Annotated in this window: 186 protein-coding genes, 1 tRNA gene, 1 rRNA gene and 2 pseudogenes; 94 read left to right on the top strand and 96 right to left on the bottom strand. The window is 60.4% G+C overall.

Going from position 1 to position 216,224, the window contains the following annotated elements; genetic code table 11:
• Window positions 1-154: 154 nt before the first annotated feature.
• From PseuLF5_RS24505 to PseuLF5_RS24480, 6 genes are all read right to left on the bottom strand, one after another.
• Window positions 155-1,210: an ABC transporter ATP-binding protein gene (locus PseuLF5_RS24505; RefSeq protein ID WP_340134889.1), complete on the bottom strand. Its 1,056-nt coding sequence runs from the start codon at window positions 1,208-1,210 to the stop codon at window positions 155-157.
• Between the two features lie 13 nt (window positions 1,211-1,223).
• Window positions 1,224-2,072, bottom strand: a complete 849-nt coding sequence (locus PseuLF5_RS24500; protein ID WP_340134888.1) for an ABC transporter permease — start codon at window positions 2,070-2,072, stop codon at window positions 1,224-1,226.
• Window positions 2,069-2,977 carry an ABC transporter permease gene (locus tag PseuLF5_RS24495; RefSeq protein WP_340134887.1) on the bottom strand — a complete coding sequence of 303 codons (909 nt, stop codon included), beginning with the start codon at window positions 2,975-2,977 and terminating at the stop codon, window positions 2,069-2,071. Before PseuLF5_RS24495 ends, PseuLF5_RS24500 begins: the two co-directional genes overlap by 4 nt.
• A 186-nt stretch (window positions 2,978-3,163) precedes the next feature.
• On the bottom strand, window positions 3,164-4,267 hold the full coding sequence (locus tag PseuLF5_RS24490) for an ABC transporter substrate-binding protein (protein WP_340134886.1): 1,104 nt from the start codon (window positions 4,265-4,267) through the stop codon (window positions 3,164-3,166).
• A gap of 217 nt (window positions 4,268-4,484) precedes the next feature.
• Window positions 4,485-5,936 carry an aldehyde dehydrogenase family protein gene (locus PseuLF5_RS24485; RefSeq protein WP_128614823.1) on the bottom strand — a complete coding sequence of 484 codons (1,452 nt, stop codon included), beginning with the start codon at window positions 5,934-5,936 and terminating at the stop codon, window positions 4,485-4,487.
• Window positions 5,933-7,570 carry a 5-guanidino-2-oxopentanoate decarboxylase gene (locus PseuLF5_RS24480; protein ID WP_336347246.1) on the bottom strand — a complete coding sequence of 546 codons (1,638 nt, stop codon included), beginning with the start codon at window positions 7,568-7,570 and terminating at the stop codon, window positions 5,933-5,935. The genes PseuLF5_RS24485 and PseuLF5_RS24480 overlap by 4 nt, the downstream gene beginning before the upstream one ends.
• A gap of 229 nt (window positions 7,571-7,799) precedes the next feature.
• Here PseuLF5_RS24480 and PseuLF5_RS24475 point away from each other — a divergent pair, with 229 nt between their 5' ends.
• A complete protein-coding gene (locus tag PseuLF5_RS24475) occupies window positions 7,800-8,681 on the top strand; it encodes a LysR substrate-binding domain-containing protein (protein ID WP_186746783.1) in 882 nt (293 codons plus the stop codon).
• Window positions 8,682-8,803: 122 nt separating this feature from the next.
• On the opposite strand, the gene PseuLF5_RS24470 is transcribed toward PseuLF5_RS24475, so the two are convergent.
• Both PseuLF5_RS24470 and PseuLF5_RS24465 read right to left on the bottom strand, forming a co-directional pair.
• Window positions 8,804-9,418 (bottom strand): NAD(P)-dependent oxidoreductase, encoded by a 615-nt coding sequence (locus PseuLF5_RS24470; protein WP_222834418.1) that lies wholly within the window; start codon window positions 9,416-9,418, stop codon window positions 8,804-8,806.
• 45 nt (window positions 9,419-9,463) lie between these two features.
• Window positions 9,464-10,342, bottom strand: coding sequence for an MBL fold metallo-hydrolase (locus tag PseuLF5_RS24465; protein ID WP_340134885.1), 879 nt, complete (start codon window positions 10,340-10,342; stop codon window positions 9,464-9,466).
• A 114-nt stretch (window positions 10,343-10,456) separates the two neighbouring features.
• Between PseuLF5_RS24465 and PseuLF5_RS24460 the strand changes: the two genes are divergently transcribed.
• Window positions 10,457-11,389, top strand: a complete 933-nt coding sequence (locus PseuLF5_RS24460; RefSeq protein WP_123466312.1) for a LysR family transcriptional regulator — start codon at window positions 10,457-10,459, stop codon at window positions 11,387-11,389.
• A gap of 106 nt (window positions 11,390-11,495) precedes the next feature.
• A complete protein-coding gene (locus PseuLF5_RS24455; RefSeq protein WP_177490692.1) occupies window positions 11,496-11,672 on the top strand; it encodes a hypothetical protein in 177 nt (58 codons plus the stop codon).
• Window positions 11,673-11,805: 133 nt separating this feature from the next.
• On the opposite strand, the gene PseuLF5_RS24450 is transcribed toward PseuLF5_RS24455, so the two are convergent.
• On the bottom strand, window positions 11,806-12,690 hold the full coding sequence (locus PseuLF5_RS24450; protein ID WP_186746776.1) for a helix-turn-helix domain-containing protein: 885 nt from the start codon (window positions 12,688-12,690) through the stop codon (window positions 11,806-11,808).
• 177 nt (window positions 12,691-12,867) lie between these two features.
• Here PseuLF5_RS24450 and pobA point away from each other — a divergent pair, with 177 nt between their 5' ends.
• Complete coding sequence (pobA, locus tag PseuLF5_RS24445) at window positions 12,868-14,061, top strand: 4-hydroxybenzoate 3-monooxygenase (RefSeq protein ID WP_186746773.1); 1,194 nt, start codon at window positions 12,868-12,870, stop codon at window positions 14,059-14,061.
• An 80-nt stretch (window positions 14,062-14,141) separates the two neighbouring features.
• Window positions 14,142-15,659, top strand: a complete 1,518-nt coding sequence (locus PseuLF5_RS24440) for an MDR family MFS transporter (protein ID WP_128616299.1) — start codon at window positions 14,142-14,144, stop codon at window positions 15,657-15,659.
• Between the two features lie 121 nt (window positions 15,660-15,780).
• Here the strand turns inward: PseuLF5_RS24440 and PseuLF5_RS24435 are convergent, their stop codons facing one another.
• The 4 genes from PseuLF5_RS24435 to PseuLF5_RS24420 all read right to left on the bottom strand — a co-directional run bounded on the left by PseuLF5_RS24435 (window position 15,781) and on the right by PseuLF5_RS24420 (window position 19,707).
• Window positions 15,781-16,629 (bottom strand): cache domain-containing protein, encoded by an 849-nt coding sequence (locus PseuLF5_RS24435; RefSeq protein ID WP_128616300.1) that lies wholly within the window; start codon window positions 16,627-16,629, stop codon window positions 15,781-15,783.
• A gap of 109 nt (window positions 16,630-16,738) precedes the next feature.
• Window positions 16,739-17,593 (bottom strand): ATPase, encoded by an 855-nt coding sequence (locus PseuLF5_RS24430; protein WP_340134884.1) that lies wholly within the window; start codon window positions 17,591-17,593, stop codon window positions 16,739-16,741.
• A 126-nt stretch (window positions 17,594-17,719) separates the two neighbouring features.
• Window positions 17,720-18,712 carry an NAD-dependent epimerase/dehydratase family protein gene (locus tag PseuLF5_RS24425; protein WP_123466300.1) on the bottom strand — a complete coding sequence of 331 codons (993 nt, stop codon included), beginning with the start codon at window positions 18,710-18,712 and terminating at the stop codon, window positions 17,720-17,722.
• A 107-nt stretch (window positions 18,713-18,819) separates the two neighbouring features.
• Window positions 18,820-19,707: a LysR family transcriptional regulator ArgP gene (locus tag PseuLF5_RS24420; protein ID WP_123466298.1), complete on the bottom strand. Its 888-nt coding sequence runs from the start codon at window positions 19,705-19,707 to the stop codon at window positions 18,820-18,822.
• A 96-nt stretch (window positions 19,708-19,803) separates the two neighbouring features.
• Here PseuLF5_RS24420 and PseuLF5_RS24415 point away from each other — a divergent pair, with 96 nt between their 5' ends.
• From PseuLF5_RS24415 to PseuLF5_RS24400, 4 genes and pseudogenes are all read left to right on the top strand, one after another.
• Window positions 19,804-20,205 carry an ACT domain-containing protein gene (locus tag PseuLF5_RS24415; protein ID WP_267798863.1) on the top strand — a complete coding sequence of 134 codons (402 nt, stop codon included), beginning with the start codon at window positions 19,804-19,806 and terminating at the stop codon, window positions 20,203-20,205.
• Between the two features lie 5 nt (window positions 20,206-20,210).
• Complete coding sequence (locus PseuLF5_RS24410; RefSeq protein ID WP_340134883.1) at window positions 20,211-20,813, top strand: LysE/ArgO family amino acid transporter; 603 nt, start codon at window positions 20,211-20,213, stop codon at window positions 20,811-20,813.
• A gap of 176 nt (window positions 20,814-20,989) precedes the next feature.
• A complete protein-coding gene (locus tag PseuLF5_RS24405; RefSeq protein WP_003227660.1) occupies window positions 20,990-21,586 on the top strand; it encodes a superoxide dismutase in 597 nt (198 codons plus the stop codon).
• A gap of 141 nt (window positions 21,587-21,727) precedes the next feature.
• Window positions 21,728-21,892: pseudogene (locus PseuLF5_RS24400) on the top strand (DUF6124 family protein); the annotation flags it as partial.
• 139 nt (window positions 21,893-22,031) lie between these two features.
• Here the strand turns inward: PseuLF5_RS24400 and PseuLF5_RS24395 are convergent.
• Both PseuLF5_RS24395 and PseuLF5_RS24390 read right to left on the bottom strand, forming a co-directional pair.
• Window positions 22,032-22,409, bottom strand: coding sequence for a hypothetical protein (locus tag PseuLF5_RS24395; RefSeq protein ID WP_123466292.1), 378 nt, complete (start codon window positions 22,407-22,409; stop codon window positions 22,032-22,034).
• On the bottom strand, window positions 22,409-23,785 hold the full coding sequence (locus PseuLF5_RS24390; protein WP_340134882.1) for a hypothetical protein: 1,377 nt from the start codon (window positions 23,783-23,785) through the stop codon (window positions 22,409-22,411). The genes PseuLF5_RS24395 and PseuLF5_RS24390 overlap by 1 nt, the downstream gene beginning before the upstream one ends.
• A 302-nt stretch (window positions 23,786-24,087) precedes the next feature.
• Here PseuLF5_RS24390 and PseuLF5_RS24385 point away from each other — a divergent pair, with 302 nt between their 5' ends.
• The 7 genes from PseuLF5_RS24385 to PseuLF5_RS24355 all read left to right on the top strand — a co-directional run bounded on the left by PseuLF5_RS24385 (window position 24,088) and on the right by PseuLF5_RS24355 (window position 35,935).
• Window positions 24,088-26,139, top strand: a complete 2,052-nt coding sequence (locus tag PseuLF5_RS24385; protein ID WP_222834413.1) for a putative bifunctional diguanylate cyclase/phosphodiesterase — start codon at window positions 24,088-24,090, stop codon at window positions 26,137-26,139.
• A gap of 188 nt (window positions 26,140-26,327) precedes the next feature.
• Window positions 26,328-27,665 carry an imelysin family protein gene (locus PseuLF5_RS24380; protein WP_340134881.1) on the top strand — a complete coding sequence of 446 codons (1,338 nt, stop codon included), beginning with the start codon at window positions 26,328-26,330 and terminating at the stop codon, window positions 27,663-27,665.
• Window positions 27,666-27,959: 294 nt separating this feature from the next.
• Entirely contained in the window at window positions 27,960-29,387 is a 1,428-nt protein-coding gene (locus PseuLF5_RS24375) for a di-heme oxidoreductase family protein (protein ID WP_322376118.1), read from the top strand.
• Window positions 29,388-29,413: 26 nt separating this feature from the next.
• Window positions 29,414-30,478 carry an imelysin family protein gene (locus tag PseuLF5_RS24370; protein ID WP_322376117.1) on the top strand — a complete coding sequence of 355 codons (1,065 nt, stop codon included), beginning with the start codon at window positions 29,414-29,416 and terminating at the stop codon, window positions 30,476-30,478.
• Window positions 30,479-30,492: 14 nt separating this feature from the next.
• Window positions 30,493-31,593, top strand: a complete 1,101-nt coding sequence (locus tag PseuLF5_RS24365) for a DUF1513 domain-containing protein (protein WP_340134880.1) — start codon at window positions 30,493-30,495, stop codon at window positions 31,591-31,593.
• A gap of 144 nt (window positions 31,594-31,737) precedes the next feature.
• A complete protein-coding gene (locus PseuLF5_RS24360; protein ID WP_340134879.1) occupies window positions 31,738-32,886 on the top strand; it encodes an efflux RND transporter periplasmic adaptor subunit in 1,149 nt (382 codons plus the stop codon).
• Between the two features lie 13 nt (window positions 32,887-32,899).
• A complete protein-coding gene (locus tag PseuLF5_RS24355) occupies window positions 32,900-35,935 on the top strand; it encodes a multidrug efflux RND transporter permease subunit (protein WP_123466276.1) in 3,036 nt (1,011 codons plus the stop codon).
• Window positions 35,936-36,102: 167 nt separating this feature from the next.
• Here the strand turns inward: PseuLF5_RS24355 and PseuLF5_RS24350 are convergent, their stop codons facing one another.
• The 5 genes from PseuLF5_RS24350 to colR form a co-directional block, all read right to left on the bottom strand.
• On the bottom strand, window positions 36,103-36,330 hold the full coding sequence (locus tag PseuLF5_RS24350; protein WP_123466274.1) for a hypothetical protein: 228 nt from the start codon (window positions 36,328-36,330) through the stop codon (window positions 36,103-36,105).
• A gap of 2 nt (window positions 36,331-36,332) precedes the next feature.
• On the bottom strand, window positions 36,333-37,049 hold the full coding sequence (locus tag PseuLF5_RS24345; RefSeq protein ID WP_128616209.1) for a lipopolysaccharide kinase InaA family protein: 717 nt from the start codon (window positions 37,047-37,049) through the stop codon (window positions 36,333-36,335).
• Between the two features lie 4 nt (window positions 37,050-37,053).
• The gene (locus PseuLF5_RS24340; RefSeq protein ID WP_123466270.1) at window positions 37,054-37,722 is read right to left on the bottom strand and encodes a class I SAM-dependent methyltransferase; all 669 of its coding nucleotides are present in this window, start codon (window positions 37,720-37,722) and stop codon (window positions 37,054-37,056) included.
• Between the two features lie 161 nt (window positions 37,723-37,883).
• Window positions 37,884-39,158 (bottom strand): sensor histidine kinase, encoded by a 1,275-nt coding sequence (locus tag PseuLF5_RS24335; protein WP_340134878.1) that lies wholly within the window; start codon window positions 39,156-39,158, stop codon window positions 37,884-37,886.
• The gene (colR, locus tag PseuLF5_RS24330) at window positions 39,148-39,831 is read right to left on the bottom strand and encodes a two-component system response regulator ColR (RefSeq protein ID WP_186746745.1); all 684 of its coding nucleotides are present in this window, start codon (window positions 39,829-39,831) and stop codon (window positions 39,148-39,150) included. Before colR ends, PseuLF5_RS24335 begins: the two co-directional genes overlap by 11 nt.
• Window positions 39,832-40,031: 200 nt before the next feature.
• Between colR and PseuLF5_RS24325 the strand changes: the two genes are divergently transcribed.
• Window positions 40,032-41,981 carry an LTA synthase family protein gene (locus tag PseuLF5_RS24325; protein WP_340134877.1) on the top strand — a complete coding sequence of 650 codons (1,950 nt, stop codon included), beginning with the start codon at window positions 40,032-40,034 and terminating at the stop codon, window positions 41,979-41,981.
• Window positions 41,911-42,357 (top strand): phosphatase PAP2 family protein, encoded by a 447-nt coding sequence (locus tag PseuLF5_RS24320; protein ID WP_340134876.1) that lies wholly within the window; start codon window positions 41,911-41,913, stop codon window positions 42,355-42,357. Before PseuLF5_RS24325 ends, PseuLF5_RS24320 begins: the two co-directional genes overlap by 71 nt.
• A 198-nt stretch (window positions 42,358-42,555) precedes the next feature.
• Here the strand turns inward: PseuLF5_RS24320 and groL are convergent, their stop codons facing one another.
• The 4 genes from groL to PseuLF5_RS24300 all read right to left on the bottom strand — a co-directional run bounded on the left by groL (window position 42,556) and on the right by PseuLF5_RS24300 (window position 46,067).
• The gene (gene groL, locus PseuLF5_RS24315; protein WP_123453761.1) at window positions 42,556-44,202 is read right to left on the bottom strand and encodes a chaperonin GroEL; all 1,647 of its coding nucleotides are present in this window, start codon (window positions 44,200-44,202) and stop codon (window positions 42,556-42,558) included.
• A 50-nt stretch (window positions 44,203-44,252) separates the two neighbouring features.
• Window positions 44,253-44,546 carry a co-chaperone GroES gene (locus PseuLF5_RS24310; RefSeq protein WP_003227685.1) on the bottom strand — a complete coding sequence of 98 codons (294 nt, stop codon included), beginning with the start codon at window positions 44,544-44,546 and terminating at the stop codon, window positions 44,253-44,255.
• Window positions 44,547-44,793: 247 nt separating this feature from the next.
• Window positions 44,794-45,270 (bottom strand): FxsA family protein, encoded by a 477-nt coding sequence (locus PseuLF5_RS24305; protein ID WP_123466262.1) that lies wholly within the window; start codon window positions 45,268-45,270, stop codon window positions 44,794-44,796.
• Window positions 45,271-45,335: 65 nt separating this feature from the next.
• The gene (locus PseuLF5_RS24300; protein ID WP_123466260.1) at window positions 45,336-46,067 is read right to left on the bottom strand and encodes a HugZ family pyridoxamine 5'-phosphate oxidase; all 732 of its coding nucleotides are present in this window, start codon (window positions 46,065-46,067) and stop codon (window positions 45,336-45,338) included.
• A gap of 163 nt (window positions 46,068-46,230) precedes the next feature.
• Here PseuLF5_RS24300 and PseuLF5_RS24295 point away from each other — a divergent pair, with 163 nt between their 5' ends.
• Entirely contained in the window at window positions 46,231-46,989 is a 759-nt protein-coding gene (locus PseuLF5_RS24295) for an SDR family oxidoreductase (RefSeq protein WP_123466357.1), read from the top strand.
• 130 nt (window positions 46,990-47,119) lie between these two features.
• Here PseuLF5_RS24295 and apbC read toward each other — a convergent pair whose 3' ends face one another.
• Entirely contained in the window at window positions 47,120-48,214 is a 1,095-nt protein-coding gene (apbC, locus tag PseuLF5_RS24290; RefSeq protein ID WP_123466258.1) for an iron-sulfur cluster carrier protein ApbC, read from the bottom strand.
• 381 nt (window positions 48,215-48,595) lie between these two features.
• Here apbC and metG point away from each other — a divergent pair, with 381 nt between their 5' ends.
• The 8 genes from metG (at window position 48,596) to PseuLF5_RS24250 (ending at window position 55,632) form a co-directional block, all read left to right on the top strand.
• Window positions 48,596-50,647: a methionine--tRNA ligase gene (gene metG, locus PseuLF5_RS24285; RefSeq protein WP_123466256.1), complete on the top strand. Its 2,052-nt coding sequence runs from the start codon at window positions 48,596-48,598 to the stop codon at window positions 50,645-50,647.
• Window positions 50,648-50,779: 132 nt separating this feature from the next.
• The gene (locus PseuLF5_RS24280) at window positions 50,780-51,349 is read left to right on the top strand and encodes an Rnf-Nqr domain containing protein (RefSeq protein ID WP_340134875.1); all 570 of its coding nucleotides are present in this window, start codon (window positions 50,780-50,782) and stop codon (window positions 51,347-51,349) included.
• Window positions 51,346-52,560, top strand: a complete 1,215-nt coding sequence (gene rsxB, locus PseuLF5_RS24275) for an electron transport complex subunit RsxB (RefSeq protein WP_340134874.1) — start codon at window positions 51,346-51,348, stop codon at window positions 52,558-52,560. Before PseuLF5_RS24280 ends, rsxB begins: the two co-directional genes overlap by 4 nt.
• On the top strand, window positions 52,547-53,530 hold the full coding sequence (locus PseuLF5_RS24270; RefSeq protein WP_340134873.1) for an RnfABCDGE type electron transport complex subunit D: 984 nt from the start codon (window positions 52,547-52,549) through the stop codon (window positions 53,528-53,530). The genes rsxB and PseuLF5_RS24270 overlap by 14 nt, the downstream gene beginning before the upstream one ends.
• Window positions 53,527-54,132: an RnfABCDGE type electron transport complex subunit G gene (locus tag PseuLF5_RS24265; RefSeq protein WP_340134872.1), complete on the top strand. Its 606-nt coding sequence runs from the start codon at window positions 53,527-53,529 to the stop codon at window positions 54,130-54,132. The genes PseuLF5_RS24270 and PseuLF5_RS24265 overlap by 4 nt, the downstream gene beginning before the upstream one ends.
• Window positions 54,129-54,710 carry an Rnf-Nqr domain containing protein gene (locus PseuLF5_RS24260; RefSeq protein ID WP_322376102.1) on the top strand — a complete coding sequence of 194 codons (582 nt, stop codon included), beginning with the start codon at window positions 54,129-54,131 and terminating at the stop codon, window positions 54,708-54,710. Before PseuLF5_RS24265 ends, PseuLF5_RS24260 begins: the two co-directional genes overlap by 4 nt.
• Window positions 54,707-55,345, top strand: coding sequence for an endonuclease III (gene nth, locus PseuLF5_RS24255; protein ID WP_123466244.1), 639 nt, complete (start codon window positions 54,707-54,709; stop codon window positions 55,343-55,345). The genes PseuLF5_RS24260 and nth overlap by 4 nt, the downstream gene beginning before the upstream one ends.
• Before the next feature lie 107 nt (window positions 55,346-55,452).
• Window positions 55,453-55,632, top strand: a complete 180-nt coding sequence (locus tag PseuLF5_RS24250) for a PA3496 family putative envelope integrity protein (RefSeq protein ID WP_123466242.1) — start codon at window positions 55,453-55,455, stop codon at window positions 55,630-55,632.
• 86 nt (window positions 55,633-55,718) lie between these two features.
• Here the strand turns inward: PseuLF5_RS24250 and PseuLF5_RS24245 are convergent, their stop codons facing one another.
• Window positions 55,719-56,345 carry a response regulator transcription factor gene (locus PseuLF5_RS24245; protein WP_123466240.1) on the bottom strand — a complete coding sequence of 209 codons (627 nt, stop codon included), beginning with the start codon at window positions 56,343-56,345 and terminating at the stop codon, window positions 55,719-55,721.
• Between the two features lie 469 nt (window positions 56,346-56,814).
• On the opposite strand from PseuLF5_RS24245, the gene PseuLF5_RS24240 reads away from it, so the two are divergent.
• Window positions 56,815-57,531 (top strand): hypothetical protein, encoded by a 717-nt coding sequence (locus PseuLF5_RS24240; protein WP_340134871.1) that lies wholly within the window; start codon window positions 56,815-56,817, stop codon window positions 57,529-57,531.
• Window positions 57,532-57,662: 131 nt separating this feature from the next.
• Here PseuLF5_RS24240 and PseuLF5_RS24235 read toward each other — a convergent pair whose 3' ends face one another.
• Together PseuLF5_RS24235 and PseuLF5_RS24230 are read right to left on the bottom strand one after the other, a co-directional pair.
• On the bottom strand, window positions 57,663-58,880 hold the full coding sequence (locus PseuLF5_RS24235) for an argininosuccinate synthase (RefSeq protein ID WP_027612065.1): 1,218 nt from the start codon (window positions 58,878-58,880) through the stop codon (window positions 57,663-57,665).
• A gap of 129 nt (window positions 58,881-59,009) precedes the next feature.
• Window positions 59,010-59,918 carry a flagellar protein MotY gene (locus PseuLF5_RS24230; RefSeq protein ID WP_123466236.1) on the bottom strand — a complete coding sequence of 303 codons (909 nt, stop codon included), beginning with the start codon at window positions 59,916-59,918 and terminating at the stop codon, window positions 59,010-59,012.
• 160 nt (window positions 59,919-60,078) lie between these two features.
• On the opposite strand from PseuLF5_RS24230, the gene pyrC reads away from it, so the two are divergent.
• Window positions 60,079-61,125, top strand: coding sequence for a dihydroorotase (gene pyrC / locus PseuLF5_RS24225; RefSeq protein WP_123466234.1), 1,047 nt, complete (start codon window positions 60,079-60,081; stop codon window positions 61,123-61,125).
• Window positions 61,122-61,796, top strand: a complete 675-nt coding sequence (gene rnt, locus PseuLF5_RS24220; RefSeq protein WP_095136951.1) for a ribonuclease T — start codon at window positions 61,122-61,124, stop codon at window positions 61,794-61,796. Before pyrC ends, rnt begins: the two co-directional genes overlap by 4 nt.
• Window positions 61,797-61,870: 74 nt before the next feature.
• On the opposite strand, the gene PseuLF5_RS24215 is transcribed toward rnt, so the two are convergent.
• Window positions 61,871-62,473: a peroxiredoxin gene (locus tag PseuLF5_RS24215; protein ID WP_007953195.1), complete on the bottom strand. Its 603-nt coding sequence runs from the start codon at window positions 62,471-62,473 to the stop codon at window positions 61,871-61,873.
• 313 nt (window positions 62,474-62,786) lie between these two features.
• Between PseuLF5_RS24215 and PseuLF5_RS24210 the strand changes: the two genes are divergently transcribed.
• Together PseuLF5_RS24210 and bfr are read left to right on the top strand one after the other, a co-directional pair.
• Window positions 62,787-63,005, top strand: a complete 219-nt coding sequence (locus PseuLF5_RS24210) for a bacterioferritin-associated ferredoxin (RefSeq protein ID WP_093430580.1) — start codon at window positions 62,787-62,789, stop codon at window positions 63,003-63,005.
• Between the two features lie 202 nt (window positions 63,006-63,207).
• Window positions 63,208-63,681: a bacterioferritin gene (gene bfr, locus PseuLF5_RS24205; protein WP_123466230.1), complete on the top strand. Its 474-nt coding sequence runs from the start codon at window positions 63,208-63,210 to the stop codon at window positions 63,679-63,681.
• A gap of 200 nt (window positions 63,682-63,881) precedes the next feature.
• On the opposite strand, the gene grxD is transcribed toward bfr, so the two are convergent.
• From grxD to PseuLF5_RS24190, 3 genes are all read right to left on the bottom strand, one after another.
• Entirely contained in the window at window positions 63,882-64,223 is a 342-nt protein-coding gene (grxD, locus tag PseuLF5_RS24200) for a Grx4 family monothiol glutaredoxin (RefSeq protein WP_016773402.1), read from the bottom strand.
• A gap of 97 nt (window positions 64,224-64,320) precedes the next feature.
• On the bottom strand, window positions 64,321-66,426 hold the full coding sequence (locus PseuLF5_RS24195; RefSeq protein WP_186746728.1) for a molybdopterin oxidoreductase family protein: 2,106 nt from the start codon (window positions 66,424-66,426) through the stop codon (window positions 64,321-64,323).
• 132 nt (window positions 66,427-66,558) lie between these two features.
• Window positions 66,559-66,849 (bottom strand): hypothetical protein, encoded by a 291-nt coding sequence (locus tag PseuLF5_RS24190; protein ID WP_042607370.1) that lies wholly within the window; start codon window positions 66,847-66,849, stop codon window positions 66,559-66,561.
• Window positions 66,850-67,253: 404 nt separating this feature from the next.
• Between PseuLF5_RS24190 and argF the strand changes: the two genes are divergently transcribed.
• On the top strand, window positions 67,254-68,174 hold the full coding sequence (gene argF / locus PseuLF5_RS24185; RefSeq protein WP_042704963.1) for an ornithine carbamoyltransferase: 921 nt from the start codon (window positions 67,254-67,256) through the stop codon (window positions 68,172-68,174).
• Window positions 68,171-69,280, top strand: a complete 1,110-nt coding sequence (locus PseuLF5_RS24180; protein WP_340134870.1) for an ABC transporter ATP-binding protein — start codon at window positions 68,171-68,173, stop codon at window positions 69,278-69,280. The genes argF and PseuLF5_RS24180 overlap by 4 nt, the downstream gene beginning before the upstream one ends.
• Window positions 69,281-69,365: 85 nt before the next feature.
• Here the strand turns inward: PseuLF5_RS24180 and PseuLF5_RS24175 are convergent, their stop codons facing one another.
• Together PseuLF5_RS24175 and ybaK are read right to left on the bottom strand one after the other, a co-directional pair.
• Entirely contained in the window at window positions 69,366-70,148 is a 783-nt protein-coding gene (locus tag PseuLF5_RS24175; protein WP_336347231.1) for a PhzF family phenazine biosynthesis protein, read from the bottom strand.
• A gap of 96 nt (window positions 70,149-70,244) precedes the next feature.
• Window positions 70,245-70,715 carry a Cys-tRNA(Pro) deacylase gene (ybaK, locus tag PseuLF5_RS24170; RefSeq protein WP_123466222.1) on the bottom strand — a complete coding sequence of 157 codons (471 nt, stop codon included), beginning with the start codon at window positions 70,713-70,715 and terminating at the stop codon, window positions 70,245-70,247.
• A gap of 362 nt (window positions 70,716-71,077) precedes the next feature.
• On the opposite strand from ybaK, the gene PseuLF5_RS24165 reads away from it, so the two are divergent.
• The 4 genes from PseuLF5_RS24165 (at window position 71,078) to glpD (ending at window position 76,212) form a co-directional block, all read left to right on the top strand.
• Window positions 71,078-71,929 carry an MIP/aquaporin family protein gene (locus PseuLF5_RS24165; protein WP_128616320.1) on the top strand — a complete coding sequence of 284 codons (852 nt, stop codon included), beginning with the start codon at window positions 71,078-71,080 and terminating at the stop codon, window positions 71,927-71,929.
• A gap of 78 nt (window positions 71,930-72,007) precedes the next feature.
• Window positions 72,008-73,510: a glycerol kinase GlpK gene (gene glpK, locus PseuLF5_RS24160; protein WP_016986644.1), complete on the top strand. Its 1,503-nt coding sequence runs from the start codon at window positions 72,008-72,010 to the stop codon at window positions 73,508-73,510.
• Between the two features lie 95 nt (window positions 73,511-73,605).
• Complete coding sequence (locus tag PseuLF5_RS24155; RefSeq protein ID WP_007916700.1) at window positions 73,606-74,361, top strand: DeoR/GlpR family transcriptional regulator; 756 nt, start codon at window positions 73,606-73,608, stop codon at window positions 74,359-74,361.
• Window positions 74,362-74,676: 315 nt separating this feature from the next.
• The gene (glpD, locus tag PseuLF5_RS24150; protein ID WP_340134869.1) at window positions 74,677-76,212 is read left to right on the top strand and encodes a glycerol-3-phosphate dehydrogenase; all 1,536 of its coding nucleotides are present in this window, start codon (window positions 74,677-74,679) and stop codon (window positions 76,210-76,212) included.
• Between the two features lie 114 nt (window positions 76,213-76,326).
• Here the strand turns inward: glpD and PseuLF5_RS24145 are convergent, their stop codons facing one another.
• Window positions 76,327-77,214 (bottom strand): LysR family transcriptional regulator, encoded by an 888-nt coding sequence (locus PseuLF5_RS24145; protein WP_123466214.1) that lies wholly within the window; start codon window positions 77,212-77,214, stop codon window positions 76,327-76,329.
• Window positions 77,215-77,319: 105 nt separating this feature from the next.
• Between PseuLF5_RS24145 and PseuLF5_RS24140 the strand changes: the two genes are divergently transcribed.
• From PseuLF5_RS24140 to PseuLF5_RS24055, 18 genes are all read left to right on the top strand, one after another.
• Window positions 77,320-78,687 carry an MFS transporter gene (locus PseuLF5_RS24140; RefSeq protein WP_340134868.1) on the top strand — a complete coding sequence of 456 codons (1,368 nt, stop codon included), beginning with the start codon at window positions 77,320-77,322 and terminating at the stop codon, window positions 78,685-78,687.
• Window positions 78,668-79,084 (top strand): DUF4440 domain-containing protein, encoded by a 417-nt coding sequence (locus tag PseuLF5_RS24135; RefSeq protein ID WP_128613892.1) that lies wholly within the window; start codon window positions 78,668-78,670, stop codon window positions 79,082-79,084. The genes PseuLF5_RS24140 and PseuLF5_RS24135 overlap by 20 nt, the downstream gene beginning before the upstream one ends.
• On the top strand, window positions 79,081-80,013 hold the full coding sequence (locus tag PseuLF5_RS24130; protein WP_267798780.1) for a flavin reductase family protein: 933 nt from the start codon (window positions 79,081-79,083) through the stop codon (window positions 80,011-80,013). Before PseuLF5_RS24135 ends, PseuLF5_RS24130 begins: the two co-directional genes overlap by 4 nt.
• Window positions 80,014-80,053: 40 nt before the next feature.
• The gene (locus PseuLF5_RS24125; protein WP_340134867.1) at window positions 80,054-81,325 is read left to right on the top strand and encodes a Rieske 2Fe-2S domain-containing protein; all 1,272 of its coding nucleotides are present in this window, start codon (window positions 80,054-80,056) and stop codon (window positions 81,323-81,325) included.
• Window positions 81,300-81,791 carry an aromatic-ring-hydroxylating dioxygenase subunit beta gene (locus PseuLF5_RS24120; RefSeq protein WP_340134866.1) on the top strand — a complete coding sequence of 164 codons (492 nt, stop codon included), beginning with the start codon at window positions 81,300-81,302 and terminating at the stop codon, window positions 81,789-81,791. The genes PseuLF5_RS24125 and PseuLF5_RS24120 overlap by 26 nt, the downstream gene beginning before the upstream one ends.
• A 19-nt stretch (window positions 81,792-81,810) precedes the next feature.
• The gene (locus PseuLF5_RS24115) at window positions 81,811-83,520 is read left to right on the top strand and encodes an NAD(P)/FAD-dependent oxidoreductase (protein WP_340134865.1); all 1,710 of its coding nucleotides are present in this window, start codon (window positions 81,811-81,813) and stop codon (window positions 83,518-83,520) included.
• 29 nt (window positions 83,521-83,549) lie between these two features.
• Entirely contained in the window at window positions 83,550-84,878 is a 1,329-nt protein-coding gene (locus tag PseuLF5_RS24110) for an amidase family protein (RefSeq protein ID WP_340134864.1), read from the top strand.
• Between the two features lie 162 nt (window positions 84,879-85,040).
• Window positions 85,041-86,300: a tryptophan permease gene (gene mtr, locus PseuLF5_RS24105; RefSeq protein WP_340134863.1), complete on the top strand. Its 1,260-nt coding sequence runs from the start codon at window positions 85,041-85,043 to the stop codon at window positions 86,298-86,300.
• A 261-nt stretch (window positions 86,301-86,561) separates the two neighbouring features.
• The gene (locus PseuLF5_RS24100; protein WP_122606850.1) at window positions 86,562-87,488 is read left to right on the top strand and encodes a glutamate/aspartate ABC transporter substrate-binding protein; all 927 of its coding nucleotides are present in this window, start codon (window positions 86,562-86,564) and stop codon (window positions 87,486-87,488) included.
• Between the two features lie 193 nt (window positions 87,489-87,681).
• Entirely contained in the window at window positions 87,682-88,428 is a 747-nt protein-coding gene (locus PseuLF5_RS24095) for an amino acid ABC transporter permease (protein WP_123466198.1), read from the top strand.
• Window positions 88,428-89,099: an amino acid ABC transporter permease gene (locus PseuLF5_RS24090; protein ID WP_003227756.1), complete on the top strand. Its 672-nt coding sequence runs from the start codon at window positions 88,428-88,430 to the stop codon at window positions 89,097-89,099. Before PseuLF5_RS24095 ends, PseuLF5_RS24090 begins: the two co-directional genes overlap by 1 nt.
• On the top strand, window positions 89,096-89,830 hold the full coding sequence (locus tag PseuLF5_RS24085; RefSeq protein ID WP_042560754.1) for an amino acid ABC transporter ATP-binding protein: 735 nt from the start codon (window positions 89,096-89,098) through the stop codon (window positions 89,828-89,830). Before PseuLF5_RS24090 ends, PseuLF5_RS24085 begins: the two co-directional genes overlap by 4 nt.
• 217 nt (window positions 89,831-90,047) lie before the next feature.
• The gene (locus PseuLF5_RS24080) at window positions 90,048-91,949 is read left to right on the top strand and encodes a sensor histidine kinase (RefSeq protein ID WP_123466196.1); all 1,902 of its coding nucleotides are present in this window, start codon (window positions 90,048-90,050) and stop codon (window positions 91,947-91,949) included.
• The gene (locus PseuLF5_RS24075) at window positions 91,946-93,274 is read left to right on the top strand and encodes a sigma-54-dependent transcriptional regulator (protein WP_222834389.1); all 1,329 of its coding nucleotides are present in this window, start codon (window positions 91,946-91,948) and stop codon (window positions 93,272-93,274) included. The genes PseuLF5_RS24080 and PseuLF5_RS24075 overlap by 4 nt, the downstream gene beginning before the upstream one ends.
• An 8-nt stretch (window positions 93,275-93,282) precedes the next feature.
• Entirely contained in the window at window positions 93,283-93,612 is a 330-nt protein-coding gene (locus PseuLF5_RS24070; protein WP_185015804.1) for a GlpM family protein, read from the top strand.
• A gap of 109 nt (window positions 93,613-93,721) precedes the next feature.
• The gene (locus PseuLF5_RS24065) at window positions 93,722-94,642 is read left to right on the top strand and encodes an arginase (protein ID WP_222834388.1); all 921 of its coding nucleotides are present in this window, start codon (window positions 93,722-93,724) and stop codon (window positions 94,640-94,642) included.
• Window positions 94,639-95,013, top strand: coding sequence for a transporter (locus tag PseuLF5_RS24060; RefSeq protein ID WP_123466188.1), 375 nt, complete (start codon window positions 94,639-94,641; stop codon window positions 95,011-95,013). The genes PseuLF5_RS24065 and PseuLF5_RS24060 overlap by 4 nt, the downstream gene beginning before the upstream one ends.
• 31 nt (window positions 95,014-95,044) lie before the next feature.
• Window positions 95,045-95,428, top strand: coding sequence for an EamA family transporter (locus tag PseuLF5_RS24055; RefSeq protein WP_123466186.1), 384 nt, complete (start codon window positions 95,045-95,047; stop codon window positions 95,426-95,428).
• Window positions 95,429-95,492: 64 nt separating this feature from the next.
• Here PseuLF5_RS24055 and PseuLF5_RS24050 read toward each other — a convergent pair whose 3' ends face one another.
• Both PseuLF5_RS24050 and PseuLF5_RS24045 read right to left on the bottom strand, forming a co-directional pair.
• Complete coding sequence (locus tag PseuLF5_RS24050) at window positions 95,493-96,365, bottom strand: fatty acid desaturase family protein (protein ID WP_340134862.1); 873 nt, start codon at window positions 96,363-96,365, stop codon at window positions 95,493-95,495.
• A 72-nt stretch (window positions 96,366-96,437) separates the two neighbouring features.
• On the bottom strand, window positions 96,438-97,199 hold the full coding sequence (locus PseuLF5_RS24045; protein ID WP_222834385.1) for a MipA/OmpV family protein: 762 nt from the start codon (window positions 97,197-97,199) through the stop codon (window positions 96,438-96,440).
• A 230-nt stretch (window positions 97,200-97,429) separates the two neighbouring features.
• Here PseuLF5_RS24045 and PseuLF5_RS24040 point away from each other — a divergent pair, with 230 nt between their 5' ends.
• Genes PseuLF5_RS24040 through PseuLF5_RS24015 form a run of 6 tightly spaced genes read left to right on the top strand, consistent with a single transcriptional unit; the run spans window position 97,430 to window position 104,730 of the window.
• Window positions 97,430-98,140, top strand: a complete 711-nt coding sequence (locus PseuLF5_RS24040; RefSeq protein ID WP_128615904.1) for an HAD-IB family phosphatase — start codon at window positions 97,430-97,432, stop codon at window positions 98,138-98,140.
• Window positions 98,133-99,527: an aspartate aminotransferase family protein gene (locus PseuLF5_RS24035; RefSeq protein WP_340134861.1), complete on the top strand. Its 1,395-nt coding sequence runs from the start codon at window positions 98,133-98,135 to the stop codon at window positions 99,525-99,527. Before PseuLF5_RS24040 ends, PseuLF5_RS24035 begins: the two co-directional genes overlap by 8 nt.
• Entirely contained in the window at window positions 99,524-100,402 is an 879-nt protein-coding gene (locus tag PseuLF5_RS24030) for an alpha/beta hydrolase (protein ID WP_123466176.1), read from the top strand. Before PseuLF5_RS24035 ends, PseuLF5_RS24030 begins: the two co-directional genes overlap by 4 nt.
• A gap of 50 nt (window positions 100,403-100,452) precedes the next feature.
• Window positions 100,453-101,580 (top strand): GNAT family N-acetyltransferase, encoded by a 1,128-nt coding sequence (locus tag PseuLF5_RS24025; protein ID WP_340134860.1) that lies wholly within the window; start codon window positions 100,453-100,455, stop codon window positions 101,578-101,580.
• Entirely contained in the window at window positions 101,577-103,349 is a 1,773-nt protein-coding gene (locus PseuLF5_RS24020; RefSeq protein WP_340134859.1) for a sensor histidine kinase, read from the top strand. The genes PseuLF5_RS24025 and PseuLF5_RS24020 overlap by 4 nt, the downstream gene beginning before the upstream one ends.
• Complete coding sequence (locus tag PseuLF5_RS24015; protein ID WP_123466170.1) at window positions 103,339-104,730, top strand: sigma-54-dependent transcriptional regulator; 1,392 nt, start codon at window positions 103,339-103,341, stop codon at window positions 104,728-104,730. The genes PseuLF5_RS24020 and PseuLF5_RS24015 overlap by 11 nt, the downstream gene beginning before the upstream one ends.
• An 11-nt stretch (window positions 104,731-104,741) precedes the next feature.
• Here PseuLF5_RS24015 and PseuLF5_RS24010 read toward each other — a convergent pair whose 3' ends face one another.
• Window positions 104,742-105,407, bottom strand: a complete 666-nt coding sequence (locus PseuLF5_RS24010; protein ID WP_340134858.1) for a DsbA family oxidoreductase — start codon at window positions 105,405-105,407, stop codon at window positions 104,742-104,744.
• Between the two features lie 155 nt (window positions 105,408-105,562).
• Entirely contained in the window at window positions 105,563-106,597 is a 1,035-nt protein-coding gene (locus PseuLF5_RS24005; RefSeq protein ID WP_340134857.1) for an alpha/beta fold hydrolase, read from the bottom strand.
• Between the two features lie 130 nt (window positions 106,598-106,727).
• Between PseuLF5_RS24005 and PseuLF5_RS24000 the strand changes: the two genes are divergently transcribed.
• Window positions 106,728-106,892 carry a hypothetical protein gene (locus PseuLF5_RS24000; RefSeq protein ID WP_340134856.1) on the top strand — a complete coding sequence of 55 codons (165 nt, stop codon included), beginning with the start codon at window positions 106,728-106,730 and terminating at the stop codon, window positions 106,890-106,892.
• Between the two features lie 132 nt (window positions 106,893-107,024).
• Entirely contained in the window at window positions 107,025-107,942 is a 918-nt protein-coding gene (gene metR / locus PseuLF5_RS23995; RefSeq protein ID WP_128615900.1) for a transcriptional regulator MetR, read from the top strand.
• 87 nt (window positions 107,943-108,029) lie between these two features.
• Here metR and PseuLF5_RS23990 read toward each other — a convergent pair whose 3' ends face one another.
• The 4 genes from PseuLF5_RS23990 to PseuLF5_RS23975 all read right to left on the bottom strand — a co-directional run bounded on the left by PseuLF5_RS23990 (window position 108,030) and on the right by PseuLF5_RS23975 (window position 111,078).
• On the bottom strand, window positions 108,030-108,548 hold the full coding sequence (locus PseuLF5_RS23990; protein WP_222834381.1) for a GNAT family N-acetyltransferase: 519 nt from the start codon (window positions 108,546-108,548) through the stop codon (window positions 108,030-108,032).
• A 2-nt stretch (window positions 108,549-108,550) separates the two neighbouring features.
• Window positions 108,551-109,189, bottom strand: a complete 639-nt coding sequence (locus PseuLF5_RS23985; protein ID WP_123466160.1) for a LysE family translocator — start codon at window positions 109,187-109,189, stop codon at window positions 108,551-108,553.
• A gap of 24 nt (window positions 109,190-109,213) precedes the next feature.
• Window positions 109,214-109,648 (bottom strand): NUDIX hydrolase, encoded by a 435-nt coding sequence (locus PseuLF5_RS23980; protein ID WP_340134855.1) that lies wholly within the window; start codon window positions 109,646-109,648, stop codon window positions 109,214-109,216.
• Window positions 109,649-109,719: 71 nt separating this feature from the next.
• Complete coding sequence (locus tag PseuLF5_RS23975) at window positions 109,720-111,078, bottom strand: HD domain-containing phosphohydrolase (protein WP_336347217.1); 1,359 nt, start codon at window positions 111,076-111,078, stop codon at window positions 109,720-109,722.
• 254 nt (window positions 111,079-111,332) lie between these two features.
• On the opposite strand from PseuLF5_RS23975, the gene PseuLF5_RS23970 reads away from it, so the two are divergent.
• Genes PseuLF5_RS23970 through PseuLF5_RS23950 form a run of 5 tightly spaced genes read left to right on the top strand, consistent with a single transcriptional unit; the run spans window position 111,333 to window position 119,670 of the window.
• Window positions 111,333-113,594, top strand: a complete 2,262-nt coding sequence (locus PseuLF5_RS23970) for an EAL domain-containing protein (RefSeq protein ID WP_340134854.1) — start codon at window positions 111,333-111,335, stop codon at window positions 113,592-113,594.
• Window positions 113,591-115,465: a putative bifunctional diguanylate cyclase/phosphodiesterase gene (locus PseuLF5_RS23965; RefSeq protein ID WP_340134853.1), complete on the top strand. Its 1,875-nt coding sequence runs from the start codon at window positions 113,591-113,593 to the stop codon at window positions 115,463-115,465. The genes PseuLF5_RS23970 and PseuLF5_RS23965 overlap by 4 nt, the downstream gene beginning before the upstream one ends.
• A gap of 40 nt (window positions 115,466-115,505) precedes the next feature.
• On the top strand, window positions 115,506-116,459 hold the full coding sequence (locus tag PseuLF5_RS23960) for a cytochrome-c peroxidase (protein WP_340134852.1): 954 nt from the start codon (window positions 115,506-115,508) through the stop codon (window positions 116,457-116,459).
• On the top strand, window positions 116,456-118,270 hold the full coding sequence (locus PseuLF5_RS23955) for a DAHL domain-containing protein (RefSeq protein WP_340134851.1): 1,815 nt from the start codon (window positions 116,456-116,458) through the stop codon (window positions 118,268-118,270). Before PseuLF5_RS23960 ends, PseuLF5_RS23955 begins: the two co-directional genes overlap by 4 nt.
• A complete protein-coding gene (locus tag PseuLF5_RS23950; RefSeq protein ID WP_186748560.1) occupies window positions 118,267-119,670 on the top strand; it encodes an ATP-binding protein in 1,404 nt (467 codons plus the stop codon). The genes PseuLF5_RS23955 and PseuLF5_RS23950 overlap by 4 nt, the downstream gene beginning before the upstream one ends.
• A gap of 282 nt (window positions 119,671-119,952) precedes the next feature.
• On the opposite strand, the gene PseuLF5_RS23945 is transcribed toward PseuLF5_RS23950, so the two are convergent.
• Window positions 119,953-120,774, bottom strand: coding sequence for a carbon-nitrogen hydrolase family protein (locus tag PseuLF5_RS23945; protein ID WP_340134850.1), 822 nt, complete (start codon window positions 120,772-120,774; stop codon window positions 119,953-119,955).
• 124 nt (window positions 120,775-120,898) lie between these two features.
• Between PseuLF5_RS23945 and PseuLF5_RS23940 the strand changes: the two genes are divergently transcribed.
• Together PseuLF5_RS23940 and PseuLF5_RS23935 are read left to right on the top strand one after the other, a co-directional pair.
• The gene (locus tag PseuLF5_RS23940; protein ID WP_340134849.1) at window positions 120,899-121,699 is read left to right on the top strand and encodes a helix-turn-helix transcriptional regulator; all 801 of its coding nucleotides are present in this window, start codon (window positions 120,899-120,901) and stop codon (window positions 121,697-121,699) included.
• A gap of 158 nt (window positions 121,700-121,857) precedes the next feature.
• Window positions 121,858-123,477: an FMN-binding glutamate synthase family protein gene (locus tag PseuLF5_RS23935; protein ID WP_267798705.1), complete on the top strand. Its 1,620-nt coding sequence runs from the start codon at window positions 121,858-121,860 to the stop codon at window positions 123,475-123,477.
• Here the strand turns inward: PseuLF5_RS23935 and PseuLF5_RS23930 are convergent.
• The 3 genes from PseuLF5_RS23930 to PseuLF5_RS23920 form a co-directional block, all read right to left on the bottom strand.
• Window positions 123,386-123,955: a hypothetical protein gene (locus tag PseuLF5_RS23930; RefSeq protein WP_340134848.1), complete on the bottom strand. Its 570-nt coding sequence runs from the start codon at window positions 123,953-123,955 to the stop codon at window positions 123,386-123,388. The genes PseuLF5_RS23935 and PseuLF5_RS23930 overlap by 92 nt on opposite strands.
• Window positions 123,952-124,314: a polysaccharide synthesis protein GtrA gene (locus PseuLF5_RS23925; protein ID WP_322376049.1), complete on the bottom strand. Its 363-nt coding sequence runs from the start codon at window positions 124,312-124,314 to the stop codon at window positions 123,952-123,954. The genes PseuLF5_RS23930 and PseuLF5_RS23925 overlap by 4 nt, the downstream gene beginning before the upstream one ends.
• Window positions 124,315-124,550: 236 nt before the next feature.
• Complete coding sequence (locus PseuLF5_RS23920; protein ID WP_322376048.1) at window positions 124,551-125,972, bottom strand: amino acid permease; 1,422 nt, start codon at window positions 125,970-125,972, stop codon at window positions 124,551-124,553.
• 664 nt (window positions 125,973-126,636) lie between these two features.
• Here PseuLF5_RS23920 and PseuLF5_RS23915 point away from each other — a divergent pair.
• From PseuLF5_RS23915 to PseuLF5_RS23905, 4 genes and pseudogenes are all read left to right on the top strand, one after another.
• Window positions 126,637-127,095: an REP-associated tyrosine transposase gene (locus tag PseuLF5_RS23915; RefSeq protein ID WP_128614242.1), complete on the top strand. Its 459-nt coding sequence runs from the start codon at window positions 126,637-126,639 to the stop codon at window positions 127,093-127,095.
• A 340-nt stretch (window positions 127,096-127,435) separates the two neighbouring features.
• Window positions 127,436-127,693: pseudogene (locus PseuLF5_RS28355) on the top strand (REP-associated tyrosine transposase); the annotation flags it as partial.
• A 313-nt stretch (window positions 127,694-128,006) separates the two neighbouring features.
• Window positions 128,007-131,150 carry a biosynthetic peptidoglycan transglycosylase gene (locus PseuLF5_RS23910; protein ID WP_340134847.1) on the top strand — a complete coding sequence of 1,048 codons (3,144 nt, stop codon included), beginning with the start codon at window positions 128,007-128,009 and terminating at the stop codon, window positions 131,148-131,150.
• A 192-nt stretch (window positions 131,151-131,342) separates the two neighbouring features.
• A complete protein-coding gene (locus PseuLF5_RS23905) occupies window positions 131,343-136,454 on the top strand; it encodes an NEL-type E3 ubiquitin ligase domain-containing protein (RefSeq protein ID WP_340134846.1) in 5,112 nt (1,703 codons plus the stop codon).
• Window positions 136,455-136,494: 40 nt separating this feature from the next.
• Here PseuLF5_RS23905 and PseuLF5_RS23900 read toward each other — a convergent pair whose 3' ends face one another.
• The 6 genes from PseuLF5_RS23900 to PseuLF5_RS23875 form a co-directional block, all read right to left on the bottom strand.
• Window positions 136,495-137,706 carry a hypothetical protein gene (locus tag PseuLF5_RS23900; RefSeq protein ID WP_340134845.1) on the bottom strand — a complete coding sequence of 404 codons (1,212 nt, stop codon included), beginning with the start codon at window positions 137,704-137,706 and terminating at the stop codon, window positions 136,495-136,497.
• Between the two features lie 11 nt (window positions 137,707-137,717).
• The gene (locus tag PseuLF5_RS23895; RefSeq protein WP_128615645.1) at window positions 137,718-138,218 is read right to left on the bottom strand and encodes a CS1 type fimbrial major subunit; all 501 of its coding nucleotides are present in this window, start codon (window positions 138,216-138,218) and stop codon (window positions 137,718-137,720) included.
• A 33-nt stretch (window positions 138,219-138,251) separates the two neighbouring features.
• A complete protein-coding gene (locus PseuLF5_RS23890) occupies window positions 138,252-138,995 on the bottom strand; it encodes a molecular chaperone (RefSeq protein ID WP_123466121.1) in 744 nt (247 codons plus the stop codon).
• A gap of 41 nt (window positions 138,996-139,036) precedes the next feature.
• Complete coding sequence (locus PseuLF5_RS23885) at window positions 139,037-140,251, bottom strand: hypothetical protein (RefSeq protein WP_128615644.1); 1,215 nt, start codon at window positions 140,249-140,251, stop codon at window positions 139,037-139,039.
• 3 nt (window positions 140,252-140,254) lie between these two features.
• The gene (locus PseuLF5_RS23880; protein WP_267798687.1) at window positions 140,255-142,777 is read right to left on the bottom strand and encodes a CS1-pili formation C-terminal domain-containing protein; all 2,523 of its coding nucleotides are present in this window, start codon (window positions 142,775-142,777) and stop codon (window positions 140,255-140,257) included.
• 104 nt (window positions 142,778-142,881) lie between these two features.
• Complete coding sequence (locus PseuLF5_RS23875) at window positions 142,882-143,373, bottom strand: CS1 type fimbrial major subunit (RefSeq protein WP_123466115.1); 492 nt, start codon at window positions 143,371-143,373, stop codon at window positions 142,882-142,884.
• Between the two features lie 498 nt (window positions 143,374-143,871).
• On the opposite strand from PseuLF5_RS23875, the gene PseuLF5_RS23870 reads away from it, so the two are divergent.
• Together PseuLF5_RS23870 and PseuLF5_RS23865 are read left to right on the top strand one after the other, a co-directional pair.
• A complete protein-coding gene (locus PseuLF5_RS23870; protein WP_340134844.1) occupies window positions 143,872-144,447 on the top strand; it encodes a PadR family transcriptional regulator in 576 nt (191 codons plus the stop codon).
• Window positions 144,444-145,232: a siderophore-interacting protein gene (locus PseuLF5_RS23865; RefSeq protein ID WP_340134843.1), complete on the top strand. Its 789-nt coding sequence runs from the start codon at window positions 144,444-144,446 to the stop codon at window positions 145,230-145,232. The genes PseuLF5_RS23870 and PseuLF5_RS23865 overlap by 4 nt, the downstream gene beginning before the upstream one ends.
• 185 nt (window positions 145,233-145,417) lie before the next feature.
• On the opposite strand, the gene PseuLF5_RS23860 is transcribed toward PseuLF5_RS23865, so the two are convergent.
• Together PseuLF5_RS23860 and PseuLF5_RS23855 are read right to left on the bottom strand one after the other, a co-directional pair.
• The gene (locus PseuLF5_RS23860) at window positions 145,418-146,056 is read right to left on the bottom strand and encodes a Pr6Pr family membrane protein (protein ID WP_340134842.1); all 639 of its coding nucleotides are present in this window, start codon (window positions 146,054-146,056) and stop codon (window positions 145,418-145,420) included.
• A gap of 1 nt (window position 146,057) precedes the next feature.
• Window positions 146,058-146,288: a VF530 family protein gene (locus tag PseuLF5_RS23855; RefSeq protein WP_003227831.1), complete on the bottom strand. Its 231-nt coding sequence runs from the start codon at window positions 146,286-146,288 to the stop codon at window positions 146,058-146,060.
• A 299-nt stretch (window positions 146,289-146,587) separates the two neighbouring features.
• Here PseuLF5_RS23855 and PseuLF5_RS23850 point away from each other — a divergent pair, with 299 nt between their 5' ends.
• The 9 genes from PseuLF5_RS23850 (at window position 146,588) to cmoB (ending at window position 163,746) form a co-directional block, all read left to right on the top strand.
• Window positions 146,588-147,949 (top strand): carbohydrate porin, encoded by a 1,362-nt coding sequence (locus tag PseuLF5_RS23850; protein ID WP_340134841.1) that lies wholly within the window; start codon window positions 146,588-146,590, stop codon window positions 147,947-147,949.
• 225 nt (window positions 147,950-148,174) lie between these two features.
• The gene (locus tag PseuLF5_RS23845; RefSeq protein WP_267798676.1) at window positions 148,175-150,586 is read left to right on the top strand and encodes a glucose/quinate/shikimate family membrane-bound PQQ-dependent dehydrogenase; all 2,412 of its coding nucleotides are present in this window, start codon (window positions 148,175-148,177) and stop codon (window positions 150,584-150,586) included.
• 543 nt (window positions 150,587-151,129) lie between these two features.
• Window positions 151,130-151,504: a DUF6124 family protein gene (locus tag PseuLF5_RS23840; protein WP_340134840.1), complete on the top strand. Its 375-nt coding sequence runs from the start codon at window positions 151,130-151,132 to the stop codon at window positions 151,502-151,504.
• A gap of 212 nt (window positions 151,505-151,716) precedes the next feature.
• The gene (locus PseuLF5_RS23835) at window positions 151,717-157,437 is read left to right on the top strand and encodes a membrane-targeted effector domain-containing toxin (protein ID WP_340134839.1); all 5,721 of its coding nucleotides are present in this window, start codon (window positions 151,717-151,719) and stop codon (window positions 157,435-157,437) included.
• 263 nt (window positions 157,438-157,700) lie between these two features.
• A complete protein-coding gene (gene lon, locus PseuLF5_RS23830; protein WP_340134838.1) occupies window positions 157,701-160,118 on the top strand; it encodes an endopeptidase La in 2,418 nt (805 codons plus the stop codon).
• Window positions 160,119-160,771: 653 nt separating this feature from the next.
• On the top strand, window positions 160,772-161,164 hold the full coding sequence (locus PseuLF5_RS23825; RefSeq protein ID WP_128615635.1) for a protease inhibitor I42 family protein: 393 nt from the start codon (window positions 160,772-160,774) through the stop codon (window positions 161,162-161,164).
• Between the two features lie 2 nt (window positions 161,165-161,166).
• On the top strand, window positions 161,167-161,802 hold the full coding sequence (locus tag PseuLF5_RS23820) for a lysoplasmalogenase (protein ID WP_186748215.1): 636 nt from the start codon (window positions 161,167-161,169) through the stop codon (window positions 161,800-161,802).
• A 247-nt stretch (window positions 161,803-162,049) separates the two neighbouring features.
• Entirely contained in the window at window positions 162,050-162,793 is a 744-nt protein-coding gene (gene cmoA, locus PseuLF5_RS23815; RefSeq protein WP_186748216.1) for a carboxy-S-adenosyl-L-methionine synthase CmoA, read from the top strand.
• Window positions 162,790-163,746 carry a tRNA 5-methoxyuridine(34)/uridine 5-oxyacetic acid(34) synthase CmoB gene (gene cmoB, locus PseuLF5_RS23810; protein WP_123466087.1) on the top strand — a complete coding sequence of 319 codons (957 nt, stop codon included), beginning with the start codon at window positions 162,790-162,792 and terminating at the stop codon, window positions 163,744-163,746. The genes cmoA and cmoB overlap by 4 nt, the downstream gene beginning before the upstream one ends.
• A gap of 573 nt (window positions 163,747-164,319) precedes the next feature.
• Here cmoB and tadA read toward each other — a convergent pair.
• The 7 genes from tadA to treP all read right to left on the bottom strand — a co-directional run bounded on the left by tadA (window position 164,320) and on the right by treP (window position 173,710).
• On the bottom strand, window positions 164,320-164,820 hold the full coding sequence (gene tadA / locus PseuLF5_RS23805; protein WP_123466085.1) for a tRNA adenosine(34) deaminase TadA: 501 nt from the start codon (window positions 164,818-164,820) through the stop codon (window positions 164,320-164,322).
• A complete protein-coding gene (locus PseuLF5_RS23800) occupies window positions 164,820-166,196 on the bottom strand; it encodes a multicopper oxidase family protein (RefSeq protein ID WP_340134837.1) in 1,377 nt (458 codons plus the stop codon). The genes tadA and PseuLF5_RS23800 overlap by 1 nt, the downstream gene beginning before the upstream one ends.
• 117 nt (window positions 166,197-166,313) lie before the next feature.
• Window positions 166,314-166,604, bottom strand: a complete 291-nt coding sequence (locus PseuLF5_RS23795) for a PTS transporter subunit EIIB (protein WP_128614561.1) — start codon at window positions 166,602-166,604, stop codon at window positions 166,314-166,316.
• 2 nt (window positions 166,605-166,606) lie between these two features.
• Window positions 166,607-169,135, bottom strand: a complete 2,529-nt coding sequence (gene ptsP / locus PseuLF5_RS23790; protein WP_340134836.1) for a phosphoenolpyruvate--protein phosphotransferase — start codon at window positions 169,133-169,135, stop codon at window positions 166,607-166,609.
• Between the two features lie 62 nt (window positions 169,136-169,197).
• Window positions 169,198-170,421 carry a maltoporin gene (locus PseuLF5_RS23785; RefSeq protein ID WP_123466077.1) on the bottom strand — a complete coding sequence of 408 codons (1,224 nt, stop codon included), beginning with the start codon at window positions 170,419-170,421 and terminating at the stop codon, window positions 169,198-169,200.
• A gap of 106 nt (window positions 170,422-170,527) precedes the next feature.
• Complete coding sequence (treC, locus tag PseuLF5_RS23780; protein ID WP_222834357.1) at window positions 170,528-172,177, bottom strand: alpha,alpha-phosphotrehalase; 1,650 nt, start codon at window positions 172,175-172,177, stop codon at window positions 170,528-170,530.
• A gap of 90 nt (window positions 172,178-172,267) precedes the next feature.
• Window positions 172,268-173,710: a PTS system trehalose-specific EIIBC component gene (gene treP, locus PseuLF5_RS23775; RefSeq protein WP_340134835.1), complete on the bottom strand. Its 1,443-nt coding sequence runs from the start codon at window positions 173,708-173,710 to the stop codon at window positions 172,268-172,270.
• Window positions 173,711-173,945: 235 nt separating this feature from the next.
• Here treP and treR point away from each other — a divergent pair, with 235 nt between their 5' ends.
• Complete coding sequence (treR, locus tag PseuLF5_RS23770) at window positions 173,946-174,650, top strand: trehalose operon repressor (protein WP_123466067.1); 705 nt, start codon at window positions 173,946-173,948, stop codon at window positions 174,648-174,650.
• 102 nt (window positions 174,651-174,752) lie between these two features.
• Window positions 174,753-177,839 carry a membrane-targeted effector domain-containing toxin gene (locus tag PseuLF5_RS23765; RefSeq protein WP_340134834.1) on the top strand — a complete coding sequence of 1,029 codons (3,087 nt, stop codon included), beginning with the start codon at window positions 174,753-174,755 and terminating at the stop codon, window positions 177,837-177,839.
• A gap of 106 nt (window positions 177,840-177,945) precedes the next feature.
• Here PseuLF5_RS23765 and guaA read toward each other — a convergent pair whose 3' ends face one another.
• The 4 genes from guaA to PseuLF5_RS23745 all read right to left on the bottom strand — a co-directional run bounded on the left by guaA (window position 177,946) and on the right by PseuLF5_RS23745 (window position 182,707).
• Window positions 177,946-179,523, bottom strand: a complete 1,578-nt coding sequence (gene guaA / locus PseuLF5_RS23760; protein ID WP_123466063.1) for a glutamine-hydrolyzing GMP synthase — start codon at window positions 179,521-179,523, stop codon at window positions 177,946-177,948.
• A 99-nt stretch (window positions 179,524-179,622) separates the two neighbouring features.
• Window positions 179,623-181,092, bottom strand: a complete 1,470-nt coding sequence (gene guaB, locus PseuLF5_RS23755) for an IMP dehydrogenase (protein WP_123466061.1) — start codon at window positions 181,090-181,092, stop codon at window positions 179,623-179,625.
• Window positions 181,093-181,208: 116 nt separating this feature from the next.
• A complete protein-coding gene (locus tag PseuLF5_RS23750) occupies window positions 181,209-181,757 on the bottom strand; it encodes a sugar ABC transporter ATPase (protein ID WP_123466059.1) in 549 nt (182 codons plus the stop codon).
• Window positions 181,758-181,939: 182 nt separating this feature from the next.
• Window positions 181,940-182,707, bottom strand: a complete 768-nt coding sequence (locus PseuLF5_RS23745) for a sulfite exporter TauE/SafE family protein (protein WP_222834354.1) — start codon at window positions 182,705-182,707, stop codon at window positions 181,940-181,942.
• Between the two features lie 100 nt (window positions 182,708-182,807).
• Between PseuLF5_RS23745 and PseuLF5_RS23740 the strand changes: the two genes are divergently transcribed.
• The 4 genes from PseuLF5_RS23740 (at window position 182,808) to leuA (ending at window position 188,189) form a co-directional block, all read left to right on the top strand.
• On the top strand, window positions 182,808-183,752 hold the full coding sequence (locus tag PseuLF5_RS23740; protein ID WP_340134833.1) for a LysR family transcriptional regulator: 945 nt from the start codon (window positions 182,808-182,810) through the stop codon (window positions 183,750-183,752).
• 87 nt (window positions 183,753-183,839) lie between these two features.
• Entirely contained in the window at window positions 183,840-185,219 is a 1,380-nt protein-coding gene (gene xseA, locus PseuLF5_RS23735) for an exodeoxyribonuclease VII large subunit (protein ID WP_123466054.1), read from the top strand.
• 3 nt (window positions 185,220-185,222) lie between these two features.
• Entirely contained in the window at window positions 185,223-186,047 is an 825-nt protein-coding gene (locus PseuLF5_RS23730) for a M23 family metallopeptidase (RefSeq protein ID WP_186748227.1), read from the top strand.
• A 462-nt stretch (window positions 186,048-186,509) separates the two neighbouring features.
• Window positions 186,510-188,189 carry a 2-isopropylmalate synthase gene (leuA, locus tag PseuLF5_RS23725; RefSeq protein WP_340134832.1) on the top strand — a complete coding sequence of 560 codons (1,680 nt, stop codon included), beginning with the start codon at window positions 186,510-186,512 and terminating at the stop codon, window positions 188,187-188,189.
• A 147-nt stretch (window positions 188,190-188,336) separates the two neighbouring features.
• Here the strand turns inward: leuA and PseuLF5_RS23720 are convergent, their stop codons facing one another.
• From PseuLF5_RS23720 to trmJ, 22 genes are all read right to left on the bottom strand, one after another.
• Window positions 188,337-188,735 carry a hypothetical protein gene (locus PseuLF5_RS23720; RefSeq protein WP_123466048.1) on the bottom strand — a complete coding sequence of 133 codons (399 nt, stop codon included), beginning with the start codon at window positions 188,733-188,735 and terminating at the stop codon, window positions 188,337-188,339.
• 81 nt (window positions 188,736-188,816) lie between these two features.
• Window positions 188,817-189,608, bottom strand: a complete 792-nt coding sequence (locus tag PseuLF5_RS23715) for an amidohydrolase (protein ID WP_340134831.1) — start codon at window positions 189,606-189,608, stop codon at window positions 188,817-188,819.
• Entirely contained in the window at window positions 189,596-190,744 is a 1,149-nt protein-coding gene (locus PseuLF5_RS23710) for a pyridoxal phosphate-dependent aminotransferase (RefSeq protein ID WP_340134830.1), read from the bottom strand. Before PseuLF5_RS23710 ends, PseuLF5_RS23715 begins: the two co-directional genes overlap by 13 nt.
• A gap of 152 nt (window positions 190,745-190,896) precedes the next feature.
• Entirely contained in the window at window positions 190,897-192,369 is a 1,473-nt protein-coding gene (gene der / locus PseuLF5_RS23705; protein WP_123466043.1) for a ribosome biogenesis GTPase Der, read from the bottom strand.
• Between the two features lie 213 nt (window positions 192,370-192,582).
• Window positions 192,583-193,734 carry an outer membrane protein assembly factor BamB gene (bamB, locus tag PseuLF5_RS23700; protein ID WP_340134829.1) on the bottom strand — a complete coding sequence of 384 codons (1,152 nt, stop codon included), beginning with the start codon at window positions 193,732-193,734 and terminating at the stop codon, window positions 192,583-192,585.
• On the bottom strand, window positions 193,727-194,368 hold the full coding sequence (locus PseuLF5_RS23695; protein WP_123466039.1) for a YfgM family protein: 642 nt from the start codon (window positions 194,366-194,368) through the stop codon (window positions 193,727-193,729). The genes bamB and PseuLF5_RS23695 overlap by 8 nt, the downstream gene beginning before the upstream one ends.
• A gap of 41 nt (window positions 194,369-194,409) precedes the next feature.
• Window positions 194,410-195,699 carry a histidine--tRNA ligase gene (hisS, locus tag PseuLF5_RS23690; RefSeq protein WP_123466037.1) on the bottom strand — a complete coding sequence of 430 codons (1,290 nt, stop codon included), beginning with the start codon at window positions 195,697-195,699 and terminating at the stop codon, window positions 194,410-194,412.
• Window positions 195,700-195,736: 37 nt separating this feature from the next.
• Complete coding sequence (ispG, locus tag PseuLF5_RS23685) at window positions 195,737-196,846, bottom strand: flavodoxin-dependent (E)-4-hydroxy-3-methylbut-2-enyl-diphosphate synthase (RefSeq protein WP_025109215.1); 1,110 nt, start codon at window positions 196,844-196,846, stop codon at window positions 195,737-195,739.
• A 3-nt stretch (window positions 196,847-196,849) separates the two neighbouring features.
• Window positions 196,850-197,875, bottom strand: a complete 1,026-nt coding sequence (locus PseuLF5_RS23680; RefSeq protein WP_340134828.1) for a RodZ family helix-turn-helix domain-containing protein — start codon at window positions 197,873-197,875, stop codon at window positions 196,850-196,852.
• Entirely contained in the window at window positions 197,875-198,633 is a 759-nt protein-coding gene (gene pilW, locus PseuLF5_RS23675) for a type IV pilus biogenesis/stability protein PilW (protein WP_123466033.1), read from the bottom strand. The genes PseuLF5_RS23680 and pilW overlap by 1 nt, the downstream gene beginning before the upstream one ends.
• A 12-nt stretch (window positions 198,634-198,645) precedes the next feature.
• The gene (gene rlmN / locus PseuLF5_RS23670; RefSeq protein ID WP_123466031.1) at window positions 198,646-199,794 is read right to left on the bottom strand and encodes a 23S rRNA (adenine(2503)-C(2))-methyltransferase RlmN; all 1,149 of its coding nucleotides are present in this window, start codon (window positions 199,792-199,794) and stop codon (window positions 198,646-198,648) included.
• A 28-nt stretch (window positions 199,795-199,822) separates the two neighbouring features.
• Window positions 199,823-200,248 (bottom strand): nucleoside-diphosphate kinase, encoded by a 426-nt coding sequence (ndk, locus tag PseuLF5_RS23665; protein WP_003227894.1) that lies wholly within the window; start codon window positions 200,246-200,248, stop codon window positions 199,823-199,825.
• 88 nt (window positions 200,249-200,336) lie between these two features.
• A complete protein-coding gene (iscX, locus tag PseuLF5_RS23660; RefSeq protein ID WP_027619659.1) occupies window positions 200,337-200,537 on the bottom strand; it encodes a Fe-S cluster assembly protein IscX in 201 nt (66 codons plus the stop codon).
• A 14-nt stretch (window positions 200,538-200,551) separates the two neighbouring features.
• The gene (gene fdx, locus PseuLF5_RS23655; protein WP_025109219.1) at window positions 200,552-200,893 is read right to left on the bottom strand and encodes an ISC system 2Fe-2S type ferredoxin; all 342 of its coding nucleotides are present in this window, start codon (window positions 200,891-200,893) and stop codon (window positions 200,552-200,554) included.
• Window positions 200,893-202,758 (bottom strand): Fe-S protein assembly chaperone HscA, encoded by a 1,866-nt coding sequence (gene hscA / locus PseuLF5_RS23650; RefSeq protein ID WP_186748231.1) that lies wholly within the window; start codon window positions 202,756-202,758, stop codon window positions 200,893-200,895. The genes fdx and hscA overlap by 1 nt, the downstream gene beginning before the upstream one ends.
• A gap of 51 nt (window positions 202,759-202,809) precedes the next feature.
• Entirely contained in the window at window positions 202,810-203,331 is a 522-nt protein-coding gene (gene hscB / locus PseuLF5_RS23645) for a co-chaperone HscB (RefSeq protein ID WP_003227901.1), read from the bottom strand.
• Between the two features lie 8 nt (window positions 203,332-203,339).
• The gene (gene iscA / locus PseuLF5_RS23640) at window positions 203,340-203,663 is read right to left on the bottom strand and encodes an iron-sulfur cluster assembly protein IscA (protein ID WP_003227904.1); all 324 of its coding nucleotides are present in this window, start codon (window positions 203,661-203,663) and stop codon (window positions 203,340-203,342) included.
• A 28-nt stretch (window positions 203,664-203,691) separates the two neighbouring features.
• Window positions 203,692-204,078: a Fe-S cluster assembly scaffold IscU gene (gene iscU / locus PseuLF5_RS23635; RefSeq protein ID WP_003248539.1), complete on the bottom strand. Its 387-nt coding sequence runs from the start codon at window positions 204,076-204,078 to the stop codon at window positions 203,692-203,694.
• A 100-nt stretch (window positions 204,079-204,178) separates the two neighbouring features.
• Window positions 204,179-205,393, bottom strand: coding sequence for an IscS subfamily cysteine desulfurase (locus PseuLF5_RS23630; RefSeq protein ID WP_123466025.1), 1,215 nt, complete (start codon window positions 205,391-205,393; stop codon window positions 204,179-204,181).
• Window positions 205,394-205,440: 47 nt separating this feature from the next.
• Window positions 205,441-205,932, bottom strand: coding sequence for a Fe-S cluster assembly transcriptional regulator IscR (iscR, locus tag PseuLF5_RS23625; RefSeq protein ID WP_003227911.1), 492 nt, complete (start codon window positions 205,930-205,932; stop codon window positions 205,441-205,443).
• Between the two features lie 237 nt (window positions 205,933-206,169).
• Window positions 206,170-206,946 carry a serine O-acetyltransferase gene (cysE, locus tag PseuLF5_RS23620; RefSeq protein ID WP_025109222.1) on the bottom strand — a complete coding sequence of 259 codons (777 nt, stop codon included), beginning with the start codon at window positions 206,944-206,946 and terminating at the stop codon, window positions 206,170-206,172.
• 3 nt (window positions 206,947-206,949) lie between these two features.
• Complete coding sequence (gene trmJ / locus PseuLF5_RS23615) at window positions 206,950-207,720, bottom strand: tRNA (cytosine(32)/uridine(32)-2'-O)-methyltransferase TrmJ (RefSeq protein WP_123466023.1); 771 nt, start codon at window positions 207,718-207,720, stop codon at window positions 206,950-206,952.
• A gap of 145 nt (window positions 207,721-207,865) precedes the next feature.
• On the opposite strand from trmJ, the gene suhB reads away from it, so the two are divergent.
• Complete coding sequence (suhB, locus tag PseuLF5_RS23610; RefSeq protein WP_016773320.1) at window positions 207,866-208,684, top strand: type III secretion system regulator SuhB; 819 nt, start codon at window positions 207,866-207,868, stop codon at window positions 208,682-208,684.
• A 159-nt stretch (window positions 208,685-208,843) separates the two neighbouring features.
• Here suhB and PseuLF5_RS23605 read toward each other — a convergent pair whose 3' ends face one another.
• The 6 genes from PseuLF5_RS23605 to queA form a co-directional block, all read right to left on the bottom strand.
• Entirely contained in the window at window positions 208,844-209,392 is a 549-nt protein-coding gene (locus tag PseuLF5_RS23605; RefSeq protein ID WP_007916907.1) for a glycine zipper 2TM domain-containing protein, read from the bottom strand.
• Window positions 209,393-209,514: 122 nt separating this feature from the next.
• Window positions 209,515-210,429: a protein translocase subunit SecF gene (gene secF, locus PseuLF5_RS23600; protein ID WP_123466021.1), complete on the bottom strand. Its 915-nt coding sequence runs from the start codon at window positions 210,427-210,429 to the stop codon at window positions 209,515-209,517.
• Window positions 210,430-210,438: 9 nt separating this feature from the next.
• On the bottom strand, window positions 210,439-212,307 hold the full coding sequence (gene secD, locus PseuLF5_RS23595) for a protein translocase subunit SecD (protein ID WP_123466019.1): 1,869 nt from the start codon (window positions 212,305-212,307) through the stop codon (window positions 210,439-210,441).
• A 65-nt stretch (window positions 212,308-212,372) separates the two neighbouring features.
• Window positions 212,373-212,711: a preprotein translocase subunit YajC gene (gene yajC, locus PseuLF5_RS23590; protein WP_222834343.1), complete on the bottom strand. Its 339-nt coding sequence runs from the start codon at window positions 212,709-212,711 to the stop codon at window positions 212,373-212,375.
• A gap of 43 nt (window positions 212,712-212,754) precedes the next feature.
• Complete coding sequence (tgt, locus tag PseuLF5_RS23585; protein ID WP_161794909.1) at window positions 212,755-213,870, bottom strand: tRNA guanosine(34) transglycosylase Tgt; 1,116 nt, start codon at window positions 213,868-213,870, stop codon at window positions 212,755-212,757.
• A gap of 14 nt (window positions 213,871-213,884) precedes the next feature.
• Window positions 213,885-214,934, bottom strand: a complete 1,050-nt coding sequence (queA, locus tag PseuLF5_RS23580; protein ID WP_340134827.1) for a tRNA preQ1(34) S-adenosylmethionine ribosyltransferase-isomerase QueA — start codon at window positions 214,932-214,934, stop codon at window positions 213,885-213,887.
• A gap of 108 nt (window positions 214,935-215,042) precedes the next feature.
• Between queA and PseuLF5_RS23575 the strand changes: the two genes are divergently transcribed.
• Window positions 215,043-215,127, top strand: a tRNA-Leu gene (locus PseuLF5_RS23575).
• A 114-nt stretch (window positions 215,128-215,241) separates the two neighbouring features.
• Here PseuLF5_RS23575 and PseuLF5_RS23570 read toward each other — a convergent pair.
• The gene (locus PseuLF5_RS23570; RefSeq protein ID WP_340134826.1) at window positions 215,242-215,598 is read right to left on the bottom strand and encodes a DUF7079 family protein; all 357 of its coding nucleotides are present in this window, start codon (window positions 215,596-215,598) and stop codon (window positions 215,242-215,244) included.
• A gap of 515 nt (window positions 215,599-216,113) precedes the next feature.
• Window positions 216,114-216,224, bottom strand: a 5S ribosomal RNA gene (gene rrf / locus PseuLF5_RS23565); the annotation flags it as partial.

Raw genomic sequence — 216,224 nt, 5'->3', positions numbered from 1 at the left:
AAAACCAGGCAAGCCGCATCCCGTTTGAAATCTGTCGAAAAATATCGTCTAGTCAAATGCCACCTCTTCGCTGGGCGTAGATTACCGCCCTTTAAGGGTGTCCAGAATCATTAAGCCAGATCAGGTGAGGGGCGATTCGGAGTCAGACCTCGCTCTAAGCCCCCAACACCCGACAAGCCTCCACCGGCAACGTCACCGACACCGGATGCCCGATCCCCAAACCAATCCCCTGACACGGCGTACTCAACGCAGTGAACGTCACCCCGGAACACTCCACCGTGGTCTCGATGGTCGCGCCGATATCACGCACGAACGTCACCTTGCCGAGCAGGCGATTGCCCGCCGTCGCCTGTGGTGCAGACAGTTGCAGGTCTTCGGGGCGAATCAGCATCTTCACCTTCTGCCCCACCACGATGCTGCTGCAGATCGGCACTTGCAGTGCATCGCCACCCGGCAGGCCGACTTTGCCATCGCCCAATGCCGTGGCCGGGAAGATGTTGCCCGAGCCAATGAAGTCAGCGACAAACTCATTGGCCGGGTGCCGATAGATTTCAATCGGCGTACCGACCTGCTGCACCTTGTGCTCGCCCAGCACCACGACAATATCCGCCATGGTCATCGCCTCGCGCTGGTCGTGGGTGACCATGATCGTGGTGATGTTCAGGCGCTGTTGCAATTGGCGGATTTCCACCTGCATCGACTCGCGCAGCTTGGCGTCCAGCGCCGACAGCGGTTCGTCGAGCAAAAGAATTTTCGGCCGCGAGGCAATCGCCCGGGCAATCGCCACCCGCTGCCGCTGCCCCCCGGAAAGCTTCGCCACCGGACGGTCGATCATCGCTTGCAACTGGATCAACGCCAGCAACTCCACCACCCGCTTCTGCTGATCAGCCTTGCTGACGCCGCGCAATTTCAGCGGGTAGGCGATGTTTTCACCGACGGTCATGTGCGGGAACAGCGCCAGCGACTGAAAGACCATGCCGAAGTTGCGCAGGTGCGCCGGGGTCTGGCCGATGTCCTCGCCGTCCAGGCGAATTTCGCCGCCGCTGAGGGTTTCCAGCCCGGCGATCATCCGCAGCAAAGTGGTTTTGCCGCAGCCCGACGGACCGAGAAAACACACCAGTTTGCCCTCGGGCAAATGCAGGTTGACGTCTTGTACCGCGCACGCCGAGCCGTAGAATTTCTCGACGTTTTCCAGAATCAGACCAGTCATGTTGCACCTCAAATCAAAAGGAAACGCCGCCCTCGCCCACCAGCTTCTCCAGCGCCCAGATCAGGACGAAGTCGATCAGCACGATCAGCACGGCAAACGAGAACACGGTAGGGTCGAGCGATGACACGGTGCGGCTGTACATCCAGATCGGCACGGTCATGACGTCGATGGTGTAAAGGAAATAGGTCACGGTGAATTCGTTGAACGAGACGATGAACGCCAGCAGCATTCCCGCCAGAATCCCCGATTTCATCAACGGCACCACCACATCGACAATTGCGCGCAATGGCGAAGCACCGAGCATCCGCGCCGCCTCTTCGACTTCACTGCCGATGGAGAGCATTGCCGCGGTGCAGTTCTTCACCACGAACGGCAGCGCCAGAATCACGTGGGCAATTACCAGCCGCGAGGTGGTCAGGTGGAACGGCAGGCTGTCGAACACCAGCAGCAAGGCCAGGCCCAACACCACCATCGGGAACACCAGCGGCAGCGACATCAGTTGCAGCGCCACGGCTTTGCCACGGAACTCGCAACGGGTCAGCGCATAGGCGGCAGGCACCGCGATCAGCGTGGCGAACACCATGGTCAGGCACGACACCAACAGGCTGGTGGCCATGGCCTGGCCGAGGCTCAACACATCACTGGCGTCCGGCGAAACGAAAGTGTGCCAGGCCGCCTCGTACCATTGCAGGCTGTAGCTGTTCGGCGGGAAATCGAGGTTCGACGCCCCGCTGAACGACATCACGATCATGGTCAGGATCGGCAACACCGCCAGCAGCAGAATGAAGCCGGAGAGGATGCCGGCGAACTTGCCGGTGTCGCCGGGCAACAGCGCCATGCGCTTCTTGGTCAGGGCACTCATTGCGAAGCCTCCAGCAGACGCCGACGACGGCCGGTGATGTATTCGGACAAAGTCATGATCGCCAGCGTGGTGACGATCAGCACCACCCCGGCCGCCGACGCGGCGGGCCAGTTCATCAGCGGCGCGATCTGGTCATGCACCATCACCGCGAGCATCGGCACACGGCGGCCACCGAGCAGCAACGGCACGACAAAACTGCTGGCGTTGTAGGCGAACACCAGCGTCGCCCCGGTGATGATCCCCGGCAGACTCATCGGCAACACCACCTGACGGAACACCTGAAAACGACTGGCGCCCAGCGTTGCCGCCGCCTCTTCGTAGGTGCGCGCGACGCCGCGCATGGCGCTGGCAATCGGCAGCACGGCCAGCGGAAACGCGGTCTGCACCAGGCCCATCAGCACGCCGTTCTGGTTGTAGAGCAACATGATCGGGCGCTTGATCAGGCCCAGGCCCATCAGCGCCTGATTGAGCATCCCGCCCGGGCCGAGAATCACCAGCCAGCCATAGCTTTGCAGCAGCAGGTTGACCAGCAGCGGCAGGAGCACTGCCGCGAGAAAAATCCGCCGCAGGAACGGCGAGGTCAGCCGCGACATGGTGTACGCCACCGGGATCGCCAGCAGCACGGCAATCACCGCGCTGATCAGTGCCAGACGCAAGGTCAGCAGCAAGGATTTCAGGTAATAGGGTTCGAGCAACTGGGCGTAACTGGCCAGGCTGAACCCCGTCCACTCCGCGCCTTTGGTGCCGACGCTCATGCGCAACACCAGCAGGCTGGCGGCGATCAGCACGCCGAGAAACAGCATCGACGGCGTGAGGAAAAACCACGCCCGGGCGGTCGGCGAAACACCGCGCGCCGGGCGCACGCTGCCGGCGTCGACCGGTTGGCTCAGGGATTGATATTCCATAGCAATGATCTCGTCAATGGAAGAACAACTGACGAACACAGCTCTCCAAACCACCGTGCCCCTGTGGGAGCTGGCTTGCCAGCGATCGCAATCTGTCAGTGACATCATTGTCGACAGGTAGGCCGTCATCGCTGGCAAGCCAGCTCCCACAAGGGGTTTGTGGTGCTCTGAAGGATGGTGTTCGGCTCAGGAAGAAAAGATTTCCGTATAACGACGAATCCATTGGTCATGCACGGTCGCCAAAAAGGCGTTGTCGTGCATGATCGCCTTCTCGGCAATCTGCTCCGGGGTGAGGATGTACGGGCTCTTGCGTGCTTCGGCGGAGATGATCGCCTTGGCGTTGACCGGGCCGTTGAAGATGTCTTCGGCCATCTTGCCCTGCACCAGCGGGTCGAGAGAGTGGTCGATGAAGGCGTAGGCCAGATCGGTGTCGCCGGGACGGTTCTTCGGCATCACCGACAGCATCAGGTCGGTGTAGAAACCTTCCTTCATGCCGAACGTGGCGCCGAGGCCGTAGTTCGGATCGCGGATCTGCTTGGGGAAGAAGGCCGGGGCGTACAAGCCGCCCATGTCCAGCGAACCGGTGCGGAACAGCTCGGCGATCTGGTTCGGGTTCTCGCCAAGGGTGACCACGCGATCCTTGAGTTCGGCGAGTTTCTTGAAGCCCGGTTCAATGTTGTGTTCGTCACCGCCGGCGAGTTTGGCGGCGATGATGATCAGGTCCATCGCCTCGGTCCAGTTCGGCGGCGGCAGGAAAATGCTCGGCGCCAGATCGGCGTCCCACAATGCCGCGTAACTGTTCGGCGCCTCTTTGAGCGTGCGGGTGCTGTAGACCAGGCTGTTGCACCACAGCAGGTAACCGATGCCGTGACCGTTGGCGCCCGTGCGGTATTTTTCCGGTACGTCGATCAGGTTGGGAATGCGGTTGAGGTCGGGTTTTTCCAGCAGTCCGGCGGCGGCCAGACCTTCGGCGCCGACCCCGGCCAGGGTGATGATGTCGTACTGCGGACGGTCACCGCCGGCCTTGAGTTTGGCGACCATTTCCGAGGTGCTGCCGGTGCGGTCGGCGATGACCTTGGCGCCGGTCTTGGCCTCGAACGTGGCGGCGATATTGCGCAGTGCGGCGAGGCCGGTGTCATCCGACCAGGTCAACAAGCGCAGGGTCTTGCCGGCGAAACGTGTGTCGCTGGCAGAGGCCCGGATGAAGGGCATGCTCAGGGCCGCCGCCGCTACCGAGGCGACGCCGACGGTTTTAATGAATTGACGCCTGTTCAGATCATGCTCGCCCATGAAGGACTCCCTTTGTTCTTTTAAGTATGAGGTTGGTCGCAACCGTTGCATCCGCGCGGCCGGATCTGCTGCAGGCCTTGTGTTCAAAGGCCTGCAGCGCTGCCGACGGGTTCATCCTGAGGTCGTGCAATACACCTGACTATCGATAAAAACTCATCGAAGCCATGACACCGGCGCATGCCTCGTTGCGAGGCATGCGCTCCCCGTTTTCGGGCGTTCAGAGCGCCCGGATCACGTGTTTGATTTCCTGAAATGCAGCCAGGCCCCACGGCCCCAATTCGCGACCGATGCTGCTCTGCTTGTAGCCGCCCCATGCCGTCTGCGGGAAGATCACTTGTGGCGCGTTGAGCCACACCAGCCCCGCCTGCAGGGCGTTGGCGACCCGGTCGGCGGTCTCGGCGTTACGCGTTACCACACTGGCGACCAGCCCGAACTGACTGTCGTTGGCCAGGGCAATCGCCTCGGCTTCGCTGCTGAAACTGCGCACGCAGAGCACCGGGCCAAAGATCTCTTCACACCACAGCGCACTGTCGAGGGGCACTTCGGTGAACACCGTCGGCTGCAAAAAATAGCCGCGCGGCAGATCCGCCGGACGATTGCCGCCGCACACCAGCTTCGCTCCGGCACTCAGACCCCGGTCAATGTGGCCGAGCACCCGCTGGTATTGCGCCTGGTTGACCAGTGCGCCCATCTCCACGTCCGGGTCGAACGGATCGGCTACGCGGATTTTTTCTGCACGGGCCTGCAAGCGGTTGAGGAATTCATCGGCCAGCTCATCGGCGACCAGCACCCGACTGGTGGCCGAGCACATCTGCCCGGCGTTGAAAAAACCGCCGCCGCAAGCCAACTCCACCGCCAGTTCAAGATCGGCATCTTCAAGCACCAACAGCGAAGATTTGCCACCCAGTTCCAGGCTCACGCCTTTCACGGTTTCCGCAGCGCGTTGCATCACCTGGACGCCGACAGCGTTGCTGCCGGTGAAGGAAATCTTCGCAATGCGTGGATCAGCCGAGAGTGGCGCACCGACCGCCAGGCCGGTGCCGCAGACCAGGTTGAATACGCCTTTGGGCAGGCCGGATTCGGCGATGATCGCCGTCAGTTCCAGCTCCGGCAGCGGCGTCACTTCCGACGGTTTGAGCACCACGCAGCAGCCGGCGGCCAGCGCTGGTGCGAGTTTCCACGCGGTGGTGACCATCGGGAAATTCCACGGCACGATCAGCCCGACCACACCGCACGGTTCCCGGCGCAGACGGGCGCTGAAATCGTCGCTGGGCAGCGCCACGTGACTGTCCAGTTGTGCGTCGAGGCCTTCGGCGAGTTCGGCGTAATACTCGAAGGTGGCGATCACGTCGTCGACGTCGATGGCCGCCTCGAATTGCGGCTTGCCGTTGTTGCTCGACTGCAGCTTCATCAGGTGGTCGCGACCGTTGCGCACGCCGCTGGCGATGTTGCGCAGGATCGCGCCACGCTCGGCACCGCTGGTTTTCGACCAGTCCTTGAATGCTTCCGTGGCAGCAGCGACCGCCAGATCGACCGCTTGTTCGTCACCGCCATTGACCGTGGTCAGCAGCGCTTCGGTGGCCGGGTTGATCACCCGCAGATGCTCGCAACCGGCGGACCATTGGCCATTGATGAACAGGCCATCGAGTGTGGTCGGGAAATTGATCATTTGGCCACCGCCTGCATCCATTGGGTCTGGTCGATTTCGATCAGGGTCGGGCCCTGACGATCGGTGGCGGCGCGCAGCGCGCCGCGCAGTTGTTCCACCGAGCCGATTGCCTCGGCAGCGCAACCCAGGGCCTTGGCGACGCCGATGAAGTCCGGGGTGTAGATGTCGACGCCGACCGGCTCGATGGCGCGGTTGACCATGTACTTCTTGATCTCTTCGTAACCCTGGTTATTCCACAGCAGGACGATCACCGGAGTGCGCGCTTCGACCGCGCTGGCCAGTTCCGGCAGGGTGAACTGCAAGCCGCCGTCACCGATCAGGCACACCACCGGCGCACGGGCGCCATCCTCAATGCTGCCGCCGAGCCACGCGCCAATGGCCGCCGGCAAGGCGTAACCGAGAGTGCCGTATCCGGTGGACGAGTTGAACCAGCGCCGTGGTCGTTCCGGGTTGAAGGTCAGGTTGCCGGTGTACACCGGTTGCGTGGAATCGCCGACGAACACTGCATCCGGCAACTCGTGCAGGACGGTTTCGAGGAAGCGCGTCTGCGCCAGAGTTGGCGCATCCCAGCTCGCGGCCAGATCGTCGCGCAAACGCGCGGCGCGCACCTGGCCCCAATCGTTGCGGCGCTCGGCCAGAGGTTGGTGCGACAAAGCACTGAGCAATGCCTGTGCAGCGTTGCGCGAGTCGGCGACCAACGCCACGTGTGGCGGATAGTTGCGCACGGTCTGATCGGCGTCGATGTCGATGCGCAGCAGTTTGCCGGGGATTTCGAAACCGCCGGCGAAGGTCACGTCATAATCGGTTTCGGCCAGTTCGGTGCCGATCGCCAACACCACGTCGGCATCGGCCACCAGTGCGCGGGTCGCGACCAGGCTTTGTGTCGAGCCGATCAGCAGCGGATGGCTGGACGGCAGCATGCCTTTGGCGTTGATGGTCAGCGCCACCGGAGCGTCGAGCAATTCGGCCAGTTCGGTGAGTTCGGCGGCGGCGTCGATCGCACCGCCCCCCGCGAGAATCAATGGTCGTTGTGCGCCGGCCAGCAGCTCGCTCATGCGGCTCACGGCGGCGGGGGCGGCACCGGCGCGGTCGATGTTGACCGGAACGCTGGCGAGCAATTCATCGGCCTCTTCCACCAGCACGTCCAGCGGAATCTCGATGTGCACCGGACGTGGACGCCCGGCCTGGAACAGCGCAAACGCACGGGCCAGTACGCCCGGCAATTCCGCTGCGGACATCAAGGTATGAGAGAACGCAGCGACGCCACCGACCAACGCACTCTGGTTCGGCAGCTCGTGCAGCTTGCCGCGACCGCCGCCCAACTGGCTGCGCGTCTGCACGCTGGAGATCACCAGCATCGGGATCGAGTCGGCGTAGGCCTGGCCCATCGCGGTGGTGATGTTGGTCATGCCCGGACCGGTGATGATGAAGCACACCCCCGGTTTGCCGCGGGTACGCGCATAGCCGTCGGCCATGAAACCGGCGCCCTGTTCATGCCGTGGAGTGACATGGTTGATGCTCGAACGGGCCAGCCCGCGATACAACTCCACGGTGTGCACCCCGGGAATGCCGAACACCTGCTCGACCCCATAATTTTCGAGTAACTTGACCAGTACTTCGCCACACGTCGCCATGTCGATTGCCCTTCTTGTTTGTTCAATACGCCGTGCCAGTGTGGGAGCGAGCTTGCTCGCGAAAGCGGTGTATCAGCCACATTGATGCTGAATAGAAAACCGTATTCGCGAGCAAGCTCGCTCCCACATTGATCCGGGTGGAATGGGCTCATTGAACGGGCGGCAGGTAGCGGCAACAATCGATTAAAAGTCATACTAGCCATGTCCTCACGTCATACCTTGGATCCACATGAAACGACTGCCTCCCCTGCCCGCCCTGCACACGTTTCTGATCACCGCGCAGTGCTGCAACTTCACGCGGGCGGCCGAGCAGTTGCACATCACCCAAGGGGCAGTGAGCCGGCAGATCGCCGGGCTGGAAGAGCATCTGGGTTATGCGTTATTCATTCGCCTGGCCCGGGGCCTGGAGCTGACCGCCGAAGGGCGTGAATGGCTGCCCCGGGTGGAGAAGATCTTCGGCCTGATCAGCGAAGCCACCGAGCAGATTGGTCTGAAGCGCGAAACCCTGCAGCTCAAGGCCCCCAGCTGCGTGATGCGCTGGTTGGTGCCGCGCCTGCTGCAATGGCAAAAGGAACGCCCGGACGTGCCGGTCAAACTGACCACCACCCTGGCCCACGGCGTGGACTTTCAGCGCGAGCAGTTCGATGCCGCGGTGATCTACGGCACGCCGCCGGACAATTCATCGACCGCCCTGCACCTGTTCGATGAGCAACTGACACCGGTCTGTTCACCCGCGTTACTGAAGGGCTCTGCGGCGCTGACCGAACCGACCGATCTGCAACAGCATCTGCTGCTGCACCCGACCCGCGACACACAGGACTGGACGGTGTGGCTGAACGCTGCCCAATTGCAGTTGAGCAACGTCAACATGGGCCAGCATTTCGAGACGCTGGATCAGGCAATGTCGATGGCGTCGCATGGGACAGGGGTAGCGATTGGCGACTGGTCGTTGATCGGCGACGACCTGCGCGCCGGGCGGCTGGTGATGCCGTTTGAATTGAAGGTGAAGACGGGGCTGGGCTACTACGTGGTGATGCCGCAGGGTGGGGAAGCGTCGCCGCAGTTGGAGGAGTTGATGATCTGGCTGGTGGAGCAGGCGCATACCCGCTGAAGCACCACATTCCCCTGCAGGCCTTCGCCTGCTCGCGATGGCGGTGGGTCAGTGACATTTACGTCGACTGACACACTGCTATCGCGAGCAGGCGAAGGCCTACAATTGGAACGTGGGAAGCATCAGTAGCCGACCGTAAACCGCTGACGCGAATGCTTCGGCGTTTCCACTTCGTCGATCAGCGCAATCGCGTAATCCGCGAAGGTGATCCAGCTGCGACCTTCGGCACTGAACAGCAAGTGATCCTTGCCGACTCGGAAGCTGCCGGTGCGCTCGCCTTCGACGAACTCGGCCGACGGCGACAGGAAGGTCCAGTCCAGCTCGTTCTCCGAACGCAACGCATCGAGAAACGCCGCGCCAGCGCTGGCCTCGGCTTTGTACTCGGCGGGGAAACCGGCGCTGTCGATCACCCGGGTGTCGTCCGGCAGCAACAGCGAACCGGCACCGCCGACCACCAACAGACGCTTCACGCCTGCCTGCTTCACCGGGCCGACCACGGCACTGGCGGGCACGGTGGCGAAATGCGCGGCGCTGATCACCACGTCGTGACCGGCCACGGCGGCTTGCAGCGCTGCCGAATCCAGCACGTCGACATTCTTGCTGACCACGCCGGCACGGCTGCCGATCTTCGAGGTGTCGCGGGCGATAGCCGTAACGCTATGGCCGCGACGCAGGGCTTCTTCCAGCAGTTGGCTACCGGCACGGCCGGTGGCACCAATGATTGCGATCTTGCTCATGACATTCTCCAGTTGGCTTGAGAGTGCTGCGTTTTCAGAATCGGGTTACCACTGCATTTCGCCCTTGGCGACTTTGGCGCTCAGCTCCAGCGAGCTTTCTTCGCCGAGTGTCGGGTAGCGCTTCTGCATGGCCTTGATCAGTGCGGCGGAGTCCTTGGCCTTGGCGGTTTCGGCGTCGAACGCCTTAATGTAGTCGGCGGTGAATTTCACGCTGGCCAACGAACGGCTGCTCTCGCCCAGGTAATGACCCGGCACCACGGTTTTCGGTTTCAGGGTTTCGATCGAGTGCAGGGTTTGCAGCCAGTCGGCGTGGGATTGCGCGGTCTGGGTGTCGGCCATCCACACATGGATGTTCTCGGCCACCACGACGCCACCGACCACGGCCTTGAGCGACGGAATCCATACGAAGCTGCGATCCGGTTGTTTGCCGTCAAGGCCGACCACCTGCAGTTTCTGCCCTTCAAGCATCAGGCTGTCGCCCTTGAGCACGCCCGGCACGATGGTTTTGGCCGGCACGTCGGCGCCCATTTTCGGGCCCCAGAAGGCGAGCTTGCCGGCGACGGTTTTGTTGATGTGATCGACGGTCGGCTGCGAAGCCAGAACCTCTGCATCGGGGAAGGCCTGGGTCAGGGTATCGAGGCCGAAATAGTAATCCGGGTCACCGTGGCTGATGTAAATGGTGGTCAGGTGCTTGCCGCTGGCGCGGATCTTTTCCACGACCTGTTCGGCCTGGGCCTTGCCGAATTGCGCATCGACCAGAATCGCGTCTTTCTCGCCGCTGACCAGCACCGAGGTCACCGGGAAAATCGCCTTGGTGCCTGGGTTGTAGACATCCAGTTTCAGGTTGGCGGCAGCGGCATGCGCCGCGAAGCCGAGGGTGGCGGTGGCCAGCAAAACGCGCTTGAGGGTAGTGAAGCCGATCATCTGTTGCTCCGTGGTCCGAATGCCGTGTTTGGCGATGGGACAGAGCTTAGTTGCCTGACTCGGTACAAAAAATGCGATGCTTGAACATAGTTTGTTTCTGAAAGCGGGCAAATCATGGATCGTCTTCAAGCAATGCGGGTGTTTGTCACGGTAGTGGATCTGGGCAGTCAGTCGGCGGCGGCCGATCATCTGGACCTGTCGCGGCCGGTGGTGTCGCGTTATCTGGCGGAGCTGGAAGACTGGGTCGGCGCGCGCCTGATGCACCGCACCACGCGCAAGTTGAGCCTGACCACGGCGGGCAGCGAAATCCTCCCGCGCTGCCGGCAGATGCTCGAACTGTCGAGCGACATGCAGGCCGCCGTCAGCGAACCCCATGACGCACCGCGCGGGCTGCTGCGCATCAGTGTCAGCACCTCGTTCGGCCAGGCACAACTGGCCGATGCCGTGGCCGCCTACGTCAAACGCTATCCGGGGGTGAGCATCGACCTGCAAATGCTCGACCGCACGGTGAACCTGGTGGACGAGCGCATTGATCTGGCAATCCGCACCAGCAATGATCTCGATCCGAACCTGATTGCCCGACGCCTGACCGTGTGTCGCTCGGTAGTCTGCGCCGCGCCGGCCTATCTGCAAGAACAACCGGCGCCGCAGCGCGTCGAAGCGCTGAGCCGGCACAATTGCCTGACGCACTCGTATTTCGGCAAGAGCCTGTGGCATTTCGAGGAAGACGGTGAACCGGTTTCGGTGCCGGTACAGGGCAATATCAGCGCCAACGAAGCCAGCACGTTACTGCGCGCAACACTGGCCGGTGCGGGGGTGGCGATGCTGCCGACCTATCAGGCCGGGGTGCATATTCACAGCGGTGAGCTGGTGCGCCTGTTGCCCCATGCCGAACCACGGCAGATGAACATTTACGCGGTGTACGCCTCGCGCAAGCACATGCCGGCGGCGCTGCGCAGCATGCTGGATTTTCTGGTGCAGCGATTCCCCGAAAACCCGGCTTGGGATGAAGCGGTTTCCAGCGTCAAGCCACAAGCTACACGCTAGCTGCGCCGCCATTCATGTTGGCGCGTGCCGCTCGACGCTTGCAGCTGCTTCTACCTGACCTATGCTGAAAGTAATACCGCAGGGTATGCGTTCAGAGGTCATTGCCATGAACATCAAAACAAGAAGGTACTTCGCGATTTTCATCACCTGCGCCGCCACGCTGGCGCTGTACGGCACTGCGGCCTGGCGGGTCGAGCAAATGCGGCAGCTGCCCCGTGATTACGCGAGCTGTAATTTCGAACGCTGCATTCCGCATAACGCGACGCTCAATGCGTTGCGCTGATTGACCTGAACTGGAGTCAATCCGGTGGGAGCTGGCTGGCCAGCGATTGCGGATTGACATTCAGCATTGAAACGGCTGGACCACCCCTATCGCTGGCCAGCCAGCTCCCACAGGGTTCGTGGCGTTCAGGCGTTTATTGCTCGGCCTTCAGACGGTCGCGAAACGCCTTTGGCGAGATTCCCACCCGGCGCCGGAACAGGCGCGTGAAGTTGGTCGGATCGGAAAACCCCAGCAACTCCGACATCTCGTAAATGGTCATGCTGGTGTAGGTGAGCAAGCGCTTGGCTTCCAGCAACTGGCGTTCGTGCATGATCTGCAGCGCCGGTTGCCCGGCCAGTTCCCGGCAGGTGCCGTTGAGATGCGAGACGGAAATGCCCAGACGATGGGCCAGATCCTCGACCTTCACATGCTGGCGGTAGGTCTCTTCCACCAATTGAATAAAGCCATTGAGGTATTCGCGCTGGCGTTGCGGCCGCTGACTGGCGTTGTGTCGCACGATAGCCTGACGGCTAACCCAGACCATAATCACGCTGACCAGCGAATGCATGAGCATTTCCCGCGCCGGCTGATGGCCGTTGTACTCGGCCTGCAACGCTGAAAACAGACTGTTCAGGTACTCGCCGTCCTTGCCCGCCGGATAGCTTTGCGTCTGGGCCAGGGCGTGCACCGAATCGCCCAGCTGCGCCTGCAGATGGTTGATCAGCGGCGTGGCGAGGGTAACGATGAAGCCTTCCACGTCCTCGGAAAAACGGAAGCCATGCACCGACAGCGGCGGCAGGACTTGAATCGCCGGGGTTTCGAGTTGCGTGCGCTGACCTTCGATTTCAAGCTCTGCCTGACCTTTGAAAACGAAGAGTAACTGGCACAGATCGGCGTGGCGGTGGGGTTTGATTTCCCATTGATGTTCGCGGCTGCGGGAAGAAATGGTTTCACAGTGCAGCAAGTCAGGGGTCGGCCAGTCCAGGCTTTCACCGTAGAGCTTGAACACCGGAATCGAAGGCAGGTCAGGCGTGTTCATCACTTCAATCCAGGCCTCAGGTTTTTGGGCGATAATCGCACCGATTGGCAGAATGTACAGATATCGGCTCAGTTTTCACCTTCAATTGACAGACCCGCAAGGGAAAAATGCAAGCACTCGATCCATAAAAATCATTCACTGGCTTTGGCCGCGTGAAGCTTGCGAGTCATAAAAACAATGAAAACGCTGAAAACCCAAGTCGCCATCATTGGTGCCGGTCCGTCCGGTTTGCTCCTCGGTCAGTTGCTGCACAACGCCGGCATCGACACCCTCATTCTTGAACGTCAGACACCCGACTATGTCCTCGGTCGCATCCGCGCCGGCGTGCTTGAACAAGGCATGGTAGAGCTGTTGCGTCAGGCCGGTGTAAGTCAGCGGATGGACGCCGAAGGGCTGGTGCACGGCGGCTTCGATCTGGCCCTGGACGGGCGTCAGGTGCACATCGACCTGCACGGGTTGACCGGTGGCCAGACCGTGATGATCTACGGTCAGACCGAAGTCACCCGCGACCTGATGGCCGCTCGTCGGGAGGCCGGCGCGCCGACCCTTTACGAGGCCAGCCATGTCGTTCCCCACGGCATGAAAAGCGACGAAGCCTTCGTCACTTTCGAAAAGGACGGTGAAACCTGGCGCGTCGATTGCGATTACATCGCCGGATGCGACGGCTTCCACGGGGTCGCTCGACAGTCGATTCCGGCCGATTGCCTGAAGGTCTTCGAACGGGTCTATCCGTTTGGCTGGCTGGGCATTCTCGCCGACACCCCTCCAGTGCATGACGAATTGGTCTACGCCCGCCATGAGCGCGGTTTCGCCCTGTGCAGCATGCGCTCGGCGACTCGCACCCGTTATTACCTGCAAGTGCCTGCCGAAGAACAGGTCGATGACTGGAGCGATCAGCGTTTCTGGGACGAACTCAAAACCCGCCTGCCCGCCGAGCTTGCCGAGAAACTTGTCACCGGTCCGTCGATTGAAAAAAGCATTGCGCCACTGCGCAGCTTTGTCGTCGAACCGATGCAGTACGGGCGGATGTTCCTCGTCGGCGATGCCGCCCATATCGTTCCGCCTACCGGCGCCAAGGGCTTGAACCTGGCTGCCAGCGATGTCAGCACCCTGTTCAATATTCTGCTGAAGGTTTATCGCGACGGCCGCACCGACCTGTTGGAGAAATACTCGGAAATCTGCCTGCGCCGGGTATGGAAAGCCGAACGGTTTTCCTGGTGGATGACCTCGATGCTGCACCGGTTCGACGAACATGATGACTTCAGCCAGCGGATCAGCGCCTCGGAACTCGACTATTTCGTCAGCTCCGAAGCCGGCAGAAAAACCATTGCAGAAAATTACGTCGGACTTCCATATGAGGCTATCGAATAGCCTGCTATCGACTTACACTGGCGAGCATCCCCCGCTCGCCTTGCGACCTGCGGGATTCTCACTGCCCGCAGGTTTCGCCCGTGACCAATCTTCACCAGCCTGAAACACCCAAACCGGCCATTCGCAGCGTGCTGGTCGCGCTGATGATGGCGATCTTTCTTGGCGCGCTGGACCAGACCATCGTCGCCGTGTCGATGCCGGCCATCTCCGCCCAGTTCAAGGATGTCAGCCTGCTGGCCTGGGTAATTTCTGGCTACATGGTGGCGATGACCGTGGCCGTGCCGATCTACGGCAAGCTCGGCGATCTGTACGGGCGGCGCAAACTGATGCTGTTCGGCATGGGTCTGTTCACCCTCGCCTCGCTGTTCTGCGGCATGGCGCAAAGCATGGAACAACTGGTGCTGGCGCGGATTCTTCAGGGCATCGGCGCCGGCGGCATGATTTCGGTGAGTCAGGCGATCATCGGCGACATCGTGCCACCGCGTGAGCGCGGGCGTTATCAGGGTTATTTCAGCAGCATGTACGCGGTGGCCAGTGTCGCCGGTCCGGTGCTGGGCGGTTACATGACCGAATACCTGTCGTGGCGCTGGGTGTTTCTGATCAACCTGCCGCTGGGCCTCGGTGCCTGGTGGGTGGCGCGGCGCAACCTGCGCGGATTGCCGGTTCCGCAGCGCAAGCCGATCATTGATTACCTCGGCACGCTGCTGATGATCATCGGTCTGACCGCGCTGTTGCTGGGCATCACCCAGGTCGGTCAGGGTCATTCGTGGCGCAGCAGTGAAGTGCTTGGCTTGTTCGCCTGCGCCGTCGTGGTGCTGGCAGTGTTCGTCTGGCATGAACGCCGGGCGCGGGAACCGCTGCTACCGATGCACCTGTTCGCCAACCGCAATGCCCTGCTGTGCTGGTGCACGATTTTCTTTACCAGTTTCCAGGCGATTTCGTTGATCGTGCTGATGCCGTTGCGCTTTCAGAGTGTCACCGGCGCGGGCGCTGACAGTGCGGCGTTGCATCTGTTGCCATTGGCGATGGGCCTGCCAATCGGTGCCTACTTCGCCGGCCGGCGCACGTCGATCACCGGGCGCTACAAACCGCAGATCCTCACCGGTGCGACCCTGATGCCGATCTCGATTCTCGGCATGGCATTCAGTCCGCCAGAAGCAACGCTGCTCAGTGGTCTGTTCATGCTGCTCAGCGGCATTGCCGGGGGTATGCAATTCCCCACGTCGCTGGTCGGCACCCAAAACTCGGTAGAGCAACGTGACATCGGTGTCGCCACCAGCACCACCAACCTGTTTCGCTCGCTGGGCGGCGCGGTGGGGGTGGCGTTGATGTCGGCACTGTTGCTGGCCTTCTTGCAGGATTCGAGTTTTGCCCATCTGGCAAGCAGTTCGCTGATGAGCGAGGGGCATTCGGGCAACGTGTTGCTCGATGGCTTGAACGCGGCGCCAGGGGATGCACAGAACGCCTTGCGTGCGGAGCTTTCGGTGACGTTCCGGCATTTGTTGTGGGTGAGCACGGCGGTGTCGCTGCTGGGGCTGGCGGCAGCGATTGCGATGCCCAATAACCTGTTGCGCGGGCGTGAGCACGGTGCCAGATAGAACAAACACCACGATCCCTGTAGGAGTGAGCCTGCTCGCGATCAGGGTGTTTCATTCAACAATGATGTCGACTGACATACCCTGATCGCGAGCGGGCTCACTCCTGCAAAAGGCCGTTCACTCAAGGGCTGTAGTAACCCACCGCCACCAGGAAATGCCCGACCTTCTTCAGGTAGGCATGCTTGTCCTCGACCTTGCCGGTCACCGGGTTTTTCCAGCGGTATTCGTATTCGCCACTGTCCTGCTTGCCGATCAGCGCCAGAATCGGTTCGCCCACCGGTTTGCCGTCCGGGTCCTTGATCTTGCTGAAATCGGTGTTGATCAGCCGCAGGTTGGTGCCGTGGGCGACATAGCGCTGGGTGTCGAGGTCGACCACAAACACATACAGGTCATCCTGCAGATAGCCGCCCTTGAGCGAGTTGATCGCCGTCAGCGTGCCCTTTTCGTCTTTGCCCAGATCGGTGGCTGCTTTATCAAGCAGTGCCTTGGCTTGCTCCGCAGAGGCTCGCGGCAAGTAATAACCCACTGCCAGAATTCGCTGGCCGATGCGCTGGTAATACACATGCTTGCGCTCGACTTTGCCGTCCGCCCAGTTCTGCCAGCGGTATTCGGCTTGCTGGATGCCGTTGCCTTCAGGCACCAGCAACGCGTCCTTGAAGGTCTTTTGCAGGTCCGGCCCGAGCACTTCGCTGACATCACGACCGATCAAGGCAGAGGATGGCCCGCCGCTGGCGAGCATCACGCCCTTGGTATCGACCACGAACACATAACGATCCTTATCGACGAACTCGCCCTGACGGCTGAACGCGGCGAAGGCCTTGTCGCCGTTGTCGTGGTAGTAGGCCAGTGCCTTTTCCAGCAGGGCGATGGCGGCCTTGCTGTCGTCCTTTTGCGTGGAGACGGCATTGGCCTGCCCTGCCCCCACAAGCAGCATCAGCCCGAGCCACGCCACTTTATGCAAAAACCCCATAACGCATCCCTCGTTCTTGTTGGTGTTTCAAGAGCGTAGACGGCTTGGGGTCATATGGAAGTTGAACTTGAATCCAGAGATTACAGGCGAGAGCCCCTCAGCTTAGCCCCTAGGGCCGGGCATTGATCTGTTGCTGCAGGTTCTGGATCTGTGCCTGCAAGGTATTGAGGTTGCGGGTCATCTGGCCACGGAACGCATCGAACTCGGCGGTATTGCCACCGCCCTGTGGCGCTGCCGGACGGTTGTCCTGCTCGCTTTTGAGGACAACGATTTCCTGCTCCAGGCGCTCAATCGCAGCGTTCGAGTTGCCCTGCTTTTTCAGCGCAGTGATATCCGCGCCGAGGCTTTTCAGCTGGGTGTCATAACTCTTGAGCAGGGCATCGACCTTGCTGGTGTCGGCCGGCGCACTTTTCAGGGTCGCCAGTTCTGCACTCAGGGCTTTGACCTGGGCCTGCAACTGGGTGTTGGCGTTCTGTTGTTCGGAGGTCTGCGCGGTCATCTGCGCCAGGCGCTTGTCCAGATCGCTGGCCTGACCGGCCACACCCTGCTGCTGTTTGCCCTGATCGAGCAACTTGCCTTCAAGCGCCTTGATCTGCAGCTTCAGGGCTTCGCTGTCGGTGTTGACGTTGGTCTGGCTGGCGACCACCTTGCCGGAAATATCCTGCAAGCGCCCTGCGGCTTCCTCACTGATGCGCGCGAAGCTTTCCTGGGTCGCGACCAGTTGCTGTTCCATCAGCGAGATCTGCTGAAAGCTCCACCACGCCAGGCCCATGAAGGCAAAAAACAGCGCGCCGACCAGCGCCCACAATGGCCCGGTGCTGGCCGCCCGGACCTTGACCGCCGGTGGCGTGCGCGAGTGCACGGACGTGCGGGCAGTGGTCGGAATGTCATCGTCGTCGAACGTGTCGGCGCGCAGGCTCGGGACATCGTCGAAATCGTCGTGGGCATCATTACGCATGGACATTGAGGCAACCTTTGTGAAACGCGGTGATGGCTAAATGCTGCGAAGTATAACCACCGCAGCCGCAGGGATTGACCCCCAACCTGCGGTGCGGTTCATTGCCGGCCGGCCGAATCGTTGCAACGCGTTTCAGCGAATGTCCTGTGCTTTCCACCAGCCACAGAACTCGTCGAGCGCCGACCACAGGCTGACTTTCGGATCGTAGTCGAGATAATGCCGGGCGCGACTGATGTCGAGGGTGAAATTTTTTTTCATCACTTGCATGCCCAGGCGCGACAGCGTCGGTTCCGGTCGCCCCGGCCAGAGCCGGCAGGCGCCTTCGTTGAGCGCCGCGACACTGTACGCCAGGCCGTAGGAGCGGTACTTGGTGACCTGTGGGACTTCCATCTTGCGCATCACATAATTGACCACATCCCACAACGGCACCGGCGCGCCGTTGCTGATGTTGTAGGCCTTGCCCAGCGCCGAGCCGGCCGCCAGCAAACTGCTGAGCATGGCCTCGTTGAGGTTCTGCACACTGGTGAAATCGACCTTGTTCAGGCCATTGCCGATAATCGCCAGCCGGCCCTTGCGCTGCATGTTCAGCAGGCGCGGGAAGATGCTCATGTCGCCGGCCCCGGTGACGAAACGCGGACGCAGCGCAAGGGTTTCCAGACCGAACTCCTGCGCGCCGAAGACCTTTTGCTCGGCGAGATACTTGGTTGCCGCGTAGGGATGCTTGAAACGTTTGGGCACCTGTTCTTCGGTGAGGTTGAAGTGGTCGCGCCCATCGAAATAGATCGACGGCGACGACAGGTGCACCAGCCGCCGCACGCGCTGCTTCAGACAGGCTTCGACGACGTTTTCCGTGACCTGCACGTTGCCCTGATGAAAGTCCTGATAACGCCCCCACAGGCCGACGGCACCGGCGCAGTGCACCACCGCTTCGACGTCGGCACACAGTTCACGCACCAATTCGGGATCGGTCAGGTCGCCGGGGATGAATTCGGCACCGCGGCGTACCAGATGCTCGACGCTCTCGGCCCGGCGACCGTTGACCCGCACGTCCAGGCCCTGCTCCAGGGCGAAACGCGCAAAGCGTCCGCCAATGAAGCCGCTTGCGCCGGTGACCAGAATTTTCATGTAAAGCTCCAATGAAACCAGCTGCGAGCTTCAAGCTTCGAGCTGCAGGGTAAAAACAATGCTCAGCGCTTGACTTGCCGCTTGCAGCTTGACGCTCGCAACTGCTTTTAAGCCACCAGCCATTGTGGTGAAGAACGTACCAATTGTTCGGTCAGCAAACCCAGCAGCTGACCACCATTGCGCCAATGATGCCAGTACAACGGCACGTCGATCGGTTTATCTGGCAACAGTTCGCGCAACACACCGCGTTGCAACTGGTCGCGCACTTGCAGTTCCGGCACCAGTCCCCAACCGAAACCGGCTTCGGTCAGGCGCACAAAACCTTCGGAAGACGGGCACAAATGGTGCTCGAACCCGCCATCGACGCCGAGCGAGGCCAGGTAGCGATGCTGCAGGAAATCGTCCGGACCGAACACCAGCGCCGGGGTGCGCGGCAACTGCTCGGCGCGCACGCCATCAGGAAAATGCCGCGCGATGAACGCCGGGCTGGCCAGCGCCCGGTAACGCATCGCCCCGAGCAACACGCTACGAGCGCCGGCAACCGGGCGTTCGCTGGCACAGACACAGGCCGCGACCTCGCCGGCACGCATGCGCTTGAGGCCGACGGTTTGATCCTCCACCACCAGATCCAGCAATAAATGCTGCTCGGCACAAAAATCACCCACGGCTTCGGCCCACCAGGTGGCGAGGCTGTCGGCGTTAAGGGCGATGCGCAAACGCTCGGGCAGACCTTCTTCGTCGAGCGCTGGCACCAGCGTCTGCAAATCGCGCTCAAGCAGTCGTACCTGCTGCACATGGTTGAGCAGACGTCGGCCAATTTCGGTCGGCGACGGCGGCGTGCCGCGCACCAGCACCGGTTGGCCGACCCGCGCTTCCAGCAACTTGATCCGCTGGGAAATCGCCGATTGCGAAAGGCCCAGCACCTGCGCGGCGCGCTCGAATCCGGCCTGTTCGACCACGGCGGCCAGCGCGGACAGCAATTTGTAGTCGAACATCAGTTTTCCTAATGAGCGATCAGCACTATTGGTTTTTCTTATACAACTTTCGACCGGAGAATAGCCAGCAAGCACTCTTTATCAAGGAACACTGCAATGGCTGGCGAAACCTCACTCACGACGTTGCTGCGCAGCATGAGCCCGCAGCTCAATGCTGGCGAATACGTGTTCTGCACCTTGGTCGATGGCCAGTTGCCCGAGGGTCTGGAGATTGTCGGCAGCTTCCGCGAGCAGGAAGGCCTGACCGTGATTCTCGAGCGCTCCCAGGCTGAACGGGCCGGGTTCGGTTTCGATTATGTGGCGGCGTGGATCACCCTCAATGTGCATTCGGCACTGGAAGCGGTCGGCCTCACCGCGGCGTTCGCCAGCGCACTGGGCAAGGCCGGGATCAGTTGCAACGTAATCGCCGGTTACTACCACGATCATTTGTTTGTCGGTCAGGCCGATGCCGAACGCGCCATGCAAGTGCTGCGCGATCTCGCAGCCAACGCGGAGTAATCGTTATGTGGCAAAGCTATGTAAACGGCCTGTTGGTGGCCTTGGGGTTGATCATGGCGATCGGCACCCAGAATGCTTTTGTCTTGGCCCAGAGCCTGCGGCGTGAACATCACCTGCCGGTGGCGGCGTTGTGTGTGGCGTGCGATGCGCTGCTGGTGGCGGCCGGGGTGTTTGGTCTGGCCACCGTGTTGGCGCAGAACCCGACATTGCTCGCGGTGGCGCGCTGGGGCGGCGCAGTCTTTCTGATCTGGTATGGCAGCCAGGCGCTGCGCCGGGCGTTCTCGACACAGAGTCTGGATCAGGGCGAAAACCCCACCGTGCGCTCGTTGCGCGCGGTGATGCTCAGCGCGCTGGCAGTGACGCTGCTCAACCCGCACGTGTATCTCGACACGGTGTTGCTGATCGGCTCGCTCGGTGCGCAGCAGTCGGTGCCGGGGGCTTATGTCGTCGGCGCGGCGAGTGCGTCGCTGCTGTGGTTTTTCACCCTCGCCCTCGGTGCCGCATGGCTGGCGCCGTGGCTGGCAAGGCCGAGTACCTGGCGGATTCTTGATCTGGTGGTGGCATTGATGATGTTTACGGTGGCTGGCCAACTGATTATCACCAGCTGATTTATTCCAAACAGCTCTGGAACCTCTATCCCACACAGTTGTTGCGTGGTTAAGCCTTGACCCCGGTGCTATGATCCGAACCCTGCGCCGCAAAGAGTAAAAACTCGTCGGTGCATTTCTGGCCGCCCGTGATCGGCCTTGCGCTCACCGCAACAGACCTGATTAGGAGAATCATCATGGCTTTCGAATTGCCGCCGCTGCCTTACGCACACGATGCCCTGCAGCCGCACATTTCCAAGGAAACCCTGGAATTTCACCACGACAAGCACCACAACACCTATGTCGTGAACCTGAACAACCTGGTGCCAGGCACCGAGTTCGAAGGCAAGACCCTGGAAGAGATCGTCAAGACTTCCTCGGGCGGTATCTTCAACAACGCCGCTCAGGTCTGGAACCACACTTTCTACTGGAACTGCCTGGCGCCAAACGCCGGCGGTCAACCAACCGGCGCACTGGCTGAAGCCATCAACGCAGCCTTCGGTTCGTTCGACAAGTTCAAGGAAGAGTTCAGCAAAACCTCGATCGGCACCTTCGGTTCCGGCTGGGGCTGGCTGGTGAAAAAGGCTGACGGTTCCCTGGCCCTGGCCAGCACCATCGGCGCCGGCAACCCGCTGACCAGCGGCGACACCCCGCTGCTGACCTGCGACGTCTGGGAACACGCTTACTACATCGACTACCGCAACCTGCGTCCGAAGTACGTTGAAGCGTTCTGGAACCTGGTCAACTGGAAGTTCGTTGCTGAGCAGTTCGAAGGTAAAACCTTCACCGCTTAAGCTGCGCGCCAGTCAAAAAACCCGGCTATTGCCGGGTTTTTTATGCTTGCGTATCCCTGTAGCAACTGCCGAAGGCTCGGATCTAAACATACATGTTTAACAAACATGTCCTGATACCGACTCAAGCTACACAATCTTGTGCCTCTGCCTATGCACCTCGCCAATCCGAAGTACGACACCGAATCCCCGCTGGCAAATGCCAGCGAAACACTGGGATCGGTCACAGAGATACTCAACAACTTCGCCGCTGTGCCTGATGTCTCGCACCGCAAGACCGCGCTGGATAACGTGCAACCGGTTGCTTAGTTGTCACGACGGACTGACAACATACACAGCCCCTTGTGGCCGTGTTTTGATTTATCGGCGCCCCAGTGCTCTGCCATCAGACAAACGCATGACCAAATTTTGGGACAAGCGACTGTAGCAGTCCGCGGGTACTGTGCGATCACAGATATTGCTTGATATTGATCCATACCAAAATCGCGGAAAACCATAAAACGCAGACTGTATTGATGTGACCGGGGATGATCACCCAAGGGCGCAATTGCTTTGGAAAATTATTTACTTCCTCAATGGACTCCGGGTCTAAATTTCGCAAGACCTTTAGAACCAAAAGGGCATATACAACTTCAAGACTACCCACTTTGAAGACGATCGGCGTACTTTTGTCGCCCCGATGTGATGCGACGAAACGAGAGTTCGATAAATGGCTCTGAATTTCCTCCAGCTTGTGGGTCGCTACATAAGCTGAAAAGCAATAGTTCAGAAAAAACAATACAAAAAGGGGTATTCCAGATAAGCCAACAAACTGATCAAGGCTCATTATTGACTCACCTCATACAACTTTTCACCGACGAACTCACCAAACTGACCACCGCCATCTCCCATTTGTGCGGCAAGCATGCCACTTACAACCAACATGCAAACCAGACCTCCTGTACCCGCGGTGCCCACTCCAAGAGCAACACATGTCATTGGTGCGATTGGCGCCAGTCTGGTTGCCATCATTCCGCCCACAACATTTCCTGACAGCTTAGAACCTTCGACAAATTTCGCCTGACGGCATTCCTCTTCGCGTCCGGTACGGCATGCTTCGTGAATTTTCATCGCCGCCGAGCTCGCGCCCAATCCAATTGCCAAATAACCGCCGGCCTTTATGTACTTAGAAGATCGCGCCACGCCCTCAATATGTGTCGCATATCCCGGCAATTGATTCGGTGCGCCTGCCTTGTTCCAGTTGTGCACAGTCCTTCGCGAAGATAATCCTAAAGCCCGTTTAAGTTTGGGGTGATCCGGGATGCCCGTCATCTTGCGAACCAAGGGCCCCAAACCGGCATCAAGCTTCGACATCAACCGCTTGCGCTGCGCAAAAAACTGCGGGGAATGGAGATTACCGTTCTGGCGGTACTGCTCGATATGTAAGCGTTCCAGTTCTTTAAGCGTGCCCTTAAGCGTTTCCATGTGCTGCCCCACCATAAACGATGCAACACCCAACGCTCCGGAAGAAACACCCAAAAACGGTTCAATCACCTCATGATGCTCAACCATGAAAGAAGCCTCTTCATCCGTCAGGTCTTTCAGCGCTTCATTCACTTTCTCCGCTGCCGCCATCATTTGCGCCTCTTCGCGTCGGCACATGTAGTTGCGCGAGTCGCTGAAGAGGACCATCTGCCCCGCTTTGACCTGTTCACCCAAATGACGGTTAAGCGAACGGAACTCGCGGCGCAGTGCTTCGCCAGGCGTCGTTTCGTACAGTGCGCGCTCCAGCGCTTCGCGGCTCATAGATGTCTGGACAATGTGAAAGCCTGACTCAGCCGGTTTCGGCAAGGTGTAGGCGTGGTCTTCCACCAGTTGCTCGGCCAGTGGTGGTTCGGGTTGAGGGCTGAAGGCGTTCCACGAAGCGCCGCCGCTATCAGTAACAACCCGCGGTTTCACTATGACCCAGTCACCGTTTTTGATGGCTTCTACGAGTTTTCGCTGGTTGGCGCCTTGCAGATAGTTGGAGTGATTGAGGCCCATTGCATTGAGCAGGTTGTCGAATCCCGGCAGTTCATCCGGGCGGTTGAGTACCTCTCGCAAGGTGTCCATGGCCTGGTGGGTGTCGAGCGCCTGTTGGCCGTGGAGTTCACGTTGAGGGATAAGTCTGGTCACGTCCGTGCCCCGCTCTGCAAAACGCAGGACTTTGGCGAGCGAACTCAAACTTGAATGCCGGGTGTTTCTGTTTTGCGTGTAGGGGGAATCCGACTTCTCTGTGGCGCGCTGCTTGCTGCCATGCCACAGCGGGCTACCATCAAAAAGAGGAAAAAATGCTGCAAACCGCTCAAGTTGAGGGTCGAAACTACCGACACAGTACAGATTAGGGCTAATACTCCAGGCAGCTGCATTTCGGCCAACGCCACAGGCAAATAACCCTGGGCTTGATTGTCCCTTTGACTGCCATCACGGGATTGCCAATACTCATGGCAACTTGACGCTACCCGCACGGAACAAGGAATAACCCTTTGAAGCTGGAACTCAAGAACAGCTTGTCGGTGAAGTTGCTCCGGGTCGTGCTCCTGTCAGCATTGATCGTCGGCGTGGTCTTGAGCTGCGCGCAGATTGTGTTCGATGCCTACAAAACCCGTCAGGCCGTAGCCAGCGACGCCGAGCGGATCCTCGACATGTTCCGCGATCCCTCCACCCAGGCGGTTTACAGCCTGGACCGGGAAATGGGCATGCAGGTAATCGAAGGCCTGTTCCAGGACGAGGCGGTGCGCCAGGCGTCAATCGGCCATCCCAACGAAGCCATGCTCGCGCAGAAGTCCCGTGAGTTGCAGCATTCCAACAGCCGCTGGCTGACCGACCTGATTCTCGGCCAGGAGCGCACCTTTACCACGCAATTGGTCGGTCGCGGTCCCTACAGCGAGTATTACGGCGACCTGAGCATCACCCTCGACACCGCTACTTATGGCGAGAGTTTCATCGTCAGCTCGGTGATCATCTTCATTTCCGGCGTGCTGCGCGCGCTGGCCATGGGCCTGGTGCTGTATCTGGTCTATCACTGGCTGCTGACCAAACCGCTGTCGCGGATCATCGAGCACCTCACCGAAATCAACCCGGACCGCCCCAGCGAACACAAGATTCCGCAACTCAAGGGTCACGAGAAGAACGAGCTGGGTATCTGGATCACCACCGCCAACCAGTTGCTCGAATCCATCGAACGCAACACCCACCTGCGCCACGAAGCGGAAAACAGTCTGCTACGCATGGCCCAGTACGACTTTCTGACCGGCCTGCCGAACCGCCAGCAATTACAGCAGCAACTGGACAAGATTCTGGTCGACGCCGGCAAGCTGCAACGGCGGGTCGCGGTGTTGTGCGTGGGGCTGGATGATTTCAAGGGCATCAACGAGCAGTTCAGCTACCAGACCGGCGACCAGTTATTGCTGGCACTTGCCGATCGCCTGCGCGCCCACAGCGGTCGGCTTGGCGCACTCGCCCGCCTCGGCGGCGATCAGTTCGCGCTGGTGCAGGCCGATATCGAACAGCCTTATGAAGCTGCGGAACTGGCGCAAAGCATCCTCGACGATCTGGAAGCGGCGTTCGCCCTCGACCATCAGGAAATCCGCCTGCGCGCCACCATCGGCATCACCTTGTTCCCCGAAGACGGCGACAGCACCGAAAAGCTGTTGCAGAAAGCCGAGCAGACCATGACCCTGGCCAAGACCCGCTCGCGCAATCGCTATCAGTTCTACATCGCCAGCGTCGACAGCGAGATGCGCCGCCGGCGCGAACTGGAAAAAGACCTGCGTGATGCACTGCTGCGCGATCAGTTCTACCTCGTCTACCAGCCACAGATCAGCTACCGCGATCATCGCGTGGTCGGGGTCGAAGCGTTGATTCGCTGGCAGCATCCGGAACACGGTCTGGTGCCGCCGGATCTGTTCATTCCGTTGGCCGAACAGAACGGCACGATCATCGCCATTGGCGAATGGGTGCTCGATCAGGCCTGCAAACAACTGCGCGAATGGCACGATCAAGGCTTCGTCGACCTGCGCATGGCCGTCAACCTGTCCACCGTGCAACTGCACCACGCCGAGCTGCCGCGGGTGGTCAACAATCTATTGCAGATGTATCGCCTGCCGCCCCGCAGCCTGGAGCTGGAAGTCACCGAAACCGGCCTGATGGAAGACATCAGCACCGCCGCCCAGCACTTGCTCAGCCTGCGCCGCTCCGGGGCGCTGATCGCCATCGACGACTTCGGCACCGGTTATTCATCGCTGAGTTATCTGAAAAGCCTGCCGCTGGACAAGATCAAGATCGACAAGAGCTTCGTCCAGGATCTGCTGGATGACGACGACGATGCGACCATCGTTCGCGCGATCATTCAACTGGGCAAGAGCCTTGGCATGCAGGTGATTGCCGAGGGCGTGGAAACCGCCGAGCAGGAGACGTACATCATTTCCGAAGGCTGCCACGAAGGTCAGGGCTACCACTACAGCAAACCGCTGCCGGCCCGTGAGCTGGGTGCCTACCTCAAACAGGCGCAACGCAGCAACGCGGCCATTTTGTAACGTCAGAAGATCGCAGCCCAGCAGATGCAGCCGAAGGCTCGGACCGCGTTCGGACGATCTTTTGCGTTTCGTAAATAAGAAATATTTCCAGCCACAGCCCTTTACACATAATGCGAAAGATTTGCATTATGTCGCAGTTTTGCGCCCCCAGCGCCTATCCATTCAACTACCGAAGCAGGATGTTCGCCATGATTCGTATGCCTCTGGCTACCGCCAGTCTGCTGGCCATCGCTATTTCCCTCGCCGGTTGCGGCGAAGGCAAAGACAAAGCCGCCGCGCCGACGCCAGCTGCCAGCACTACCGCGCCAGCGGCTGCGCCTGCCGCTGCCGGTAAAGTCGACGAAGCGGCCGCCAAGGCTGTGGTCGCGCACTACGCCGACATGGTCTTCGCCGTTTACAGCGATGCCGAATCCACCGCGAAAACCCTGCAAACCGCCGTCGACGCGTTTCTCGCCAAGCCGAACGCCGATACCCTGAAAGCCGCCAAGGCTGCCTGGGTTGCCGCGCGCGTGCCTTACCTGCAGAGCGAAGTGTTCCGCTTCGGCAACACCATCATCGACGACTGGGAAGGTCAGGTGAATGCCTGGCCACTGGACGAAGGCCTGATCGACTACGTCGACAAATCCTACGAACACGCGCTGGGTAACCCGGGCGCCACGGCCAACATCATCGCCAACACTGAAGTGCAGGTCGGCGAAGACAAGGTCGATGTAAAAGACATCACCCCGGAAAAACTCGCCAGCCTCAACGAGCTGGGCGGTTCCGAGGCAAACGTCGCCACCGGCTACCACGCCATCGAATTCCTGCTCTGGGGCCAGGACCTGAACGGCACCGGCCCGGGCGCGGGCAACCGTCCGGCGTCGGACTACCTGGAAGGCGCCGGCGCCACCGGCGGTCACAACGATCGTCGCCGTGCGTACCTGAAAGCCGTGACCCAACTGCTGGTCAGCGACCTGGAAGAAATGGTCGGCAACTGGAAACCGAACGTGGCCGACAACTACCGCGCCACCCTGGAAGCCGAGCCGGCTGAAACCGGTCTGCGCAAAATGCTCTTCGGCATGGGCAGCCTGTCGCTGGGCGAACTGGCGGGCGAGCGCATGAAGGTTTCCCTGGAAGCCAACTCCCCTGAAGACGAGCAGGACTGCTTCAGCGACAACACCCACAACTCGCACTTCTACGATGCCAAAGGCATTCGTAACGTGTACCTGGGCGAGTACACCCGTGTTGACGGCACCAAGATGACCGGCGCCAGCCTGTCGTCACTGGTGGCCAAAGCCGACCCGGCTGCCGACAACGCGCTGAAAGCCGATCTGGCCGCTACCGAAGCCAAGATCCAGGTCATGGTCGATCACGCCAACAAGGGTGAGCACTACGACCAGTTGATCGCTGCCGGCAACACCGCGGGCAACCAGATCGTGCGTGACGCCATCGCATCCCTGGTCAAGCAGACCGGTTCGATCGAAGCCGCTGCTGGCAAACTGGGCATCAGCGACCTGAACCCGGACAACGCTGATCACGAGTTCTGATCACAGCGTCTGCGTCAAAAAAGGCGACCTGCGGGTCGCCTTTTTTCATGCCTGCTTTTTGCTGTAATGCTGATGACCTCATCGCTGGCAAGCCAGCTCCCACAGGGAATGGTGACTTACACGGATTCTGCAAACACCTCAAATCCTGTGGGAGCTGGCTTGCCAGCGATAGGGGGCACCTCGGTCTCAAGTGAAACCCTGCCGTAAATCAAGTAAACGATAATTCCTCTTATTCAAACCCCCTCGCCCTGTTAGACTTTGCGCCTTTAATTTCGCCCGTCTGCAGGATGTCCGATGCCTTCGCTGTCGCTTCGCTTGTCCGCACTGCTTCTGGCCCTGGGCCTGAGTGCCTGTGATGACGCTCCGCGCTTTACCAAGGCTGAGCCCGGTGAAGCGCGTTCAGGCGGTGCAGCGACCGTGCGCAAGACCGATCAGAACGCCTTTTCCCTGCCCTCGGCCAACCTGCCGCCGTCGCGCCGGGTCGATTTCAGTGTCGGCAACAGTTTCTTCCGCAGCCCGTGGGTGATCGCACCGTCGACCACCACTGCGCGGGACGGCCTCGGTCCGCTGTTCAACACCAACGCCTGCCAGAACTGCCACATCAAGGACGGTCGCGGCCATCCGCCGACGCCGGACGCAGCCAATGCGGTGTCCATGCTGGTGCGCCTGTCGATTCCCGACGCGCCTGAATTTGCCAAACTCATCGAGCAGGTGGGCGTAGTGCCGGAGCCGGTCTACGGCGGCCAGTTCCAGGACATGGCGGTGCCCGGCGTAGTCCCCGAAGGCAAGGTGCGCGTCGAGTACACCCCGGTGCCGGTCCGCTTCAAGGACGGCACTGAAGTGGAACTGCGCAAACCGGTGCTGCAGTTCACTCAGTTGGGCTACGGCCCGATGCACCCGGACACGCGTTTCTCCGCCCGGGTCGCACCGCCGATGATCGGCCTCGGTTTGCTCGAAGCAATCCCGCAAGAGGCGATTCTCGCCAACGCCGCCGCGCAGGCGAAAGCGAACAACGGCATCAATGGCCGGCCGAATCAGGTCTGGGATGACGCGCAGCAGAAGACCGTCATGGGCCGGTTCGGCTGGAAAGCCGGGCAACCGAATCTCAATCAGCAGAATGTTCACGCGTTTTCCGGGGACATGGGCCTCACGACCAGCCTGCGCCCCTTCGATGACTGCACCGACGCGCAAACCGCCTGCAAACAGGCACCGAACGGCAATGGCCCGGACGGCGAGCCGGAAGTCAGCGACAACATCCTGCGGCTGGTGCTGTTCTACAGCCGCAACCTCGCGGTGCCGGCGCGCCGTGGCGTCAATGATCCCGAAGTGCTGGCCGGCAAGAACCTGTTTTTCCAGGCCGGATGTCAGTCGTGCCACACCCCGAAATACACCACCGCCGCCAACGCGGCCGAACCTGAACTGGCCAATCAAGTGATTCGCCCGTACAGCGATCTGCTGCTGCATGACATGGGCGATGGTCTGGCCGACCACCGCACTGAATTCCAGGCCTCCGGCCGCGACTGGCGCACCCCGCCGTTGTGGGGCATCGGCCTGACGCAAGCGGTCAGCGGCCACACCCAGTTCTTGCATGACGGCCGCGCGCGCAATCTGCTCGAAGCCGTGCTCTGGCATGGCGGCGAAGCGCAGCAGGCGCAGCAACAGGTTTTGTCTTTCAACGCCGAACAGCGTGCCGCGCTGCTGGCGTTTCTGAACTCACTTTAAACACTTAAAAGAATCGGGAGCCCGACATGTTCCGTCCCAAGTTGTTGTTCACCAGCCTTGCCGCACTCGCCCTCGGCGCCTGCTCGCCGCAGGACCCGCAAGCGGTCACCTCGGCGGCCATCGCCAAATCGGTGATCCTGCCGACCTACACTCGTTGGGTCGAAGCCGACAGGCAACTGGCAGTCAGCGCCCTCGCCTACTGCCAGGGCAAGGAAACCCTGGAAACCGCCCGCGCCGACTTTCTCCACGCGCAGAAAGCCTGGGCCGAGCTGCAACCGTTGCTGATCGGGCCGCTGGCCGAGGGCAACCGTTCGTGGCAGGTGCAGTTCTGGCCGGACAAGAAAAACCTCGTCGGTCGTCAGGTCGAGCAACTGGTCGTCGCCCAGCCACAGATCGACGCCGCCGCCCTGGCCAAATCGAGCGTAGTCGTTCAAGGTCTGTCGGCGTACGAGTACATCCTGTTCGACGCCAAGCCTGACGTGGCCAACGCCGAGCAGAAAGCCAAGTACTGCCCACTGCTGATCGCCATTGGCGAACGACAGAAGCAACTGGCCGAAGAGATTCTGCAGGGCTGGAACAACACTGACGGCATGCTCGCGCAGATGACCAAGTTCCCCAACCAGCGCTATGCCGACTCCCACGAAGCGATCGCCGATCTGCTGCGTGTGCAAGTCACTGCACTGGACACTCTGAAGAAAAAACTCGGCACGCCAATGGGCCGCCAGAGCAAAGGCGTGCCTCAACCGTTCCAGGCCGATGCCTGGCGCAGCCAGTCCTCGCTGACCGCACTGGAAGCCAGCCTCGCCGCTGCCAAAACCGTCTGGGAAGGTGTCGATAACAAAGGCCTGCGCAGCCTGCTGCCAAGCGATCAGAAGCCATTGGCCGACAAGATCGACGCAGCCTACGCCGCTTCGCTGAAACTGTTCGACAGCACTCAGCGTTCGCTCGGCGAAATGCTCGAAGACGACGCCGGTCGTCAGCAACTGAACGACATCTACGACAGCCTCAACGTCGTCCATCGCCTGCACGAAGGCGAACTGGCCAAGGCGCTGGGCATCCAACTGGGCTTCAACGCCAACGACGGTGACTGATGAGGGCAAGTGCCATGCTGCGACGTCAGGTTCTGACTTTAGGTAGTGCACTGCTGGGAGCAGTGACGCTGGGCGGCTGGACGCTGTTCAAGCGCAAGGATCAGAGCCCGTTGTTGCTCTCGGCGCGCGATGACACCGACGGCAAGCACTACGCCGTCGGCTATCGGCTGGACGGCACGCGGGTGTTCGCCACCGAAGTCGGCCAACGCTGCCACGACATCATCAACCATCCGACGCAGCCGATTGCACTGTTCGTCGCACGTCGCCCGGGCACCGAGAGTTACCTGATCGACCTGCGCGACGGTAAGTTGCTGCAGACGGTGACCTCGCAGCCGAACCGGCACTTCTACGGCCACGCCGTGGTGCACAAGGACGGCGAATACCTGTACGCCACCGAGAACGACACCACCGATCCTGGCCGTGGTTTGCTCGGTGTGTACAAGTTCGAAGGCGAGCGGCTGGTGCACAGCGGCGAGATTTCCACCCATGGCCTGGGCCCGCATCAGGTGTCGTGGATGCCGGACGGGGAAACCCTTGTGGTGGCCAACGGCGGGATTCGGACCGAAGCGGAAAGCCGCGTCGACATGAACCTCAACGCCATGGAACCGAGTCTGGTGCTGATGCAGCGCGACGGCACCCTGCTGAGCAAGGAAACCCTCGCCCAGCAGATGAACAGCGTACGTCACCTGGGCATCGCCAGCGACGGCACCATCGTCGCCGGTCAGCAATTCATGGGCGCGTCCCACGAGCGTTCCGAACTGCTGGCGATCAAGCGTCCAGGGCAACCGTTCGTGGCGTTCCCGGTGCCGGATCACCAGTTGCAGTCAATGGGGCATTACACCGCCAGCGTCGCCGTACACAGCGAGCTGCGTCTGGTGGCGCTGACGGCGCCGCGTGGCAACCGGTTCTTTATCTGGGATCTGGACAGCGGCGAAGTGCGCCTCGACGCGCCCTTGCCCGATTGCGCCGGTGTCGGCGCGGTGAAGGACGGGTTTGTCGTGACTTCAGGGCAAGGACGTTGCCGCTACTACGATTGCCGCCAGGATGAACTGCTGGCCAAACCGCTGGAGCTGCCGGCGGGGCTCTGGGACAACCATCTGCATTTGATGGCGTGACGCGCCCCCTGTGGCGAGGGGATTTATCCCCTCGCCACAAGGTTCATACCCGACCTTCATGTAAAAACTGCCAGTTGGAATCCCCCCAGCACTCGGAGTAATGTGCCCGCCTGTCTCACCTGATTTATCCAAGGAACTGGAAATATGCTGCGTCGCCGCATGCTGATCATGTTGGGTGTTGTCTTGTTGATCGTCCTGGCTCTGGGCGGGTACAAGGCCTTTTCGATCTACACAATGATCCAGGGCTTTTCCAAGCCGAAACCGCCCATCAGCGTCGCGGTGGCCACGGCTTACGAGCGGCCGTGGCAGATGCGTCTGCCCACGGTCGGCACACTGAAAGCGCTGCAAGGCGTCGAGCTGAGCCTGGAAGTCGCCGGCACCGTCACCGAACTCAAATTCGAATCCGGGCAGAAGGTCAAGGCCGGGCAACCGCTGCTGCAACTCGACAGCGCGGTCGAAACCGCCCTGCTGGAAACCGCCAGGGCCGACCTCGGTCTGGCGCAACTGGACTTCGGCCGCGGCAGCCAACTGGTCGACAGCCGGGCCATCTCCAAAGGCGAGTACGACCGGCTTTCGGCGGTTCTGCAAAAGAACAAGGCCACGGTCAACCAGCTCAATGCCTCCCTGGCGAAAAAACGCATCCTCGCGCCGTTCAGCGGCACCATCGGCATTCGCCAGGTCGACGTCGGCGATTACCTCGCCAGCGGCACCAAAATCGCCACCCTACAGGACCTGAGCAGCCTCTACGCCGACTTCTATGTGCCCGAGCAATCGGTACCGAAACTGGCCATCGGCCAACCGGTGAATATCTCGGCCGCCGCTTACCCCGGCCAGATCTTCCCGGGCAAGATCAGCGCGATCAACCCGATCGTCGAAAGCTCGACGCGTAACATTCTGGTGCGCGCCACTCTGGCCAACCCCGATGGCAAACTGCTGCCGGGCATGTTCGCCAGCCTCGATGTGCTGCTGCCCGATCCGCAGAAGCACATCGTGGTGCCGGAAAGCGCGATCACCTACACCCTCTACGGCAACTCGGTCTACGTGGTCGGCCAGAAGAAAGCCGCAGACGGCAGCGTCGAAAAGGACGACAAGGGCCAACCGGTGCTGATTGCCGAGCGACGCTTCATCGAAACCGGTGAACGCCGCGAGGGCCTGGTGATGATCAACAAGGGCGTGCAGAGCGGCGAACAAGTGGTGACGGCCGGCCAGATCAAACTGGACAACGGCGCCCACATTGCCATCAGCGAAGACAAGACCCTCGGCGAGCAGAACAGTCCGCCTCGCGCCGACTGATCAAGGAATTCCCATGGCTTTTACTGATCCGTTCATCCGCCGCCCGGTGCTCGCCACCGTGGTCAGCCTGTTGATTGTGCTGCTCGGCTTTCAGGCCTGGAGCAAGTTGCCCCTGCGCCAATACCCGCAAATGGAAAACGCCCTGATCACGGTGACCACGGCCTACCCCGGGGCCAACGCCGAAACCATTCAGGGTTACATCACCCAACCGATGCAGCAAAGCCTGGCCAGCGCCGAGGGCATCGACTACATGACGTCGGTCAGCCGGCAGAACTTCTCGGTGATTTCGATCTACGCACGTATCGGCTCCAACACCGATCGCCTCTTTACCGAGTTGCTGGCCAAGGCCAACGAGGTGAAAAACAAACTGCCGCAGGACGCTGAAGACCCGGTGCTGAGCAAGGAGTCCGCCGACGCCTCGGCGCTGATGTACATCAGCTTCTTCAGCAAGGACTTGAGCAACCCGCAGATCACCGACTACCTGTCACGGGTGATCCAGCCGAAACTCGCGACCCTGCCGGGCATGGCCGAAGCAGAGATTCTCGGCAATCAGGTGTTCGCCATGCGCCTGTGGCTCGACCCGGTGAAGCTTGCCGGTTTCGGCCTCAGCGCCAGCGACGTGACCAATGCGGTGCGCCAGTACAACTTCCTCTCCGCCGCCGGCGAGGTGAAAGGCGAGTACGTGGTCACCAGCATCAACGCCAACACCGAACTGAAATCCGCCGAGGCTTTTGCGGCGATTCCGCTCAAGGTCAGTGGCGACAGCCGCGTGCTGCTCGGCGATGTCGCGCGGGTGGAGATGGGCGCGGAAAACTACGACTCGATCAGTTCGTTCGGCGGCACGCCGTCGGTGTACATCGGCATCAAGGCCACGCCCGGCGCCAACCCGCTGGACGTGATCAAGGAAGTGCGCAAGCTGATGCCCGAGCTGGAAGCGCAGCTGCCGCCGAACCTCAAGAGCGAGATTGCCTACGACGCCACCCTGTTCATTCAGGCCTCCATCGACGAGGTAGTGAAAACCCTGTTCGAAGCGGTACTGATCGTGATTGTCGTAGTGTTTCTGTTCCTCGGCGCGTTGCGTTCGGTGGTGATTCCGGTGGTGACCATTCCGTTGTCGATGATCGGCGTGATGTTCTTCATGCAGATGATGGGCTACTCGATGAACCTGCTGACGCTGCTGGCAATGGTGCTGGCCATCGGTCTGGTGGTGGACGATGCGATTGTCGTGGTGGAAAACATCCACCGGCACATCGAGGAAGGCAAGACGCCGTTTGATGCGGCCCTGGAAGGTGCACGGGAAATCGCCATGCCGGTGGTGTCGATGACCATCACCCTGGCCGCGGTGTACGCGCCGATCGGCTTCCTCACCGGCCTGACCGGCGCGCTGTTCAAGGAGTTTGCGCTGACCCTCGCCGGGGCGGTGGTGATCTCCGGGATCGTCGCCCTGACCCTGTCGCCGATGATGTGCGCACTTCTGCTGCGTCACGAAGAAAACCCCAGTGGCCTCGCCCACCGTCTCGACCGCATTTTCGACCGTCTCAAGCGCCGCTATCAAAGCATGCTGCATGGCACGCTGAACACGCGGCCGGTGGTGCTGGTGTTCGCGGTGATCGTGCTGTGCCTGATTCCGGTATTTCTCAAGTTCGCCAAGTCGGAACTGGCGCCGGACGAAGACCAGGGCATCATTTTCATGATGGCCACCGCGCCGCAGCCGACCAACCTCGATTACCTGAGCACCTACACCGACGAGTTCATCAAGATCTTCAAGGAATTCCCCGAGTACTATTCCTCGTTCCAGATCAACGGCTACAACGGCGTGCAGGCGGGCATTGGCGGGTTCCTGCTCAAGCCATGGAACGAACGCAGCCGCACACAGATGCAAATCCTCCCTGAGGTGCAGGGCAAACTGGAAGGCATCCCGGGCCTGCAGATTTTCGGCTTCAACCTGCCCTCCCTGCCTGGCACCGGTGAAGGCTTGCCGTTCGAGTTTGTGGTCAACACCGCCAACGACTACGAATTGCTGCTGCAAGTGGCCGACCGGATCAAGAAGCGCGCGATGGAGTCGGGCAAGTTCGCCTTCGTCGACCTCGATCTGGCGTTCGACAAACCCGAGGTGGTGGTCGATATCGACCGCGCCAAAGCCGCGCAAATGGGCGTGTCGATGCAGGATCTGGGGGGCACGCTGGCCACGTTGCTGGGTGAAGCGGAAATCAACCGGTTCACCATCGAGGGGCGCAGTTACAAGGTCATTGCTCAGGTTGAACGCCCCTTCCGCGACAACCCGGACTGGCTGAACAATTACTACGTGAAAAACACCCAGGGCGAGTTACTGCCGCTGTCGACTCTGATCAAGGTCAGCGACCGCGCACGACCGCGCCAGCTCAATCAGTTCCAGCAACTCAATGCGGCGAAGATCTCCGGTTTTCCGTTGGTGAGCATGGGTGAAGCCATCGACACCGTTCTGCAGATCGCCCGGGAAGAAGCGCCGGCCGGTTTTGCCTTCGACTATGGCGGCGCGTCACGCCAGTTCGTTCAGGAAGGCAGCGCGTTGTGGGTGACGTTTGCACTCGCGCTGGCGATCATTTTTCTGGTGCTGGCGGCGCAGTTCGAGAGTTTCCGCGATCCACTGGTGATTCTGGTGACGGTGCCGTTGTCGATCTGCGGGGCGCTGATTCCGCTGTTCCTTGGCTGGTCGAGCATGAACATCTACACCCAGGTCGGGCTGGTGACGCTGATCGGCCTGATCAGTAAACACGGCATCCTGATCGTCGAATTCGCCAACCAGTTGCGCAAGGACAAAGGCCTGACAGTGCGTGAAGCCGTTGAGGAAGCGGCAGCGATTCGTTTACGGCCGGTATTGATGACCACTGCAGCGATGGTGTTTGGCATGGTGCCGTTGATTCTCGCCACCGGTGCCGGCGCGGTCAGCCGCTTTGATATCGGCATGGTGATTGCCACGGGGATGTCGATCGGCACGTTATTTACGCTGTTCGTCTTGCCATGCGTTTACACCCTGCTGGCGAAACCCGATCCCACACCAACCGCATAACCCCCTGTAGGAGTGAGCCTGCTCGCGATAGCGGTCTGTCAGTTAATAATGATTTGAATGACACACCGCTATCGCGAGCAGGCTCACTCCTACAAGGGATCTGTGTCGTGTCGGGCATAAAAAAAGGCCTCGCATGTGCGAGGCCTTTCAGGTGGGCTTCAATCGGTTCAACTCTGCGGCCTCATTCCTTGGGAAAGTCCGAACATGAACAACAACAAGTCATGGTCGGGTTTGGTCGCCACGGAGGCTTTGGCCTCCCGTGGGATTGAACAATGGGCGTCGCTGGTGGACGCTCCAATGACCTGCATGCGTGGCTGCTCCCAGGCAGCCACCGCCAGTGATGCAACTGCCAAGGCTCCAACCAAAAACAAACCTCGTGCAATTTCGAGTTTCATCGCTATAAACCTTTGATAGCGCTGCCAAACGCCGTCTCATAAAAGTAGACGAGTTTTTTCCAGTCCGCGTCGCGGAACGACGAGTGGCGGCGTAATTGCTTCATGTCGTGAGAGGCAGCGCGATAGGCAGTCAGACGCTGGCGACATTTCTCCAGGTCGATCAGGGCTACTTCAACCTTGGCCGATTCGCCTTCGCCGGTGACCCGCACGAACACATGTTTGATGTAGATGCAGCTGTGCTGCCAACGGCCCTTGTGCATGCGCGCCAGATTCTCGGCGAGGTCCTTGAGCACACGCTCATAAACGACGTCGCCGCACTGATCACGCCCGCCGGCAGAAGCCAGCCAGTGTTCCAGCTCCTGGAAACCGTCCAGGGACTTGGTCACCAGCAACGCACGCCACTTGTGCTGCGGGTCGGGCTGGGTACCACAGAAAACGATTTGCGGCACGCGCACGCCAAGCTTGCTCACGCCGGTCAGGGCATCCAGCTCACGCAATACCGTCGGCCGTCCGAACGGGTGCAACCAACTGCGATAGATATGACCGGTCTGGCGCTTGGCATACAGCAGTTGACCATCGCGTCCAACGACCCGCTGGACTCCACTTTCGCCACCGCGCCGCACGTTGGGTTCTTCCACCCACTCACCGCGCTGGTTCCAGTAAAAGTCAAAGCGATCTTGCGGAGCGACGTCCGTTTCTGCTGCAAATTGCACTGCCATCCTGCTACCTCTTGCGTAATACATAAACTCGCCACATGGCGTAGAGCGGAATAAAGTCCAGTTGTTCCTGAATTCGAAACCCTGCTTCCTCGAATTCCTTTTCGACCGTAGCGGCCGGTAACACAAAGCGATTCTGGTATTGCCGTTTGTCACGCTTCTGCTCGGCGCGTTGACGCTTCCACGCCTTGAAATTGCCGTCGACCCACAGCGAAACAATCACGCTGTCGCGGGTCACGCGCTCAAATTCACGCAGAATCGTGCGCCGATGCTCGGCCTCACCGATGTGATGCAGCAGTCGCATGCAAAAAATGCTGTCGACGGCGTTATCCGGCAAGGCGATGTCGAACGCAGACGTGTGCAAGGGTTGTACCCGTTTCACCACGTCAGCCGGTTGCGACGCCATGGCCGTCTTGATCATCGACTCGGAATTGTCCGCGCCGATGATCACCCGATTGGTTTTTTCACCCAGCAATGGCCAGAAACGCCCCGCCCCACAAGGCAGGTCCAGCACCAGTCCTGGCTCGCCGACCAACGCCAGCGCCTTGCGGGCCAACTGTTCGTCACGCCAGTGAGAAAGACGACGACCAAGGCTTTCCTTGTGCTTGCGCAGATATTTCTGGGCATGCTGATCGTCATACTTTTCGGAAAAATCGAGCTTGATCGGGCCGGCCATCACCAGGACTCCTGAGTTACTGATGCCACCACCATAGGCAGCGGCGTGTCAGCGTCAGGTCATCCCTTTGTGAAAAAAACGTCGGGTCTACCGGCAAAGTATTACAGAGTTATACAGGATTTAGACAGCTTCGAGGGAGTAGCCTGGAGCCACTACGTGCGTCAAGGCGCCCCAAGATCCACCTCGAAGCGGCAGCCATTGGGCGTCATCGTGCTCAAATTGACCGTCCAGCCCTGGTTTTCACAGATCCGCTGCACCAGCGACAGGCCGAGCCCAAGGCCTTCACCACGGTTTTCCGTGCCACGCACGAAAGGCTGGAACATGGCTTCGCGTTTTTCTTCCGGAATGCCCACACCGGAGTCTTCCACCACAAACCCGTTGGCGGTAAGGGTCAGGCGAATAAAGCCCTGGTCGGTGTAATGGCAGGCGTTGCGCAACAGGTTGCCCATCACCGCGGTCAGCAACGTTGCGTTGTAACAAGTGTCCGGCGGATTGCCGGGTTCGAACTGCAACCTCAGCCCCTTGCTTTCAATCGGCTCGCGCCATACACACAACAGGCTGTCAGCCACTTGCGTAATATTCTGCTGCAGCGCCACCCCGGCGTTTTCGCGCTGGGCACGGGCGAGCATCAGGAAGGTCTGCACCAACTCGCGCATTTCCTCGCTGGCCCGGGCGATACGTTCCACCTGAGAACGACCGCGTTGATCAATGGCCGGATTCTCCAGCAGCAGTTCGCAAGAGCTGGCCAGCACCATCAAGGGGGTGCGCAGTTCGTGACTGACATCGCTGGTGAATAATCTTTCACGGGTCAGGGCCTGACGCAGGCGACCGAGGGTGGCGTCGAACGCCACCGCCAGTTCGCCGACTTCGTCAGCCGCGTAGTCGGGTGCGAGCGGCGGCGCCAGCCCGAGCAACTGATCGCGGTGGCGAACCTGACGCGCCAGACGCACCACCGGCGCCATCACTTTGCGCGCAAGCACCCAGCCGAGGAATACCGCCAACGCCAGACTGAGCACAAAGCCCACCAGCACGACGGCAAACAGCACACGCTCGCGCTCTTCGAAATCGCTCTGATCCTGCAGCAGCACATATCGCCGGCCGTCGACGATTTCGACCATGGCGTGATACGACAACTGTTCGCGGAAGACTTCATGGAAGCCCGCATCCAGGTGACGCAAATCCTTGGGTAACTCGAAATCACCTGGCCCGCCGCTGAAATAGAACAACTGGTCCGGCTCGGGCCGATGGCTCCAGTCCGAGACGTTGTCCATCAGCAACAGGCGCTGCAGATCGCCACCCAACCCTGCCGAAATCAGTTTCTCCTCCACCAGATGCACCGTCGCCACGATGCCCATGGCAAAGGCGCCGGCTACCAGCGCGCTCATCAACGCAAAGGCAATGATGATCCGCTGGGAAAGGCTTTGCTTAAACTCCATCACGCCCCTCGGCCAAGCGGTAACCCACGCCGTGCACGGTATGCAGCAATGGTTTTTCGAACGGTTTGTCGATCACCTGACGCAATTGGTGGACGTGGCTGCGCAGGCTGTCGCTGTCCGGGCAATCATCGCCCCACAGCGCTTCTTCGAGAATTTCCCGCCGCAGCACGTGCGGGCTCTTCTGCATCAACACCGCCAGCAACTTGAGGCCGACCGGGTTGAGCTTGAGCAGTTTGCCTTCGCGGGTCACTTCCAGGGTGTCCAGGTCGTAGTTCAGATCGCCGACCTGCAACGCCCGGCGACCACCGCCCTGGGTGCGGCGCATCACCGCCTCGACCCGTGCCGCCAGTTCGGACAGGGCGAACGGTTTGACCAGGTAATCGTCGGCGCCGGACTTGAAACCCTGCAAGCGGTCGTCGAGTTGATCGCGAGCGGTGAGCATGATCACCGGCGTGTCACGACGGGCGTCTTCACGCAGGCGCTTGCACAGGGTGTAGCCATCAATGCCCGGCAGCATGATATCGAGCACGATCAGGTCGTAATGTTCGGTGGCTGCCAGATGCAGGCCCGACAGACCGTCCTGGGCACAATCGACTGTGTAGCCTTTGAGCCCCAGATAATCGGCCAGATTGGCCAGGATGTCGCGGTTGTCTTCGACCAATAGAATTCGCATGGGCACCTCCTCCGTACACAGTAACGGCCGTCATGGCCCGCGCAGCTTAAGGCCAGATTCTCCACAGAGCTAGGGTTGAGCGTTTCGCGACTCAACTCTCTCGAGCATATTCAAGTCTTAACAAATTTTTCACTACAGGTTCACAACCTGCCGACGGTGGCGCCACGACACTCCCGCGCCATCGTAAAAGGAAGCGGACTATGGATTTTTTCAAGACGGCGCCCCTGCGCCTTCTGCTGTTGATTACCGGCGCCTGGCTGCTGGTATTTTTCCTGACCCGGACCATGCTGCTCCTGACTCATCTGGATGAGGCCGGTGGCGTTGCCCTCTCGGTGTTCGGCATTGGCTTGCTGTATGACCTGGGCTTCCTTGCCTATGCGGCGTTGCCGTTGGGCCTGTATCTGTTGCTGTGCCCGCCGGCCTTGTGGCGCCGCCGCGGTCATCGCTGGTTCCTGCGAGGGCTGCTGACCGTCAGCCTGTTCGTCATGCTGTTCGTGTCGGTGGCCGAATGGCTATTCTGGGACGAGTTCGGCGTGCGCTTCAACTTCATCGCCGTGGACTACCTGGTGTACTCCGATGAAGTGCTGAACAACGTGTTGGAGTCGTACCCGATCGGCATCCTGCTGAGCATTCTGGCGCTGCTGGCCATTAGCATCAGCTTCGCGTTGCGCAAGCCGTTCAATGCGGCGCTGAATGCGCCACTGCCGCCGTTGCGCAAACGCCTGCTCAATGCGCTGGCGCTGCTGCTGGTGACCGGTCTCAGCCTGCAACTGCTCAGCCAGGACGCACCGCGCGCCCAGGGCGGCAATGCCTACCAGAACGAACTGGCGAGCAACGGCCCCTATCAGTTCTTCGCGGCCTTTCGTAACAACGAGCTGGATTACAGCCAGTTCTACAACAGCCGCTCGTCAGAAGAGGTGGCCCGGCAGATTCGCGCCGAACTGAACGAGCCCAACGCCCGCTTCATCGGTCAGGATCCGCAGGATATTCGCCGGGTAATCGACAACCCGGGCATTGCACGCACGCCCAACATCGTGCTGGTGACCATCGAAAGCCTCAGCGCCAAGTATCTGGGCAGCAACGGTGACAAGCGCGACCTGACGCCGCACCTCGATGCGCTGCGCAAACAGAGCCTGTATTTCAATAATTTCTACGCCACCGGCACCCGCACCGACCGCGGCCTGGAAGCCATCACCCTGGCCATTCCACCGACGCCGGGCCGCTCGATCGTCAAACGCATCGGCCGCGAAAGCGGGTTCGCCAGCCTGGGTCAGCAATTGAGTGCGGTAGGCTATGACAGCGTATTCGTCTACGGCGGGCGCGGTTACTTCGACAACATGAACGCGTTCTTCAGCGGTAACGGTTATCGCGTGGTCGATCAGAGCAGCGTCGATGAGGCCCAAATCCACTTCAAGAACGCCTGGGGCATGGCCGACGAGGACCTGTACACGCAAACCCTGAAACTGGCCGATGCCGATTTCGCCAAGGGCCAGCCGTTTCTGTTGCAGTTGATGACCACCTCCAACCATCGCCCGTACACCTACCCGGACAACCGCATCGACATCAAGTCCGGCAACGGTCGCGACGGCGCGGTGAAGTACACCGACTACGCCATCGGCCAGTTCCTTGAGCAGGCGCGCCAGAAACCGTGGTTCGACAACACGATCTTCATCTTCGTCGCCGACCACACCGCCGGTAGCGCCGGCAAGGAAGACCTGCCGATCGCCAACTATCAGATTCCGCTGTTCATTTATGCGCCGAAGCTGATCGAACCACGCGAAAACGCTCAACTGGCCAGCCAGATCGACCTCGCGCCGACCCTGCTGGGCTTGCTGAACATGGATTACCAGTCGACGTTCTTCGGGCGCAACCTGCTGCAGGAAAACCCGTTGCCGCCACGGGTGGTGGTTGGCAACTACCAGCATCTGGGGCTGTTCGACGGCAAGGATCTGGCCATTCTCAGCCCGCGCCAGGGCTTGCGCCGACACGACGATGCGCTGACTGAGAGCCGTGAATCCCGGGCGATCAGTGATGACCCGCTGATCAGCCGCGCCATCAGCTACTACCAAACCGCCAGTTATGGTTTCAAACATCAGTTGCTTGGCTGGAAAGCACCCAAGGAGGGTGCGCCACAAGTCAGCGAACGTTAATCGAAGCGCCCCGGGCCGAGGCACCGGGGCGTTTTCTTTTGCTCAGGATCCAACATGCCATCAAACGTTGTGCGCCCCACCCCTCGCCCGTTGCTGGCCCGGTGGTCATGCGGCGACCGGTTTCACCCTGTTTGCGCTGTTCTTTGTGCTGCGTGACCGACGCCCATGTCTGGCCCGACAGGCGTTCATCTTTGCCTTTGCCCTGGGCTCGGTGTTCTCGATCAGCCGGATGATGCAGGGTGCGCACTTCTTTTCGCATAACGTGTGGACGGCGATTTTCTGTTGGCTGATTTGCCTGGGGTCGTATTACTGGGTGCTGTATCGCCCGGCGGTGAAGGCTGAAGCCGTCGTCAAGGCACAACCGGTCAGCGCCTGATCTGACGCTATCGCTGGCAAGCCAGCTCCCACAATGTCCAAGGTGAAACACGTATTGGGTGAACACCATAGATCCTTGTGGGAGCTGGCTTGCCAGCGATGGCCGCACCTCGGTCTCAAGCCAACACTAAATCGAAGGCAATAAAAAACCCCGCTGGCTTTCGCCAGCGGGGTTTTGCGTTACAGGGGTAAGGCTGGCTTACATCATGCCGCCCATGCCACCCATGCCGCCCATGTCTGGCATACCGCCGCCAGCCGAGCCTTCTTTCTTCGGTGCATCAGCAACAGCGGCTTCGGTGGTCAGGATCAGACCGCCGATCGAGGCTGCAGCTTGCAGAGCGGAACGGGTTACCTTGGTTGGGTCCAGGATGCCCATTTCGATCATGTCGCCGTATTCGCCGGAAGCAGCGTTGTAACCGAAGTTACCTTTGCCGTTCTTCACTTCGTTGACGACTACGCTTGGCTCGTCACCGGAGTTGGCAGCGATCTGACGCAGCGGCGCTTCAACAGCGCGACGCAGCACAGCGATACCGACGTTCTGGTCAGCGTTGTCGCCGGTCAGTTCGGTCAGGGCTTCCAGAGCGCGGATCAGCGCAACGCCACCGCCAGGTACCACGCCTTCTTCAACGGCTGCACGGGTTGCGTGCAGGGCGTCTTCAACGCGGGCTTTCTTCTCTTTCATTTCAACTTCGGAACCAGCGCCAACCTTGATCACCGCAACGCCGCCCGACAGCTTGGCCAGACGCTCTTGCAGTTTTTCACGGTCGTAGTCCGAGGAAGTTTCAGCAACCTGAGCACGGATCTGAGCGATACGCGCCTGGATGTCGCCTTCAACGCCAGCACCGTCAACGATGATGGTGTTTTCCTTGGACAGGGTGACACGCTTGGCGTTACCCAGGTGCTCCAGAGTGGTGCTTTCCAGGCTCAGGCCGATTTCTTCGGAGATCACGGTACCGCCGGTCAGAACGGCGATGTCCTGCAGCATGGCCTTGCGACGGTCGCCGAAGCCTGGAGCCTTGACGGCTGCGACTTTAACGATGCCACGCATGTTGTTCACAACCAGCGTCGCCAGGGCTTCGCCTTCAACGTCTTCAGCCACGATCAGCAGTGGGCGGCCGGCTTTGGCAACGGCTTCCAGCACTGGCAGCATTTCGCGGATGTTCGAGATCTTCTTGTCGACCAGCAGGATCAGCGGGCCGTCGAGCTCGGCCACCATGGTGTCCGGCTTGTTGACGAAGTACGGGGACAGGTAGCCACGGTCGAACTGCATGCCTTCTACAACCGACAGTTCGTTTTCCAGGCCCGAGCCTTCTTCAACGGTGATCACGCCTTCTTTACCGACTTTTTCCATGGCTTCGGCAATGATGTCGCCGATGGAGTTGTCGGAGTTGGCGGAGATGGTGCCGACCTGAGCGATCGCCTTGGTGTCAGCGCATGGCTTGGACAGGGCTTTCAGCTCTTTGACGATCGCGATGGTCGCTTTGTCGATACCGCGCTTGAGGTCCATCGGGTTCATGCCGGCAGCGACGGCTTTCAGGCCTTCGTTGACGATCGACTGAGCCAGAACGGTAGCGGTGGTAGTACCGTCACCGGCGTCATCGTTGGCACGGGAGGCAACGTCTTTGACCAGCTGCGCGCCCATGTTTTCGAAGCGATCTTCGAGCTCGATTTCCTTGGCAACGGAAACGCCGTCCTTGGTGATGGTCGGAGCGCCGAAGCTCTTCTCGAGGATCACGTTACGGCCTTTCGGGCCCAGGGTCGCTTTTACCGCGTCAGCCAGAACGTTGACGCCTTTGAGCATCTTGGAGCGGGCGGCATCGCCGAATTTAACTTCTTTAGCAGCCATGATCGATATTCCTTAAATACTTTGTAGTAGCGGGAAAATGAGCGGGGAAATCAGCCTTCCAGTACAGCGAGAATCTCGTTCTCAGCCATTACCAGCAGGTCTTCGCCGTCGACTTTCACAGTGTTGCTGCCGGAGTAAGGACCGAACACAACCTTGTCACCGACTTTAACGGCCAGCGCACGCACTTCACCGTTTTCCAGAGTCTTGCCTGGGCCTGCAGCGACAATCACACCGTGGTTGGCTTTTTCAGCAGCCGAACCTGGCAGGACGATACCGCCAGCGGTTTTCTTTTCTTCTTCGCTGCGACGGATAACGACGCGGTCATGCAGAGGACGAAGCTTCATTGTCGATCTCTCCTAATTGTGGTTTTCATCGGCCGGTGTAGTCCCGGCGGGTTTAACAAATCCGGCCTGCGCCGGTTGCGATTCGTCGAGCGAACCGCGGAAGTCTGTCCGACTCAATGCCGGAAACCTTTCGGTGACCGATACATAAGGGCGCATAAGGTTATTACAAGGGCGGGGTCAGAATTTTTTTCACGATCAGACCCCATAAACGAACACGGCACCCGAAGGTGCCGTGTCGATGCAGACGTTACTTGCTGTCGCGGTGTTCGTACTCGCCTTCGATGACATTCGGCTCACGCCCCAGCGGCTCGCGTGGAGCAGGCCCGCCACGGGGTTGCAGGTCATCGGCAAAGGCACGCTGGCGCATGGCCTGGTCTTCGGCGCGTTGACGCATTTTGTTCGCCAGCAGACGACGGGTGAACGGCAGCAGCATCACCAGACCGACCACGTCGCTGATGAAGCCCGGCAGGATCAACAGGCCACCGGCCAGGGCGAGCATCAGGCCTTCGAGCATGGTTTGCGCAGGCAGTTCGCCGCGGTTCAGGCTTTCACGGGCACGCAGGGCGGTGGCCAGACCGGCGATACGCAGCACGAACACGCCGAACATCGAGCCAAGAATGATCAGCAGCAGGGCCGGGAAAAACCCGATAGCCCCTGCCACTTTGACGAATACGAACAGCTCCAGCACCGGAAACAGCAGAAAGAGCAACAAAAAAGGGCGCATCAAAGATTCCTCAACGCAAGAAATGCCTTGCAGTAAGCCTTAGATGACGTCGCCCTTTCGTGAATTCAAGCATCGGCCTCAGCATTTTTTGGCCAGACCTCGGCGTGAGCCAGAGAAACCAAGGCCTCGCGCACTTGTATCGGCGTGTGACAAGGCGCTTGAAACGGCAACCAGTGCAGCGCCTGACCGATGCGCAAGTGCATGCCTTCGCTGTCGATCCCGGCCAGTTGCGCCGGCACCGTCTGCGGCAGGCCGGCGAGCTCCACGTAGTGGGCGATGGCCTTGGCGTGATCGCTGTTCATGTGCTCGACCATGCTGATTTCAGCCTTGCCGGCGAAGGGGTTGGCCAGCGTCAGTTGCTCGACCCAGTGGATCGCGCCGAAACCGCCAATGTAGCGATGACGCACAGGATTAAGCACCCAGAAGTCGAAATCGTGGGCCTTGTGGTAGTTCTGCGAATCGGGGAAGTAGCGGTAGTAACGCTCGGCGGCGGCTTCGATGGCGGCTGGCTCTTCGAGCTTTTGCGCCTCGGCCAGATAGGTCAGGCGACCGACGGCCTGCACGTCGTCGGCCTCACGCTCGCCCACCAGCAACGAGCATTTCGGGTCTTTTTGCAGGTTGTGGGTGTGCTGGGCGATGCGGCTGATCAGGATCAGCGGGCGACCCTGTTCATCCAGGCAATAGGGAACCACGGAGCCGAACGGGAAACCGGGCATTGATTTGGAGTGGGTGGACAATACGCCACGGTATTCCTTGAGAAGCAATTCTCGGGCATTCTTGGCCGCTTCAACGCTCAATTTATGACTCCTTATATATAATCCGTCGAAAAAACGGACAGGCGCCCGGAGATAAGTCCCGGTCACGCCATCGGGCTATGCTCATGTGCAACCGGCCACGGCCGGTACAGATCGAGCGGCGCCAAATAATAAAAACCACTCAGACCGGCATCGGGGCATGCGCATGCAACTCAACGACAAAGTAATCATTATCACCGGCGGTTGCCAGGGTTTGGGCCGTTCCATGGCCGAGTATTTCGCCGCCAAGGGCGCGAAGCTCGCACTGGTCGATTTGAACCAGGAAAAACTCGATGCTGCGGTCGCGGCCTGCAAGGCCAAGGGCGTCGAGGCCCGCAGCTATCTGTGCAACGTGGCCAATGAAGAACAGGTCGAGCACATGGTCGCGCAAGTGGCCGCCGATTTCGGTGCAATCCACGGCCTGATCAACAACGCCGGGATCCTCCGTGACGGCCTGCTGCTCAAGGTCAAGGACGGCGAAATGACCAAGATGAGCCTGGCCCAGTGGCAGGCAGTGATCGACGTCAACCTGACCGGCGTGTTCCTGTGCACCCGTGAAGTCGCGGCGAAAATGGTCGAGCTGAAGAACAGTGGCGCGATCATCAACATCTCGTCGATTTCGCGCGCCGGCAACGTCGGCCAGACCAACTATTCCGCTGCCAAGGCCGGCGTGGCAGCAGCCACCGTGACCTGGGCCAAGGAACTGGCGCGTTACGGCATTCGCGTCGCGGGCATTGCCCCCGGCTTCATCGAAACCGAGATGACCCTGGGCATGAAGCCGGAAGCGCTGGAGAAAATGACTTCGGGGATTCCGCTCAAGCGCATGGGCAAACCGGAAGAGATCGCCCATTCGGCGGCGTACATCTTCGAGAACGACTACTACACCGGACGGATTCTGGAGATGGATGGCGGCTTGCGCATCTAACCGCCCAACACAAAAACCAGTGTGGGAGCGAGCCTGCTCGCGAATGCGGTGGTTCAGTCAACCTATTCGTTGAATGTGAATCCGCTATCGCTGGCAGGCCAGCTCCCACAGTTGATCGTGTTTCAGGCCATCAGTCGTCGCTGATGGTGATGTTCGGCATCGCCGGTGTCGCCGCTTCCTGCAACACAATCCGCGCACCGACGTGGCGGGCCAGTTCCTGATAGACCATGGCGATCTGGCTGTCCGGCTCGGCGATCACCGTCGGCTTGCCGCCATCGGCCTGCTCGCGGATCAGCATCGACAGCGGCAGCGAGGCCAGCAGCTCGACGCCGTATTGACTCGCCAGCTTCTCACCGCCGCCCTCACCGAACAGATGCTCGGCATGCCCGCAGTTCGAGCAGATGTGCACCGCCATGTTTTCCACCACGCCCAGCACCGGAATGTTGACCTTGCGGAACATTTCCACGCCTTTGCGCGCGTCGAGCAGTGCCAGATCCTGTGGCGTGGTGACAATCACCGCGCCAGCCACCGGGACCTTCTGCGCCAGGGTCAACTGGATGTCGCCGGTGCCTGGCGGCATGTCGATGACCAGATAATCCAGATCGCCCCACGCGGTTTGCGTGACCAGTTGCAGCAGTGCGCCGGAGACCATCGGCCCACGCCAGACCATCGGCGTGTTGTCGTCGGTCAGGAACGCCATCGACATGACTTCGACACCGTGGGCCTTGAGCGGCACGAACCACTTCTGATCCTTGATTTCAGGACGGGTGCGCTCGGGGATGCCAAACATGATCCCTTGGCTCGGGCCATAGATGTCGGCGTCGAGAATCCCGACCTTGGCGCCTTCGCGGGCCAGTGCCAGCGCAAGGTTGGCAGCGGTGGTCGACTTGCCCACGCCGCCCTTGCCGGAGGCCACGGCGACGACGTTCTTGACATTGGCCAGCCCCGGAATCTGCGCCTGGGCCTTGTGCGCGGCGATCACACTGTTGACCTCGACCTTGGCCGAGACGACGCCGTCGAGGTTTTCGATGGCCAGTTGCAGCATTTGCGCCCAGCCACTTTTGAACAGACCGGCGGCATAGCCGATTTCCAGCTCAACCCTGACGCGCTCGCCATCAATCTCGATGTGCTTCACGCAACCGGCGCTGACCGGGTCCTGGTTCAGGTAAGGGTCGGTGTATTGGCTGAGGACGGCTTCCACCGCTGCGCGAGTGACGGCACTCATGGGCAACTCCGATAACAAGACTGGGAATAGATGGCGGGTATCCTACCCTGCGGGTTCGTTTCTGGTCAGGCGATTTATAGCCAGACGCATTACTTGAGCCGGAAAGCACTGTAGTCAGGGGATTTATCCCCCGACCGGTTGCGCAGCAGTCGTGAAACCATTGAACGCGGTTTACCTGATTGACCGAGTTGTCTGGTTTCGGGGTGGCTTCGCCACCCATCGGGGATAAATCCCCTCGCCACAGCGCCCCACTGCCATCAAAAGGTTTCATAGGCTGGGATTAACTGATTGGTGTATCCGTAAACAGGCGCACAGGGTGAAAAATATGCGCCAGCGCTTTATAGTGGCCGACCTCCGTTTCATCAAGTAGCGAAGCCCCACATGTCCGAACCACGCAAGATCCTCGTCACCAGCGCCCTGCCCTACGCCAACGGTTCGATCCACCTTGGCCATATGCTGGAATATATCCAGACCGATATGTGGGTGCGCTTCCAGAAGCATCGCGGCAATCAATGCATTTATGTCTGCGCCGACGACGCCCACGGTTCGGCGATCATGCTGCGCGCGGAAAAGGAAGGCATCACCCCGGAACAACTGATCGCCAACGTGCAGGCTGAACACAGCGCCGACTTTGCCGAGTTCCTGGTCGACTTCGACAACTTCCACTCCACTCACGCCGAAGAAAACCGTGAGCTGTCGAGCCAGATCTACCTGAAACTGCGTGACGCCGGGCACATCGCCCAACGTTCGATCACCCAGTATTTCGACCCGGAAAAGAAAATGTTCCTGGCCGACCGCTTCATCAAGGGCACCTGCCCGAAATGCGGCACCGAAGACCAGTACGGCGACAACTGCGAAAAATGCGGTGCGACCTACGCCCCGACTGACCTGAAGGATCCGAAGTCGGCGATATCCGGCGCCACCCCGGTGCTCAAGGATTCCCAGCACTTCTTCTTCAAACTGCCAGACTTCCAGCAGATGCTGCAGACCTGGACGCGCAGCGGCACCCTGCAGGACGCCGTCGCCAACAAGATCGCCGAATGGCTGGACGCCGGCCTGCAACAGTGGGACATCTCCCGCGATGCGCCGTACTTCGGTTTCGAGATCCCCGACGAGCCGGGCAAGTACTTCTACGTGTGGCTGGACGCGCCGATCGGCTACATGGCGAGCTTCAAGAACCTCTGCAACCGTACGCCTGAGCTGGACTTCGACGCGTTCTGGGGCAAGGACTCCACCGCCGAGCTCTACCACTTCATCGGCAAGGACATCGTCAACTTCCACGCGCTGTTCTGGCCCGCCATGCTCGAAGGCGCCGGTTTCCGTAAACCGACCGGGATCAACGTGCACGGCTACCTGACCGTCAACGGCCAGAAGATGTCCAAGTCCCGCGGCACCTTCATCAAGGCCCGGACCTACCTGGATCACCTGTCGCCGGAATACCTGCGCTACTACTACGCGGCCAAACTGGGCCGTGGCGTCGATGACCTCGACCTGAACCTCGAAGACTTCGTGCAGAAGGTCAACTCCGACCTGGTCGGCAAAGTGGTCAACATCGCCAGCCGTTGCGCCGGTTTCATCCATAAAGGCAACGGCGGCCTGCTGGTCGACAACAATGCCGCGCCAGAGCTGACCGAGGCGTTCCTCGCTGCTGCGCCAAGCATTGCCGACGCCTATGAAGCCCGCGACTTCGCCCGCGCCATGCGTGAAACCATGGCCCTGGCCGACCGCGCCAACGCGTGGATCGCCGACAAGGCCCCGTGGTCGCTGAACAAGCAGGAAGGCAAACAGGATGAAGTCCAGGCGATCTGCGCCACCGGCATCAACCTGTTCCGCCAACTGGTGATCTTCCTCAAACCGGTGCTGCCGCTGCTGGCCGCCGATGCCGAGGCGTTCCTCAACGTCGCCCCGCTGACCTGGAACGACCACACCACCCTGCTGGCCAATCATCAGCTGAACGAATTCAAGCCGTTGATGACCCGCATCGACCCGGTAAAAGTACAAGCCATGACCGACGCCTCGAAAGAGGACCTGACCGCCAGCCAGACCGACACCGGTGCCGCCGCATCGGCGGGCAACGGCGAGCTGGCCAAGGATCCGCTGTCGCCGGAAATCGACTTCGACACTTTTGCCGCCGTAGACCTGCGCGTCGCCCTGATCGTCAAGGCTGAACACGTCGAAGGCGCGGACAAGCTGCTGCGCCTGACGCTGGACATCGGCGACGAGCAGCGCAACGTGTTCTCCGGAATCAAGAGCGCCTACCCGGACCCGTCGAAACTCGACGGTCGCCTGACCATGATGATCGCCAACCTCAAGCCACGGAAAATGAAGTTCGGCATCTCCGAAGGCATGGTGATGGCAGCCGGTCCCGGCGGTGAAGAAATCTATCTGCTGAGCCCGGACAGCGGCGCCAAGCCGGGTCAACGCATCAAGTAAGGCCCAGCGGTAAAACGATCCCACAGGCATGTTCTGCAAGCCTGTGGGATTTTTCATATCTGGCCCACCCTTCGCGGGTGCCGGATAATGCCTAACCTTAAGTGACACCCGCCCGTTGCTGCCGGCAGAACCATGACCGAACTTGCGCTTACGCTGATCAGTGCCGCCCTGCTCAACAACTTCGTGTTGCACTGGCCGCTGGGCGTCGATCCGTTGCTGGCGGGCAGTCGGCGCCAGCTGCATGCGCTAGGGCTGGCGACGTTCTGCCTGATGCTGAGCGCCGGCGTCATCGGTTACGGGATCTGGCACTGGCTGCTGGTGCCGCTGCAACTGCAGGCCCTGCACCTGTTCGTGTGCTTGCCGCTCAGCGTGCTGCTGATCGCACCGCTGCTGAAACTGTTGGCGCGTGCGCTGCCCGACTGGCCGTTCGACGGACTCTGGCCGTTGTTGCTGGGCAATGCCGGCGTGCTCGGGCTGGCCTTGCTCAATGCGCAACAGGATCGCGGCCTGCTGCAGGCAACGGCGCTGAGCCTTGGCGCCGGGTTGGGTTTCTGGCTGGTGCTGAGTCTGTTCAGCGACTTGCGTGAACGCACCGCCGACAACGACATTCCCCTGCCCTTTCGCGGCCTGCCGATCGACCTGATCGGCGCCGGATTGATCGCAGTGATTTTTCTCGGATTCAGTGGACTGATTAAAACATGAGTCTGATTCAACTCATTGATGCCCTCCTGCCGCAGACCCAGTGCGGCAAATGCGGCCACCCCGGCTGCAAGCCCTATGCGCAAGGCATCGTCGAGGGCGAACCGATCAACAAGTGTCCACCGGGCGGCGACGAAACCATCGCGGCGCTGGCCGAACTGCTGAAGGTGCCGGCGCTGGAGCTGGACGTCAGCCGTGGTTCGGCACCGCCCCAAGTGGCGTTCATCCGCGAGGCCGAGTGCATCGGCTGCACCAAGTGCATTCAGGCCTGCCCGATCGACGCCATCGTCGGCGCCGCGAAACTGATGCACACCGTGCTGATCGACGAATGCACCGGTTGCGACCTGTGCGTGGCGCCGTGCCCGGTGGATTGCATCGAAATGCATCCGCTGCCGCCAGGCACGCTGCCGGTGGTGGGCGGCCTGGCCCTCAGCCTGGAAGAACAACGCGCACGCGCGGCCAAACGCGATCATGCGCGCCAGCGTTTCGAACGACGCAACGCCCGCCTGCAACGCGAAGAACAACAGAAACAGGCTGAACGCGAGGCCCGTGCACAACGGGCGACGCAACCGGCGGTGACTACCCTCGATCCGGTGCAGGCGGCTCTGGAACGGGTGCGCGCGCAAAAAGCCGCGACCGCCGACGCTGCGCTGAAAAAAGCCAAGATCGACGTCGCCATGAGCCGCGCGCAATTGCACAAATCGCTGAAAGCCTTCGGCCATCCACCGACGTTCGAGCAGCAGTCACAACTGATCGTGTTGCAACAGCAATTCGAAGCCGCCGAGCAGGCGCTGGCGAAACTCGAAAGCAACGCTCCCGGCGCTCCAACAGCGGTGGCCCCGGCCCCGGCGAAAGACGCAGACCTGAAACGGGCGAAAATCCAGTTGGCCATGCACCGCGCCGAACTGAAAAAGGCCCAGACTGCCGAAGCGCCGCCGGAGCGGCTCGCCACGCTGGAACAGGCCTTGCGTGACGCAGAGCTAGCGCTTCACGCTGCCGAAGCAGCCAGTGAGCAACCGCTGCCTGACCTCGTGCGCGTGGAAAAACGTCCGATCGACAGCCAGTTGCGCCAGTTGAAAACCGAACTGGCCTACGCCCGCGCCGACCTGAGCAAGCTCGAACGCCGCGCCGACACGCCCAGTGACGCCCTCGACAAGGCCCGCGCCCGTCTGCAGGACGCCGAGCGTCAGGTACACGATCATGTTGCCCCGTGAAGCACCGGATGATCGCCTGCAACAGGCGATGAAGCTGGTGCTGCTCGCCACGCTGCCGGGGCTGCTGGCATTGTTCTGGCTGTACGGCTGGGGCGTGCTGATCAATCTGCTGCTGGCGGTAGCCACCGCATTGCTGGTCGAGGCAAGCGTCAGCCACCTGCGCCGACAACCGCTGCACCCGACGCTGAGCGACGGTAGCGCATGGGTCAGCGCGACATTGCTGGCGCTGGCCCTGCCGCCTTATTGCCCGTGGTGGCTGACGGTGACGGCGATTGCTGGCGGCTTGCTGTTGGGCAAGCACCTGTACAGTGGCATCGGCAAGAATCCGTTCAATCCGGCCATGCTCGGCTTTGCGCTGGCGATGGTGCTGTTCCCGCAGCCGATGACCCATTGGCCGGCACACGGGATGAATCTGCTGGCAACGTTTGAACAGGTCTTCAACACGGGTCAGGCGCCGGACGCCTGGGTTCAGGCCACCGCGCTGGACAGTCTGCGTATCAACAAAAGCCTGACCATGGATGAGCTATTCGCCGCCAACCCGGCGTTCGGCCATTTCGGCGGGCGCGGCGTGGAGTGGGTCAATCTGGCGTTTCTCGCCGGCGGGCTGCTGTTGTTGCAACGTCGGGTGATCGGCTGGCAAGCACCGGTCGGCATGCTGGTCAGCCTGTTTGTCATCAGCCTGCTGTGCTGGAACGGTTCGGGCTCCGACTCCCACGGCTCGCCGCTGTTTCATCTGCTGAGCGGCGCGACCATTCTCGGTGCATTTTTCATCATCACCGAACCGGTGTCCGGGCCAAAAAGTCCGCTGGCCCGGCTGTTGTTCGGCGTCGGTGTCGGACTCCTGACCTACCTGATCCGCACTTGGGGCGGCTACCCGGATGGCGTCGCGTTTGCGGTGTTACTGATGAATCTCTGTGTGCCGGCGCTGGAGCGTTTTGCCGCCACTCGCCAGGCGCAGGTGCATTCATGAACCGCGCGGCCTCTGTCATCACACTGGTGCTGATCGCCAGTGTTGGTCTCGGCCTGACTTATGAGGTGCAACGCAGCAGTGCACCACAGATTGCCATCGAACAACGTCTGCTCGACAGTCGCAAACTGTTGGATCTGCTCGCCGCGGATGCCTACGACAATCAGCCTCTGGAACAGCCACTGGCGTTGGCGGATAAGACGTTAAGCCACAGCACGCTGTTGACGGGTTACCGGGCAAGCAAAGCCGGGCAGCCGGTGGCGGTGCTGTTGCGCACGCAAACCGAGGGCTATGCCGGCGCCATCGAATTGCTCATCGCGATTGATGCCAATGGCAGACTGCTGGGTGTTAAAACCCTGCGGCAACATGAAACGCCGGCGTTGGGCGGGCATGTCGGCGACTGGCCGAACAACTGGCTGGCTGGGTTTTCCGGGAAATCACGCAGCGCCCCCGATGACACAGGCTGGGCCTTGAAAAAGGATCAGGGGCAGTTCGATCAACTGGCGGGCGCGACTATCACCTCCCGCGCCACCGTCCATGCCATCCATGACGCCCTGCGCTACTTTGATGAACACCGGGCAACCTTGCTGGGGGGCGCACCATGAACCGGCCGACGAATCTGAGCAACGCCTTGCTGCTGGCGCTGCTGCTGGGTACCAGCGCCACACTGGCCGGCGCGCTGGGCATGTTGTTGATGTCGAGCGTTGTCACGACGGCTTACGCGGTGTGCATTGCTCCATTACGCGCTCGACTGTCTGACAGCGGCCTGTTGCTGGCCAGCCTGCTGCTGGCCGCCACCCTGACCAGTTGCGCCAATATCCTTGGGCAGCGCTGGGCGTTGCAGTGGCACCAGGCACTCGGGTTCTATAGCGGGCTGATCGCCTTGCAATGCGTAGTGCTGGAATACAATGGTTTCTTTCGTCAGGCGCGCACCGAACGCCTGAAGTTTTTTGGCCTGTCGAGCGGGCTGCTACTGACGCTGGCGGTACTGCGTGAGCTGCTCGGTCAGGGCCATCTCGGTCGTGGTCTCTCAGAACGCTGGCAAGGCCTGGTTCTGTTCAACGAAGGGCTGCACCTGTTCACCCTGGTTCCCGGCGCTTTCATATTGCTGGGGCTGCTGTTGGCTGCCCGCCAGGCTTTGACTCGCTCGAACGCTCTCTCCAAGGAAACACATCACCCATGAATGCCGCAAAACGCCTTGAGATTTTTCGTCGACTGCATGAAGACAATCCCGAGCCGAAAACCGAACTGGCCTACTCCTCGCCCTTCGAATTGCTGATTGCGGTGATTCTGTCGGCGCAGTCGACGGACGTTGGCGTGAACAAGGCCACGGCCCGGCTCTTCCCCGTTGCCAATACCCCGGCAGCGATCCACGCCCTGGGTGTCGAAGGGCTGTCCGAATACATCAAGACCATCGGCCTCTACAACAGCAAAGCCAAGAACGTGATCGAGACCTGCCGCATGCTGGTCGAACTGCACAATGGTGAAGTCCCGCAAACCCGTGAAGAGCTGGAAGCCCTGCCCGGCGTGGGCCGCAAGACCGCCAACGTGGTGCTCAATACCGCTTTTCGACAATTGACCATGGCGGTCGACACGCACATTTTTCGTGTCAGCAATCGCACCGGCATCGCTCCGGGGAAAAATGTGGTTGAGGTGGAAAAGAAGCTGATGAAGTTTGTACCCAAAGACTACCTGCTGGATTCTCACCACTGGCTGATTTTGCACGGTCGCTACGTGTGTCTCGCCCGCAAGCCGCGCTGTGGCAGTTGCCGGATCGAAGATCTGTGCGAGTACAAACACAAAACATCGGACGATTGAGTGGCTATTGGTTTTACTGATTCACCGATTGAAAAAATCTTTTTTACCCACAGCAGGAATGTCGATATAAGGAGCGCCAAAGGCAGTCTTAGCCTGGAGTTAACCTTATGACTGACAGTAAAGAACAACTGGATGTAGATGACGAATTTACTGCTGCGGAAACCGACGACACCGAACCGGTGGTCGAGGTCGCCAAAACCAATCTGAGCAAACGCCGCACCATCGACAACCTGCTTGAGGAGCGCCGACTGCAAAAGCAATTGGCTGATTACGATTTTGATCTCTGACATTTGAGAGCCTCCCGATACGGAGGCTTTTCATTTTCTGCGACTCGCTGAATTCGATCGGCCCATGATCACGTCAGTGACGCCACTCAGACAAGTCCGTTACGCTGCGCCAACTCGATCAGATCGACCAGTGAGCGGGCATTGAGCTTGAGCAACAGGCGGGTCTTGTAAGTGCTCACCGTCTTGTTGCTTAAAAACATGCCATCGGCAATTTCCTTGTTGGTCTTTCCCCGCGCCAACTGTTGCAAGACCATCATTTCCCGACCGGACAGGCGATCCACCATATCGGCTTCACTGGCGTTGCCCAGACTGGTGCGCACGGTGTGCAGCGCCTGATTGGGGAAATAGCTGTAGCCCGACAACACCGCCTTGATTGCACTGAGCAACTCGGTGAGGTCCTGCTGTTTACACACATAACCCGCCGCCCCCGATTGCATGCAGCGCATTGAAAAGTGTCCGGGTGCCTGTGACGTCAATACGAGAACCTTGACAGGCATGGCCGTTGAAGTCAGGCGCGCGATAACTTCCAGGCCATCAAGTTTCGGAATACCAATATCCAGAATGACAATATCCGGCATCTGGTCGCGAGCAAGTTGCAATGCATCCACACCGTTATCAGTTTCCGCGATGACTTCATAGCCATGACGTTCCATCAGCATACGTACCGCAAGACGAATGACGGGGTGATCATCCACGATCAGCACTTTATTCATGGGCAAGTCCAGTTTCGCTGTTCGAATTTTTTGAACACGCACAATATCCCAGCCACTTGTCCCGTGGCATGCCAAGTTTCACACGCACTTGCATCCAGAGACATTCCCTACAGCCAATGAGGATAAATCCCACAAAAATCCTTTCCTCATCTAAAAATCCGACGCCTCACTGGACACTCTCGGCTTGAATCTGTAACGGCGTGCGCTGTTTGCCAGCCAGCGCTGCGCTGGCAACGCGAGCTTCTGTCGTGGCAGGCATCACACGCCGTATCGCAGCATATAGAAATAAAAAGTTATGGCGCCCGCCACTTAAAACAGCCGCGCATCGTCAATAACTTACAAACATTCAGAGCGCGGGTATTTATACTTCGGAAAATAATTTTGTTATAACCAAGAGCAAGCCCTTGCAACAAAAAAGCCGCCAACAACTCACAAAACAATGAAAGCCTACAACCACAAGAGCACGATCATGTTAAAAATCAAGAGCAGAATTACCAACCCGATGACAGTCATCGCTATATTCGCAGCCATTTCGGAAACATCGGCCGCCGTGTCCCTGCCATTTCTTGGCAATGAAGATCGTGAGTTTTACGTGTGGTTTCTCGTCATATTCCCGTTCTACTTGTTATTTCTTTTTTTTCTGACTTTAAACTTCAACCACCGCTCACTGTATTCCCCATCCGATTTCAATAAAGATGAAAGCTTTTTAAAAGCCATAGAAAACAGCGAGCGTAACTCCAGACGAAATCCATCTTCGCGAGAACTGCGTGCCCAAGGTATTTCAGGGTTTTCAAGTTGCATACTGTCCGGTCCCCCTCAAGCCAGCCCATGCAAGGACAAGTGCAGAGCCCACAACGTGGCCGATCCGCCGTCAGGTGACAGCGCATCCTCGGGACCTGTTGTTCAGCACATCATTCAGTTGACCACGGCCCTGCGCAGCCTGCACATGATCGACATACGGAATCTGGACACGACGAAAGAAATCACGGCGATTCTGGAAAAAATCCACCACACCGACAAAAAAACCGACCGGGTCATCGTCCTTATCAGCAATCATGTGTCGGATGTTTTCCTGACACAAAACGCGTTACTGCCGATCAAACCGGCGAAGAAGGACACGGGCGCGACGCCCTATATTGTTTACAACGTGTGCTCACAAGCGATCACGCTGTTGGGACGGGTTTGAAGGATGGAGCACGTCCACCGCGACAGTGCGCCAGAGATCGCCCGATACGCGCAAGACACAGCATTCAATAAAAAAGGCGGGCCTGTCTTAACGACAAGCCCGCCTTTTCATTGCACAGCGTTCTGAAAGAATCAGAACAACTTGCGACCCTTGTTGGCCGCAATGCGCATGCGCAGCGCGTTGAGCTTGATGAAGCCCGCCGCGTCGGCCTGGTTGTAAGCACCGCCGTCTTCTTCGAAGGTCGCGATGTTGGCATCGAACAGCGAATCGTCGGACTTGCGGCCAGTCACGATCACGTTGCCCTTGTACAGCTTCAGACGAACCACACCGTTCACGTTGACCTGCGAAGCGTCGATCATCTGTTGCAGCATCAGACGCTCAGGGCTCCACCAGTAGCCGGTGTAGATCAGGCTGGCGTATTTCGGCATCAGCTCGTCTTTGAGGTGAGCGACTTCGCGGTCCAGGGTGATCGACTCGATAGCGCGGTGAGCGCGCAGCATGATGGTGCCGCCCGGGGTTTCGTAGCAACCACGGGACTTCATGCCGACATAACGGTTCTCGACGATGTCGAGACGACCGATACCGTGAGCGCCACCGATCTTGTTCAGCGTTGCCAATACGGTGGCCGGGGTCATTTCGACGCCGTCCAGCGCAACGATGTCGCCGTTACGGTAGGTCAGTTCCAGGTATTGCGGGGTGTCGGGAGCCTTCTCCGGGGAGACGGTCCAGCGCCACATGTCTTCTTCGTGCTCGGTCCAGGTGTCTTCCAGCACGCCGCCTTCATAGGAGATGTGCAGCAGGTTGGCATCCATCGAGTACGGGGATTTTTTCTTGCCGTGACGCTCGATCGGGATCGCGTGCTTCTCGGCGTAGTCCATCAGTTTCTCGCGGGACAACAGGTCCCACTCACGCCAAGGAGCAATCACTTTCACGCCTGGCTTGAGTGCGTAGGCACCCAGTTCGAAACGCACCTGGTCGTTACCCTTGCCGGTAGCGCCATGGGAAATGGCGTCGGCGCCGGTTTCGTTGGCGATTTCGATCAGACGTTTGGCGATCAGCGGGCGTGCGATGGAAGTACCCAGCAGGTACTCGCCTTCGTAAACGGTATTGGCGCGGAACATCGGGAACACGAAATCACGCACGAATTCTTCGCGCAGATCGTCGATGTAGATTTCTTTGACGCCCATGGCCTGAGCCTTGGCGCGGGCCGGCTCGACCTCTTCGCCTTGACCGAGATCAGCGGTGAAGGTCACCACTTCACAGTTATAAGTATCCTGCAGCCACTTGAGGATCACCGAAGTGTCCAGGCCGCCGGAATACGCCAGAACGACCTTGTTTACGTCCGCCATGCCATCACTCCACGGGGTTCTACGGAAAGCCGAGGAGTCTACCGCTCAAACGCGATAATTTACAGAGGCGCGACAGCTTAAGACGACAAAGCGACAGATTCTGTCGAGAGCGCGACGATGACCGGCGGGTCAGGAAGTTGCTGCAGTGCTGGCTGGCGTGCTGGCCTGGGGCGCCGGTACGGAGGGCGTTGCCACCCGGGCCAGTTTCACCGCTACCCGACGATTCTTCGCCCGGTTGGCCGCATTGGTGTTGGGCACCAGCGGGTATTGCTCACCGTGGAACCGCACAGTGATCTGCGATTCGGCGATGCCGTTGGCCTTGAAGAAATCCACCACCGCCAATGCGCGACGACGCGACAACTCGCGATTGGTCAGGCGGTTGCCGCTGTTGTCCGAATGGCCATCGAGCTCGATGTGATTGACCGTCGGATCAGCCTTCATGTACTCCAGCATCACTTGCAGCTTGGCCTTGGCAGCAGCGTCCAGATCCGTGCCTTCGCCGGGGAAGCCGATCTGCGACTGCTTGATCTGATCGAAATTCTGCGGCAGCAACTTCGCCACACAGGTCTGGTAGTCGTTGAACGCCTTGCTGAACTTGACGGGCAGCAGGCGTACTTCAGACACCCGGCCATCGCCGGACGCACGGCGCACCACCGGGCTGCGACCGTCGAGCAAACCGTTGATCAGCCCGCCGGCCTGAGACTGCGAACTGTTGAACAGCACGTTGCCAGTTCCGATCCGGACGCTGCCCAGATAGATGTCGTTACGCCCCGGCTGCCACGGCGCGGCCGCCGCGAGCAAGGTCGCCGAACCACCGCCGAGCATGGCGTTGTAGGCATTCAGACGAAAAATCGCCTGCTCGCCGGCCTTGCGCACGAACTGGCCCGAGCCGAAATCGGTGATCGGCTGGGTCAGACGGCACTCGAACTTGTCACCCTCGACCGTCCACTCAATGTTCTCCAGACGCGTCTGGTAGGTGAGCGCCATCGCGGGGAGGCTGGCAAACACACTGAGCAAGGCTAAATATCGCTGGCGCACGGGAGGCTCCATTGGCTTCTGTAACACAAAGACCGATTCACACTATGTTTACGGCATACCTTCGGGATATCGGAAGGTTCCGGCAAAACTTGATAGCGAGTGCCTGCAAGAGTCTTTTCCGGTAGCATTCCCCTCAGTTTGACCCGCCTGGAATTCCCTCATGTCCGACCGCCTGACCCTGCTGCGTCCCGACGACTGGCACATTCATCTTCGCGATGGTGCCGTGTTGACCAATACCGTTGCCGATGTTGCGCGCACCTTTGGCCGCGCAATCATCATGCCCAACCTGGTACCACCGGTGCGCAACGCCGCTGAAGCCGACGGCTATCGCCAGCGGATTCTCGCTGCCCGCCCGGCCGGCAGTCGCTTCGAACCGCTGATGGTGCTGTACCTCACCGACCGCACCCAGCCCGAAGAAATTCGTGAAGCCAAGGCCAGCGGTTTCGTGCATGCCGCCAAACTGTACCCGGCCGGCGCCACCACCAACTCCGATTCCGGCGTAACCAGCATCGACAAGATCTTCCCAGTGCTGGAAGCGATGGCTGAAGTCGGCATGCCGTTGCTGATCCACGGTGAAGTCACGCGTGGCGATGTCGACGTCTTCGACCGCGAAAAGATTTTCATTGATGAGCACATGCGCCGTGTAGTCGAGCGTTTCCCGACGCTCAAAGTGGTGTTCGAACACATCACCACCGGCGACGCCGTGCAGTTCGTCAACGAGGCTTCGGCCAACGTCGGCGCGACCATCACCGCGCATCACCTGCTGTACAACCGCAACCACATGCTGGTAGGCGGAATTCGGCCGCACTTTTATTGCCTGCCGATCCTCAAGCGCAATACGCACCAGGAAGCCCTGCTCGACGCCGCCACCAGCGGCAGCGCGAAGTTCTTCCTCGGCACCGACTCGGCGCCGCACGCCCAGCACGCCAAGGAAGCCGCCTGCGGCTGCGCTGGCTGCTACACCGCGTACGCCGCCATCGAGTTGTATGCTGAAGCCTTCGAACAGCGCAATGCGCTGGACAAGCTCGAAGCCTTTGCCAGCCTCAATGGCCCGCGCTTCTATGGCCTGCCGGCGAACACCGACCGCATCACCCTGGTTCGCGAAGAATGGACCGCCCCGACCAGCCTGCCTTTTGGCGAGCTGAACGTTATCCCGCTGCGCGCCGGTGAAAAACTGCGCTGGCGCCTGCTGGAGGAACACGCGTGAGTGAAGACCATTTCGACGATGAACTGGACGGTCAAGGTGGCGGCGGTTCCCGTCACCCGATGGCAGCACGCTTTCGCGGTTACCTGCCGGTTGTCGTCGACGTAGAAACCGGTGGCTTCAACTCGGCCACCGATGCGTTGCTGGAGATTGCCGCGACCACCATCGCCATGGATGAAAAGGGTTTCGTTTATCCGGATCACACCTACTTCTTCCGTGTCGAGCCATTCGAAGGCGCCAACATCGAAGCGGCGGCGCTGGAGTTCACCGGGATCAAGCTCGATCACCCGTTGCGCATGGCCGTCAGCGAAGAAACTGCGTTGACCGACATCTTCCGTGGCATTCGCAAGGCATTGAAGGCCAATGGCTGCAAGCGGGCGATCCTGGTCGGCCACAACAGCAGCTTCGACCTTGGCTTCCTGAATGCGGCCGTTGCGCGCCTGGACATGAAGCGCAACCCGTTTCATCCGTTCTCCAGCTTCGACACGGCAACACTGGCCGGTCTGGCTTACGGTCAAACCGTATTGGCCAAGGCCTGTCAGGCGGCCGACATCGACTTCGACGGTCGTGAAGCGCACTCGGCGCGTTACGACACCGAGAAAACCGCTGAACTGTTCTGTGGGATCGTCAACCGCTGGAAACAGATGGGCGGCTGGGAAGACTTCGACGACTGATCCTCGTCGGGCAAATCCCGCACATAAAAAAACCGGCCACGCAGGCCGGTTTTTTTGTACCTGAACGTTGCGCCTTACAGGGCAGCAGCGTTCTCGGTCAGGTAAGCCGCAACGCCTTCTGGCGAAGCGTTCATGCCTTTGTCGCCTTTCTTCCAGTTGGCAGGGCAGACTTCGCCGTGCTCTTCGTGGAATTGCAGAGCGTCAACCAGACGGATCAGCTCTTCCATGTTACGGCCCAGCGGCAGGTCGTTGACGATCTGCGAGCGGACAACGCCCTTGTCGTCGATCAGGAACGCGCCACGGAAAGCCACGCCGCCTTCGGATTCAACGTCGTAGGCTTTAGCGATGTCGTGCTTCATGTCGGCAGCCATGGTGTATTTCACCTGGCCGATGCCGCCATTGTTGACCGGGGTGTTACGCCAGGCGTTGTGGGTGAAGTGCGAGTCGATCGACACGGCGATCACTTCAACGTTGCGTGCCTTGAAGTCAGCCATGCGGTTGTCCAGAGCGATCAGCTCGGACGGGCAGACGAAGGTGAAGTCCAGTGGGTAGAAGAACACCAGGCCGTATTTGCCTTTGATGGCCGAGGACAGGGTGAAGCTGTCAACGATCTCGCCATTGCCGAGTACGGCCGGGACGGTAAAGTCAGGGGCTTGTTTGCCTACGAGTACGCTCATTGATATCTCCTGGTGTAAAGACTTGAAGTTCAGGGTCCGGGCCAGCCTGCCACCCTCAGGCGACAGCCCTGTGACACGAACCCCCTTCGCAAGGGCCGACCATCATACACTGCGTTTTTGGCCTGTCCTCAACGGTTTTTAGCGAAAGCGGATAATGGCGCTGCATTTCCGGGGCCAGGCAAATCGCCATTAATCACCGTTCGTCAGTCATCCGCATTTCCAGTGAAAACCATTCAGAAAGCACTTTGACAATCATTCTCGTTAACATTAAGATCCATCGCAATTGAGTCACAACCAGCGACGGTTCTCACTTATGTATGTTTGCCTCTGCACTGGCGTCACCGACGGACAGATCCGCGATGCGATCTATGAAGGTTGCTGCAGCTACAAAGAAGTCCGCCAGGCCACTGGCGTCGCCAGCCAATGCGGCAAATGTGCGTGCCTTGCCAAGGAAGTCGTTCGCGAAACCCTGACCAAGCTGCAAACAGCCCAGGCTGCGATCCCCTACCCTGTTGAATTTACCGCGGCATAATTACTCCCCTATTTCGAAAAACCGGACATATGTCCGGTTTTTTTATGCCTGTAAATCAATCGGTTAGGCGCTAGACGCGGAACACAAACATTCTTATTCAGATTTAATTTCATTTATTATTCAATAACTTAGGTTTGACACTTATAAATACCAAGCTCAAACTCCGCCTTATATACAGCTATTACAGGGCAGGACTCCCATCATGAAAGGCGACATTACAGTCATCCAGCATCTCAACAAGATCCTTGCCAATGAGCTGGTCGCGATCAATCAGTACTTCCTGCATGCGCGCATGTATGAAGATTGGGGCCTGAACAAGCTGGGCAAACACGAGTACCACGAGTCCATCGACGAGATGAAACACGCGGACAAGCTGATCAAGCGCATTCTGTTCCTGGAAGGCCTGCCGAACGTCCAGGACCTGGGCAAGCTGCATATCGGCGAGCACACCAAGGAAATGCTGGAGTGCGATCTGCGTATCGAAAAGACCGGCCACGCTGATCTGAAAGCCGCCATCGCGCATTGCGAAACCGTGGGCGACTTCGGCAGCCGTGAACTGCTCGAGGACATTCTTGAGTCCGAGGAAGAACATATCGACTGGCTGGAAACCCAACTGGGCCTGATTGATAAAGTCGGTCTTGAGAACTATCTGCAATCGCAGATGGGCGAAGAGTAAGTCAGCGTCCGCTGAACTCGCGACACTAAAAAGCCCCGCCCTCTTTCGAGGCGCGGGGCTTTTTTTTGCCTGATGCGATGCAGGCATCACCACGAATCACATGTAGGAGTGAGCCTGCTCGCGATGGCGGTGTGTCAGCCGATACTTCAATAACTGACAGAACGCTATCGCGAGCAGGCTCACTCCTACACAAAAGCGAATCAGGCTTCGGACTTGTTCGCAGCGGCTGCTTCAACAGCTGCCTTGATGGTGCTTTGCAGCGAACCGTCTGCAGCCATCTCGGTCATGATGTCGCTACCGCCGACCAGTTCACCGCCGACCCACAGTTGCGGGAAAGTCGGCCAGTTGGCGTACTTCGGCAGATTGGCGCGGATTTCCGGGTTCTGCAGGATGTCCACGTACGCAAACTTTTCGCCACACGCCATCACAGCCTGCGCAGCTTTTGCGGAGAAGCCGCACTGCGGGGCATTCGGCGAGCCTTTCATGTAAAGCAGAATGGTGTTGTTGGCAATCTGCTCTTTAATCGTTTCGATGATATCCATGGAGCACCTCGGCTGAACTTTCCGACTCATGGGTCGGCACGGTGGCGCATTGTAACGGAATCCCGAGCGCCATGCTCGGTCTCCCCGACAGACATGCTCAGGCTGCTGCCACCGTCACCGGCACACCATTGAGCGCCGCATTGCCCGACAGCTCATCCAGTTGGCACTCATCGGTCAGGTCGTTGGCACTCGACCCCGGCTGACCGCTGGCAATCGTCATCTGCACGCCCGGACGCGCATGGCCCCAGCCATGCGGCAGGCTCACCACGCCCTTCATCATGTCGAGGCTGCCGAGCACTTCGACCTCGATCTGCCCGACCCGCGAACTGACACGTACTCGCTGCCCATCGCAGAGCCCGCGACTGGCCAGATCCTCCGGGTGCATCAGCAACTGATGACGCGGCTTGCCCTTCACCAGCCGATGGTAGTTGTGCATCCACGAATTGTTGCTGCGCACATGCCGACGGCCAATCATCAGCAACTCATCAGCGGCCGGTGCTCGCAACGCAGCGAAGCGCACGAGGTCGGCGAGGATCTCCGGCGGAGCAGCCTGCACCCGCTGATTCGGCGTTTTCAGACGCGATGCCAGATTCGGTTTCAACGCGCCCAGATCAATGCCATGCGGATGATCGAACAGCGTCGCCAACGAGAGTTTTTGCTCGGACGCATCACCGTACAGGCCCATGCGCAAGCCCATGTCGATCATCTTCGCCGGCGGCATCGTTGGTTTGAGCTCCTTGCCGGTCTTCTCGGCAAAGGCCTTGGCCAGGCCGACAAAGATTTCCCAGTCATGCAGTGCGCCCTCGGGCTTGGCGAGAATCGCCCGATTGAAGCGGGTGACGTTGCGCACCGCGAACAGGTTGAACGTGGTGTCGTAGTGATCGTTCTCCAGCGCCGAGGTCGACGGCAGGATCAGGTCGGCGTAACGCGTGGTTTCGTTGATGTACAGGTCGATACTGACCATGAACTCCAGGCCGTCCAGCGCCTGTTCCAGTTGTCGGCCGTTGGGCGTCGACAGCACCGGATTGCCCGCCACGGTGATCAATGCGCGAATTTGCCCGTCGCCTTCGGTGAGCATCTCTTCGGCCAGCGCCGACACCGGCAATTCGCCGCCGTATTCCGGGCGCCCGGACACACGACTTTGCCATTTGTTGAAATGCCCACCCGAAGTCGAAGCCACCAGATCCACTGCCGGTTCGGTGCACAACGCGCCGCCAACACGATCGAGGTTGCCGGTGACCAGATTGATCAATTGCACCACCCAGTGACACAAGGTGCCAAAGGCCTGGGTCGAGACGCCCATCCGCCCGTAGCACACCGCACTCGGTGCAGCGGCAAAGTCGCGGGCCAGTTGGCGGATCTGTTCGGCAGGCACCGCGCACAACGGGCTCATGGCCTCAGCCGTGAAGGTCGCCACTGCCGCGCGTACGTCGTCCAGCCCGTCAACCGGCAAATGGCTGTCGCGAGTCAGGCCTTCGCTGAACAGCGTGTTGAGCACCCCGAACAACAACGCCGCATCGCCCCCCGGGCGCACGAACAAATGCTGATCCGCGATCGCCGCCGTCTCGCTGCGCCGTGGATCGACCACCACAACCTTGCCGCCACGTGCCTGAATCGCTTTCAGGCGCTTCTCGACATCCGGCACGGTCATGATGCTGCCGTTGGACGCCAGCGGATTGCCGCCCAGGATCAGCATGAAATCGGTGTGGTCGATGTCCGGAATCGGCAGCAACAAGCCGTGGCCGTACATCAGGTAACTGCTCAGGTGATGGGGCAACTGATCGACCGAGGTCGCGGAGAAGCGATTGCGCGTCTTCAGCAGGCCGAGAAAGTAGTTGCTGTGGGTCATCAGCCCGTAGTTGTGCACGCTCGGGTTGCCCTGATAAACCGCCACGGCGTTTTGCCCGTGACGCGCCTGAATCGCCGCCAGGCGCTCGGCCACCAGCGCAAAAGCCTCGTCCCACTCGATCGGCAGCCATTCGCTGCCGACCCGGCGCATCGGCTGGCGCAAACGGTCGGGGTCATTCTGAATATCTTGCAGGGCCACAGCCTTGGGGCAAATATGGCCGCGGCTGAACGTGTCGAGGGCATCGCCCTTGATCGAGGTGATCGCGACGCTGCCATCGGTTTCGGTGGTTTCGATGGTCAGGCCGCAAATGGCTTCGCACAGGTGGCAGGCACGGTGATGGAGAGTCTTGGTCATGGCCAGTCTCTGTCTTGTTCTGGGCGGGCAACAGGCCTGCGGGAACAAAACTATGGCCCGTGCGCAGCCCCCGCGCCAGCGACGTTCGTCTTGTGAATTGACGCTTATCAGGGGCGCCGATAGCCCGTCGCGTCAGTTCGACGGCAATTGGGGCGGTGCGGCGAGCTGGATTTCCTGAATGGTTTCGATCTGCTCGTGGGCGACGTGCACGCCGGTGAGTTCGCCGATCAGGCGCCAGTGTTCATCGAGCCCGGCGCTGATGGTCGCCATGCGATCAATCATGTGGCGCCCCGCAGACTTGACCACTTCGTCTTCGCTGCGCAGCAGTTCGAAGGACATTGAAGTGACAGAAGCGGTGAGATGGGTCAGTGAGCGAGCCGTGTGGCCCAGCAATTCCATTAACAGTTGTTCTTTCGATTCCATGCGGAGGCTTCCTGCGTCGCTCGAAACTTATTTATAACCCAGCACTTTGCTTTAGCAAATGTTTCAGCCCGATCATCCGACCAAGCGGATCCGCAACCACCCGGTCCCGAACCGACCCGAACGGCACTCTCCCCGCCACCGCGCATTGCCAAGCCCCGCGAGGCCAGTGTACAAAGTGGTTCGCTGCTGTACTGACCCCGGCTTCAAATGCGCGACCGCCCACGGCGGCCCGCTCTCCGAATCCCGCAAAAACCGTAGCCTATTGGCATAACGCGACATTTAGTGTCAATATCGCGCCTCCCCCTATTTCGTCGCCCCCGTGCGGCTTACGCCGCAGGTCTCGCCCGTTGTTCCGTTAAACAAGGCTTTGAGCATCTGCGGTTAGTAGCAAAAGGTAGTCAATGATGAGCGCAAGGCACTTTCTCTCCCTGATGGATTGCACGCCCGAAGAGCTGGTCAGCGTGATCCGTCGAGGCGTTGAGCTCAAGGACCTGCGTAACCGCGGCGTACTGTTCGAGCCTCTGAAAAACCGCGTACTGGGGATGATCTTCGAGAAATCCTCGACCCGCACCCGCATCTCGTTCGAGGCCGGCATGATCCAACTCGGCGGCCAGGCGATCTTCCTGTCCCCGCGTGACACCCAACTGGGCCGCGGCGAGCCGATCGGCGACTGCGCCATCGTCATGTCGAGCATGCTCGATGCCGTGATGATCCGTACCTTTGCCCACAGCACCCTGACCGAATTCGCCGCCAACTCGCGCGTGCCGGTGATCAACGGCCTGTCCGATGACCTGCACCCGTGCCAGTTGCTGGCCGACATGCAGACCTTCCTCGAACACCGTGGCTCGATCCAGGGCAAGACCGTGGCCTGGATCGGCGACGGTAACAACATGTGCAACAGCTATATAGAAGCGGCGATCCAGTTCGACTTCCAGTTGCGCGTTGCCTGCCCGGAAGGTTATGAGCCGAACCCTGAATTCGTGGCCAAGGCCGGCGATCGCGTGACTATCGTTCGCGATCCAGCCGACGCCGTGCGCGGTGCGCATCTGGTGAGCACCGACGTCTGGACTTCGATGGGTCAGGAAGAGGAAACTGCCAAGCGCCTCAAGCTGTTCGCGCCGTTCCAGGTCAACCGTGCCCTGCTCGACCTCGCTGCCGAGGACGTGCTGTTCATGCACTGCTTGCCTGCGCACCGTGGCGAAGAAATCAGCCTCGACCTGCTTGATGACCCGCGCTCCGTCGCCTGGGATCAGGCAGAAAACCGTCTCCACGCACAGAAGGCCCTGCTCGAGTTCCTCGTCGAACCGGCATACCACCACGCATGAGCCATGAATTACTGCTGAACCTGCGCAACCTCGCTTGCGGCTATCAAGATCAACGTGTGGTGCAGAACCTCAATCTGCACCTCAACGCCGGTGATATCGGCTGCCTGCTCGGCTCGTCCGGCTGCGGCAAGACCACCACCCTGCGCGCCATCGCCGGTTTCGAACCGGTGCACGAAGGGGAAATCACCCTCGGTGGCGAAACCATCTCCAGTGCCGGATACACCCTGGCTCCGGAGAAACGCCGGATCGGCATGGTGTTCCAGGATTACGCACTGTTCCCGCACCTGAGTGTCGCCGACAACATCGCCTTCGGCATTCGCAAGCACCCGAACAAGGAGCGTGTCACCGAAGAGTTGCTGGAACTGGTCAACCTGAAGAACCTCGGCAAACGCTTCCCCCACGAGTTGTCCGGTGGTCAGCAACAGCGCGTCGCCCTGGCCCGCGCCCTCGCGCCGGAGCCGCAACTGCTGTTGCTCGACGAGCCGTTCTCCAACCTCGACGGCGAGCTGCGGCGCAAGCTCAGCCACGAAGTCCGCGACATCCTCAAGGCCCGTGGCACCAGTGCGATTCTGGTGACCCACGACCAGGAAGAAGCCTTCGCCGTGAGCGATCACGTCGGCGTCTTCAAGGAAGGTCGGCTGGAACAGTGGGACACGCCCTACAACCTGTATCACGAACCGGCGACGCCGTTTGTGGCCAGTTTCATTGGCCAGGGTTACTTCATTCGCGGCCAGCTCGGCAGCCCGGAGTCGGTGCACACCGAGCTCGGCGAACTGCGTGGCAACCGGGCCTACACCTGGCCGGTGGGCGGCGCGGTGGATGTGCTGTTGCGTCCGGATGACATCGTTTATGCGCCGGACAGTGCGCTGAAAGCGCGCATCGTCGGCAAGACGTTCCTCGGCGCGTCGACCCTGTATCGCCTGCAACTGCCGACCGGCGCGCAGCTGGAGTCGATCTTCCCGAGCCATGCCGACCATCAGATGGGTGCTGAGGTGGGGATTCGCGTATCCGCCGAACATCTGGTGTTGTTCCAGGCTTCGGGCAGCACTGCCGCACAAATTCCAGCCGTGGAAAACGGCGTGCGCCGCTACAGCACCGCCCTCTGATCCAGCACCATCCCCCTGTAGGAGTGAGCCTGCTCGCGATAGCGACCGCTATCGCGAGCAGGCTCACTCCTACAGTTGTTTTGGGTTAGCCCAGGATCAAGGTGCCGCTCGCAACGAGCGTCGCATTGCCGCCAATCTTCACCCGCTCCCCTTCCAGCCGACAGAACAGTTCCCCGCCCCGCGCCGAACGCTGGCACGCCGTCAGGCTCGACTTGCCCAGACGTGCAGACCAGTAGGGAATCAGGCTGCAATGGGTCGAACCGGTCACCGGGTCTTCATTGATGCCGATCGCCGGGGCGAAGTAGCGCGAGACGAAATCATGCTGATTGCCCCGCGCGGTGACGATCGCGCCGAGCCACGGCAGTTTGGCCAGTGCAACCATGTCCGGTGTGCAGTCGAGCACCGCTTGCTCCGACTCCAGCACCACGAACAGCTCGTTGGAACCGAGCACGTCCACCGCCTCGACGCCCAGCGCGCGTTCGACATCCAGTGTCACGCCAATCTCTGACGGCACGATGGAGGGGAAGTCCAGCCACAGGCGATCGCCTTCGCGGGTCACACTCAACGGTCCGGACTTGCAGATGAAGTCCAGACGTTCGGCGTTTTCCTGGTAGATCTCGAACAACACATAGGCGCTGGCCAGCGTCGCATGCCCGCACAAGGGTACTTCGGTGGTCGGGGTAAACCAGCGGATGTGCCACGCAGCGCCTTCGCGCACCACGAATGCCGTTTCCGCCAGGTTGTGCTCGGCGGCGATTTTTTGCATCAACTCGTCCGCCAGCCAGGTATCGAGCCGATAAACCATGGCCGGGTTGCCACTGAATGGCCGATCGCTGAATGCGTCGACCTGATGAAACTCGAGCTGCATAACCTACTCCCTGAAGTTCGTCGGCAGAGCATGCAGTCCCGGCCGGATCAGCGCCAGTCACAGAACCGGCGAATTTTCTTCATACAGCGGTCAAGCCTAGGCGCGGCCGATATCGGCGAAAATGGCCCGGGTGTGCTCAGCGAGAACGGCAGGTGCCAGTTCGACTTCCAACCCACGCCGGCCGGCGCTGACATAGATAGTCGAAAAGCCTTGAGCCGAGTTATCGATAAAGGTGCGCAGGCGTTTCTTCTGCCCCAGCGGACTGATACCGCCCAACAGATAACCGGTGGAACGCTGTGCGGCAGCCGGGTCGGCCATCTCGACTTTTTTTACCCCGGCAGCGTGGGCCAGGCCCTTGAGGTCAAGGCTTCCGACGACCGGCACCACCGCCACCAGCAATTCCCCCTTTTCACTGGCCGCCAGCAGCGTCTTGAACACCTGCGCCGGCGCCAGCGCCAGTTTTTCCGCGGCCTCCAGCCCATAGGACGCGGCCTTCGGGTCATGTTCGTAACTGTGCACGCGATGTTCGGCACGAACTTTTTTCAACAAGTCCAACGCAGGGGTCATGGCAGCTCCAGGCTTGGCAGACAGAGAAAAATCCTGCGCCGGATTCTAGGCGATCGGCTCACAAAAGGCTCTATTCCAAGCCACGTTTCCCGTGGCCTCCAGCTTTTCTGGGGGCGGGTTGAGAGGTGTCGGCGAAGGATCATTCACACGGCCAATAGTTTAATTGTGACCGACGGTTCACTTTCGACCTTTGACAGGTTTGTTTCTTGTCTATATTTTTTCGAATCTGAATAATGTAAGAATTATCATCTCCGCAGCACCCAGCAGTAAACCGGGAACAGGATGGGGATCCTGCCCCGGGGAAAATCGCGCTCTGCCCTGACGGCAAACGCGCCAGACAACAACAAAAAACGAGGTTTTCAATGACAACTGCTTTACAGCAACCATCGCTTTCAAGCCAATGCATGGCCGAGTTTCTGGGGACTGCACTGCTGATCTTTTTCGGCACCGGTTGTGTCGCCGCGCTCAAAGTCGCAGGTGCCAGCTTCGGTCTGTGGGAAATCAGCATCATCTGGGGCGTCGGCGTGAGCATGGCGATCTACTTGACCGCCGGCGTTTCCGGCGCGCACCTGAACCCCGCCGTGAGCATCGCCCTGAGCATTTTCGCTGACTTCGAAAAGCGCAAACTGCCGTTCTATATCCTCGCGCAAATTGCCGGCGCCTTCTGCGGCGCGCTGTTGGTCTACACGCTGTACAGCAACCTGTTTTTCGATTACGAACAAACCCACCACATGGTTCGCGGCTCGGCGGCGAGCCTGGAGTTGGCCTCGGTATTCTCGACTTTCCCTAATCCTGTGCTGTCCACCGCCCAGGCATTTCTGGTCGAGGTGATCATCACCGCGATCCTGATGGGCGTGATCATGTCCCTGACTGATGACAACAACGGCCTGCCGAAAGGCCCGCTGGCGCCGCTGCTGATCGGTTTGCTGATCGCGGTGATCGGCAGCTCGATGGGCCCGCTGACCGGCTTCGCGATGAACCCGGCCCGTGACTTCGGTCCTAAACTGATGACTTTCTTCGCTGGCTGGGGTGAAATTTCCTTCACGGGCGGCCGCGATATTCCGTACTTCCTGATTCCGATTTTTGCACCGATTGTCGGTGCCTGCCTCGGCGCTGCCGGGTACCGCGGGCTCATTGCCCGTCACCTGACCGGCGCCACACCTGCTACAAAGGATGCAGAACCGGCCATTGACGGCAAACCAAGAACTTCTTGAAACAGTCGGCGCGGGTTCCTGCCCATTTAGAGCCCGCGCCACGGCCCACTCTCCCTTATTTCGTCCAAGGCAATCGACATGACCGACATTCAGAATAAGAACTACATCATTGCCCTCGATCAGGGTACAACCAGCTCCCGCGCGATCATTTTCGACCGCGACGCGAACGTGGTCTGCACCGCGCAGCGCGAATTCGCCCAGCATTACCCGCAAGCCGGCTGGGTCGAACACGACCCGATGGAAATCTTCGCCACCCAGAGTGCGGTGATGGTTGAAGCGCTGGCCCAAGCCGGTCTGCATCACGACCAGGTCGCCGCCATCGGCATCACCAACCAGCGTGAAACCACCGTGGTCTGGGACAAGACCACCGGCCGCCCGGTGTACAACGCCATCGTCTGGCAATGCCGCCGCAGCACCGAGATCTGCCAGCAGCTCAAACGCGACGGTCACGAAGACTACATCCGTGACAACACCGGCCTGGTCACCGACCCGTACTTCTCCGGCACCAAACTGAAGTGGATCCTCGACAACGTCGAAGGCAGCCGCGAGCGTGCGCGCAACGGCGAACTGCTGTTCGGCACCGTCGATAGCTGGCTGATCTGGAAATTCACTGGCGGCAAGGTACACGTCACCGACTACACCAACGCCTCGCGCACCATGCTCTTCAACATTCACTCGCTGGAGTGGGATTCGAAGATGCTGGAAATCCTCGACATCCCGCGCGAGATGCTTCCGGAAGTGAAGGCGTCTTCGGAAATCTACGGTCGCACCAAGAGCGGCATCGCCATCGGCGGTATCGCCGGTGACCAGCAAGCGGCACTGTTCGGCCAGATGTGCGTCGAACCGGGCCAGGCGAAAAACACCTACGGCACCGGCTGCTTCCTGCTGATGAACACCGGCGACAAAGCGGTGAAATCCCAGCACGGCATGCTCACCACCATCGCTTGCGGCCCGCGTGGCGAAGTTGCTTACGCACTGGAAGGCGCGGTGTTCAACGGCGGTTCGACCGTACAGTGGCTGCGCGATGAACTGAAGATCATCAACGACGCCCACGACACCGAATACTTCGCCAACAAGGTCAAGGACAGCAACGGCGTGTACCTGGTGCCGGCCTTTACCGGTCTGGGCGCGCCGTACTGGGACCCGTATGCCCGTGGCGCGCTGTTCGGCCTGACCCGTGGCGTACGTGTGGATCACATCATCCGCGCCGCGCTGGAGTCGATCGCCTACCAGACCCGCGACGTGCTTGACGCCATGCAACAGGACTCCGGCGAACGCCTCAAGGCCCTGCGTGTGGACGGCGGCGCGGTGGCGAACAACTTCCTCATGCAGTTCCAGGCCGACATCCTCGGCACCCAGGTCGAGCGCCCGCAAATGCGCGAAACTACGGCACTCGGCGCCGCGTATCTGGCCGGTCTGGCGTGCGGTTTCTGGGGCAGCCTGGACGAACTGCGTGGCAAAGCGGTGATCGAGCGCGAATTCGAACCAAGCCTGGACGAAGTCGAGAAAGAGAAACTCTACAAAGGCTGGAAAAAAGCCGTCAGCCGTACCCGTGACTGGGCGCGTGAGGACGCTGAATAAGCCAACCTGAGTACTCGTATCTGTATGTAACTGGTCGGGAGGAGATTCCTGCGGCATCATGGGCAAATTTTGCACGGCAGCCCAAAGGAAGCCCCATGAATCTGCCTCCCCGTCAGCAGCAAATCCTCGAGCTGGTCCGCGAACGCGGCTATGTGAGCATCGAGGAAATGGCCACGCTGTTCGTTGTTACCCCGCAAACCATCCGCCGCGACATCAATCAGCTCGCGGAAGCCAATCTGTTGCGTCGCTACCATGGCGGTGCAGCCTACGATTCCAGCGTCGAAAACACTGCCTACGCGATGCGCGCCGATCAGATGCGCGATGAAAAACAACGCATCGGTGAAGCCATCGCCGCACAGATTCCCGATCACGCCTCGCTGTTCATCAATATCGGCACAACGACCGAATCGATTGCCCGCGCCCTGCTCAACCACAACCACCTGAAAATCATCACCAACAATCTGCACGTGGCGTCGATGCTCAGTGCCAAGGATGATTTTGATGTGCTGCTGACCGGCGGCAACGTGCGCCGTGACGGCGGTGTGGTGGGTCAGGCGAGCGTCGATTTCATCAATCAGTTCAAGGTCGATTTCGCCCTGGTCGGCATCAGCGGGATCGACGAAGACGGCAGCCTGCTCGACTTCGACTATCAGGAAGTGCGGGTTTCCCAGGCGATCATCGCCAATGCGCGGCAGGTGATTCTCGCGGCGGACTCGAGCAAGTTCGGACGCAACGCGATGATTCGTCTCGGGCCGATCAGCCTGATCGATTGCCTGGTTACCGATCAGCAGCCGGTGCCGGCTCTGGCGCAGTTGTTGAGTCAGCACAAGATTCGTCTGGAAGTGGTTTAACCCCCCCCTCAGCATTCCCCTGTGGTGAGGGGATTTATCCCCGTTGGGCTGCGAAGCGGCCCCCCTCACCCTGTCAAAGTCGAACCTCATTGCATGGTTCTGGGACTGCTTCGCAGTCCTTCGGGGATAAATCCCCTCGCCACAATGGTTTTTCTCCGCCTGTTAATGTTCGAAAATTTTCTTTTAACCGCCCTTCGATGAGTTTTTTCAATCGAAGTCGACTGGCTGTGCGCGTGTTTATCGGCTACCATTTTCGCAAATGAACATTAATGTTCGATTTCCAAACAGAAAATCAAAAGAGCCCGAGGCCAGCCGATGTCCACATCTACCTTGCGTACGCCCCCTCTCTCCGAGATCTACGACATTGCCGTGATCGGCGGCGGGATCAATGGCGTGGGGATCGCAGCGGATGCCGCCGGTCGCGGTCTCTCGGTGTTCCTTTGCGAAAAGGACGACCTCGCCAGCCACACCTCGTCGGCCAGCAGCAAGCTGATCCACGGTGGCTTGCGTTACCTCGAACATTACGAATTCCGTCTGGTGCGTGAAGCGCTGGCCGAACGCGAAGTGCTGCTGGCCAAGGCGCCGCATATCGTCAAGCCGATGCGCTTTGTACTGCCGCACCGTCCGCACCTGCGTCCAGCGTGGATGATTCGCGCGGGCCTGTTCCTGTATGACAACCTCGGCAAGCGCGAAAAACTGCCAGGCTCGAAAAGCCTGAAGTTCGGCGCCGACAGTGCGCTGAAAAGCGAAATCAAAAAAGGCTTCGAATACTCCGACTGCTGGGTCGATGACGCCCGCCTCGTCGTACTCAATGCCATGGCCGCCCGGGAAAAAGGCGCCCACGTTCATACCCAGACCCGTTGCGTCAGCGCCCGTCGCGCCAAGGGCCTGTGGCACCTGAACCTGGAACGTGCCGACGGCAGCCTGTTTTCGATCACCGCCAAAGCGCTGGTGAACGCGGCCGGTCCGTGGGTTGCCAAGTTCATCCGTGACGACCTGAAAATGGAATCGCCGTACGGCATCCGTCTGATTCAGGGCAGCCACATCATCGTGCCGAAACTGTACGAAGGTGAGCACGCGCACATTCTGCAAAACGAAGATCAGCGCATCGTCTTCACCATTCCGTACCTGAACCACTTCACCCTGATCGGTACCACCGACCGTGAATACACCGGCGACCCGGCGAAAGTGGCGATCACCGACGGTGAAACCGACTACCTGCTGAAAGTGGTCAACGCCCACTTCAAAAAGCAGCTCAGCCGCGACGACATCCAGCACAGCTACTCGGGCGTCCGTCCGCTGTGCAACGACGAATCCGACAACCCGTCGGCCGTGACCCGCGATTACACCCTGGCGTTGTCCGGTGGCGGCGAAGAGGCGCCGCTGCTGTCGGTGTTCGGCGGCAAGCTGACCACTTACCGCAAACTGGCTGAATCGGCGATGGCGCAACTGCTGCCGTTCTTCACCCAGATGCGCCCGAGCTGGACCGCCACGGCGACCCTGCCCGGCGGCGAAGACATGAGCACCCCGCAGGCCTTGTGCGCGCAGATTCGCGACAAGTTCGACTTCGTTCCGACCGAGATCGCCCGCCGCTGGTCCACCACCTACGGCAGCCGCACCTGGCGCATGCTTGAAGGCGTGGACAGCCTCACCGACATGGGCGAACACCTGGGCGGCGGGCTCTACACCCGTGAAGTCGATTATCTGTGCAGCGAAGAGTGGGCGACCACGGCCCATGACATCCTGTGGCGTCGCAGCAAGCTGGGGCTGTTCACCACCCCGGTCGAACAGGAGAAACTGGCGGCGTATCTGGGCAAGGTCGAGCTGAATCGCAAGATCGAAGCGGCCTGATTCCTAAGACATCGCTTGCATGACAAGCCCCTGAATCGTGAGATTCAGGGGCTTTTTCACATCTGCAGAGCTGTGGCGTGGGGATTTATCCCCTCGCCACCATGCATCACTGAGTCACTGGGCCAGATGCAACAGCAGAAAATCAATGAACGCCCGCGACTTGTGCGGCAGATGCGGGCTGTTGGGGAACACCACGTTGATCGATTGCGACGGCAGCGAATACGAAGGCAGCAAGCGCCGCAAACGCCCGCTGGCAATGTCGTCGGCGACCACCCAGGCCGGCAGCACTGAAACGCCCAGTGACGACAGGGTCATCGAACGAATCGCCGTCGAGGAGTTCGATTCGAAGTGGCTGGTGCCGCTGACCTCGACCCCCTGCCCCTGGCTATCGCGCAACGTCCATTGGGTCGGCGCCTGCAAATTGCTGTTGGCAATCCACGACACGTTATTCAGGTCCTGCGGTTCGTTTACCGGATGGCGGGCGAGAAATGCCTCAGTGGCCACCAGCACGATTTCATAATCCGCGAGCTTGCGGCTTTTGAACGCGGAGTCCGCCAAGTTGCCCAGGCGAATCACCAGATCGAGCTTTTCCGCGACCAGATCGTTCAACGAAGAGTTGAAGTTATAGCACAGACGAATTTCCGGATAACGCTCGGAGAACAGCGGAATCAACGGCAGGATATATTTTTCACCGTACTCGCTGGTTGAACTTATCCGCAACTTTCCGGAGACCCGGTTATTACCTTTCAGGACATTATCAAAGGCATTATCAATATCCGCGACAATACCCTTGAACTCCTCATAAAACTCCTGCCCTATTTCGGTCAGCGATATATTGCGGGTATTGCGGATCAATAGCGTGGCCGACAAGACTTCTTCCAGCGCCTTGACATGCAGGCTGGCCATGGCTTTGCTGATACTCAGGTAATTCGCGGCTTTGGTGTAAGAACCAAAATCCACCACCGCAAGAAACGTCTGGACCCGATTAAGATGAGAGTGCATCGCGCTATGGCTCACTGTTAAATCCCGTCAAACATTGTTTTAAGCATAGTCGTATCGACACTTCAAGTCCATCGCCCCTATGCTGCGCGGCAAAGGGGATACAACATGAACTATCGCTATAAGATCGCGCTGATCTTTCTGATCGGCTTTTTTATTGACTGTATAAACATCTTTATGTCGGCTGTGGCATTGCCGAGTATATCGGCAACTTTGCAAGTCAGTACTTCGTCGGTGGCGTGGGTCGCCAATGCTTATATTCTCGGCCTGACCCTGATTATTCCGGTGAGCACCTGGCTGGCGGGGCGCTTTGGCAGCCGCGAAATTCTCACGCTGTCGATGCTGGTCTTCAGCGGTGCAGTGTGGATGTGCGGGATGGCCGACAGTTTCCATGAACTGGTGATCTGGCGTTTCCTCCAGGGCATCGGTGGTGGTCTGTTGATTCCGGTGGGCCAGGCGCTGACCTTCAACCTGTTCCAGGGTGAGCAACGGGCGAAGATTTCCACGCTGGTGATGGCGGTCGCGCTGATTGCACCGGCCATTTCGCCGACTGTCGGCGGCATCATCGTCGACAGCAGTTCGTGGCGCTGGGTGTTCTACAGCAACATCCCGTTCTCGCTGATCGCCGCCGGGCTGTCGTGGTTCTGGATCAAGGAAGCCAAGCCCGCCAGCCTGCCGCGTCCGGACATCCGAGGGTTGTTGCTGGTCAGCGCCGCGCTTGCCAGTCTATTGATGGGCATGTCGCTGTACGGCGGCGATTACCCGGCGCTGGCCGCACTGATCTGCGTGGCGGCGGGCCTGCTGTTCATCGCCCTGTACCTGCTGCACTACCGGCGCTGCAACAACGCGATCATCGAACTGAACCTGCTCAAAAGCAAAAAGCTCAGCACCTCAATCTTCATCTATTACGCGATTCCCGGCGTGTTCACCGGGGTCAACCTGATGAGCATTTTCTTTCTGCAGAACACCCTGCACTTCAGCGCCCGGCTGACGGGGATGTTCATGATCCTCTACGCCATCGGCGCCTTCATCGCGATGACGATTTGCGGTCGGGTCTACAACCGGGTCGGCGCCAAACGCCTGTTCACCCTCGGCATGCTGTTGCACAGCGCCGGCATCGCCACGCTGATGCTGGTCAATGCGCCGACGGACCTGTGGGTGATCGTGATCGCCTACAGCCTGATGGGCATCGGCGGCGGCATCGGCGCCAACACCGCGCAGACCACCTCGCTGATGGACTTTGCCGGCGGCGACACGCACAAGGCCAGCGTGATCTGGAACATCAACCGACAGATGTCCTTCAGCCTCGGTGCCGCGCTGTTTTTGATGATCTTCAATGTGCTGCTCAAGCAGTTCGATACCACGGCGGCCTACCACGCGACGTTCGCGATTGCGGCGCTGGTCGGACTGTTCCCGCTGTTTCAGATGAGTCAATTGAACCCTCCAAAGGAATGCCATGAACAACAACCTGGTTGAACGAGCGCAACACAGTATTCACCACGTGCATGACCTGATTCACCGCGTCTTCACCGATGCCGACGGCACCGGAGCCGCCACCGTCGCGCCGCTGATGGCGGTGTTCGCCGAGCACTTCAGCATGGTCACCACCGCGGCCGCCATCGTCGGCCGCGCGCAGGTCGAGCAACTGTTCACCGGCGCGGTCGGTGCCCGCAAAGGTCTGGAAATCCTGATCAGCGATCTGCACACGGTCTGGCACGAAGGCACGACCGTGGCGCTGCGCTACAAGGAAACCCATCGCCTGAACCAGCGCGAAACCTCGCGCATTTCGGTCGCGATCCTGCGGGTCCAGCACCACGACGTTCAGTGGCTGTACCTGCACGAAACACCGCTGAGCCAGGAAACGCCTGCATGAAGTTCACCGTCACACATTGCCGGATGCTCTCGGCGTCAATCAAGGAAGTCACCGTCAGCGGCCCGGCTTCGCTGATCGCGATGAGCCACGCCGGTGCGCATTTCAAATGGCTGATCCCGGGGCTGAATGATCCTCGGCATTACTCGACCGTGCATCTGGACGAGGCCGGGGACGGCCGGTTCACCTTCGCCATCCGCCTCTCGCCGGAGTCCGTCAGCAGCCAGTACATCCGCGCCCTGGCCGTCGATGACAGCGTGGAACTGGAAGGCCCGTTAAACACTTTCAACTACCCGCTGAGCGTCACCAGCGGTCGCGACATCGCGATTGCCGGCGGCATCGGCATCACGCCGTTGACCGGCATCCTGCGTCACCTGGCTGCGCTGCAGCGTCCAGCGCACCTGCATTACTTCGCCAAGAGCGTTGACGACGCGGTCTACGCCAGCCACCTGCAAGAACACCTTCAGGAACGCATGCAACTGCACCTGTCGGGCCATCGTCCGGCAATCGCTGACGTGCTCGCCGACCTGTGCGCCGACGACCGTCTGTATGTCTGCGGCCCGGCGGCAATGCTCGGCGAGGTGCTCAGCCATGCCGAACGTGCGGGTCTGGCCCGCGACCAGATCCATCTGGAGGTGTTCAACGTCGCCCGCGACAGCGCCGCGCAAGGTTGCGTCATCGACGCGGCGGACTCCGGCGTCAGCGTCGAGGTCGGCCCGCAGCAGTCGTTGCTCGAAGCCCTGGAAGCTGCCGGGCTCGATCCGCTTTACGACTGCCGTCGCGGCGAATGCGGCGTCTGCGCACTGGATGTACTGGAAGGCGAAGTCGATCACCGCGACTTCATCATGAGCGAACAGGAAGCGGCCTGCAGTGCGCGGATCTATCCCTGCGTGTCTCGCGCGAAAAGCCCCCGCCTGAAGCTGGCGATCTGAAGAGGACACCCCGTTGGACAACTATTTCAATGGCAGAGAAGTGCATAAATCTCTGTTCCTTGATCAGTCTCTATTCGAACAGGAACAGCAGCGGGTTTTCGCCGCGAGCTGGTGTTACCTGGGCCACGACAGCCTGATCCCCGAGACCGGTGACTACTTCACCACCACCCTGGCCCAGCAGCCGCTGGCGATGATTCGACAGAAGAGTGGCGAGATCAAAGTCCTGCACAACCGCTGCCCGCACAAAGGCGTGAAGGTGCTGGCCGAAGCACGCGGCAATGTCGGGCGCTTCATGCGTTGCCCGTACCACGCCTGGACGTTCAAGACCGACGGCGAATTGCTGAGCATTCCGGTGAAAAAGGAATACGACGACTGCGACCTGAGCAGTTGTTCGGCGCACAAAGGCATGCGTGCGGTGACGGCGGTGCGCAACTATCGCGGCTTCGTGTTCGTGCGCCTGACGGAAGAAGGCGTCGGCTTCGATGAGTTCTTCGGTGAGTCGCTGTCGACCCTGGACAACATGGTCATGCGCTCGCCCCAGGGCCAGTTGAAGGTCGTCGGCCAGCCGTTGCTGCACCGCCATCGCTGCAACTGGAAGATGGTCGTCGACAACCAGACCGACACCTGCCACCCGATGATCGCCCACGAATCCTCGGCCGGCGAAGCGATTCGCTTGTGGAAAGACACCGGCGACCAGGGCAAGCCGCCGATGGCGGTCGAACTGTTCTCGCCGTTCATGGCGTCCTACGAGTTTTTCGCCGGCATGGGCATTCGGGTCTGGCCCAACGGCCACGGGCACACCGGGGTCAGCAACTCGATCCACAAGGCCTACACCGACATCCCTGGGTACTGGGAACTGATGGTGGAAAGCTACGGTGAAGACCAGGCCCGGGCGATCCTCGACGACACCCGCCACAACACCGTGTATTTCCCCAACCTGATGGTCAAGGGGCCGATCCAGACACTGCGCGTGATCAAACCGGTCAGTGCCCGGGAAACCATCGTCGAGTCGTGGATCTTCGAGCTGCAAGGCGCCCCGGTGCAGTTGCTGGAAAGAACCGTGCAGTACAACAACCTGATCAACTCACCGTGTTCGATGGTCGCCCACGATGACGTGGAAATGTACGAGCGGGCAATGGAAGGTCTGGGCAGCGACGCCAACGAATGGGTCAACGTCGCCCGACTGTTCACCCCGCACGAAGCCTATGCGCAGACCCAGGTGGTGTCCGGCACCAGCGAAATGGCGATGCGCAATTTCTATAACAGCTGGCAGCACTTGATGCGGGATGACCATGCAACACGATCAATCTAATCAGCACGCCATCGAGCAACTGATCGACACCGAACTGCACTTGCTCGACCAACAGGATTTCGACGCCTGGCAACAACTGCTCAGCGACGATTACACCTACTGGATTCCGATGACCCGCGAACAGCGCAGCCCGTTGCACGAGTCCTCGCTGGTGTATGAGGACCGCTTCCTGACCACGCTGCGAATCAACCGGCTGGCCAATGCGCGCAACTTTTCCCAGCAGCCCAAGAGCCGCTGCCTGCACATCGCGCAGCGTCCGCGGATCACGGTTGACGAGGCCTCGTTCAGCGCCTTCGCCAGTTCCAACATGCTCTATTGCGAGGCCCGCAGCGACAGTGAATGGCACTACCCGGTCACCGTCGAGCACCGACTGATCAATATCGACGGCACGTGGAAAATCCATGGCAAGAAGATTCTCTTGCTCAACCCCGCACGCGCCCTTGAAAGCCTGCAACTCATTATCTGATCGACCGAGAATTACCCCTGTGAACCCTATTCCCAAAGGCTCCAACCAGGCGTCCGCGTGCCTGTCTTTTCCCTACGTCGATCTGCTCTATGACTATGGCCAGTTCCTGCGCAATGCCGATGAAGCGATCGGCTACCTGCCGGCGGAATCCGCCGAGAAGCACATCGGCATCGTCGGTGCCGGCCTCAGCGGGCTGGTCGCGGCCTACGAATTGCTGCGCGCCGGTGCGCGCCGCGTCACCCTGTTCGAAGCCGAGCCGGAACACGTCGGCGGGCGCTTGCTGACCCAGTGCTTTGACGAAGAACAGCCACAATTCATCGCCGAAATGGGCGCGATGCGCTTTCCGCCCAGTGAAGTCGGGTTGTTTCATTACCTCAATCGTTTCGGTATCCAGACCACCGAAGCGTTTCCCGACCCGGGCGTCGTCGACACCGAAATCCACTACCGTGGCGAGGCCCATCACTGGGCGGCGCTGCAGCCACCGCCGGCGCTGTTCAGCACCGTGCACCAGGGCTGGGTGGCGTTTCTTCGCGAAGGCGTGACCCTCGATGACGGCACGTGCCTGGCACCGCCACTGCTGCTGACCGAACTGCTCAAACAGCACAACTACTGCGAAGTGCAGCCCGAGTGGCAACGCTACCTGGACTGCTTCGGCGACAGCTCGTTTTACTCGGCGATGGTGCGCATCTTCACCGGCAACAACCCTCCGGGTGGCAAGGCATGGCGCAAGCCCGAGGACTTCCACCTGTTCGGTTCGCTGGGGATTGGCTCCGGCGGCTTCCAGTCGGTGTACCGCGCCTCGTTCACCGAGATCCTGCGGCTGGTGGTCAATGCCCTGGAGGTCAATCAGCGGCTGGTGCCCAACGGCATTTCCTCGCTGGCCGAGCGAATTGCCGACACCGCGTTCAACGGCATTGAGCTGCGCGACATGATCTGCCGCACGCGCATCGAGTCGATCAACAAGGGCGCCAACGGCGAAATCCTGCTGGCCGGCAGCAACGGCGAAACCTACGCCTGCGACAGGGTGATCACCACCACCACGACCCGTGCCCTGCAAGTGAACCTCAAGCTCACGCAGAACCAGGCCTTCGTCAATCGCGACGTGGCGCGGGCGATCAACGAAACCCACATGGTCGGCTCGTCCAAACTGTTCATCCTGACCAAGGACAAGTTCTGGCTCAAACACGGCCTGGCGCAAAACATCCAGACCGACACCCTGGTCAAGGGCGTCTATTGCCTCGACTACGCGCCGCACGACCCGGACTCGTGGGGCGTGGTGCTGATCAGTTACACCTGGGAAGACGACTCGCACAAGATGGTGTCGATGACCGACAAGGTGCAGCGCTGCCTGCGTCTGGTCGACGAACTGGCGATGAGCGCGCCGGAGTTTGCCAGCCACCTGCTGCCGCTGGACGGCGACTACCAGCGCTACGTTCTGGAATACGACTGGCTGACCGACAAACACGCGCTGGGCGCCTTCAAACTGAATTTCCCTGGCGACGACATTTACTCCGAACGCCTGTTCTATCAGTTCCGCACTGCGCTCGATCCGAACCAGGACACCGGCCTGTACCTGGCCGGTTGCGGCGCCTCGTTCACCGGTGGCTGGGCCGAAGGCGCGATTCAAACCGCACTCAACGGCGCCTGTGCGGTGATCAGCAGTCTGGGCGGCGACCTGATTGCCGGTAACCCGCTCGACGACTTGCACTCGCAGTACCGCTACTGCTGATCCCGGCCTTTTCAACCCGAGAATTTTCCATGTACAGCCAGCTTTCCATTGAACAGCTCGTCAACGGATTTCGCAGCGGCCAGCACTGCCCGGACACCTGGCAGCAGGCCCTGCGCGAGCGTCATGCCCAGGTGCAACACCTCAACAGTTTCATCACGTTCGACCCGGCAGCGCTCAAGGCCGACGGTATCGCACGCGACAGCGCGCTGTACGGTTTGCCCGTGTCGTTCAAAGACAACATCAACGTCAGCGGCATGCCGACCACCGCCGGCACACCCGGCCTGGCCGACTATGTACCGCAGGTGGACGCCGGTATTGTCCAGCGCTTCAAACACCTCGGTGCGCGGGTGGTGGGCAAGAACAACATGCACGAACTGTCGTTCGGCGTGACGTCGGCCAATCACACCTATGGCGCCGTGCTCAACCCGGCCAATCAACGGCACAGTGCCGGCGGCAGCAGCGGCGGTTGTGCCGCCGCCGTCGCCGCCGGCCTGGTACCGTGCGCAGTCGGCACGGACACCGGCGGTTCGGTGCGCATTCCGGCGGCGTTCTGCGGCATCGTCGGCATGCGTCCGACCACGGGCCTCTACCCCGCCGACGGCATCGTTCCGGTGTCGCAGACCAAGGACACTCCGGGCCTGCTGACCCACACCGTGGAAGACTGCCAGTTCGTTCACGGGCACCTGACCGGCAGCGCACAACAGGCCGCAGACCGACCGTTGCGCATCGGCATCCCCGAGCGCTTTCTCTGGGCCGACCTCGCTGACAATGTGCTGCGCGATTGCCGTGCGGCGATCGACACCCTGGCCGATCGCGGCGTGATCATCGTGCCGGTCGACGACGCCGTGATCGGCGAGATCAACGAAAGCATCCAGTTTCCGTTGCCGATCTACGAGTTTTTCATCGACTTCCCGCGGTTCCTGATGGGGCAAGGACGTGGTGCGCAGTTCCTCGATATTCTTGCGCAGATCCGCGATCCGGCGATCAAGAAAATCCTCAACGCCCAACTGGAAAGTCCGGCGATTTCCTACACCGATTACGTGCAGGCGTTGATGAGCAAACTGCGTCTGGAGCAGGAATACCGTGCGCTGCTGGGCAACCACCGACTGGATCTGATCGCTTACCCGACCGTCACGTGCAGCGCGCCGCTGCTCAGCGATTGCTCGGACGAAAGCAACTTCGAAGCCTTCGTGCGCAATACCGATCCGGCGAGCAACCTGGCGGCACCGAGCATCAGCATTCCGGTCGCGGCTGCGGGCGGGTTGCCGGTGGGGTTGTCGTTCGATGCATTGCCGGGGCAGGACAGCTTTTTGTTGGCGAATGTGCGGCATCTGACGCACCTGCTCGACATCCGCTGAATAGCCATCCTGCACAAAACCCTGTGGGAGCGGGCTTGCCCGCGAAGAGGCCAGCGGCTTCAACATCACTGTTGACGGACCGAGCGCCATCACGGGCAAGCCCGCTTCCACAGCAACCGTGTCAACCACTGCCATATAACAATTCAAATTGCGGGCCTTGCCATGCGCGTCACCTCAATCTCTTCCGTTCCTGCTGTCGAACGCTCGCCGTCGATCATCGGCGGCGCCATGATCATTGGCGGCACCATCGTCGGTGCGGGCATGTTCTCCTTGCCGGTGGTCATGTCCGGGCTGTGGTTCTACGGCTCGGTCGCCGTGCTGTTGCTGGCCTGGTTCTGCACCTTGCACTCGGGCCTGATGATCCTCGAGGCCAATCTCAACTACCGCGAAGGCGCGAGCTTTTCCACCATCACCCGCGATCTGCTCGGGCGTGGCTGGAGCCGTTTGAACGGCTTGAGCATCGTGTTTGTGCTCTACACCCTGACCTACGCCTATATTTCCGCCAGCGGTTCGGTGATTCATCACACCGCGCAATCGCTGGGCTGGACGCTGTCGTCACGGGCCGGTGGCCTGGGGTTCACCCTGCTGGTGGCGTTTATCGTCTGGCTCAGTACCACGGCGGTGAGCCGGATGACCACGCTGGTGTTCGGCGCCAAAATCCTCGCGTTCTTCCTGACGTTCGGTGGTTTGCTCGGGCATGTGCAAAGCGCCACGCTGCTCAACCTCGACCACGGCGACAACCACTATTGGCCCTACTTGCTGGTGACCCTGCCCTTCTGCCTGACCTCGTTCGGCTTTCACGGCAACGTGCCCAGCCTGATGAAGCATTACGGCAAGGACCCACAGCGGATCCGCACCTGTCTGGTCAGCGGCACCTTGCTCGCACTGGGTCTGTATCTGGTGTGGATGTTGTGCAGCATGGGCAATATTCCCCGGGACGCGTTCAAGGACATCGCCCAGCGCGGCGGCAACATTGATGTATTGATTGGCGCCTTGGGGTCGCGGCTCAACAGCGCCAACATCGACCTGTTGCTGACGTTTTTCTCCAACTTCGCCGTGGCCTGTTCGTTTCTCGGGGTGACCCTGGGGTTGTTCGATTACCTGGCCGATGTCCTCGGCTTCGACGACAGCCCCGCCGGGCGCTTCAAGACCGCCACCGTGACCTTTGCTCCGCCAATGCTCTGCGGAGTGCTCTGGCCGGAAGGTTTTATTCATGCCATCGGTTTCGCCGGGCTGGCGGCGACGTTATGGGCGGTGATCACCCCTGCCCTGTTGGCGCGGGCTTCGCGTAAACGCTTCGGCAGCCCGCGCTATCGGGTGTGGGGCGGTACACCGATGATTGGCCTGGTGCTGTTGTTCGGGGCCCTCTGCGCGGTCTCGCACCTGTTGTTCGTGTTTGGCTGGCTCCCGGTCTGGCGCTGAGGCAAAGCGTTCGGTTTTCCGAACGCGACTTTACGGTCGATTCGGTAAACCGGATCAGATACGCTGAAAAACACCGCCACAAAAGTTTAATAACGTTATAAAACAACCAGTTAACCATCGAAGACTGGTCTGGCACGACTCATGCTCTACACTCTCTCGACGAATGCCTGCAGTGCCAACACTTCAGGAGCCGTCAGGCATTCGAAGCACAAAAGGGCCGACGAACTGGCTCCATAAAAAAAACAATTCGAGGAAAATTTGATGCGCATCGTTCCCCATATCCTGGGCGCAGCCATTGCTGCCGCTCTGATCAGCACACCAGTTTTCGCCGCCGAACTCACCGGCACCCTGAAGAAAATCAACGATTCGGGCACCATCACGCTCGCTCACCGTGACAGCTCCATTCCGTTTTCCTACATCGCGGACGCTTCCGGCAAACCCGTGGGCTACTCCCACGACATTCAAGTGGCCATCGTTGAAGCCCTGAAAAAAGACCTGAACAAGCCAGACCTGCAGGTCAAGTACAACCTGGTGACCTCGCAAACCCGTATCCCGCTGATCCAGAACGGCACCGCGGATATCGAGTGCGGCTCCACCACCAACAACGCCGAACGCGCCCAGCAAGTCGACTTCACCGTCAACATCTTCGAAATCGGCACCCGTCTGCTGGTCAAGAAAGACAAGGATGGCAAGCCGTCCTACGCTGACTTTGCCGACCTGAAAGGCAAAAACGTCGTGACCACCGCCGGCACCACGTCCGAGCGCATCATCAAAGCGATGAACGCCGACAAGCAGATGGGCATGAACATCATCTCCGCCAAAGACCACGGCGAGTCCTTCAACATGCTGGAAAGCGGCCGCGCCGTAGCCTTCATGATGGACGACGCCCTGCTCGCAGGCGAAGAAGCCAAGGCCAAGAAGCCGGCCGACTGGATCATCACCGGTACGCCACAGTCCTTCGAAGCCTACGCGTGCATGGTTCGCAAAGACGACCCGGCCTTCAAGAAGGCTGTCGATGCCGCCATCGTTGGCCTGTACAAGTCGGGCGAGATCAACAAGATCTACAGCAAGTGGTTCGAGAGCCCGATTCCTCCAAAAGGCCTGAACCTGAACTTCCCGATGAGCGACAAGGTAAAAGATCTGATCGCCAACCCGAGCGACAAGCCGGCGCCTGACGTAAAAATCTGATTACTGACTAACCTTATCGCCTGAGGGAGCCACCCTCCCTCAGGCGTCTGTTACTACCTGCTGGCTTTACTGTGGAACACTCGACCTGGCGGTTTCCGAGCCGATCGCGTGTGTCCGACGTTCACCGTCGGACGGGAAAGGACCTTCCCCAAGCGGGTGCTTGTACATCGATCGATCTCGAGGGGAGACCCTAATGAATTACAACTGGGACTGGGGCGTGTTCTTCAAGTCCACCGGCGTTGGCAGCGAGACGTATCTCGACTGGTACGTCACCGGTTTGGGCTGGACCATTGCCATCGCCATCGCGGCATGGATCATCGCCTTGCTGCTGGGCTCCATTCTGGGGGTCATGCGCACGGTGCCGAACCGCATCGTATCGGGCATCGCGACCTGCTACGTCGAACTGTTTCGCAACGTGCCGCTGCTGGTTCAGCTGTTCATCTGGTACTTCCTGGTACCTGACCTGCTGCCGCAGAACCTGCAGGACTGGTACAAACAGGACTTGAACCCGACCACCTCGGCCTACCTGAGCGTTGTCGTGTGCCTGGGCCTGTTCACTGCAGCCCGTGTCTGCGAGCAAGTGCGTACCGGCATCCAGGCGCTGCCACGCGGCCAGGAATCCGCCGCCCGCGCCATGGGTTTCAAGCTGCCGCAGATCTACTGGAACGTGCTGCTGCCCCAGGCCTACCGGATCATCATTCCGCCGCTCACCTCGGAATTCCTCAACGTGTTCAAGAACTCCTCCGTGGCGTCCTTGATCGGCCTGATGGAATTGCTGGCGCAAACCAAACAGACCGCCGAATTCTCGGCCAACCTGTTTGAAGCCTTCACCCTGGCCACGCTGATCTACTTCACCCTGAACATGAGCCTGATGTTGCTGATGCGCATGGTCGAGAAGAAAGTCGCAGTGCCCGGCCTGATCTCCGTGGGGGGTAAATAATGGACTTCGATTTCAGCGGCATCATCCCCGCGATCCCGGGCCTGTGGAACGGCATGGTCATGACCTTGCAGTTGATGGTCATGGGCGTGGTCGGCGGCATCGTGCTGGGGACCATCCTCGCCCTGATGCGCCTGTCGTCCAGCAAACTGCTGTCGCGGGTGGCCGGCGCTTATGTGAACTACTTCCGTTCGATCCCGCTGCTGCTGGTGATCACCTGGTTCTACCTGGCGGTGCCGTTCGTGCTGCGCTGGATCACCGGTGAAGACACGCCGATCGGCGCGTTCACCTCCTGCGTCGTGGCCTTCATGATGTTCGAAGCCGCGTACTTCTGCGAAATCGTCCGGGCCGGCGTGCAGTCGATCCCCAAAGGCCAGATGGCCGCCGCCCAGGCGATGGGCATGACCTATGGCCAGACCATGCGTCTGATCATCCTGCCCCAGGCGTTCCGCAAGATGACCCCGTTGCTGCTGCAACAGTCGATCATCCTGTTCCAGGACACCTCGCTGGTGTACACCGTGGGCCTGGTGGACTTCCTCAACTCCGCCCGCTCCAGCGGCGACATCATCGGTCGTTCCAACGAGTTCCTGATCTTCGCCGGTGTCGTCTACTTCATCATCAGCTTTTCCGCCTCGCTGCTGGTCAAGCGTCTGCAAAAAAGGTTCGCCGTATGATCTCTATCAAAAACATCAACAAGTGGTATGGCGACTTCCAGGTGCTGACTGATTGCAGCACCGAGGTCAAAAAAGGCGAAGTGATCGTGGTCTGCGGCCCGTCGGGTTCCGGCAAATCGACCCTGATCAAATGCGTCAACGCCCTGGAGCCGTTCCAGAAAGGCGACATCGTCGTCGACGGCACCTCGATTGCCGACCCGAAGACCAACCTGCCGAAACTGCGCTCACGCGTGGGCATGGTGTTCCAGCATTTCGAACTGTTCCCGCACCTGACCATCACCGAAAACCTGACCATCGCGCAGATCAAGGTGTTGGGCCGCAGCAAGGAAGAGGCGACCAAGAAAGGTCTGCAACTGCTCGAGCGCGTCGGTCTGTCGGCCCACGCCCACAAGCATCCGGGGCAACTGTCCGGCGGTCAGCAACAGCGCGTGGCGATTGCCCGTGCGCTGGCGATGGACCCGATCGTCATGCTGTTCGACGAACCGACCTCGGCGCTCGACCCGGAAATGGTCAACGAAGTACTCGACGTGATGGTGCAACTGGCCCAGGAAGGCATGACCATGATGTGCGTGACCCACGAAATGGGCTTCGCCCGTAAAGTGGCCGACCGGGTGATTTTCATGGACGCCGGCAAGATCATCGAAGACTGCCCGAAAGAAGAGTTCTTCGGCGACATCAGCGCCCGCTCCGAACGCGCGCAGCATTTCCTCGAGAAAATCCTGCAGCACTAAAAGCAACACACCGAACTCTGTGGCGAGGGAGCTTTGTGGCGAGGGGGTTTATCCCCGATGGGCCGCGAAGCGACCCCCAGCATTTCAAAATCAAACCGCATCTGCCGGTTTGACGACTGCTTCGCAGCCGATCGGGGATAAATCCCCTCGCCACAGGTTCCGCGCTCGAACAAACCAGCATGCTGTTAGCCATGCTGGTTGACCCAAGGCATCTGTGATGAAATGCGACCCCACTCTCTATCGCGCCGCGCCGCCATCACTTGCCGTGAAACCTCGTCTGATCCGTCATTTGTTCCTGCCGCCGCTGATCATCGCCCTGATGATCGGATTGGGTTTTGCCGGCTTCTGGACCAGTGAACATTTCGGCATCCGCAGCCTTGGCGAGAACGGCCAGCGTCAGCTGGAACTGCACGCCCGCGCAGTCGAAAGCGAGATCAGCAAATACACGTACCTGCCCAGCCTGCTGGAACTGGAAACCAGTGTCCCGCAACTGCTGGCCGACCCGACCCCGGAACACCGGCAAACGGTCAATGCTTACCTTGAAGGTCTGAACCGGCGCAGCCGCAGTCGGGCCATCTACGTCATGGACACCACCGGCCGCGTGATGGCCACCAGCAACTGGCGCGATGTCGACAGCTATCTGGGTGAAGACCTGTCCTTCCGCGCCTATTTCCAGAAAGCCGTACGCGGCGAACCTGGCCGCTTTTACGGCATCGGCAGCACCAATGGCGAGCCCGGTTATTACCTCGCTCACGGTCTCGAAGAGCATGGCAAGATCATCGGCGTCGCCGTGGTCAAAGTGCGGCTGGAGGCCATGGAAGAACGTTGGCAGCGCGCGCGTCTGGAAGCCTTCGTCAGCGATGAAAACGGCATCATCATTCTTTCCAGTGATCCGGCCCGACGTCTGAAAGCCGTCATTCCCTTGAGTGAAGACACCAAGGAAAAACTTGCCCGAAGCCTGCAGTACTACTGGTACCCGCTCAACGAACTGCAACCTTTGGCTCGCGAAACCCTGTCCGAAGGCGTGGAAAAACTCACCTTCCCCGCCAACAGCGAAGTGCCGTCTGGCGAGGATGACATCAGCTATCTGGCGCAGACCCGCCCGTTGAGTGACACGCCCTGGAATTTCACCTTGCTCACGCCTTTGCAGGATTTGCGTCGCGAAGCGATCAACCAAGGCATTCTGGTCGCGGTCGCCTTTGCCTTGGTGGCGTTCCTGCTGATCGCCTGGAACGAGCGGCGCAAAGTCATCGCCACCCGGCTCGCCGCCCGCGAAGCCTTGCAGGAAGCCAACAATCAGCTGGAGCGTCGGATTACCGAACGCACCTCGGACCTGCGCGCCAGCAACGAGCGCCTCAAGAGCCAGATCCGCGAACGCCGTCAGGCAGAAGAAACCTTGCGCCGTGCCCAGGATGAACTGGTGCAGGCCGGCAAACTTGCGGCCATCGGCCAGATGTCCACCAGCATCGCCCACGAACTGAATCAGCCGCTGGCGGCGATGCGCACCCTCTCGGGCAATACCGTACGGTTTCTCGAGCGCGGTCAGCTCGATGTCGCCAGCACCAACCTCAAGACCATCAACGACCTGATCGACCGCATGGGCCGCATCACCGCAAGCCTGCGCTCGTTCGCCCGTCGCGGCGACAGCCACGGTCAGGCCAGCCTCGGCAAAGCGGTGGAGGCGGCGTTGCAATTGCTCGGGGCGCGGGTGGAACACTCGGCGCTGGTGCTGCACCGGCAATTCGCCGACGTGCAATTGCTGATCGACCAGACTCGCCTCGAACAGATTCTGGTCAACCTGATCGGCAACGCCCTCGATGCCATGCAGGCGCAACCGCTGCCGCAGCTGTGGCTGGAAGGTGAAGAGTTCAACGGTAAATATCGCCTGCGCGTGCGCGACAACGGTCATGGCATCGACGCCGAAGCACGCAAGCATCTGTTCGAACCGTTCTTCACCACCAAACCCGGTGAACAAGGCCTGGGCCTCGGCCTGACCCTGTCCGCCAGCCTCGCGGCCGCCACCGGCGGGCATCTGGGTGTCGAACACCCGGCCAGCGGTGGCACCACCTTCGTCCTCAGTTTACCGTTGGTAAGCCCTACTCCTGCCGAGCCAATATGAACCACGACCTTAGTGTGCTGATCGTCGAAGACGACCCCCATGTCCTGCTCGGTTGCCAACAGGCGCTGACCCTCGAAGACATTCCCTGCATTGGTGTGGGCAGCGCCGAAGAGGCACTGGAGCAGGTCGGCGAGAATTTTGCCGGCATCGTCATCAGCGATATCCGCTTGCCGGGTATCGACGGCCTGGAGTTGCTGACCCGCCTGAAACAACGTGATCGCAGCCTGCCAGTGGTGCTGATCACCGGTCACGGCGACATCTCCATGGCGGTCGGTGCGATGCAGAAAGGCGCCTATGACTTCATGGAGAAGCCGTTCTCGCCGGAGCGCCTGGTCGATGTGGCGCGGCGCGCCCTGGAGCAACGCAGCCTGGCGCGGGAAGTGTCGTCGCTGCGTCGACAACTGGCCGAACGCGATTCGCTCGAAGGCCGGATCATCGGCCGCTCGCCGGCGATGCAGAATCTGCGCGAACTGATCGCCAACGTCGCCGACACATCGGCCAACGTCTTGATCGAAGGCGAAACCGGTACCGGCAAGGAACTGGTCGCCCGCTGCCTGCACGACTTCAGCCGCCGCCACAGCAAGCAGTTCGTCGCACTGAACTGCGGCGGCCTGCCGGAGAACCTCTTCGAAAGCGAGATCTTCGGCCACGAGGCCAACGCCTTTACCGGCGCCGGCAAACGGCGCATCGGCAAGATCGAACACGCCGACGGCGGCACGCTGTTCCTCGACGAAGTGGAAAGCATGCCGCTGCCGTTGCAGATCAAACTGCTGCGCGTGTTGCAGGAACGCACCCTCGAACGCCTCGGTTCAAACCAGAGCGTGGCGGTGGATTGCCGGGTGATTGCCGCGACCAAGTCCGACCTCGATGAAGCGAGCAAGGCTGGCGAATTCCGTAGCGACCTGTACTACCGCCTCAACGTCGTGACCCTCGAATTGCCGCCCCTGCGCGAGCGTCGCGAAGACATCCTGCAACTGTTCGAACACTTCACCCAGCAATCGGCGCTGCGCTTTGACCGCGCCCTGCCGGAGCTGGACAACCAGACCCTGTCGAACCTGATGAGCCACGACTGGCCGGGCAACGTGCGGGAGCTGCGCAACGTCGCCGAACGCTTCGCCCTCGGCCTGCCGGCGTTCAAGAAGTCCGGCGCCGGCAGCGCGGGCCAGGGCCTGGCGTTTGCCGAAGCGGTGGAAGCGTTCGAGCGCAACCTGCTCAGCGATGCCTTGCAACGCAGCGGCGGCAACCTGACCCAGGCCAGCCTGGAACTGGGCATGGCCAAGACCACGCTGTTCGACAAAGTGAAAAAGTACGGGTTGAGCCACTGATGGATCTTATTCTCAAAGCAGCGCTCGGCGCGGCAGTGGTGGTGATCCTCGCCGCCCTGTCGAAAACCAGAAACTACTACATCGCCGGGCTGGTACCGCTGTTTCCGACCTTTGCCCTGATCGCCCACTACATCGTCGGCAAAGGCCGTTCAATCGACGATCTGAAGGCGACCATCGTGTTCGGCATGTGGTCGATCATTCCGTACTTCATTTATCTGGCGACGCTGTACGTGATGGTTGACCGCATGCGCCTGGAAGCGTCGCTCGCGGTGGCGGTTGTGGCGTGGCTGATCGCGGCGACAGTGCTGGTCACAGTCTGGGTGCGCCTGCACGCCTGAGCCAAACGCTGGCCCGCCCCTTGCATTTACCCCCAAAGCCCCGCCCGGCTGGTGCTCATGATGGATGAGGCCGGTGTCTGGCAGGGTCTGCCAAGGGTGAATAGCAACCTTGAACATTTTAGATCTCGACCACAGCCTGACGGCCCAGGCACCGATTGCGCGACTGCTCGACAGTGGCCGCGCCAGACGCCTGGACCTGCTCGACCTCGGCCCGAAACTCCGGCTCTGGTCCAGCGAACGCACCTGGCGGCGCTTCGCCGAACGCTTGCAGCAACGGCCGCGCCACAGCGGCCCGGCGCCGGAAATCTTCTTCGTCGGTTCCGGTGATTATCACCACCTGACCCCGGCGTTTCTCACCGACCTGCCCGAGCCGGTCAGCCTGATCCACTTCGACAATCACCCCGACTGGGTGCGTTTCGCGCCGCGTCGGCACTGCGGCTCGTGGGTCAATCAGGCGCTGAAACTGCCGAACATCCGCCGCATCGTCACGCTCGGCCCGTGCAGCGATGACCTGCAAAATCCGCAGTTGAAGGGCGGCAATCTCGCGGCCCTCCGACGCGGGGTGCTGCAGCTGTTTCCGTGGCAGCACGCGCCCTCCAGAGTCTGGGGACGGGTCGGCGACGGCGCCGGGCATGCACAACAGGAAAACATGCTGCACTGGCACAACTTGTCGGAACTCGACTGGCGCCAGTTCCTCGACAAGATGATCGCCAGCCTGCCGACCGAGGCAGTGTGGATCACCATCGACAAGGACGTGCTTGCCAGCGAAGACGCCGCCACCAACTGGGATCAGGGCGGCATGCGCCTGAGCCACATGCTCCAGGCCCTGCGCGCTCTGGCGGCGAGCAAGCGGGTCCTCGGCATCGACATCTGCGGCGAATACGCACGCCCGGCCTTCAGTAACCTGCTCAAACGCTGGGAGGCGAAGACCGACCAGCCCCCGGCCGAGCGCTGGAGCGACGCCGATATCCTGCGCAATTCGGCGACCAATCAAGCCTTGATCGAGCTGTTCGAGGAGTTGTTTCCATGACGTTTACCGTGATTGTGCTGGTGGCCTTGTCGATTGTTCTGGATGTGATCGGCCAGCTCTGTTTCAAACTGGGCCTGGACCGCCTGCCGGCGCTGGAAGGTGGTTTTCGCCTGCAGGTGTTCTGGGGCCAAGTATTCAACGCGCCGCTGCTGTGGGCCGGGATCGGGGCTTATGCGATCGAGTTCTTCGTCTGGCTCGGTGCCCTGTCGCGGGCGCCGCTGAGCCTGTTGTTTCCGGCGGCGGCGCTGGCTTATTGCGGCGTGGTGCTGGCGGGCAAAGTGGTGCTCGGTGAAACCGTCAGCCGGCGCCGCTGGCTGGGTACGCTGGTGATTACGGCGGGCGTGATGCTCGTGTGTGCCGGCCATGTCTGAAGCGCGCCTGGAACTGCAAAGGAACGACGCAATGCATTGGCTCCACGGGCGCCTGGGCACCATCGTGCTGTGGGCGCTGTTGATCATTCTGGAAAGTGGCGGACAGATCGCGAGCAAGGTCGGCGGCGATCAGTTGGGGCAGATGGACTTCAGCCTGCAATGGCTGCAAGGCATCGTCATGACGTCCGGGGTGTGGGTGGCGATTGCCTGCTACATCGGCGCGTTTTTTGTCTGGATGCTGATCCTGCGCCGCAGCAGCCTGTCACTGGCGTTTCCCCTGAGTTCGCTGGTGTTTGTCGGCGTGCTGCTGGGATCGTGGCTGGGGCTGGGCGAGCAGATCAGCCTGCTGCACTGGGTCGGCGTGGCGGTGATCATGGGCGGGATTGCCCTGCTTGCCGAGGGCGAAGAACACTGAAATCGACCGTGCAGGCTGCGTTTTTTGATCTTGAAAAACCAAGATCGCAGCCTGCACAAAGCGCTCAGGCGTCAGGCTTTTGGTGGTTCAGCAAGAACCCCAGACCATGCGCCAACGCGATCTCCTTCACCCCCGCTTCCTGCTGCTGCCGGGCGATCTGCCGGTGATAGGCCTTGACCTGAGTCCAGTGCATTTTCGGCCGATAGTGGTGCTCGGCGTGATAGCCGTTGTTCATCCACAACAGGTTATACAGCGGGCTGTAGGCACTCACGCCCCACGCGATGGGCAAGTCCGGGTTGCCGCCAAAATGCTCGTAATAACCGTTGAGCGACGACAACGCCTGCCCCAGGTACCAGAACGGCAGCAGCACCAGCACCGCTTGCCAGTCGTACACCGCCAGCAGCAGATAGAACGCCAGCGTCACATAGATTTCCACCTTGACCCAACGCGCGTCCTTCGGCCGTTTGCGGCGCATTTCTTCGTAGATCGGCGTGGGATCGTCGCGAAAAAAACTCAGAAACGTGTAGGCCCAGGGATTTTCTGGCTGACCGTTTTTGCCGCGCAGATAAATCGACAGCGGATCAATCGTCTTGCCGTCCGCTCCCGGCCGGTCCGAGTTGCCACGGTGATGCCGGTTGTGGATATCACGATAGAGGGTTTGTGAAAAACCGATGGTCACCGACAACAGCAGATCGAACGCCCGGTTCAGCCACGCCGGGGTGAAGTAGGCGTTGTGGATCTGGTTGTGGGAAATGCTGTTGATGCTCCACGACAGGCTGATCGCATAACCCAGCGCCAGCGGCACAAAGGCCCACCAGGACAGCTGATGAAAGGCTGAGACCAGCCACAGGACACAGGCGAAGTGGGCAATGCCCAATGCGATGGGGATCAGGTCCCACAACGAATGGGCCAACAAACGATAAGCAGGGCGAGCCATGAAGAACATCCTGAAGGAATGGATTCGACATGGCTGTCTGCAAACCGCAGACCAATTCGCCCGCGTGCGCAATCAGTCGAACTTGTAGGCGATGGCCGCCTGCACTTCACCCTGATTGGTATCCCCCACCGCTTTGACGATGCTGCTGTCGGCCGCCGAGCGGGTCAGGTGAATCCAGCTCGCGCTGGTGACCAGCGACCAGTGCGACGCCAGCGCAAACTCGAAGCTCTGGGTCAGCGCCACGTTCTGCAAACCACCGCCGGCGTTGTACGCGCGGATGCCCGAGGCCTGCGCTTCGCGATCACTGACACCGAAGAAGGTCTGGGTGCCCTGCGCATCGGTAAAATGCGCGGTCAGGTTGCTGCTGCCAATCACCCCGCCGCCCAGTGGATAGCCGATTTCACCGCCCACTTTGCCAAACACGCCGCCCTGCCCGCTGCCACCGCCGGCGGCCTGGCCAACGAAGGCGAACACGCGCCAGAAATCGGCCGGAGCGTACTGCACGAAGCCGCCAGCCTCGGCCATGTCGGGCACATCACGCAGGCCACGCAACTCGCCGTTGGCGGTGCGCCCGGAGAGGTAGTTGATGTAAGGCCCGGCGCTGAAACCGTTGGTTTTCAAGGCGCTCCAGGTCAGGCCGTCGTCGGTACCGAGGCTGACATCGCCCCAGTCCAGATCCAGATACGGGATCGGTCGGGTTTCGTAACGGCTGCCGGTCGGATCATGCGGTTGATACCCCACCCCGAGTCCTGCTTCGCCTGTAATGCCATCCGCCAGCGCGGCCCCGGAAAAGCTGGCCAGTGCGGCCAATAACGCCAGTGTCTTCCTCTGCATGAGGTCATTCCTTTTCTGAACTTGCGCGCATCAATCCCCGGATACCGTCCCTGGCGCAAGCACTCATGTTGTTTGTAGCAAGCTACAAAAATTGTAGCCGCGCATGGCGACAAAACCGTATCACCCCCGCCACTACGGGGCCTGGGCCATTTGGCACAGTCCCTGCTCTCTCCCTTGCCAGGCGCAGACCGCGCACCCTGACAACTGCCTCGACCCAACAGGTACTGCAGATGATTGACTGGCACATCGTGTGTGATTTCGACGGGACCATCACCCGTACCGACGTGATCGACAGCATCCTTGAACGCTTCGCCGACCCGAGCTGGGAAGCCATCGAAAACGAATGGCTGGAGGGCAAGATCGGTTCCCGCGAATGCCTCAGCCGTCAGCTGGCGCTGATCAAGGCCACACCTGCGCAACTGCTCGAGTTCTTCGACAGCATCGACATTGATCCCGACTTCCCCGATTTCGTCGACCACGTGATCGGCCTCGGTGCTTCGCTGGAAGTGGTCAGCGACGGTATCGAACAAGGCATCGCGCGAATTCTTGCGCGCAACTACGTGACGCTCCTGCCGATCCTCGCCAATCGCCTGCGCCAGATCGACCACGACAAGTGGCGCATTGATTTCCCCTACGCCAGCGACGCCTGCCGCGCCGCGTCCGGCAACTGCAAATGCAAGTCCACGCCGAACAGCAAACGCGTGCTGGTGATCGGCGACGGCCAGTCCGACATGTGCGTGGCGTCCACCGCCGACTTCGTTTTCGCCAGGGATCGCCTGGCCGAGCACTGCGAGCGCAACGGCATCGCCTACGCGCGCTTCGACAGCTTCGCCGAACTGCCACACCTGCTGGCCCGCCTGCCTCTGGCCCCGGCCGCCAACGCCGTCACTTTCAGCACCGAAACCCCTTCTGAAGCACAGGAAACCCTGCACCATGTCTGATATCCGCATCGCGACAGCCGAAGACCAGGTCCTTCTGGAAAAAGAAGCCAAATACTGCTCCTACGGCGACACCGTTCACTACATCGAACCGCCGCGCATCTTCAGCCGCTGCGAAGGCTCCTACGTCTGGGACACCGAAGATCAGGCCTATCTCGACCTGCAGATGTGGTACTCGGCGGTCAACTTCGGTTACGCCAACCCGCGTCTGAACAATGCACTGAAACAACAGATCGACACCCTGCCGCAAATCGCCAGCCAGTACTTGCACAAGGGCAAGATCGAGCTGTCGGAAATGATCGCGGTCGACGCCAAGAAAAAATTCGGCCTCGACGGCCGGGTGCACTTCAACGTCGGCGGTTCGCAGTCGATCGAGGACTCGCTGAAAGTGGTGCGCAACGCCACCAACGGCAAGAGCCTGATGTTCGCCTTCGAGGGCGGTTATCACGGCCGCACCCTCGGTGCATCGTCGATCACCTCCAGCTACCGTTATCGCCGCCGCTACGGGCACTTCGGTGAGCGTGCGCAGTTCATCCCGTTCCCGTACCACTTCCGTGGCCCGAAAGGCATGACCAAGGAAGAGTACAGCAGCCACTGCGTGCAGCAATTCGCGCGGTTGTTCGAGACTGAATACAACGGCGTCTGGGACCCGAAAGTCGGCCAGAGCGAATACGCCGCGTTCTACGTCGAGCCGATCCAGGGCACCGGCGGCTACGTGATTCCGCCGATGAACTTCTACAGCGAACTCAAGCACGTGCTGGATCAGCACGGCATCCTGATGGTGGTCGACGAAATCCAGATGGGTTTCTACCGCACCGGCAAGCTGTGGTCGATCGAACACTTTGACGTCAAACCTGACGTGATCGTCTTCGGCAAGGCACTGACCAATGGCCTCAACCCGCTGGGCGGCATCTGGGCCCGTGAAGAACTGATCAACCCGAAAGTCTTCCCGCCAGGCTCGACCCACTCCACCTTCGCCTCCAACCCGCTGGGCACTGCGGTGGGTCTCGAAATGTTCAAGATGACCAGCGAAGTCGACTACGGCGCGATGGTCATGGCCAAGGGCAAATACTTCCTCGAAGGCCTGCAGGATCTGCAAAAGCGCTACCCGATCATCGGCGATGTCGACGGCCTCGGTCTGGCGCTGCGCTGCGAGATCTGTACCGCTGACGGTTTCACCCCGGACAAGGCCACCCTCGACTTCATGGTCGAAGAAGGCATGAAGGGCGACATTGAAATCGACGGCCGTCGTCTGGGCCTGATCCTTGACGTGGGCGGCTACTACAAGAACGTCATCACCCTGGCACCGTCGCTGGAAATCAGCTATGCGGAAATCGATCTGGGCCTGGCCCTGCTCGACCGCCTCCTGCATCGGGCAATGAAACGATGATCGAACCAGAGATCGACATGGGCGAAGGCAACGCCGGTTTCGTTCTCGGCAACGGCGAGGTCGCGGTGGTGTTGATCCACGGCCTCACCGGCACCCCGACGGAACTCCGTCGGGTGGCCGTGGGCCTGGCGAAAGCCGGGCACACGGTCTATGTGCCGACCCTGGCCGGGCACTGCGGCGGTAATGCCGACCTGCAGGCCACCGGCTGGCGCGACTGGTACGAAAGCGCGCGCAACACCTTCGTCGGCGTGCGCCGCAAGCACCGCAAGGTGTACGTCGGTGGCTTGTCCATGGGCGCGGTGCTGTCGATGTACCTGGCTGCCGAACACCCGGGACAGATCGAAGGCTTGCTGCTGTATTCGACCACGCTGCGCTACGACGGCTGGAGCATCAACAAACTGGCGTTCCTCACCCCGCTGCTGATGAAAATCCCGTTCGGCGTGCACCTGTGCAGTTTCGAAGAAAAGCCGCCCTACGGCATCAAGAACGAGCGCCTGCGGGCGATCGTCGAACGGCAGATGAAAGAGGGCCAGAGCAGTCAGGCCGGGTTGCTGACCATGGAAGGCATCACCGTGCGGGAACTGCACCGGCTCAATGCCGTGGTGAAGAAAAGTATGCCGTCGATCACCACGCCGGCACTGGTGCTGCACTCCATCGAGGACGACATCACCAGCCGCTGGAACGCCGATTATGTGGAACGCAAACTCGGCGGGCCGGTGACCAAGGTGCTGCTCGACGACTGCTATCACATGATCACCGTGGACTTGCAGTACCGGCGTGTCGTGGAATTGAGCGCCGACTTCATCCAGCGCGGCATCATGCCAGCGATCATTCACCCCGGGACAGCGCCACTGGACACCCGGCAACTGGCTTGAGCAGTGGCCTCCGTCCGCCTCCATGCGACTCGCCGACATAAGGAACCGACGTGATCACCGCGCAAGCCTTTTCAACCATCGAGGCGATTGATCGCTGTGCCTGGAATGACTGCTTTGCCGATGAACTGGAAGACTGGGATTACTACCGCGCGGTGGAACGGGCGGGAATTGACGGTTTTCACTGGCGCTATCTGACCCTGCATGAAGACGGCCGTCTGATCGCAGGCGCGGTGGCGTTCAGCACCGCCTATTCGCTGGACACCACTCTGCAGGGCGCGGGCAAACGTGTCAGCCAATGGCTGCGCCGGCGCCTGCCCGGGCTGTTCGTCATCCGTCTGTACGCCCTCGGCTCACCGGTGGCGGAGCAGTGCCATGTCGGCACGGCTTCGCACATTGCCCCTGCGCAGCGCCCGGCACTGCTCGCGCAATTGCTGCACCTGGCAAAACAGGACGCCGACCAGCTCGGAATTGGCCTGCTGGCGGTCAAGGACGCTTCGCATCGCGACCCGCAATGGCTGGACGTCTGCCGCCAGGCCGGAATGCAAAGCATGCCCGGCCTGCCCGGCGCCGAATTGCCGATCCGTTTCGCCTCGGTGGATGCCTACCTGGGCAGCCTCGGCAAATCCACGCGCAAGGACCTGCGCCGCACCTTGCGCAACCAAGGCCCGCGCACCGAATGGCGACGTTCGGTGCACGACTTGCTGCCGCGCATGATGGCGCTCTACGAAGCCACCCTCGCCCGCAGTGATCTGGCCTTCGAATGCCTGCCGGCGGCGTACTTTTGCGAAGTGCTCGCCCACCTCGACGAGCGCGCGGCCTGCGTGCTCTATTGGGTTGGCGACGAACTGGTGGCGTTCAATCTGGTGCTGCTCGACGGGCGCCGCATGATCGACAAGTTTTTCGCCCACGATCTGGCCCGCACCCGCCAGTACAATCTTTACACCCGAAGCTGGCTGGTCAATGTCGACTATTGTATTGAGCACAAACTGGCGACCTATGCTTGCGGGCAAGCCGGCTATGCCACCAAGCTGCGCCTGGGGTGCTCGTTTGTCGGGCATACGGTGTTTTTCCGTCATCGCAATCCATTACTCAACCGACTGCTGGGACTGGTAAAAATGTTTGTCCGACCGGATCGCTCCGACCCTGCCATGGCTGCTGCATTAAGCGAAATAGAATGAACAAAGACCGACGCACTGTCGCCCGACCTTTCGCCCTTTCCGGCTGGAGCCTGCAACGCAAACTGGTGCTGGCGATCTGGCTGGTGAGCGTGATCCCGACCATGATCGCGGCCGAACTGGCGGCCACCACGCTGTCGCAGATCTTCGACAGCAACGTGCGCATCTGGCTGCAGGAGTCCTCGAAGATCGTCGAGGACGAAATCACCGAAATCCTCCGTGACAACGCCCGGGCTGCGCAGCTGTTCATGCGCCACACTCGGCCGCCGGTCGACCGCCATTCCGCCAGACACGACAAATTGATCGCCGATATCGCCGACTCGATGGGCATTGATGTCGTGGCGCTGATCCGCAACAGCGATCACAAAGTGGTATTCAGTACCGCCGACGACAACATCATCAGCCAGATCAGCACGGCCCCCAAAGCGGTGCTGCAAACCCTGCAAGTCGCCGGCGTCGCCACCGGCACGGTGATTTCGACTTTCGAAACCGATCAGGACGGCGTCGACTACAAAATGATCGTCGGCACTTACCTGGACAACAGCTTCCTGACCAGTGTTGCCGACGTGCATTCGCTGGACTTGCGCCTGTACCTGGCCAAGGACGATGACTTTTCGGAGATTTTCTCCACCCAGCGTTTCCAGGATCATCCCGCGCAAGTGCCGGAAAAAATCGAGCAGATCCTGCGCGAAACCAAAGGCCCGTTCGAACAGTTCACCAATCGCTACAGCGGCATCTATCGCCCGATCTTCAACGAGAACGGCCAGTTGCAAGGCGTGATATTCAGTGGTCTGTTGCGCCACACCAGCCTCGTCGGCCTGGTCAATCAGAGCAACCTGTTCATCTTGATTTTCCTGCTCAGTTCGGCGGCGTCGCTGGCGGTCGGCTGGCTGGTCTCGCAACGCCTGACCAAGCCGTTGCGCGGGTTGGCCCGAGGCGTACAAGCGGTGATCGCCGGTGATTACCATCAACGCCTGAACGTGAATGGCGGTGATGAACTGGCAGAGCTGAGCAGCACGTTCAACCATATGAGCGAGCGTCTGGAGGAATTACAGCATCTGGAATCGCAACTGCGCCGCCGTGATCGCCTGCACGCACTGGGCGAAGTCGCCATGGGCCTGGCCCATGAGATCCGTAATCCGCTGGGCATCATCAAGACCGCCACGCAACTGCTGCATCGGCGCGCCGACCTGCCGGAAACCGACAAGCGTCACCTGGAGTACGTGGTCAAGGAAGTCAGCCGGATCAATGACCTGATCACCGAGTTTCTCGACTTCGCCAAACCCAGTGCGCCGATCCGCGCCACCCAGTCCGCCCGCGCACTGGTGGATGAACTGGCCGGGTTCTGCGAGCCGGAACTGGCCAGCCACAAGATCGACCTGCACATCCACGATCAGGCGCCGGGCGCAACGATCTATGCCGATATCAAGCAACTCAAACAGGCCGGCCTGAACCTGATCGTCAACGCCATCGACGCCATGCCCGACGGCGGCCGCCTGACCCTGGGCATCGCCAGTGCCGGCACCTGTACCGTGATCAGCGTGGCGGACACCGGGCAAGGGATTGAGGCCGACATGCTGGAACGTATCTTCACCCCGTTCGTGACCACCAAGGCTTCCGGCACCGGCCTGGGCCTGGCGAAAGTGTTTTCGGTGATGGAGAACCACAACGGGCGCGTGGAGTGCGTCAGCGAAAAAGATGCCGGCGCCACGTTCAGCCTGTACATTCCGGCCAATGGCGACGACTTCGACGAGACTGACGATGACGCATAACATTCTGGTGGTGGACGACGAACCGAAACTCTGTGACCTGCTGGCCTCGGCCCTTGGTCAGAACGGCGTCACGGTGTTCACCGCCGGCAATGGTTTGCACGCGCTCAAGGTACTGGAGAACGAAGACATCGACCTGCTGATCAGCGACTGGCGCATGCCCGGCATGGGCGGCGCGCAGTTGCTGGCGGAAGTGAAAAGCCGCTTTCCACAGCTGCCGGTGATTGTCATGACCGCCTACAGCACGGTGAAAAATGCCGTGGAGTCGATGCGCAACGGCGCGTTCGATTACATCGCCAAGCCGTTCGACATCGACGAACTGGACATCACCGTCAGCAAGGCCCTGCAATTTCGCGACATCCTCAAAGACAACCAGCGCATGCGTGCCGAACTCGACGAGCATCAGCAGATCGACAGCCTGATCGGCGACAGCCCGAGTTTTCGCCGCGTGTTGCAAGCCGTGGAGTCGCTGCGCGAAAGCGCGGCGACCGTGCTGCTCAGCGGTGAAAGTGGTACCGGCAAGGAGATGGTCGCCCGGGCCATCCACAAGCATGGCAATCGCGCCGACAAACCGTTTGTCGCGGTGAACTGCGCGGCGATCCCCGAAGGGCTGCTGGAAAGTGAAATGTTCGGCCATCGCAAAGGCGCGTTCACGGGCGCAGTGGCCGACCGTATCGGGCGCTTTCAACAAGCCGACAAAGGCACGTTGTTTCTTGATGAAATCGGCGAAATGCCGCTGGCGTTGCAGGCAAAAATCCTCCGCGCCCTGCAAGAACGGGTGATCGAACCGGTGGGCGATACCAAGGAGCGCAAAGTCGATGTGCGGGTGATCGCCGCCACCAACAAGGACCTGCTCGCAGCGGTGGCCAACAAAGAGTTTCGCGAGGATCTTTACTACCGCCTCAACGTATTCCCGATTCCACTGCCGGCCTTGCGTGAACGGGTCGAAGACATCGCTCCGCTCGCCCGACATTTCGCCCATACGCTGGGCGCCGAGGCCGGTAAACGCATCAGCGGCTTCAGCGCGCCGGCCTTGCAGGCGATGACGCGCTACTCGTGGCCGGGCAACATTCGCGAACTGCAGAACTGCGTCGAGCGCGCGACCATCGTCGCATCGGCCAACATCATCGAGGAACAGGATCTGCCGGCGTATCTGTTCGCCGCGCAAGCCTCGGACAGCAGCGGCCCGCTGAACGAAATCAACGGTGTGCCGGCGGATCTCGACGCGGCGCTGGCCGAGGTCGAGAAAACCTGCATCCTCGCCGCCCTGCACCAGAGCAACGGGGTACAGGCTGCCGCTGCGCAGTTGATCGGCATCTCCGAACGCAGCTTCTGGTATCGCCTGAAGAAACTCGGGATCCACGTCGACAAGATCGTGCGGTGACCCCGCCGCGCTCAGTTGACCGTGCCGCCCCGGGCTTCACTCATGATCTGCCGGATAGCCCCGACGAAGGTGTCCACCGGCTGCCCGCCCGTGACGGCGTACTGACCGTTGAAGACCACGGTCGGTACTGAGTTCACGCCGCGTTGCAGCCAGAGTTGCTCTTCTGCGCGCACCTCAGCGGCAAATTCGTCGGACGCCAGAATCGCCGTTGCCCGCCGCCGGTCGAGCCCCGCTTCTTCGGCAGTTTGCGTCAATTGCGCGTGATCGGACGGGTTGCCGCCATCGGTGAAGTACGCCTTGAACAACGCCTCCTTCAGCGACAATTGCTTACCCTCCAGTCCCGCCCAGTGCAGCAACCGGTGGGCATCGAAGGTGTTATAGATGCGGCTGTTGCCATCGGTGCGAAAGGCGAATCCGACGTCGGCACCACGGGCCCGAATCGCTTCGCGGTTCTTCTGCGACTGCTCCGGGGTCGAGCCGTATTTTTCACCGATGTGCTCGGTGATGTTCTGCCCCTCGGGGCCCATCTTCGGGTTCAGTTCGAACGGCTGAAAATGAATCTCGGCCTGCACTTCGTCGCGCAGGATTTGCAGCGCCTGCAGCAAGCCGTAAAGGCCGACGACGCACCACGGGCAGGAGACGTCGCTGACAAAATCGATTTTCAAAGCGGAACTCATCACACACCTCGCAGGCGGAAATCGTGCGGAAAAGTTTGCACGATACACCTGCCCGGCGCTGCGGTGACAGTGATGGCCCCCTCGCGGGCAAGCCGGCTGCCACAGGATTCACGCAATAGGTGTGGGCGCGGGCTTGCCGCGATGGGGCCCTTGAGTCAAAGCAGATTCCCCGCCGCCACCGGCTCGATCTGCGCCCAATGCGAGGTATCTTCTCGATGCTGCTGCAAATAGGGCAACACCGCCGCCAGCAACGGCGCCTTGAACGCCTCCTGGAAACGATGGGCCAGCCCCGGGATCAGCTTCAACTGACTGCCGCGAATATGCGCCGCCAGATGCACGCCGTGCATCACCGGCAGCAACGGATCGGCCGTACCGTGCACCACCAGCGTTGGCACGCGCAATTGATTGAGCAATGCCACCCGGCTCGGCTCCGCAAGAATGGCCATGATCTGGCGTTTCACGCCTTCCGGATTGAACGCCCGGTCATAAGCCACCGCGGCTTGATGCAGCAACATCTGCCGATCATCCTTGACCGACGGACTGCCCAGCGCCGCCAGTAAATCGGCCTGCTGCTCCAGTGCCACCTCGCGATTCGGCGCACCGCGACGGGCCAGCAATTGCACCAGTGCCGCGCTCGGCGCCGGCAAGCCCTCGGCGCCGGAACTGGTCATGATCAGGGTCAGGCTTTCCACCCGTTGCGGCGCCATTGCCGCCAGATGCTGGGCGATCATCCCGCCCATGCTCGCGCCCAGTACGTGAAACTGGTCAATGTGCAGCGCGTCCATCAGGCCCAGTGCATCGTCGGCCATGTCGGTCAGCGAGTACGGCGCCGACACGGGCAAGCCGAGCTTGTAGCGCAACACCTCGAACGTCAGGTTGGCCTCGGCCGGTGCCTGGCGCCAGGTCGACAGGCCGACGTCGCGGTTGTCATAGCGAATCACCCGAAAGCCTTGCTGACACAGCGCCACCACCACTTCGTCGGGCCAGTGGATCAACTGCCCGCCCAGGCCCATGACCAGCAACAGGGCCGGATCCTGAGCACGGCCGATGCTTTGGTAAGCAAGGCTGACCTGTGGCAGATCGACCCGTTCGGTAGGCACGTTGACGTCGCATCGCGAGGCCGCCGCAGCCGGCAGGCCGAACAACAGCGCAGCCAATACGGCCGCGATTGATAAAAATCCCTTGAACATGAAAAACACCGAAACGCAGAACCCCAGTAGAGCGCGAGTCTGATGAAGTTTGTTCAAGCGCGCTGCCACAGTTCGATGACAGTTTGATGAAGAGTGCCGAGCGGTCGGCGCCGCGCCTGCGGCGATAACTGTGTACCGCCACGAACTGGCGCAGCCGGCATTCCGCGCCTTCGAGAAAACCCATCTGAAACTGCCCGAGCAGCGTTTCCTCACCCACGCCGACAACGCCGGTCTGCCGTACGCGAACATTGGCAGGCGGTCGGTCGTGCTGGTGCATTTCGAGCAGGTGAGCTGAATCCGCAAAAGCCCGCGTCTTCATCGACGCGGGCCTGGGTAAAAAAACGGGACGAATATCGACAGCCCGGCCAACATGAGACAAACTCAACGCTTTCGCAATTGTCACAAGTTTTCCTCATGGAGCCAGCCGGTGCTTGAAATCCGCCACCTGAAAACCCTGCACGCCCTGCGCGAAGCCGACAGCCTGGTGGATGCCGCCGATCGCCTGCACCTGACCCAATCGGCGTTGTCTCACCAGTTCAAGGAACTGGAAGAGCGCATGGGCATGGCGCTGTTCGTGCGCAAGACCAAACCGGTGCGGTTCACCAGCGCCGGTCTGCGCCTGTTGCAACTGGCCGACGCCACACTGCCGCTGCTGCGTGCCGCCGAGCGTGACATCGGCCGCCTCGCCGGTGGCACCGCCGGACGCCTGCACATGGCCATCGAATGCCACAGCTGTTTCCAGTGGCTGATGCCGACCATCGACCAGTTCCGCGATGCGTGGCCGGAGGTCGAACTCGACCTGGCCTCGGGTTTCTCGTTCGCCCCCCTGCCGGCGCTGGCCCGTGGTGATCTGGATCTGGTGGTGACTTCCGACCCGCTGGACATTGCCGGCATCACGTACGTGCCGCTGTTCACGTACGAAGCCATGCTCGCGGTTGCCAACCAGCATCCTCTGGCAAGCAAGCCGTACATCGTTGCGGAAGACTTGCTGACAGAAACCCTGATCACCTACCCGGTGGAACGCGATCGTCTGGACATCTTCACCCGCTTCCTCGAACCGGCCGACATAGAGCCTGCGCAGGTACGCACCTCGGAACTGACGGTAATGATGATGCAACTGGTCGCCAGCGGCCGCGGCGTCTGCGGCATGCCGCACTGGGCGTTGCATGAATACAGCTCGCGCGGTTACGTGAAGGGCAAGCGCCTGGGCGAGAAAGGCCTGTTTGCCACGCTGTACGCGGCGATTCGCGCGGACATGCTCGACGCTCCGTACATGCGCGATTTCCTCCTGACGGCCAAGGACACCTCGTTCTCGACCCTCGACGGCGTCAGCGCTGTTCGCTGAAAGATCTGGAAGGGGCAGGTTCAAACGCCGGATTTTTCCCGGACAACAACCCTCCCTGCGGCGAGGGAGCTTGCTCCCTCGCCACAATCACCGCGTCCAGGCCGTAGGGACGAGTTCACGCCACATGTGGATCTTGTCGAAGTAGTCTTCGCCTACGCGCACCGCGAGCGGTTCGAGGCCGAACTGGATAAAGCCGCAACGCTGATACAGATTGAACGCAGCATCGTTGCCAGCGGTGACGGTGAGCTGGATGAGTTTCAGCGCGGGGTGGTTGTGTGCTTCGGTCAGTGCCGCTTGCACCAGTTCATGGCCCAGACCGTGCCGACGAAAATCCGCTGATACATACATGCCGAACAGCGTTGCCTTGTGCCGGGCCTTCTCCCGTGGTTCGAAGGCGAGACCGACGATACCGGCCAACGTGCCGCCCTCGAAGGCGCCAAGCACTGCATCGAGCTTGCTGGTCAGACGCGCTTCCCACCAGCTCAACGGCATGGTCGCCCGCTCGCGCACGCTGGAGGTGAACGCCTGCGGATGGCGGTCGTAGGCCTCAAGCATCAGTTCCCGGTACGCCAAGGCATGACTGGCATCCAGCCGCTCGATCCACATGTTCAAGCCGTCCTGCGTTGTTCAAGCATCAGGCGCACGGCCAGACCACCAAGCACCAGGCCCATGAAGTAACGCTGCAGCGCCAGCCACGTCGGGTTGCGCACAAACCACGACGCAATGCCTGCCGCGAAAAGCGCGATCAACAGATTGACGGTGAAACTGACGCTGATCTGGGTCAGGCCAAGAACGATACTCTGGGTGAACACCGAGCCGTGTTCAGGGGTGATGAACTGCGGAAATACCGACAGATAAAACACGGCGATTTTCGGATTCAGCGCACTGGTGAGAAAGCCCATGGTGATCAGTTTGCGCGACGAGTCCGCTGGCAACTGCTGCGCCTCGAACGGCGAACGCGCACCGGGCTTCACCGCTTGCCAGGCCAGCCACAACAGGTACAGGGCGCCGGCCCACTTCAACACTTCATAGGCCATCGGCACCGCGAGAAACACCGCGGTCAACCCCGCTGCCGCAGCAAACAGGTGCACAAAGAACCCCGCCACCACGCCGAGCAATGACGTCACGCCGGCCTTGCGGCCCTGGCAGATCGAACGCGAGATCAGGTAGATCATGTTCGGCCCCGGCGTCAGCACCATCAACAACGCGGCGGCGGCGAAGATCAGCAGGTCTTGAAGCGGGATCATGGGGGGCGTCCTTTGCGAAGAGGATCAGGTGATGGCGGTCAGCGAATCACGATAAAACGGCAGGATCAGGTCGCGTGTCAATGGCGCCAGTTCGACATCGCCGTCAGTGGCCGGGTCGATCCAGATCACCTCTTCGATTTCCGCCGCCGGCGTGACTTGAGCAGCAATGCTCAGCTGGAACAGCTCGGCTTGTACGGTAAAGCCCGGCTCGTTGGCAGCGGGCGCGGAAAACTGGCCAAGAAAGGACGCCTGCTCCGCAGTGATGCGCAATCCAAGCTCTTCTTCCAGCTCACGGGCCAGGGCCTGCAGCGGTGTTTCATGAGCCTCGATCTTGCCGCCCGGTTGCATGAAGGCACGGGTGTTGCGCTTGCGCACCAGCAACGTGCGACCGTCAGGGCCAAGCAACAGCGCGGCGGCGATGCGAATGAGGCGTGGGGATACAACGGATGCAGAGGTCATGGGGGCAGCCACCGGCGTGGAAAAACCGCAAGGATCCCATGTCCCGCCCACTGGCGTCATCTCGCCGAGGCTCATCCCTGTGCCTTGAGCGCCGCTTCCACCGCCTCGGGCACCTTGACGAAAATCTGGTATTTACCCCCCTCCATCGCTTCGAAGGCGATCAGCTTTTCCACCAGCAAGCCGCTGAGCACCTTGCCGGCATTGAGCAGCAGCATGCCGTTATCGGCATTCAGGTTGCGCGCCAGAATCATGCCCTCCGCCAGGTCCCGTGTGGTCAGCACCTTGACCGCCGGATCAATCAGGGTGATGTCACTGAGGAACGCCGCGCACACCTGGATGAAATCTTCGACCAAGTCCGGGTCGTACAGGCGTCCGGCGTACTGACGCAGGTACAGCAGCGCTTCATCGGTGTTCATCTGCCGTTCGAGGATCAGCCCGCGCTGCAGTTCAACGAAGTCCACCGCCAGCTTCAGCAGGCGTGAACCGAACGGAATCGCCTCGCCCTTGAGCCGGTCGGGGAAGCCGCTGCCATCCCAGCGCTCCTGATGATGCAGGATCAGCCGCGCAGCATCCTTCATCGGGTCAAGAGTCATCAGCACCGATTCGCTCTGCTTCGGGTAGCTGCGATAACGGTCGCGGTCGGTGTGTCGCAACAGATCCGAAGGGGTGACCATCATCGTGTCGGACCAGCTCAGTTTGCCGACGTTGTACAGCGCCGCAGCCATTGCCAGGTCGCGGCTGACGGCTTCGTCCAGGCCATGGGCCTGACAGTAGCCGCGCACCAGTTCGATGATCTGCCGGTTGGTCTGCTTGGCCGGCGGCAGGCGCAGATTGGCCAGCAGCGAGAACACTTCGGTGCCGGTGACATAACTGTGCTTGAGCTCTTCGTAGGCCAGATCGAGCATGTCAGCGGTCTGCTGCAATTCGGCGGTGCGCGCGGCCACGTGCTTTTCCAGGGTGCTGTTGAGTTGCCGCAGCTGATCGTTCTGCACCCGGGCCAGGCGTTCCAGGCGCTGGCGCTCGCGTTCGGAATGCTGGTGCTCCAGGGCCTGACGCAGGATCAACAACAACTCTTCGTCATTCCACGGTTTGCTGATGTAGCGGTGAATCTGCCCGTCGTTGATTGCCTTGATGATGGCCGTGGGGTCGGCATAACCGGTGAGCATGATGCGCACGGCGGCCGGATGGCGTTCGCGCACATGGGTCAGCAGCGAAGCACCGTCCATGTTGGGCATGCGCGCATCGCTCATCACCAGATCCACCGGTTGCTGCGCCAGAATCTCCAGCGCCTGGGCGCCGCTGGTGGCCAGCAACAGATCATAGGGCTGGGTGCGCAACAGCCGGCGCAGGCTGTTGAGAATCGATTCCTCGTCATCGACCAGCAGCACCTTGGGGCGGTGGCTCGGCGTCGGGACGGTTGGCTCTTCCATGGCATGACCTCAAGTGAAACGGTGACGGTGATTGACCCTTGGGCCTACCGCCCCGCTGGCCCGCGTCTGAGTGCAAGGCTAGATGATTTTTCGCAGGCTTCACGCAAATTTTCGGCGTGGCTGCGCAGGCGAAGTGCCGCAGGGGCAACTATGCTTAACAACGTTGTACGGCTGCGGCGGCCGGCAAACAGGCCCGCGAAGAGGGAAAGGATGCTCCCGATGACGACAACACATGACCTTAAGGGCGGTGCGGCATGAACCTGCCACCGGCCCGGGTCAATCGTCGCGTGCTCATCGTCGATGACAGCCCGGCGATTCATGGCGACTTCGCCAAAATCCTCTGCCCCGCGATCGCCGTGGACAACGGTCTGGGCGCCACCGAAAACCTGCTGTTTGGCACGCCGTCCACGGCGCAGACCCCGTCATTCGAACTGGATTCGGCGTTTCAGGGCAGCGAAGCGCTGGACAAACTCGAAGCCGCGCTGGCGCAAAACCGCCCCTATGCGATGGCCTTCATCGACATGCGCATGCCGCCAGGCTGGGATGGCCTGGAAACCATCGAACGCCTGTGGCAAGTCGACCCCAAGTTGCAGGTCGCGCTGTGCACCGCGTATTCCGACTACTCCTGGGAAGACATCGACCAGCGCCTGGCACTGAACGACCGCCTGCTGATTCTGAAAAAGCCTTTCGACGCCATCGAGATCCGCCAGATGGCCAGCGCCCTCACGGTCAAATGGCAAATGACCGAAGACGCCGAACTGAAACTGAGCCGGCTGGAACAGGCGGTTCAGGAGCGCACCCGGGAACTGTCCGACGCCAACATGATTGTGCAGAACAGCCCGACCATTCTGTACCGGTTGCGCGGCGACCCGTCATTCGCGCTGATGTACATCTCCCACAACATCACCCGGTACGGCCATGTCGCGGCCGATCTGGTGGGCTCGGCGAGCTGGGCCCAGACACTGATTCACCCGGATGATCAGGCCAGTGTCGATGCCGCCATGGCCCGGGTGCTGGATCGCCACGCCTCGGGGGCGTCGATCGAGTTTCGTCTGCGCACCGGCCAGGGCACCTGGCGCTGGGTGGAAAACCGCTACATCCCGGTGCGCGATCACGACGGTCGCCTGCTGGAAGTCGAAGGCATTATTCTGGACATCACCGAGCGCCGACTGGTCGAGGAGAAACTGGCCCTGCTGGCCCGCTCCGACGGCCTGACCGGACTGGCCAACCGCGCCACACTGATCGAACGCCTGCATCAGGCCTTTGCCGCCGCGCGTCGCGGCGCTGCGCCGTTCGCCGTGTTTTATCTGGACCTGGATCACTTCAAACGTATCAATGACACCCTCGGGCATCCGGTCGGTGATCTGCTGTTGCAGGAAGTCGCCCGGCGCATCAGGACCGGTGTGCGCGAAAACGATGTGGTAGCGCGCCTGGGAGGGGATGAGTTCGCGATCCTGCAAATGGACGTCAGCGACCCGACCCGGTCCGCCGCCATGGCGGCCAATCTGCGTGACAAGCTGCTGACGCCCTACCACTTGGCCGGCAATGCCCTGCACATTTCGGTGAGCATCGGCATCAGCAGCTACAGCGCCAGCAGTCTCGACGCCGACAGCCTGTTGAGCCAGGCCGACATGGCGCTGTACCGCGCCAAGGAAATGGGCCGCAATCAATATCACTTCCACTCCGAGGCGATTTCCCTGGAAGTTGCCGAGCGCATGGCCCTGGTCGGTGAATTGATGACCGCCCTGGAGGGCGATGAGTTGCAACTGCATTACGCGCCGGAGATGGACCGGCACAGCGGCAGGATTCTCGGCATGGAGGCGCAAGTCCTGTGGCAGCATCCGCGCCTCGGCCTGCTGCCGGCCAGCGCTTTCGTGCCGACAGCGGAGCGCACCGGCGCCATCATTCCCCTCGGGCGCTGGGTGCTGGACCGCGCCTGCCGGCAGATGCAGCAATGGCGCGACGAAGGCGTGGCGCCGCCGGTCATGGCGATCAAGCTCTCGCTGGCGCAACTCAAGAGCGGCCCCGAACTGATCTACGACGTGCTGCGCACCACCGCACGCTGGGAGCTGGCACCCTGGGACCTGCGCTTCGATGTCACCGAGGCGACACTGGCCCAGACCAAGTGGACGCACAACGATGTCCTGCCGCGCCTGCGTGAGTTGGGCGTAACCATCGCCATCGACGATTTCGGCACCGAATACTCCTCGTTCGATTACCTGAAGACCTACCGGGTCAACCACCTCAAACTCGCCCAGAGTTTCATCGACAGTGCCACTCAGGATGCAGCAGGCGCCAACGCCCTGCGCGCCATCGTCAATTTCGCCCGGGACCTGGACATCGGCATCATTGCCGAAGGTCAGCCGTCGGCGGATCAGCCGGTGGTGCCCCCCGTCGCCCCGCTGCCCAGCGCCCAGGGCCTGTATTTCAGCGCCGCGGTCAGCCCCGAGCAGGCGGGCCGCCTGCTCAGGGACGACCGCCAGCTAGCCCCGCCCGCGCAGGAGGACGAAGCATGAAGACAGCCTCAGCGCACACCAACCGGCGCATTCTGATCATCGACGACACCCCGGCGATTCACGACGACTTCCGCAAGATCCTTGCCCCGCAGGCGCAGGACGCGACCGATCTGAATCAGCTCGAGCAAGCGCTGTTCGGCACCCGCCCGTCGCCGCACCTGACCTTCCAGCTCGACTCCGCCTATCAGGGGCAGGAAGCGCTGGCCCTGGTCCGGCGCGCACTGATCGACGGCAGCCCCTACGCCCTGGCGTTCATCGACATGCGCATGCCGCCCGGCTGGGATGGCCTGGAAACCATCGAGCAGCTGTGGCGCGTCGATCCGAACCTGCAAATTGCCTTGTGCACTGCCTACAGCGACTACAGCTGGGAAGCGATGGCTGAACGGCTGGAGTTCGGCGACCAGTTGCTGATCCTGAAAAAGCCGTTCGACAGCCTGGAAATCCGCCAGATGGCCAACGCCCTGACATGGAAATGGCAACTGGCCCAGGACGCAGCCCTGAAGATGCTCGGCCTCGAACGCACCATCGAGGCGCGAGTGCATGAACTGCTGAAGGTCTCGCACCTGTTGCAATACGACAGCCTCACCGGCCTGCCCAACAGCACCCTGCTCGGTGATCGCCTGAGCCAGGCGCTGGCGGTCAGCCGGCGCCATGACAAACAGCTGGTGGTAATGTTTCTCGGCCTCGACCGCTTCAAGCGCATCAACAATGCCCTGGGTCATCCGGCGGGCGACGAAATGCTCAAGCGGGTCGGCCAGCAACTGTTGCTGTGCGTGCGCGAATCGGACTCGGTATTTCGTTACGGTTCCGACGAGTTCGTGGTGATCCTCAGTGACATCAACCACCCTCAGCAGACCCACGCCGTCGCCGAAAAATTGCTGGCCGCCGTCCGCGTGCCGCAGATGATTGCCGGCCATGACGTCAGCGTCACCGCCAGCCTGGGCATCAGTGTCTATCCCGAGGACGGACCGGACGCCATCGAGCTGATCAAGAAGGCCGAGACCGCGATGCGCAACGTCAAGGAAACCGGCCCCAACGACATCGGTTTCTTCATCGAAGCCATGAACCTGCGCGCGCGCGAACAACACAGCATCGAGTCGGGCATTCGCCGGGCGTTGCAACAGCAGGAGTTCGTCCTGCACTACCAGCCGAAAGTCGATTTGCGCAGTGCCCGGGTGGTCGGGGCCGAGGCGTTGGTGCGCTGGCAGAAACCAGGTCATGGCTGGGTCTATCCGGCAGACTTCATCCCGGTGGCCGAGGACAGCGGACTGATCGTGCCGCTGAGCAAATGGGTGCTGGCCGAAGCCTGTCGGCAGACCCGGGCGTGGCAAGTCGCGGGCCTGCCGCCGATCCACGTGTCGGTCAACACTTCGCCCATCGACTTCCGCCAGCGTGACTTCGTCGAAGGCGTCGAGCAGGTGCTGGCGCAGACTGGCCTGGGCCCTGAATGGCTGGAGCTGGAAATCACCGAAGGCGTGCTGATGCAGAACATCGACGCGACGATGACAGCGCTGGCGCGATTGAAAGCGCTGGGCACGCGGCTGGCCATTGATGACTTCGGCACGGGCTATTCGAGCCTGAGTTACCTGCGCCGGTTTCCCATTGATGTGCTGAAGATCGACCAATCGTTCATTCGCGGCCTGAGCGACAACCACAACGACGCCGCCCTCGTCAGCGCCATCATCAGTCTGGGCAAGACGCTGGGGCTGAATGTCATTGCCGAAGGCATCGAGACCGCCGGGCAACTGGCCTTTCTCAAGGCGCATCACTGCGAGGAAGGCCAAGGTTACTTTTTCAGCAAAGCCCTGCCGGCCGACGCGTTTGCGCGCTTGCTGGCCGGCACCGACCCCATGCCGTGGACGATTTCATGAGCCGCGCCAAACCGGCCCCGCGTCAGGGAGACGATTGCCGATGAGTATTCTTCAACACGCCCTGGTGTTGCTGCTGTGCGGATTCTGCGCCGGGATCGGTGCCGAGCCGCTGGACGAACCGCTCAAACCGTTGCCCGGCGTACCGCAGCAGGATGCCCGGCGCGTGGAGCTCGGTTGGCGGTTGTTCCACGAGCCACGGTTGTCGATCAACAACACGTTGTCCTGCGCCAGTTGCCATCAGCTGGACAAGAACGGGGCCGACAACCGTGCCCTGTCACTGGGCTTCGACGGCCAACCAGTGGCCGTCAACACGCCGACCGTGTTCAACGCCGCCCTCAACTTCCGCCAGTTCTGGGATGGCCGTGTCGAAACCCTGGAGGAACAAAGCAACGTCGTCATCACCAGCCCGCATGAAATGGGCAGCGACTGGAGCACCGTCCTCGAGCGGATCGCCACCGACCCCGACTACCGCCGCGATTTCGCCGCCACCTACCCGGACGGCGTGACCCGGGCCAATGTCCAGCAGGCACTGGCCAGTTTCGAACGCACCTTGCTCACGCCCGACTCGCGTTTCGATCAATACCTGCTGGGCAATACCGACATCCTCACCCTGGAGGAAAAGTACGGTTACCAGCGCTTCAAGGAATACGGCTGCATCGCCTGCCATCAGGGGGTGAACATCGGCGGCAACATGTTTCAGAAATTCGGCGTGTTCGGCGATTACATCGCTGATCGCGGCCACCCGACCGTGGCCGATCAGGGCCGCTTCAACGTCACCGCCGACGAAGCGGATCGGGCCGTGTTCAAGGTGCCGAGCCTGCGCAATGTCGCGACCACCGCACCGTACTTTCACGACGGTTCGGCGCCCACCCTCGAGCAGGCGGTGGACGTGATGTTCCAGTACCAGTTGGGGCGCATGCCGAGCGAAGAAGACAAGCGGTTGATCATTCTGTTTCTCAAAACCCTCACCGGCCAATGGGCAGGCAAGCCATGATCAACGTCTCCCGGCGACGCAGTCTGCTGTTGCTCACACTGGTCGTGCTGGTACTGGCCTCGGTCCTGCTGTTTCTGTATTTCAAGTCCAGCTCCGACCAGACCATGACCTACACCGAATCGCGGGACCTGATCCGGCAGATCAAACAGCAGAATTCGCAGTGGGAAAACGAGATCCTCAAGGCCAGGGTGGCGCTGACCCACAACTACGACCCGCTGGTGTCGCCGATGAACGAGATGAACCGGCTCTGGGCGCGCTTCGACGCGATTGAGTCCGGGCATGGGCGCAGCGACTCGGCGCAATGGAACGAGGCTCACGAAAGCTTCCTGCGGGCGATGCAGGAAAAGACCCGTCTGGTCGAACAGTTCAAATCGCACAACGCGCTGTTGCGCAACTCCCTGGCCTTTCTGCCCACTGCTGAAGACGACATCCAACAGCAACTGGCCAGCCTGTCGGACTTCGATAAGTTGCAGCTGCAAAACATCACCACCGACACCTACGACCTGCTGCTCAGCGCCCTCGAATTCGCCCAGGTCACCTCCGTCGAACGGGCTGCGGATATCGAGGTCGGCCTGAACAAACTGAAGGTGAACGCGCAACGCCTGCCACCGGCGTTTCAGACCCCGATCAAAATCATGAGCAGTCATATCTCGCTGATTGCGCGCGAGCAGCCACTGGTCAATCAGTTGCTCGAAAGCATCGAAAACATCCCCGTGGCCGAGCGCCTCGACAACATCACCACCATGCTCGATCACGACCAGCAAAGCGCCGATCGGGTCGACCGCCAATACCACTTCTACCTGCTGTTGTTTTCGGTGCTGTTGATGCTGTCGCTGGTGTGGCTGGCCATCCGCCTGATCGGCAGCTTCGCCGAGATCAACCGGGTCAACAGTGCCCTGCAAACGGCCAACGGTGCGCTGGAACAAAGAGTCGAAGAGCGCACCCGTGAACTCAGGGACGCCCAGAGCGAACTGCTCGACGCGGCGCGTCAGGCCGGCATGGCGGAAATCGCCACCAATGTGTTGCACAACGTCGGCAACGTGCTCAACAGCGTGAACATCTCCAGCGACCTGATCGCACGTAAACTGCGGGCCAGCAAGACCCAGGGCCTGGGCAAGGCCATGCAACTGATCAACGAGCACCCGCACGACCTCGGCGCCTTTCTCAGCGAAGACGCCAAAGGCAAACTGCTGCCCGGCTACCTCAATCAGTTGGTCGGCGCGATTGCCCAGGAACAGCAGGAAATGCTCGACGAACTGAACCAGATGAACAAAAGCGTCGACCACATCAAGGACATCGTCGCCACCCAGCAATCCTATGCCGGGGCCAACAGCATGACCGAGCCGCTGTTTATCAACGAACTGCTCGAAGACGCCCTGCGCATGAACGCCGGTGCCCTGACCCGACACCATGTCACGGTGGTCAGGGAATACGCCGATGTGCCCCAAGTGATGGGCGACAAACACCGCTTGCTGCTGATCCTGATCAACCTCATCAGCAACGCCAAATACGCCATGTCCGACCTCAGCAACCGCCCCCGCACCATGACCCTGGCGGTCAGGATCGTCGATGACAACTTCCTCGAAATCAGCGTCAAGGACGATGGCGAAGGCATCGCGCCGGAAAACATGACGCGGATCTTTGCCCACGGTTTCACCACCCGCAAGGAAGGCCACGGCTTCGGCCTGCACAGTTGTGCCCTGGCGGCCATCGAGATGAACGGCCACCTCACCGCCCACAGCGACGGACCGGGCACGGGGGCGTTGTTCACCTTGCAGATTCCCCTGATCAGCGTCACGGAGAACGCATGAGCGAGCTGGCCAACCGGCGTATTCTGCTGATCGACGACATGCCGTCGATTCATGAAGACTTTCGCAAGATACTCGCGCCGCCGGCGGTGCAGTCAGTGGAGCTGGACGAGATGGAGGCGGCCCTGTTCGGCGCTCAGCTTCGTGCCGAACGGCCGCCGTTCGAGCTGGACTCGGCCTATGGCGGCGAGGAAGGTCTGGGCAAGCTGGTGCAGGCCTTGCGCGAACAACGCCCCTACGCGCTGGCCTTCGTCGACATGCGCATGCCCGATGGCTGGGACGGCGCGAAAACCATCGAACATCTGTGGCAAGAAGATCCGCAGCTGCAAGTGGTGGTGTGTACCGCGTACTCGGATTACTCCTGGGACGAATTGCTGGAGCGGCTGCACGCCCACGATCGCCTGCTGATCCTGAAAAAACCGTTCGATAACATCGAAGTCCAGCAGATGGCCAACACCCTGCTGACCAAATGGCAGATGACGGAAAAGGCTTCGCTGCAAATGCATCATCTGGAACACCTGGTCGATCAGCGCACCGCCCAGCTCAGAGAGGCCAGCGAAGAGCTGCGCCGGGAAATCGACGAGCGCAAGCAACTGGAAGGGCAACTGGTGCAGTCGGAGAAACTGGCGTCCTTGGGGCAACTGGCGGCGGGCGTGGCCCATGAAATCAACAACCCGATCGGTTTCATTTCCTCCAACCTCGGCACCCTCGACGGTTACTTCAAGCAATTGCTGAGCATGCTCGACGCCTACCAGACGCTCGGTGGGCCTCTGGACAAAGAATCCGCGGCGCGCCTGGAACAATTGCGCACAGACGTCGAACTGGATTTTCTCCTTGAGGACATTCCCGTGCTGATTCGCGAGTCCAAGGAAGGCATCGGCCGGGTCGGCCAGATCGTCAAAGACCTGAAGGATTTCTCCCGGGTCGACACCAATCAGCAATGGCAGTGGGCGAATCTGCAGCAGGGCATTGAATCGACCCTGAACATCGTCGCCAGCGAACTGAAATACAAGGCCGACGTGGTCAAGGAATATCAGACACTGCCGGACATCGAATGCCTGCCCTCGCAAATCAATCAAGTCATCATGAACCTGGTGGTCAACGCGGCGCAGGCGATGGGGCCGGAGCGCGGCACCATCACCTTGCGCACCGGCCAGCAGCAAGACCTTGCCTGGGTTGAAGTGGCCGATACCGGCTCGGGAATTGCCCCGGACACCCTGCAGAAAATCTTCGACCCGTTCTTCACCACCAAACCGGTGGGCCAGGGGACAGGGCTGGGTCTGTCCCTGTCCTACGGCATCGTGAAAAAACACGGCGGCGAGATTTCCGTGCGCAGCGAATTGGGCGTCGGCACGACCTTTCGCGTCGAACTGCCCATGCGCCAGAACCGCCCCGCCGCTTGACGGTGTTTCAGATGTCAGCACCGCCAGGTGATCAAGGCTGACCATCAGCCGAATGTCATTGGAGTGAAGGCAGAGCCGGGTTCGGCGAATGTTTCGGGGGTGGCCTGATATTTTTATTGGGCTTAGGGGGGGCAGATCTCCCTGGGTTCAAGTCCTGAGCACAGCTTGAATTCGCAGATTCAGAAACCTGAATTCGACTCGATCCTTCAGGTCGGCGCACCTCGAACAACCCACTCGGTCAGTCCCCTCTCCCACCGGGAGTGGCTAGGGTGAGGGCCGCGGTTAGCGGTGTGGAATCAACAATTGGCGAACACCATCGCTCCGCTCCACCACCTCCCCCGGCAGCTTCAAGCGCTGATCATCCAGATAGCGGTAATCCTTGCGCGCAATCTCCAGTTGCGCGACATCCAGTTCAACGCTGAACGTCCCGGCTTCACGCCCCGCTTCGAACAGCATTGTCCCCAGTGGATCGACCAACGCGCTGTCGCCGGCAAACATCAAACCGTCATCGCCGGCCTCGACCCGGTTGACCATCAGCGCGAACGCCTGATTCTCCTGGGCGCGCGCCATGTTGGCGGTGCGGTGGGTCGGGGCATACGGGTCCATGTTGCCGTTGGTCACGATCAGCAACTCGGCGCCGAGTTGCGCCAGCGCACGGGCGGACTCGGGGAATTCGATGTCGTAGCAGATCAGCAGGCCGACACGTACGCCATTCCACTCGCACGTGGCATAACGATCGCCCGCCTCGAACACGCCGCGATCGGAGGCCCACAGGTGGGTCTTGCGGTATTTCAGGGCGATGCCTTCGGGGGTGAGCAGCAACGTGGTGTTGTAGAAGTGCCCGTTGTCGTGCTCGGCCATGCCGATCACCACCGCAACATTGCGTTCGCGGGCGGCGGCCAGCACGGCGCTGATGGTCGGGCCGTCCACCGGCTCGGCGATTTGCGCCACGGTGTCGGCGCTCGGGAAGCCCATCAGGTGGGTTTCCGGGAAGACGATCAGTTGCGTATCGGCGGCGCACGCGGCGATCGCCGCGAGGGCACGTTCGAGGTTGTATGCCGTGTCGTTGTCACGGCCCGCCAGTTGGGCGAGTTCGACTTTCATCGCGAGTCCTTGTGGTCGTGGCCGGGCGCGGAAAGATTGCCCGGTGGCTGTCGGTGGGCCAGTATGCGCAGCAAGCGACCGGCCAGGGAATCACGCGGCCGGGGTAACCCGATAGGGGTAGTCCATGTCCGTTTCGTTTGATGACATCACCTGGCACCGCGCCGTCGGGCAATTGATCGACGCGCTCGACAAGCCGAATTTCTGGGCGCAACTGGTGCGTCTGCTCGACCAGTACGTGGCGTTCGATAGCTGGGTCGTGCTGCTGTTCAGCGCCGACCGGCACCCGCAGGTCTTCGCCGAATGCCCCGGCGAAGACGGCAGTCCCGATCAGTTGTTTCAGGATTACCTGCGCGGTCTGTACCGGCTCGACCCGTTCTACATCGCCTGTCGCGAACAATCGCGCAGCGGGCTGTATCGCCTGTCCGAAGTGGCGCCGGAGCATTTCGAACTGACCGAGTATTACCAGCGATACTTTCGTCTGAATGTCGTGGCCGACGAAATCCAGTTCAATTGCCAGCTCGAAGGCGAACGCACGCTGTGCCTGTCACTGGGCAGTGAAAAACGTTTCACTGGCGAGCAGATCGCTTTGCTGTCATTGATCCAGCCGTGGGTACTGGGCCTGTTGCGCCAGCGCCTGCCTTACGAAATCAACGAAACCGTGGCCCTCGCTGTAACACCTGCACCGGTCGACTGGCGGGTGCAACTGGAGGCCTCGGTGCAACAACTCAAGGGCGCGCAACTGACTGGCCGGGAACTGGACGTCGGGCGTTTGATGCTCAGCGGTTGCTCCAGTAAAGAAATCGCCCGTAAGCTGGAAATCTCTGTAGAAACCGTGAAAGTCCATAAGAAACACATGTACAGCAAGCTGGGGATCAAATCCCAGTCGGAGCTGTTTTCGATTTTTCTCCAGGCGCAGAACGCCTGAAACAGCGCGATTTACGCTTTTTTGTGGGAGCGAGCTTGCTCGCGAAGGGGCCATCACATCCAACATTCATGTTGGCTGATCCACCGTATTCGCGAGCAAGCTCGCTCCCACAAGGAACTGCGGCGCTGATTATTCCGAGTCCGAACCAGGGAAACCGTATGAGCCTGTCACTCCTGAGCCGCTACGCCTTCTTTGCCGGCTGCGTGATCTTCACCCTCGCCAGCCTGCCTTTTCTCGACCACGACTGGCTGTGGCCGATCACCGCCGTCACCGGCGCGCTGAGCCTGCTCGGTCTGTTCGATCTGCTGCAGAGCCCCCATGCAGTCCGCCGCAACTACCCGATCCTGGGCAACATCCGCTATCTGGTCGAAGGCATCCGCCCGGAAATCCGCCAGTACCTGCTGGAGTCCGACAGCGACGCCCTGCCCTTCTCCCGCGCACAACGTTCGCTGGTGTACTCGCGAGCGAAAAACGAAACCGCCGACAAACCGTTCGGCACGCTGATTGATGTCTATCAATCGGGTTTCGAATTCATCGGCCATTCGATGCGCCCGGCGCCGTTGAGCGACCCGAGCAGTTTCCGCGTCACCGTCGGCGGCCCGCAATGCACGCAGCCGTATTCGGCCTCGGTGTTCAACATCTCGGCGATGAGCTTCGGCTCGCTCAGCGCCAACGCCATCCGGGCGTTGAATCAAGGGGCGAAACTCGGCAACTTTGCCCACGACACCGGCGAAGGCAGCATCAGCCCCTATCACCGTGAACACGGCGGCGACCTGACCTGGGAACTGGGCAGCGGCTACTTCGGTTGCCGCACCAGCGACGGCCGCTTCGACCCGGAACGCTTCGCCGCCCAGGCGCAAAATCCGCAAGTGCGGATGATCGAAATCAAGATGAGCCAGGGCGCCAAACCGGGCCACGGCGGGATCCTGCCCAAACACAAGGTTACCCAGGAAATCGCTGACACCCGCGGCATCCAGATGGGCGAAGACTGCATCTCGCCGTCACGCCACAGCGCGTTTTCCACACCCATCGAGCTGATGCAGTTCATCCAGCAATTGCGTGAACTGTCCGGCGGCAAACCGGTGGGCTTCAAGTTCTGCCTCGGTCATCCATGGGAGTTCATGGGCATCGCCAAGGCCATGCTGGAAACCGGCATCCTGCCGGACTTCATCGTGGTCGATGGCAAGGAAGGCGGCACCGGCGCCGCGCCAGTGGAGTTCACCGACCACATCGGCGTGCCGATGCGCGAAGGCCTGCTGTTTGTGCACAACACCCTTGTGGGCCTGAACCTGCGCGACAAGATCAAACTCGGCGCCAGCGGCAAGATCGTCAGCGCCTTCGACATCGCCAGCGTGCTGGCCATCGGCGCCGACTGGGCCAACTCCGCGCGCGGCTTCATGTTCGCCATCGGCTGCATCCAGTCGCAAAGCTGCCACACCAACAAATGCCCGACCGGCGTGGCGACTCAGGACGCCTTGCGCCAACGCGCGCTGGTGGTGCCGGACAAGGCCCAGCGCGTCTACAACTTCCACCGCAATACGCTCAAGGCGCTGGCGGAAATGCTTGCCGCTGCCGGTCTTGAGCATCCGTCGCAACTGTCGGCCAAGCACCTGGTGCGACGCATGTCAGCGACTGAAATCAAACTGTTTTCGCAATTGCATGTGTTCCTCAAACCCGGCGAGTTGCTCACCGGGGAAGTGAACGGCGAGTTCTATTCGCGGATGTGGCAGATGGCGCGGGCGGACAGTTTTGAACCGCAGGAAGTGGCGGCGGCCTGAACCATGCAGCGACCGTGGCAGCCATCAACCACAGGGCAAGCAGCGGGTACATTCGTACGTCCTGGCTTATCTGCACGCTGCTCGGTAGCAGTGCCAGCAACAATGCGGCAATGCGGGTCGCTGCCGACGTCGCGACCAGGCTCAAGAGTTTCAGGGCAAGCACCATGGCACCGATATCGGCCAATACCCCCAACGACCTGACAGCCCCCGCGCTGTCACCGAACCAATGAATCCAGTAATGCAGGATCAGGTAGTAGAGCGGTGGGTGATTATCCTTGCCCGCAAGGGCCAGAATCTGCGCGGGTGCTTGGCGCGCAACCCGGATACCGAACGCCTCGTCGTACCAGATCGGATTCAAATCGATCGAGTAGAACCGAACGCTCAACGCCAGTACCAGGCACGTCAACAGCACAAGACGATGGATGTGCTTTGTACCTTCCCAACCTTTGAAGGCAGGCAGCTGTTCGAACGCGCTCATGACTGATGCCTGCGAAACAGCACTAACCTGAAAAAACAGTACCCCAACAACAAATTGACCGATGTGAACACCGCCACCGTCAGCAATCCCGGCAGATCGCGCGCATCCGCAAGCATGCCAATCGCAAAACTGAGCGCGGCCATCACAACGATAAACAACAGGTAAGCGAACACCGACGTTCGTCTGTCCAGGGTGTACAGCATGTTCACGTAAAACGAGAACGCCGCTGCCACGCAGAACGCGGCAAAGTTGCTGGCGGCCTGAGACAAACCGGCGGCGCTACACAGGACGAAGAAAATCTGCCAATGGATCAATCCATCGGCGATGCCGATCACCATCAATGCAGAGAATCCTTTCATGCCGTGCTCCTTGCCCTTGACTCGCTTGCCGAGGTTTCAAGCTAGGGCAGGACGGGGTGACCGGTCTACTGTCAGAAATTACAGGTGGCGGCACTATCCCGACGAACGGGCATTCCTTCCTCTACAAAACAGTGGCCATGAACACCGGGCGGTGTGCATGAAAAACGGATTGATGGCGCCAGCCTGCAAAAACCCCGGCCATTGGACCGGGGTTTCGGGCATTTCAGGTGGCAGGTTTACGACACCGAACGTACTGCGCCCTGCGGCTCACCGGTCGGCTGCAACTTGAACACGTAGAACAACACTGTCAGCAGCATCAGGAACGCTGGCCCCACATACAGCGCCACGCGCGTATCCGGGAAGTACGCCATCAGGCCGACCACCAGCACCAGGAAAGCCAGGGCGAAGTACGAGCTGACCGGATATAGCCACATCTTGTATTTCAGGCCGGCGCGCTCGCTGGCGCTCAGGCCTTTGCGGAATTTCAGTTGCGCCAGCAGGATCATCACCCAGGTCCAGATCGCACCGAAGGTGGCGATCGAGGTCACCCAGACAAAGACTTTTTCCGGCACCAGGTAGTTGAGCAGCACGCCCAACAGCAACGCGCCGATCGACAGCAGCAACGCACGGCGCGGCACACCGTTGTTCGACGTCTTGGCGAAACCGGCCGGGGCCTGACCGTTTTGCGCCAGGCTGTAGAGCATGCGCCCGGTGCTGAAGATGCCGCCGTTGCACGACGACAGCGCGGCGGTGATCACTACGAAGTTGATGATGCCGGCAGCGGTTTTGATGCCCAGGCGTTCGAAGGTCATCACGAAGGGGCTGCCCTGGGTGCCGATTTCGTTCCACGGGTAGATCGACAGGATCACGAACAACGCGCCGACGTAGAACAGCAGAATGCGCCAGAACACCGAGCCGATTGCGTTCGGGATGGTCTTCTGCGGGTTGCGCGCTTCACCGGCAGTCAGGCCGATCATCTCGACACCGAGGTAGGCGAACATGACCATCTGCAGGGACATCAGCACCCCGGTCACGCCGTTGGGCATGAAGCCACCGTGGGCCCACAGGTTGGAAATCCCCAGCGCCACGCCGTCGTTACCAAAACCGAAGGCAATGATGCCGACGCCACCAATCACCATGGCGATGATGGTGACGATTTTGATCAGGGCGAACCAGAACTCGAATTCACCGAAGGCCTTGACCGCGATCAGGTTGATCGAGCCCATGCTGAGCAGTGCCGCGAGGGCCCAGATCCAGCGCGGCACATCGGGGAACCAGATGCCCATGTACACGGCGACGGCAGTGATTTCTGCAACGCAGGTCACCAGCCACAGGAACCAGTAGTTCCAGCCGGTCAGAAAACCTGCCAGTGGACCGAGATAGTCCTGGGCGTAGCGGCTGAACGAACCGGCCACCGGGTTGTGCACGGCCATTTCGCCGAGGGCGCGCATGATCACCAGGATCGCCAGACCGCCGAGAATGTAGGACAGCATGATTGCCGGGCCGGCCATTTCAATGGCCTTGGCCGAACCCAGGAACAGACCGACGCCGATACAGGCACCGAGCGCCATCAGGCGAATATGCCGTTCGCCGAGTTCGCGTTTGAGCGGACCGCCCTGAGCGGTTTCGCCGTGAGGCAGGTGATTGCCAACTGGCATAGGGGTGCAACCTCGTCTTGTTATTGGATATGACCACCGAGTGTCGAAGCGTCGGCCGATAGGCCCTGGCTTGCATGAAACCGCGCCTGCCTCGTGGGCAAACGCGTCTTGTAGGACAAAACCTGCAAGATCAGCGGGGCGTGCAGTATAAAAAGCCTTGGGCAGGTGTTTTCACTCTATAAACCACAACATTTAGCGACAACTCTCGGCAAAAGCCCGGTTTGCGGAGAGGCATTCCCTGCTCGACGCCGGGAAATCCGCCACTAAAAATGGCGCCGAGTATTGCACAGCAATGGTGCAGCGTCATGCCCCTGCCTTACCGCATTTGATCTACCGAGCTCTCTAGCTCAATGGTCCTGAAGCCTCCCCCCGTGTGGCGAGGGGATTTATCCCCGTTCGGCTGCGCAGCAGTCGTAATCCCTGAACACGCGGTTGTGCAGGTGAATATCAGTGCTGGATTTGGGGCCGCTTCGCGGCCCAACGGGGATAAATCCCCTCGCCACAGATCCCCGGTTCAGTTGAGACAAATCCTTCATCTCATATGAATTCTTCAGCCGCTGAGACTTCACCCGATTCAGAAATTTCACTCAGCCATTGCAGCCACCAATCGAGCCTTCAGGCACTAGCCTTGGGAAATCCGATGAACGAATGCAAGGATGCCAACGTGCCAGTCAAACCCCAATCCCACCGCCTGCGCCAAGGTCGATGCTCAGAAAACGGTCGCGCCTACCTCATCACCTCGGTTGTGCACAAACGCCAACCCGTATTTTCAGACTGGCAGACAGGCCGATTATTGGTTGCAGAACTGCGTCGGGCGCATGAACAAAGGGTCGTGGAGTCCATCGCCTGGGTTGTGATGCCTGATCATTTCCATTGGTTGATGCAACTGCAACACGGCTCACTTGGCGAAGTCGTTGGCAGCGTCAAGGCGCGCTGCACTCAAGCCGTCAATCAAAAGACGGGACGACGTGGGCCATTGTGGCAAACCGGCTACCATGACCGCGCCATTCGTGACGGCGAGGACTTGAAGCCCTTCGCCCGCTATATCATTGCCAATCCCCTGCGTGCCGGGCTGGTCGAGAAGATGGGCGACTATCCGCTCTGGGATGCCTGCTGGATCTGAACGGAACAGTTCCTGCTGCACTGCGACTCATTGTGGCGAGGGGATTTATCCCCGTTCGGCTGCGCAGCAGTCGTAATCCCTGAACACACGGTTGTGCAGGTGAATATCAGTGCATGGATTTGGGGCCGCTTCGCGGCCCAGCGGGGATAAATCCCCTCGCCACAGATCTCCGCTTCAGCTGAGACAAATCCTTCATCTCATATGAACTCTTTAGCCGCCGAGACTTCACCCGATTCAGAAATTTCACGCAGCCATTGCAGCCACCAATCGAGCCTTCAGGCACTAGCCTTGGGAAATCCGATGAACGAATGCAAGGATGCCAACGTGCCAGTCAAACCCCAATTTCCATTGGTTGATGCAACTGCAACACGGCTCACTTGGCGAAGTCGTTGGCAGTGTAAAGGCGCGCTGCACTCAAGCCGTCAATCAAAGGACGGGACGACGTGGGCCATTGTGGCAAACCGGCTACCATGACCGCGCCATTCGTGACGGCGAGGACTTGAAGCCATTCGCCCGCTATATCATTGCCAACCCCCTGCGTGCCGGGCTGGTAGAGAGGATGGGCGACTATCCGCTCTGGGATGCCTGCTGGATCTGAACGGAACAGTTCCTGCTGATCTGCGACTCATTGTGGCGAGGGGATTTATCCCCGTTCGGCTGCGCAGCAGTCGTAATCCCTGAACACGCGGTTGTGCAGGTGAATATCAGTGCATGGATTTGGGGCCGCTTCGCGGCCCAACGGGGATAAATCCCTCGCCACACACCATCAGACTGATTCCCATCGCATCATTCGCTTCAGTTTTGTTCAGACCATTCCCCTCCCCACAGCCCCCACAATTTATTCACCAGCGCCAACCACCGTCTAAGCTTCAGACAAGTCCGATCAATCTGCGTGAATGGATCAATCGACTATGGGCGCTTTGTGGCAAACCGATTCGAGTAAAGCCGTGGTTCCGACTGAAAGTGTGGATGAAGCGCCTGTCCCTGGAAAACCACGCCGCAACCGGCATGGCTGGAAGGCTTTCTGGTTGTTGCTGGTGATTATCGCGATAGTCGTGGGCCTGGCTGCATCCAAAGAGATGCGTACCTCGCGGTTCCAGGCCCGGGAGCTCAGCCAGTATGCCGCCGGGCTGACCTACACCCTGGAGCCGGGGCCCAGCGAAGCCATTCGTTATCCGGGCAACGGTCCGTTCGACCTGCGTCTGGGCTACAGCGCCCTCGATGAATTCCTGCCGCGCCTGCTCAAGCGCAACTACGTCATCACCGAGCAGACACGCTTTTCTCCGGCCCTGCTCAGCTATACCGACAAAGGCCTGTTCGTGCCCTATTCCGAAAAGATCCAGGCCGGGCTGTCGATTACCGATTGCCGGGCCGCGCCGCTGTACAGGTACAACTATCCGCAACAACTTTATGCAAGCTTCGAGTCCATCCCGCCGGTGGTGGTCAACAGCCTGCTGTTCATCGAAAACCGCTTTCTGCTCGACCCCAAACAGCCACTGGCGAACCCGGCGGTGGACTGGCCGCGCTTCGGCATGGCGGCGTGGTCGCAGGTGGCGAAGTTGCTGCACTTGCCCGGGCAATCGGCGGGCGGCAGTACCCTGGCCACGCAACTGGAGAAGTACCGCCACTCACCCGACGGCTTGACGGTGTCCGGTGCGGAAAAAATCCGCCAGATGATTTCCGCCAGCGTGCGCGCCTATCAACCCGGCCCTGAAACCCTTGCAGCCCGTCAAAACATCGTGCGCGATTACCTCAACAGCGTGCCGCTGTCGGCGGTGCCCGGGCACGGTGAAGTGCATGGCATGGCCGAAGGCCTGCGAGTCTGGTACGGCAGCGATTTCAACCAGGCCAACGAACAGTTGAACAGCCCGGCCACCGATCCGAAAACCATGGCCGACAAAGGCCTGGCCCTGCGCGAGATGCTGTCGCTGATGATCGCCCAGCGCCGCCCGTCGCATTACCTGAACAAGGGTCGCGAAGAGCTGGCCGACCTCACCGACAGCCACTTGCGCCTGCTCAAGCAGAACGGCGTGATCGACAGTGCCCTGGCCGATGCCGCGCTTGCCAGCAAGGTCAGCTATCGCGACTGGCAGACCCAGCCGACGATCCAGCCCATCGAAACCAACAAAGGCATCAGCGTCGCTCGCAGCCGTCTGGCGAGCATGCTCAATCGTCCGCTGTACGACCTCGACCGCCTCGACCTGTCGGCCACCAGCACCTTGCAGGGCGATCTGCAAACCCAGGCCACCGCCTACCTGAAGAAGCTCGCCGACCCGACTTACGCCGGCGAAATCGGTCTGCTCGGTGAGCGCCTGCTGACACCGACCAGCACCACTCAGGTGCGCTACAGCTTCACCCTGTTCGAACTGACCCCCGACGGCTCGCGCGTGCGTGTGCAAACCGACAGCACCGATCAGCCCTTCGACATCAACGAAGGCAGCAAACTCGAACTGGGCTCGACGGCAAAAATGCGCGTGCTCACCACTTACCTGCAAATCATCGCCGAACTGCACGACAAGTACGGCGCCATGAGCGTGCCGGAACTGAAGAAAGTCGACGTCCCCGACCAGGATCGCCTGAGCCAGTGGGTTATCGAGTACCTGATCCAGAACAAGGACCACGACCTGTCGAAGATGCTCGGCGCAGCCCTTGATCGCAAATACTCGGCCAGCCCCGGCGAGGCGTTTTTCACTGGCGGCGGCCTGCATGTGTTCCACAACTTTCGCAAGGAAGACAACGGCCGCATGCCGACCCTGCGCGATGCCCTGCGCGAATCGATCAACCTGCCATTCATTCGCCTGATGCGCGATGTGGTGCGCTATGTCACTTATTCGGGGCCCAACAGCAGTGCCGAATTGCTCAAGGATGATCGTGACCCGCGCCGGCAGGAATACCTGGCGAATTTCGCCGATCGCGAAGGCACGGCGTTCCTGCTCAAGTTCTGGAAAAAATACAAAAACAAAGACACTCAGGCGCGCCTCGACACCTTCCTCGACAGCATGCGCCCGACGCCGATCCGCATGGCCGCCGTGCATCGCTACCTGCTGCCCGATGCCAGCCAGGAAGATTTCAACACGTTCGTACGCTCGCACCTCAAAGGCGCCAAGCTCACTGAAAAACTCACTGACGATCGCCTGATCCGCCTCTACGATGCCTACGGTCCCGGCAGTTTCGATTTGCCCGATCAAGGCTTCATCGCCAAGGTCCATCCACTGGACCTGTGGATGATGGGCTACCTGTTGAAGCACCCGGATGCGACCTTCAGCGAGATCGTCAAGGCCAGTCATTTCGAACGCCAGGAAGTCTACAGCTGGCTGTTCAAGAGCAAGCACAAGGGTGCCCGCGACAGCCGTATACGCACCATGCTCGAGATCGAAGCGTTCCTTGAGATTCATCAGCGCTGGCAGAAGGTCGGCTACCCGTTCGATCATCTGGTGCCATCGCTGGCCACCGCCATCGGCAGCTCAGGTGACCGCCCGGCGGCACTGGCCGAGTTGATCGGCACCATCCTCAATGACGGCGTGCGCATGCCGACCCTGCGCATCGACAGCCTGCATTTCGCCGCCGGCACGCCCTACGAAACACAACTGGTCAATGACCCGCATGTGGGCAAGCGGGTGATGCCATCCGAGGTCGCCAACGCCATGCGCGAGGCGCTGTCGCAAGTGGTGGACGCCGGTACGGCAAAACGTGTTTCCGGCAGTTTCAAACTGCCTGATGGCAGCCCACTGGCCATGGGTGGCAAAACGGGTACCGGTGACAACCGCATCGAAGCCATTGGTTCGGGCGGACGCATCCTCAGTTCGAAGTCGATCAACCGTACGGCGACGTTCGTTTTCTACATCGGCGAGCACCATTTCGGCACCCTCACCGCGTTCGTTCCGGGGCGCTCGGCGGAGAACTTCAAGTTCACCTCGGCCCTGCCAGTGCAGGTGCTCAAGGGCATGGCGCCGATTCTGACGCCGTATCTGCAACCAGGCAGCGACTCACAATGCAAACCGACGCAGACTGCCAGCGTGGCGATGCTCGAGGCGCCGCACCCTACGGCGAGGTAACAAATCATGTCGGCCTTTTCTGCATCAGGGTGACGAATTTTCTTTCCGGCGGGTGGTATCTATGTATTTTTCAGATTCGAATTTTTGTCGGGTTGGTGACCCGCAACGCGGTTTGCCTCCCGATCTTTGAACTTTTGTTTTGCCCTGCCCTGAGTAGGCTGATCACTCCTCAACAATCAAGGATGATTGGCCATGTCTCTCTCTGCCCTGCCTGCGGAAAACGCGGACAAAGGACGGCACTACGAATTCATCAAGTCCGCCGTCAACAACACCTTCAAAATCGCCACCGCCAACCGGGTTCTCGCGCTGGCAGCCACGCCGCTGAAAGTTGAACCCTGGTACACCGATGCGCCTTCGGCGTATCTGAGCAAACTCGATGCGGCCAACCTCAAGGCCTGGGATTCACAGAATCAGGTTGACCACCTGCTGGCGAAAACCGATCTCTATGCCTTCGCCGAGCCTCTGCTCAAGGCCAGAATCAAGGAGCGGCACGGCATCGAGCCGGACGTCAAAAACACCTTTCTGCGCCTGTACCTGCCCAAGGAACAGCCGTGGTACGCCATTGATACTTCCGGCGGCATCGTGACCCACACCGTCTCACTGCTGGATGCCGCCCTGCACAACTTTGCCAGCAGTGAAACGGTCGGTCATGGCTCTGACTACATCAGCCGGCCCGATGAACGTGGTCTGTTCGATATCGTGCCGATCAAAAGCGCCATGCCCATCAGCCAGTTTCAGACGCTGTGCCGCGATCTGGATATCGGTGCACAGTTCAAAAAACACCTGGAAAGCTACCTGCTGCCCGGCGAACCGCTGGCCGAGAGCGTGCTGCAATACAAGGTGAACGAGAGTCAGAAGGACGCCCTCGCCGTCGCCGCGCATGTGGCGCTGATCAAGGAAGATATCCAGTACGACGCCTACAAAATGCTCTTGAGCCTGGCCGGTGACAAACCGCAACTGCTGCTCAATGGCCGCTCGATGCAGTGCTCTGACCTGTCGCTGCTCGGCACCCGGCTGACCGGGGTCCTGGTGCTGACACACACAGTATCGGACAGCCGCGGGATTCGACGCCTGATCGTCTACATTCCCCACGACCCGGATCACCCGCTCAAGGAGTACAGCTCTCTGAAAGCCTTCCGCGATGAATTGGTGCGCCAGTTTCGCGAGGACCGATACAGCGAGTCGACCCAACTGACCTACCGCCAGTTCTTCAGTCAGTTCGTCGACCACCAGCAGCGCGGGCTCTTCCTTGCCGAGCTTGAGCAACGCCTGTTCATTGTCAGGTATCACCCGCGTCAGGATCCCACCGACCAGCGGCCGGCGTGGCGCAAGGACCCGCGGGACAACCCCAACCTGCAGTTCGGCAGGGTGAAATTACAGGGCGATTACTGGCGCCACGCCTACCAGCAAAAGCTCAACAAAATCCTCAACGACAGCCGGGAAATCGCCGTCTCCACCGCCGATACCGACAGCAACGCACGCTGGGCCTGGTGGGACAACTTCAAGAAAATCGTGTCCGACATCTTCAATGTTGCGCTGATGATCGCTACCCCGTTCGTCCCCGGGCTGGGTGAATTGATGATGGCCTACACGGCCTATCAGCTCACCACCGAAGTCGTCGAAGGCCTGGTGGATCTGGCCGAAGGCCTCTGGCAGGAAGTGGCCGAGCATGTGATCGGCGTGGTGACCGACCTGATTCAACTGGCGGCATTCAGCGCCGGGGCGCAGATCGGTGAGGTCTTCAAGATCAAACTGTCGCCGCTGGTAGAAGGCATGAAACCGGTGCGGTTGCCTGACGGCAAACCGGCGCTGTGGCATCCGGACCTGACGCCTTATGAACAGAAAAGACTCAACCTGCCGGCCACTGCGCAACCCGACAACCATGGCCTGCATCAACAAGGCAGCGACAGCCTCCTGCCGCTGGAGGGCAAGCTCTACCGCATCGAAAAAGCCTCGCCGCACCCGGAGTCGCGCACCCACCGGATCAAACATCCCGATCGCGTCAACGCCTATCGACCGACCCTGGAACATAACGAACACGGCGCATGGCTGCACGAAGCCGAGCATCCGAGCGAATGGTCGGACATCCGTCTGATGCAGCGCATGGGTTATAAGGTCGAGCGTTTTTCGCCTGCGCAACTGGAACAGATCCGCATCAGCAGTGGCACCGAACACCAGGAACTGCGCCGGATGCACAGCGACCACAGCCCGCCGCCGCCCCTGTTGGCCGATGCGATCAATCGCTTCACCGCGTATGACGACACGCAGATCGCCATCGAGCGTATTCGCACCGGCCAGCCCATTGATCCGCAATCCGCCTGGTTTGAAACCATCGCCACCGCGATACCCGGCTGGCCGCCGGAGCGGGCCATTCAAGTCGAACATGATCCGCTGCAATGGAACGGCCCCACGCACAAGTACGGCAACCCCGGTGCAACCGACGCCGATACCCTGACCATCAGCCACCACGACCTCGTTGCCGGCCGGTTGCCCGAACGCCTCGTGACCTTTCTCGATGACACCGAAATGCATAAACTCCTCGGTCGTGACGTGCCCGCCGCCGACCGTCCCCAGGCGTTGCGCAACGTGCTGGCCGATGCCGTCCGGCAGCGTCAGGGCGAAGTGTCCGAGTACCTGTATCGCTTCGGTGAACGCTCCAAAAAAGTCGACGTCCGCGTGCTGCGACGGCGCTTTCCTGATTTGCCGCTGCCGCTGGCCGAAAAGCTCCTGAGCCAGGCCAGGGCCACCGACCTGCGGCGTATTGCCGACGAATCGCATCTACCCCTGGGCCTCAAGGCACGAGCCCGGGAACTGGATTTCGAAGCCGCCGCCGCCCGCGCCTACGACGGCTTTTACCACGACGAAAAGATGCTGCCGGACACCGAGCGGCTGGCGTTGAATACCCTCAGATTTTACAGCGACACGTTTTCCGAGCTGCGCATCGAAGTGCGCGACGGCACCCGTGACGGACCGTTGCGCTGCAGTGCCGGGCCACAGGATGCCGTCATGGTGCGACAACTGATCAGGCATCAGTTCGGTCAGTACGAAGTGCTGGACGGTAACGGCCGCTCCCTGCATGAGCCGGGTGATTTTTTTCGCGCCCTGCTCAACGCCCTGCCCGATCAACAACGCACGGCACTGGGTTACACCCGTAATCAAGGCCGGTTGTTGAAAGACTGGATCATGGAAAAATCCGCCCCCCCCGCCGAACGGCGCACCTTGCTTGCGCAGCCACCGATTCGTCCGGTGGTGCCCCTGGAAACCCAGATCCTGCTGCGTGGCTGGCCGCGCCTCTGGAGAGAAAGTACCCCTGAAGAGCGGCTCCAGAAGCTGTACCCGAAAATGAACGAGCGAGAGCTGAAAGCCTTTCTCAATGCCTTGCAAAACAAAGGTGATCCCGGCGCAGCCATCACACGACTGGAAAGCGACCTTGAGCATTTGCGCAAGACCCTGCAAAGCTGGCGAGACAGCTATCCGCCCGAGCTGGACAACTCCGGAGAACCCATCCCAGGCGTATCAACGGACTACTTGCGCAACGGCGGGAAGAAAATCGAGGACGCGTTGATGGACTGCTTCAAGCGCGAAGGCAAGATTTTCGGTGAGCGCAGCAGCCACCCCGACCAGGGCTACACACTGGACCTGTCCTCTGATTTTCCCGGTCCGAATCTGGATCGCCACTGGCAGAAACTGCGCCAGCGTCCCGGAATCGACCTGCACCTTGCCCGGATCCGCGCGTTGAAACTCGACAACGCGCGTTTTTCCGCCGGTGCCGACGGCTTGCTGGACAGCTTCCCGCACCTGCACCAACTCAGCGCCCGCCAGTGCGCACTGACAGACATGCCACCCGCCATCGGCCGGATGCGAGAACTGCGCGACCTGGATCTGGCCGACAACAATATTGCCTCTCCCGAGAGCATCAGCGAGCTGACCCGACTGGAAACCCTCAATCTGAACGGCAATCCCTTGCGTCGTGCGCCCGATGTCGGGCAGATGAATCGGTTGCACGAATTGAGTCTGGCCAACACTCGGCTCGAAGACTGGCCCGAGGGGTTGTTCAAGGTCGGTGCGCAGGACAAACCCCGCCCACGGCGATTCCTGCTGGACATGCGCGACACCCCGATCAGGCATCTGCCCGAAGTCACCCCGGGATCCGTGCAGGCCTTCATTCTCAGCCGGGCACGCTTTGATCGGTCCAGATTGGCCGCCGATGACGTCGCCCGACTGGAGGGCTACCGCCAATCCACGGGTTTCGCGCGCCAGCAAGTTTTCGAGCCGGCCGCCGCTGACGAGCTCCGCTATTGGAAACAATTTCCCGACGATCGCCAGGCTTTCGGCCCGTCGCAAGCATTCCAAAAGTACCGCGAGGAGTCTTGGCATGACCTGAGGGCGGAACCCGAATCCGAAGGTTTTTTCAGTGTCATCCGCCATCAACGCCTGAGCCAGGATTACCGCGACGAGCGCTCCCGGCGCCGTCTGACCAAGCGGGTCTGGGACATGATCGAAGCCGCAGCACTTGATACGCCACTGCGCGAAAAGTTGTTCAAACAGATTGTGTCACCGGACGATTGCGGGGATCTCGGTGCCCAGCTGTTCAACTCCCTGGGCATGAAAGTGCTGGTGTCCAAAGCCTACGAAGAGTCGCACACGCCAGAGGAGCTGGACACCCGCCTGGTACGCCTGGCCCGCAGTGCTGCTCGGCTGCAGCACGTCAGCGAGGCCGCCAGAGAAGAAGTCAGACTACAGACGCAGCAGAATCTGACTAACCCGAACTATCTCGCGCCGGACGAAGTGGAAGTTCATCTGGCGTACGAGACGGGACTGGCCCAGCGCCTGGATTTGCCCTGGCAATCCGACGGCATGCTGTATCAGCCTCGCTCGGGGGTGGATCAGCAGAAAATCAATGCCGCCCATGACACGATCATCAAGCGTGAGGAAGGCGACGGGCTGGTCAACGCCATGATCGAACTGGACAGCGATCCGTTCTGGGAGCGCCATTTGCGCACGACCCATCCGGATCGCTATACCGCCAGCGACCAACTGGCAGTGGACAAGCTGTCATGGCTCGATGAGCTACGTGATGCGCAAGCGCAATGGGCGAAAGAAACCGATGTGGCGCGACTGAACCCACTGGCGAAAAGGATGACGACACTGGCGAATGATCTGGGGCTCGACGAGAAGGGCATCTTCAGTGGCGAAGCCATGAGTCAGGCAAGTTACGACGCCTGTTTGAGCGACATCGCCTACTCCCGCAACGACCTGTCCCGCCAGTTGACCCGCGAAGCCCTGGCCCGGGCCGGCCTCTGAACCACACCGTGAACCGGCCCGCTACAGGGGCCGGTGACCTTCAACCCACCTCGGAATCCCAGATGACCGTGACATTGCCCGAGTACTGTCGGGCGGTGCCGGGCTGGATCATTTCGTCCACCGCGTCCCGTGCGACCTCGAAATGCAACGTACCGACCTTGCGATCCAAATACACACCGGGCTGGAAGATATCGGAGCCGCTGACATCACGCAGCAGACGATGGCGATTGACCGGTTGGCCTGAGCTGTCGGTCAGGCCGTTGGGCAACGAAACACTGACCTCCAGCGGCGCTGCGTGCCCTGCCGTCGGCTCCCATAACGCGCAGTTATTGCCCATGGAGTACTGACATCGCAGGTTCATCCTGAAGCGACTGGACGCCGAGATATGGAACGTCTGGTCGCGAAACAGCCGCGTCGGCTTGCGCCCCTGACTCAGCCAGGTTTGCCAGCCGCCTGCGGGTTCGAGCACCACATGTTGACCTCCGGGGGGAAGGTCGACTTTCAAGGTATGCTCGACGGTCAGGGTGAAGTTCAGGCTGATCAGGCTGTCATCAGGCGACATGACATCGCCCATGTCGAAATCCCCGTGCGGCCCGACGCTATAGTTCAGCGTTCCGCGATAGACGCCGGAGGTCATTTTCAGCGGGTTGGGCGTCACCAACTGATACGAGAATCCGGCGTCCACATACGCAAAATCATAGTCCTCGTCGATCGTCACTTTCGCTTGTTTGGCGCACGTACCCGCGTCCGCCGGCACTCGCCAGAAAAAAGCGTAATAGTAGGCATTGCCATAGCCAACGCCACCGACCAGGCAGGGCGCGGGTGCATTCACCCAGCTCGCATCCCAGACGCCCACCGGCAAAGGCTTGCTGATGGTATAAGCCGCACCAATACCGTTGACACGCATTCTGACCGTTTCGCTTGCCCCCGTGCCCTCATGGATCACCGTGATGTCGCGCCATGACGATGGCACCCTGAACATCGGCCCCTTGCGTTCGTCATGCAGGGCTGCAATGGGCCCCGTCGACTTGAAGCGAATGGGCAATCCGACACTGAAGACGCCGTTTTCGCAATAGGAAGGATGGTCTCCGCAATAGCCTCCCGGTGGCGTGGTGTTCACGAACTCATTGCGCGCGGGGTTGGAAGGGTCCGGGCGGAAATTCGCCGTGATGTCCAGAGTGACCGCATTCGCCTGGGTCGCGAACAAACTCGTCAACGCAAGCGCACACGTGGCCTTGATCATCGTATTCATCTTGGGCCCCCTCATGCGCCCGGCGTCCTGGCGTTGAACAGCAACAGCACATTGCCGCTGTAATCCCCTGGGCGATAGCCGCCCGGCGGCTGGACCGGTTCGATTTCCAGCGGCACGCGCTTGCCCGTTGCCGCTTCTTCCTGCGAGACCACCTGGCGCGGCGTCATGTCTGCGCTGAGTTCTACGCCATTGAAACTGACCCGCAGCGCGATGTCCTCGCCCGCCCGGCCATTGGACAAGTAGGCCGAGCTTTCCAGGCGCGCTTCGATGGCGCTGGTGTCGTGCCGCACATCGAAGTTTTTGTGCAAGCCGCCCAGGCTCGACTTGGCGTGATTCCATTCAAGCCGCTGAGGCCGGTGAATCCAGTCCGACTCTGCCGGAATGATGTAAAACGGCCGGCTGGGGACAATCAGGGACACCTCGAAGGTGTGCTCCTCACGGGCCGCCCAGACGGCGTCGGCGGTCAGACCGGCCATGGCCATCAGCGCGACGGCGGTGCATTGCTTGATCATGTTGGTTACCCGTTGCGTCAATGGAAAGCAGGCCTAGCGGCTGACGACCTTCAGGGCTTTTTTATCGGCGCCCTCGATCAGGAAGAAACGGTATTCACGGCCTTTTTCCTTATCGAAGGCGAAAGCCTTGCCGGCCAGCACGTGATGTTTGGTGGTCGCCCCGCACTCGGTTTCGTTGCTCAGCGAACAGCTCTTGAATTCGTCGATGATCACCACCGTGTTGCCGTCATTACGCAGTTCATAGCGGCTGGCGGTCTCATTGACGGACGTGGCAAAACGCGCGTCCTTGGGGCGCACGAAAAACACCGTGCCGAAGCCGGTCATCACGTTGACGCCGGCGGTGAGGGTCTTTTTATACGCATCACGTTCCTCGCCGCTGACGGCGAATTCATCTTCCTTCTCCGGCACCACCGGCACGAACCGCACACGGAAGTAGCGCTCGCGGTCACGCTCGCCCATGTACAACAAACGCGTACCCTGCATGCCCTGAGCCGGCACGATCAACCGCGCAGGACTGGCCATCAAGCCATTGCGCGAGGCGCCGTCGGCGGCGTTTTCCACGGCGACTTCCTGCGGTGTGCCGTCAGCGCCATAGATGATTTCCAGCACATTGACCTTGACGAATGCCGTGGCATCACCGCTGTTGAAGACCCGCTTCAGGTAGGTGCTCTGGCCGGCTTCCAGGTAGTCGTAAACCGTGCCGACGTTAATCTGCGGACCGGCCTGCGCCGGCAGGCAAAACACGCTGAGCAGGCCCAGCAAAAACAAGCGATTCATTATTTTCAGCTCCATGAAAGACAAAGGGTCACCGCGGACATTCAAACTTCCGAGTCCCAAATGATGGTGATACTGCCGCTGAGCGTGTCGCTCATGCCGGGGCGCAGGAGAAAGTCGATGGCGTCCTTGGGCATCTCGAAGCGCAGTGAGCCGGCCTTGCGATCCAGATAGAGGTCGGGCTGGAAAGGCCCGGCCCAGGTGTCGAATCGCAAACGGTGCAGTTTCACCTCGCCGCCGCCCGGCCCGGTGATGCCCGGCGGCAGACTGAGAAAGGTTTCAACCTCGGTGGTATTGCCCTGCGGACTGTTCAGCCGGCAGCGTGTGCCGCCGAGCGAGTTGCACAGCATCATGACTTTGAAACGCGAGGACGCAGACAGGTAGAACAGCTGATCACGATAAATCCTCGCGGGTTTGCGCCCGCTGTCGATCCAGGGTTGCCAGCCGCCTTCGGGCTCGAGCAGCACTTTGTTGCCACCCGGCGGCAGATCGACCTTGAGGGTGTGCTGCACATCCAGCACGAAGTCCAGGGTCAGGCTGCCATCGTCCGGAGTGAACAGTGGCCCGAAACTGAAATCACCGGTCGGGCCAATGCTGTACGACATCGAACCGGTATAGAGCCCGGAAGACATGCCCAACGGATTGGGGGTACGCAGTTCGTAGGCAAAATCGACGGTATCGAAATACATCGACGGGATGGTGTACGCCGCAACCTTGGTGCACGTCGCTTCCACCGGGGCCTTCCAGAAAAACCCATAGCTTTGCGGCGTATAAGTACCCACGCCGCTGTAAAGGCAGGGCGCCGGTGCGTAAACCCAACTGCTGCCGGTCCACAATTTCCGATGGCCTTCGAGAGCGTTCTCGACCCCCACCAGGTTCGCGGCAGTGTCACTGAGGGTGAATCTGGAACCGATGCCGATGATCCGCACTTCCACCGTTTCGAATTCCTGGGTTTCTGCATTGATCACTGTCAGTGGCCGCCAGTTGGCCGGAACCTTCAACGCGATGCCCACGCCTGGCAGCAGCGCTCGCGTGGAGTCCAGCCGGATCGGCAACTGGATACTGAACATATTGTTCGACGCGCACTCCCCCGGCAGGTTGGCACAGTAGCCGCTGTTGGGCGTCTGGTTGACGAACACGTTCTTGTTCGGTTGCGCCCGGTCCGGAGTAAACAACGCCCGGATCTCCTGATTGGCCGCCTCTGCCGCCGACACGCCCAGAACCAGCCAGAGCCCCAGCCCGCCTATGGTCTTTTTCATTGCTCAACCCGCCTTCTGATCGGTGAGGCCGACATCGGCCAGCGTGTCCGGTGTGCAGCGCAGATCCCCGATCATCAACACATTGTTTTCCTGGCGATGGCTGTCGGCGTTCAGGCGGAACTGACACAGCAACTGATTGTCTTGGCGCACTTCCAGCGTCGGCGAGCCGGCATTCATCTCCATCGAAAAAAACCCGTCGACCTCGGTCACGCCACGGCTGGCATGGTTGATCACGTGGTGGCCCTTGAGCGGCCGCCCTTGCCCATCGACCAGCCGGCCGAGCACAGTCAGGGTTTTCATCACGCGGATCTTGCGGTACTCCACGCCACCCTTGTTCAGGTGATAACGCGTGCGCGCCGGAGCAATGGTGGCCGCCGGGGCATGGGTGCCCTCGAAGTCGAAACTCACCGAACTGTTCTGGTACGCCGTGATCGGGATGAAATTGCGCCCCGGCTTCAATGCCGCACTGCCGCCGCTGAAGTCGTCGGCACGCAGCACAATGTCGTCGACATCGGATTCGACATCGACAATCATCCCGGCGCCGCGCATTTCGGTCTGGCTGGTCATCAGCATTTTCTGGCCGCCGATGACCAGCGTGCTGTCGACGTTGAGACCGCCCGTGAAGTCGCCGTTGTAGGACGAACGCTGAATGAAGCCGTCGCCATTGACCGCGTCGGTACGGAAGTTCGCCAGGCTGGACATGCCGACGCCATAGGTGTCGGTGAGTGCCGTGAGCGAGACGTTCTGCAACACGTGATCCTTGAAGTCCTTGCGCCAGCCGATCGAGCCGTTGTTGTCGCGGCTGCCGTCGCGGGCCGTACGCGAGCCGATGCTGCCGGTGATCTGCTGCCCGGGCGCGCCCAGCGCCATGTTCACGCTCAGGTCGACCCCGCGGTTGCGCGCATCGCCACTGCTGTAACTGCCCGGTCGGTCAAACAGCGACAGGCGCCAACTGGCGTCGCTGCCAAATAATGTGGTGCGCTGGGTCCAGCCCAGATCGGCACCGAGGCCCTCGACGTTGCCTTCACTGTGCGACACCCGGGCGTTGATCGAGTTTTTGCTGCTGACCCGGTGATTGATCGCCAGCGACGAATTGCTGGTCTGGCCGACAAACACATTCCGCGGTCGCACGCGGGTGCCGTCCGGCAGCGTGTCGTAGGTGTTGGTGGTGTCGAGCCAGCTGCGGCTGTGGCTCAACACCACACTGCCCGCTCCATAGCTGTAAAGGCTTTGCAGATCCAGACCGGTGCCGTAGTCCTCGGTCTTGTAAACGTTGGCGTACAGGCTGAGATGATTGGCCAGTGTCCAGTCGATGGACGTACCGTACTGCAGCTTTTCGCGGATCTGGCGCGCCGACAGCCCGAGAATCACCCGCGGATGCATCAGGTAGTTGACCGATGCGCCGGCCGTGGGGCTGCCACTGGACTGCGAATCCCAATTGCTCAGCAGTTTGCTTTCCTCGCCGGCAAACACGTTATAGCGCCAGCGCTCGTCGAGGTTGCGCCAGTTGCTGGGCTTGTACACCAGCTCCTGGGTAGTGGACGTGATCTGGCCGTCTTCGATCAATCGCACTTCCACTTCATAAATGCCCCCGGGCAGCGGCCGGGTGTCGAGGGTCTGCAAGCCGGCCGGCACCGATTGGGTGTTGATCAGCAGGCCGTCGCGCCAGATCTCTACCGAGCCTTGTCGGTTGGCCGTGACGTAGATCGGATAGACACTGGGCAAGGGACTGTTGATCGCCAGGCTGTCGGAGCTGCCGTACATGACGCCGACTGCAGTGTCGGGACTGGTGCCAAACGTACGCGGCTGGCGGCTCAGCCCTTCGGAATTGGGGGTGAAATAGCCCAGACGAAAAAAACTGCCTTGCAGTTCGCGCTGGGTGTGCAGTTCATGGATAGAGTGATAGAGCTTGTCGTCCGGCCCGCCGAGGCGCGCCAGTTGCAGGTTCAATGTCTGGCTCCAGTTACCCAGACTGCCGCTGGCCTCCAGGCCGAAACGCCCGCCCAGGTTCTGATCCTGGCCGCCGTTGAGGTTCAGTTGATTGCGTACCATCAAGCCGTGGCTACCCTCCTCGGGCAGCTCGTGATAGCGCTTGGCTTCAAGGTCGCGCTCCGCGTTTTCGGTGAGGATGGAAACCAGAGAGTTTTCCAGGTTGTAGTGCACCGCCAGCACTTGATCCGGGCAAGAGCCGGAACAGTTGCCCAACGGCACGCCGGGCTTGAGATACGCCGCCCATTTTTCCCGCTCGGCAGGGCCGTAGCGGTTTTCACTGGTGTCGGTGAATTCCAGCAGCGTGATGCGATCATCGCGCGACAACACCACCATGGCCTCGCCCAGCGGCTGATGATCGAGTTCGACCCGAACAGCCAGAGGCACATCAAAGAAATGCTCCTCGAAATCCGCCGGCAAGCCTTTGGCTTGGGCCAACAGACTTCGCGGCGTGGTGCCGGCGGAATCGGAAGCCACGGCTGCGCTGGCGCAAAACAGCAGCGCAAGCGCAGCCGCGATGGGTGTCATCGGGAACATGAACTCTTACTCTGATTACGAATGGGGAAAGTCCACCGGGGCAGGCAGCGCTGTCCCGGTGGTTGACGCTGGCAGAATGTCAACGTCTGTTACTGATCACTCGATCAAGGCGTAATGATCGGAGTGACGGCATCAAAGGTCACCGCAACAACACCGGTGTAATCACCCGGTTGAAAGGTGGTACCCACGGCACTGATCTTGATAGGCGCACGGAAGTTATCGTTGGACTCTGTCTCGCCAACCACTTCTTGAGGTGTAGTGGTGAGGGTTTTATTGTTGATGGCAACTTGCAGGTCGATGCTGTTAGCACCGGAAATCAGCTTCGGTGCAGTATCGACACTGGCGTGAACCGAACCGTTGTTGTTGCGCACATCGAAGAAACCGTTGATTTCACCCATCCGCCCGGTGGTCGGCTGGTAACTCATGTCCTGATCCTTGTTGACCAGATCAGGGTCGGTCGGCACGACATAGAAGCCGTTGGTCGGCACATGAGCGACGATATTGATCGAGTGAGCGGCCTCACCGGCGGCGAATGCTCCCGAAGAACCCAGCGCCAGAAGAGCCAGAGGAGCAGCGATTGCGATTTTCTTGAACATCGTTCGTACCTTGTTTTCTTGATGGAAAGGAGTGGATTGAAAGTTCAGGAAGACCACCAGGGGAGTTGGGTCAGGTCAACCTGAACTTTCAATGCCGGAACATCATCGACTGTTGCCTCTGGAAAGTAAGCAAGTAACTTCCGATAACCGCGTAGTTCAACAACCTCATGACCAGCAAGAAAAAAGAACAAAAAAACGATATTCAAAACAACGACTGTAAGTTATGCCCTACATACAGATTAAGTTAAAAAACCATACAGCACTTTTGCCCTTGCACGACAAGGTCTTAGTTAAAAACCGGGAAGGCTCCGGCAAGTAAATAGAGCTTTGACTTTAATTTCGAAGTTACGCCTCGAAAAACATCCGCCGAAAATTCCCTGTTGCATTCCCGCCGAACCTCACCGCTCGTCTGCCGCCCGAGGATCGGGAAAAAAACGCCTTGCGTCAGCCTCAAGATATATCTTAAGTTGTATCTAAACATGACGAGAGAAGAGCGAAATGAGAGACCATCATTCCCCCCACCGCGAACACGGCGATGGCCGCGACGGCTTTGAAAAGCGCCCCGGGCGCGAACGCGGCGGCCGTGGCCCGCGGGTGTTTGCCCCCGGCGACCTGAAATTGCTGCTGCTGGCGCTGGTCGCCGAACAGCCTTGCCACGGTTACGACCTGATCCGCCAGATCGAAGGCATGTTCGACGGCGCCTACAGCCCCAGCCCCGGTGTGATCTACCCGACCCTGATCTTTCTGGAAGAAAGCGAACTGATCAGCGGCGATGCCGAGGGCGGCAAAAAACGCTACAGCGTGACCGACGCTGGACGTTTGTCTTTAAGTGAGCAAGCCGTGGCGCTAGATGGCGTGCGCATGCGCATCGACGTCAGCAAGCGTTCGTTGCGCGGCCATGACCGGCCGCCGGAAATCCACGAGGCGGTGCATAACTTGCGTCACGCCCTGCAACTGCATCACGGGCGCTGGAGCCCGGAAGAAATCCTGCGGGTGCGCGACCTGCTCAACGACACCGCCAAAGCCATTGTCGACGGCCCCGCCGTTCAACCTGCCTCGGAGAAAGCCGAATGACTGCAGTCGATACCCAAACCATTCACCGTGTCATGCACGAAATCAAACGCCGCAAACTGCAAGTGCTGCGCGTGGTCGACCTGACCCCGCGCATGCGCCGTATCACCCTCGGCGGGCCGGAGCTGGCCGGATTCATCAGCCTCGGCACCGACGATCACGTCAAACTGCTGTTCCCGCAGAACGCCGAACAGACGGCAGCGCTGGAGACCCTGGTGCTCGGCGCTGGCAAAAGCGATGTGCCGATGCCCGAAATGCGCGACTACACCCCGCACCGCTACGACCTCGACACACTCGAGCTGGACATCGACTTCGTCCTGCACGGCGACGGCCCCGCCTCGACCTGGGCCGAGCAGGCGCAACCCGGACAGTTCCTGCACATTGGCGGGCCACGCGGCTCGATGATCGTGCCGGACATCTTTGACAGCTACCTGCTGATCGGCGACGAAACCGCCCTGCCCGCCATCGCCCGCCGACTCGAAGGCCTGGCAGCCCATCGCAAGGCGCTGGTGGTGATCGAAGTGGAAAACGGCCGCGAGCAGCAAGTGCTGGACAGCGCCGCGCAGGTCAATGTGATCTGGGTATTGCGCGAGGGCGGCAAGGACAACCTGCTGACCACCGTCAAACAACTGCAGGTGCCCAAGGGCAATCTGTATGCGTGGGTGGCCACGGAGACCAAAGTTTCACGACAGATCCGCCGGGTGCTGCTCGATGAGCACGGGCTGGATGAGCAGTTTGTCAAAGCGGTCGGCTACTGGCGCGCCGAAGGCACTGCCGAAGAGGAGTGACTTTTTGCTATTCACCCTCCACTTGAGGGGTGAACTCAATTGTGGCGAGGGGATTTATCCCCGATGGGCTGCGCAGCGGCCCCAGAACCTGCACCACGGTGAGCCGGGTAATCCGCGGAGGCAGGTTTCAGGGCCGCTCCGCGCCCCATCGGGGATAAATCCCCTCGCCACAGGTTTGCATGCATTCAGGACTGCGATCCGCGCAATCGGTCGAGGCCGATCAGCGCCAGCGCAATCAGCACAAACCCCACCAATATCCCCCCGGCATTGATCAACACCTGCGGATAACCGAGCACCGCCACATCAATGAACGGATACGCATACGCGCCGAGCAGATGCCCGCGCAGCAAGGCGTAGATGAAATACACCAGCGGGTAAATCAGCCACAGCGGCAAGTGCCACAGGCGCAACGTCCCCTTGGGCACACAGCACCACCAGTAGCCGAGAAACAGCAGCGGCATCACGTCGTGCAGCAATTCGTCGGCAACAAATTGCCAGCCCTGCGGGTGCCACAAATGCCGCAGCAAAAGGCTGTAGGCCAGGCCGACCACCGTGATGCTGACGGCAATGCCGCTGCTCACCCACGGCTGCAAAAACCAGCGGCGCGCGGCGGACTCCCGCTGGGTCACGGCGCAGGTCAGCACCGTCGCCACCAGCGTGTTGGTCAGAATCGTGAAGTAGCTGAAGAAGCTGACCAGGCCGCCCAACAGGCTGGCGCCGATGCTCAAACGCGCGAAGAAAATCAGATAAAGCTGAATACCCAGTCCCGCCCAGCCCAACACGGCCGCGCAGGAGATCAGGCGTTGGCGCCCCACGGTGTCCATCTCAAAGCGGTCGTTTGGTGCGCATCAGCTTCACGTAAAGACGCTCGACCTTCTCCCGCGCCCACGGGGTCTTGCGCAAAAACGTCAGGCTCGACTTGATGCTCGGGTCGCTCTTGAAACAGCGGATATCAATACGCTCGGCCAGCCCCGACCACTCGTAATGCGCCACCAGCGCATTGAGAATCTGTTCAAGGGTTACGCCATGCAGCGGATCGGGAGTGTGGTCGTTCATGCCAGGCCTTTGGACGATGGGAAAATGCACAAGCCGCGCACCTTAGCCGAGGGACCGGTCAGGTGGAAGGCCTTGCTTCAAATGTAGGCCAACCGGAGAAGATCGCAGCCTGCGACCCGGCCTACAATGCGCCCGTTTGACGCACTGTTACCGATTGCGAAACGCTGCATGTCAGCAAAAGCCCTTTGTCTTTTTGTTACAGATCATTATCCTGCCGCCCTTCAGCTGAATCGCTTCACTGCCTGCGTCACATTGAAGCGCCCGGTTTCCCCCAAGAAAACATCGAAAAAGACTGATCCATGCCTGATTTTTCCTTCTCCAGAGACAGCGCTATCTCAGCGCTGCGCCTGCTCGGCGGCTGCACTGCACTCGGCCTCGCCACCTACGCCCAGGCGGCCCCCGCCTTCGACAGCGACTCACCGTACATGCTCGGTGACTGGAACGGCACCCGCACCGAACTCTCGGAAAAAGGCTACGACTTCAAACTCGATTACACCGGCGAAATGGGCAGCAACCTGCACGGCGGCTACGACCACGACCGCACTGCGCGCTACAGCGACCAGTTCGGTCTGGGTACGCACCTGGACCTGCAAAAGATCCTCGGCTGGGACGACGCCGAGTTTCAACTGACGATTACCAAGCGTAGCGGCAACAACATCAGCAACGACCGCATCAACGATCCACGCGTCGGCGGCTTCACCTCGGCGCAGGAAGTCTGGGGTCGTGGCCAGACCACGCGCCTGACACAGATGTGGTATCAGCAGAAATTCTTCGACCAGAAACTCGACATCAAGGTCGGCCGTTTCGGTGAAGGCGAAGACTTCAACAGCTTCCCGTGCGACTTCCAGAACCTGGCGTTCTGCGGCTCGCAGGTCGGCAACTGGGTCGGCGGCATCTGGTACAACTGGCCGGTCAGCCAGTGGGCACTGCGGGTCAAATATCACCTGACACCAGAGCTGTACGCCCAGGTCGGCGCCTACGAGCAGAACCCGTCGAACCTTGATCGCGGCAACGGCTTCAAACTCAGCGGCAGCGGCACCCAGGGCGCCGTGTTGCCGGTCGAACTGGTGTGGACGCCGAAGCTCAACGACCTGCCCGGCGAATACCGCGCCGGTTACTACTACAGCAGCGCCAAGGCCTCTGACGTCTATAAAGACCAGAACGGCCAGCCTGCCGCACTGAGCGGCGAAGCCTACCGCAGCGCGTCGAGCAAGCACGGCGTGTGGTTCGGCGCGCAGCAGCAAGTCACCAGCATCGCCAGCGACCACTCGCGCGGCCTGAGCGTGTTCGCCAACGCCACGATGCACGACAAGAAAACCAACGCGATCGACAACTACGTGCAGGCCGGCGTGGTCTACAAAGGCCCGTTCGATGCCCGCGCCAAGGACGACATCGGCTTCGCCCTGGCCCGCGTGCACGTCAACCCGGCGTACCGCAAGAACGCCGAAGCGAGCAACCGCGCCAACGCCGTGTACGACTACGACGACCCGACGTTCCTGCCGCCGCAAGACACCGAATACAGCGCCGAGCTTTATTACGGCGTGCACCTCGCCAACTGGCTGACCGTGCGCCCGAACCTGCAATACATCCGCCATCCGGGCGGTGTGGACAAGGTCGATGACGCGCTGATCGCGGGGATCAAGATCCAGTCGTCGTTCTAAAGCAACACGAAAAAACCTGTGGGAGCTGGCTTGCCAGCGATAGCGATTTCACATTCGACATCAACGTCGCCTGATGTGGCGCCATCGCTGGCAAGCCAGCTCCCACAGGAGGCGAAGAAGAAATTCGTTAGCTAGACAAGTTTTTATCTGAACCATGCCTGTGCCAAATCGTCATCTAAAGTGACTACAGCGCGGGACTACATAAACGTCACGGAGAATCACACTATGAGCACCGAAAGTGCTTCGAGTCGGGGCCGTCTGCTACCGAGCCTGCTCGGCATTCTGCTTCTACTGATGGGCCTGGCCATGCTGGCCGGGGGAGTCAAGCTGAGCATGCTCGGCGGCTCGCTGTACTACCTGCTGGCCGGTATCGGCATCGCGCTGTCCGGCATTCTGATGCTGATGCGCCGTCGCGCGGCGCTGGGCCTGTACGCCATCGTGCTGTTTGCCAGCACTGTTTGGGCCTTGTGGGAAGTCGGCCTGGACTGGTGGCAACTGGTGCCGCGCCTGGCCCTGTGGTTTGTCCTCGGCTTTGTGATGTTGCTGCCGTGGTTCCGTCGTCCGCTGCTGCTCGCAGGCCCGGCGCCGATGGGCACTGGCGGCCTGACCGTGGCCGTGATTCTGGCCGGCGTTACCGCACTGGCCAGCCTGTTCACCCATCCGGGCGAAACCTTCGGCGAACTGGGCCGCGACACCGCGGACACCACCAGCACCGCGCCAGCCATGCCCGATGGCGACTGGCAAGCCTACGGCCGCACCGAGTTCGGTGACCGTTACTCGCCGCTGAAGCAGATCACTCCGGCCAACGTCGGCAAGCTGCAAGAAGCCTGGCGTATTCAGACCGGCGATCTGCCGACGGCTGATGACCCGGTCGAGCTGACCAACGAAAACACCCCGCTCAAAGCCAACGGCATGATCTACGCCTGCACCGCGCACAGCAAAGTGCTGGCACTGGACCCGGACACCGGTAAAGAACTGTGGCGCTTCGACCCGCAGATCAAGAGCCCGGTCGGCTTCAAGGGCTTCGCCCACATGACCTGCCGTGGCGTGTCGTACTACGACGAAGCCGCGTACGCCAAGACTGAAAACGCCGCCTCCGCCGTGATTTCCGAAGCCGGCAAAGCCGTCGCTCAGGCCTGCCCGCGTCGTCTGTACCTGCCAACCGCTGATGCCCGTCTGATCGCTTTGAACGCCGACACTGGCAAAATCTGCGAAGGCTTCGGCAACAAAGGCGTGGTTGACCTGACCCAAGGCATCGGCCCGTTCACCGCCGGTGGTTACTACTCCACCTCGCCAGCGGCGATTACCCGTGATCTGGTGATCATGGGCGGTCACGTCACCGACAACGAATCGACCAACGAGCCATCGGGCGTGATCCGCGCCTTCGACGTGCGCGACGGCCACCTCGTATGGAACTGGGACAGCGACAAGCCAGACGCCACCGAGCCTTTGGCACCGGGCGAAACCTATAGCCGCAACTCGGCGAACATGTGGTCGCTGGCCAGTGTCGACGAAAAACTCGGCATGGTTTACCTGCCACTGGGCAACCAGACCCCAGACCAGTGGGGCGCTGACCGCACGCCAGGCGCCGAGAAATTCAGCGCCGGCGTTGTCGCCCTCGACCTGGCCACCGGTAAAGTGCGCTGGAACTACCAGTTCACCCACCACGACCTGTGGGACATGGACGTTGGCAGCCAGCCAACCCTGCTCGACATGAAAACCGCCGACGGCGTGAAACCGGCGCTGATCGCCCCGACCAAACAGGGCAGCCTGTACGTCCTCGACCGTCGTGACGGCACGCCGATCATCCCGATCAAGGAAATTCCGGTTCCGCAAGGCGCCGTGAAAGGCGACTTCACCGCACCGACTCAAGCGCGTTCGGACCTCAACCTGCTGGCCCCGGAACTGACCGAAAAAGCCATGTGGGGCGCGAGCCCGTTCGACCAGATGCTGTGCCGCATCCAGTTCAAGGAACTGCGTTACGAAGGCCAGTACACCCCGCCGTCGGAACAGGGCAGCCTGATCTACCCGGGTAACGTCGGCGTGTTCAACTGGGGCGGCGTCTCGGTCGATCCGGTTCGCCAGATGCTGTTCACCAGCCCGAACTACATGGCCTTCGTTTCGAAAATGGTGCCACGCGAAAAAGTCGCCGCCGGCAGCAAGCGCGAAAGCGAAACCGCTGGCGTACAACCGAACACCGGCGCGCCATACGCGGTGATCATGCACCCGTTCATGTCGCCATTCGGCGTACCGTGCCAGGCCCCGGCCTGGGGCTATGTCGCCGGCATCGACCTGACCACCGGCAAAGTCGTGTGGAAACGCAAAAACGGCACCAGCCGTGACAGCTCGCCGATCCCGATCGGCTTCACCCTGGGCGTGCCAAGCATGGGCGGCTCGATCGTCACGGCGGGCGGCGTCGGCTTCCTCAGCGGCACCCTCGACCAGTACCTGCGCGCCTACGACGTGAACACCGGTAAAGAGCTGTGGAAATCGCGTCTGCCAGCAGGTGGCCAAGCGACTCCGATGACCTACACCGGCAAGGACGGCAAGCAATACGTGCTGCTGGTTGTCGGCGGTCACGGCTCGCTGGGCACCAAGATGGGTGACTATGTGATTGCGTACAAACTGCCGGAATAAGCTTTAACGGCAGATAAAGAAAAGGCGATGCCCCGCAAGGGACATCGCCTTTTTTGTGCATGCAATTTCTGAGTCCACCAAAGAAACCTGTGGGAGCTGGCTTGCCAGCGATATCGGTGGGTCAGACGGTACACATGCCGGCTGGAAGAACGCCATCGCTGGCAAGCCAGCTCCCACAGTTTGATCAGCGTTGGATGTAGGAATTTTGCTCGTCCTACAGACGCCGGGAATTGCAGGGAGTTTTCCGACAACTCGCGTCGGTTGTGCCTCGGAAATCGGCTGGATAGGCTCTGGGGGTCGCTGCAAATTCAGCGAACGGGCGTCGCGGCCCGAGCAGTTCATTCGATTTGATGCATAATCGCCAACCCAAACTTTAGCGCTCAGGTGCTTTTCGTTTGGTTTGATGGTGGCTGTGCGCGGGATACCTTCGGGTATGCCGAGATTGCCGAATGGCTCGGTCCGCGAACCTGCGTACAGCTGCCACCCTCCGTCGCGTCGCGGTGATTGAGAGTGACAGCCCCACTTATCATTCGGAGCTTCACCATGAAAAAGCCGACACCCAATCCGCCGGAAACAAACGAAACCTCCCCCTACCAATCCCCCGATTCCAAAAAACTCCACGAAGCCGCCGAACGCGCCCTCGACCACTACCTCAAACCCAATGCCCTGACCCTGCGCTTTCACAAACCCAGCACGATGTTCCAGGTCGCCCCCGAGCAAGACAGCGAAAGCCTGCTGGTCCACGCCTGCGAATCGCTGGCCCAGGCCAGCCTCATGACCAGCGACATCGCCGCCTACATCGACCTGCCGCAGCGGCGCACGATCCTGGCCATCCAGCAAATCATCATGCTCGCCGAACTGGCGGTGAACCGCGTGCTGGATAACCACGAAATCCCCCAACCCCCAACACACAGCTAACCCTGTGTGAGCGCGAGCCTGCTCGCGAAGGCGTCACGTCAGCCCATTCAGCCGTTGGAGTGACTGACACAGCGCTTTCGCGAGCAGGTCCGGGGCGTCGTTTGACGAAGTCGAATACATTGAAAGATCACGCCCCCCATATATAGATACCACCTTCCCCCCGCTGTCCCTCGCCATGCTGCCCCCTCATCCTCAGCATGGAAAAAGTGCCCATGAGCCACACCACAGCGCCCACCGCCGAAGAGATCAAAAACGATCTCAACGCTATCGGCCATCATCTGTTCAATACACAAACACCGTTGCTTCCCGAACAGCAACTGAATCCCGAACAGACCTATCTGAAACGCCTCGACGCGCAACTGAAAACCTACCGCGCAAGCTACTTGCAACGCAGCCGCGTGCTGTATCAGGCCCTGGAAAACAGCGATCTACAAAGCGATGAAGGCAAACGGCTGATCGCAACGCTGAAAATCAGACTGGCCCCCCAACTGCTCGACATGGACCAGCGCGACCGGATCGACGGCAAACCCGCGAAAACCTTTCTGAACTATGACGCCGGCTTCACTGCCTTCGGCCACGAGGCAAGACAGGCCGTCACCGACCGCCTGCTGCACCCGCAGGCCGGCGCACTGCTGCAAAAGCTCGATCTGGCCCCGATGTTGCGTCCGGCCGTTTACGCGCTGCAGTTCACCTATCAAGACACCACCGTTGAGCTGGCCGGCGCCTTTGTCGTGATGGAAAAGGACACCCGCCGAGTCAATGACTTGCAAACCGACCAGAGCATGGGTTACGCCCTGCTGTTCACCCCGACAAGAGGCATCGAGTTCTTCAACTCCCTTGCTGACCTCGACAACCAGTTGCGCTCGTCCCTGAACCAGCCAGGCGATAGGGAGGCGTTCATGCACATGCTGCCGACGCGCTATCACGCAGTGGGCGCAGCGGGGATCTGGCCGCTGCTGCTCGCACCGATCGACAGCAAACCCTTGTTCGAACACACCTACGATGCGCTGATCGAAAAACGCATGCAGGATATCGAGCGCGCCCTGAGCCTCGTCGATAACCCGCAGCAAGACCCCAAGCGATTGCTCACCGCGCTGGAAAGCGCAATTGCCGGCGCCCTGCCGGATCTCACGCCGCGCCTGGAATTACGCGCGCAAACCTTGTTCGAACGCCACCTGCTCTACAGCGCACCCGACTGGTACCGCAGCGCCAGCACCGCGCAAAAAACCACACTGGCGCTACATCTGCGCAACTACCAGCAGAAGCGGCAACACCTGCTCGACCTGATGGAACCGGCAGGCAGCCTGAGGGGCGTGGCCCGTCAGCAATGGCTGGAACGCCTGAGCGAAGACCTGGAAATCGACGATCTCGACCCGGAAAAGCTAAGCCTTTCGACCGAACGTCAAGTGCCGGGCTACGGCGTTTATGTGCATCAATCCAGTCTGCTCGAGCTGTCCTTGCGTGGCCCGCACACCGGTGATGAGTTACCGGGCTCAGCGTTTTTGAACCACACCCGCCTCACCTACGATGACGCGCCTCTGCCGGAAACCTACGCTGACATAACGCCGGCGTGGCTGATCAGACAAGCCCTGGACCTGCAGCCGCGGATTGACTTCAATCAGTTGCAAAAGACGCTGCTGGCCAAGCCCGCAATCAAACCGGCCATCGAGCAGTTGCTTGATCATCGTATCGTCGCCCTCGCTCACACGGCAGTGCTGCAAGGGTACTTGCTCGACAGTGACCTGCAACTGATCCAGCGCCTGCGTGACCGCAGCGATCCCCGCCTGCACGCCGCCGCCCTGTCACTGCACGGCGCACAGTTGCAGGACTTGTGGGTGCTGCGCCAGAACGATGAAAGCGGTGCGCTCAAACGGCTATTGCTGTGCACGCCAGAGGCGCCGCGAGCGCAACAATTCCAGGCCTTCGACAGTGAACGCGAATGCCAGACCCACTTGCTTGGCTGGGCCAGACACAATGATGGCGCCGAGAGCATGACCGGCTACCTGATCAGCCGTGCGCCCATGCGCTTTCGCGCAAAGCTGCGCCACGTATTGTCCAGATTGAGTTTCAAGCCTGAGGCACTGGAACATCAAAAGATCACCTTCGATCGCACCGGCAGTCATCTCGATTGCCTGCGGGCGATGGCTGAACATGTGCTCGCCACACGGATCGACGACTACGATTTCAGTACACCGGCGTGGTATCGCTCGACCACCGCCGCCAACCGCCGGAAGCTGACGACCCTGAGCCAAGACGCCGAAGGTGCCTTGCGCGCGTTCGACAACCACGCCTTGTCGGGCAGTCGCTTTCCGACGTTTGATGACTACGTGCACGAGCAAGCAAAAATCAGCTTGAACCAATTGCTCAAACGCACGGCCAACGATGTCGACCCGAATACCGTCTGGGCATTCTCGCCAAGCTCCCTCGTGCACGCGTGGACGCCAAAACCGATGACCTACACCACGCTTTATCGCGACGGCTACGCCGACGGCGTGGGTTTTTTCGATGAGAAGTTTTCCCGCTCGGCCCGCTTTCGAGGCCCGGAGGGCGTCGATATCAGCAACCTGACCGCACAGAATGTCGCACGCTCGGTCACCGGTGTCTGGATCGGCCAGCGCTACATCGACAAGGTCAAGGCTGAACTGCAAAGTTCGACGAGCGAAGGCTACGGCTTCAGGCGCAACGCGACCCTGGCCATTACCCGGCTGCAGATGAAAACCGCCGCGCAGGAATGCCAGCTGCAAGGCCATATCGCCAACCGCGATCTGCAATGGCTGGAGCAGAGTATCGACAGCATGGAGCAGACTTCCGGAGCCATCCGCACGACCTATCCGATTCACCGTTTGATGATCGACGGCGAATGGGTGATCGATGCGTGGCTGTTCGGCCATGGCGACAACCCGGTGCTGCTCTACACACCCGACGCACCCGACGGCGTCGCCTTTCGCGAAGCGCGGCTGTTCAATTACCTGCTTCAGCAGCAGTCAGGCATGCTCGAATACCTGACCTTGCGCGTCGGCGCCAGCGCCCGGAACAGGGTTCGCACGCACCTTGAAAACATCAAGAAAGGGCTGCCCAAAGACCTCTATAAAACCACCGCCAGCCCCGCACTTTACGACTCGACCCGGACGGTCGCGGCGGTCAGTGATCTGCGCGCGGCCCTTTACGACATGAAGCTGCAACGTCGGATCGACGACGTTAACGCCACCACCACCCGCCGTGCGCAAATGATCGCCAGTCTGGTCTGGACCTGTGTCGAATGGGTCACCGCCATCGCCACTGCCCCGTTCCCCCTGCTGAGCCTGAGCAGCGGCCTGTTACTGGCTTTCAAGGACGCCATGCTCAGCCTGCACGCGTATCGCCAGGGTGACCATGGCGAAGCATTCCAGCACTTTCTCGGTTATCTGTTCAACAGCGCCGGTGCGCTGCTGACCGACCTGCGTCCGGCACTGCGTTCACTCAAGGCCGTGCGCCTGCCTTTGCGTCAGCGCATCGCCAGCGCCAGTGTCAGCACCGATCCACAGGCGGTCATGACTGTGATCAATCAAGGGGCACCCGAACCTGAATGGGATGGCATGCATGCGGTCTTTTTCAAAAACAAGTTGTACTTTACCCCCAACAGTCCCGACCCATTCGGCCGTTATTTGCTCTATTGGCACAAGCCGGATTCCGCCGACCTTGTTTCTACCGGCATCCTGACCGAGCGCAACGCCGACGGGGTGATGGTGCGCAGCGGCTTGGCCGGCGGCGCGCCCAAATACCAGACCGTGCCCGAGACACCCGGTCCGCACAAGGTCTATGGCGTGGAAAGCAAATACCACCAGCACATCGAAGCGGTGATGAATCCGCAAATCCGGCAGAACATCCTCCAGCGCAGTCAGTACGATATAGCCCCCCGTACCGACCTGGTGGTCGAGGAACTCGCTTCGACACGCAGCGCCTACCTGAAACAGGTCGAAAAGCTCAGCACGGACGCCACCGCGCATTTCGCCGAAAGTGCTCCGCTGCCAGCCCGCGCCGAAGTCCCGCCAGTTGCCGACAACCTGTCATTTGCCCAGTTGATCGCCAGCGACACCGTCAAAGGGAAAAACCTGGTGATCGGCGCCCAGCCCGGTTCGATCGCCAGCAAACAATTGCTGATCAGCAATCTGGACGCACTCGCGAGCAACGACTTCAAGCGACTTTACGTGGAATACCTGGCGGGAGATGTTTTCCATATCAAGCTGGAAAAAATGAACAAGGGCGGAACCTGGAGACACATCAAAAAACACCTTAAAGCCGTCGACCGTGCGCTGGGACATGAGGAAAACGCGGCGTTCTCTTATCTGGCACTGGTGCGTACCGCGCGCGCGAAGGGTCTGAAAATCCATGCGCTGGATGCGTCGACCAGCTACCAACTGGACGGCGCCCTGGTACTGGACGACGTTTCGCCATTGACCCCTCGCAGCAACACCCTGAGGAATTTCTATTCGCACAAGACGCTGGCCGCCGATATCGCCGATGCGCCTGAAGAGCGCTGGGTAGTCCTCACCGAACAATCACGCATGAGCAACTTCGACAACACCCCCGGCCTGGCCGACCTGCACGCGGCTGTTGCCGTGCGCGTGGAAGATGTCGCACTGGATCAGCCGGCACGCATCGGCCTCGATTCAGCCGGGGCCATCGCCGGCGATGCGGCAGCCAAGGGCGATTATCGGGTGCAATGGCCAACGGCGTACAAGGCGCCTCAGCCCGTCTCCAGGCCCATAGCGAGCGTCTCCGTTGTCGACCATTTCAGCGAATACGATATTGCGCCCTCCCTGCGTGACGATATCGCGCAAATGTTGCATCAACCCCGCGGCATGGATTCACGCTATTCCCCGACCTTACCCAATGAAAAACAGGCATACGATGCGTTCATCGCCAACCGCCAGCGGCTCCAGGAAAAGTCCCGGGACGCTTTTGCCCACTACACGCCCCCGGAAGCTGCCACGCTCCCGCCAATCACTTCAGACACCGCGTTCGACGCGTTTTTGGAGCAACTGGCCCGCGGACGCTGGAACCTGTTGCTTGGCGAAGCCCATGCAGACGTGTCGAGCAAAGCGCTGCTGAAAAAGCACATGAAGGCGCTCAAGCAAGCCGGGTATGACACGCTATACGTGGAACATCTGCTCACCGATTTGCACCAGGCCGATCTGGATATCTTTTATCGGACACAGCATATGCCGGACAGACTGAGGACTTATCTGAAACTTCAGAACAGTGGCCACATGCCCTTCTATAAGGGTAATGATACGTACACAGAAGTCTATCAGTTGGCGGCCAAGTACCAGATCCGTATCAGGGCACTCGATTGCACGGCGTCCTACCACCTCCAGGGTATGGCTGGCAAAGACGTCTCGCGAAACGAGATGTTCAGCTATTTCGCCACCCAAGTGATCGAAGCCGACCAACTGGCACACGGGCCGCATAAATGGATGGCCCTCATCGGCAATGCCCACACTAATTACAACCTGGGTGTGCCGGGTCTGGCCGATACCCTCTCGGCGATCAGTCTCCATGTGCGCGACACCACTGCGGAACTGGCCAGAGGTGTCCACCACGGGATGTGGGAAGTGGTGACCGGCAGGCGCGGAGTCGATAGCCGGGCCTTGCGCAGCGATTTTCGAATGAACATGGCCACCGCCGGAACGCAAACGCCAGCCCCGACGCCGGCGGTCAGCCGCAGCAAACTGACCCTCCCCGGGATGTTCATGATCGAACATACAGGCACAGGTGGGCCCCGTCTGGTGCATAAATCCAAGACCGGCGACATCGTTGTGACACCGATCCAGATCAATGACCAAGGCTTGCTGTTCATTGATCGCTGGGAGAAAAAAGATCAGGGTTTCAAATACCTGCGGGAACTGATCGACATGCTGGTCCATGATGTGAATTTAACCGAGGTGAAATAAACATCAGGCGTGAACTGCGCATTGCCAACCACCACCGGGCTTCACGGCCCGGTGGTTTTTTACAGCCGGATGCCGCCGCTCTGCGCCGTACTGAACAGGCCCAGCCCAAGGGAGGCAAACGCCTCGCGGGCGGCGTTCAGAAGGTCGCCAGGTGCAGAGAAACCCTGTCAAAACCCTGAACACACAAACAGAAACACCCCCCCCATTGAAACCACCCCAAGCCTGCCCCATCTAAGACCCATACCCCATTGCGCAGGTGCCCCATGAGCGACCAGCAAGAATTCCCGGAAAACCCAGACGACTACACCGAAGCCGAACACATCGAACACACCTCCTCCGGCAAAGGCCTCGCCCTGCCCGGCCAGAACCTGCCGGACAAGGTCTACATCATCCCGATCCACAACCGGCCATTCTTCCCGGCGCAAGTCCTGCCGGTCATCGTCAACGAAGAACCCTGGGCCGAAACCCTCGAACTGGTCAGCAAATCCGAACACCACTCGCTGGCCCTGTTCTTCATGGACACGCCCCAGGAAGACCCGCGCCACTTCAACACCGGCGCCCTGCCGCAATACGGCACGCTGGTCAAAGTCCACCACGCCAGCCGCGAGAACGGCAAACTGCAGTTCGTTGCCCAAGGCCTGAGCCGCGTGCGCATCAAGACCTGGCTCAAACACCATCGCCCGCCGTACCTGGTGGAAGTCGAATACCCGCATCAGCCGACCGAGCCGACCGACGAGGTCAAGGCCTACGGCATGGCGCTGATCAACGCGATCAAGGAACTGCTGCCGCTCAACCCGCTGTACAGCGAAGAGCTGAAGAACTATCTCAACCGCTTCAGCCCCAACGACCCGTCGCCGCTGACCGACTTCGCCGCCGCCCTCACTTCGGCGACAGGTAATGAGCTGCAAGAAGTGCTCGACTGCGTGCCGATGCTCAAGCGCATGGAAAAAGTCCTGCCGATGCTGCGCAAGGAAGTCGAGGTCGCACGCCTGCAGAAAGAGATTTCCGCCGAAGTTAACCGCAAGATCGGCGAGCATCAGCGCGATTTCTTCCTTAAAGAGCAACTCAAGGTCATCCAGCAGGAACTCGGCCTGACCAAGGACGACCGCAGCGCCGACCTCGAACAGTTCGAGCAGCGCCTGGAAGGCAAAGTCCTGCCGGCGCAGGTGCAGAAACGCCTCGAAGAGGAAATGAACAAGCTGTCGATCCTCGAAACCGGCTCGCCGGAGTACGCGGTCACCCGCAACTACCTCGACTGGGCGACGTCGGTGCCGTGGGGCGTGTACGGCGAGGACAAACTCGACCTCAAGCACGCACGCAAAGTCCTCGACAAACACCACGCCGGCCTCGACGACATCAAGGACCGCATCCTCGAATTCCTCGCGGTCGGTGCCTATAAAGGCGAAATCAGCGGCTCCATCGTGCTGCTGGTCGGCCCGCCGGGCGTGGGTAAGACCAGCGTCGGCAAATCCATTGCCGAATCCCTCGGCCGGCCGTTCTATCGCTTCAGCCTCGGCGGCATGCGCGACGAAGCCGAGATCAAGGGCCACCGCCGCACCTACATCGGCGCGCAGCCGGGCAAACTCGTCCAGGCGCTGAAAGACGTCGAAGTGATGAACCCGGTGATCATGCTCGACGAGATCGACAAGATGGGCCAGAGCTACCAGGGCGACCCGGCCTCGGCGCTGCTGGAAACCCTCGATCCGGAGCAGAACGTCGAATTCCTCGATCACTATCTGGACCTGCGCATGGACCTGTCGAAAGTCCTGTTCGTGTGCACCGCCAACACCCTCGATTCGATTCCCGGCCCGCTGCTGGACCGGATGGAAGTGATTCGCCTGTCGGGCTACATCACCGAAGAAAAAGTCGCCATCGCCAAGCGTCACCTGTGGCCGAAACTGCTGGAAAAGGCCGGCGTGTCCAAGGGCAGCCTGAGCATCAGCGACAGCGCGCTCAAGGCCTTGATCGACGGTTATGCCCGTGAAGCCGGCGTACGCCAGCTGGAAAAGCAAATGGGCAAACTGGTGCGCAAAGCGGTGATGAAGCTGATCGACGACCCGAAAGCGGTGATCAAACTCGGGCCGAAAGACCTTGAAGCGTCGTTGGGTCATCCGGTATTTCGCAATGAACAAGTGTTGTCCGGCACCGGCGTCATTACCGGTCTGGCCTGGACCAGCATGGGCGGCGCGACCCTGCCGATCGAAGCCACGCGGATTCACACGCTCAATCGCGGGTTCAAACTCACCGGGCAACTGGGCGATGTGATGAAGGAGTCGGCGGAGATCGCCTACAGCTACGTCAGCTCGCACCTGAAGTCGTTCGGCGGCGATCCGAAGTTCTTCGACGAAGCCTTCGTCCACCTGCACGTACCGGAAGGCGCCACACCAAAAGACGGCCCGAGCGCCGGCGTGACCATGGCCAGTGCCTTGCTCTCGCTCGCGCGCAATCAGGCGCCGAAAAAAGGCGTGGCGATGACCGGCGAACTGACGCTGACCGGGCATGTACTGCCGATTGGCGGGGTGCGCGAGAAGGTGATTGCAGCACGGCGGCAGAAGATTTTCGAATTGATCCTGCCGGAGCCAAACCGGGGCAACTTCGACGAACTGCCGGAGTATCTGAAGGAAGGGATTACGGTGCATTTCGCCAAGAAGTTTGCGGATGTGGCGAAGATCCTGTTCTGACAGAAAGCCCCTCACCCTAGCCCTCTCCCGGAGGGAGAGGGAGCTAATTGCGGAATATTGCAGAAGTACGCCGACCTGAAGCTATGTCGCTGAATCCATAATCGACTCGGTTTTTCAGGTCGATGTATGACACAAGACACTTCGGTCAGTCCCCTCTCCCTCTGGGGAAAGTGGGCCGACCGAGAGATATTTCAGGGTTACGCCGACCTGAAAGTACTTCGCTGAATCCATAATCGACTCGGTTTTTCAGGTCGATGTATGACACAAGACACCTCGGTCAGTCCCCTCTCCCTCTGGGAGAGGGGGCCGACCGAGAGATATTGCAGGGTTACGCCGACCTGAAAGTACTTCGCTGAATCCATAATCGACTCGATCTTTCAGGTCGATGTATGACACAAGACACCTCGGTCAGTCCCCTATCCCTCTGGGGAGAGTGGGCCGACCGAGAGATATTTCAGGGTTACGCCGACCTGAAAGTACTTCGCTGAATCCATAATCGACTCGATCTTTCAGGTCGATGTATGACACAAGACACCTCGGTCAGTCCCCTCTCCCTCTGGGAGAGGGTTAGGGTGAGGGCTTGGCGTTGTCACACTTTGTCTCATCTTCAGTTATGCTCGCCGTTCGTCACCAACGCCGGAGCTGCTGACCTTATGTCCCCCACTCGCCTGTTTATCCCCCTCGCCCTTTCGTTGCTGGCCGCGTGCGCCACGCCGCCGAAACACAACGTGACCGTGGAAAAACAAAGCGAGTGCCCGGTCCGGCTCACCAACGGGCAAAACCTGATTGTGATGCTGCCAAGCAACCCGACCACGGGCTATCGCTGGGCCATTCAGGATTCGGCCGGTGGCGTGCTGCGTGCATTGAGCCCCGAGGTTTACAGCAATCCAGAAGACGCCGGCGTGGTCGGTGCGGCGGGCCTGTCGACCTGGCGCTTTCAGGCCTTCGCTCCCGGCACCGGGCGCTTGCGCCTGACCTCGCAACAGCCGTGGGCTCCGGAAGTGTTGCCGGTGGAAACCTTTGACTGCGCGATCTCGGTGAACTGATCGTGGGCTGGCTGATTCTGGCGCTGATGGGCGCGGTGACGTATCTCTACGGCCTGAGTACCCATGCGGCGCTGCTCTGCCTGTTGGTCAAACCGTTGCCGGTGTTGGCGCTGCTCGGCTGGTTGCACGATGCGCCGCCCGGTGACTATCGGCGCTGGATCAGCCTGGGGCTGATTTTCTCGTTACTCGGCGATGTGTTGCTGGCGTGGCCGGGGGATTTGTTTGTGTTCGGCCTCGGCGCGTTTCTGGTCGCGCATCTGGCTTATCTGAAGGCTTATCTGAGTGACTGCAAGCGTCTGGCGGTGTTGCCGTTGGTGCTCGCCCTCGGAGTTGGCGCGGTATTGCTGGGACTTCTGATTTCCAGCGGTCTGGGGCCGTTGCTGGTGCCGGTGATCGTTTACGGCACGGCGATCAGCGCAATGCTCTGGCGTGCCCTCGCTCGTCTCGGAACCGATGTGCCCAAGCGTTCGGCGCTACTGGCGGCGGGGGGTGCGCTGGCGTTTGTGTTCTCGGACAGCGTGATTGGCATTGACCGGTTTGTGTCGCCATTTCACGCTGCGCCGTACGTCATCATCCTCAGCTACTGGCTGGGCCAGTGGGGCATTGCGGCCTCCGCCTTCTCCCAGACCAAACGCTGAATAACTGTGGCGAGGGGATTTATCCCCGATGGGCTGCGAAGCGGCCCCTAAAACCTGCCAGCAATGTGTATCAGACCTATCGCATGCACAGGTTCTACGACTGCTTCGCAGCCGAGCGGGGATAAATCCCCTCGCCACACGTGTGTGCTTCAGGTTTGTGTGCGGTGCTTTATCAGACAACCCGCGCATCCCCGCGCCAGTTTGGCTAAAATGCCGGCCTTTTCCATCGACACCGCCGGAAACCGCCGTGAGCAAAGAACCCGATCGCATTTTCGCCCAGCCCCTGGACAAGGTGCCTGACTTCGCCTTCAACGAAGACGTGGTGCGGGTGTTCCCGGACATGATCAAGCGCTCGGTGCCGGGTTACCCGACCATCGTCGAAAACCTCGGCGTGCTCGCCGCGCAATTCGCCCAGCCGAACAGCGTGCTCTACGACCTTGGCGCGTCGCTCGGGGCGGTGACTCAGGCGCTGCGCCGCCATGTTCGCACCGACGGTTGCCGGGTGATCGCTGTGGATAACTCGGCGGCGATGGTCGAGCGGTGCCGCGAATACCTCAACGGCCAGAATTCGATGTTCCAGGAGTTGCTGCCGGTCGAAGTGATTGAAGGCGACATCCTCGCCCTCGATTTCCAGCCTGCTTCGGTGGTGGCGCTGAATTTCACCCTGCAATTCATTGCCCCGGAACAGCGCACCGCGTTGCTCTCGCGTATCCGCCAATCTTTGCTGCCCGGCGGCGCATTGATTCTGTCGGAAAAACTGCGCTTCAACGATGCCGAAGAGCACGCGCTGCTCACCGATCTGCACGTCGCGTTCAAACGCGCCAACGGCTACAGCGAACTAGAGATTGCCCAGAAGCGCAGCGCCATCGAAAACGTCATGAAGCCCGACAGCCTCGAAGAACACCGCGAACGCCTGCTGGCTGCCGGGTTCTCGAAAGTCGTGCCGTGGTTCCAGTGTCTTAACTTTGCCTCGTTGATTGCCTTGCCATGATTGATCTGTCCCCCCTCGCCCGCCGTCTGGCCGGCACACCGCTGGCCGAATGGGCCAGCACCCTGCAAGTGCAACTCGACAAGAAAATGGAGAAAGGTCACGGCGATCTGGAGCGCTGGCAAAGTGCGCTGGATGCCCTGCCGAAAATCCAGCCGAGCGAAGTCGACCTGCTCAACGGTCTGAAACTCGACACCGACTGCGACGATGAAACCCGCGCGCAGATGCGGACCGCACTGATGGGCCTGTCGCCGTGGCGCAAAGGCCCGTTCGACCTGTTCGGCGTGCACGTCGACACCGAATGGCGCTCGGACTGGAAGTGGTCACGCGTCTCGCCGCACCTCGACTTGAAGGGCAAACGCATCCTCGATGTCGGTTGCGGCAACGGTTATTACATGTGGCGCATGCTCGGCGCCGGCGCGGACAGCGTGATCGGTGTCGATCCGAACTGGCTGTTCTTCTGCCAGTTCCAGGCGGTACAGCGCTATCTGTCCGAGCCGAACGCCTGGCACCTGCCGTTCCCGTTCGAAGACCTGCCGCCGAACCTCGAAGGCTTCGACACGGTGTTCTCCATGGGTGTGTTCTACCACCGTCGTTCGCCGATCGAACATTTGCTGGCGCTGAAGGACTGCCTGGTCAAGGGCGGCGAACTGGTACTGGAAACGTTGGTGGTCGAAGGCGACAAGCATCAGGTGCTGGTGCCGGAAGACCGTTACGCACAGATGCGTAACGTGTGGTTCCTGCCGTCGGTGCCGGCGCTGGAATTATGGCTGCGCCGAGCAGGTTTCACCGATGTGAAGTGTGTGGACGTCAGCACCACCACGGTCGAAGAACAGCGCGGCACCGAGTGGATGAAGTACCAGTCGCTGAGCGACTTCCTTGATCCCGAAGACCACAGCAAAACCATCGAGGGCCTGCCGGCGCCGATGCGTGCTGTGATTGTCGCGAAGAAGTAATCCAACCTCTCTAACACTGCGGTGAACTCACCCCTCACCCCAGCCCTCTCCCCTGGGAGAGGGGGCTGATCTCTGGGCTTTTCAAGATCTGAGTTCAACTCGATATCTTGGTCGCCATAGCTCTGCCAATCGCCTCGGTCAGTCCCCTCGCCCTCCGGGAGAGGGGGCCGATCTTTGGGCTTTCCAAGATCTGAGTTCAACTCGATATCTTGATCGCCATAGCTCTGCCAATCACCTCGGTCAGTCCCCTCGCCCTCCGGGAGAGGGGGCCGATCTTTGGGCTTTTCAAGATCTGAGTTCAACTCGATATCTTGATCGCCATATCTCTGCCAATCACCTCGGTCAGTCCCCTCGCCCTCCGGGAGAGGGGGCCGATCTTTGGGCTTTCCAAGATCTGAGTTCAACTCGATATCTTGATCGCCATAGCTCTGCCAATCACCTCGGTCAGTCCCCTCTCCCTCCGGGAGAGGGGGCTGATCTTTGGGCTTTTCAAGATCTGAGTTCAACTCGATATCTTGATCGCCATAGCTCTGCCAATCACCTCGGTCAGTCCCCTCTCCCTCCGGGAGAGGGTTAGGGTGAGGGGCTTTTTGCTCTTCGGGCGCGGAAGAATTCGGTCAACACCGCGCCACACTCCTCCGCCAACACCCCGCCTTCATACAACACCCGGTGATTCAAAAAGCCCTGGGTGAAAAACTGCCCCTGACTCTGCACAATCCCCGCTTTCGGTTCCAGTGCGCCATACACCACCCGCGCCACGCGCGAATGCACGATCAGCCCGGCGCACATGCTGCACGGCTCCAGCGTCACATACAGCGTGCTGCCCGGCAGGCGATAGTTGTCCACCGCTTGGGCGGCGGCGCGGATCGCGACCATTTCCGCGTGGGCACTGGGGTCGCTGGTGGTGATCGGGCAATTGAAACCGCGACCGATGATCTCACCGTCCTGCACCAGCACCGCGCCCACTGGCACTTCGCCGAGCGCTGCACCTTGGGCGGCGAGGTCCAGGGCTTCGCGCATGAAGTCGCGGTCACGGCTGCGGTCGATGATCGCGGCGGGGCGAATCTGGCGCATCACTTCACCTCGATGGCGGCCATCAGGCCGGTTTCCATGTGGTCGATCACATGGCAATGGAACATCCACACCCCAGGATTATCGGCCACCAGCGCCACCTGCGCGCGCTCGTTTTTGCCCAGCAGATAAGTGTCGGTGAAGTACGGGATGATCTTGTGCCGGTTCGAGGCGATCACCTTGAAACTCATGCCGTGCAGGTGAATCGGGTGCTGGTACTGGGTCATGTTCTTCAGCTCGAAGATGTAGCTCTGACCGAGTTTCAGGCTGGCAATCGGCCGGTCGGCGCAGGTCTTGTCGGTGATGTCCCAGGCCTTTCCGTTGATCTGCCACAGGCTCGGCGGCTTGCCGTTGTCGACGTTGACCGACACCGACCCGACCCATTCGAAATTGAAGTTGAGTTTCTCGGCATTGGCCAGGTCCGGCTCGGCCACCGGGTTGGCCGGCAAGGCCTTCGGCCACTCGGTCGGCGCATCGTTGTTGGCCACCGAACGCAGGGTGCCCAGACGCACCGGGCCGTTACGCAGCGACAATTCTTCACCGGCCGCCGGAGCCTTGATCGCCAGGCAAATGCGCATGCCGGGGCCGAGCCAGTATTCCTTGCCCAGCGGCCGTGGCTCGACCGGGTTGCCGTCCAGCGCGTAGATCTGCGCTTCGACGCCGGGAATGTTGATGCGATAAGTCAGGGTGTTATCAAGATTGAGCAGGCGCACACGCGTGATCTGCCCGGCCGGCAATTCGATCACCGGCAACGGCACGCCATTGATCGTCGACAACCGCCCTGCCGTGCCGCCACGGGCCGCTTCACGGGGAATGCTGAATTCGACGAAATTGCCTTCGTCGTCGACGTGCCAGTTCTTCAGGCTCAAGGTCTTTTCGTATTTGAAACCGGTCGGCTCGCGCTCTTCGATGATCAGCGGTCCGACCAATCCCCGGCCAAGTTCTTCGCTGCTGCTGACGTGCGGGTGATACCAGTAGCTGCCGGCGTCCGGCACGCGGAATTTGTAGTCGAAGTATTCGCCCGGCAGTACCGGCAGTTGCGAGACGTATGGCACGCCGTCCATTTCCAGCGGCAGGCGGATGCCGTGCCAGTGGATGGTGGTCGCCACCGGCAGATGGTTGATGAACCGTACCCGCAGCCATTCGCCCTGACGCACGCGCAACTCGGTGCCCGGTGCCGACGGGCCGAACGCCCAGGCCTCGGTCTTGTGCCCCGGCACCAACTCAACGTCCAAGGGCGCGGCAATCAACTCGTAGTCATGGCCCGCTTCAGGGTCAGCCATTTTGCCCAGCCAATAACGCGACGCGCCCCCCGCTCCGACACCAACGACAACAAGACCGGCCAGGCCACCGAGGATTTGGCGACGGGTAAAGGACATGAACTCAACTACCTCACGTATCAGCATCGGACCCGACAGGCCCGTAAAAGGCGAATACGATACACCTGCGGATGAGAAACAGTAAGGGCGACCTGAGGCCGCACGCCCCTGACCGGCTTAAGGTCGCAGCCCGGTAATCAGATGCACCACACCGTCCGCCAAGGGCATCACGCCCGCGACCCCGGCAGCGCTCAAAGCCTGTTGATCAATGCCCGACACGTCACGCAATACAACCCGCACCCGCGTCAACGCCAGTGGTTGCTGCGACTGGAGGTTATCCACACCGCCCAGTGCCGCGACGATGGCCGCGCTTAATCCTTCGCTCGGCTCGGCCGGCGCTTCGGGCGTGTCCACGACCAGATCCGGGGTCAGGGCCTTCCAGAATGCCTTCTGCAATTTATCCAACATCTTCAGTTCTCCAGAACCCGTAAGGTATCGACGGTTGCCTCGTGAAACAGCTGCAGCGCCTCGCGCACCTGCCCGGCACTTTCCAGACCGAGCACTTGTTGGGCGATGATCTGACATTCGGCCAACTGCAGCTCGCGCACCGTCGCCTTGACCGGCGCAATCATCGGCACGCTCACCGACAGCTCATCCACCCCCAACCCCAGCAACAACGGCACCGCCAGACGCTCCGAGGCCATCGCCCCGCACACGCCGACCCATTTGCCATGGGCGTGCGCGGCCTTCACGGTCATGGCGATCAAGCGCAGTACCGAGGGATGAAAACTGTCGGCCTGACTGGCCAGGCGCGGGTGATCGCGATCCATCGCCAGGGTGTATTGCGTCAGGTCATTGGTGCCGATCGAGAAGAAATCCACCAGAGGCGCAAACCGGTCCGCCATCAGTGCCGCTGCCGGCACTTCGATCATGATCCCCAGTTTCGGCCGTTGCGTTAGCCCCAGCGCGAGAGTTTCCTCGTCGAGCATCTGCCGCGCCAGGCGCAGTTCCGACAGTTGCGTGACCATCGGCAACATGATGTGCAAATGCGTCAGATCGCAACAGCCGAGCATGGCCCGGAACTGCTCACGCAATAACTGCGGGCGCTCCAGGCACAAACGAATACCGCGCACGCCGAGGAACGGATTGGTTTCGCTGTCCATGGGCACGTAGGCCAGCGGTTTGTCGCCACCGACATCGAGGGTGCGCACCACCAGATTGCGCGCAGGTCCGACACAGCGAGCGATGGCGCTGTAGGTGGCGACCTGTTCGTCATGGCTCGGTGCGTGATTGCGCCCCAGATAGAGAAATTCCGAACGCAGCAGGCCGACGCCCGCACCGCCCAGGGCCATTGCCTGCTCGGTCTCAGACAATGAGGCGACGTTGGCCGACACCTCGATGTGATGCCCGTCACAGGTCCGTGCCGCGAGCGTTGCATTGGCCAGCTCATGTTCATGGCGGTGACGCTGTTGCGCGTGCCGCGCCTGCCATTGGCTGACGGCCGCAGGATCGGGATGCACATGCAATTCGCCCTTGTCGGCGTCAAGCAATACCGGGGTGCCGTTGCACAGTGCGAGCATTTGCACCGGCACCCCGCAGATCGACGGCAGACCACAGGCGCGAGCGAGAATCGCCACGTGGCTGGTCGCGCCGCCGCCGACCGTAGCGAACCCCAGTACTTTGCTGGTATCGATGCCAGCGGTCTGCGACGGGGTTAGCTGATCGGCGATCAGAATACTGTCTTGCGGCAACGCCAGCGCCTGCTCGGCAATCCCCAGCAGCAACTTGAGCACCCGGCGCCCGACATCGGTCAGATCCGCTGCCCGTTCGGCCAGCAGCGCACTGCCCAACTGGCGAAACATCGCTGCGGTTTCTTCAGTGGCTGCGCGCCAGGCGAACGCCGCGCTTTTGCCCTCACTGATCAGCGCCTGGGCCTGGTCGAGCAGTCCCGGATCTTCGAGCAGTTCCTGATGCGCCTTGAAGATCTCGGCTTCGGCCTCGCCAGCGGCGCTGTCGCGCAAATGCTGCAAGGCCAGATCCGCTTCGACCAGGGCAGTGGCGAGGGCCGCACGCTCGATGCCTGCTCCGCCGCCGAACTCGCTGACGTCGAAGACTGGCTCGCTGATCTGCACCACTTTGCCCAATGCCGAACCGGGTGACGCGCAGACGCCACGCAGAAGGGTCAGAACCTCGCTTTCAACCACCTCGACAGATGCCACTGCTGTCACCGTTTCACCGCAGCCCTCAACCAGTAATCGAGTCAGCGCATCAATGGCGGCGTCAGCATCTTCGCCCACCGCACTGACCTGCACGCTGTCGCCGAAAGCGGTCTGCAACGCCATGATCGCCACCAGGGATTTGGCGTTGGCCCGAGCCTGCTGTTTGTGCAGGTAAATCTTTGCCGCGAAGCCCTTTGCCGCTTGCGCGAACACCGCTGCCGGGCGCGCGTGCAGGCCATTGGCGTTGGGTAGTTTCAACTGCTGTGAAAACACCGCCGGCGTTTCTGCTGCGCCTGGCTCTTCGCTGATCGTCTGTCCGCTGACAAGCCCAAGCAACGGCTGACCGGTTTCGACCCGTCCGCTCGACGCGACCAGCCAAGTGAACGGCTCCCCGCTGACAACCAGCATCAATGTCATCAGGCTGCGCGCATGTCGGGCAATGTAATCGGCGTCGAACTCGATCAGCGCCTGCCCCGCGGTGACCCGTTGGCCCTCTTCAACCAGACGGGTGAAGCCTTGCCCGGCGAGGTTCACCGTATCCAAGCCGATATGCATCAAGACCTGCACGCCATGGTCGTCGGTGATGCTCACGGCGTGTCCGCTGGCCTGCACATTACTGATGACCCCGGCCATGGGCGCGCACAGGGTCGACGAGGTCGGGTCGATGCACAGGCCGTCACCGATCACGCGCCCGGAAAACACCGGATCGGGGACCTGCTCCAGCGCCATCAGGACACCGGACAAAGGAGCCAGCAGTTGCAATTGTTGGGGTGTGGCCATGACGTCACCTGCAGTTTTATGCTTTGAAGTGCTCATGGAGCGCGACGCTCCACCAGCATCGCTTATTTCCACCAGTATTCGACCTGCAATCCGACATTCGCACCGTGGCGAGCACTGCCGAAGGCGCCGGTATCAGACAGTGCCGAGCCTTTGGCCAGTTCGTTGGCCGCCCGTTTGGCCGCCTCGTTCCAGGTCGCGTACGTGTAATACAGGCGCACCTCTGGACGCGCCCAGAACTCAGGGCCTTTGGGCGACCAGGTCGGGGCAAACGTGAACTTGCTCAGCTTGCGCGTGCCGCCCTGGGCTTCGACTTGATCGTGGCCCAGTTCGGTCACCAGTTTGAAGTGGTCGCTGAGCGCATAGGTGGGACGCACACCTAGAGATATCCAGTTCTGATCGGCACCGTCCGGGCGCATGTCTTTCTGGTACACCGCCTCGACCTGGCCACCGAAGCGCGGTGTCACCTGCCAGTCGAAAAACTCGACGATCCGGTAACTCTTGTTGCTGTCGTCCAGTTTGACGTTGCCGGTATAGCCCAGCCCGGTGCCCGGCCCTTCACCGTATTGCAGCGCCAGTTTGTTCTTGCCGCCGAGAAAACCCGTCTGCACATGTTGCGTGGTGATCGCCCAGCCCCGATGGGCATCACGGCTGTCGGGTTTGTCGATATAGCTCAAGCCGAACTCCAGCTCACCGCCCGGGTTGGTCTTGAACCCGGCGACGTTGAAGTCGTGCCGATTGATGTAGTCCTTCTGGTACAGGTTGTCCTTGCGCGAAAAGGCGTAGCTGTATTTAAGGTCGCCGATCAACACGTCTTCGACCCCACCGCCCGTGGCGCTCTGGTTCCAGTAGTAGAAGTCGGAAATATGGATGTCATTGCGTTTGTAGTAACGGCGCCCGGCCCACAATGAACCACCGTTGAGAGCGGGCATCGCCGACCACTGTGCATAAGCCTGTGGCAAGCGGATCGAACCGTTGTCGTCCTTGAAGGTGGGGCTGCGGTCGTAGCGGTTGTACAGCGAGGCCATGCCGTCGACACTCAGTACCGAACCGTCGTCGAGGGTGTACAGGTCCTGACGCAACTCCAGCTCGCCGTACTGCTCGCACTCGTTACCCAAGCGATATTTGGTCTGCGCGCCCGGTAACTGGAAGCACGACTGACCGCTGCTGTTGACCGACGTGCCGACACCGCTGCGCAAGTAGCCGCCAAACTCCAGCGCCTCTGAAGCTGACGGTAAGGCCAGGCAAAAACCTGCCACTGCAAGGCTGCGATTTATTGTTGTTTTCATAAGCCACCCCATTGTTTTTATTGTCTGGTTGCATGAATTCGGCGCGCAAAAATCCCCCGCGCAGTGCTCTGCGTGTTTTTTGAAAGCTGGTTTTTCCAGTTAAATGTCAGGGATCAATCAGGTGCAGGACGAAGGACTCGTAAGGTCGCAAAACCACCTGCCGCTTGCGCAACGGGCCGTCCGGATAGTTGCTGATCAACAGGCGCTGGCTCATTGACTCGCTGATGACTGTCGTCGGCAACTCCACTTCACAGGTTGTCCCGTAGAAGTTGTTCACCACCAACAAACGCTCGGCGCTGCCTTCACGCACATACGCCCAGACTTGCGGATGTTCGGGCAGTAATTGTCGGTACACCCCTTCGGTAATCAGCGATTCGCGGCGGCGCAGTGCGATCAGATTGCGGTAGTGATGCAGTACCGAGTCGGGGTCATCGAGCTGCTTGGCGACGTTGATCTGCGCGGCATTGGCCGGCACTCCGATCCACGGCTCGACACTGCTGAAACCGGCGTTCGGCCCGGCGTCCCAGTGCATCGGCGTGCGCCCGTTATCACGGGACTTCTGCATGATCGCCGCCATATTGTCGGCGTCGCTGCTGCCGGCCTCGCGCCGCAGGCGAAAGATGTTCAGCGTCTCGACATCGCGATAATGCTCGATCGACTCGAACCCCGGATTGGTCATGCCCAACTCTTCGCCCTGATACACGAACGGCGTGCCCTGCAGAAAGTGCAGCGCGGTGCCGAGCATCTTCGCCGAGAGTTCGCGGTACTCGCCGTCATTGCCGAAGCGCGAGACCACGCGCGGTTGATCATGGTTACACCAGAACAGCGCATTCCAGCCGCCGCCGACCTGCATGCCGATCTGCCAGTCGGACAGGATGCTCTTGAGCTGGAGGAAATCGAAGTCGGCGCGCACCCACTTCTGCCGGTTCGGATAATCGACTTTCAGGTGGTGAAAGTTGAAGGTCATCGACAGTTCTTTCGACTGCGGATTGGAATAACGAATGCAGTGTTCGAGGCTGGTCGATGACATCTCGCCGACATTGATAAGGTCGTGCCCTTCGAAAACCTCGCGGTGCATCTGCTGCAAGTATTCGTGGACATTCGGCCCGTCGGTATAGAAGCATCGGCCATCGCTGGCGTCTTCGGGAAAGTCCGCGGGCTTGGAGATCAGATTGATCACATCCAGACGAAAACCGCCCACGCCTTTGTCCCGCCAGAACTGCATCATCCTGAACACTTCAGCGCGGACCTTGGGGTTGTCCCAATTCAGGTCGGCCTGGGTGTGGTCGAACAGGTGCAGGTAGTACTGACCGGTCTGGGCTTCGTACTCCCAGGCGGAACCGCCGAACTTGGATTCCCAGTTGTTCGGCTGATCTCGCCAGATGTAGAAATCACGGTAAGGGTTGTCGAGGCTGCTGCGCGCCTGTTGAAACCACACGTGCTCGATCGAGGTGTGATTGACCACGATGTCGAGCATCAGCTTGATCCCGCGCTTGCCCGCCTCGGCGATCAGCAATTCGCAGTCGGCCATGCTGCCGTAGCTCGGGTCGATGGCGTAGTAATCGCTGATGTCATAGCCGTTATCGCGTTGCGGCGAACGCAGGAATGGCGTGATCCACAAGCAGTCGACACCCAGCCACTGCAGGTAGTCGAGCTTGGCGACGATACCGAGCAGGTCCCCCGTCGGGTTGCCGGCGTGGCTATGAAAACTCTTCGGATAGACCTGATAGATCACCGAACGCTGCCAGTCTTGCATGGCACAACTCCTTCAATAAGTCCGTGCAGCTCGCGCCCACGTTGAAAAGCGATCGACTGTGGGAGCGAACTTGCTCGCGAAAGCACTTGATCAGGCAACCCGATAACCGGGCCTGACAATCTTCATGCTCAATGCACAGGTCAGAACAAACGGCACGAGCATGGCAATCAGCATCCCCAGCACAAACATCGGGATGTACTGCGGAATGATCGAGATGAACCCCGGCAGACCACCGACGCCGATGGCCGAGGCCTGAACCTTGTTCAGCGACAGGAACACGCAACCCAGCGCCGAACCGGTCAGCGCGGCGTAGAACGGAAACTTGTAGCGCAGGTTGACGCCGAACATCGCCGGCTCGGTGATGCCGAAGTAGGCGGAAATCGCCGAAGTCGACGCCATGCTCTTGTCCCGTGCATTACGGGTCATCCAGAACACCGCCAGGGCGGCACTGCCCTGAGCGAGGTTGGACATGACGATCATCGGCCAGATAAAGGTGCCACCCTGGGTCGAGATCAATTGCAGGTCGACCGCGAGAAACATGTGGTGCATGCCGGTGATTACCAGCGGGGCATACAGCACACCGAAAATCGCGCCACCCACCATCGGCGCCAGATCAAACAGCATGACCAGCCCTTCGGTGATGAAGATGCCGAGGTGGCGGGTCACCGGGCCGATCACTGCCAGCGCCAGCACGCCTGTGACGACAATGGTGGTGATGGGTACAACGAGCAATTGAATGGCGTTGGGCACGCGCGCGCGCAGCCATTTTTCGATGACACTCATCACGTAGGCGGCCAGCAGAATCGGCAGGATCTGCCCCTGATAACCGACCTTCTCCACTTGAAACAGGCCGAGAATGTCGAAGTACGGCAGATGCTGCCCGTCCAGCCCGGCGACGGCCTTGCCATAGTTCCAGGCGTTGAGCAGGTCAGGATGCACCAGCATCAGACCGAGCACGATGCCGAGGATCTCGCTGCCGCCAAAGCGTTTGGCCGCCGACCAGCCCACCAGCGCCGGCAGAAACACGAACGAGGTGTTGGCCATCAGATTGATCAGGCTCCACAGCCCGTCGAGTTTCGGGTAGGCATCGAGCAGGGTCTGCCCGTCGATAAACATGCCTTTGGCACCGAGCAGATTGTTGATGCCCATCAGCAGGCCGGCAATGATCAGCGCCGGGAGGATCGGCATGAACACGTCGGAAAAAACCCGCACCAGACGCTGCATGGCGTTGATTTTTTCGGCGCTTTTCTGTTTGACGTCAGCGATGGTCGACGCCGCGAGACCGGTCTGGCGACGCAGTTCGGCATAGACCTTTTCCACTTCGCCCGGACCGATCACCACCTGATACAGGCCACCCGTGAAGAACGAGCCTTTGACCAGGTCGATCTGGTTGAGCCTGGCACTGTCGACCAGGCTCGGATCCTTAAGGGCCAGCCGCAACCGCGTGACGCAATGGGCGGCCTGCTCGAGGTTGTCGCTGCCGCCGAGGCTTTGCAGCAACTGCCGGGCGATGTTCGGATAGTCGTGGCTCATGCTAATTCTTCCGCTATGGATTGTTGTTATTGGCAGCACGCCGAAGCGAAAAATACTCGTCTGTACGAGTTAATGCAACAACTCGTACAGACGAGTTTGTTTGTGTATATTCCCACCAGACCGAGGGCGAATTTTCCTACCCGACCTTAAGGTGATTTCCATCGCCCACATGGACAAAGCCCTACCCTGGCCTTAAGGTTCGAAGCTTTGAGCACAGCCGGCACCGAGCCTCCCCATGAGCAAATACAACCAGATCTATAGCGATCTGCTGGCCAACATCACCACTGAGCGCCTGCAGCGCGGAGCCCGCCTGCCATCCGAAACCGAACTAATGGACAGCTATCAGGCCAGCCGAGGCACGGTGCGCAAAGCGATTGAACTGCTTCAGGAACGCGGCTTTGCGCAGAAAATCCATGGCAAGGGCACCTTTGTGCTGTCGACCGACCCGATCGAGTTTCAGCTCGGCGGCATCGTCAGTTTCCAGGAGACCTACCCGCGCCTGGGCAATGATGTCAGCACCGAAGTGGTCGAGCTGAGCCAGATCCCGCTCGAAGGCGCCCTGCTCGAACACATCCATGCCGAACCCGGCAGTCTCATCACCCGGATCAAGCGTGTGCGGCGGATCGACGGCAAACGCGTAATTCTCGACATCAACCACTTTGTCAGCGAAGTGATTCCCGGCCTGTCCCTCGAGATCGCCGAGCAATCGATCTACGCCCATATCGAACAGACCCTGCAGTTACAAATTGCCTACGCCCAACGCACCATCGAAGCGGTGCCGCGCAGCAAGGACGATCAACTGCACCTGGACCTCGACGGCCAGAGCCATGTGATCGTGGTCAGCAACCAGACCTTCCTCCAGGACGGCCGTCAGTTCGAGTACACCGAATCGCGGCACACTCTCGACAAGTTCTACTTTTCCGACGTGGCACGGCGCTGACCCCCGACATCTTTCGAACGATCATGTGCGGTACATATGTAGTGCACTCCCCTTGAGCGAGTCGGCCATGCTCGGCCCTCAATTCTCAAGGATGGAGAAAGCATGTACGCCACCCAACAAAGCCCTCTACCGAACGCGGCAGACAAAGCGGCGCTGCAGCGAATCGCCTATACCGTCGTGCAGAACTGCCCCGGCCTGCAGGACGCCGCCCATGAAGCCGCGCGTAATCTGCTGGAAGCAAAAGGCTTGTTGAGCCTCGATCCGGATCAGGTTTATTTCCATCGCTTCAAGACGGCCCAGAGCAGCACCCGCTCGTTTACCGGCTGGGAGCACATCCGCGAAAAACCCTACGAATCACTGACCCTGACACAGTTGGTCATTCATCGTTTCCGCGCCACCGACCAGGACAACGCCGACCTGCTCGATCTGTACGGCGGCTTCTACACCGAAGGTCCGCAGGGCGAGAACTTCGACGAAAAAAACCAGGTGTGCCTGCATGGCAACGAGGTCTTGAACGCGTTCTGGAACCTCGACTTCAGTGGCAACTACAGCACCACCCTGACGGACTTCTGGAACAGTCACAGCGAGGATTTTCGCACCTTGGCCAAGTGCAATTTCCTCAGCCGTGCGGTGCAGGCGCTGGACCTTGGGCAGCTCAGCGGCACTGACTTCCAATGGCTGACGGGCTCAGTGGTGGGGCCCGTCAGTTGGCCGGTGAGCCTGAGCATGCTGCAAGCGAGCCACACGCCAACGGGCGACGTATGCGCCTTCGACGTCGACGGGCATGTCGCCACGCAATTGCTGCGCATCGTCGCCCCCTCCGGTCGCCAGATTATCTATCTGCCCAGTGAAACCGAGGCGTTCGTGATCAAGGAAACGGCAGCGGACCTGCATTGGTGGGTACTGGATCAACTGAACGACGCAAAACGCTGCGCGAACTTCCTGGATCACTTTGCCCTCGCCGATCGTCAGCACATGAACGAGAACATGTCCGATCTGATGAACCGATTGGTGAGCACCTGGGGCCGGGCCGACCATCAGTTGATCAACCGCGCAAATCAGGTGCTGAGCGATGATGCATTCAGCTGGCTGCGCGACTCGACCCGTCAGGCGATGTTTGCTGAAGCCCACCTGTCACTGACGTCCAATGGCGATCTGCGCAAAAAACTGTGGATCGGCTATCTGAGTGCCGGCCTCAAAGTGTTCGGTCCGATGGCCACTGTCGGTTGGCCGCTGGCGTTGCCGGTGATTGGCGCCACCGTGGCCAGCATGGGTCTGAATATCGATCAGGCGCAAAACGGCAAGACAAGGGCCGAACGCAAGGCCGGCGTGCAGAATGCGGTCCTGAATGGCATCAACCTGTTACTCAATCTGCCATTGCTGATCGGCACCGGGCCGATGCTGGAAATGGGCGCCGAGGTCGATGCGGCAGAGGCCGCAGAAATGGCCGAGTACAGCGAAGCCTTGAACCCTGCCACCGAGGCTGACAACCCAATGCAGATCATGGTGCCGGAGGATGTCGACACTAGCGTGCCAAATCTCGATGAAACAGTCCTGGTTCCGGCGCAGAACGTCCCACCGCCAGCGGTGCCCGAGCGTTATCAATGCAACGAGTTGCTCGACGGTACGGCACTCGGCGAGGAGTCCGGGAAATTCCACGGAATCTACCGTCTCGACACGGATCCGCCCTATGCCATTTTGATGAATGACACGCCGTACTATGTGCGCTACTTCACCAACTCTCGGGGCAGTGGCGACTGGGCGATCGTTGACCCGGAGCGACCCAACCAGCTCGTCCACGCCCTGCCAGTCCGTCTCAATGGCGAAGGTGACTGGGAGCGCATGCCTGCACTGGGGCTCAGAGGTGGAGGTCAATGCATGGGCAAGCAATGCGCCCCTGAGATCGAACTCGATACCTTCGAACCTGCACCGCCCGAGGTACCCGCTCAACCGGCGCAGGAACCGCAACCGTCGACATCGCGCCCTCCTCGTCCAGTGACCAGCGCCTACGATATCGATCCAACGGTGCGCAGTTCGATAAGAAGCTGGGCGTTGAACCTCGACGAGGCCCATGTCCAGTTGCAGCCCGACGGAGCCGGCGGCTTTGCCATGGACGATCCGTTCGAGTTGTACGCATCCGGTAAGCGCCAACTCTTGCAGAATTCAGCCAGAATTTTTTTCAAGAACCTGCCGTGGGTCATTCTGCCTGCGCGTCCGGCAATACCCGAAATCAGCCGCCTGATGCCGCTGGCCGATCTTGTCGACAGGATTTTTGAAAGTGCTTCAGGGCTGGTAGTGGGTGAAACCCTGAATCGCATCGCCAGCCTGCGCTTTCTGATTGAAAGCATGCCCGCGCTGGCCCGTCACGTAAAAACCCTCTACATGCGCGGACTGCTCAGTGACTTCGCTCAAGTTGAACTGAACCGCTATTTCAGCAGCGGCAACATGACTGCGCAATTACGCACTTACCTGAGCAGCCTGGGCACCGATCCCGCCGGTCGATTCAACCCGCTGGAACTGGTTCAGACCGCGCGAGCAAACGGTGTCCGGATCCAGGCGATCGACTGCGCCGCGAGCTACAAAATGAAAGCACCGCTGCCCTCCGTCGACGAGCAAATGATGAGCACCTACCTGGCAAACGACATCATGACCGGCGACGCCTACCTCAACAGCCCGGGAAAATGGCTCGTAGTAACGGATGCTCACAACACCAATACCTTCCGAGGACTGATGGGTATCAGCGAATTGAAGGGCGGAATCGGCCTGCGAATCGCTGAAGTCGGCATCGGTGAAGAGCTGGGTATGGATGTCGATCCAGGGATTGAAGTACCACGCGACAGCCCGCCCGGGGCTACCGTCAGGCAAGGGAATCCGGACCTTCTTCGCGCCGATTTGCGCTGGAAAGTTCAGGCACCCGAGGTGAACTGGAACGAGGAGACGCTGGAGAATCTCTTATACAGGCGCGGCATGTATCTGTTCGAAAAAACAGGCGACAGCTACACCCTGATCCACCGCAGCAAACAGGGTTTGCTGCAACGCACACCGATCACTCGATCGAGTGACGGCAAGGTGTCCCTCCACCGACCTGCATGGCAGCGTGTGAATGACATTGAGTTCGCCAGCCTGAGGGACATGTCGGAACGACTATCCGATACCGGGCTGATATTGCGCAGCCGGATTCCCGATTGAGGCTGATCGGTTAGAAATGAACGCCGCAAACGCAGAGGCCGCGTGAAACATTGCTTCACGCGGCCTCTTGTTTACCTGCACTCACACCGTCACGGCATGCGCGGGATCATTCCCACTCAATCGTCGCCGGCGGCTTGCTCGACACGTCGTAAGTGACGCGGGAGATGCCTTCGATTTCATTGATGATGCGGCCGGAAACGGTTTCCAGCAGTTCGTAAGGCAGGTGAGCCCAACGTGCGGTCATGAAGTCGATGGTTTCCACGGCACGCAGGGCCACGACCCAGGCGTAACGACGGCCATCGCCGACCACGCCAACCGATTTCACCGGCTGGAACACCACGAACGCCTGGCTGACCTTGTGGTACCAGTCGGCCTTGCGCAGTTCTTCGATGAAGATGTGGTCGGCACGACGCAGCAGATCGGCGTATTCCTTCTTCACTTCACCGAGGATGCGCACGCCCAGGCCCGGGCCCGGGAACGGGTGACGGTAGACCATGTCGTACGGCAGGCCCAGTTCCAGACCCAGACGACGGACTTCGTCCTTGAACAGTTCGCGCAATGGCTCGACCAGTTTCAGGTTCATCTCTTCCGGCAGGCCGCCCACGTTGTGGTGCGACTTGATCACGTGGGCCTTGCCGCTTTTCGCGCCAGCCGACTCGATCACGTCCGGGTAGATGGTGCCCTGAGCCAGGTACTTGATGTTGTCCAGTTTGCAGGATTCGGCATCGAACACGTCGATGAAGGTACGGCCGATGATCTTGCGCTTCTTCTCCGGGTCGGCTTCGCCGGCCAGGTTATTGAGGAACTGGTCTTCAGCGTTGGCGCGGATCACCTTGACGCCCATGTTCTCGGCGAACATGGCCATTACTTGCTCGCCTTCGTGCAGACGCAACAGGCCGTTGTCGACGAACACGCAGGTCAGCTGGTCGCCGATGGCCTTGTGCAGCAGTGCGGCAACCACCGAGGAGTCAACACCGCCGGACAGGCCCAGCAGCACGTTGTCGGTGCCGACTTGTGCGCGGATGTTGGCGATGGCGTCTTCAGCGATCTTCGACGGGGTCCACAGGGCTTCACAGCCACAGATGTCCAGCACGAAGCGCGACAGGATGCGACCGCCCTGCTTGGTGTGGGTCACTTCCGGGTGGAACTGCACGCCGTAGTAAGCGCGTTCGTCGTTGAACATGCCGGCGATCGGGCAGCTCGGGGTGCTGGCGAGGATGTGGAAGTCTGCCGGCATTTTGGTGACCTTGTCACCGTGGCTCATCCACACGTCGAGACCGAACAGGCCGTCGGCGTCGATGTGATCTTCGATGCCGTCGAGCAGGCGGCTCTTGCCGACCACGTCAACGCGGGCGTAGCCGAACTCACGCAGTTCGGAACCTTCCACCTTGCCGCCCAGTTGCTCGGCCATGGTCTGCATGCCGTAGCAGATACCGAAGACCGGTACGCCCAGGTCAAACACGGCCTGCGGGCAGCGCGGGCTGTTGGCTTCGTGCACGGACTCGGGGCCGCCGGCGAGGATGACGCCTTTAGGAGCGAATTCGCGGATCGCATCTTCGTCCATGTCGAACGGGTGCAGTTCGCAGTACACACCGATCTCACGCACGCGGCGGGCGATCAGTTGGGTGTATTGCGAACCGAAGTCGAGGATCAGGATGCGGTGAGCGTGAATATCGAGGGCCATGATTCAGTCTCGTCTAAGTCATTCAGAAACAGTCGTGATTCAGAAACAACTCGGGGCTGAATCAAACAGCCCCGGTTGCTTTGCTTGTTGCTTGAAGGCTCAACCTACGCGGTAGTTTGGCGCTTCTTTGGTGATCTGCACGTCGTGAACGTGGGATTCGGCCATACCGGCACCGGTGATCCGCACGAACTCGGGCTTGGTGCGCATTTCTTCGATGTCGGCACTGCCGGTGTAACCCATCGAGGAACGCAGACCGCCCATCAACTGGTGAATGATCGCAGTCAGGGTGCCTTTATACGGCACACGGCCTTCGATACCTTCCGGCACCAGCTTCTCGGCGCCTGCCGAGGAGTCCTGGAAGTAACGGTCGGACGAGCCTTGCGCCTGGGACATGGCGCCCAGCGAACCCATACCGCGGTAAGCCTTGTAAGAACGGCCCTGGAACAGTTCGATCTCGCCCGGCGCTTCTTCGGTACCGGCGAACATCGAGCCCATCATCACGCAGGACGCACCCGCCACGATGGCCTTGGACAGGTCACCGGAGAAACGGATGCCGCCGTCGGCGATCAACGGAACACCAGTGCCTTCGAGGGCAGCGGCGACGTTGGCGATGGCACTGATTTGCGGCACGCCGACACCGGCGACGATACGCGTGGTGCAGATCGAGCCTGGGCCGATACCGACCTTGACCGCATCGGCGCCAGCTTCGGCCAGGGCCTTGGCGGCAGCGCCGGTGGCGATGTTGCCGCCGATCACCTGCACTTCAGGGAAGTTTTCCTTGACCCAGCGAACGCGGTCGATCACACCTTTGGAGTGACCGTGCGCGGTGTCGACCACGACGACGTCCACACCGGCATTGACCAGCGCGGCAACGCGGTCACCGGTGTCTTTACCGGTACCGACGGCAGCGCCAACGCGCAGACGACCTTGATCGTCCTTGCTGGCGAGCGGGTAGGCTTTGGCTTTTTCGATGTCTTTGACGGTCATCATGCCTTTGAGGGCAAACTTGTCGTCGACGATCAGGACTTTTTCCAGGCGGTGCTTGTGCAACAGCTCGCGGACTTCGTTCTTGTCGGCGCCTTCGCGCACAGTGACCAGACGCTCTTTAGGCGTCATCACTTCGCGCACGGTGGCATCCAGACGTGTTTCGAAGCGTACGTCACGGGAAGTGACGATGCCGACCAGGTCGCCATCGTGCAGCACCGGAACGCCGGAAATGTTGTGCATGCGGGTCAAGTCGAACAAGTCACGCACCGTGGCATCCGCCTCGATGGTGATCGGATCCTTGACGACGCCGGCTTCGAACTTCTTGACCTTACGCACTTCGGCAGCTTGCTGCTCGATGGTCATGTTCTTGTGGATAATGCCGATGCCACCTTCCTGAGCCATGGCGATTGCCAGACGGGCTTCAGTAACGGTGTCCATGGCGGCAGAAACCAGAGGAATGTTCAGCTCGATGCCACGGGTAAGGCGGGTCTTGAGACTGACTTCGTTAGGAAGCACCTCGGAATAACCGGGCACTAGGAGAATGTCGTCGAATGTCAGAGCTTCTTGGCTGATACGCAGCATCGCGGGGGCTCCCGAGCGGGAAAATGGAAGCGCGCCATTATAGTCATCCACCCCCTGCTGTTCAATGTAAAACTCAGCCTAATATCAATGTTGCTGATATACGGAGATCCCCGCCGCTACAGCTCCACCTTGACCCAAGAGACAGGTTGATCGAGCCAATCGGCGAATTCGTCGATAAAGCTCTGCTTGAACCCGGCCTCCAGCCAGTTGTTGAAGATGAAGCCAAGGTTGGAGAACGCACACTCTTGCAAATACAGAAAGCCGTTGATGTCGTCTTCATGCCCGCATTCCGGGCAGGTGAAGTTGTCGGTGCGCCCGGGCATCCAGTCTTCCAGGCTTTCGAACAACGCTTCGCCAACCTCGCGGCGACACTCGGCGCAACCGGCTTCTTCGAGAAACCCCTTGGCCGGTGTATAGATGCAGCGTTTGGTGATGATCTCCAGCCCGTTGACCGGCTCGCCAAACGGCAGCGCCTCGGGATGCAGCACCACCGCCCGCGCGCCGTCAGCCAAGGCGTACCCCATGCGATTGCCGGTGCGTCCGCAGGTCGTGAGCTCTTCCTTGACGATGTTCTTGCGCACCAGCCAACGCACGATCGCCCGTGCCCGGGGTTCGTGGACCGGCAGGGTGGAGATTTTCGGGACGATGATGCTTTGCGAATTCATGGGTGCAGCCTGCGACGTCAAATGGAAATTCTGCGGTGCTCACTCCGCTGCTTTCGCGGGCAAGCCCGCTCCCACAGATCTCGGCAGTCACAAATGTTGTGTACACCCGAGAGACCTGTGGGAGCGGGTTTGCCCGCGAAGGCGTCAGCGCGGCCGGCAGCTTAATCCCTGACAAAATCCGGTCAAGTGCCGAGATAGCGTCCGATCAACGCAATCCCGCTGGCCAGCACCAGCCACGTCACCAGCCGCACAAACGCCTCGCGCGACAAACGCATGGTCAACCGCCGCCCGATCCACAGCCCCAATGCCATGGCCGGCAACAGACACAGCGCCAGCATCAACAAGGGTAGCTCGGCATACACACCGGCGATGGCGAACAGGCTCAAACGCACCACCGTGCTGCAACTGATCAGCGCACTTTGCGTGGCCCGGGCCGCCTCTTTTGGCAGACGACTGTTGAGATAGATCGCATACAAGAAGCCGCCACTGCCGAATAACGCCCCGAACAACCCGCCCACCGTGCCCATCGGCACGGCCCACGCCGCCGACAATTGTGTCGGCCGCACATTCACCCACAGGCTGTAAACGGCATAGGCGCTGATAAACAGACCCATCAACAGCAACAGCACATCGGATTTGAGGTTAAGCAGGAAAATCACCCCCAACGTGCAACCCACCGCCATACACGGCAACAAACGCAGCAGCTCGGGTTTCGCCACGTCCCGGCGCGAGGGCAGCAGATTGCCGAACGCCGCGACGAAATCCAGCAGCACCAGCAACGGCACGATTTTCGACAGCGGCATGAACAGAATCAGCATCGGCCCCGCGACCAGCGCCGTGCCGAATCCGGCAATGCCGAAGACAATATAGGCCAGCGTGATCCCCAACCCGATCATCGCCCAGCCACCCGCGCCCCACGTCCACTCACTCAACAACCCCAGCACACTCATCACTGCACATCCCCCATAAGCCTGAGATGACTTTAGCCAGCGCCAGGCGTTGCGACTAATATGTTCAAAGCCGCTTACTCATCTCGAAAAGGCATATCTCGTGCTCTCGACCCGTCAACTGCGCTACTTCGTGGAAATTGCCGAATGCGGCAGTTTCAGTGCGGCCGCTGAACGTCTGTTTATCGCGCAATCGGCGCTGAGCCGGCAGATCAAGGACATGGAAACCCGCCTGCAAACGCCGCTGTTCGAGCGCACCGCGCGCCAGCCACGGCTCACGGCGGCAGGTGAGGCATTGTTGCCGCGAGCCAGAAACCTGCTCAATGAACTGAGCAAAGCCTGCGCGATGACAACCGAAGTCGGCACCGGCCAGCGGGGCACGTTGCGCCTGAGTCACTCGAGCACCGTGTCGATCAGCGGACATTTATTACGTCGGATCAGCACTTATCTCGATCAGCAGCCCGGCGTATCGCTGGACCTCGGCAAGCTGTCCTCCGAGGCGCAGCTTGAAGAACTGGCTGAAGGACGTCTCGACGTTGGCCTGCTGCGCCTGCCGGTATTGCGTCAGCGTGAAGGGATTCAGGTGGCGCCGGTATTCACCGAACGCCTGCTGCTGGCGGTGCCGAACGATCATCGCCTGGCCGATTCGGCCTCTGTCGAACTGGTGCAACTGCGAGACGAGGCGTTCATCTCGATCCCTCATCCCCAGCGCGGCGGGCTCAGTTATCTGTGTGCCGACCTGTGCATGCGCCAGGGCTTTTTCCCCAAAGCGGCGCGGGTGATGTCGCGCAAGACCACTCAGCTGCAATTGATCCAGGCCGGATTCGGCATCGCCCTGCTGCCTGAGTCCATGCAGGACATCGCGCCGCCCGGCGTACGATTTCTCCCGTTGACGGATGCCGATTGCCAAAGCACCGTCGCCCTCGCCTATCGCCAGAACCCCACCCCGCTGATCCACCACTTCATCCAGGCTTTCAGCAATCCCCCATGTGGGAGCGAGCCTGCTCGCGAATGCGGCCTGTCAGCCACTGAAGATGTAGAAGGATAAGACGCTTGCGCGAGCAGGCTCGCTCCCACAATTGGATTTGTGGTGATTCATGGAGATTGATCAGCAAATGCCTTTAAACTGCGCCTCATGATTAAAGATCCCTTTTCAAGGCTCGGCCTTGACCGCGAAGTCCTGACCGTCAGCCAGCTCAACGGCCGCGCGCGGGTGTTGCTCGAAGACGTGTTCAGCAACATCTGGGTCGAAGGCGAAATCTCCAACCTCGCCCGCCCGGCGTCCGGCCATGTGTATTTCACCCTCAAGGACAGCGGCGCGCAGGTGCGTTGCGCGCTGTTCCGGCAGAACGCGGCGCGGGTGCGCCAGGCGCTGAAGGACGGCCTGGCCGTGAAGGTGCGGGGCAAGGTTTCGCTGTTCGAAGGCCGCGGCGACTATCAACTGATTCTCGACACCGTCGAGCCGGCCGGTGATGGCGCGCTGCGTCTGGCGTTCGATGCGCTGAAGGAAAAACTCAGCGCCGAAGGCCTGTTCAGCGCCGAGCGCAAAGTGCCGCTGCCGGCGCATCCGCAGCGCATCGGCATCATCAGTTCGCCGACCGGCGCGGTGATTCGCGACATCATCAGCGTGTTCCGCCGCCGTGCACCGCAGGTGCAACTGACGCTGATCCCCACGGCCGTACAGGGCCGCGAGGCCACCGCGCAGATTGTCCGCGCACTGAAGCTGGCCGACGCCCGCGGTTTCGACGCGCTGATCCTCGCCCGTGGCGGCGGCTCGCTGGAAGACCTCTGGTGCTTCAACGAAGAGGCTGTGGCGCGCGCGGTCGATGCCTGTGTAACACCGATTGTCAGCGCTGTCGGCCATGAAACCGACGTGTCGATCAGCGACTTTGTTGCCGACGTGCGCGCCCCCACGCCGTCGGCGGCTGCCGAACTGCTCGCCCCCGACTCCAGTCATCTGATCCGTCAGGTCGAAAGCCTGCATCGCCGCTTGGTGATGCGCATGCGTGACCGCTTGATGCGCGATCGTCTGCGCCTGGAAGGCATGGCCCGGCGCCTGCGGCATCCCGGCGAACGTCTGCGCCAGCAGGCGCAGCGTCTGGATGACCTGGACATGCGCATGCGCCGCGCCTTCGAGCGTCAGCTCAATACTCGTCGCGAACGCCTGATTCGCCTGGAAACCCGACTCGCCGGGCAACACCCCGGACGCCAACTGGCGATGTTGCGCCAGCGCCTCGACAGCCTCGCCGAACGCCTGCCCCGGGCCATGCGCGAAGGCCTGAAAAGCCGTCGCCTGCAACTGCACAGCCAGATGCAGACGCTGCATGTGGTCAGCCCGTTGGCGACCCTCGGTCGCGGTTACAGCATTCTGCTGGATGAGCGTGGCCACGCGATCCGCAACGCCGCGCAGACCCACACCGGGCAGCGCCTGAAGGCCAGACTCGGCGAAGGCGAACTGCAAGTGCGCGTCGAGGACAACCACCTGACGCCTGTCACCCTTTCTTTACTGGACTGATCCATGCCGCGTTTTTTCGCTCCGTTATTGTTGCTGTGTTTGACCACTTTCAATGCCCACGCCGACAGCTACATCACCCGGCTACTCAACAAACCGGTGCCGGGCGGTGTGGCGGTGGTTGATCTGGGCGCAGCCGCGCAGGCACCGAAAGCCACCTATCAGGGCAAACCGGTGCTGGTGGTGAAAGAACAGAACAACTGGCTGGCGATTGTCGGCGTGCCGCTAACCGTCAAACCAGGCGCGCAGCAGATCAGCAGTGGCGGGCGTAATCTGCCGTTCACCGTGGGCAACAAGAAATATCCGGAACAACGCATCACCCTGAAGAACAAGCAGCAAGTCAATCCGGATCAGTCGAACCTCAAGCGCATCGAGGGTGAACTGGCCGAGCAGATCAAGGCGTATCGCAGCTTCAGCCCGAACACGCCGAGCAATCTGCTGCTGGACAAACCGGTCAACGGGCCGCTGTCGAGCAAGTTCGGTGTGCGTCGTTTCTTCAATGGCGAAGAGCGCAATCCTCACGCTGGTCTCGACTTTGCGGTACCGGCCGGCACGCCGATCAAGACCCCGGCGGCGGGCAAGGTGATTCTGACCGGCAACTACTTCTTCAATGGCAACACGGTGTTTGTCGATCACGGGCAGGGCTTCATCAGCATGTTCTGCCATATGTCGAAAATTGATGTGAAGGTCGGCGATCAACTGGCCCGTGGCGCGGTGGTCGGCAAGGTCGGCTCGACCGGGCGGGCGACCGGGCCGCACATGCACTGGAACATCAGCCTGAACGATGCCCGGGTGGATCCGGCGATTTTCATTGGCGCGTTCCAACCTTAAACATTTGAATGGGCTGATGGCCTCTTCGCGAGCAAGCTCGCTCCCACAAGGATATGTGCATGAACACGATCCGATGTGGGAGCGAGCTTGCTCGCGAAGGCGGCCTGTGAAACACACTCATACCTGCCAACGCTCCACAATCCTCGATTGCGCCCCAATCTAGCCTCACGCAAACATCAACAAGATCTACCGCCTTAAGCGCAATAAAATCCTGCAAAACCCCAATTTCAGAGTATTCCTCTCAATTTTTTTCGACTGCTTGCCATCCTCTCCCCTCGCGGTTAGGGTTTAAGGCATGAAAACCTCTCACACCCTTATTCAGCTTCGCCAGCACCGCAGCCTGTGCCTCGTCAGCGCACGACTGCCGGGCTGAATCGCTGCGCCTCGTCCCACGCTTTTCCAAGAACTTTTGTTCCACCGGCAGGCCGCCTCTTTTCGGCCCAGACAATAAGGAATTTCCCGATGAGCATGCTCAAAGATCCGTCTTCGAAATACCGCGCGTTCCCCGTCATCAACTTGCCGGATCGCACCTGGCCGTCGAAAACCATCGACGCCGCGCCGATCTGGTGCAGCTCCGACCTGCGTGACGGTAACCAGTCGTTGATCGAGCCGATGGACGCGGTGAAGAAGCTGCGCTTCTGGAAGACCCTGGTTCAGGTGGGAGTGAAGGAAATCGAAGCCTCGTTCCCGGCCGCTTCGCAAACCGACTTCGACTTCGTGCGTACCCTGATCGAAGAAGGCCACATTCCGGACGACACCACCATCCAGGTGTTGACCCAGGGCCGTGAAGACCTGATCGAGCGCACCTTCGAATCCCTGCGCGGGGCGAAGAAAGCCATCGTTCACTTGTACAACGCCACCTCGCCGTCCTTCCGTCGCATCGTCTTCAACCAGGACAAGGACGGTATCAAGGCCATCGCCGTGAACGCCGCCAAGCTGTTCGTCAAATACGCAGCCATGCAGCCGGACACCGAGTGGACCTTCGAGTACTCGCCGGAAACCTTCAGCGCCACCGAGCTGGAATTTGCCAAGGAAGTCTGCGATGCAGTGATCGAGGTCTGGAACCCGACGCCTGAGCACAAGATGATCCTCAACCTGCCGGCCACCGTCGAATGCGCGACCCCGAACGTCTACGCCGACCAGATCGAATGGTTTGCCCGCAACATCAACCGTCGTGACAGCGTGATCATCAGCCTGCACACCCACAACGACCGTGGCACCGGCGTCGCCGCCACCGAGTTGGGCCTGATGGCCGGCGCGGATCGCGTCGAAGGCTGCCTGTTCGGCAACGGCGAGCGTACCGGTAACGTCGACCTCGTCACCGTGGCCCTGAACATGTACACCCAGGGCGTCGACCCTGAGCTGGACTTCTCCGACATCGACGGCGTGCGCAAAGTCGTCGAAGAGTGCAACCAGATTCAGGTGCACCCACGTCACCCGTACGTGGGCGATCTGGTCCACACCGCATTCTCCGGCTCGCACCAGGACGCGATCCGCAAGGGCTTCGCCCAGCAGCAACCGGACACCTTGTGGGAAGTGCCGTACCTGCCGATCGACCCGGCCGACATCGGCCGCAGCTACGAGGCGGTGATTCGCGTCAACAGCCAGTCGGGCAAGGGCGGTATCGCTTACTTGCTGGAGCAGGAATACGGCATCAGCCTGCCACGTCGCATGCAGATCGAGTTCAGCCAGGTCGTGCAGCGTGAAACCGATCGCCTGGGCCTTGAGATGACCGCCAAGCAGATCCACTCGCTGTTGATCAGCGAATACCTGCAAGCCAACACCCCCTACGCACTGGTCAGCCATCGCCTGCAGGAAGAAAACGGCAACAGCGCCGTCGAAGTGGAAGTGGCGAGCAAGGGTCAGGGCGAAACCAACCTGCACTGGCGCGGCAAGGGCAACGGTGCGCTGGAAGCACTGGTGGCCGGCCTGCCGATTCCGGTGGAAATCATGGACTACAACGAACACGCCATCGGCGCGGGGACCAACGCCAAGGCAGCGGCCTACATCGAATTGCGGGTGAACGGCGAGCGTGCGGTACACGGCGTGGGCATTGATGAAAACATCACCACGGCCAGCTTCAAGGCCCTGTTCAGCGCGCTGAACCGCTCGTTGAGCCAGCCGGAAGCGAAAGCGGCTTAAGCCTTCGCTGAAATACAAAAGGCCCCGGGGTGCGAACCTCGGGGCCTTTTTTTGCCTGGTGCCTTTACGCTGACTTCAGTGGCCTCTTCGTAGGCGGTGCGACGTTTCGACTTGCCCGCGAAGAAGCCAGATCAAGCGAGAAAAATCTCAGGCGTGCACATCGACACTCAACATTGCCTGCAACAAGGTCGCCTGCAGCACTTGAATGTTGCTGGCCGTCACGGCGATCTGTGTCTGGATTTCCATCACCTGCTGAGCCTTTTGCTCCGCGCTGGCGTTGCCGCGCTCGCTGCTGGCCAACTGAGCCTGCTGCTCGGCCAACAACTTCTGCGCCTCGGCGATCTGCTTTTTCAGGGCTTCGATCGGACTGCCAGCATCGCCGACTGAAGCGATGTTGGCATCTGCGCTGTTCACGCGCAGCTCACCGTCACCATTGGCATCGGTGGCGTTCAACGGGTTGGCGGTTTGCTCTTGCGGGTCGCGGATCGACACTTTTGACGGCGTAACCGGATAGGGATTGACGGCGGTGGCGCTGATGCTGGTCATTGGAAAATCCTCCTTGGCTGATCTTCCTATCGGCAAACACCGCCAAATCTGAACGCAATTGTATGAGTTTCCATACAAACCTCAGATGAGCTCAAAGGTGTCCGCGTCCAGATTTGCCGGAAAGCGCTCGCGATAAGCCGCCAGCGGCGCGGCTTCCAGTACGGCCTTGAACACACCGTCGGCCTCCCCTGCCGCCAGTAACATTTCGCCCTGGAAATCCAGGACCTGACTGTCGCCGGTGTAAGCGAAGCCCTTGCCGTCGGTGCCGACACGATTCACCGCCGCCACGTAACAGAGGTTTTCGATGGCCCGCGCCGGCAACAGGCGATTCCAGTGCAGACGCCGAGCCCCCGGCCAGTTGGCGGTGTACAGCAGCAAGTCAGTGTCCTGCGCATCACGGCTCCACACCGGGAAGCGCAGGTCGTAACAAATCAGCGCCCGTACCCGCCAGCCCTTGAGTTCGAACTGCACCTGGCGTTCGCCGGGGGTGTAGTGGTTGTGCTCGCCGGCCATGCGGAACAGGTGACGCTTGTCGTAATGCAGCACTTCACCGTCCGGCCGCGCCCACAACAAGCGGTTGCGATGGCTGCCGTCAGCCGCCTGAATGATCACGCTGCCGGTGATCACGGCATTGAACTTCGCCGCCTGCACCCGCAGCCATTTGCTGGTCGGGCCATTTTCGGCTTCGGCGAGGGTCGCGGACTCCATGGAGAAACCGGTGGTAAACATCTCCGGCAGAATGATCAGATCCGCACCGCGCGCCTGTTCCAGCAACTGCTCGAAATGCTCGAGATTGGCCTGGCGATCGTGCCACGCCAGACTGGTCTGGATCAGCGCCAGATTGAGATCGGGTAACGCACTCAGATCGCGCATAGTTTTGCCGCTGCTTCGCGCAGCGTCTCCTCGCGTTTGGCGAAGCACAGACGCACGAGGCGCTGGCCTTCGGGTGGATTCTGGTAGAACACCGACACTGGAATACTCGCCACACCGTGCTCGCGGGTCATCCACATGGCCATCTCGACGTCATTCAGGTCGGGGCGGATCTGCGAGTAATCGACCAGTTGAAAATAGGTGCCGGTGACCCGGGTAAAGCTGAAGCGCGACGGCGCCAGCAGATCGCAGAACAGATCGCGCTTGGCCTGATAGAAGCCCGGCAGTTCCTCGACGTGCTCGGGATGCTCGGCCATGTAATCGGCCAGGGCATATTGCAGCGGCGTCACACCGCAGAAACTGACGTACTGGTGCACCTTGCGCAGTTCGGCGGTCAGCGCCGGGGGAGCGACCACATAGCCAGTCTTCCAGCCGGTCACGTGGTAAGTCTTGCCGAACGAGCTGACGACGAAGGCGCGCTGATACAGCTCCTCATGGGCCAGTACGCTGACATGCGGCACGCCGTCGAACACCAGGTGTTCATAGACTTCGTCGCTGATCAGGTAGATGTCGCGCCCCCGGATCAGGGCCGCCAACTGGTCGAGCTCGGCACGGCTGATCAGTGCGCCGCTGGGGTTGTGCGGGGTGTTGAGAACGATCATTTTCGTGCGCGGACTCAGGGCCGTGGCGAGCTTGTCGAAATCAATGGAGAAATCGTCCGGACTCAGCTGCACATGCACGCAACGGCCACCTGCCAGCTCCGTCGCCGGCTCGTAGCTGTCGTAGCACGGGTCGAAGACGATGACTTCGTCGCCGCTGTGGATAACTGCCTGAATCGCACAGAAGATCGCCTGGGTCGCGCCCGGTGTGACGGTCACTTCGTGGTCGGCATCGACATTAACCCCGTAACTGCGGGCAATCTTCGCAGCTATCTGCTGACGCAACGCCGGCAGACCGGTCATGGGTGAATACTGGTTATGGCCGCCGGCAACGTGCCGAGCCACCGCGTCGCGCAGGGATTGCGGGCCGTCGAAATCAGGGAACCCCTGGGAAAGGTTGATGGCCCCGGTTTGCGCCGCGAGCTGAGACATCTGCGTGAAAATCGTGATGCCGACATTCGGCAGCTTACTGGTGATCATCGAAAGCCCCTTGCAGGTGAATTGCAAGTTTCAAGCGTCAAGCTGCAAGCTGCAAGCAAAAACCCGCGCCCACAAAAAAGGGCTTCATACGAAGCCCTCTCTGCTTTATCGCTTTTACTTGAAGCTTGCAGCTCGAAACTTGAAGCTGCTTTTTACTTCTTGTCGCGACGCTTCTTGCTGGCTTTCTTGTTGTGCGACATCAAACGACGCTTCTTGTTGACCTGACGGTCGGTCAGCGTGTTCTTGTTGCCTTCGTACGGGTTCTCGCCACCCTTGAACTCGATGCGGATCGGCGTACCGACCAGCTTCAGCACACGACGGTAGGTGTTTTCCAGATAGCGCACGTAGGACTTCGGCACTTTCTCGATCTGGTTACCGTGGATCACGATGATCGGCGGGTTAGCCCCCCCCAGGTGAGCGTAACGCAGCTTGATCCGGCGGCTGTTGACCATCGGCGGCTGGTGCTCGCTGACCGCGTCTTCAAGGATCTGGGTCAGGCGGCTCGTCGGCCAGCGGGTGACCGCCGACTTGAACGAGTTCTGCACCGAAGCGTAGAGGTTGCCCACGCCGGTACCGTGCAGCGCCGAGATGAAGTGGATGTCGGCGAAGTCGACGAAGAACAGGCGACGCTGCAGCTCGACCTTCACAAAGTCGCGCTCGCTCGGCGTCATGCCGTCCCACTTGTTGATCGCGATCACCAGCGCCCGACCGGCTTCAAGGGCGAAGCCCAGCAGGTTGAGGTCGTGATCGACCACGCCTTCGCGGGCGTCCATCACGAAGATCACCACGTTGGCGTCTTTGATCGCCTGCAGGGTTTTGACCACGGAGAACTTTTCGACTTCTTCGTGGATCTTGCCGCGCTTGCGCACACCGGCGGTGTCGATCAGCGTGTACTTCTCTTCATTCCGTTCGAACGGGATGTAGATACTGTCGCGGGTGGTGCCGGGCTGGTCATAGACGATCACCCGGTCTTCACCGAGCATGCGGTTGACCAGGGTCGATTTACCCACGTTCGGACGACCGATGATGGCGATCTTGATCCCGTCTTTTTCGCTCGGGCCAGGAATGCGCTTGGCTTCCTCGCCTTCGGCAACGATCTCTTCCTCTTCGCCTTCCTGCGGCTCGTCATCGTCACGCGGGAAATCGCTCAGAGCGGCTTCCAGCAACTGCGTGATACCACGGCCGTGAGCACCGGCGATCGGGATCGCGTGGCCCATGCCCAGCGGGGCGAACTCGGCGCGAGCCATTTCCGGGTCGATGTTGTCGACCTTGTTGGCCACCACGTGGGAACGCTTGTTACGTTTGCGCAGGTGTTCGGCGATCATCTGGTCGGCGGCGGTGAAACCAGCCTTGGCATCTACCAGGAACAGAACAACATCTGCCTCTTCGATGGCCAGCAGCGACTGCTCGGCCATTTTTTCGTCCATACCATGTTCGTCACCGGAGATACCGCCGGTGTCGATCAGAATGTAGGAACGCCCTTGCCACTTGGCCTCACCGTACTGGCGATCACGGGTCAGACCGGACAAGTCGCCGACAATGGCGTCGCGAGTCCTGGTCAGGCGGTTGAACAAGGTGGATTTGCCGACGTTCGGTCGGCCCACCAGGGCGATTACGGGAACCATGCGGCTCTCCACTTCGTTATTTCAGAAAATACAAAAGCCGCTGCGAGGCAGCGGCTGGTGCTCGGGGCAACACTGTGGGAGCGGGCTTGCTCGCGAAAAACGCTAACAGCACCGCGTCTATTCAGGCTGTACGCGTCATCGTTGACGCCCTTCGCGAGCAGGCTCGCTCCTACCAGTGAAGCTGCCTGGGGGTGTTAACCCCAAGCATAGTTCTTACTTGATGGTCAGGGCTTCCAGTTTGCCGCTGTTGCCATACACATAAATCGTGTCACCCACCACCAGCGGACGGGCACGCAGGCCGTCGCTGTCGATGCGCTCACGGCCGACGAAACGACCGTCAACCTGACTCAGCAGGTGCAGATAACCTTCCAGGTCACCTACTGCAACATAGCTGGAGAACACTTCCGGAGCCGACAGTTGACGACGAGCCAGCGAGTCGTTGCTCCACAGCGCGGTGGTGGAACGCTCGTCGACGCCTTCAACGGTGCCCGAGGAGAGGCTCACGTAAACGCTGCCGAAACCTTGGGCAATACCGGCATAGCTCGACGCATCGCGCTGCCAGAGTTGACGGCCGCTTTCCAGATCCAGTGCCGCCACGCGACCCTGATAGCTGGCCACGTACAGGGTGCCGGCGGACAGCAGCAGGCCGCCGTCGATGTCGACCACGCGCTCCAGTTCCGAACGACCCTGTGGAATCGCGATCCGTTGTTCCCAGACCGGCACGCCGTTGGAAATGTCCAGCGCGACCACTTTACCGGTGGACAAACCTGCCACCGCGAGGCGGTTGGTCACCAGCGGTGCACTGGTGCCACGCAGGGTCAGCACGGCCGGGGTGCTGTCATACACCCAGCGTTGCGTACCGGTGGCAGCATCCAGACCGATCAGACGATCGTCCTGGGTCTGCACCACTACGACGTCACCGTTGTTGGCCGGTGGCGCGAGGACTTCGCTGTTGACGCGTGTACGCCATTTCTCTTCACCGTTGCTGGTGTCCAGAGCGACGACTTCGCCACGCAGCGTACCGATCAGCACCAGACCGTAGCCAACGCCGACAGCGCCGGAGACAGGCAGATCAAGATCCTGCTTCCATTTCACGTCGCCATTGCCGCGATCCATGGCCATCACCACGCCGGTTACATCGGCGGCGTAGATGGTGTCACCGTCGATCGCCGGCACCAGCATGTTGTAGGTTTCGCCCTGACCGTCACCGATCGAACGACTCCACTGCTTGTGCAGAACCACTTCTTCTTTGAAGTCGGTCAGCTCGGCCGGTGGCAATTCTTTTTTGCTGTTGCTGCTGCAACCCGCGGCCAACAAGGCCAGAGCCAGCAATGCTGCATGCTTCCAACGGATCACGTCACGCATCCCCTTTGGCCAGGTCGTCGAGCTTGATTTGAAGGCCACCGACCGCCGCTTCATCCGACAGTGCTGCCTTGGCTTTTTGATACGCCTTGTTCGCGTCATCGGTACGGCCCAACTGCACCAGCAGGTCGCCCTTGAGTTCTTCGCGAGTGGCCAGGAACGCTTTGTCGGCGTCGCCGTCGAGCAGTTTCAGGGCGTCTTCGGCCTTGTTCTGCGCGCCGAACACCTGCGCCAGACGCTGACGGGCGATTTCGCCCAGCGCCGGGTTGGCCGGTTTGTCGACAATGGCTTTGAGCTCGGTCGCCGCGTCGTCCAGCTTGCCGCTGTCGACCGCCACTTTTGCCACGAACAGGCTGCCGTACTGCGCGTACGCGGTGCCGCCGAATTCGCTGTTGAGCTTGCCGGCCAGATCCGCAACGCGGGCCGCATCAGGCTTGCCGTCAGGCGTCAGCGTGGTTTCCAGCAGTTGCTGATAAAGCACCGAGGCGCCTTGCGACTGGTTGCTCTGATACTTGTGATAGGCCTGCCAGCCGAACACGATAACCAGTGCCAACAGGCCGCCGGTGACCAGAGGTTTGCCGTTGCGTGTCCACCAGTCCTTCAAATCCGCCAACTGTTCGTCTTCGGTACTCGACACCCCAATACTCCTTAATCGCTAAATCGGCTGTTTAGACAGCTTCAACCCTGCACGACGCAGGTGGCCAGGTGAGCGGCGAGCGCATCCCAGGCAATGCTTTGTTGTTCGCCCTGGCCACGCAGGGGTTTGAAACCTACCACTTGCTGGGCCATTTCGTCGTCACCCAGGATCAGTGCGTACAGCGCACCGCTCTTGTCGGCTTTCTTGAACTGGCTTTTGAAGCTGCCGGCGCCGGCATTGACTTGCAGACGCAGGTTTGGAAGCTGATCGCGGACACGCTCGGCCAGGGCCAGGCCGGCCAGTTCGGCTTGCTCACCGAAGGCGCAGAGGTAGACGTCGACCTGACGGGAGATTTCTTCCGGGATCTGCTCGAGGGTTTCCAGCATCAGCACCAGACGTTCGATGCCCATGGCGAAACCCACGCCGGTGGTCGGCTTGCCGCCCATCTGCTCGACCAGACCGTCGTAACGACCGCCCGCGCAGACAGTGCCCTGGGCGCCGAGCTTGTCGGTGACCCATTCGAATACGGTTTTGCTGTAGTAATCGAGGCCGCGTACCAGCTTCGGGTTGAGCACGTACGGAATGCCGACGGCATCCAGACGCGCCTTCAGGCCTTCGAAGTGGGCACGGGATTCGTCATCCAGATAGTCCGCCATCTTCGGCGCACCGACCAGCACCGCTTGAGTGTCGGCATTTTTGGTGTCGAGCACGCGCAGCGGATTGGTTTTCAGGCGACGCTGGCTGTCTTCGTCGAGCTTGTCGTGGTGCGCCGAGAGGTACTCGACCAGCGCTTCACGGTAACGACCACGGGACTCGCTGGTGCCCAGGCTGTTGAGTTCGAGCTTGACCGCATCACGGATGCCCAGCTCGCCCCACAGGCGCCAGGTCATGATGATCAGCTCGGCGTCGATGTCCGGACCGTCGAGGTTGAACACCTCCAGACCGATCTGGTGGAACTGGCGATAGCGGCCTTTCTGCGGACGCTCGTGGCGGAACATCGGGCCGATGTACCAGAGTTTCTGCACCTGGCCACCGCCGGTGATGCCGTGTTCGAGCACCGCACGCACGCACGCCGCGGTACCTTCCGGACGCAGGGTCAGGGAGTCGCCATTGCGGTCTTCGAAGGTGTACATCTCTTTTTCGACGATGTCGGTCACTTCACCGATCGAGCGCTTGAACAGCTCGGTGAATTCGACGATCGGCATGCGGATCTGCTTGTAACCGTAGTTATCCAGCAAACGCGCAACGGTGCCTTCGAAATAACGCCACAGCGGGGTCTGTTCGGGCAGGATGTCGTTCATGCCACGTATGGCTTGCAAAGACTTGCTCACTTTAAATCCTTAAATTCGTTCGGCGCTTCAGTCAGGCTCAGCCGCGCGCGATAACCGCTGCGTCAGCTTCGACCTTCTCGGCCGCTTTCTCGCGGATCAGCTTTTCCAGCTCGTCCACCAGATTGTCATTCGTCAGTTTCTGCGACGGCTTGCCGTCGATGTAAATCAGGTTTGGCGTACCGCCGGTCAAGCCGATATGGGCTTCCTTGGCTTCGCCGGGGCCATTGACCACACAACCGATCACCGCGACATCCAGCGGCACCAGCAGGTCTTCAAGACGCCCTTCCAGCTCGTTCATGGTCTTGACCACATCGAAGTTCTGCCGCGAGCAGCTCGGGCAGGCGATGAAGTTGATGCCACGGGAACGCAGATGCAAAGACTTGAGAATGTCGTAACCGACCTTCACTTCCTCGACCGGGTCAGCCGCCAGCGAGATGCGGATAGTATCGCCAATCCCCTCGGCGAGCAGCATACCTAGGCCCACGGCGGATTTCACTGTGCCCGAACGCAATCCACCGGCTTCGGTAATGCCCAGGTGCAGCGGCTGGACGATTTCCTTGGCCAGCAAGCGGTAGGCTTCGACGGCCATGAACACGTCAGAGGCCTTCACGCTGACCTTGAAGTCCTGGAAATTCAGGCGTTCGAGGTGCTCGACGTGACGCAGGGCGGATTCGACCAGGGCGGCCGGGGTCGGCTCGCCGTACTTCTTTTGCAGGTCTTTTTCCAGGGAACCGGCGTTGACGCCGATGCGGATCGGAATACCGCGATCACGGGCAGCATCGACCACGGCGCGCACGCGGTCTTCACGACCGATGTTGCCCGGGTTGATACGCAGGCAGTCCACACCCAGTTCGGCGACGCGCAAGGCAATCTTGTAGTCGAAGTGGATGTCGGCAACCAGCGGCACCTTGACCAGTTGCTTGATCTTGCCGAACGCCTCGGCGGCGTCCATGTCCGGTACCGAAACGCGGACGATGTCGACGCCGGCCGCTTCCAGACGATTGATCTGGGCAACGGTGGCAGCCACATCATTGGTGTCGCTGTTGGTCATGCTCTGCACAGCGATAGGCGCATCGCCGCCAACAGGTACGTTACCGACCCAGATCTTGCGCGAAACGCGACGTTTGATTGGAGATTCGCCGTGCATGACTTATTGACCCAACTTCAGGCGAGCAGTCTCGCCACTGGTGAACGGAGCGACATCGACCGGCTGGCCGTTGTAGCTGACCTGTGCGGCGCGGGCAACACCCAGGCGCACACTGAGCGGCGGCTTGCCGCTGACAGCCACGCTGTCGCCTTTATGCTTCAGACCGCTGAACAGCACTTTGCCACGGCCATCGGTGACTTGTGCCCAGCAATCGCCGGTGAATTGCAACTGAACCTGACCATCGCCGGCCGCCGGAGCCGCCACTTCTGCGGTCGGCGCAGGCGCTACCGGTGCAGTGACGGTTGGCGCAGGCGTGTCCGGAACAGCAGGTGCCGGAGTCGCCGCAGGGGCAACGACCGGCGCCGGGGTATGAACCGGTGCGGTTGGCGCTACCGCCGGCGCAGTTGGTGCCGTCGCCGGAGCAACAGGCTCGGCACCGGTCGATTCTGCGGTGGTTTCGGAGGGTGGCAAGGCCAGGGAAGTCGAGCTTTCGGCCTGGTTTTGCGCGACAGCCTGGTCTTCCGGCTCGTCGATCGGATGAATCTGGGTAGTGCCGTCGGCGCCTTCGACTTCGACGTGCTCCGGGGCCAGGGTGGTCAAATCCTTGATCCGCTGCGACGTCTGATCCTGCCACCAGACGAACCCGCCGCCGATGACCGCGATCAGCAACAACAGGCTGACGATACGCAAGATCGTGTGGGAGACCCGCACTGGCTCTTCGATACGGCCCAGGGCGTGGACGTTGCTGCCCTGGGAGTCGGTACCGGTGGACTGGTCGAATTGCTGAACCAGAACGGTCTGGTCCATGCCGAGCAATTTGGCATAGGCGCGAATGTAACCGCGAGCAAAGGTATGCCCCGGCAGCTTGTCGAAAGCGCCGGCTTCAAGATTGCTCAGGGAAGTCACGGTGAGGTTGAGCTTGAGGGCCACTTCGGCCAGCGACCAGCCATTGCTTTCGCGGGCCTGGCGCAGAGTCTCACCGGGGTTAACGCGATTCGCTGCTACAACTTCGGGATGCGCCGCTTTCATCATTGCTCCGACAGGTATTGCTGATATTCCGGCGTACCGGGATAGAGTCGTTTTAATTGCAGGCCGTAACTGGCGGCCTTGTCGCGATCTTCAAACACTTTTGCCAGCCGAACGCCGAGCAATAGACTACGTGCATTTTGCTCGGTTAGCAGGCTGAAACGGTCGTAATAGTCACGCGCGGGCACATAATGCCTGTCTTCGAAGGACAACTCAGCCATTTCCAGCAAGGCACGCGGTTGTTGACGATTCAGACGCAGAGCCTTTTCCAGCTGCTGCTGCGCCAGATCGCGCTGACCGAGCTTCGCCGCCGTCATGCCGAGGTTCTCGAACACTCGCGAACGCTCAGGATACAGGGTATCGGCGGCGGCCTGTTCAAAACGCTCGTAGGCTTCCTTGTAACGCTGTTCTTCGTAGAGAAAACTGCCGTAGTTGTTGAGGGTGCGCGCATCGGCGGGTCGGGAGGACAGGGCTTTGCGAAAGTGCTCGTCAGCCAGTTTCGGCTCCATTTCGGCCTGAAACACCAGCCCGAGGGCGGCATTGGCGTCAGGGTCGGAATCGTCAAGCTCCAGCGCCTTCTTCAGCGGCACCTTGGCCCGCTCGGTCATGCCCTGCTGCAAGTACCCCAGGCCCAACTGCACGTAGGCAGCCCGCGCTTCATCGCGGCCCTTGCTGGTCTTCATCGGGTTGTAGTCACCCGACAGGACACAACCAGCACACAGGCTGGCTATCAGCAACAGCAGCGCAAAGCGCAGGGACATAGAGATCCTCTCTTAGTTAGTGTTCGCGGCGTTCTGTGCCAGATCGCTGTCGGCGCTCAACTCACGCACGGCGATGTAACGTTCGCTGCGACGGGTGCGATCCAGCACCTGCCCTACCAATTGGCCACACGCGGCGTCGATGTCTTCACCACGGGTGGTGCGGACGGTGACGTTGTAACCGGCCTGATGCAGTTGATCCTGGAACCGGCGGATAGCGTTGTTGCTCGGCCGCTCGTACCCGGAGTGCGGGAACGGGTTGAACGGGATCAGGTTGATCTTGCACGGAATGTCTTTCAGCAACTCGATCATTTCCACGGCGTGCTCAAGTTTGTCGTTGACGTCCTTGAGCAAGGTGTACTCGATGGTCAGCACACGCTTCTCGCCGAGGGCGGACATGTAGCGCTGGCACGACTCGAGAAGCATCTTAAGCGGATACTTCTTGTTGATCGGCACCAATTGGTTACGTAATGCGTCATTCGGTGCGTGCAGGGACAACGCCAGGGAGACGTCGATGTGCTTGGCCAGCTCATCGATCATCGGCACCACACCAGACGTGGACAGGGTCACGCGGCGCTTGGAGATCCCGTAGCCGAGGTCATCCATCATCAGATGCATGGCGGCCACGACGTTGTCGAAGTTCAGCAGCGGTTCGCCCATGCCCATCATCACCACGTTGGTGATGGCGCGGTCGATGGTAGCCGGAACACTGCCGAAAGATTTGTTGGCAATCCACACCTGACCGATGACTTCGGCGGCAGTGAGGTTGCTGTTGAAGCCTTGCTTGCCGGTGGAGCAGAAACTGCAGTCCAGGGCACAGCCTGCCTGGGACGAAACGCACAGCGTGCCGCGTTTGCCCTGGGGAATGTACACGGTCTCGACACAGCTGCCGGACGCCACGCGCACCACCCACTTACGGGTGCCGTCGCTGGAGATGTCCTCGCTGACCACTTCGGGACCACGAACCTCGGCAATAGCCTTGAGCTTGTCGCGCAGGGCCTTGCTGACGTTCGTCATGGCGTCGAAATCATCGACGCCAAAGTGGTGAATCCATTTCATTACCTGACCGGCACGGAAACGCTTCTCCCCGATTGAGTCGAAGAATTTTTCCATTTCCGGCTGGGTCAGACCCAGCAGGTTTGTTTTAACAGTCGATGTAGTCATGGATTCACCTTCACTCTCAAGCCAATGCTTAGCGAGTGGTTACTTCAGTAGCTGCGAAGAAGTACGAGATTTCGCGAGCAGCAGCGGCTTCGGAGTCCGAACCGTGAACGGCGTTGGCGTCGATCGACTCAGCGAAGTCAGCACGGATGGTGCCGGCAGCAGCTTCTTTAGGGTTGGTAGCGCCCATCAGCTCACGGTTGCGAGCGATAGCGTTTTCGCCTTCCAGAACCTGAACAACAACCGGACCGGAGATCATGAAAGCAACCAGGTCACCGAAGAAACCACGCTCTTTGTGCTCAGCGTAGAAGCCTTCAGCTTCGGCTTTGGACAGCTGCTTCATTTTCGAAGCAACAACTTTCAGACCAGCCTTTTCGAAGCGGGTAACGATTTCGCCGGCAGCGCCTTTAGCAACGGCGTCAGGCTTGATGATGGAGAAAGTACGTTGAACAGCCATGGTGTAACTCCAGAAACGGTAATTTGCGAAAAATTAAACCCGCGAATTATACGCGGGTTCTTGGGTATTGCCTAACCTGCGAGGACGATCAGTCGACTTCTTCGATCCAGAGCGCCTGAACCGCTTCCAACACCTTCTCGCCGACACGGCCAGAGGTGTTGTCGAAGTCAGGCAGTTCCATGATCCATCGCTGCAGGTCGACGAAATTGACAGAAAGCGGATCTACATCCGGTTTGGCTTCGGCCAATTCTTCTGCAATGCGTTGAACATCATTCCAACCGTAGCTCATGACAGTCTTACCAGTCAGTGCGGCGCTTCAGCCGCATGGTTAAGCGAATATTTCGGGATTTCGACGGTGATGTCTTCTTCACCGACGATAGCCTGACAGGCCAGACGCGACTGCGCTTCAAGACCCCAGGCGCGATCGAGAAAGTCTTCTTCCAGCTCGTCCGCCTCTTCCAGCGAGTCGAAACCCTCGCGGATGATGCAGTGGCACGTGGTGCAAGCGCAGACGCCGCCACAGGCACTTTCCATCTCGATATGGTGTTCGTGGGCCAGTTCAAGAATAGATGTGCCGGGCGCAGCCTCGACCACCATGCCCTCAGGGCAAAACTTCTCGTGTGGCAGAAAAATGACCTGCGGCATCAGATATCCTCGATTTCATTCAGATTGCGCCCCGACAGAGCGGCTTTCACCGTCAGATCCATGCGGCGGGCAGCAAAAGCATCGGTCACTTGCGACAGACGCTTGGTCTGCTGCTCGATGGCGTAACCATCGGTGCCTTTCATCAGTTCAGTCAGTTCCTGCACCTGCAGGTCGATGACCATGCGCTCTTCGGCGTCGAGCAAACGCTCGCCATCGGCCTCCAGAGCGCCCTGCACCGCTTCGATCAGGCGCTGGGCATCGACTTGCTGCTCACGCAGAACACGGGCGACCTTGTCGTCGTTGGCGTGCTGGAACGAGTCCTTGAGCATCTTGGCGATTTCGCCGTCGGTCAGTCCGTACGACGGCTTGACCTGAATACTCGCCTCAACGCCCGAACCCAGTTCACGGGCGGACACGCTGAGCAGACCGTCGGCATCGACCTGGAAGGTCACGCGAATCTTCGCCGCCCCGGCCACCATTGCTGGAATGCCGCGCAGTTCGAAGCGTGCCAGGGAGCGGCAGTCGCTGATCAGCTCGCGCTCGCCCTGCAACACGTGGATCGCCATGGCCGACTGGCCATCTTTATAAGTGGTGAAGTCCTGAGCGCGAGCGACCGGGATGGTGGTGTTGCGCGGAATCACCTTCTCCATCAGCCCGCCCATGGTTTCCAGCCCCAGGGACAGCGGAATCACGTCGAGCAGCAGCAGTTCGCCGCCATCACGCTTGTTGCCAGCCAGCGTATCCGCCTGGATCGCGGCCCCGATGGCCACCACTTGATCCGGGTCGATTTCCGTCAATGGCTGACGACCAAAAGCTTCGGCGACCGCTTCGCGCACACGCGGCACACGGGTCGAACCGCCGACCATGACCACGGCGTGTACGTCTTCCAGTTCGATACCGGAATCGCGCACGGCACGACGGCAGGCTTTCAGGCTGCGGGCAACCATCGGTTCGATCAGCGCATCGAAGGCTTCGCGGGTCAACTGCGCTTTCCAGTCACCGTAGGCAACTTCAACGCTGGCGGCATCGGTCAGGGCTTCTTTGGCCGCGCAGGCGGTTTGCAGCAGATTGCGTTGTGCGCCTGGATCGAGATCGGCGGACAGGCCGGCGCTCTCGATGATCCAGCCGGCAATCGCGTGGTCGAAGTCATCGCCACCCAGAGCGCTGTCGCCGCCGGTGGCCAGCACTTCGAAAACACCGCCAGTCAGGCGCAAAATCGAAATATCGAAGGTGCCGCCGCCCAGGTCATAGATAGCAACCAGGCCTTCGGCATGTTGATCCAGACCATAAGCCACAGCGGCTGCGGTCGGCTCGTTGAGCAGACGCAGCACGTTCAGACCGGCGAGTTTTGCCGCATCCTTGGTGGCTTGACGTTGCGCATCGTCGAAATACGCCGGAACGGTGATCACCGCGCCAACCAGCTCGCCACCCAAAGTCGCTTCAGCACGCTGACGCAGGACCTTGAGGATATCGGCAGAGACTTCGACCGGGCTTTTCGGGCCCTGCACGGTGTCGATGAACGGCATGTGCGATTCGCCGCCGACAAAGCGGTACGGCAGTTGCTCGCCCAATTGCTTGACGTCGGACAGACCGCGCCCCATCAGGCGCTTGACCGACAGCACAGTGTTCAAGGGATCGGAGGACGCGGCCAGCTTGGCCGATTCGCCAACCTCGACGCGATCAGCGTGATAACGCACGGCGGACGGCAGGATGACCTGCCCGTCAGCGTCGGCCAGTGGCTCGGAAAGACCACTGCGCAACGCAGCGACCAGCGAATTGGTAGTGCCCAAGTCGATCCCCACAGCCAGACGACGCTGGTGCGGTTGAGGACTTTGGCCGGGTTCGGCGATCTGCAGTAGGGCCATCGTGATCAGGACTTATCTGTATATCAGGCGTGCGACCGGAGCGGCACTGGGTTAATCGTCGAGGCGCTCTTCTAACTGGCGCACTTCGTAGGTGAGCTTGTCGAGGAACTGCATGCGTCGCATCAGGCGCTCGGCCTGTTCGCGTTGCGCTGCATCATCCCAACAGGCTGCGAAGCTTTCGTTCAACTGTTCCTGAGCGACTTTCAGGCGCCGCTTGAACACAGCAACACCGTCAAGATCGGCGCTGTCCTGGAGGTCTTCGAGCTCTTCGCGCCATTGCATCTGCTGCAAAAGAAACTCGGGGTCGTGAACCGTGACCTCCATCGGCACTTCATGCCCACTGATGGTCAGCAGGTAGCGAGCGCGCTGGGCCGGACTCTTCAGCGTCTGATAGGCGTCGTTGAGCCGTGCAGACTGCTCGAGCGCCGACCGCTGCTCGCGCTCGGAAGCGTCGGCAAAGCGGTCAGGATGAACGCCGCGCGCCAACTCACGATAGCGCGTGGCCAACTGCTCGAGATCCAGGCGGAAGCTCGGTTGCAGCTCGAATAAAGCGAAATGACAAGGAATACCCACGACAAGCCTCAGATGTTGAAGCTTTCGCCGCAGCCACATTCACCGCGTACGTTGGGATTGTTGAACTTGAAGCCTTCGTTCAACCCTTCCTTGACGAAATCGAGCTCGGTGCCGTCCAGGTAAGCCAGGCTTTTCGGGTCGATGATCACTTTTTCGCCGTGACTCTCGAACACCTGATCCTCGGCAACCACCTCGTCGACAAACTCCAGCACGTAGGCAAGGCCGGAACAGCCTGTGGTGCGAACACCCAGACGAATCCCTTCACCTTTGCCGCGCCCGTCGAGGGAGCGTCGCACGTGTCGAGCAGCCGCTTCTGTCATGCTGATAGCCATCGTTGACTCCTTACTCGTCGCCCAATGCTTAGATCAAGCCTTTCTTCTGCTTGTAATCGCGAACAGCTGCCTTGATGGCATCTTCAGCGAGTACCGAGCAGTGGATTTTCACTGGCGGCAGGGCCAGTTCTTCGGCCAGCTGAGTGTTCTTGATGGTTTCCGCTTCGTCCAGGGTCTTGCCCTTCATCCACTCGGTGGCAAGGGAGCTGGAAGCGATTGCCGAACCGCAGCCGTAAGTCTTGAACTTGGCGTCTTCAATCACGCCCTGCTCGTTGACCTTGATCTGCAGACGCATCACGTCGCCGCACGCCGGCGCGCCGACCATGCCGGTGCCGACATCCGGATCTTCGGCATTCATCTTGCCGACGTTGCGCGGGTTTTCGTAGTGGTCGATGACCTTTTCGCTGTAAGCCATGATTCTCAATCCTCACTCATCAGGGCCGCTCTTCAGGCCCTGCAACTGCGCTGCGTAATCGCCGCGTCGCTACAGGATCTGTATCCGGCGGCTTCTATATTTAGTGTGCCGCCCACTCGATCTTCGAGATATCGACGCCGTCTTTGTACATGTCCCACAGCGGCGACAGAGCGCGCAGCTTGGTAACGGCCTCGCAGACTTTCTGCGCGGCGTAGTCGATTTCTTCTTCGGTGGTGAAACGGCCGAAGGTGAAGCGGATCGAGCTGTGTGCCAGTTCGTCGTTGCGGCCCAGAGCGCGCAGTACATACGAAGGCTCCAGCGACGCCGAGGTGCACGCCGAACCGGACGATACCGCCAGATCCTTGAGCGCCATGATCAGCGACTCGCCTTCAACGTAGTTGAAGCTCAGGTTCAGGTTGTGCGGAACGCGGGCGGTCAGGCTGCCGTTGACGTACAGCTCTTCAAGATGCTCGACCTGCTTGTAGAAGCGGTCGCTCAACGCTTTGATACGAACGTTTTCGGCAACCATGTCTTCCTTGGCCACACGGAACGCTTCGCCCATGCCGACGATCTGGTGGGTCGCCAGGGTGCCGGAGCGCATGCCGCGCTCGTGACCGCCGCCGTGCATGGTCGCTTCGATGCGCACACGCGGCTTGCGGCTGACGTACAGCGCGCCGATGCCTTTAGGGCCATAAGTCTTGTGGGCGGAGAACGACATCATGTCGACTTTCAGTTTCTGCAGGTCGATTTCGACCTTGCCAGTGGACTGAGCGGCGTCGACGTGGAACAGGATGCCTTTCGAACGCAGCATCTCGCCGATGGCGGCGATGTCGTTGATGGTGCCGATTTCGTTGTTCACGTGCATCACCGACACCAGAATGGTGTCGTCGCGCAGTTCGGCTTCGATCATCGCCGGGGTGATCAGACCGTCTTCAGTCGGCTCGAGGTACGTCACTTCGAAACCTTCACGCTCCAGCTGGCGCATGGTGTCGAGGACAGCCTTGTGCTCGATCTTGGAGGTGATCAGGTGCTTGCCCTTGGAGGCGTAGAAATGTGCCGCACCCTTGATTGCCAGGTTATCGGATTCGGTGGCACCGGAAGTCCAGACGATTTCGCGCGGGTCGGCGTTGACCAGATCAGCCACCTGACGACGGGCGTTTTCGACCGACTCTTCAGCTTTCCAGCCAAACACGTGGGAACGGGACGCCGGGTTACCGAAGTTTCCGTCGACCAGCAGGCACTCACTCATTTTTTGCGCAACACGCGGATCAACCGGGGTGGTCGCAGAGTAATCAAGGTAAATCGGCAATTTCATGGACTATCTCCTAAATCAGGGCTGGCGTGCCGCTAGCTCTTCGGCTGTCATTCGACGGCGGACGCTTCAATCTTGTCCAGGCGTGGCGCCTTGCTGTTGCAACGGCGCTGGTCCTGACGCTGGGCTACTTCTTGCACCTCACGGCGAGTCACAAGGTCAGCCAAGCTGATACCGCTCAGAAATTCGTGAATCTGCAGGCTCAGGTCGCACCACAGATGGTGGGTCAGGCAGGTGTCGCCGGAATGGCAATCGCCCTGGCCCTGGCATTTGGTCGCATCGACCGATTCGTTCACCGCATCGATCACCTGAGCGACCTGGATGCCCTGCATGTCGCGGGACAACTGATAGCCACCGCCTGGACCGCGAACACTGGAAACCAGGTTACTGCGGCGCAGCTTGGCGAACAGCTGTTCGAGATAGGACAGGGAGATGCCTTGGCGCTCGGAGATATCGGCCAGGGACACGGGCCCGTGCTGCGCGTGCAACGCCAGGTCAAGCATGGCAGTCACGGCGTATCGGCCTTTTGTAGTCAGTCGCATGGACAGTTACCACGGAGTTCGGAATGGGCGGGAGTATGCAATTCCCGAGCATTTAAGTCAACTATAAGACCTAGTGCTTTAGTCGGGTTTACCCGCAAAAGAGCGCGCGCATCATAGCAAAGGCTGGCGGCGTACAGCCAGCAGTACCGCGTGACGCTCATCGCGAGCAGACTCCCCCGACAGGGGAACGCTTTTGAAATGCAGAAGCAAGCCTGCTCGCGATGGCAGCGCTGCGGTTTAGCTGGCCTGACTCTGATCCTTGCCCTTCACGCAGGCGAAGTCTTCTTCACGCAACTCAGGCAAATCTTTCGCACAGTAATTGCTGCCCAGATCCTTCAGCGCGCCGCACATCCCTTCCAGCCGTCCGTCCACCGCTTGCAGGTGATCGAGCAACTGACCGATGGCACGTGCCACCGGGTCGGGCATGTCTTCGCTGACACCGTAGGCATCGAAACCGATCTTCTCGGCCATGGCCTTGCGCTTGGCGTCCTGCTCCTCGTCCGACTTGACGATGATTCGTCCCGGAATGCCGACCACAGTCGCGCCCGGCGGCACTTCTTTGGTCACCACCGCATTGGAACCGACCTTGGCGCCAGCACCGACCGTGAACGGCCCCAGCACCTTGGCCCCGGCGCCGACAACAACACCGTCACCCAGAGTCGGGTGGCGCTTGCCCTTGTTCCAACTGGTGCCACCGAGGGTCACGCCCTGATAAATGGTCACGTCGTCACCGATCTCGGCGGTTTCACCAATGACGATGCCCATACCATGGTCGATGAAGAAGCGACGCCCGACCTTGGCCCCCGGATGAATCTCGATGCCGGTCAACCAGCGACCGAAGTTCGACACCAGCCGCGCCAGCCATTTCAGCTCGTTGCGCCACAGCATGCCGGCCAACCGGTGAATCCAGATCGCATGCATGCCGGGGTAGCAGGTCAGGACTTCAAAAGCGTTACGCGCCGCCGGGTCTCGATGGAATACGCTCTGGATATCTTCACGCAAACGCTCAAACATCATTTAGTCCTTCCGCTTAAGAAGCTCACCACGGGCCGCCTTCTGGGTTTCCGTGAGGATGCCACGCAAAATATTCATTTCCGCCCGACTGACCGAGCTGCGTCCGTACAACCGGCGCAGGCGCGCCATCAAGTGCCGGGGCTTTTCCGGATCGAGGAATTCGATGGCGACCAGCGTCTGCTGCAGATGCTCATAAAAGCGCTCCAGCTCATCCATAGTCGCCAGCTCGGCACTTTTCACCGAAGCCACTTCTTCTTTCTCGATCTTGCTCGGCTGACCTTGTGCCGCCAGCCAGGCCATGCGCACTTCATAGCTCAACACCTGCACCGCTGCCCCGAGGTTCAGCGAACTGAACTCTGGATCGGAGGGGATGTGCACGTGAAAGTGACATCGCTGCAGCTCTTCATTGGTCAGGCCGGAATCTTCACGACCGAACACCAGGGCGATTTGCGCGCCCTGCCCGGCTTCCTCGACCACTTTGCTGCCGCATTCGCGTGGATCGAGCAGTGGCCAGGGAATGCGCCGGTCACGGGCGCTGGTGCCAAGCACCAGATTGCAGCCGACCAAGGCGTCTTCCAGGGTGGCGACGACTTGCGCGTTTTCAAGGATGTCACCGGCACCCGAAGCTCGAGCATCGGCTTCGTGATGCGGAAATACCCGCGGCTCGACCAGTACCAGCCGCGACAGACCCATGTTTTTCATGGCGCGCGCGGCCCCGCCGATGTTGCCGGGGTGGCTGGTGTTGACCAGGACGACACGAATGTTCTGCAGCAAGGGAGGCGCTCTCGGACACGGGAAAGGGGTGCAAATCTTACAGAACAGCCTACCGTTAAGCTATGAAAGCGAACAGCGTCCTTCACCTGAAGAAAAGTTCTGATAGAATGCGCGGCTTTCTTTAACAACCTTAGGTGACACATCCATGCAGCCCATGCTGAATATCGCGCTGCGCGCCGCCCGCAGCGCCAGTGAACTGATCTTCCGCTCCATCGAGCGCCTGGATACCATCAAGGTCGACGAAAAAGACGCCAAGGATTATGTATCCGAGGTCGATCGCGCCGCCGAACAAAAAATCATTGATGCCCTGCGCAAGGCTTACCCGAATCACTCGATCCAGGGTGAAGAGACTGGTCTGCACGCCGGTACCGGCATCGAAGGCGAAGAGTACCTGTGGATCATTGATCCGCTGGACGGCACCACCAACTTCCTGCGCGGCATTCCTCACTTCGCTGTCAGCATTGCCTGTAAATACCGTGGCCGCCTGGAACACGCTGTTGTTCTGGACCCGGTTCGCCAGGAAGAATTCACTGCCAGCCGTGGTCGCGGCGCTCAACTGAACGGTCGTCGTCTGCGCGTCAGCGGTCGTACCAGCCTCGACGGTGCACTGCTGGGCACTGGCTTCCCGTTCCGTGACGACCAGATGGACAACCTCGACAACTACCTGGGCATGTTCCGCGCCCTGGTTGGCCAGACTGCCGGCATCCGCCGCGCCGGTTCCGCCAGCCTGGACCTGGCCTACGTGGCCGCCGGTCGTTTCGATGCGTTCTGGGAATCGGGCCTGTCCGAGTGGGACATGGCTGCAGGCGCCCTGCTGATTCAGGAAGCCGGCGGCCTGGTGAGCGACTTCACCGGCGGTCACGACTTCCTTGAAAAAGGCCACATCGTTGCCGGCAACACCAAATGCTTCAAGGCCGTCCTGACGGCGATCCAGCCGCACCTGCCGGCTTCGCTGAAGCGCTAAGCTTCCCGCGAAACGCAAAAAGCACCCTTCGGGGTGCTTTTTTTATGCCTGGAATTCGACCTCTACCACACCACTCCTACAGGGGATTTGTTGCGCGGCCTAAATGGCGGGCACAAAAAAAGCACCCCGCAGGGTGCTTCTTTTTAAAACTGTCGGCCCTTACTGAGCCGGCTCATTCTGCGACAGAATCAACTTGCCTTCCTTGTCGACCGGAATCTGATTGCCCGGATCACGATCCATCCGCACTTTACCTTCCTTGCCATCGAGCGAGTAACGCACGTCGTAGCCGACGACCTTGTCACTGATGTCATTGACCGTGTTGCAGCGGGTTTGCGTGGTGGTGTAGGTGTCACGCTCCTGCATGCCTTCCTGCACCTTGTTACCCGCATAACCGCCACCGACCGCACCCGCTACCGTGGCAATCTTCTTGCCGGTGCCGCCGCCAATCTGATTGCCCAGCAAACCACCTGCCAGCGCACCCACAACGGTACCGGCAATCTGGTGCTGATCTTTTACCGGTGCCTGACGAGTCACTGTCACGTCCTTGCACACTTCACGTGGAGTCTTGATCTGTGTTTTGACCGGCTCAACGGCCAACACTTGCGCATACTCAGGGCCGCTTTTAACCAGGCTGTAGGTGGCAACAGCACCCCCGGCAGTCACACCGACAGCACCCAATACCGCACCAACCAGCAACGACTTGTTCACATGAACCTCCTGACCATCACATGCGGGACGCGCCCGCGCTTCTCCCAGCCTTGGAGCATAAAAAAAGGCGCGAGTTCAACTCGCGCCTTTTTTGGCTGACAGCTGGAAAAAAGCGATGGCCGTTATGGACGGTCGTCGACTTCCTTTTCGGTGTTGGCCGGTGGAATCAGGTCTTCAGTGGTCAGGTTCAGCCAGATCAGCACCACGTTCGCGATGTAGATCGAGGAGTAAGTACCCGCCAGCACACCGATGAACAGGGCGATGGAGAAGCCGAACAGGTTGTCGCCACCGAAGAACAGCAGCGCCGCGATCGCCAGCAACGTGGAGATCGACGTCGCCATGGTGCGCAACAGGGTCTGGGTGGTCGAGATGTTGATGTTCTCGATCAGCGAAGCCTTGCGCAACACGCGGAAGTTCTCACGAACCCGGTCGAACACGACGATGGTGTCGTTCAGCGAGTAACCGATGATCGCCAGCACTGCCGCCAGCACCGTCAGGTCGAAGGTGATCTGGAAGAACGACAGGATACCCACGGTCACGATCACGTCGTGGATCAGCGAAACGATGGCGCCGACCGCGAACTTCCACTGAAAGCGGAAAGCCAGGTAGATCAGGATGCCGCCGAGCGCCAGCAGCATGCCGAGGCCGCCCTGGTCGCGCAGCTCTTCACCGACCTGCGGACCGACGAACTCGACGCGCTTGACCGTTGCCGGGTTGTCGCCGCCGACTTTCTGCAGCGCGTCCGCGACTTGATGGCCCAGCTGCGGGTCTTCACCCGGCATGCGCACCAGCAGGTCGGTGGTTGCACCGAAGTTCTGCACCACGGCTTCGTGGTAACCGGAAGCCACCAGTTGCTCGCGCACCTTGGTGACATCCGCCGGACGCTCGTAGGTCAGCTCGATGAGCGTACCGCCGGTGAAGTCCAGGCCCCAGTTCATGCCCTTGTGGAAGACGCTGAAAATAGCCAGCAACGTGAGAAACACTGTGACGCCGAACGCGAAGTTGCGAACGCCCATGAAGTTGATTGTACGTAACATGGCAGCCCCTTAAATCCACAACTTCTTGAAGTCACGACCGCCGAAGATCAGGTTGACCATCGCGCGGGTCACCATGATGGCCGTGAACATCGAGGTAAAGATCCCGAGGGACATGGTCACTGCGAAACCCTTCACCGGGCCGGTGCCCATGGCGAAGAGGATGCCGCCGACCAGCAGAGTGGTCAGGTTGGCGTCGAGAATCGCGGTGAATGCCCGGCCGAAGCCTTCGTTGATTGCACGCTGCACGGTCATGCCGGCGGCGATCTCTTCACGGATCCGCGAGAAGATCAGCACGTTGGCGTCGACCGCCATACCCATGGTCAAGACGATACCGGCGATACCCGGCAGGGTCAGCGTTGCCCCCAGCAGCGACATCAGCGCCAGCAGCAGGACCATGTTCACCGCCAGTGCCACGGTGGCGATCACACCGAAGAAGCGGTAGATGGCGATGATGAACAGCGAGACGAACAGCATGCCCCACAGCGATGCATCAATACCCTTGGTGATGTTGTCAGCACCCAGGCTCGGACCGATTGTGCGCTCTTCAGCGAAGTACATCGGCGCGGCCAGACCACCGGCACGCAGCAGCAGTGCCAGTTCGGACGATTCGCCCTGGCCGTTCAGGCCAGTGATACGGAACTGCGCACCCAGCGGCGACTGAATGGTCGCCAGGCTGATGATCTTCTTCTCTTCCTTGAAGGTCTGTACCGGCACGTCTTTCTCGACGCCGCCCACAACCTGCTTGGTGTAAGTGGTGACCGGACGCTGTTCGATGAAGATCACCGCCATGCTGCGACCGACGTTGGAGCGGGTCGCGCGGCTCATCAGCTCGCCACCGTGACCATCCAGACGGATGTTCACTTCCGGAGTGCCGTGCTCGCCGAAACCGGCCTTGGCGTCAGTCACCTGGTCACCGGTGATGATCAGGCCACGCTCGATCTGTGCCGGTGGACGATTGCCTTCACGGAACTCGAAGGTTTCGGAAGTGGCTTTCGAAGCACCTGGCTCAGCCGCCAGACGGAACTCGAGGTTGGCCGTCTTGCCGAGGATACGCTTGGCTTCGGCAGTGTCCTGCACGCCCGGCAGCTCAACCACAATGCGGTTGGCGCCCTGACGCTGGACGATCGGTTCGGCAACACCCAGTTCGTTGACGCGGTTACGTACCGTGGTCAGGTTCTGCTTGATGGAGTATTCACGGATTTCCGCCAGCTTGGCCGGGGTCATCGCCAGACGCAGCACCGGTTGACCGTTGAGGTCGGCCGGAACAATGTCGAAATCGTTGAAGTTCTTGCGGATCAGTGCACGGGCCTGTTCGCGGGAGTCTTCATCGCTGAAGCCCAGCTGAATGGCACCGCCCAGTTGCGGCAGGCTGCGATAGCGCAACTTCTCTTTGCGCAGCAGGCTCTTGACGTCGCCTTCGTAGACTTTCAGGCGTGCGTCGAGGGCTTTGTCCATGTCCACTTCCAGCAGGAAGTGCACACCACCGGACAAGTCCAGACCCAGCTTCATCGGGTGCGCGCCCAGATTGCGCAGCCATTGCGGGGTGGTTTGTGCCAGGTTCAGCGCGACGACGTAGTCATCACCCAATGCCTTGCGCACAACGTCTTTGGCCGGCAGCTGATCTTCAGCCTTGGTCAGACGGATCAGACCGCCCTTGCCGCCCGCCGCCAGTGTGGCAGCCTTGACGTTGATCCCGGACTCTTTGAGCGCGGTGCTTACGCGATCCAGATCGGCCTGATTGACCTGCAGGGCCGTGCTGGCACCGCTGATCTGAATGGCCGGATCATCGGGGTAAAGATTGGGAGCGGAATAAATCAGACCGATCGCCAGCAACGCCAGGATCAGAATGTATTTCCACAGAGGATATTTGTTCAGCATCACGCCGCCCGTTATGAACGCGGGGCGCCTTGCGCGCCCCGTCGATTGAGTAGAAGTTGTTACCTTTAGATCGCTTTCAGCGTGCCTTTTGGCAGCGTGGCAGCGATGGCGCCCTTCTGGAACTTCATTTCCACGGTGTCGGAAACTTCCAGAACCACGAAGTCATCGGCCACTTTGGTGATCTTGCCGGCGATGCCGCCAGTGGTCACAACTTCGTCGCCTTTCTGCAGGCTGCTCAGCAGGTTCTTCTGCTCTTTGGCGCGCTTGGCCTGTGGACGCCAGATCATCAGGTAGAAGATGACCAGGAAGCCGACCAGGAAAATCCACTCGAAGCCGCCACCCATTGGGGCTGCAGCAGCCGGTGCAGCTGCGTCAGCCATGGCGTTAGAGATAAAAAAGCTCATTTAGCACTCCAGTTGCAAATGTTGAATCTTGGGGTCAGAAAACTCAGTCCAAAGGCGGAACGGGGAGCCCGCGTTTGGCGTAGAAGGCATCGACAAAGGCGGCCAATGTACCCTGTTGAATAGCCTCGCGCAAACCAGCCATCAGCACCTGATAATGGCGCAAGTTATGGATGGTATTGAGCATGCTGCCGAGCATTTCGCCGCACTTGTCCAGGTGATGCAGATAAGCGCGGGAGAAGTTCTGGCAGGTATAGCAATCGCAGGTCGGATCCAGCGGCGAATCATCATGGCGATGGAACGCGTTACGGATCTTCAGCACGCCTGTATCAATGAACAGATGCCCATTGCGGGCATTACGGGTTGGCATCACGCAATCGAACATGTCCACACCGCGGCGCACACCCTCAACCAGATCTTCCGGTTTGCCAACGCCCATAAGGTAACGAGGTTTGTCAGCCGGCATCATGCCCGGCAGATAATCCAGCACCTTGATCATCTCGTGCTTCGGCTCGCCCACCGACAGACCGCCGATGGCCAGGCCATCGAAGCCGATCTTGTCGAGGCCTTCCAGCGAGCGCATGCGCAGATCCTGGTGCATGCCGCCCTGAACGATACCGAACAGCGCCGCGGTGTTGTCGCCATGCGCGTTTTTCGAGCGCTGAGCCCAACGCAGCGACAGTTCCATGGATACACGGGCGACGTCTTCGTCAGCCGGGTACGGCGTGCATTCGTCGAAGATCATCACGATGTCGGAACCGAGATCGCGCTGCACCTGCATCGACTCTTCCGGGCCCATGAACACTTTCGAGCCATCGACCGGCGAGGCGAAGGTCACGCCTTCCTCCTTGATCTTGCGCATCGCGCCCAGGCTGAACACCTGGAAGCCGCCGGAGTCGGTGAGAATCGGGCCTTTCCACTGCATGAAGTCGTGCAGGTCGCCGTGCTCTTTGATCACCTCGGTGCCCGGGCGCAGCCACAGGTGGAAGGTGTTGCCCAGAATGATTTCCGCGCCGGTGGCCACGATGTCACGCGGCAACATGCCCTTGACCGTGCCATACGTGCCCACCGGCATGAAGGCCGGGGTCTCGACGGTGCCACGGGGGAAGGTCAGACGACCACGACGGGCCTTGCCATCGGTGGCAAGCAGCTCGAACGACATACGACAGGTGCGACTCATACTGTTTCCTCAGGGCCGCGCGGCGCGGGATTACGGGTGATGAACATCGCATCACCGTAGCTGAAAAAGCGGTACCCGTTGTCGACGGCGGCCTTATAGGCGGCCATGGTTTCGGGATAACCGGCGAACGCCGAAACCAGCATCAACAGCGTGGATTCGGGCAAATGGAAATTGGTGACCAGCGCATCGACCACATGGAACGGCCGGCCCGGGTAGATAAAGATATCGGTGTCGCCACTAAACGGCTTGAGCACACCATCGCGCGCGGCACTTTCCAGCGAACGCACGCTGGTAGTGCCCACGGCAATCACCCGACCACCGCGTGCACGGCAGGCGGCTACGGCATCGACCACATCCTGGCCGACTTCCAGCCACTCGCTGTGCATGTGGTGATCTTCGATTTTGTCGACGCGCACCGGCTGGAACGTACCCGCGCCGACGTGCAGCGTGACGAACGCGGTCTCGACGCCCTTGGCGGCAATCGCCTCCATCAGCGGCTGATCGAAATGCAGCCCCGCCGTCGGCGCCGCCACCGCACCGAGACGCTGGGCGTACACGGTCTGATAGCGCTCGCGATCGGAGCCTTCGTCCGGGCGGTCTATATAGGGAGGCAACGGCATGTGCCCGACACGGTCGAGCAGCGGCAAGACTTCTTCATCGAAGCCCAGCTCGAACAACGCGTCGTGACGCGCAAGCATCTCGGCTTCGCCACCGCCGTCGATAAGGATCTTCGAACCCGGCTTCGGCGACTTGCTGGAGCGCACATGGGCCAGCACGCGATGCGAATCGAGCACCCGCTCGATGAGGATTTCCAGCTTGCCGCCGGACGCTTTCTGCCCGAACAGCCGCGCCGGAATCACCCGGGTATTGTTGAACACCATCAAATCGCCCGAGCGCAAATGCTCAAGCAAATCAGTGAATTGACGGTGTGCGAGGGCGCCGCTGACACCATCAAGGGTCAACAGGCGACTACCGCGACGCTCGGCCAAAGGGTGGCGGGCGATCAGCGAATCAGGAAGCTCGAAGGTAAAGTCAGCAACGCGCATGATGGGGTTCGTCTAGCAGGGCCGGAAAGTCTAGCGGAAATATCGAAAATTGACCATGAAACGTGATTGACCAACGGTAATCACCTCTCTATACTTCGCCGCCATTGAGCCCTGATGGCGGAATTGGTAGACGCGGCGGATTCAAAATCCGTTTTCGAAAGGAGTGGGAGTTCGAGTCTCCCTCGGGGCACCAAAATCAAGAAAGGTCTTGCTTAGCAAGGCCTTTTTTTTCGTCTGTCGGAAAGTGCCCGCTGTTCATTCGACGGCCACCCGCTCAAGCGAGAATTCCAATGCTCCAAACACAAGCTCAAAGTCTGCTGGCGATCTCTTCCCACATGTAGTCGTAGTTGTATTTCAGCCAACGAACCTGCAACTTGTCGAACTGCCTGCGTGACCATCTACGCTGCCGCGCCGCGCACCTTTCCTCTATTTCGATCCTGAGCCAATCAGGGTCAAAACCCGTCCAGACAGTGGGCAAAGCCGCCGCAATGTTTGTAAAGCACACTGGCGCGACATCTGAATAAAAAATCTCGTAGAGCACCGCTGGATCGACGCCTTTGAGCTGACGTGCGATGTAATCGTAATCAGTGGGAAAATGGTTGAACGGTTCGGACAGTGCGGCTCTGACATTTGTCAGTTGTGGTTCAGTCAGAAAATGTCCCAACGCGAAATCTCCTCCAGCACTTCATCTAGCGAGTCCGCCAGCAGTCCTCCCACAGCCCCGCCCGACGACTGATCGCACCAAGGCCACTGCAATTGCGCAGAGACGAGCGCCAGGACCGCCTGCACCGGCCAGGATGCCTCCAGAGCCCTCTCTCTCCCACGATGATGCCTTGCCGAGCCGCCCCCTTTAGGTTTGTTATCAAATCGCCAGGGCAGCGACCACGAGAACGCCAAGCTTTCCCATGATCACCATTTTCTTTGTGCCTTTCGTGAACTTGGCATCATCCCGACCGACAGCTTCCAGAATCGCTTACATGCCGATAAGGTCGAGGTGCCAGTGATCGACTTCGTTGACGAGGGGTCGCACTGCTGAGGATGTGGGATAAGCCCCAGGCGGGTTACAAAGCGATCGGCTAACGTATGGCTGACCCCATGGTCACCATGGACCTCAGAATGCTTTTTTCGAGGGCAAAACAAAACCCCAACTGCTTTCGCAATTGGGGTTTCGGAATTTAATCTTGACGATGACCTACTCTCACATGGGGAAACCCCACACTACCATCGGCGATGCATCGTTTCACTTCTGAGTTCGGGATGGGATCAGGTGGTTCCAACGCTCTATGGTCG

Source organism: Pseudomonas sp. LF-5 (assembly GCF_037626295.1).
Classification (GTDB): domain Bacteria; phylum Pseudomonadota; class Gammaproteobacteria; order Pseudomonadales; family Pseudomonadaceae; genus Aquipseudomonas; species Aquipseudomonas monsensis.
This window is presented reverse-complemented; position numbering and strand designations above follow the sequence as displayed.

Excerpts from the sequence above, each read along its gene's own strand:
- PseuLF5_RS24470 (WP_222834418.1), bottom strand. The coding sequence starts at position 9,418 with ATGAGCAAGATCGCAATCATTGGTGCCACCGGCCGTGCCGGTAGCCAA.
- PseuLF5_RS23975 (WP_336347217.1), bottom strand. The coding sequence starts at position 111,078 with ATGGAAGAGCCAACCGTCCCGACGCCGAGCCACCGCCCCAAGGTGCTG.
- PseuLF5_RS24355 (WP_123466276.1), top strand. The coding sequence starts at position 32,900 with ATGGCTTTTACTGATCCGTTCATCCGCCGCCCGGTGCTCGCCACCGTG.
- hscA (WP_186748231.1), bottom strand. The coding sequence starts at position 202,758 with ATGGCCCTACTGCAGATCGCCGAACCCGGCCAAAGTCCTCAACCGCAC.
- colR (WP_186746745.1), bottom strand. The coding sequence starts at position 39,831 with ATGCGAATTCTATTGGTCGAAGACAACCGCGACATCCTGGCCAATCTG.
- PseuLF5_RS24335 (WP_340134878.1), bottom strand. The coding sequence starts at position 39,158 with ATGGAGTTTAAGCAAAGCCTTTCCCAGCGGATCATCATTGCCTTTGCG.
- PseuLF5_RS24505 (WP_340134889.1), bottom strand. The coding sequence starts at position 1,210 with ATGACTGGTCTGATTCTGGAAAACGTCGAGAAATTCTACGGCTCGGCG.
- PseuLF5_RS24490 (WP_340134886.1), bottom strand. The coding sequence starts at position 4,267 with ATGGGCGAGCATGATCTGAACAGGCGTCAATTCATTAAAACCGTCGGC.
- nth (WP_123466244.1), top strand. The coding sequence starts at position 54,707 with ATGAATGCCGCAAAACGCCTTGAGATTTTTCGTCGACTGCATGAAGAC.
- PseuLF5_RS24455 (WP_177490692.1), top strand. The coding sequence starts at position 11,496 with ATGAACATCAAAACAAGAAGGTACTTCGCGATTTTCATCACCTGCGCC.
- PseuLF5_RS24080 (WP_123466196.1), top strand. The coding sequence starts at position 90,048 with ATGAAATGCGACCCCACTCTCTATCGCGCCGCGCCGCCATCACTTGCC.
- PseuLF5_RS24040 (WP_128615904.1), top strand. The coding sequence starts at position 97,430 with ATGATTGACTGGCACATCGTGTGTGATTTCGACGGGACCATCACCCGT.
- PseuLF5_RS24265 (WP_340134872.1), top strand. The coding sequence starts at position 53,527 with ATGAACCGCGCGGCCTCTGTCATCACACTGGTGCTGATCGCCAGTGTT.
- PseuLF5_RS24500 (WP_340134888.1), bottom strand. The coding sequence starts at position 2,072 with ATGAGTGCCCTGACCAAGAAGCGCATGGCGCTGTTGCCCGGCGACACC.
- PseuLF5_RS24450 (WP_186746776.1), bottom strand. The coding sequence starts at position 12,690 with ATGAACACGCCTGACCTGCCTTCGATTCCGGTGTTCAAGCTCTACGGT.
- PseuLF5_RS23955 (WP_340134851.1), top strand. The coding sequence starts at position 116,456 with ATGATCAACGTCTCCCGGCGACGCAGTCTGCTGTTGCTCACACTGGTC.
- PseuLF5_RS24045 (WP_222834385.1), bottom strand. The coding sequence starts at position 97,199 with ATGCAGAGGAAGACACTGGCGTTATTGGCCGCACTGGCCAGCTTTTCC.
- PseuLF5_RS23745 (WP_222834354.1), bottom strand. The coding sequence starts at position 182,707 with ATGAGTGTGCTGGGGTTGTTGAGTGAGTGGACGTGGGGCGCGGGTGGC.
- PseuLF5_RS23835 (WP_340134839.1), top strand. The coding sequence starts at position 151,717 with ATGAGCCACACCACAGCGCCCACCGCCGAAGAGATCAAAAACGATCTC.
- PseuLF5_RS24380 (WP_340134881.1), top strand. The coding sequence starts at position 26,328 with ATGATTCGTATGCCTCTGGCTACCGCCAGTCTGCTGGCCATCGCTATT.
- PseuLF5_RS24250 (WP_123466242.1), top strand. The coding sequence starts at position 55,453 with ATGACTGACAGTAAAGAACAACTGGATGTAGATGACGAATTTACTGCT.
- lon (WP_340134838.1), top strand. The coding sequence starts at position 157,701 with ATGAGCGACCAGCAAGAATTCCCGGAAAACCCAGACGACTACACCGAA.
- PseuLF5_RS24280 (WP_340134875.1), top strand. The coding sequence starts at position 50,780 with ATGACCGAACTTGCGCTTACGCTGATCAGTGCCGCCCTGCTCAACAAC.
- PseuLF5_RS24085 (WP_042560754.1), top strand. The coding sequence starts at position 89,096 with ATGATCTCTATCAAAAACATCAACAAGTGGTATGGCGACTTCCAGGTG.
- treC (WP_222834357.1), bottom strand. The coding sequence starts at position 172,177 with ATGCAAGACTGGCAGCGTTCGGTGATCTATCAGGTCTATCCGAAGAGT.
- iscU (WP_003248539.1), bottom strand. The coding sequence starts at position 204,078 with ATGGCTTACAGCGAAAAGGTCATCGACCACTACGAAAACCCGCGCAAC.
- PseuLF5_RS23710 (WP_340134830.1), bottom strand. The coding sequence starts at position 190,744 with ATGATCACCAGTAAGCTGCCGAATGTCGGCATCACGATTTTCACGCAG.
- PseuLF5_RS24060 (WP_123466188.1), top strand. The coding sequence starts at position 94,639 with ATGACGTTTACCGTGATTGTGCTGGTGGCCTTGTCGATTGTTCTGGAT.
- PseuLF5_RS24375 (WP_322376118.1), top strand. The coding sequence starts at position 27,960 with ATGCCTTCGCTGTCGCTTCGCTTGTCCGCACTGCTTCTGGCCCTGGGC.
- PseuLF5_RS23855 (WP_003227831.1), bottom strand. The coding sequence starts at position 146,288 with ATGAACGACCACACTCCCGATCCGCTGCATGGCGTAACCCTTGAACAG.
- PseuLF5_RS24475 (WP_186746783.1), top strand. The coding sequence starts at position 7,800 with ATGAAACGACTGCCTCCCCTGCCCGCCCTGCACACGTTTCTGATCACC.
- PseuLF5_RS24145 (WP_123466214.1), bottom strand. The coding sequence starts at position 77,214 with ATGCACTCTCATCTTAATCGGGTCCAGACGTTTCTTGCGGTGGTGGAT.
- guaA (WP_123466063.1), bottom strand. The coding sequence starts at position 179,523 with ATGGCCCTCGATATTCACGCTCACCGCATCCTGATCCTCGACTTCGGT.
- PseuLF5_RS23785 (WP_123466077.1), bottom strand. The coding sequence starts at position 170,421 with ATGAAAACAACAATAAATCGCAGCCTTGCAGTGGCAGGTTTTTGCCTG.
- guaB (WP_123466061.1), bottom strand. The coding sequence starts at position 181,092 with ATGCTGCGTATCAGCCAAGAAGCTCTGACATTCGACGACATTCTCCTA.
- PseuLF5_RS23845 (WP_267798676.1), top strand. The coding sequence starts at position 148,175 with ATGAGCACCGAAAGTGCTTCGAGTCGGGGCCGTCTGCTACCGAGCCTG.
- PseuLF5_RS24010 (WP_340134858.1), bottom strand. The coding sequence starts at position 105,407 with ATGAGTTCCGCTTTGAAAATCGATTTTGTCAGCGACGTCTCCTGCCCG.
- PseuLF5_RS24365 (WP_340134880.1), top strand. The coding sequence starts at position 30,493 with ATGCTGCGACGTCAGGTTCTGACTTTAGGTAGTGCACTGCTGGGAGCA.
- PseuLF5_RS24140 (WP_340134868.1), top strand. The coding sequence starts at position 77,320 with ATGAACTATCGCTATAAGATCGCGCTGATCTTTCTGATCGGCTTTTTT.
- tadA (WP_123466085.1), bottom strand. The coding sequence starts at position 164,820 with ATGCGCCAGATTCGCCCCGCCGCGATCATCGACCGCAGCCGTGACCGC.
- PseuLF5_RS24030 (WP_123466176.1), top strand. The coding sequence starts at position 99,524 with ATGATCGAACCAGAGATCGACATGGGCGAAGGCAACGCCGGTTTCGTT.
- PseuLF5_RS24020 (WP_340134859.1), top strand. The coding sequence starts at position 101,577 with ATGAACAAAGACCGACGCACTGTCGCCCGACCTTTCGCCCTTTCCGGC.
- iscA (WP_003227904.1), bottom strand. The coding sequence starts at position 203,663 with ATGGCTATCAGCATGACAGAAGCGGCTGCTCGACACGTGCGACGCTCC.
- iscR (WP_003227911.1), bottom strand. The coding sequence starts at position 205,932 with ATGCGACTGACTACAAAAGGCCGATACGCCGTGACTGCCATGCTTGAC.
- PseuLF5_RS23965 (WP_340134853.1), top strand. The coding sequence starts at position 113,591 with ATGAAGACAGCCTCAGCGCACACCAACCGGCGCATTCTGATCATCGAC.
- glpK (WP_016986644.1), top strand. The coding sequence starts at position 72,008 with ATGACCGACATTCAGAATAAGAACTACATCATTGCCCTCGATCAGGGT.
- PseuLF5_RS23795 (WP_128614561.1), bottom strand. The coding sequence starts at position 166,604 with ATGTTGGATAAATTGCAGAAGGCATTCTGGAAGGCCCTGACCCCGGAT.
- PseuLF5_RS23945 (WP_340134850.1), bottom strand. The coding sequence starts at position 120,774 with ATGAAAGTCGAACTCGCCCAACTGGCGGGCCGTGACAACGACACGGCA.
- PseuLF5_RS24235 (WP_027612065.1), bottom strand. The coding sequence starts at position 58,880 with ATGGCGGACGTAAACAAGGTCGTTCTGGCGTATTCCGGCGGCCTGGAC.
- PseuLF5_RS24015 (WP_123466170.1), top strand. The coding sequence starts at position 103,339 with ATGACGCATAACATTCTGGTGGTGGACGACGAACCGAAACTCTGTGAC.
- PseuLF5_RS23930 (WP_340134848.1), bottom strand. The coding sequence starts at position 123,955 with ATGAGCGCGTTCGAACAGCTGCCTGCCTTCAAAGGTTGGGAAGGTACA.
- PseuLF5_RS23925 (WP_322376049.1), bottom strand. The coding sequence starts at position 124,314 with ATGAAAGGATTCTCTGCATTGATGGTGATCGGCATCGCCGATGGATTG.
- PseuLF5_RS24465 (WP_340134885.1), bottom strand. The coding sequence starts at position 10,342 with ATGATCGGCTTCACTACCCTCAAGCGCGTTTTGCTGGCCACCGCCACC.
- PseuLF5_RS23980 (WP_340134855.1), bottom strand. The coding sequence starts at position 109,648 with ATGACCTCTGCATCCGTTGTATCCCCACGCCTCATTCGCATCGCCGCC.
- PseuLF5_RS24195 (WP_186746728.1), bottom strand. The coding sequence starts at position 66,426 with ATGACCAAGACTCTCCATCACCGTGCCTGCCACCTGTGCGAAGCCATT.
- PseuLF5_RS24425 (WP_123466300.1), bottom strand. The coding sequence starts at position 18,712 with ATGAAAATTCTGGTCACCGGCGCAAGCGGCTTCATTGGCGGACGCTTT.
- iscX (WP_027619659.1), bottom strand. The coding sequence starts at position 200,537 with ATGAGCTACGGTTGGAATGATGTTCAACGCATTGCAGAAGAATTGGCC.
- glpD (WP_340134869.1), top strand. The coding sequence starts at position 74,677 with ATGTCCACATCTACCTTGCGTACGCCCCCTCTCTCCGAGATCTACGAC.
- PseuLF5_RS23630 (WP_123466025.1), bottom strand. The coding sequence starts at position 205,393 with ATGAAATTGCCGATTTACCTTGATTACTCTGCGACCACCCCGGTTGAT.
- PseuLF5_RS24360 (WP_340134879.1), top strand. The coding sequence starts at position 31,738 with ATGCTGCGTCGCCGCATGCTGATCATGTTGGGTGTTGTCTTGTTGATC.
- PseuLF5_RS23765 (WP_340134834.1), top strand. The coding sequence starts at position 174,753 with ATGTACGCCACCCAACAAAGCCCTCTACCGAACGCGGCAGACAAAGCG.
- PseuLF5_RS24110 (WP_340134864.1), top strand. The coding sequence starts at position 83,550 with ATGTACAGCCAGCTTTCCATTGAACAGCTCGTCAACGGATTTCGCAGC.
- PseuLF5_RS23720 (WP_123466048.1), bottom strand. The coding sequence starts at position 188,735 with ATGACCAGCATCAGCGCCACCGCCGTCAATCCCTATCCGGTTACGCCG.
- PseuLF5_RS24245 (WP_123466240.1), bottom strand. The coding sequence starts at position 56,345 with ATGAATAAAGTGCTGATCGTGGATGATCACCCCGTCATTCGTCTTGCG.
- PseuLF5_RS24485 (WP_128614823.1), bottom strand. The coding sequence starts at position 5,936 with ATGATCAATTTCCCGACCACACTCGATGGCCTGTTCATCAATGGCCAA.
- PseuLF5_RS23950 (WP_186748560.1), top strand. The coding sequence starts at position 118,267 with ATGAGCGAGCTGGCCAACCGGCGTATTCTGCTGATCGACGACATGCCG.
- PseuLF5_RS24240 (WP_340134871.1), top strand. The coding sequence starts at position 56,815 with ATGTTAAAAATCAAGAGCAGAATTACCAACCCGATGACAGTCATCGCT.
- secF (WP_123466021.1), bottom strand. The coding sequence starts at position 210,429 with ATGTTACGTACAATCAACTTCATGGGCGTTCGCAACTTCGCGTTCGGC.
- PseuLF5_RS23885 (WP_128615644.1), bottom strand. The coding sequence starts at position 140,251 with ATGAAAAAGACCATAGGCGGGCTGGGGCTCTGGCTGGTTCTGGGCGTG.
- PseuLF5_RS24370 (WP_322376117.1), top strand. The coding sequence starts at position 29,414 with ATGTTCCGTCCCAAGTTGTTGTTCACCAGCCTTGCCGCACTCGCCCTC.
- ndk (WP_003227894.1), bottom strand. The coding sequence starts at position 200,248 with ATGGCTGTTCAACGTACTTTCTCCATCATCAAGCCTGACGCCGTTGCT.
- PseuLF5_RS24180 (WP_340134870.1), top strand. The coding sequence starts at position 68,171 with ATGAGCCATGAATTACTGCTGAACCTGCGCAACCTCGCTTGCGGCTAT.
- PseuLF5_RS24090 (WP_003227756.1), top strand. The coding sequence starts at position 88,428 with ATGGACTTCGATTTCAGCGGCATCATCCCCGCGATCCCGGGCCTGTGG.
- PseuLF5_RS24460 (WP_123466312.1), top strand. The coding sequence starts at position 10,457 with ATGGATCGTCTTCAAGCAATGCGGGTGTTTGTCACGGTAGTGGATCTG.
- ptsP (WP_340134836.1), bottom strand. The coding sequence starts at position 169,135 with ATGGCCACACCCCAACAATTGCAACTGCTGGCTCCTTTGTCCGGTGTC.
- fdx (WP_025109219.1), bottom strand. The coding sequence starts at position 200,893 with ATGCCGCAGGTCATTTTTCTGCCACACGAGAAGTTTTGCCCTGAGGGC.
- der (WP_123466043.1), bottom strand. The coding sequence starts at position 192,369 with ATGGTTCCCGTAATCGCCCTGGTGGGCCGACCGAACGTCGGCAAATCC.
- PseuLF5_RS24050 (WP_340134862.1), bottom strand. The coding sequence starts at position 96,365 with ATGGCTCGCCCTGCTTATCGTTTGTTGGCCCATTCGTTGTGGGACCTG.
- PseuLF5_RS24415 (WP_267798863.1), top strand. The coding sequence starts at position 19,804 with ATGGCTGGCGAAACCTCACTCACGACGTTGCTGCGCAGCATGAGCCCG.
- bfr (WP_123466230.1), top strand. The coding sequence starts at position 63,208 with ATGAAAGGCGACATTACAGTCATCCAGCATCTCAACAAGATCCTTGCC.
- PseuLF5_RS23905 (WP_340134846.1), top strand. The coding sequence starts at position 131,343 with ATGTCTCTCTCTGCCCTGCCTGCGGAAAACGCGGACAAAGGACGGCAC.
- secD (WP_123466019.1), bottom strand. The coding sequence starts at position 212,307 with ATGCTGAACAAATATCCTCTGTGGAAATACATTCTGATCCTGGCGTTG.
- PseuLF5_RS24175 (WP_336347231.1), bottom strand. The coding sequence starts at position 70,148 with ATGCAGCTCGAGTTTCATCAGGTCGACGCATTCAGCGATCGGCCATTC.
- PseuLF5_RS23750 (WP_123466059.1), bottom strand. The coding sequence starts at position 181,757 with ATGAATTCGCAAAGCATCATCGTCCCGAAAATCTCCACCCTGCCGGTC.
- PseuLF5_RS23880 (WP_267798687.1), bottom strand. The coding sequence starts at position 142,777 with ATGTTCCCGATGACACCCATCGCGGCTGCGCTTGCGCTGCTGTTTTGC.
- ispG (WP_025109215.1), bottom strand. The coding sequence starts at position 196,846 with ATGCACGGCGAATCTCCAATCAAACGTCGCGTTTCGCGCAAGATCTGG.
- leuA (WP_340134832.1), top strand. The coding sequence starts at position 186,510 with ATGAGCATGCTCAAAGATCCGTCTTCGAAATACCGCGCGTTCCCCGTC.
- PseuLF5_RS24395 (WP_123466292.1), bottom strand. The coding sequence starts at position 22,409 with ATGAGCCTTGATCAGTTTGTTGGCTTATCTGGAATACCCCTTTTTGTA.
- PseuLF5_RS23910 (WP_340134847.1), top strand. The coding sequence starts at position 128,007 with ATGGGCGCTTTGTGGCAAACCGATTCGAGTAAAGCCGTGGTTCCGACT.
- PseuLF5_RS24495 (WP_340134887.1), bottom strand. The coding sequence starts at position 2,977 with ATGGAATATCAATCCCTGAGCCAACCGGTCGACGCCGGCAGCGTGCGC.
- PseuLF5_RS24310 (WP_003227685.1), bottom strand. The coding sequence starts at position 44,546 with ATGAAGCTTCGTCCTCTGCATGACCGCGTCGTTATCCGTCGCAGCGAA.
- PseuLF5_RS24130 (WP_267798780.1), top strand. The coding sequence starts at position 79,081 with ATGAAGTTCACCGTCACACATTGCCGGATGCTCTCGGCGTCAATCAAG.
- PseuLF5_RS23990 (WP_222834381.1), bottom strand. The coding sequence starts at position 108,548 with ATGTGGATCGAGCGGCTGGATGCCAGTCATGCCTTGGCGTACCGGGAA.
- PseuLF5_RS24420 (WP_123466298.1), bottom strand. The coding sequence starts at position 19,707 with ATGTTCGACTACAAATTGCTGTCCGCGCTGGCCGCCGTGGTCGAACAG.
- PseuLF5_RS24100 (WP_122606850.1), top strand. The coding sequence starts at position 86,562 with ATGCGCATCGTTCCCCATATCCTGGGCGCAGCCATTGCTGCCGCTCTG.
- PseuLF5_RS23900 (WP_340134845.1), bottom strand. The coding sequence starts at position 137,706 with ATGAATACGATGATCAAGGCCACGTGTGCGCTTGCGTTGACGAGTTTG.
- PseuLF5_RS24210 (WP_093430580.1), top strand. The coding sequence starts at position 62,787 with ATGTATGTTTGCCTCTGCACTGGCGTCACCGACGGACAGATCCGCGAT.
- pyrC (WP_123466234.1), top strand. The coding sequence starts at position 60,079 with ATGTCCGACCGCCTGACCCTGCTGCGTCCCGACGACTGGCACATTCAT.
- PseuLF5_RS24295 (WP_123466357.1), top strand. The coding sequence starts at position 46,231 with ATGCAACTCAACGACAAAGTAATCATTATCACCGGCGGTTGCCAGGGT.
- PseuLF5_RS23935 (WP_267798705.1), top strand. The coding sequence starts at position 121,858 with ATGAGCCTGTCACTCCTGAGCCGCTACGCCTTCTTTGCCGGCTGCGTG.
- treP (WP_340134835.1), bottom strand. The coding sequence starts at position 173,710 with ATGAGCCACGACTATCCGAACATCGCCCGGCAGTTGCTGCAAAGCCTC.
- PseuLF5_RS23960 (WP_340134852.1), top strand. The coding sequence starts at position 115,506 with ATGAGTATTCTTCAACACGCCCTGGTGTTGCTGCTGTGCGGATTCTGC.
- mtr (WP_340134863.1), top strand. The coding sequence starts at position 85,041 with ATGCGCGTCACCTCAATCTCTTCCGTTCCTGCTGTCGAACGCTCGCCG.
- PseuLF5_RS23730 (WP_186748227.1), top strand. The coding sequence starts at position 185,223 with ATGCCGCGTTTTTTCGCTCCGTTATTGTTGCTGTGTTTGACCACTTTC.
- PseuLF5_RS24325 (WP_340134877.1), top strand. The coding sequence starts at position 40,032 with ATGGATTTTTTCAAGACGGCGCCCCTGCGCCTTCTGCTGTTGATTACC.
- pilW (WP_123466033.1), bottom strand. The coding sequence starts at position 198,633 with ATGTCCCTGCGCTTTGCGCTGCTGTTGCTGATAGCCAGCCTGTGTGCT.
- queA (WP_340134827.1), bottom strand. The coding sequence starts at position 214,934 with ATGCGCGTTGCTGACTTTACCTTCGAGCTTCCTGATTCGCTGATCGCC.
- PseuLF5_RS23985 (WP_123466160.1), bottom strand. The coding sequence starts at position 109,189 with ATGATCCCGCTTCAAGACCTGCTGATCTTCGCCGCCGCCGCGTTGTTG.
- PseuLF5_RS23865 (WP_340134843.1), top strand. The coding sequence starts at position 144,444 with ATGACTGCAGTCGATACCCAAACCATTCACCGTGTCATGCACGAAATC.
- PseuLF5_RS23920 (WP_322376048.1), bottom strand. The coding sequence starts at position 125,972 with ATGCCAGTTGGCAATCACCTGCCTCACGGCGAAACCGCTCAGGGCGGT.
- xseA (WP_123466054.1), top strand. The coding sequence starts at position 183,840 with ATGATTAAAGATCCCTTTTCAAGGCTCGGCCTTGACCGCGAAGTCCTG.
- PseuLF5_RS24095 (WP_123466198.1), top strand. The coding sequence starts at position 87,682 with ATGAATTACAACTGGGACTGGGGCGTGTTCTTCAAGTCCACCGGCGTT.
- argF (WP_042704963.1), top strand. The coding sequence starts at position 67,254 with ATGAGCGCAAGGCACTTTCTCTCCCTGATGGATTGCACGCCCGAAGAG.
- suhB (WP_016773320.1), top strand. The coding sequence starts at position 207,866 with ATGCAGCCCATGCTGAATATCGCGCTGCGCGCCGCCCGCAGCGCCAGT.
- PseuLF5_RS24270 (WP_340134873.1), top strand. The coding sequence starts at position 52,547 with ATGTTGCCCCGTGAAGCACCGGATGATCGCCTGCAACAGGCGATGAAG.
- PseuLF5_RS23890 (WP_123466121.1), bottom strand. The coding sequence starts at position 138,995 with ATGAATCGCTTGTTTTTGCTGGGCCTGCTCAGCGTGTTTTGCCTGCCG.
- grxD (WP_016773402.1), bottom strand. The coding sequence starts at position 64,223 with ATGGATATCATCGAAACGATTAAAGAGCAGATTGCCAACAACACCATT.
- PseuLF5_RS24055 (WP_123466186.1), top strand. The coding sequence starts at position 95,045 with ATGCATTGGCTCCACGGGCGCCTGGGCACCATCGTGCTGTGGGCGCTG.
- PseuLF5_RS23875 (WP_123466115.1), bottom strand. The coding sequence starts at position 143,373 with ATGTTCAAGAAAATCGCAATCGCTGCTCCTCTGGCTCTTCTGGCGCTG.
- PseuLF5_RS24410 (WP_340134883.1), top strand. The coding sequence starts at position 20,211 with ATGTGGCAAAGCTATGTAAACGGCCTGTTGGTGGCCTTGGGGTTGATC.
- PseuLF5_RS24260 (WP_322376102.1), top strand. The coding sequence starts at position 54,129 with ATGAACCGGCCGACGAATCTGAGCAACGCCTTGCTGCTGGCGCTGCTG.
- PseuLF5_RS24165 (WP_128616320.1), top strand. The coding sequence starts at position 71,078 with ATGACAACTGCTTTACAGCAACCATCGCTTTCAAGCCAATGCATGGCC.
- PseuLF5_RS23850 (WP_340134841.1), top strand. The coding sequence starts at position 146,588 with ATGCCTGATTTTTCCTTCTCCAGAGACAGCGCTATCTCAGCGCTGCGC.
- groL (WP_123453761.1), bottom strand. The coding sequence starts at position 44,202 with ATGGCTGCTAAAGAAGTTAAATTCGGCGATGCCGCCCGCTCCAAGATG.
- PseuLF5_RS24215 (WP_007953195.1), bottom strand. The coding sequence starts at position 62,473 with ATGAGCGTACTCGTAGGCAAACAAGCCCCTGACTTTACCGTCCCGGCC.
- apbC (WP_123466258.1), bottom strand. The coding sequence starts at position 48,214 with ATGAGTGCCGTCACTCGCGCAGCGGTGGAAGCCGTCCTCAGCCAATAC.
- PseuLF5_RS24035 (WP_340134861.1), top strand. The coding sequence starts at position 98,133 with ATGTCTGATATCCGCATCGCGACAGCCGAAGACCAGGTCCTTCTGGAA.
- tgt (WP_161794909.1), bottom strand. The coding sequence starts at position 213,870 with ATGTCGTTCGAGCTGCTTGCCACCGATGGCAAGGCCCGTCGTGGTCGT.
- pobA (WP_186746773.1), top strand. The coding sequence starts at position 12,868 with ATGAAAACGCTGAAAACCCAAGTCGCCATCATTGGTGCCGGTCCGTCC.
- PseuLF5_RS24005 (WP_340134857.1), bottom strand. The coding sequence starts at position 106,597 with ATGTTCAAGGGATTTTTATCAATCGCGGCCGTATTGGCTGCGCTGTTG.
- PseuLF5_RS24075 (WP_222834389.1), top strand. The coding sequence starts at position 91,946 with ATGAACCACGACCTTAGTGTGCTGATCGTCGAAGACGACCCCCATGTC.
- cysE (WP_025109222.1), bottom strand. The coding sequence starts at position 206,946 with ATGTTTGAGCGTTTGCGTGAAGATATCCAGAGCGTATTCCATCGAGAC.
- metG (WP_123466256.1), top strand. The coding sequence starts at position 48,596 with ATGTCCGAACCACGCAAGATCCTCGTCACCAGCGCCCTGCCCTACGCC.
- yajC (WP_222834343.1), bottom strand. The coding sequence starts at position 212,711 with ATGAGCTTTTTTATCTCTAACGCCATGGCTGACGCAGCTGCACCGGCT.
- rsxB (WP_340134874.1), top strand. The coding sequence starts at position 51,346 with ATGAGTCTGATTCAACTCATTGATGCCCTCCTGCCGCAGACCCAGTGC.
- PseuLF5_RS24135 (WP_128613892.1), top strand. The coding sequence starts at position 78,668 with ATGAACAACAACCTGGTTGAACGAGCGCAACACAGTATTCACCACGTG.
- PseuLF5_RS24480 (WP_336347246.1), bottom strand. The coding sequence starts at position 7,570 with ATGGCGACGTGTGGCGAAGTACTGGTCAAGTTACTCGAAAATTATGGG.
- PseuLF5_RS23940 (WP_340134849.1), top strand. The coding sequence starts at position 120,899 with ATGTCCGTTTCGTTTGATGACATCACCTGGCACCGCGCCGTCGGGCAA.
- PseuLF5_RS23825 (WP_128615635.1), top strand. The coding sequence starts at position 160,772 with ATGTCCCCCACTCGCCTGTTTATCCCCCTCGCCCTTTCGTTGCTGGCC.
- PseuLF5_RS23870 (WP_340134844.1), top strand. The coding sequence starts at position 143,872 with ATGAGAGACCATCATTCCCCCCACCGCGAACACGGCGATGGCCGCGAC.
- PseuLF5_RS23970 (WP_340134854.1), top strand. The coding sequence starts at position 111,333 with ATGAACCTGCCACCGGCCCGGGTCAATCGTCGCGTGCTCATCGTCGAT.
- PseuLF5_RS24120 (WP_340134866.1), top strand. The coding sequence starts at position 81,300 with ATGACCATGCAACACGATCAATCTAATCAGCACGCCATCGAGCAACTG.
- PseuLF5_RS24405 (WP_003227660.1), top strand. The coding sequence starts at position 20,990 with ATGGCTTTCGAATTGCCGCCGCTGCCTTACGCACACGATGCCCTGCAG.
- PseuLF5_RS24305 (WP_123466262.1), bottom strand. The coding sequence starts at position 45,270 with ATGCGCCCTTTTTTGTTGCTCTTTCTGCTGTTTCCGGTGCTGGAGCTG.
- treR (WP_123466067.1), top strand. The coding sequence starts at position 173,946 with ATGAGCAAATACAACCAGATCTATAGCGATCTGCTGGCCAACATCACC.
- PseuLF5_RS23680 (WP_340134828.1), bottom strand. The coding sequence starts at position 197,875 with ATGAAAGCGGCGCATCCCGAAGTTGTAGCAGCGAATCGCGTTAACCCC.
- PseuLF5_RS23895 (WP_128615645.1), bottom strand. The coding sequence starts at position 138,218 with ATGATCAAGCAATGCACCGCCGTCGCGCTGATGGCCATGGCCGGTCTG.
- PseuLF5_RS23840 (WP_340134840.1), top strand. The coding sequence starts at position 151,130 with ATGAAAAAGCCGACACCCAATCCGCCGGAAACAAACGAAACCTCCCCC.
- ybaK (WP_123466222.1), bottom strand. The coding sequence starts at position 70,715 with ATGACCCCTGCGTTGGACTTGTTGAAAAAAGTTCGTGCCGAACATCGC.
- cmoB (WP_123466087.1), top strand. The coding sequence starts at position 162,790 with ATGATTGATCTGTCCCCCCTCGCCCGCCGTCTGGCCGGCACACCGCTG.
- PseuLF5_RS23800 (WP_340134837.1), bottom strand. The coding sequence starts at position 166,196 with ATGTCCTTTACCCGTCGCCAAATCCTCGGTGGCCTGGCCGGTCTTGTT.
- bamB (WP_340134829.1), bottom strand. The coding sequence starts at position 193,734 with ATGCGTGACGTGATCCGTTGGAAGCATGCAGCATTGCTGGCTCTGGCC.
- PseuLF5_RS24435 (WP_128616300.1), bottom strand. The coding sequence starts at position 16,629 with ATGGGGTTTTTGCATAAAGTGGCGTGGCTCGGGCTGATGCTGCTTGTG.
- PseuLF5_RS24350 (WP_123466274.1), bottom strand. The coding sequence starts at position 36,330 with ATGAAACTCGAAATTGCACGAGGTTTGTTTTTGGTTGGAGCCTTGGCA.
- PseuLF5_RS24340 (WP_123466270.1), bottom strand. The coding sequence starts at position 37,722 with ATGGCCGGCCCGATCAAGCTCGATTTTTCCGAAAAGTATGACGATCAG.
- PseuLF5_RS24190 (WP_042607370.1), bottom strand. The coding sequence starts at position 66,849 with ATGGAATCGAAAGAACAACTGTTAATGGAATTGCTGGGCCACACGGCT.
- PseuLF5_RS24320 (WP_340134876.1), top strand. The coding sequence starts at position 41,911 with ATGGTTTCAAACATCAGTTGCTTGGCTGGAAAGCACCCAAGGAGGGTG.
- PseuLF5_RS24155 (WP_007916700.1), top strand. The coding sequence starts at position 73,606 with ATGAATCTGCCTCCCCGTCAGCAGCAAATCCTCGAGCTGGTCCGCGAA.
- rlmN (WP_123466031.1), bottom strand. The coding sequence starts at position 199,794 with ATGACTACATCGACTGTTAAAACAAACCTGCTGGGTCTGACCCAGCCG.
- PseuLF5_RS24430 (WP_340134884.1), bottom strand. The coding sequence starts at position 17,593 with ATGTCCATGCGTAATGATGCCCACGACGATTTCGACGATGTCCCGAGC.
- PseuLF5_RS23860 (WP_340134842.1), bottom strand. The coding sequence starts at position 146,056 with ATGGACACCGTGGGGCGCCAACGCCTGATCTCCTGCGCGGCCGTGTTG.
- PseuLF5_RS23715 (WP_340134831.1), bottom strand. The coding sequence starts at position 189,608 with ATGCGCGATCTGAGTGCGTTACCCGATCTCAATCTGGCGCTGATCCAG.
- PseuLF5_RS24345 (WP_128616209.1), bottom strand. The coding sequence starts at position 37,049 with ATGGCAGTGCAATTTGCAGCAGAAACGGACGTCGCTCCGCAAGATCGC.